This window comes from Methylobacterium indicum, from assembly GCF_017347565.1.
GTDB lineage: Bacteria > Pseudomonadota > Alphaproteobacteria > Rhizobiales > Beijerinckiaceae > Methylobacterium > Methylobacterium indicum.
The window spans coordinates 2943847-3174532 of sequence record NZ_AP024145.1 but is presented as its reverse complement, the minus strand read 5'-3'; the positions used below and the strand labels follow the sequence as shown (position 1 = coordinate 3174532).

At 71.5% G+C, this 230686-nt stretch carries 191 protein-coding genes, 8 tRNA genes and 1 pseudogene (2 of these 200 running past the window's edge); 101 read left to right on the top strand and 99 right to left on the bottom strand.

Annotated elements, in window-relative coordinates:
* A protein-coding gene (locus tag miv_RS14805) for a GspE/PulE family protein (protein WP_207183290.1) crosses the window boundary here: on the bottom strand, nt 1-1316 show its 5' portion. It extends 415 nt beyond the left edge of the window; the window shows 1316 of its 1731 coding nt (coding positions 1-1316); it begins with the start codon at nt 1314-1316; the stop codon falls past the left edge of the window.
* Between the two features lie 142 nt (nt 1317-1458).
* Here miv_RS14805 and miv_RS14800 point away from each other — a divergent pair, with 142 nt between their 5' ends.
* The 3 genes from miv_RS14800 to miv_RS14790 are packed head-to-tail and all read left to right on the top strand — an operon-like array spanning nt 1459 to nt 3619.
* Nucleotides 1459-2526: a hypothetical protein gene (locus miv_RS14800; protein ID WP_207183289.1), complete on the top strand. Its 1068-nt coding sequence runs from the start codon at nt 1459-1461 to the stop codon at nt 2524-2526.
* Nucleotides 2527-2552: 26 nt separating this feature from the next.
* Nucleotides 2553-3101 (top strand): GspMb/PilO family protein, encoded by a 549-nt coding sequence (locus miv_RS14795; protein ID WP_207183288.1) that lies wholly within the window; start codon nt 2553-2555, stop codon nt 3099-3101.
* On the top strand, nt 3101-3619 hold the full coding sequence (locus miv_RS14790; protein ID WP_207183287.1) for a hypothetical protein: 519 nt from the start codon (nt 3101-3103) through the stop codon (nt 3617-3619). The genes miv_RS14795 and miv_RS14790 overlap by 1 nt, the downstream gene beginning before the upstream one ends.
* A gap of 55 nt (nt 3620-3674) precedes the next feature.
* Here miv_RS14790 and gspD read toward each other — a convergent pair whose 3' ends face one another.
* A complete protein-coding gene (gspD, locus tag miv_RS14785) occupies nt 3675-6038 on the bottom strand; it encodes a type II secretion system secretin GspD (RefSeq protein ID WP_207183286.1) in 2364 nt (787 codons plus the stop codon).
* Nucleotides 6039-6332: 294 nt separating this feature from the next.
* Complete coding sequence (gene gspG / locus miv_RS14780; RefSeq protein WP_207183285.1) at nt 6333-6788, bottom strand: type II secretion system major pseudopilin GspG; 456 nt, start codon at nt 6786-6788, stop codon at nt 6333-6335.
* A 188-nt stretch (nt 6789-6976) separates the two neighbouring features.
* On the opposite strand from gspG, the gene miv_RS33360 reads away from it, so the two are divergent.
* The 7 genes from miv_RS33360 to miv_RS14745 all read left to right on the top strand — a co-directional run bounded on the left by miv_RS33360 (nt 6977) and on the right by miv_RS14745 (nt 11495).
* Nucleotides 6977-8008, top strand: a complete 1032-nt coding sequence (locus miv_RS33360) for a hypothetical protein (protein ID WP_244749010.1) — start codon at nt 6977-6979, stop codon at nt 8006-8008.
* Nucleotides 8008-8514 carry a prepilin peptidase gene (locus miv_RS14770; RefSeq protein WP_207183284.1) on the top strand — a complete coding sequence of 169 codons (507 nt, stop codon included), beginning with the start codon at nt 8008-8010 and terminating at the stop codon, nt 8512-8514. Before miv_RS33360 ends, miv_RS14770 begins: the two co-directional genes overlap by 1 nt.
* Nucleotides 8511-8972 carry a prepilin-type N-terminal cleavage/methylation domain-containing protein gene (locus tag miv_RS14765; protein ID WP_244749009.1) on the top strand — a complete coding sequence of 154 codons (462 nt, stop codon included), beginning with the start codon at nt 8511-8513 and terminating at the stop codon, nt 8970-8972. Before miv_RS14770 ends, miv_RS14765 begins: the two co-directional genes overlap by 4 nt.
* Nucleotides 8969-9361: a hypothetical protein gene (locus tag miv_RS14760; protein ID WP_048429393.1), complete on the top strand. Its 393-nt coding sequence runs from the start codon at nt 8969-8971 to the stop codon at nt 9359-9361. The genes miv_RS14765 and miv_RS14760 overlap by 4 nt, the downstream gene beginning before the upstream one ends.
* Nucleotides 9358-9978, top strand: coding sequence for a prepilin-type N-terminal cleavage/methylation domain-containing protein (locus miv_RS14755; RefSeq protein WP_048429392.1), 621 nt, complete (start codon nt 9358-9360; stop codon nt 9976-9978). Before miv_RS14760 ends, miv_RS14755 begins: the two co-directional genes overlap by 4 nt.
* Nucleotides 9975-10871 (top strand): type II secretion system minor pseudopilin, encoded by an 897-nt coding sequence (locus tag miv_RS14750; protein ID WP_207183283.1) that lies wholly within the window; start codon nt 9975-9977, stop codon nt 10869-10871. Before miv_RS14755 ends, miv_RS14750 begins: the two co-directional genes overlap by 4 nt.
* A gap of 135 nt (nt 10872-11006) precedes the next feature.
* The gene (locus miv_RS14745) at nt 11007-11495 is read left to right on the top strand and encodes a hypothetical protein (RefSeq protein WP_048429390.1); all 489 of its coding nucleotides are present in this window, start codon (nt 11007-11009) and stop codon (nt 11493-11495) included.
* Between the two features lie 30 nt (nt 11496-11525).
* Here miv_RS14745 and miv_RS14740 read toward each other — a convergent pair whose 3' ends face one another.
* From miv_RS14740 to miv_RS14710, 7 genes are all read right to left on the bottom strand, one after another.
* On the bottom strand, nt 11526-12476 hold the full coding sequence (locus miv_RS14740; RefSeq protein WP_244749008.1) for a class I SAM-dependent methyltransferase: 951 nt from the start codon (nt 12474-12476) through the stop codon (nt 11526-11528).
* Nucleotides 12477-12486: 10 nt separating this feature from the next.
* Nucleotides 12487-13035, bottom strand: coding sequence for an RBBP9/YdeN family alpha/beta hydrolase (locus miv_RS14735; RefSeq protein WP_207183282.1), 549 nt, complete (start codon nt 13033-13035; stop codon nt 12487-12489).
* Between the two features lie 43 nt (nt 13036-13078).
* Complete coding sequence (locus tag miv_RS14730; RefSeq protein ID WP_207183281.1) at nt 13079-14185, bottom strand: apurinic/apyrimidinic endonuclease family protein; 1107 nt, start codon at nt 14183-14185, stop codon at nt 13079-13081.
* Between the two features lie 190 nt (nt 14186-14375).
* On the bottom strand, nt 14376-15179 hold the full coding sequence (locus miv_RS14725; RefSeq protein ID WP_207183280.1) for a hypothetical protein: 804 nt from the start codon (nt 15177-15179) through the stop codon (nt 14376-14378).
* Nucleotides 15180-15293: 114 nt separating this feature from the next.
* Nucleotides 15294-15692, bottom strand: coding sequence for a DUF3618 domain-containing protein (locus tag miv_RS14720; protein ID WP_048431104.1), 399 nt, complete (start codon nt 15690-15692; stop codon nt 15294-15296).
* On the bottom strand, nt 15689-16117 hold the full coding sequence (locus miv_RS14715; protein ID WP_048431105.1) for a phage holin family protein: 429 nt from the start codon (nt 16115-16117) through the stop codon (nt 15689-15691). The genes miv_RS14720 and miv_RS14715 overlap by 4 nt, the downstream gene beginning before the upstream one ends.
* A gap of 13 nt (nt 16118-16130) precedes the next feature.
* Nucleotides 16131-16796, bottom strand: a complete 666-nt coding sequence (locus tag miv_RS14710) for a hypothetical protein (RefSeq protein ID WP_420865521.1) — start codon at nt 16794-16796, stop codon at nt 16131-16133.
* A gap of 337 nt (nt 16797-17133) precedes the next feature.
* Between miv_RS14710 and miv_RS14705 the strand changes: the two genes are divergently transcribed.
* Nucleotides 17134-18552 carry an alpha,alpha-trehalose-phosphate synthase (UDP-forming) gene (locus miv_RS14705; protein ID WP_048431106.1) on the top strand — a complete coding sequence of 473 codons (1419 nt, stop codon included), beginning with the start codon at nt 17134-17136 and terminating at the stop codon, nt 18550-18552.
* Between the two features lie 115 nt (nt 18553-18667).
* On the opposite strand, the gene miv_RS14700 is transcribed toward miv_RS14705, so the two are convergent.
* Nucleotides 18668-19741 (bottom strand): hypothetical protein, encoded by a 1074-nt coding sequence (locus miv_RS14700; RefSeq protein WP_207183279.1) that lies wholly within the window; start codon nt 19739-19741, stop codon nt 18668-18670.
* Nucleotides 19738-21204 carry an FAD-binding oxidoreductase gene (locus miv_RS14695; protein WP_207183499.1) on the bottom strand — a complete coding sequence of 489 codons (1467 nt, stop codon included), beginning with the start codon at nt 21202-21204 and terminating at the stop codon, nt 19738-19740. The genes miv_RS14700 and miv_RS14695 overlap by 4 nt, the downstream gene beginning before the upstream one ends.
* A 126-nt stretch (nt 21205-21330) precedes the next feature.
* Here miv_RS14695 and miv_RS14690 point away from each other — a divergent pair, with 126 nt between their 5' ends.
* The 5 genes from miv_RS14690 (at nt 21331) to miv_RS14670 (ending at nt 22925) form a co-directional block, all read left to right on the top strand.
* Entirely contained in the window at nt 21331-22029 is a 699-nt protein-coding gene (locus miv_RS14690) for a fumarylacetoacetate hydrolase family protein (protein ID WP_048429805.1), read from the top strand.
* Nucleotides 22030-22046: 17 nt separating this feature from the next.
* A complete protein-coding gene (locus tag miv_RS14685; RefSeq protein WP_207183278.1) occupies nt 22047-22517 on the top strand; it encodes an NUDIX domain-containing protein in 471 nt (156 codons plus the stop codon).
* Nucleotides 22518-22647: 130 nt separating this feature from the next.
* Nucleotides 22648-22722, top strand: a tRNA-Gly gene (locus miv_RS14680).
* 28 nt (nt 22723-22750) lie between these two features.
* Nucleotides 22751-22825 (top strand) — tRNA-Gly (locus miv_RS14675).
* Between the two features lie 25 nt (nt 22826-22850).
* Nucleotides 22851-22925 (top strand) — tRNA-Gly (locus miv_RS14670).
* Between the two features lie 475 nt (nt 22926-23400).
* Here the strand turns inward: miv_RS14670 and miv_RS14665 are convergent.
* A complete protein-coding gene (locus miv_RS14665; protein ID WP_207183277.1) occupies nt 23401-23883 on the bottom strand; it encodes a peroxiredoxin in 483 nt (160 codons plus the stop codon).
* Between the two features lie 371 nt (nt 23884-24254).
* On the opposite strand from miv_RS14665, the gene miv_RS14660 reads away from it, so the two are divergent.
* Nucleotides 24255-24800, top strand: coding sequence for a YqgE/AlgH family protein (locus miv_RS14660; RefSeq protein WP_244749060.1), 546 nt, complete (start codon nt 24255-24257; stop codon nt 24798-24800).
* A 134-nt stretch (nt 24801-24934) separates the two neighbouring features.
* Here miv_RS14660 and miv_RS14655 read toward each other — a convergent pair whose 3' ends face one another.
* Nucleotides 24935-25936 (bottom strand): hypothetical protein, encoded by a 1002-nt coding sequence (locus miv_RS14655; RefSeq protein ID WP_207183276.1) that lies wholly within the window; start codon nt 25934-25936, stop codon nt 24935-24937.
* A 449-nt stretch (nt 25937-26385) separates the two neighbouring features.
* Between miv_RS14655 and dnaK the strand changes: the two genes are divergently transcribed.
* From dnaK to miv_RS14635, 4 genes are all read left to right on the top strand, one after another.
* A complete protein-coding gene (gene dnaK / locus miv_RS14650) occupies nt 26386-28308 on the top strand; it encodes a molecular chaperone DnaK (RefSeq protein WP_048429800.1) in 1923 nt (640 codons plus the stop codon).
* 152 nt (nt 28309-28460) lie between these two features.
* The gene (dnaJ, locus tag miv_RS14645; protein WP_048429799.1) at nt 28461-29639 is read left to right on the top strand and encodes a molecular chaperone DnaJ; all 1179 of its coding nucleotides are present in this window, start codon (nt 28461-28463) and stop codon (nt 29637-29639) included.
* Nucleotides 29640-29802: 163 nt separating this feature from the next.
* Entirely contained in the window at nt 29803-30444 is a 642-nt protein-coding gene (locus miv_RS14640; RefSeq protein ID WP_048429798.1) for a class I SAM-dependent methyltransferase, read from the top strand.
* 526 nt (nt 30445-30970) lie between these two features.
* Complete coding sequence (locus miv_RS14635; protein ID WP_207183275.1) at nt 30971-32845, top strand: calcium-binding protein; 1875 nt, start codon at nt 30971-30973, stop codon at nt 32843-32845.
* Between the two features lie 60 nt (nt 32846-32905).
* Here miv_RS14635 and miv_RS14630 read toward each other — a convergent pair whose 3' ends face one another.
* Nucleotides 32906-33955, bottom strand: coding sequence for a hypothetical protein (locus miv_RS14630; RefSeq protein WP_207183274.1), 1050 nt, complete (start codon nt 33953-33955; stop codon nt 32906-32908).
* A 167-nt stretch (nt 33956-34122) separates the two neighbouring features.
* Here miv_RS14630 and miv_RS14625 point away from each other — a divergent pair, with 167 nt between their 5' ends.
* The 6 genes from miv_RS14625 to miv_RS14600 all read left to right on the top strand — a co-directional run bounded on the left by miv_RS14625 (nt 34123) and on the right by miv_RS14600 (nt 40280).
* Nucleotides 34123-35436, top strand: a complete 1314-nt coding sequence (locus tag miv_RS14625; RefSeq protein WP_207183273.1) for a replication-associated recombination protein A — start codon at nt 34123-34125, stop codon at nt 35434-35436.
* Nucleotides 35437-35570: 134 nt separating this feature from the next.
* The gene (locus tag miv_RS14620; protein ID WP_058620097.1) at nt 35571-36401 is read left to right on the top strand and encodes a ParA family protein; all 831 of its coding nucleotides are present in this window, start codon (nt 35571-35573) and stop codon (nt 36399-36401) included.
* A 106-nt stretch (nt 36402-36507) separates the two neighbouring features.
* On the top strand, nt 36508-38049 hold the full coding sequence (locus miv_RS14615; protein ID WP_058620096.1) for an RluA family pseudouridine synthase: 1542 nt from the start codon (nt 36508-36510) through the stop codon (nt 38047-38049).
* 177 nt (nt 38050-38226) lie between these two features.
* Nucleotides 38227-38697, top strand: coding sequence for a hypothetical protein (locus tag miv_RS14610; protein ID WP_244749007.1), 471 nt, complete (start codon nt 38227-38229; stop codon nt 38695-38697).
* An 85-nt stretch (nt 38698-38782) separates the two neighbouring features.
* Nucleotides 38783-39445, top strand: a complete 663-nt coding sequence (locus tag miv_RS14605; protein WP_058620973.1) for an HAD-IA family hydrolase — start codon at nt 38783-38785, stop codon at nt 39443-39445.
* A gap of 43 nt (nt 39446-39488) precedes the next feature.
* Complete coding sequence (locus miv_RS14600; protein WP_048427657.1) at nt 39489-40280, top strand: ATP12 family chaperone protein; 792 nt, start codon at nt 39489-39491, stop codon at nt 40278-40280.
* A gap of 62 nt (nt 40281-40342) precedes the next feature.
* On the opposite strand, the gene miv_RS14595 is transcribed toward miv_RS14600, so the two are convergent.
* Together miv_RS14595 and miv_RS14590 are read right to left on the bottom strand one after the other, a co-directional pair.
* Nucleotides 40343-40648, bottom strand: coding sequence for a hypothetical protein (locus miv_RS14595; RefSeq protein WP_058617163.1), 306 nt, complete (start codon nt 40646-40648; stop codon nt 40343-40345).
* 92 nt (nt 40649-40740) lie between these two features.
* Nucleotides 40741-41091, bottom strand: coding sequence for a hypothetical protein (locus miv_RS14590; protein WP_207183272.1), 351 nt, complete (start codon nt 41089-41091; stop codon nt 40741-40743).
* A 450-nt stretch (nt 41092-41541) separates the two neighbouring features.
* On the opposite strand from miv_RS14590, the gene miv_RS14585 reads away from it, so the two are divergent.
* The 13 genes from miv_RS14585 to miv_RS14525 all read left to right on the top strand — a co-directional run bounded on the left by miv_RS14585 (nt 41542) and on the right by miv_RS14525 (nt 59346).
* Nucleotides 41542-42732: an aminotransferase class V-fold PLP-dependent enzyme gene (locus tag miv_RS14585; RefSeq protein WP_207183271.1), complete on the top strand. Its 1191-nt coding sequence runs from the start codon at nt 41542-41544 to the stop codon at nt 42730-42732.
* A gap of 198 nt (nt 42733-42930) precedes the next feature.
* On the top strand, nt 42931-43869 hold the full coding sequence (locus tag miv_RS14580; RefSeq protein WP_058617164.1) for a D-2-hydroxyacid dehydrogenase: 939 nt from the start codon (nt 42931-42933) through the stop codon (nt 43867-43869).
* 78 nt (nt 43870-43947) lie between these two features.
* A complete protein-coding gene (locus miv_RS14575; protein WP_207183270.1) occupies nt 43948-44808 on the top strand; it encodes an NADP-dependent methylenetetrahydromethanopterin/methylenetetrahydrofolate dehydrogenase in 861 nt (286 codons plus the stop codon).
* On the top strand, nt 44808-45446 hold the full coding sequence (fchA, locus tag miv_RS14570; RefSeq protein ID WP_207183269.1) for a methenyltetrahydrofolate cyclohydrolase: 639 nt from the start codon (nt 44808-44810) through the stop codon (nt 45444-45446). Before miv_RS14575 ends, fchA begins: the two co-directional genes overlap by 1 nt.
* Before the next feature lie 255 nt (nt 45447-45701).
* Complete coding sequence (locus tag miv_RS14565) at nt 45702-46871, top strand: malate--CoA ligase subunit beta (RefSeq protein ID WP_048427663.1); 1170 nt, start codon at nt 45702-45704, stop codon at nt 46869-46871.
* 119 nt (nt 46872-46990) lie between these two features.
* Complete coding sequence (gene sucD / locus miv_RS14560; protein ID WP_048427664.1) at nt 46991-47890, top strand: succinate--CoA ligase subunit alpha; 900 nt, start codon at nt 46991-46993, stop codon at nt 47888-47890.
* A gap of 269 nt (nt 47891-48159) precedes the next feature.
* Complete coding sequence (locus miv_RS14555; protein WP_207183268.1) at nt 48160-50934, top strand: phosphoenolpyruvate carboxylase; 2775 nt, start codon at nt 48160-48162, stop codon at nt 50932-50934.
* Nucleotides 50935-51271: 337 nt separating this feature from the next.
* Nucleotides 51272-52246 carry an HpcH/HpaI aldolase/citrate lyase family protein gene (locus miv_RS14550; RefSeq protein ID WP_048426805.1) on the top strand — a complete coding sequence of 325 codons (975 nt, stop codon included), beginning with the start codon at nt 51272-51274 and terminating at the stop codon, nt 52244-52246.
* 420 nt (nt 52247-52666) lie between these two features.
* Nucleotides 52667-53878 carry an efflux RND transporter periplasmic adaptor subunit gene (locus miv_RS14545; RefSeq protein WP_207183267.1) on the top strand — a complete coding sequence of 404 codons (1212 nt, stop codon included), beginning with the start codon at nt 52667-52669 and terminating at the stop codon, nt 53876-53878.
* Nucleotide 53879: 1 nt separating this feature from the next.
* On the top strand, nt 53880-57062 hold the full coding sequence (locus tag miv_RS14540) for a multidrug efflux RND transporter permease subunit (protein WP_207183266.1): 3183 nt from the start codon (nt 53880-53882) through the stop codon (nt 57060-57062).
* Between the two features lie 472 nt (nt 57063-57534).
* Nucleotides 57535-57798, top strand: coding sequence for a hypothetical protein (locus miv_RS14535; RefSeq protein WP_207183265.1), 264 nt, complete (start codon nt 57535-57537; stop codon nt 57796-57798).
* Nucleotides 57761-58639, top strand: a complete 879-nt coding sequence (locus miv_RS14530; protein ID WP_207183264.1) for a hypothetical protein — start codon at nt 57761-57763, stop codon at nt 58637-58639. Before miv_RS14535 ends, miv_RS14530 begins: the two co-directional genes overlap by 38 nt.
* 449 nt (nt 58640-59088) lie before the next feature.
* On the top strand, nt 59089-59346 hold the full coding sequence (locus miv_RS14525) for a hypothetical protein (protein ID WP_207183263.1): 258 nt from the start codon (nt 59089-59091) through the stop codon (nt 59344-59346).
* A 153-nt stretch (nt 59347-59499) separates the two neighbouring features.
* Here the strand turns inward: miv_RS14525 and miv_RS14520 are convergent, their stop codons facing one another.
* From miv_RS14520 to miv_RS14500, 5 genes are all read right to left on the bottom strand, one after another.
* Nucleotides 59500-59901: a transposase gene (locus miv_RS14520; protein ID WP_207183262.1), complete on the bottom strand. Its 402-nt coding sequence runs from the start codon at nt 59899-59901 to the stop codon at nt 59500-59502.
* 693 nt (nt 59902-60594) lie between these two features.
* Nucleotides 60595-60670: transfer RNA gene (locus tag miv_RS14515), tRNA-Ala, on the bottom strand.
* Nucleotides 60671-60758: 88 nt separating this feature from the next.
* Nucleotides 60759-60834 (bottom strand) — tRNA-Ala (locus tag miv_RS14510).
* 90 nt (nt 60835-60924) lie between these two features.
* Nucleotides 60925-61000, bottom strand: a tRNA-Ala gene (locus miv_RS14505).
* A 207-nt stretch (nt 61001-61207) separates the two neighbouring features.
* Nucleotides 61208-61594 (bottom strand): TIGR02300 family protein, encoded by a 387-nt coding sequence (locus tag miv_RS14500; RefSeq protein WP_048426836.1) that lies wholly within the window; start codon nt 61592-61594, stop codon nt 61208-61210.
* A 170-nt stretch (nt 61595-61764) separates the two neighbouring features.
* On the opposite strand from miv_RS14500, the gene aroA reads away from it, so the two are divergent.
* From aroA to miv_RS14485, 3 genes are all read left to right on the top strand, one after another.
* Nucleotides 61765-63114 (top strand): 3-phosphoshikimate 1-carboxyvinyltransferase, encoded by a 1350-nt coding sequence (aroA, locus tag miv_RS14495; protein ID WP_207183261.1) that lies wholly within the window; start codon nt 61765-61767, stop codon nt 63112-63114.
* An 8-nt stretch (nt 63115-63122) separates the two neighbouring features.
* On the top strand, nt 63123-63749 hold the full coding sequence (gene cmk / locus miv_RS14490) for a (d)CMP kinase (protein ID WP_048426811.1): 627 nt from the start codon (nt 63123-63125) through the stop codon (nt 63747-63749).
* Nucleotides 63750-64056: 307 nt separating this feature from the next.
* A complete protein-coding gene (locus miv_RS14485) occupies nt 64057-65679 on the top strand; it encodes an ABC-F family ATP-binding cassette domain-containing protein (RefSeq protein ID WP_048426812.1) in 1623 nt (540 codons plus the stop codon).
* Nucleotides 65680-66141: 462 nt separating this feature from the next.
* On the opposite strand, the gene miv_RS14480 is transcribed toward miv_RS14485, so the two are convergent.
* The 3 genes from miv_RS14480 to hrpB form a co-directional block, all read right to left on the bottom strand.
* Complete coding sequence (locus tag miv_RS14480) at nt 66142-66738, bottom strand: hypothetical protein (protein WP_207183260.1); 597 nt, start codon at nt 66736-66738, stop codon at nt 66142-66144.
* Between the two features lie 391 nt (nt 66739-67129).
* A complete protein-coding gene (locus miv_RS14475; protein ID WP_207183259.1) occupies nt 67130-69556 on the bottom strand; it encodes a putative bifunctional diguanylate cyclase/phosphodiesterase in 2427 nt (808 codons plus the stop codon).
* Between the two features lie 119 nt (nt 69557-69675).
* A complete protein-coding gene (hrpB, locus tag miv_RS14470; RefSeq protein WP_207183258.1) occupies nt 69676-72168 on the bottom strand; it encodes an ATP-dependent helicase HrpB in 2493 nt (830 codons plus the stop codon).
* A 261-nt stretch (nt 72169-72429) separates the two neighbouring features.
* Here hrpB and miv_RS14465 point away from each other — a divergent pair, with 261 nt between their 5' ends.
* The 4 genes from miv_RS14465 to miv_RS14450 all read left to right on the top strand — a co-directional run bounded on the left by miv_RS14465 (nt 72430) and on the right by miv_RS14450 (nt 75365).
* Nucleotides 72430-72720, top strand: coding sequence for a hypothetical protein (locus miv_RS14465; RefSeq protein ID WP_207183257.1), 291 nt, complete (start codon nt 72430-72432; stop codon nt 72718-72720).
* 259 nt (nt 72721-72979) lie between these two features.
* Complete coding sequence (locus miv_RS14460; protein WP_207183256.1) at nt 72980-73474, top strand: YbaK/EbsC family protein; 495 nt, start codon at nt 72980-72982, stop codon at nt 73472-73474.
* A 154-nt stretch (nt 73475-73628) separates the two neighbouring features.
* Nucleotides 73629-74624, top strand: coding sequence for a magnesium transporter CorA family protein (locus miv_RS14455; RefSeq protein ID WP_048426815.1), 996 nt, complete (start codon nt 73629-73631; stop codon nt 74622-74624).
* A gap of 15 nt (nt 74625-74639) precedes the next feature.
* Nucleotides 74640-75365 (top strand): SOS response-associated peptidase, encoded by a 726-nt coding sequence (locus miv_RS14450; RefSeq protein ID WP_207183255.1) that lies wholly within the window; start codon nt 74640-74642, stop codon nt 75363-75365.
* Nucleotides 75366-75387: 22 nt separating this feature from the next.
* On the opposite strand, the gene miv_RS14445 is transcribed toward miv_RS14450, so the two are convergent.
* From miv_RS14445 to miv_RS14435, 3 genes are all read right to left on the bottom strand, one after another.
* Entirely contained in the window at nt 75388-77277 is a 1890-nt protein-coding gene (locus miv_RS14445; RefSeq protein ID WP_244749006.1) for a methyl-accepting chemotaxis protein, read from the bottom strand.
* Nucleotides 77278-78391: 1114 nt separating this feature from the next.
* The gene (locus tag miv_RS14440; protein ID WP_048426817.1) at nt 78392-79246 is read right to left on the bottom strand and encodes a prephenate dehydratase; all 855 of its coding nucleotides are present in this window, start codon (nt 79244-79246) and stop codon (nt 78392-78394) included.
* A 20-nt stretch (nt 79247-79266) separates the two neighbouring features.
* Entirely contained in the window at nt 79267-80010 is a 744-nt protein-coding gene (locus tag miv_RS14435) for a 3-deoxy-manno-octulosonate cytidylyltransferase (protein ID WP_048426818.1), read from the bottom strand.
* Between the two features lie 296 nt (nt 80011-80306).
* Between miv_RS14435 and miv_RS14430 the strand changes: the two genes are divergently transcribed.
* From miv_RS14430 to miv_RS14415, 4 genes are all read left to right on the top strand, one after another.
* Nucleotides 80307-80843, top strand: a complete 537-nt coding sequence (locus tag miv_RS14430; RefSeq protein ID WP_048426819.1) for a c-type cytochrome — start codon at nt 80307-80309, stop codon at nt 80841-80843.
* Nucleotides 80844-81001: 158 nt separating this feature from the next.
* Entirely contained in the window at nt 81002-82912 is a 1911-nt protein-coding gene (locus miv_RS14425; protein WP_425312983.1) for an extracellular solute-binding protein, read from the top strand.
* Nucleotides 82912-84753 carry an extracellular solute-binding protein gene (locus miv_RS14420; protein WP_207183253.1) on the top strand — a complete coding sequence of 614 codons (1842 nt, stop codon included), beginning with the start codon at nt 82912-82914 and terminating at the stop codon, nt 84751-84753. The genes miv_RS14425 and miv_RS14420 overlap by 1 nt, the downstream gene beginning before the upstream one ends.
* 4 nt (nt 84754-84757) lie before the next feature.
* A complete protein-coding gene (locus tag miv_RS14415) occupies nt 84758-85864 on the top strand; it encodes a microcin C ABC transporter permease YejB (RefSeq protein ID WP_058619696.1) in 1107 nt (368 codons plus the stop codon).
* Between the two features lie 91 nt (nt 85865-85955).
* Here miv_RS14415 and miv_RS14410 read toward each other — a convergent pair whose 3' ends face one another.
* Nucleotides 85956-86594, bottom strand: a complete 639-nt coding sequence (locus miv_RS14410; RefSeq protein WP_207183252.1) for a TetR/AcrR family transcriptional regulator — start codon at nt 86592-86594, stop codon at nt 85956-85958.
* 95 nt (nt 86595-86689) lie between these two features.
* Nucleotides 86690-86887, bottom strand: coding sequence for a hypothetical protein (locus tag miv_RS14405; RefSeq protein WP_058619698.1), 198 nt, complete (start codon nt 86885-86887; stop codon nt 86690-86692).
* 166 nt (nt 86888-87053) lie between these two features.
* On the opposite strand from miv_RS14405, the gene miv_RS14400 reads away from it, so the two are divergent.
* Complete coding sequence (locus tag miv_RS14400) at nt 87054-87620, top strand: glutathione peroxidase (RefSeq protein ID WP_048426825.1); 567 nt, start codon at nt 87054-87056, stop codon at nt 87618-87620.
* Nucleotides 87621-87870: 250 nt separating this feature from the next.
* On the opposite strand, the gene miv_RS14395 is transcribed toward miv_RS14400, so the two are convergent.
* The 3 genes from miv_RS14395 to miv_RS14385 all read right to left on the bottom strand — a co-directional run bounded on the left by miv_RS14395 (nt 87871) and on the right by miv_RS14385 (nt 92330).
* The gene (locus miv_RS14395) at nt 87871-89685 is read right to left on the bottom strand and encodes an NADPH-dependent assimilatory sulfite reductase hemoprotein subunit (RefSeq protein ID WP_207183251.1); all 1815 of its coding nucleotides are present in this window, start codon (nt 89683-89685) and stop codon (nt 87871-87873) included.
* Nucleotides 89686-89954: 269 nt separating this feature from the next.
* On the bottom strand, nt 89955-91730 hold the full coding sequence (locus miv_RS14390) for a diflavin oxidoreductase (RefSeq protein ID WP_207183250.1): 1776 nt from the start codon (nt 91728-91730) through the stop codon (nt 89955-89957).
* 108 nt (nt 91731-91838) lie between these two features.
* Nucleotides 91839-92330, bottom strand: coding sequence for an Lrp/AsnC family transcriptional regulator (locus tag miv_RS14385; RefSeq protein WP_048426828.1), 492 nt, complete (start codon nt 92328-92330; stop codon nt 91839-91841).
* A 213-nt stretch (nt 92331-92543) separates the two neighbouring features.
* Between miv_RS14385 and miv_RS14380 the strand changes: the two genes are divergently transcribed.
* The 7 genes and pseudogenes from miv_RS14380 (at nt 92544) to miv_RS14355 (ending at nt 99640) form a co-directional block, all read left to right on the top strand.
* Complete coding sequence (locus miv_RS14380; protein ID WP_207183249.1) at nt 92544-93392, top strand: phosphoadenylyl-sulfate reductase; 849 nt, start codon at nt 92544-92546, stop codon at nt 93390-93392.
* Nucleotides 93389-94324, top strand: coding sequence for a sulfate adenylyltransferase subunit CysD (cysD, locus tag miv_RS14375; RefSeq protein WP_048426830.1), 936 nt, complete (start codon nt 93389-93391; stop codon nt 94322-94324). The genes miv_RS14380 and cysD overlap by 4 nt, the downstream gene beginning before the upstream one ends.
* Nucleotides 94324-95733 (top strand): annotated as a pseudogene (cysN, locus tag miv_RS33355) (sulfate adenylyltransferase subunit CysN); the annotation flags it as partial. The gene cysD and the pseudogene cysN, both read left to right, overlap by 1 nt.
* Nucleotides 95713-96741 carry a sulfate ABC transporter substrate-binding protein gene (locus tag miv_RS33350; protein WP_342345234.1) on the top strand — a complete coding sequence of 343 codons (1029 nt, stop codon included), beginning with the start codon at nt 95713-95715 and terminating at the stop codon, nt 96739-96741. The pseudogene cysN and the gene miv_RS33350, both read left to right, overlap by 21 nt.
* On the top strand, nt 96738-97613 hold the full coding sequence (gene cysT, locus miv_RS14365) for a sulfate ABC transporter permease subunit CysT (RefSeq protein ID WP_207183247.1): 876 nt from the start codon (nt 96738-96740) through the stop codon (nt 97611-97613). Before miv_RS33350 ends, cysT begins: the two co-directional genes overlap by 4 nt.
* Entirely contained in the window at nt 97606-98502 is an 897-nt protein-coding gene (cysW, locus tag miv_RS14360; RefSeq protein WP_207183246.1) for a sulfate ABC transporter permease subunit CysW, read from the top strand. Before cysT ends, cysW begins: the two co-directional genes overlap by 8 nt.
* Nucleotide 98503: 1 nt before the next feature.
* Nucleotides 98504-99640 carry a sulfate/molybdate ABC transporter ATP-binding protein gene (locus miv_RS14355; protein ID WP_207183245.1) on the top strand — a complete coding sequence of 379 codons (1137 nt, stop codon included), beginning with the start codon at nt 98504-98506 and terminating at the stop codon, nt 99638-99640.
* Nucleotides 99641-99698: 58 nt separating this feature from the next.
* On the opposite strand, the gene miv_RS14350 is transcribed toward miv_RS14355, so the two are convergent.
* The 11 genes from miv_RS14350 to miv_RS14300 all read right to left on the bottom strand — a co-directional run bounded on the left by miv_RS14350 (nt 99699) and on the right by miv_RS14300 (nt 115575).
* The gene (locus miv_RS14350; protein WP_048426833.1) at nt 99699-100793 is read right to left on the bottom strand and encodes a protein-glutamate methylesterase/protein-glutamine glutaminase; all 1095 of its coding nucleotides are present in this window, start codon (nt 100791-100793) and stop codon (nt 99699-99701) included.
* Nucleotides 100790-101653: a CheR family methyltransferase gene (locus miv_RS14345; RefSeq protein WP_207183244.1), complete on the bottom strand. Its 864-nt coding sequence runs from the start codon at nt 101651-101653 to the stop codon at nt 100790-100792. Before miv_RS14345 ends, miv_RS14350 begins: the two co-directional genes overlap by 4 nt.
* Complete coding sequence (locus tag miv_RS14340; protein WP_207183243.1) at nt 101643-102110, bottom strand: chemotaxis protein CheW; 468 nt, start codon at nt 102108-102110, stop codon at nt 101643-101645. Before miv_RS14340 ends, miv_RS14345 begins: the two co-directional genes overlap by 11 nt.
* 86 nt (nt 102111-102196) lie before the next feature.
* Entirely contained in the window at nt 102197-104506 is a 2310-nt protein-coding gene (locus tag miv_RS14335) for a HAMP domain-containing methyl-accepting chemotaxis protein (RefSeq protein WP_207183242.1), read from the bottom strand.
* 152 nt (nt 104507-104658) lie between these two features.
* Nucleotides 104659-107331 (bottom strand): HAMP domain-containing methyl-accepting chemotaxis protein, encoded by a 2673-nt coding sequence (locus miv_RS14330; protein ID WP_207183241.1) that lies wholly within the window; start codon nt 107329-107331, stop codon nt 104659-104661.
* A gap of 70 nt (nt 107332-107401) precedes the next feature.
* Entirely contained in the window at nt 107402-109537 is a 2136-nt protein-coding gene (locus miv_RS14325; protein WP_207183240.1) for a methyl-accepting chemotaxis protein, read from the bottom strand.
* 87 nt (nt 109538-109624) lie between these two features.
* Entirely contained in the window at nt 109625-111829 is a 2205-nt protein-coding gene (locus tag miv_RS14320) for a methyl-accepting chemotaxis protein (protein ID WP_207183239.1), read from the bottom strand.
* A gap of 36 nt (nt 111830-111865) precedes the next feature.
* The gene (locus miv_RS14315) at nt 111866-112369 is read right to left on the bottom strand and encodes a chemotaxis protein CheW (protein WP_082171838.1); all 504 of its coding nucleotides are present in this window, start codon (nt 112367-112369) and stop codon (nt 111866-111868) included.
* Nucleotides 112369-114426: a chemotaxis protein CheA gene (locus tag miv_RS14310; protein ID WP_207183238.1), complete on the bottom strand. Its 2058-nt coding sequence runs from the start codon at nt 114424-114426 to the stop codon at nt 112369-112371. Before miv_RS14310 ends, miv_RS14315 begins: the two co-directional genes overlap by 1 nt.
* Nucleotides 114427-114902: 476 nt before the next feature.
* Nucleotides 114903-115268 carry a response regulator gene (locus miv_RS14305; RefSeq protein WP_048428656.1) on the bottom strand — a complete coding sequence of 122 codons (366 nt, stop codon included), beginning with the start codon at nt 115266-115268 and terminating at the stop codon, nt 114903-114905.
* 16 nt (nt 115269-115284) lie between these two features.
* A complete protein-coding gene (locus tag miv_RS14300; RefSeq protein WP_053220957.1) occupies nt 115285-115575 on the bottom strand; it encodes an STAS domain-containing protein in 291 nt (96 codons plus the stop codon).
* Between the two features lie 350 nt (nt 115576-115925).
* Between miv_RS14300 and miv_RS14295 the strand changes: the two genes are divergently transcribed.
* Nucleotides 115926-117011: a methyl-accepting chemotaxis protein gene (locus miv_RS14295; RefSeq protein ID WP_207183237.1), complete on the top strand. Its 1086-nt coding sequence runs from the start codon at nt 115926-115928 to the stop codon at nt 117009-117011.
* 91 nt (nt 117012-117102) lie between these two features.
* On the opposite strand, the gene miv_RS14290 is transcribed toward miv_RS14295, so the two are convergent.
* The gene (locus miv_RS14290; RefSeq protein ID WP_048428655.1) at nt 117103-117822 is read right to left on the bottom strand and encodes a GntR family transcriptional regulator; all 720 of its coding nucleotides are present in this window, start codon (nt 117820-117822) and stop codon (nt 117103-117105) included.
* A gap of 145 nt (nt 117823-117967) precedes the next feature.
* Between miv_RS14290 and miv_RS14285 the strand changes: the two genes are divergently transcribed.
* The 3 genes from miv_RS14285 to miv_RS14275 all read left to right on the top strand — a co-directional run bounded on the left by miv_RS14285 (nt 117968) and on the right by miv_RS14275 (nt 122781).
* On the top strand, nt 117968-119020 hold the full coding sequence (locus tag miv_RS14285; RefSeq protein WP_207183236.1) for a TRAP transporter substrate-binding protein: 1053 nt from the start codon (nt 117968-117970) through the stop codon (nt 119018-119020).
* A 253-nt stretch (nt 119021-119273) separates the two neighbouring features.
* Complete coding sequence (locus miv_RS14280; RefSeq protein WP_207183235.1) at nt 119274-120836, top strand: class I adenylate-forming enzyme family protein; 1563 nt, start codon at nt 119274-119276, stop codon at nt 120834-120836.
* A 208-nt stretch (nt 120837-121044) separates the two neighbouring features.
* Nucleotides 121045-122781 (top strand): thiamine pyrophosphate-binding protein, encoded by a 1737-nt coding sequence (locus miv_RS14275; protein WP_207183234.1) that lies wholly within the window; start codon nt 121045-121047, stop codon nt 122779-122781.
* 4 nt (nt 122782-122785) lie between these two features.
* On the opposite strand, the gene miv_RS14270 is transcribed toward miv_RS14275, so the two are convergent.
* From miv_RS14270 to miv_RS14260, 3 genes are all read right to left on the bottom strand, one after another.
* A complete protein-coding gene (locus miv_RS14270) occupies nt 122786-124063 on the bottom strand; it encodes a hypothetical protein (RefSeq protein ID WP_207183233.1) in 1278 nt (425 codons plus the stop codon).
* Nucleotides 124060-126066: a GumC family protein gene (locus miv_RS14265; protein ID WP_207183232.1), complete on the bottom strand. Its 2007-nt coding sequence runs from the start codon at nt 126064-126066 to the stop codon at nt 124060-124062. Before miv_RS14265 ends, miv_RS14270 begins: the two co-directional genes overlap by 4 nt.
* 395 nt (nt 126067-126461) lie before the next feature.
* Complete coding sequence (locus tag miv_RS14260; RefSeq protein ID WP_207183231.1) at nt 126462-127679, bottom strand: acyltransferase family protein; 1218 nt, start codon at nt 127677-127679, stop codon at nt 126462-126464.
* Between the two features lie 214 nt (nt 127680-127893).
* Here miv_RS14260 and miv_RS14255 point away from each other — a divergent pair, with 214 nt between their 5' ends.
* The gene (locus miv_RS14255) at nt 127894-128148 is read left to right on the top strand and encodes an acyl carrier protein (protein ID WP_048426131.1); all 255 of its coding nucleotides are present in this window, start codon (nt 127894-127896) and stop codon (nt 128146-128148) included.
* Between the two features lie 305 nt (nt 128149-128453).
* On the opposite strand, the gene miv_RS14250 is transcribed toward miv_RS14255, so the two are convergent.
* The 5 genes from miv_RS14250 to nth form a co-directional block, all read right to left on the bottom strand.
* A complete protein-coding gene (locus tag miv_RS14250) occupies nt 128454-128831 on the bottom strand; it encodes a hypothetical protein (RefSeq protein ID WP_048426132.1) in 378 nt (125 codons plus the stop codon).
* A gap of 38 nt (nt 128832-128869) precedes the next feature.
* Nucleotides 128870-132007 (bottom strand): efflux RND transporter permease subunit, encoded by a 3138-nt coding sequence (locus tag miv_RS14245; RefSeq protein WP_207183230.1) that lies wholly within the window; start codon nt 132005-132007, stop codon nt 128870-128872.
* Between the two features lie 14 nt (nt 132008-132021).
* Nucleotides 132022-133776, bottom strand: coding sequence for an RND family efflux transporter (locus miv_RS14240; protein WP_207183229.1), 1755 nt, complete (start codon nt 133774-133776; stop codon nt 132022-132024).
* An 89-nt stretch (nt 133777-133865) separates the two neighbouring features.
* A complete protein-coding gene (locus miv_RS14235) occupies nt 133866-134297 on the bottom strand; it encodes a hypothetical protein (RefSeq protein WP_207183228.1) in 432 nt (143 codons plus the stop codon).
* Between the two features lie 50 nt (nt 134298-134347).
* A complete protein-coding gene (gene nth / locus miv_RS14230) occupies nt 134348-135163 on the bottom strand; it encodes an endonuclease III (RefSeq protein WP_207183227.1) in 816 nt (271 codons plus the stop codon).
* A gap of 20 nt (nt 135164-135183) precedes the next feature.
* On the opposite strand from nth, the gene miv_RS14225 reads away from it, so the two are divergent.
* Nucleotides 135184-135720 carry a DUF2244 domain-containing protein gene (locus miv_RS14225; protein ID WP_060849470.1) on the top strand — a complete coding sequence of 179 codons (537 nt, stop codon included), beginning with the start codon at nt 135184-135186 and terminating at the stop codon, nt 135718-135720.
* 171 nt (nt 135721-135891) lie between these two features.
* Here the strand turns inward: miv_RS14225 and recD2 are convergent, their stop codons facing one another.
* The 3 genes from recD2 to miv_RS14210 all read right to left on the bottom strand — a co-directional run bounded on the left by recD2 (nt 135892) and on the right by miv_RS14210 (nt 139863).
* Nucleotides 135892-138171, bottom strand: coding sequence for an SF1B family DNA helicase RecD2 (gene recD2, locus miv_RS14220; protein WP_207183226.1), 2280 nt, complete (start codon nt 138169-138171; stop codon nt 135892-135894).
* A gap of 92 nt (nt 138172-138263) precedes the next feature.
* Nucleotides 138264-139097, bottom strand: coding sequence for an FkbM family methyltransferase (locus tag miv_RS14215; protein WP_207183225.1), 834 nt, complete (start codon nt 139095-139097; stop codon nt 138264-138266).
* 124 nt (nt 139098-139221) lie between these two features.
* Entirely contained in the window at nt 139222-139863 is a 642-nt protein-coding gene (locus tag miv_RS14210) for a DedA family protein (RefSeq protein ID WP_207183224.1), read from the bottom strand.
* A 346-nt stretch (nt 139864-140209) separates the two neighbouring features.
* Between miv_RS14210 and miv_RS14205 the strand changes: the two genes are divergently transcribed.
* The 8 genes from miv_RS14205 to miv_RS14170 all read left to right on the top strand — a co-directional run bounded on the left by miv_RS14205 (nt 140210) and on the right by miv_RS14170 (nt 155608).
* Entirely contained in the window at nt 140210-141586 is a 1377-nt protein-coding gene (locus miv_RS14205; RefSeq protein ID WP_207183223.1) for an MdtA/MuxA family multidrug efflux RND transporter periplasmic adaptor subunit, read from the top strand.
* A gap of 223 nt (nt 141587-141809) precedes the next feature.
* Nucleotides 141810-144929: an MdtB/MuxB family multidrug efflux RND transporter permease subunit gene (locus miv_RS14200; RefSeq protein WP_207183222.1), complete on the top strand. Its 3120-nt coding sequence runs from the start codon at nt 141810-141812 to the stop codon at nt 144927-144929.
* Nucleotides 144930-145200: 271 nt separating this feature from the next.
* Nucleotides 145201-148482, top strand: a complete 3282-nt coding sequence (locus miv_RS14195; RefSeq protein WP_207183221.1) for an efflux RND transporter permease subunit — start codon at nt 145201-145203, stop codon at nt 148480-148482.
* A 347-nt stretch (nt 148483-148829) separates the two neighbouring features.
* Nucleotides 148830-150311, top strand: a complete 1482-nt coding sequence (locus tag miv_RS14190) for an efflux transporter outer membrane subunit (RefSeq protein ID WP_207183220.1) — start codon at nt 148830-148832, stop codon at nt 150309-150311.
* 351 nt (nt 150312-150662) lie between these two features.
* Nucleotides 150663-152294, top strand: a complete 1632-nt coding sequence (locus miv_RS14185) for an ABC transporter ATP-binding protein (protein ID WP_207183219.1) — start codon at nt 150663-150665, stop codon at nt 152292-152294.
* Nucleotides 152291-153511 (top strand): phosphopentomutase, encoded by a 1221-nt coding sequence (locus miv_RS14180; protein WP_207183218.1) that lies wholly within the window; start codon nt 152291-152293, stop codon nt 153509-153511. Before miv_RS14185 ends, miv_RS14180 begins: the two co-directional genes overlap by 4 nt.
* 34 nt (nt 153512-153545) lie before the next feature.
* Entirely contained in the window at nt 153546-154907 is a 1362-nt protein-coding gene (locus tag miv_RS14175) for a cytochrome P450 (protein WP_207183217.1), read from the top strand.
* Nucleotides 154908-154969: 62 nt separating this feature from the next.
* A complete protein-coding gene (locus tag miv_RS14170) occupies nt 154970-155608 on the top strand; it encodes a TetR/AcrR family transcriptional regulator (protein ID WP_207183216.1) in 639 nt (212 codons plus the stop codon).
* Between the two features lie 197 nt (nt 155609-155805).
* Here miv_RS14170 and miv_RS14165 read toward each other — a convergent pair whose 3' ends face one another.
* From miv_RS14165 to miv_RS14145, 5 genes are all read right to left on the bottom strand, one after another.
* The gene (locus tag miv_RS14165) at nt 155806-156762 is read right to left on the bottom strand and encodes a dihydrodipicolinate synthase family protein (RefSeq protein WP_244749004.1); all 957 of its coding nucleotides are present in this window, start codon (nt 156760-156762) and stop codon (nt 155806-155808) included.
* A gap of 21 nt (nt 156763-156783) precedes the next feature.
* Complete coding sequence (locus tag miv_RS14160; RefSeq protein ID WP_207183215.1) at nt 156784-157569, bottom strand: FadR/GntR family transcriptional regulator; 786 nt, start codon at nt 157567-157569, stop codon at nt 156784-156786.
* A gap of 105 nt (nt 157570-157674) precedes the next feature.
* Nucleotides 157675-158745, bottom strand: a complete 1071-nt coding sequence (locus miv_RS14155; RefSeq protein ID WP_207183214.1) for an endonuclease/exonuclease/phosphatase family protein — start codon at nt 158743-158745, stop codon at nt 157675-157677.
* A gap of 84 nt (nt 158746-158829) precedes the next feature.
* Entirely contained in the window at nt 158830-159750 is a 921-nt protein-coding gene (locus tag miv_RS14150) for a site-specific tyrosine recombinase XerD (protein ID WP_058616926.1), read from the bottom strand.
* A 10-nt stretch (nt 159751-159760) separates the two neighbouring features.
* Nucleotides 159761-159907 (bottom strand): hypothetical protein, encoded by a 147-nt coding sequence (locus miv_RS14145; RefSeq protein WP_048426069.1) that lies wholly within the window; start codon nt 159905-159907, stop codon nt 159761-159763.
* Between the two features lie 257 nt (nt 159908-160164).
* Between miv_RS14145 and miv_RS14140 the strand changes: the two genes are divergently transcribed.
* Both miv_RS14140 and aroB read left to right on the top strand, forming a co-directional pair.
* Nucleotides 160165-160845, top strand: coding sequence for a shikimate kinase (locus miv_RS14140; protein WP_082171832.1), 681 nt, complete (start codon nt 160165-160167; stop codon nt 160843-160845).
* Nucleotides 160846-160867: 22 nt separating this feature from the next.
* Complete coding sequence (gene aroB / locus miv_RS14135) at nt 160868-161986, top strand: 3-dehydroquinate synthase (protein ID WP_207183213.1); 1119 nt, start codon at nt 160868-160870, stop codon at nt 161984-161986.
* Nucleotides 161987-162127: 141 nt separating this feature from the next.
* On the opposite strand, the gene miv_RS14130 is transcribed toward aroB, so the two are convergent.
* The 5 genes from miv_RS14130 to miv_RS14110 all read right to left on the bottom strand — a co-directional run bounded on the left by miv_RS14130 (nt 162128) and on the right by miv_RS14110 (nt 175247).
* A complete protein-coding gene (locus tag miv_RS14130) occupies nt 162128-163498 on the bottom strand; it encodes an aminotransferase class I/II-fold pyridoxal phosphate-dependent enzyme (protein WP_048426059.1) in 1371 nt (456 codons plus the stop codon).
* Nucleotides 163495-170952, bottom strand: a complete 7458-nt coding sequence (locus miv_RS14125; RefSeq protein ID WP_425312972.1) for an SDR family NAD(P)-dependent oxidoreductase — start codon at nt 170950-170952, stop codon at nt 163495-163497. The genes miv_RS14130 and miv_RS14125 overlap by 4 nt, the downstream gene beginning before the upstream one ends.
* A gap of 453 nt (nt 170953-171405) precedes the next feature.
* A complete protein-coding gene (locus tag miv_RS14120; protein ID WP_048426071.1) occupies nt 171406-171642 on the bottom strand; it encodes an Lrp/AsnC ligand binding domain-containing protein in 237 nt (78 codons plus the stop codon).
* Between the two features lie 91 nt (nt 171643-171733).
* Nucleotides 171734-173038, bottom strand: coding sequence for a UDP-glucose dehydrogenase family protein (locus tag miv_RS14115; protein ID WP_207183211.1), 1305 nt, complete (start codon nt 173036-173038; stop codon nt 171734-171736).
* Nucleotides 173039-173123: 85 nt separating this feature from the next.
* Nucleotides 173124-175247 (bottom strand): glycosyltransferase family 2 protein, encoded by a 2124-nt coding sequence (locus miv_RS14110; RefSeq protein WP_244749055.1) that lies wholly within the window; start codon nt 175245-175247, stop codon nt 173124-173126.
* 457 nt (nt 175248-175704) lie between these two features.
* Between miv_RS14110 and miv_RS14105 the strand changes: the two genes are divergently transcribed.
* The 3 genes from miv_RS14105 (at nt 175705) to miv_RS14095 (ending at nt 176294) form a co-directional block, all read left to right on the top strand.
* A tRNA-Val gene (locus miv_RS14105) sits at nt 175705-175779 on the top strand.
* Between the two features lie 143 nt (nt 175780-175922).
* A tRNA-Val gene (locus miv_RS14100) sits at nt 175923-175997 on the top strand.
* 90 nt (nt 175998-176087) lie between these two features.
* On the top strand, nt 176088-176294 hold the full coding sequence (locus tag miv_RS14095) for a hypothetical protein (RefSeq protein WP_048426062.1): 207 nt from the start codon (nt 176088-176090) through the stop codon (nt 176292-176294).
* Nucleotides 176295-176421: 127 nt separating this feature from the next.
* On the opposite strand, the gene miv_RS14090 is transcribed toward miv_RS14095, so the two are convergent.
* From miv_RS14090 to miv_RS14045, 10 genes are all read right to left on the bottom strand, one after another.
* On the bottom strand, nt 176422-177174 hold the full coding sequence (locus tag miv_RS14090) for a class I SAM-dependent methyltransferase (RefSeq protein WP_207183210.1): 753 nt from the start codon (nt 177172-177174) through the stop codon (nt 176422-176424).
* Nucleotides 177175-177317: 143 nt separating this feature from the next.
* The gene (gene lpdA / locus miv_RS14085) at nt 177318-178754 is read right to left on the bottom strand and encodes a dihydrolipoyl dehydrogenase (RefSeq protein WP_207183209.1); all 1437 of its coding nucleotides are present in this window, start codon (nt 178752-178754) and stop codon (nt 177318-177320) included.
* Nucleotides 178755-179087, bottom strand: a complete 333-nt coding sequence (locus miv_RS14080; RefSeq protein WP_207183208.1) for an endonuclease domain-containing protein — start codon at nt 179085-179087, stop codon at nt 178755-178757.
* 237 nt (nt 179088-179324) lie between these two features.
* Entirely contained in the window at nt 179325-180800 is a 1476-nt protein-coding gene (locus miv_RS14075) for a pyruvate dehydrogenase complex dihydrolipoamide acetyltransferase (RefSeq protein WP_207183207.1), read from the bottom strand.
* A 4-nt stretch (nt 180801-180804) separates the two neighbouring features.
* Nucleotides 180805-181413 carry a Uma2 family endonuclease gene (locus tag miv_RS14070; protein WP_207183206.1) on the bottom strand — a complete coding sequence of 203 codons (609 nt, stop codon included), beginning with the start codon at nt 181411-181413 and terminating at the stop codon, nt 180805-180807.
* An 8-nt stretch (nt 181414-181421) separates the two neighbouring features.
* A complete protein-coding gene (locus tag miv_RS14065; RefSeq protein WP_207183205.1) occupies nt 181422-181706 on the bottom strand; it encodes a DUF5076 domain-containing protein in 285 nt (94 codons plus the stop codon).
* Nucleotides 181707-181711: 5 nt separating this feature from the next.
* A complete protein-coding gene (locus tag miv_RS14060; protein ID WP_207183204.1) occupies nt 181712-183157 on the bottom strand; it encodes a pyruvate dehydrogenase complex E1 component subunit beta in 1446 nt (481 codons plus the stop codon).
* A gap of 100 nt (nt 183158-183257) precedes the next feature.
* Complete coding sequence (gene pdhA, locus miv_RS14055; RefSeq protein WP_089504247.1) at nt 183258-184250, bottom strand: pyruvate dehydrogenase (acetyl-transferring) E1 component subunit alpha; 993 nt, start codon at nt 184248-184250, stop codon at nt 183258-183260.
* Nucleotides 184251-184421: 171 nt separating this feature from the next.
* On the bottom strand, nt 184422-184733 hold the full coding sequence (locus miv_RS14050) for an FtsB family cell division protein (RefSeq protein ID WP_048428464.1): 312 nt from the start codon (nt 184731-184733) through the stop codon (nt 184422-184424).
* Nucleotides 184734-184776: 43 nt separating this feature from the next.
* The gene (locus miv_RS14045; protein WP_244749003.1) at nt 184777-185640 is read right to left on the bottom strand and encodes a helix-turn-helix domain-containing protein; all 864 of its coding nucleotides are present in this window, start codon (nt 185638-185640) and stop codon (nt 184777-184779) included.
* A gap of 224 nt (nt 185641-185864) precedes the next feature.
* Between miv_RS14045 and miv_RS14040 the strand changes: the two genes are divergently transcribed.
* Nucleotides 185865-186782 carry a DMT family transporter gene (locus tag miv_RS14040; RefSeq protein WP_207183203.1) on the top strand — a complete coding sequence of 306 codons (918 nt, stop codon included), beginning with the start codon at nt 185865-185867 and terminating at the stop codon, nt 186780-186782.
* 48 nt (nt 186783-186830) lie between these two features.
* Here miv_RS14040 and eno read toward each other — a convergent pair whose 3' ends face one another.
* A complete protein-coding gene (gene eno, locus miv_RS14035; RefSeq protein ID WP_048428467.1) occupies nt 186831-188111 on the bottom strand; it encodes a phosphopyruvate hydratase in 1281 nt (426 codons plus the stop codon).
* A gap of 246 nt (nt 188112-188357) precedes the next feature.
* Here eno and queF point away from each other — a divergent pair, with 246 nt between their 5' ends.
* Nucleotides 188358-188822, top strand: a complete 465-nt coding sequence (queF, locus tag miv_RS14030; protein WP_048428468.1) for a preQ(1) synthase — start codon at nt 188358-188360, stop codon at nt 188820-188822.
* 61 nt (nt 188823-188883) lie between these two features.
* Here queF and miv_RS14025 read toward each other — a convergent pair whose 3' ends face one another.
* The 3 genes from miv_RS14025 to kdsA form a co-directional block, all read right to left on the bottom strand.
* The gene (locus miv_RS14025; protein WP_058620100.1) at nt 188884-189213 is read right to left on the bottom strand and encodes a hypothetical protein; all 330 of its coding nucleotides are present in this window, start codon (nt 189211-189213) and stop codon (nt 188884-188886) included.
* 202 nt (nt 189214-189415) lie between these two features.
* Nucleotides 189416-190591 carry an MFS transporter gene (locus miv_RS14020; protein WP_207183202.1) on the bottom strand — a complete coding sequence of 392 codons (1176 nt, stop codon included), beginning with the start codon at nt 190589-190591 and terminating at the stop codon, nt 189416-189418.
* 13 nt (nt 190592-190604) lie between these two features.
* Complete coding sequence (kdsA, locus tag miv_RS14015) at nt 190605-191486, bottom strand: 3-deoxy-8-phosphooctulonate synthase (RefSeq protein WP_207183201.1); 882 nt, start codon at nt 191484-191486, stop codon at nt 190605-190607.
* 327 nt (nt 191487-191813) lie between these two features.
* On the opposite strand from kdsA, the gene miv_RS14010 reads away from it, so the two are divergent.
* Nucleotides 191814-192275, top strand: a complete 462-nt coding sequence (locus miv_RS14010; protein WP_048428472.1) for a DMT family transporter — start codon at nt 191814-191816, stop codon at nt 192273-192275.
* Nucleotides 192276-192310: 35 nt separating this feature from the next.
* On the opposite strand, the gene miv_RS14005 is transcribed toward miv_RS14010, so the two are convergent.
* Nucleotides 192311-192514, bottom strand: coding sequence for a hypothetical protein (locus miv_RS14005; protein ID WP_207183200.1), 204 nt, complete (start codon nt 192512-192514; stop codon nt 192311-192313).
* Nucleotides 192515-193035: 521 nt separating this feature from the next.
* Between miv_RS14005 and miv_RS14000 the strand changes: the two genes are divergently transcribed.
* Together miv_RS14000 and miv_RS13995 are read left to right on the top strand one after the other, a co-directional pair.
* Entirely contained in the window at nt 193036-194601 is a 1566-nt protein-coding gene (locus miv_RS14000) for an ATPase domain-containing protein (RefSeq protein ID WP_048428474.1), read from the top strand.
* Complete coding sequence (locus tag miv_RS13995; RefSeq protein WP_048428475.1) at nt 194588-195628, top strand: sensor histidine kinase; 1041 nt, start codon at nt 194588-194590, stop codon at nt 195626-195628. Before miv_RS14000 ends, miv_RS13995 begins: the two co-directional genes overlap by 14 nt.
* A 19-nt stretch (nt 195629-195647) precedes the next feature.
* Here miv_RS13995 and miv_RS13990 read toward each other — a convergent pair whose 3' ends face one another.
* Nucleotides 195648-196403 (bottom strand): HAD hydrolase-like protein, encoded by a 756-nt coding sequence (locus tag miv_RS13990; RefSeq protein WP_244749002.1) that lies wholly within the window; start codon nt 196401-196403, stop codon nt 195648-195650.
* A complete protein-coding gene (locus miv_RS13985; RefSeq protein WP_207183199.1) occupies nt 196394-197176 on the bottom strand; it encodes a hypothetical protein in 783 nt (260 codons plus the stop codon). The genes miv_RS13990 and miv_RS13985 overlap by 10 nt, the downstream gene beginning before the upstream one ends.
* Before the next feature lie 229 nt (nt 197177-197405).
* Between miv_RS13985 and miv_RS13980 the strand changes: the two genes are divergently transcribed.
* Entirely contained in the window at nt 197406-198176 is a 771-nt protein-coding gene (locus miv_RS13980; protein ID WP_244749001.1) for an NAD-dependent deacylase, read from the top strand.
* Here miv_RS13980 and miv_RS13975 read toward each other — a convergent pair.
* The gene (locus miv_RS13975) at nt 198164-199990 is read right to left on the bottom strand and encodes an AsmA family protein (RefSeq protein WP_207183198.1); all 1827 of its coding nucleotides are present in this window, start codon (nt 199988-199990) and stop codon (nt 198164-198166) included. The two genes, miv_RS13980 and miv_RS13975, sit on opposite strands and share 13 nt — an antisense overlap.
* A gap of 317 nt (nt 199991-200307) precedes the next feature.
* On the opposite strand from miv_RS13975, the gene miv_RS13970 reads away from it, so the two are divergent.
* On the top strand, nt 200308-201063 hold the full coding sequence (locus miv_RS13970; protein WP_207183197.1) for a CoA transferase subunit A: 756 nt from the start codon (nt 200308-200310) through the stop codon (nt 201061-201063).
* A 22-nt stretch (nt 201064-201085) separates the two neighbouring features.
* Nucleotides 201086-201751, top strand: coding sequence for a 3-oxoacid CoA-transferase subunit B (locus miv_RS13965; RefSeq protein WP_207183196.1), 666 nt, complete (start codon nt 201086-201088; stop codon nt 201749-201751).
* A 238-nt stretch (nt 201752-201989) separates the two neighbouring features.
* On the opposite strand, the gene miv_RS13960 is transcribed toward miv_RS13965, so the two are convergent.
* The 4 genes from miv_RS13960 to miv_RS13945 form a co-directional block, all read right to left on the bottom strand.
* The gene (locus tag miv_RS13960; protein WP_207183195.1) at nt 201990-202820 is read right to left on the bottom strand and encodes a phosphodiesterase; all 831 of its coding nucleotides are present in this window, start codon (nt 202818-202820) and stop codon (nt 201990-201992) included.
* A gap of 236 nt (nt 202821-203056) precedes the next feature.
* A complete protein-coding gene (locus miv_RS13955; protein WP_207183194.1) occupies nt 203057-204385 on the bottom strand; it encodes an ABC transporter substrate-binding protein in 1329 nt (442 codons plus the stop codon).
* A 15-nt stretch (nt 204386-204400) separates the two neighbouring features.
* Complete coding sequence (locus tag miv_RS13950; RefSeq protein ID WP_207183193.1) at nt 204401-205246, bottom strand: carbohydrate ABC transporter permease; 846 nt, start codon at nt 205244-205246, stop codon at nt 204401-204403.
* On the bottom strand, nt 205243-206169 hold the full coding sequence (locus tag miv_RS13945) for a carbohydrate ABC transporter permease (protein WP_207183192.1): 927 nt from the start codon (nt 206167-206169) through the stop codon (nt 205243-205245). Before miv_RS13945 ends, miv_RS13950 begins: the two co-directional genes overlap by 4 nt.
* 604 nt (nt 206170-206773) lie before the next feature.
* Between miv_RS13945 and miv_RS13940 the strand changes: the two genes are divergently transcribed.
* Complete coding sequence (locus tag miv_RS13940) at nt 206774-207385, top strand: DUF1989 domain-containing protein (RefSeq protein ID WP_207183191.1); 612 nt, start codon at nt 206774-206776, stop codon at nt 207383-207385.
* A 43-nt stretch (nt 207386-207428) separates the two neighbouring features.
* Here miv_RS13940 and miv_RS13935 read toward each other — a convergent pair whose 3' ends face one another.
* Entirely contained in the window at nt 207429-208826 is a 1398-nt protein-coding gene (locus miv_RS13935) for a cytochrome P450 (RefSeq protein WP_207183190.1), read from the bottom strand.
* Between the two features lie 172 nt (nt 208827-208998).
* On the opposite strand from miv_RS13935, the gene miv_RS13930 reads away from it, so the two are divergent.
* Entirely contained in the window at nt 208999-209430 is a 432-nt protein-coding gene (locus tag miv_RS13930; protein ID WP_207183189.1) for an RNA polymerase sigma factor region1.1 domain-containing protein, read from the top strand.
* Between the two features lie 63 nt (nt 209431-209493).
* Entirely contained in the window at nt 209494-210624 is a 1131-nt protein-coding gene (locus miv_RS13925) for a carboxylate-amine ligase (protein WP_207183188.1), read from the top strand.
* Nucleotides 210625-210652: 28 nt separating this feature from the next.
* Here the strand turns inward: miv_RS13925 and miv_RS13920 are convergent, their stop codons facing one another.
* Nucleotides 210653-211567: a LysR family transcriptional regulator gene (locus tag miv_RS13920; RefSeq protein WP_207183187.1), complete on the bottom strand. Its 915-nt coding sequence runs from the start codon at nt 211565-211567 to the stop codon at nt 210653-210655.
* 106 nt (nt 211568-211673) lie between these two features.
* Between miv_RS13920 and miv_RS13915 the strand changes: the two genes are divergently transcribed.
* The 4 genes from miv_RS13915 (at nt 211674) to miv_RS13900 (ending at nt 213702) form a co-directional block, all read left to right on the top strand.
* The gene (locus tag miv_RS13915; protein WP_207183186.1) at nt 211674-212585 is read left to right on the top strand and encodes an aldo/keto reductase family oxidoreductase; all 912 of its coding nucleotides are present in this window, start codon (nt 211674-211676) and stop codon (nt 212583-212585) included.
* A gap of 225 nt (nt 212586-212810) precedes the next feature.
* Nucleotides 212811-213038, top strand: a complete 228-nt coding sequence (locus tag miv_RS13910; RefSeq protein WP_207183185.1) for a hypothetical protein — start codon at nt 212811-212813, stop codon at nt 213036-213038.
* The gene (locus miv_RS13905) at nt 213035-213316 is read left to right on the top strand and encodes a type II toxin-antitoxin system RelE/ParE family toxin (protein ID WP_207183184.1); all 282 of its coding nucleotides are present in this window, start codon (nt 213035-213037) and stop codon (nt 213314-213316) included. The genes miv_RS13910 and miv_RS13905 overlap by 4 nt, the downstream gene beginning before the upstream one ends.
* A complete protein-coding gene (locus miv_RS13900; RefSeq protein WP_244276569.1) occupies nt 213313-213702 on the top strand; it encodes a cupin domain-containing protein in 390 nt (129 codons plus the stop codon). Before miv_RS13905 ends, miv_RS13900 begins: the two co-directional genes overlap by 4 nt.
* Here miv_RS13900 and miv_RS13895 read toward each other — a convergent pair.
* From miv_RS13895 to miv_RS13875, 5 genes are all read right to left on the bottom strand, one after another.
* Nucleotides 213669-214475 (bottom strand): MBL fold metallo-hydrolase, encoded by an 807-nt coding sequence (locus tag miv_RS13895; protein ID WP_207183183.1) that lies wholly within the window; start codon nt 214473-214475, stop codon nt 213669-213671. The genes miv_RS13900 and miv_RS13895 overlap by 34 nt on opposite strands.
* Before the next feature lie 13 nt (nt 214476-214488).
* Nucleotides 214489-215301, bottom strand: coding sequence for a TatD family hydrolase (locus miv_RS13890; RefSeq protein WP_207183182.1), 813 nt, complete (start codon nt 215299-215301; stop codon nt 214489-214491).
* On the bottom strand, nt 215298-216845 hold the full coding sequence (metG, locus tag miv_RS13885; RefSeq protein ID WP_207183181.1) for a methionine--tRNA ligase: 1548 nt from the start codon (nt 216843-216845) through the stop codon (nt 215298-215300). Before metG ends, miv_RS13890 begins: the two co-directional genes overlap by 4 nt.
* A 128-nt stretch (nt 216846-216973) precedes the next feature.
* The gene (locus miv_RS13880) at nt 216974-218836 is read right to left on the bottom strand and encodes a glycoside hydrolase family 15 protein (RefSeq protein ID WP_207183180.1); all 1863 of its coding nucleotides are present in this window, start codon (nt 218834-218836) and stop codon (nt 216974-216976) included.
* Between the two features lie 105 nt (nt 218837-218941).
* Nucleotides 218942-219178, bottom strand: a complete 237-nt coding sequence (locus miv_RS13875; RefSeq protein WP_048430807.1) for a DUF6894 family protein — start codon at nt 219176-219178, stop codon at nt 218942-218944.
* 266 nt (nt 219179-219444) lie between these two features.
* Between miv_RS13875 and miv_RS13870 the strand changes: the two genes are divergently transcribed.
* Nucleotides 219445-219993 carry an RrF2 family transcriptional regulator gene (locus tag miv_RS13870; protein ID WP_244749000.1) on the top strand — a complete coding sequence of 183 codons (549 nt, stop codon included), beginning with the start codon at nt 219445-219447 and terminating at the stop codon, nt 219991-219993.
* Between the two features lie 148 nt (nt 219994-220141).
* Here the strand turns inward: miv_RS13870 and miv_RS13865 are convergent, their stop codons facing one another.
* On the bottom strand, nt 220142-220762 hold the full coding sequence (locus miv_RS13865) for a cation efflux transmembrane domain-containing protein (RefSeq protein WP_048430806.1): 621 nt from the start codon (nt 220760-220762) through the stop codon (nt 220142-220144).
* 270 nt (nt 220763-221032) lie between these two features.
* Here miv_RS13865 and miv_RS13860 point away from each other — a divergent pair, with 270 nt between their 5' ends.
* Entirely contained in the window at nt 221033-222151 is a 1119-nt protein-coding gene (locus miv_RS13860) for an alpha/beta hydrolase (RefSeq protein WP_207183178.1), read from the top strand.
* A 70-nt stretch (nt 222152-222221) separates the two neighbouring features.
* Here the strand turns inward: miv_RS13860 and miv_RS13855 are convergent, their stop codons facing one another.
* Entirely contained in the window at nt 222222-223892 is a 1671-nt protein-coding gene (locus tag miv_RS13855; RefSeq protein WP_048461459.1) for a methyl-accepting chemotaxis protein, read from the bottom strand.
* A 413-nt stretch (nt 223893-224305) separates the two neighbouring features.
* Between miv_RS13855 and croR the strand changes: the two genes are divergently transcribed.
* The 6 genes from croR to miv_RS13825 all read left to right on the top strand — a co-directional run bounded on the left by croR (nt 224306) and on the right by miv_RS13825 (nt 230053).
* Complete coding sequence (croR, locus tag miv_RS13850; protein WP_048430728.1) at nt 224306-224767, top strand: 3-hydroxybutyryl-CoA dehydratase; 462 nt, start codon at nt 224306-224308, stop codon at nt 224765-224767.
* Nucleotides 224768-224811: 44 nt separating this feature from the next.
* Nucleotides 224812-225612 (top strand): TrmH family RNA methyltransferase, encoded by an 801-nt coding sequence (locus miv_RS13845; protein WP_207183177.1) that lies wholly within the window; start codon nt 224812-224814, stop codon nt 225610-225612.
* Nucleotides 225613-225790: 178 nt separating this feature from the next.
* Nucleotides 225791-227362 carry a phytoene desaturase family protein gene (crtI, locus tag miv_RS13840; protein ID WP_048430726.1) on the top strand — a complete coding sequence of 524 codons (1572 nt, stop codon included), beginning with the start codon at nt 225791-225793 and terminating at the stop codon, nt 227360-227362.
* Nucleotides 227359-227781 carry a DUF2141 domain-containing protein gene (locus miv_RS13835; RefSeq protein WP_207183176.1) on the top strand — a complete coding sequence of 141 codons (423 nt, stop codon included), beginning with the start codon at nt 227359-227361 and terminating at the stop codon, nt 227779-227781. The genes crtI and miv_RS13835 overlap by 4 nt, the downstream gene beginning before the upstream one ends.
* A 77-nt stretch (nt 227782-227858) precedes the next feature.
* Complete coding sequence (locus miv_RS13830) at nt 227859-228845, top strand: ABC transporter ATP-binding protein (protein ID WP_207183175.1); 987 nt, start codon at nt 227859-227861, stop codon at nt 228843-228845.
* The gene (locus miv_RS13825) at nt 228842-230053 is read left to right on the top strand and encodes an ABC transporter permease (protein WP_207183174.1); all 1212 of its coding nucleotides are present in this window, start codon (nt 228842-228844) and stop codon (nt 230051-230053) included. Before miv_RS13830 ends, miv_RS13825 begins: the two co-directional genes overlap by 4 nt.
* Before the next feature lie 25 nt (nt 230054-230078).
* On the opposite strand, the gene miv_RS13820 is transcribed toward miv_RS13825, so the two are convergent.
* On the bottom strand, nt 230079-230456 hold the full coding sequence (locus miv_RS13820; protein WP_207183173.1) for a hypothetical protein: 378 nt from the start codon (nt 230454-230456) through the stop codon (nt 230079-230081).
* A gap of 191 nt (nt 230457-230647) precedes the next feature.
* A protein-coding gene (locus tag miv_RS13815; protein ID WP_165602076.1) for a hypothetical protein crosses the window boundary here: on the bottom strand, nt 230648-230686 show its final stretch. Its footprint extends 132 nt past the window's final position; 39 of the gene's 171 nt are visible here — the last part of the coding sequence; its start codon lies beyond the right edge, outside the window; it ends in the stop codon at nt 230648-230650.

Below are 230686 nucleotides of genomic sequence, written 5' to 3'. Positions count from 1 at the left end.
GTCACGGTGGCGGGGGCGGAGTTGGTGTGGAGCGTCGAGACGACGAGGTGGCCGGTCAGCGCCGCCTGGACGGCGATGCGGGCGGTCTCGCCGTCGCGGATCTCGCCCACCATCACCACGTCCGGGTCCTGGCGCAGGATCGAGCGGAGCGCCGCCGCGAAGTCGAGGCCGATGCCCGGATGGGCCTGGACCTGGTTCACCCCGGCCATCCGGTATTCCACCGGATCCTCGACCGTGACGACCTTGAGGTGCGGGCCGTTGATCCGGCGGAGTGCGGCGTAGAGCGTCGTGGTCTTGCCTGAGCCGGTCGGGCCGGTGACGAGGACGAGGCCGTTCGGCCGGCTCGTCATCGCGGCGATCTCCCGGATCGCCGCCGCGTCGAAGCCCAGCGCCGAAAAATCCTCGACCCGGCGGGAGCCGTCGAGGACGCGCAGCACCACGCTCTCGCCATGGGCCGTCGGCAGGGTCGAGACGCGGATATCGACCTCCTGGCCGCGATCGGGGGCCTGCATGCGGCCGTCCTGGGGCAGGCGCCGCTCGGCGATGTTGAGGCCGGCCTGGATCTTGATGCGGGTGGTGAGCGCGAGCTGGACCGATTTCGGCAGCCGCTCGGATTCGACGAGCACGCCATCCACGCGGTAGCGCACCCGCATGTCGGATTCCTCCGCCTCCAGGTGGATGTCGGAGGCGGACAGCTCGAAGGCCTTGCGCACCAGCCGGGCCGAGAGCCGCACGATCGGCGCCTGGCTCGCCACGTCGGCGAGCCGCGCGAGGTCGTCGTCGGACCCCGCCTCGCCCTCCTCGGCGACGTCGCCGTAGACGGTGCGGTGCGCCCGCTCGAAGCTGCCCGGGCCGACGAGGCGGGGGGCGACCGCCCGCTCGACGAGGTGCTCCAGCGCCCGGATGGTGTCGGCGTCGAACGGATCGACCAGGGCGACGACGAGGCGCTCGGCCTCGACCGCCAGCGGCAGCACCCGGGCGCGGGCGCAGTAATCGGGCGACAGGAGATCGGGCAGGACCGGCTCGCCCGGCAGGTCGTCCTGGCGCAGGATCGGCAGGCCGGTCGCCTCCGACAGGGCGGTGACGAGCGTCGCCTCGTGGACGAGGCCGAGCTCGGTGAGCAGCAGGGGGAGGGGGCGCCGGCCGGGCCCGTCGAGGGCGGCGAGCGCCCGCTCGTGACCGGCGGCATCCAGCACGTCGCTCTCGGCGAGGCGATCGACGAAGGTGCGCAGGTCGTCGGCGCGGCCGCGGGCCGCATCGCGCCGGTCCGTTCGCATGCGCCGCGGCCGGGTCTTCCCGCCCCAGATGCTCAGCATCGTCCTGCCCCAGAGAAAGCCGAATGGGCACGACCCACCTGCGGGGCATTCTCGCGCCACGTCCTTAAGCGGACGGAAATGTCGGGGCGCTAGACCGGGCGGCACCGCCCCGTACCGGTCGTCGGGCGCCGGAGCCGACCCGTTGCGCGCGCCCACCGCCTCTTCGCACGCCCTCCTGTCCTCCGCCCGGGCCTCGTTCCGCCAGGGGATCGACGCGGCCGCGCACCTCCTCGGCTTCGCGGAGGTGCGCACCGACCGCGTGCCGGCCCTGCTGACGCTACGGCTCGGGGCCCCGGGGGAGGCCGGCCTGACGGCGACCGACCGGCGCGACGGCCAGGACCGGACCTACCGCCTGGAGGGCGGGGCCGACGACCTCGCCGAACGGCTCTCGGCGATCCGGGGCGGCCGCGCGGAGGCCCGGGCGAAAGTGGTGGTCGATCCCGCGGCCTGCTTCATCCGCACCCTGGAACTGCCGAGCGCCGCCCTGCCGCGGATGCGCGCGGTGCTGGCCCAGGAGCTGGAAGCCGCGACGCCGTTCCGGGCCGACCAGGTCTTCAGCGACTGGTACGTCGAAGGCGAGGATGCCGAGACCCGCACCCTGCGGGTGCGCCACGTCGTGCTCAAGCGCACCCGGCTCGCCCCCGTGCTGGCGGCGCTGGCGGAAGCGGGGCTGAAGGCGAGCGTCGTCGCGGTCGGCCCGGCGGAGGACCGCACGATGCCGGTCGATCTCCTGTCGAGCGGGCACCACGCCCTGCCGGGGCTGTTGCGCGGCTCGGGCAATCTCGTGCTGGCGGCGGCGACCGGGCTCTGTCTCCTCGGCGCCGTCCTGGGTCTGCGCCAGCACCAGGCCGCGACGCTCGCCGCCCTCGACGACGCCTTCGCGACCGCCCGCCGCGCCGCCGCCCAGGGCCACCCGCCCGCGATCCAGGCCGGCATCGCGCAGATCCTGGCCGAGCGCGGACCGCCGCTCGCCCGGACCTGGGATTCGCTCGCCGCCGCCTTGCCGGACACGGTCTCGGCGGAGACTCTCCGCGTCTCCCGGGCGGGGCTGGAGCTGACGCTGCGGGCGCCCGACCCGACCGTCGCGATGGCGGCGCTCGCCGGCCTGCCGGGCTACGGCGCCCCCGCCCTGCAGCGGGTCGAGCCCGTCGAGGGCGGGCAGCGCGTCGTCGTCACGCTGCCGCGGCTGCCCGTCGGGGGCCGGCCATGAGGCCGTCCGACATGAGGCCGTCCGACATGACCCCGCCCACCATGACCCTGCCCGCGGTCCGGCCGCTGCTCGTCGGCCTTCTCGCCCTCGGCGTCGCGATCGTCCTCGGCACCGGTCCGGTGCTCGACGCGCTCGCCGCCGCCGACGACATCGCGGCGGCCCGCGACCGCCTCGCCCGCGCGCAGGCCGCCGCGGCCGCCGCCCCGGCACCGGCCCCGCTCTCGGCCGCCGACGAGGCCGGCCTCGTCATCGCCTTCCGGAGCCGCCTCGCCGCGCTCGCCGCCGGGCGGAGCGCGACGGTGGACGGGGCGGGCCTCCAGCCGGACCCCGCCCGCCCGACCCTGCCGCGCCTCTCGGCATCCCTGCGCGGCACCGCGGCGGGCCTGCACGGGCTGCTGGCGGCCCTCGAGAGCGAGGCGCCCCTGATCGTCCCCGAGGAGGCCGTGCTGAGCGTCGAGCGCCCGGCCGATTCCGAGATCGGCCGGGCCACGGTGATGCGCCTCAACCTGACGGTGCGGGGCGTCCTGCTGCCCGCGCCGACGACCGGCCGGACCGGCCCGGGAGGGACGCCGTGATGCCGGCCCTCCGGACGGTCCGGACCGCGCTCGCCGCGACCGGGCTCAAGGCCCGCCTCGCCTGCGGGGTGTCGGCCGGCCTGATGCTCGCCGCCTTCGCCTGGCCGGTCGATGGCGGGCCGGCGCTCGCGCCGCGGCACGCCCCGGCCGCGCCGCCGCCCCCGGACGAGACGGCCCTGCGGCGCCCGCTCTTCGATCCCGGCCGACGCCCCTGGACCGCCCGGGGGCCCCGCGACATCCTCGACGGCGACCCGCCGCGGCCGGTCCTGGTGGTGCGCGGCATCCTCCTCGACGGACCGACCGCGCGGGCGCTGATCGACGACGGCAGCGGCAGCCGGGCCTGGCTCGCCCGCGGCGAGGGCAGAGGGGATTGGCGGGTCGCGGAGGTCGCCAGCGACCGGGTGACGGTGATCCAGGGCGAGCGCCGCTACGTCGCGACCTTCCTGGGACCCGCCGCGACGCTGCGGCCGGTCGGCGCCCGGCCGATGGCGGAAGTGGGACCGGCCCTGCGGCGGTGAGCCGGCCCGTGCGGTCGCGGGCGCGGGGACCCGAGCCGTTTCGATCCGGCCGGCCTCAGTCCAGCATCCGCCGCAAAATCCCCTGCTGGCCCTCGTAGGCCGCCGGCAGGGGCGGGGGCGGCAGGACCGGGCGCACCGGCATCATGGTGCGGAACTGCTGGCGGAAATCCTCGGCGATGCGATCGGCCTCGACGGTGCCGCGGATCACCCGCGGACGGATGAACACCAGGAGCTCGGTGCGCACCCGCTGGTCGATGCGGTTGCGGAAGGCCGGGCCGATCACCGGCAGCTCGCTCAGGACCGGCAGGTTCTCGTTGGTGATCTGCGCCTTCTCCTGCACCATGCCGCCGATGGCGAGGCTGTGGCCGTCGCTCACCGCGACGCTGGTCGCGACCCGGCGCTGGCGGATCGTCGGCGAGTCGATCGCCGAGGTCGTGGTCGGGACGACGTCGCTGACCTCCTGGTTGATGTCGAGGACGACGAGACCGTTCTTGTTCACCCGCGGCGTGACCGAGAGGATCACGCCGGTATCCTTCATCTCGATCTGGTTGAGGATCGGGGCGCCGGCGGTCAGGGCGCTCTGGCCCGATTGCTTGATGATCGGCACCTGATCGCCGACCTGGAGCTTGGCGGTGCGGTTGTCGAGCACCGTGATGTTGGGCGACGAGATCACGTTGACCCGCGTCACGCCCTGCAGGGCGTTGAGCACCACGTTGAAGTCGGAACCGGCGAGCAGGTAGTTGAAGCCCGGCACGCCGCGGATCGCCGAGGTGATCAGGCCGGCGGTGCCGCTCGTCGCCGAGGCCTTGCTGGTATCGGCGCTGGCGAGGTTGAAGCGGCTGCCCTGCTGCTTGAGGAACCACTGCACGCCGAAGGCGAGGTTGTCGTTGAGGGTGACCTCGGCGATCACGGTCTCGAGCAGAACCTGGGTCGGCATCGCGTCGAGGCGGCCGAGGATGCGCAGGATCTTGTCGTACTGGTTGCGCGTGGCCGAGATGACGAGGCTGTTATTGGCCTCGTCCGCGACGATGCCGATGGCGTCGCGCCGCATCCCGGCGCCGCCGGCATAGCCCGTGTCGAACCCGCCGCCATAGCCCCCGTAGGCGCCGCCACCGCCGTAACCGCCGAGCGCGCCGCCGTAGCCGCCCCCGCCGGCGAGCGGCGAGGAGGGCAGACCGCCCGCGGCCCCGGAGGGCCCGCCGAGCCCGCCGCCGACGCCGGCACCGCCCGTATCCCAGCCCGGGCCCGCCGCGGCACCGGATCCGCCGGCCGCGCCCGGACCGCCGGCAACCGGGTTCGCGCCGCCCGATCCGCCGCCGCCGAGGGCACCGCCCCCGAGCCCGCCGCCCGCGAGCCCGCCCGCGCCGGCATAGCCGCCGTACCCCCCGCCGCCGTAGCCGCCATAACCGCCGCCCATGGCACCGCCCATGGCGCCGCCGATGCCCGACTGGCCGTAGCCGCCGCCCATCTCGGCCATCACCACGCCCTGCAGCACGGCGGCGAGTTCCTTGGCCGAGCGGTTCTGGATCCGGTAGACGAAGAGCTGGCGCTCGCGGTCGGCGGCCAGGGTCTCGAGCTGCTCCAGGAGCGCCCGGGCCCGGTCGAGATAGGCGGCGCGCGAGGTCACCACCAGGATCGCGTTCAGCGCCTCGTTGGGGATGAAGCGGATGACGTCGCCGGTGCCGGCGGTCTCGCCGCCGAAGATCTGGGTCAGGTCTCGGGCGAGCACCACCGGGTTCGTGCTGCGCACCGGCACCATCGCGGTCGACATGCCGCGCATCCAGTCGACGTCGAACACCGCGATGGTCTGGCGCAGCACCCGGATCTGGGCAGCGTCGCCGGAGAGGATCAGGAGGTTGCGCGCCCGGTCGGCCCGCAGCACCACCTCGCGCGGAGCGACCGAGGAGAGGATCGCCTGCATCTCGGCGGCCGAGATCCAACGCAACGGCACCGCGACCGCGCCCGACTCGGCCCCCAGTCCCTGGACCGGCCGGAGCTCCGGCCCGGCGCCCGCCGGCACGATCTGGACGCTGCGGCCGTGGCGGCGCAGCGACAGGCCGCGGCTCGACAGGGCGGCCTCGAACATCCGCAGCAGGGCCTCGCGGCTCACCGGCCCGCCGGTCTGGAGGGTGATGGTGCCGGAGGCGCGCTCGTCGAGGCTGTAGCCCCAGCCGAGGGTGTCGGCGAACACCGCCTTGGCGGCGACCGGCAGCGGCACCTCGACGAGGTTGAGGCTCACCGGCCCGCCCGGCACCGGCGCCTCGGCGGCAACCTCGCCACCGATCAGCCGGTCGTTGCCGCGCAGCACGAGGGCGCCCGGATCCCGCGACCCGGCATGCCCGGTCGGCTCGGCGGCACCGGCCGCGACCGGCCAGACGCAGGCGAGCGCCAGGGCGAGGACAGGCGCACCTCTCGTCATTCCCCGCCGTCCTCGTGCCCATCCGTCGCTGGGCCGGACGTTAGGGGAGTTATGGTTAACGAGGCGTTGAGACGCGCCGTCCGGCCCCTGTCTCACAGTTGCCGTACAGGATGAATGCAGCTTCCGCGTGCGTCGTGCCCGAGTGATCGCGCGGCCGGGAGCGGCGGCGGCGCAAATTGCGGCAATGGAAGCCGCACGGCGACGGGACGCCGCCCAGGCGACATGATCGGAAGATGCCGCCCTCGACGGGGATTTTACTGTAAGGCCGTCGGAATCGTCCGCCGGCCCGAGAGGTCAGTTGCTCGCGACGTCGGCCTGATCGCCGCTGCCGCCGGCCTTGCCGTCGGCGCCGAGGCTGTAGACCTCGAACGGCGTGCCGCCGCTGCCCGGCGCGCGGTACAGGTAGGCGTGGCCCCACGGATCGACGAGGCCGCGGGGGTCGCGCACGTAGGGCCCGCGCCAGGCCGGGCCGCTCGCCTGCACCAGCGCCTGGAGACCCTGCTGGGTCGTCGGGTAGGCGCCGAGGTCGAGGTAGTAGAGCTCGACCGCCTGGGCGATGTTCTTGACCTGGATGCGGGCCGTCTCGCCCTTGGCGCGGCCGAGATAGCCGAGGACCTGCGGGGTCACCATGGTGGCGATCATGCCGATGATCGCCAGGACGACCAGCAACTCGACGAGCGAGAAACCGGCCTGGTTCGCGGGTGGGTTCCGTTGCGGCTCCCGGTTGTCCTCGGTGGTCGTGGTGAGCATCCGGCAGCCTCGGCGCGGGGGATAGTGCGGCCGGCAAGGTGCTGTCTCTTCGTAAAGAAGCCCTCACTGCCTTGCCGGACCGGCGGAGCGGTCCCCGACCGAGTCGCGATTTATTATCGAATCTGTGGACAGGATCGGCCCCGCGATGCGGCGAGGGCGATGGGACGACCGTGAACGGGATGCGCGCGATGAGACGGATGGATCGCATCACCGGACGCCCGCGGCGGCTCGGCCGGCGCGCCCTCACCCTGGCGGGCCTCTCGCTCGCCGGTCTCGTCGCCCTCTGCGGGGCCGCGCTCGCCGCCGCGCCGCTCACGGTGCCGCTGCCGGCGCCGTTCCCGCCGGTGCGGGTGCTGACGCTCCTCGTCGGCCTCCACCTGATCGGCCTCAGCTTCGGGCTCGGCGGCGCCACGATGCTCGATTTCTGGATCCTGCGCTGGATGCGCTGGGGCAGCCTGCCGCCCGAGATCGCCCGCATCTTCCTGTTCGTCGGCAAGGTGGTGACGGTCGGGCTCGGCCTGCTCTGGCTCTCGGGGCTGGGCTTCCTCGCCGTCTACGCGGCCGAATCGCCGGAAAAGCTCGCCAACCCGAAGCTGTGGGCCAAGCTCGTCGTGGTGCTGGCCCTGACTGTGAACGGCCTCGTGATCCACGCGGTCGTGCTGCCGGGCGTGCTGCGCGACATCGGCCGGCCGATGCTCGACGGGGTGTCGGGGGTGCGCACCGGCGTCTTCCTGGTCTCCGGCGCGGTCTCCGGCGTGTCCTGGTACGCGGCCTTCGCGCTCGGGCTGATGCGCGAATGGAACGGCGTCGTCCCGACCGGGCTGCTGCTCTCGCTGTGGCTCGCCGGGGTGCTGGCGGCATCGCTCGCGGCCTATTTCTACTGGCTGCACCTGCGCGAATGGACCCTGCGCCAGGCCGCCCGCAGGGCCCCGGCCGCGGTGCCGGCCACGATGCCCGCACCGGTGGCGGAGGTGCCCACCTCCCTGATCGAGATCGACCGGGTCCCCGAGCCGGAGCCGGCGATCCCGGCCTCTTCCCTGGCAGCCCCTCCGGCGGACTCTCTCGCCGAGCCCGTCGCCCAACCTCTTGCCGGACCCCTTGCCCAACCCCTTGCCACTTCCGCCGGCATTCCCATCGCCGTCCCCGCGCGCATCCCGCAGGACCGCATCCTCGCCCTGACGCCGGCCTCCGCCCGCGCTCGCGCGCCGCGGCGCGCGTGATGTCGGCGGCGCTCTCGGGCCTGCTGCTGGCCCTGCTGCCGCTGCCGCTGACGCTGCCGGCCTGCCTGATCGACCTGCGCTCCCGCATCATCCCGGACGGGCTCAATCTCGGGCTTCTCGGTCTCGGCCTCGCGGTCGCGGCATGGCGGGACGGGAGCGGGGCGGCGCCTCTCGCCCTCGCGCAGGCGATCCTCGCCTACGGGCTGTTCTACGGCCTGCGCGCGCTCCACGCGCGGGCGACCGGGCGGATCGGGCTCGGACTCGGCGACGTCAAGTTCATCGCCGCCGCCACGGCCTGGACCGGGCTCGCGGGCCTGCCGGTCCTGATCCTCGCGGCGAGCCTGTCGGCCCTCGCGGCGGTCGGTGCGCTGGCGCTGGCCGGCCGGCCGGCCGGGCGCGACACCGCCCTGCCGTTCGGCCCGTTCCTCGCGCTGGGCCTGCATGTCGGTCTCGCCGTGATGGCGCTGGGTCTCGACGCGGATCGCGTCGTCGGGGCGATCGGGTGAGGGCGGGCGGGACGCCGCGGGAGGACGGCTTCACCCTCGTCGAGATGCTCGTGACGATGGCGATTCTGGCGCTCGCCGCGGGGATCGCGTTCCAGTCCCTCGGCCCCGGGGCCCTCGACCGGCGCGTCGTGCTGGTCGCCGAGACGGTGGCGGCCGAGATCGGCCGGCTGCGGGCCGAGGCGATCCGTACGGGCCTGTCCGGGCGCCTCGCCTACGAGCCCCAGGCCGCCCGCTTCGTCAGCTCCCGCCCCGGGGCGCCGCCGATCCCGGTCGGGGCGCTCGCGGTCGCGGTCGCGGTCGAGCCGGGCCCGGTCGGCCGGCCGGAGCCCGGAGAGCTGCGGCTCCTGCCCGACGGCAGCTCGACCGGCGGGCGGATCCTGCTCGCCGCCGGTCCGTCGCGCCGGATCCTGTCGGTCAGCGCCCTCACCGGGCGGGTGCGGCGGGAGGACGGGCCGTGAGCCCGCGGCGCGCCCGGGAGGACGGCTTCACCACCGTCGAGGTTCTGGTGGCCTTCGCGATCGCCGCCGCGGCGACCATCATGGCGTTCGAGATCGCCGGCACGGCGGCCGGCGCGGTGCGGCGCCTCGAGGCCCGGCGGATCGCCGCCGACGAGGCGGAGGGCGTCGTCTTGCGCCGCCTCGCCGAGGGCCCGCTGCGGCCGGGCCTGATCCAGGGCCGGTTCTCGGACGGGACGCCCTGGACCCTGGCGATCCTCGACCTGCGCCCGATCCTCGGGCTCGGCCGCGCGCCGCCGCTCTGGCGCGTCCGGGTCACGGCCGGCGGGCCGGACGCGCCCCCGCTCTACGCCACCCTCGTCGCGGGCAAGCCCGGGGAAGGGGCCCCATGAGCCGGCGCCCCATGAGCCGGCGCGCCTCGATCGACGGAGGACAGGCCGGCTTCACCCTGGTCGAGACCCTGGTCTGCCTCGCGCTGGCCGGGCTGATCGGCGTGCTGCTGCTCAATGCCGTGCGGATCGCCGGCGGCGCCTCGGCGGCGGCCTCCCGCGCATCCGCCGCCGAGGAGGTGCAGTCGGTGCGCGACCATCTGCGGCGCACCCTCGGCAGCCTGGCGCAGCGGCGCCGCGACGGGAGCCGGCCGACCCTCGTCGGCGGGTCGGACGGGCTCGTGGCGGTGCTGGCCCCCGACCGCACGCTGGAGCGCCCGACCGAACGCGCCGCGGCCCTGTCCCTCGTGCCGGGGGCACAGGGCGCCCTCGACCTGCAGGAGACCCGGAGCGAGCGGGAGACCGCCGGCGCGACGATCGGCGAGGTCGTCCTGGGGCGGATCGCCGGGCTCGGCATCCGCTACTACGGCGCGCCCTCCGACGGCGCCCGGCCGGTCTGGCTGACGGCCTGGTCGCGGGCCGACCGGGCGCCGCTCCTCGTCGAGATCCAGGTCGCCTTCCCCCCCGGGGACCGCCGCCGTTGGCCGCCGCTCCTGATCGCCCTCGAGGCCGGTCCGTGAGCGCGCCCGACGCGGGATCGCCCGATTCCGGCGAGGCCGGCTTCGTCCTGCTCTCGGTGCTGGCGATCTTCATCGTCGTCGGCGCGGTGCTGGCGGGAGCGCTGCTCCAGGTCCGCTCGGCGACCGGCCTCGCCCAGGCCCGGGCCGACGCGGTGCGGCTCCAGGGAGCGGCGGACGGGATCGCCCGCCTGATCGCCTACGAGCTCGAACTGGGGCGGGTCTACCGCCGCACCGAGGCCGGCCTGCCGGAGGACGGCACCGTCACCGCCTGCCCGCTGGCACCGGGGCGGGTCGCCCTGGTGTCGCTCCAGGACCAGGGCGGCCTGATCGACCTCAACGCCACGCCGCGCCCGGCGATGGAGGAGGCGTTCCGGCTCCTCGGCGTGCCGGACCGGGACGCGATGGCGCTCGGGGCCGAGATCGTCGATTACCGCGACCCGGACGACACGCCCGAGCCGAATGGCGGGGCGGAGCTGCCGCAATACCGCGCCCGCGGCCTCGCCTGGGGGCCCCGCAACGGCCCCTTCGCCAGCGCCGACGAGATCGGCCGCCTGCCCTCGATGACGCCGGCCCTGGCGGCGCGCCTCGCCCCGGTGCTCACGGTCTACAATGCCGGCGGCCGCTTCGACCTCGCGGCGCTGGTGCGGCGGGTCGACCCGGGGGCGATCCGGTCGCTCCCGGGCTCCGCCGGCCCGGTCCCGTCGCCCCGCCAGGCCTTCCGCCTGTCCGTCGTCGTCGCGGAGGGCCGCGCCCGGGCCGGACGCTCGGCGATCCTCGACCTCGGCGGCGGCGGCTTCCTGGTCTGGCAGCAGACCGTGGCGCCCGATCTCGTCGAGGGAGCCGGGCACCCCGCCTGCGCGAGGCTGGCGGCGGCCTTCGCGGCGGGGCCGTGAGGCGTGCCTGCCGCAAAGGAAACCGCAGGCCCGCCGCTCGTCCCGCCTCATCGGGCCGGATCTCTTCGGCCGCCGCCCGAGTTGATCCAAGCTGAGCGATGGGACGCCCTCGCGGGAGACAAGGAGCACGGCGCGATGATGGAGACCCTGACGGTTCCCCGGTGCCCCGACGTGGTGCTGTCGGATTTCGGGAGCTTCTTCGAGGAGCAGCGGCGGCGCCGCGAGGCGAGCCCGGTCGCCGAGGCGCAGCCCGAGGCCGCGCTCTCGGACGAGGACGCCCGGCGCGTGGCGCTGCTGCACGACATTTCCGCCGAGGTGCTGAATGCGGCCTCGGCGCAGCTGGCGCCCCACGGCGTGCTGGTGGAGCGCGGGCCGTCCCTGCGCGGCCGGCCCGATTTCGAGCAGGCCTACACCCAGTTCATGCTGATCAACCGGCAGACCGGCCGGGCCTCGGACGTCTACGTGATGAGCATCACGGATGCCGGCTACTTCCTGGCGAGCGCCTGCGACCCGCGCCTCGACCACGACCACCTCGACCGGCAGGTCACCCACTGCGCGGCGAGCGCGCTCACCTGCGACGTCGTCGCCCGGGTGATGAAGGACGCGATCCTGCACGTCGCCTGACGGCGGGAGCCCGGCCTCCGCGACGCGCGCCTACTCCTTGTGGGCGAACAGGTAGGTGCCGCTCGCCAGCTCCATGTTCTTGTCGTCGCCGAGCTGCGTCACGTAGGGCTCCTTCAGGAGCGAGAGCGGGTCGGCGGTGAAGTCGGAGAGGCGGCGCGACAGGAAGCGCTTGCGCACGTCCGGCGGCAGGCCGGCGGCCCAGGACTGGACGATCCAGGTCAGGGTCCAGATCGGCAGGAGCGAGGTCGGGACGTACTGGTGGTCGACGGCGAGCTGGCCGGCGAACAGGTTGCGCAGGCCCTCGCCGGTCATGTTGTAATAGTGGTGCGGGTAGCCGTGCAGCGGTTGCAGGAACGGCACTGCGCAGACCAGCCTTCCGCCGGGCTTGAGCACCCGGGCGATCTCGCGGGCGCAGGCGAAGGGATCGCGGACATGCTCCAGCACCGCGATCGAGATCACCCCGTCGAAGCTCGCATCGCGGAACGGCAGCACCTCGCCGATGCCCAGCACGTCGGTGGTGTCGTAATCGGCGATCTCGAGGTTGACGACGTTGGCGTAGTAGCGGTCGCGCCGGCCGGCGCCGCAATCGAGGATCAGCCCGTCCGGGTTGGCGTCGATCAGTTCCAGGACGTGGGCGTCGTAGGCGTTCTGCGAGACGTTGGGGCTGTCCTCGGCGCCCGAGAGCGCCCGCAGCTCCTCGCTGAGGTAATCGTATTTCTCGCCGAGGCGGCGATGGGGCAGGTCGTCCCGCATCAGGGGGGCGAGGCGCGCCAGCTTGTCGGCCCGCATGGCCTCCAGCCCCGCGGGCAAGCGGCTCTGGCGCCGGGCCTGGCGCAGACCGTGCTTCTCGAAATGCGCCCGTCCGCTGGCGAGCCGACCCTCGCGCACCGCGAGGTGGATGTCGGGGTTCGCCGCCAGGTAGTCGGCCTCGCGGAAGGTCGCCGCCGTCGCCGGCTCGACCATGTCGAGATGGGGGGTCACGGGAGCGGCCCTACAGGGTGCGCAGGAAGCCGGCGAAGCGCATCAGCCCCTCGGGCCAGGGCCCGTGCCCGCTCTCGGAATTGAGGTGGCCGGACTCGCCGGCATCGACCAGCTCCGCCCCCCAGGCGGCGGCGAACTCGCCCGCGCGGTCGTAGGTCGTGTAGGGGTCGGTCCGGCTCGTCACCAGGACCGCGGGGAAGGGCAGGGGCTCGCGCGGGATCGGCGCGAAGCTGCGCAGCACCGCCGGCGTGTCGGGCCGCTCGATGTCGGGCAAAGCCACCAGGAAGGCGCCGGCGACCGCCCCCTCGGGCAGGTACGGGGCCGCCTGAACGCAGGCGATCACCCCGAGGCTGTGGGCGACCAGCAAAGCGGGCCGGTTCGCCGCCTGCACCGCCGCGATCACGGCGTCGCGCCAGGCCTCGGGCTCGGGATGGTCCCAGCTCGCCTGATCCACCCGGCGGGCGGTCGAGAGCCGCTCCTGCCAGCGGCTCTGCCAGTGGTCGGGCCCGGAATTGGTGTAGCCCGGGACGACGAGGATGTCGCAATCGGCCGATTTCATGCCGCACCGTTACAGGCACGGCGCCCCAGCGTCGAGACCATCCCTACTCGGCCGCCAGAGCCGGCACGGCCGGCGCGGTGCCGAGGAGGATCGGGCCGACCTGCAGCGCCAGCCCGGTGGAGGCGAGGTTCTTGTGCTTGGCCTCGACCTCGATGTCGCACCAGGCGAGGTGGCGGGCGATGTGGTCGTTGAGCGCCCGGTTCCACATCAGGTCGGAATGGGCGGCGAGGTCCCGGCCCTTGAGTCCGGCCTCGGTCAGGGCCGCGAAGTCGGGCAGCGCGTCGGGGTCGTGGCCCGGCAGCACGTCCTCGCGCGAGACGCTGACATGGCCGACCGGGCGCACCCCGCGCCAGGAGTCGATCACCCGGGCGATGCGCGGATCGTCCGGCTCGAGATAGCCGCCGCGGCTATGGATCCAGTGGTGGTGCAGGTCGAGGACCACCGGCACCCGGTCGGCGAGACGCAGCACCTCGTCGAGACCGAAGGCGGATTCGTCGTTCTCCACCGTGACGAGGTCGCGGGCGACCTGAGAGACCTTGTCCAGGTTCTCCCGGTACGCCTCGACGCCGGGATCGCGGGCGCCGACATGGATGTTGATATGGGCGCCGTGCGGGTGCCAGCCGCCGCCATAGCCCATCATCGCCATCACCTCGGCGTGGTAGTCGAGCTCGGCGATGCCGTTCGCGAGCGCCGCCGGGTTGCGGCTGGCCAGGATGCAGAACGGGCCCGGATGCATGCTGAGCCGCACCCCGCCCGCCCGCGCCGCCGCGCCCACCGCCGCGAGGCCGTCCTCGATCGTGCGGCGAAATTCCGGATCGGCGTAGAGGTCGCGCACCTCCGGGTGGGTATAGCCCGGCAGGATCGAGCTCGCGAGGCGCAGCAACCGCTCGAGCGGCGGCCTGTCCGCCACCCAGGCGACCTGGCGCTCCATCGCCGCGAGGTTGTGGGTCACCACCGCGACGAGCTTCTCGCGGGCGGCTGTCGGGGCGAGGCGGCGCAGATGCGCGATCGTCACCGTGGTGACGTTCATCACCAGCGCAGCCTCCTTCGCCGCCTTCAGGGTCTTGTACCGGCCGGGCTCCTCGTCCGGGATGAACTTGCAGCAGAAGCCGAGGCGGGGGCCGGCATCGGGGGAGGGGGCGGTGCTCATGGCCGACAACGCGGTGCCTGCCGCCGCGGGTCCCGGAATACCGTCGGGATGTACGGGAAGCGATCACGAAAAAAGCCGGCCCCGCGGGGCCGGCCGGTTCTTGCGACGAGTCACGGACGGCTCGTGCCCCTAACGAACCCGTGGCATCGTCCCGGACGCGCAGGCCCGGGACGATGCCGACGAAGAACCGTCAATGCGTCTGGCGGCCCGGCTCGCCGGTGCCGGGCTGGGACTCGCCCGCCGGCTGATTCTTGCGCAACTCGTCCGAGGCGGCGTGGGCGGCCGCGACCGCGGCGTCCTGGGCCTGGTCGAGGGCGGTCTCGACGAATTGCCGGCCGCGCTCGGTCGCCTCGTGGGCGTAGCGCAGGCCCTGGTCGCGGACCTCGTCGGCCCAGGGACCGACGACCTTGTCCTCCTGGCGGGTGCGCGGCAGCAGCGCGCCGAGCAGCATGCCGGCGGCGAGGCCGACGACGCCGACGAGGACCGGGTTCTCGGTCACGAAGCGCTCGACGGTGTTCTGGCCCTGGGCCAGCCGGTCGCTGCCGCGGTCGCGCAGGTCGGCGTAGCGGCGCGAGCCGGTCTCGATCCGGTCGTTGGCCCAGTTGCGGGCGCGGTCGATCGTGTCGGAGCTGCGGCCGCCGACGGCGCCGTAGGTGCGGCTCGCCTCGGCATGCGCGCGATCGACCGCGTCGTTGGCGCCGCGCTTCAGCCGGTCGGCCGCCGCGTCGGCCTTGGCGCGCAGCTGGTCGGCGGTCTCGCCGATGCGCTCGCCGATCGACGAGACGGTCTCGCTCACCCGCTCGGACATGCCGGCGGCGGCCTCCTTGGCGGCGTCTCCGGCATGACGGGCCGCATCGCCCGCCGAATCCTGCGCGGCGTCGAGGTTGCGGCGCACGGTGTCGTGGTCCTGATGCAGGTTGCGCTCGGGGCCGGTCGCGGGGGTGTGGGCCGACGGGGCGCCCGGATTGGCCGGGTTGATGGTGTGCTCTGCCATGACTCGGGTACTCCCTGGCAGGCGGAGGACGGGGAAGCCCGTGCCCGCTCCGGCCTGCGGCGAAACGAGGATTCTGTCGGGACGGGACGCCGGCCGCCCGGGCCGGCGCCGGGATCACATCCGCAGGCTGTCGGCGACGCGGTCGGCGGCCGGATGAGCGGTCGGCCGGTCGGGATCGTAGACCCGGGCCGTGCCGGTGTTGAGGACCGGCACCGACTCGGCCCCGGCCATCGTCGCGTCGAGCTCCCGGCGGCGCTCGGATTCCCGGGCGACGCGGTGCACGAGCCAGCCCACCCCGGCCACGATCAGCATGACCGGGACGGGATTGCGCCGCACCGCCGCCAGCGCCCCATCGTAGAGGCCGGCCATCGCGGGCGTCTGCCGCGCGGTGCCGAGCATCTCGTCGACGATGCTCGCCGGGGAGAGCCGGCCCTGGATCTGGTCGATGGTCCGGTCGAGGCGCGCGCGGGTCTGCTCGATGTCGTGCTCGAGATCGTTGATCGACTGGCTCATCCCGACACCCTCTCGGACAGGACCCTGGCATCCTGGCGCACCTGCCGCGTCGTGCGGGTCGGCGTCAGGGTCGACAGGGACATGGCGCTGCGGCCCCACAGGGCGAGCCCGATACCGATGGCGAGGAAGACCGCCCCGACGATCAGGGCGGCGAGCGCCTCGGAATTCACCACCGTGGCGAGCCACTTCACCAGGGCATCGGTGAGCACCAGGAGGGCGACGACGGCGAAGACCGCCGCCCCCACCATCATGCCGAGCCCGAGGAACAGCGACCTCAGGTTGTTCGACATCTCGGTACGGAAGAGGGCGATCTCCTTGCGGGCGAGGTCGGTCGTCTCCCGCAGGGCGTCGCCGAGCAGCCCCTGGATGCTGCCGGGGGCGCCGTTGCCCCCGAGGGGGCGGTGGTCTGTCATGGGATCGGCCATGGCGGCGCCTCCGTCAGGCCGAGTAGCGCGGGCCGGACGCGCCGGTGCGGTAAGGGTCGGGCCGGGCGGTCTCGGGCTCGCTGTGGGCGCCCGGCACCTCGCGGGAGCCGTAGGACGGCGCCCGGTAGGACGAGGACGCGGACCTGGCGGCATCGCGCTCGCGGGACGGGTCGCGGCGGGTCTCCGGACCGCGCCCGAAGGCCTCGCGGCCGTCGAGGACATGGGCGGGATGCGCCGAGGAGCGGATGAAGCGCGCGGCGAGGAAGCCGGTGAGGAAGGTCGCCACCGCGACGGCGGCCGGCCGGCGGCGGGCCACCGACTCGATCTCGCTGTAGAAATCCTCGAAGCTGCGCTCGCGGATCGAGCCCGAGAGCTGCTCGAGGCCGTCGGCGGCGCTGTCGAAGAACGCCTTCACGTTGGGCTGCTGGTCGAGCTTGCCGCCCGAATCGCGCAGGGCCTGGGCGAGGTCGGAGACCGACTGGGCGGCATCGCCCTTGCGCCGGTCGACGTAGCCGTGGACCTGCTCGCGGGCCGAGTCGACCAGGCTGAAGCCGCGCTCCATCGCCACGTCGCCGAGCTGGCGCACGTCGTGGCGCAGGTCGTTCCAGTCCGCCGGCCGCTCGCCGGCGGCACCCCGATCGTCGGCCCGGTGCTGTCCGTTGTCGTAACCCGCGCTCATTGAGGGGAACTCCGTTCTTCGCGGCACGGCCCCCGGCCGCGCCGGTCGCCGCGCCGCACGCATGCGACGTTATTGCGAGTAACAGCAGCCAAGGCGCCCGGTTCCGGTCCCGCCGCGAGCGGTCTTGCCTAAGCCTTGCCCCAAGTGAATCGCGGCAGGATTCCTGTGGAGCGCCGGGCACAGCCGGTCCGGGTGTCGCACGGTCAGGATTCGCCTCGAGGGTTGACCAAACCTCGCGGATCGCGCTTGCTCACCGCGCGTTTTCTCCGTCGGGGGCGGATGGACGCGGCGACGTTCCCGCCCCACAAGGTCCGTGCAGCCGGAGTCCATACCCGCCGTGTCACGCCTCATCATCGTGTCGAATCGCGTCGCCGTCCCGGATGCGGGATCCAAGGCGGTCGCGGCCGGCGGGCTCGCCGTCGCCCTCAAGGAAGCCTTCACGGCCTATAAGGGGCTGTGGTTCGGCTGGAGCGGCAAGATCACCGACAACCCGTCCTCCGAGCCGGTGATCGCCGACCGGGGGCGGGTGCAGTACGCGGTCATGGACCTGTCGCCCCAGGACCACCGCGAGTATTACAGCGGCTTCGCCAACCGGGCGCTCTGGCCGATCATGCATTACCGCCTCGGCCTGGCGGCGTTCTCCCGGGCCGACTACGCGGGCTACCAGCGCGTCAACCGGATCTTCGCCCAGGCGCTCGCCGGGCTGATCGAGCCGGGCGACCTGATCTGGGTCCACGACTACCACCTGATCCCGCTCGCCTCCGAGCTCAGGGGCCTCGGCGTCTCGAACCCGATCGGCTATTTCCACCACATCCCCTGGCCGTCGGGGGAGGTGTTCAACACCCTGCCGGCCTCCACGGAACTCCTGCGCGCCGTCTCCGACTACGACCTGATCGGGCTGCAGACCGACAGCGACGTCCACAACCTGTCGCGCAACCTCGTCGACGAGCTGCGGGCGATCCCGCTCGGCGGCGGCTCGCTGATGGTCGATGGGCGCCGCACCCGCATCCGCAGCTTCCCGATCGGCATCGACGTCGACGGCTTCCGCCAGGCCGCCGAGCGCGCCGGCATGAACCGCACCGTGCGCGACACGGTGGCGGGCCTGCGCACCCGCAAGCTCCTCATCGGCGTCGACCGGCTCGATTATTCCAAGGGCGTGCCGGAGCGGATGGAGGCGGTCGAGCGCTTCTTCGCCTCCAACCCCGACCAGCGCGGCAACGTCGTCTTCCTGCAGATCGCCCCGAAATCCCGCACCGAGGTGCCGGAATACGAGCAGCTCAGCCGCGACGTGAACGAGGTCCTGGGCAACATCAACGGGTCGCTCGGCGAACCGTCCTGGACACCGATCCAGTACGTCACCAAGGCCTATCCCCGCGCGGTGCTCGCCGGCCTCTACCGCGCCGCCCGGGTCGGCGTCGTCACGCCGATGCGCGACGGCATGAACCTCGTCGCCAAGGAATACGTCGCCGCCCAGAGCGAGGACGATCCGGGCGTGCTGGTGCTGTCGAAATTCGCCGGCGCCGCCCGCCAGATGCCCGAGGCGCTGCTGGTCAATCCCTACGACCGGTTCGAGGTGGCGGAGGCGATCCGCGCCGCCCTCTACATGCCCAAGGCCGAGCGGGTCGAGCGCTGGAAGCCGATGTTCGAGCGCATGGCGCGCGAGGACGTGGATTGGTGGGCGCGCAGCTACCTCGGCGAACTCGAAGGGTTCCGCACCGTCGAGCGCGAGCCGCCGGCGGAAGCCGAGGCGGGGTAGGGGCGTCCGGTCCGGGGCGCCCCGCGCCCCTCACGTCGTCCAACACGCGCAGTTTCGACGGCCCGCTTCGGCGGGAGCGACGCGCGGAGAATGAGCCTCGCCCGAGCCTGCCGCCTTACGCCAACCCCGGCAGGCAGCCCTCCGTCACGCGCCAGTCCCGCATGTCCACCGCCGTCCCGGCAGGACCGGCGAGCATCAGGCCGATCGTCGCCTCGCTCTGGCGCTTGCGGGTCCGGGTGGCGGCATAGACCGTCTGCCAGATGCCTCGGCGGGTCGGGTCGGCGTCGCGGCGGGCGTGCAGCGCCGCATCCGCGAAGGCGAGGGCGGCCCGGGTGCCGGAAAAATCCTCGGGCAGGCGGATTTCGGCAGAGACGACGTGGAGACGGTTCGGCCGCAGGCCGGCGACGGGCTGCGGCCCGACGAGGATGCCGGGCTCCGGCGCGGCCGCGGGCAGGACGTGGCGCGTCTCACCGGGTGCCGAGAAGACCGGCGGGCCGGACGGTGCGAGCGGCGGCGGCGCGACGAGGCTGTGGCGCAGCGCGTAGGCCCGGCCGCAGACGGCGAGCCAGCTCGCCAGATCGGCGTCGGTCGCCGCGGCGTAGGGGGCGAAATGCGGCAGCGTGCCCTGCATCAGCCCTTCGCCGCACCAGACGACGCGCCCGGACTCGACCCGGCCGTCCTCCGCGCAGACCCGCAGCAGCGTCGCCGGGCCGATCGCCCGCAGGGCGGCGAGGAGGCGCCGCACCGCGGCCTCGCTCTCCCCCGGCGGTCCCTTGCGCACCAGGATCTTGTCGCCCGCCGCGAGATCGGCGAGCAGCCGCTCCTTCAGGTAGGCGACACGGCGGACCTCCCGGTCGAGGAGGGCGGCCGGCGTCGTGCGCGGGGCCGTGTCGCCGGTATGGTAGGCGAAGCCGTAACGGCGGCTGTGGCAGAAGAGGTAGCCGCCGGCCCCGACCCGGACCTCGATGTCGCCGGGCCCGCCATAGTGCGCGAACCGGGTCTCGACCGCGTGGGTGAGGTCGGCGATCGGCGCCGAGGAGAGGCGGAAGAGCCCGAGCGGATCGATGCCCGCGTAGCGCTGGGCGATGCCGAACTCGCAATTGTCGCCCAGGCTCTCGAAGGCGCCGAGAAGCGCTCCCGCGGTGAGGCCGGCCGGGGCCGGGGACGCCTGGCGAAACAGCGGGATCATGCCGGCGATGCCGCCCTGCCGCCCTTGGCCGGGAACGCCTCCGGTGCGCCCTGCGCCGCCAGCACCTTGCCGGGGTTGAGCAGCCCGTGCGGGTCGAGGGCGCCCTTGAGGCGGCGCATCAGGTCGAGGGCGACCGGGTCCTTGTAGCGGGGCAGCTCGTCGCGCTTGATCAGCCCGACGCCATGCTCGGCGGCGATCGAGCCGTCCATGGCGTGAACGATGTCGTGGACGATGCGGTTGAACCGCGGCCACTCGGCGAGGAAGGCGGCCTTCTCGGCCCCGACCGGCTGGGTCAGGTTGAAGTGGATGTTGCCGTCGCCGAAATGACCGAAGGCGCAGACCCGCACCCCCGGCATCGCCGCCTCGCAGGCCTCGGTCGCCCGCTCCAGAAATTCCGCCACCCGGGAGACCGGCACCGAGACGTCGTGCTTGATCGAGCCGCCCTCGTAGCCCTGCATCTCCGACAGGCTCTCGCGCAGGCGCCACAACGCCGCGCCTTGCGCCTCGCTCCGGGCCAGGGTCGCGTCCGCGACGAGGCCGGATTCGATCAGCTCGGAGAGCCGCGCCTCCAGTTCCTCGTCGGCATCCGGGCCCGGCGAGGAGACCTCGACGAGGGCGTAGGTATCGTGGTCGCCGTCGAGCGGCCGCACGGCGCCGGCCAAGTGGCGCAACACCACCTCCAGGGGGAAGCGCGGTACGTATTCGAAGGCGGTGAGCCGCGGCCCGAGGCGGTCGCGCAGGCGCCCGAAGGCGTCGAGGGCGGCACGGGCCGATTCGAGGCCCAGGAAGGCGGTCGCCTTCGAGACCGGTTTCGGATGCAGCCGCAGCACGGCGGCGGTGATGATGCCGAGCGTCCCCTCCGAGCCGACGAAGAGATTCTTGAGGTCGTAGCCGGAATTGTCCTTGCGCAGCGCGCGCAGCCCGTTCCAGACCTGCCCGTCGGCCAGCACCACCTCGAGCCCGAGCGTCAGCTCGCGGGCATTGCCGTAGGCGAGCACCGCGGTGCCGCCGGCATTGGTGGCGAGGTTGCCGCCGATGCGGCACGAGCCCTCGGAGGCGAGGGAGAGGGGAAACAGCATCCCGGCCGCCTCGGCCGCCGCCTGGACGTTGGCGAGCACGCAGCCCGCCTCGACCGTGATGGTGGAATCGAGCGGATCGACCGCCCGCACCCGGTCGAGCCGGGCGAGCGAGATCACCACGCCGCCGAACGGCACGCCGCCGCCGACGAGCCCGGTATTGCCGCCATGGGCCACCACCGGCACCCGCGCCTCGGCGCAGGCCCGGACCGCGAAGGCGACCTCCGCGGTGTCGCGCGGGCGCACCACGGCGAGGGCCTCCCCGCGATAGAGGCCGCGCGTCTCGGCGAGGTGGGGGGCGACATCGGTCGCGTCGGTGAGGACGTGCGCGGGCCCGAGGCGGGCCGCGAGGGTGGCGATGAGGCTGTGGGTCACGGGGGGGCGCATCACGAAGGAGGGGGTTGCGGCGGGGCGGGATGGCGCACCACGGAACCGCTCTCTAGATAGCGGTCGGCCGGCCATTTTACCAAGATGCGCGGCCCATCGCGAAACTTCGCCCGAGATTGGAGCCCCATGCTCTCCGTGATCCCGAACCCGGCGCGCACCGCGCTCCCGATCCAAGGCACCGACGACCTGTTTCCCGTGCGCCGGGTCTACTGCGTCGGGCGCAACTTCGCCGCCCATGCCCGGGAGATGGGCGCCGACCCGACCCGCGAGCCGCCGTTCTTCTTCATGAAACCCGCCGACGCGCTCCAGGTCGTGCCGGACGGCCGGACGGTCGAGCACCCCTATCCGCCCAAGACCGAGAACTATCACCACGAGGTCGAGCTGGTGGTGGCGCTGGCCAAGGGCGGGCGCGACATCCCGGTGGAGGAGGCCCTGGACCACGTCTACGGCTACGGGGTCGGCCTCGACATGACCCGGCGCGATCTCCAGGATGACGCCAAGGCGTTGCGCCGCTCCTGGGAGCTCGGCAAGGCCTCCGACCTCTCGGGTCCCGTCGGCACCCTGAAGCCGGCCTCGGTCATCGGCCACCCGGCCAAGGGCGCCATCACCCTGTCGGTCGACGGCGTCGTGCGCCAGAAGGGCGACCTCTCCGACATGATCTGGTCGGTGGCCGAGCAGATCGCCTATCTGTCGACCTACTTCGCGCTGGAACCCGGCGACGTGATCTTCGCCGGCACGCCGGAGGGCGTCGGCGCGGTCACCCGCGGCCAGACCATGGTCGGGTCGATCGAGGGCGTCGGCGAGATCCGCCTGACCGTCGTCTAGGACAGGGACATTCCGGGATGACGCGCCGACAGGCCCTGATGATGCGGGCCGCCCACCTCGTCTGGCGCGTCACCCGGGGGATGACCCTCGGCGTGCGCGGGGCGGCGATCGACGCGCAGAACCGCGTCTGCCTCGTGCGCCACACCTACATGCCCGGCTGGCACCTGCCGGGCGGCGGCATCGAGCCCGGCGAGTCGGCCCTCGACGCCGTGGCCCGGGAATTCCGCGAGGAGACCGGCATCGTGCTCGACCCGGGCGTTCCACCGGCCCTGCACGGCTTCTACCTCAACCGGATCGGCGCGGGGCGCGACCACGTCGCGCTCTACGTCGCCCGGGCCTTCACGGTGCCGGAGCCCAAGCGCCCCGACCGCGAGATCGCCGAGACCGGCTTCTTCCCCCTCGACGCCCTGCCGCCGGAGACCACCCCGGCGACGCGTGCCCGCCTCGCCGAGATCCAGAACGGCCTGCCGCCCTCGCCAACCTGGTAGGGAAGGGACCGCTCGGGGACCCCGGGGAGGACACCGCGGAGCCGGCTCCGCAACCTCTTGCGCTCCCCGGCGGAATGGTGTTTATGCCGCTCATCGGCGCCGCCACGGTGACGCCGACGGAAAACAGCGAGCGGGTGTAGCTCAGGGGTAGAGCACAACCTTGCCAAGGTTGGGGTCGAGGGTTCGAATCCCTTCGCCCGCTCCAGTTTTTCCACGAGGCCGAACGAGTTTGGGCGGGTGTAGCTCAGGGGTAGAGCACAACCTTGCCAAGGTTGGGGTCGAGGGTTCGAATCCCTTCGCCCGCTCCAAGTTCGATCAGGCCCGGCACAGTGAGCGGGTGTAGCTCAGGGGTAGAGCACAACCTTGCCAAGGTTGGGGTCGAGGGTTCGAATCCCTTCGCCCGCTCCATTTGCCCATGATAGACCAGCAAGACATATCGCCAAAGATCGATCCGCCTGGTGATGGCCAGCCGGAGGCACGCGAGCGCGTGGCAGGAAACGAGCCCATCGCTTAGGGCGCTGCGCGAAGATGTGGCATCCTTAACGACCTGCGCCGCTCGTCGGCGAGGCGCTCGACCTCGCCCGCATTCGCGCGGAGCCGCGGGGTCGTCGACCTGCGATCCGCTCGGTGCCGGCCGGCAGTTGCTCGATGTGAAAGCTCTCTACGAACCGGCTTGACGGCTCGCGACGGCGCCAACCCTCTCAGGGCCATTCCCGGGCCGCGAAAGCGGAGCCCGGAACTCCGAACCGCAGTTCATGTGAGAAGAGACGGGCCGCATTCCGTTTCGTCCTCTCCCATCTGAGGGTCCGGATTCCGGGCCCCGCTTTCGGGGCCGCGGATTGACGCGGAGGGAGTCAGGCTCGTCGGTTGGGCCGATGGATGCTCACAACGCCGTCAGCAGATTCTCCGCCCCCGACATATCTGCCTTCGACGGCGCATCCTCGACGTTGAGCACCCGCACCACCCCGTCCTCGACCACCATGGCGTAGCGCTTGGAGCGGATGCCCATGCCGAACCCGGTGCCGTCCATGTCGAGGCCGAGCGCCTTGGCGAAGTCGCCGTTGCCGTCGGCCAGGAACTCGATGCTCTCGGCGCCGGCCGACTTCGACCAGGCGTCGAGCACGAACACGTCGTTGACCGAGGTCACCGCGATCGCGTCGATGCCGCGGGCCAGGATCTCGTCGCGCCGGGTGACGTAGCCGGGGAGGTGGTTGCGGTGGCAGGTCGGCGTGAAGGCGCCCGGCACCGCCACCAGCACCACCCGGCGGCCCTTGAACACGTCGTCGGTGGTCTTCGGGACCGGGCCCTCGGGGCCCATGACCCGGAAGGTCGCCTGCGGCAGGTGATCGCCGACCTGGATCGTCATCGTGGCTCTCCTGGAAACGTTCCGGGCCGGCCCCAACGGGACCTCGAGCCCGGCCGGGGTCTAGCGCGGCCGTTCCGGCGAGTCGAGGCGGCGAGTCGAGGCGGCGACTCGAGGCGGCCCGTCGGACAGCCCGCGGCAAGCGGTGCGGGAGCCGCCGGGCCCCGGTGCGCGTTCACCCCCGGCGGCGGGCTATGGACAACGCCGGAGCGGGGGGTAGCATGGACGTCATGCGCAGCAGATTTCCTCAGGACCTTCTGTCCCAAGATCCCTCGCAGGATCCCCCCGGCGGGGCGCCGGATCCGCTTGCCGAGAGCGGGGAGGCCTCGCCCCGCGGCGCACCGAGCTACCTCGACGGGCAGCTGCTCGTCGCGATGCCCGGCATGGCCGACGAGCGGTTCTCGCGCTCGGTGATCTATCTCTGCGCGCATTCGGCCGAAGGGGCGATGGGGATCATCGTCAACAAGCCGGCCTCCGACCTCACCATGCCGGACTTGCTGGTCCAGCTCGACATCATCGAGAAGGACGACGCCATCCGGCTGCCGCATCGCATCGGCCACATGCCGGTGCTGATGGGCGGCCCGGTCGAATCGAGCCGGGGGTTCGTGCTGCACACGCCCGACTTCCATATCGAGCAATCGACCCTGCTGATCGACGAGGGCATCTGCCTCACCGCGACGATCGAGATCCTGCGGGCGATCGCCGACGGCCGCGGCCCGGAAAGCGCCGTGCTGGCGCTCGGCTATGCCGGCTGGCAGGCCGGCCAGCTCGAGAGCGAGATCCAGGCCAATGGCTGGCTGCATTGCCCGGCCGATCCCAACCTGATCTTCAACACCACCCTCGAGACGAAGTACGACCGGGCCCTGCGCGGCATCGGCATCGAGCCGGCCATGCTCTCGACCACCGCCGGCCACGCCTAGAGCAGCGCCCGATCGCCTTGCGACCGGGCACTGCTCCAGGTCATTGAATCTGCCGCATTTTCGATCGACGAAGCGGTGCCCACTTCGTCGAAAAACCGCTCTTGGCGAAACCCGGCAATCAGGGCCGCGGCGCGCTACTGGTCCTGCGCGCCGGCCTCGAAGCCCGGATTCATGCCCTCCACCGCCGGGGCGGGGCGCCGGCGGGCCGCCGGGCGCGGGGCGGCGCTCGCGGTCGGGGCGGCGCCCGAGAGGCCGAGGCGGGTGGCGAGCGACAGGGCGCGAGCCTCGGAGAAGCGCAGGTGGCAGAAGCCGTGCGCGCCCTCGCGGACATAGGCACGGCACATCTGTTCCCGGTCGGCCGAGAAGGCCGCCTGCTCGGTCACGATCGGCCGCACGTCCTCGCGCCGGGCGCGCTGGGTCATCACCTTGTAGTTCTCGCGCACCGCCTTGTCGGCGACGCCGCGGGCCGAATCGAATTCCTGCGCCCGCGGCAGCAGGGTGGCGGCGCCGGGGCCCCACAGGCCCTTCGGGGTCGTGGCGCAATCCGACGCCGTGAAGACGCAGGAGTCGGCCTCGGCCAGCGGCGTGACCATCACGCTGCCCTCCAGGATCTCGAACCGCAGCGGGCAGGCCGGGCCGGAGGAGGCGAGCTGCGTCACGCCGTTGGGCTTGCCCTGGTCGGCGAGCGTCAGCGGCTGGCCGTCGCCGAGCGCGACCTTGCAGCTCTCCGTCGGCTGGGAGACCTTGGTGCCGGCGAGCGTCAGGCGCGCGGTGTAGCCGGCACCGGCGCGGTCGAGGCGCAGCGACCCGGCATTGCCGTTCTGCTGCAGCTCCTGCCCCATCACCGCGTCGTCGTTCGGGGTCTTGAGCACCACGGGCTTCGGGGGCGCGGGCGGCGCCGGAGCCGGCCGGGGCGCGGCCTCGGGGGGCGCCTCGCCCGGCTCGATGGGCCCGCGGCCACCCGGCACCGGAGCCGGGGGCACCGGCGGGCGGGCGGCCCGGCCGATGCCGAACAATTCTTCCAGGAACGACTGGGCCGAGGCCGGGGCCGGCGCCACCATCAGGACCGCCGCGAGGGGCAGGGCCGCCAAAGCGGGCAGGGCCACCGGGCGGAGGAAGGGGCGAACGGGCTGCATCAGGCTCCAGGCACAGGTACGCGGCACGGCGACGGACGTCCCGCAAGGTCCTAGCATGCGGTCCGTGGCACGGGCGTGGCAAGCCCGCAACATTGTCGTGGCGGCTTGACCGTGTCTCCGGCCCTGAAACGCGGCCGGAACCGTTGCCGTGCCCCGGCCCGTCCCCGTGCGGCAGGAGCCGGCAGGCCCCGGGCGGAGCGGGGGGATCACGGCACCGCAAACTGCGCGCGCAGCGCGGCCCGGCTCGCCTTGCGGGCCCGAAATCGCCTTCTTATATCGGGCTCGGCGCGGGAACGCCCCCGCTCGCCGGCCTCCGGCGAGGCGCGGTCCGGTCCGGCCCGCCCAGGCTCAACCCATTCGAGCTCACACCATTCGACAAGTACCGCCATGGGCCGAGCTGCTTCGGGGCTCGGCGGTCTGCTTAAAAAACACCAACGAGGGATCCCACCATGGGTAAAGTGATCGGCATCGACCTTGGCACCACCAACAGCTGCGTGGCCGTGATGGAAGGCACGCAGCCCAAGGTCATCGAGAACGCGGAAGGCGCGCGCACCACCCCGTCGATCGTCGCCTTCACGGACGACGGCGAGCGGCTCGTCGGCCAGCCGGCCAAGCGCCAGGCGGTGACGAACCCCGAGCGCACCTTCTTCGCCATCAAGCGCCTCATCGGCCGTACCTACGACGACCCGATGACGCAGAAGGACAAGGGGCTCGTCCCCTACAAGATCGCCCGCTCGAACGGCGGCGACGCCTGGGTCGAGGCCGACGGCAAGCCCTACTCGCCGTCGCAGATCTCCGCCTTCACCCTGCAGAAGATGAAGGAGACCGCCGAGGCCCATCTCGGCCAGCCGGTGACCCAGGCGGTCATCACCGTCCCGGCCTACTTCAACGACGCCCAGCGCCAGGCCACCAAGGATGCCGGCAAGATCGCCGGCCTCGAGGTGCTGCGCATCATCAACGAGCCGACCGCGGCGGCGCTCGCCTACGGCCTCGACAAGAAGAAGACCGGCCTGATCGCGGTCTACGACCTCGGCGGCGGTACCTTCGACGTCTCGATCCTCGAGATCGGCGACGGCGTGTTCGAGGTGAAGTCGACCAACGGCGATACGTTCCTGGGCGGCGAGGATTTCGACAACCGCATCGTCGAGTACCTGGCGGCCGAGTTCAAGCGTGAGCAGGGCATCGACCTGACCAAGGACAAGCTCGCCCTCCAGCGCCTCAAGGAGGCCGCCGAGAAGGCGAAGATCGAGCTGTCCTCGGCGACCCAGACCGAGATCAACCTGCCCTACATCACGGCGGACGCGAGCGGCCCGAAGCACCTGGCGCTGAAGCTCAGCCGCGCCAAGTACGAGTCGCTGGTCGACGACCTGGTGCAGCGCACGATCGAGCCCTGCCGCAAGGCGCTCAAGGATGCCGGCGTCTCGGCGGCCGAGATCGACGAGGTGGTGCTGGTCGGCGGCATGACCCGCATGCCGAAGGTCCAGGAGCAGGTGAAGACCTTCTTCGGCAAGGAGCCCCACAAGGGCGTCAACCCGGACGAGGTCGTGGCGATCGGCGCCGCGGTGCAGGCCGGCGTGCTCCAGGGCGACGTCAAGGACGTGCTGCTCCTCGACGTGACCCCGCTGTCGCTCGGCATCGAGACGCTCGGCGGCGTGTTCACCCGGCTCATCGACCGCAACACCACCATCCCGACCAAGAAGTCGCAGGTGTTCTCGACGGCCGAGGACAACCAGAACGCGGTCACCATCCGGGTCTTCCAGGGTGAGCGCGAGATGGCGGCCGACAACAAGCTGCTCGGCCAGTTCGACCTCGTCGGCATCCCGCCGGCCCCGCGCGGCCTGCCGCAGATCGAGGTGACCTTCGACATCGACGCCAACGGCATCGTCAACGTGACGGCCAAGGACAAGGCGACGGGCAAGGAGCACCAGATCCGCATCCAGGCCTCGGGCGGCCTGTCCGACGCCGACATCCAGCGCATGGTGCAGGAGGCGGAGGCCAACGCGGCCGACGACAAGAAGCGCCGCGAGCTGGTCGAGGTGAAGAACCAGGGCGAGAGCCTGATCCACGCCACCGAGAAGTCGGTGACCGAGCATGGCGACAAGGTTCCGGCCTCCGACAAGGCCGCGATCACCACCGCCATCGACGCCCTGCGCCAGTCCCTGGCCGGCGAGGACGTCGAGCAGATCAAGGCCCGCACCACCGACCTGATGCAGGCCTCGATGAAGCTCGGCGAGGCGATGTACGCGGCAAGCCAGGCCGCCGGTCCGGACGCCGCCGCGGGCGCCGCTCCGGGTGGAGAGGCCAAGAAGGACGACGTGATCGACGCCGACTTCCAGGAAGTCGACGACAAGGACCAGAAGAAGCGGGCGTAATACGCCTTGAGCTTGCCGCACGGATCTGAGATCCGTGCGGCCCAGTGATGTGAAGCTCGATCCGGTCCCCGGCCGCCCGACGGCGCCGGGGACCGGACTTGTATGGACGATGCCCGACCGGTGAGGCGCGGGACGGGTTTGGGGACCGGGGAATGTCGAAGCGCGACTACTACGAGGTTCTGGGCGTCGCCCGGACCGCGACCGACGGTGAGATGAAGTCGGCCTTCCGCAAGCTGGCGATGGTCTACCACCCCGATCGCAACCCCGGCGACAAGGAGGCCGAGCTCAAGTTCAAGGAGCTCAACGAGGCCTACCAATGCCTGTCCGACGGGCAGAAGCGCGCCGCCTACGACCGTTTCGGCCACGCCGCCTTCTCGCAGGGCGGGCAGGGCGGCCCCGGATTCGGCAACGAGTTCGGCGACTTCATGTCGGACATCTTCGACACCTTCTTCGGCGATGCCCGCGGCGGCGGCGGACCGGGCGGGCGCCCCGGGGCCGGGCCGGGCGGACGCCCCGGCGGGGGCCGCGAGCGCGGCGCCGACCTGCGCTACAACTTGGAGATCAGCCTCGAGGAAGCCTTCACCGGCAAGACCGAGACGATCAAGATGCCGACCTCGGTCACCTGCGAGGTCTGCGCCGGCTCGGGCGCCAAGGCGGGCTCGAAGCCCAAGACCTGCCCGACCTGCGGCGGCTACGGCCGGGTGCGGGCGGCGCAGGGCTTCTTCGCCATCGAGCGGACCTGCCCGGCCTGCCACGGCCGCGGCGAGATCATCGAGGATCCCTGCACGGCCTGCTCGGGCGCCGGGCGCGTCACCCGCGAGCGCACGCTCTCGATCAACGTGCCGGCGGGGGTCGACGACGGATTGCGCATTCGCTTGGCCGGCGAGGGCGAGTCGGGCCTGCGCGGCGGGCCGGCGGGCGACCTCTACATCTTCCTGTCGATCAAGCCGCACCCGTTCTTCCAGCGCGACGGCGCCGACCTGTTCTGCCGCGTGCCGATCTCGATGGTGACGGCGGCGCTCTCGGGCGAGATCACCGTGCCGGTGATCGACGGCTCGCACACCTCGGTCCGGGTCCCGGCCGGCACCCAGACCAACAAGCAGTTCCGCCTCAAGGGCAAGGGCATGCCGGTCCTGCGCTCGCGGGACGTCGGCGACCTCTACATCCAGGTCTTCGTCGAGACGCCGCAGAATCTCACCAAGCGCCAGCGCGAGCTGCTCCAGGAGTTCGACAGCCACGGCAACCAGGCCGACAACCACCCCGAGAGCGCAGGCTTCTTCTCGCGGGTGAAGGAGTTCTTCGACGGCCTGAGCGGCTCCGGCCGGGCCTGACCTCCCGGCGCCGCGAACCGGCGCATCCGTTGCGCGTTCTCCCGCGCGAGCGGGATTGCGGGGTTCGCGGCGCTCGGGCAGGGGTGTCAGGCTTGACGGCGAGGCGCCTTTGAACGACAGCCGTTCACCAATCGACTTTTCGCGTGTTCAAGGGTCTTCGGTCTTGCCTTTGCCTCGCCGATCCAGGGCCAAAGCCATCGCGGTCTCGGGCTCGATGCCTCACCCGAGGCCACCGAAGCGCGACATCCTCGAGGACGAGGCGCGGTTCCTGCGCTCCTGGTTCGAACGCCCCCTGGTCACCGGCGCCGTCACGCCGTCGGGCCGGATGCTCGCCCGCACTATGGCGTCCTATGTCGACCCGCGCCTGACCGGCCCGGTGATCGAGCTCGGGCCGGGCACCGGACCGGTGACCGATGCGCTGGTGCGCCGCGGCATCGCTCAGGAGCGCCTGGTCCTCGTCGAGTACAACCCGGATTTCTGCAAGCTGCTGCGCCGGCGCTTCCCGAAGGCCACGGTGCTCCAGGGCGACGCCTACAACATCCGCGCCACCCTCGAGGGCATCGTGTCGGAGCGGGCCTGCGCGACGATCTCGAGCCTGCCGCTCTTCACCAAGCCCCTCGAGCAGCGCCTCGACCTGCTGACGGCGGTTCACGACCTGATGCACCCCGACGCGCCGTTCGTGCAGTTCACCTACGCGGTGGTGCCGCCGATCCCGGCCAAGTCCACGACCTACACGGCGAGCCGCTCCAACAAGGTCTGGCTCAACCTGCCGCCGGCCCGGGTTTGGGTGTATCGCCGGCCCTGACGGGGCGTTCGATATCGCAGGCCCGCAACGCCGACGCGGCGATTCCGAGCCAGGGCGGGTCGGCGTCGCAATCTCCCCGTGCTGAACGCTCGATGCCGTGCCAGGGAGGCCGGAGCCGTGGTCCTGGAGCGGCGTCCGATCGCGCGGCAACACGGGACGCGATTCTGCCGCGAGAGCGGCAAGGCCGGTTCCTCCGCCCCCGAATCCCGTCCTCACGTACTGCTGCTCGCAGCAGCCCCGAAGGAGGTGTCGAGGGATCGCGCAGGCTTGCGGAGCCTCCTGCGAGACCGACTTCACGGGCACTTCAGGATGAGGGAGCGGGTGGGAAGGGCGGGCCGTCGTCGCGTCCCCGTCTCGCCTGGTGCGGGCGGCTGAACGGACGAACAACTTAAAATTCATGGCCGCGAACGGTCAGCAATTTCTCATGGTTGCCGGATTTTCCTTACGTAATATGTCCTATTGATTCCTGTCGTCTCTACCTCAATTCGGAAGGCATCGAGGTCTTCGGGGAGGAGTCGCTATGGGAATGTTTGACTATCGCCGGTATTCCGCTGCGGAATCGGCCGAGCTGGCGAACACCTCGTTCGGGCTGGCGGTGTTCGGTCAACTCCAGCCGATCTACGAGAGTCAGATCGGATCGCTGGCCAAGGCGCTCGGGCAGGCGATGCCGCCCGGAGTGACCGCCAACCAGATCAACGTCGCATTGCCCGCCGGCTGGTCGGATGTCGGTCCCGCGGCGCTCGGTCTCGGCCCCGATGCGGTAGATCGCGACGGCTACTACATCATCGAGAGCCCACTGACCGGCCGCACCTATTCCGGGGCACAGGCGAAGGTCTACGAGGAGCGCGACGCCCACGGGCAGGTCACCCGTCTCTCGGTGACATTCGCCGGCACCAATTCGCCCGTCGACCTGGCCGATTACACCCAGCTCAACAGCGGTGAGATCGCTCCCAACATGAACCCGCTGCTCACCGCGGTCCGCGACTACGCGCTCGGGAACGGGCTGACGGCCGATGACGTGATCGTCACGGGCTACTCGCTCGGCGCCGCCTACACCAACGTCATGGCGAAGTACGCCAACACGCTCGCCGGCGGCTTTTTCGCCGACAGCAACTACATCGCGCACGCGGTCCCCTATACTTACGAAGGCGACGACCGCGTCCTCAATATCGGCTACGAGAACGACGTCGTGCATCGCACCGCCGGTGATTTCGACTCGCTCGGCGAGGCGGTGCAAGCCTCGTCCGGGATGATGGGTCAGGATTACGCGCTAAAGTCCTCCACCGACAACCTGATCCTGTTCGGCGACGACTACGCCAATCCGGCCTGGCCCTACGGCCCGTTCGCGCTCTACAACATTCCCGGCGGCTGGGCGGCGCATGTCGCGGGCCTCACCACCGACGCCGTGGCGCGGATCACGCAATCGGCCTTCTACGGCGAGACCGCGCGCGACAGCCTGGTGATCGTGTCCAACCTCACCGGCGCGACCCGGGGCGTCACCTGGGTGGAGGACGTGCAGCGCCCGTCGGACCGGCACGACCATGTCGGGGATTCCGCTTTCCTGATCGGATCGCAATACGGCGACCGGCTGCGCGGCAATGTCGGCAACGACTACATCGACGCCATGGCCGGCGACGACACGATCCGCCCGGGCGACGGGCAGAACCGGATCGAGGGCGGCAGCGGGACCGACACGCTCGAAGTGTCGGGCACGATGCGCGACTGGAGCGTGTCGCGCCTGGCGGACGGGACCACCGCCTTCTTCTCCACGTCCTACGGCCTCGACATCGTCTCGGGCGTCGAGCAGGTGACGTTCCTCGACGCCGGCCTCGTCGGGCAGGGACGCAGCTACGCGATCGAATCCGACCGCCTGGAGGACCTGACCTGGAACGGCTCCTTGGCGTTCCTCGACCAGGATGTCGCCTATACGCCCGCCTGGCAGGGCACGGCCGGGAACGACACGCTGACCGGATCGCGGGTCTTCGGCCTGGCGGGGAACGATGTCCTCACCGGGACGAGGTCGAGCGACCTGCTCTCTGGCGGTGCGGGTGACGACCGGCTCGACGGCCGGGGCGGCAACGACGCGATCTATGGCGGCGAGGGCAACGACGTGCTCACCGGCGGCGGCGGCCGCGACCTGCTCAATGGCGGGCTCGGCGACGACCTGTTCGTCGTCGATGCGCGACAATCCGGGCGCGTGACGATCGAGGATTTCCGCCTGAGCGACGTCGAGCAGGACCGGATCAGGATCGTCGGCAGCACGATCCGCAGCGACGCGGAGCTGCGCCGTCACGGTGAGCAGACGGCGGACGGGCTGCTGCTGCATCTGGGGGCGAGCGACCTGCTGATCGAGCACGCGACCTGGAGCACCCTGACGCCGGGCACGGTCTCGTTCGGCTGACCCCTCTGCGCAGGGCTTTGCCGCGGCCGGCCCCTGGGCGATCCCCGGAGCCGGCGTGCCTCACGCCTTCTCCCACTGCGCCTCGATGATCGTGTAGACCTTGTCGCTGAGGTTGATGTCCATCTCGACGAGGCCGATCGTGTTCTTGACCCGGCTCAGGGTCTCGGCGAGTTCGAGCACCGGCTCGGGCACCCGGCGCTCGGCCGGGGCGGGGCCTTCGAGCTTCAGCACGTCGGCCAGCATCGCCGTGTAGGCGCCCCAGAAATGCTGGTGGCCGATGACGTGGAAGCGCGACAGCGCCTCGATCGCCAGCGTCCAGTGGCCGGGCTTCATCGGCTCACCCGGGAAGGTGCAGGAGAGGTCGCGGGTCAGCGGGTTCTCGAGCCAGTTGTAGGTCTCCATGTCGATCCGGTCGAAGCCCTTGCGCAGGGCCGAGACGCTGCCGAGGTCGAGGCCGGCCGCGAAGGCGCAGGGGCCCTGGAGGTGGTCGACGCGCCATTGCTGGACCGGGTCCTTGCCGATCTCGGCCATCCGGCGCAGCCACAGGATCCGCTTGGCGAGTTCCACGTAGGGATCGACCACCAGGATCGTCTTCACGTAGTCGCCGCCCTGAATCACGTCCTCGTAGCGCTTCAGGAGGAGACTACCCTGCAGCAGCATCGAGTCGGCGTACTTGATGTCGATGACGCAGCGCAGCAGGTCGAAGTGCATGTCGTGGATGCCGAAATACGCGAGCGCGAATTCCGGGAAGAGCATGTCGCGGGCGTGGTTGTCCTGGCCGATCGTGTAGTCGAGGGCCAGCACGCGGGCCTGGCGGTAGGCCGCGCCGGCACGGTGCCGGTAGAGCAGGATGTTGGTGTCGCCGTCGAAGATGTCGAACTGCGCCGCCTGATCGAGGCCGGGGCAGCTCTCCGCGTCGAGCTTGAAGCCGCAGATCCCGTGCGCGTGCCAGCCGAAATCCTTGAGCTGCGGGTAGTGGACCCAGGCCTCGATCACGGCTTCCTTCGTCCGGTCGAGGACCACGCGCAGGCGGGGGGTGCGGCGCATGTCGTCGGGCGCGATCCAGAGATCGAAGCTCGCCGGGCCGACGACGTTGAAGTTGAAACGCATGCCGCTTGCTAGGCCGAAGAATGCAGCGCGGCAAGGGAGTCGGGGGCCGCGGGCGCGCCGGTCCGCGCGGCCGGCGGGGCGAACCGCCGCCGCGGGACGGTGGGCGACGCCGTGGGGCCACCGCGCGGCCCCTTGCGGCGGCGCGGCGGAGCGGTGTTGATGCGGGCATGTCCGACCTGTTCGCCTCCGCGGGCCTCGACCGCGACGCTCCCCGCCCCCTCGCCGACACCTTGCGGCCCACGACCCTCGCCGAGGTGGTCGGGCAGGAGCACCTGACCGGGGAGGGGGGTGCGCTGACGCGGCTCCTGCGCGGCCGCAACCTCGGCTCGCTGATCCTCTGGGGACCGCCGGGCACCGGCAAGACCACGGTGGCGCGGCTGCTCGCCGGCGAGACCAACCTGCATTTCGAGCAGATCTCGGCGATCTTCTCCGGCGTCGCGGAACTGCGAAAGGTGTTCGAGGCGGCCCGCGCCCGGCGGGTCGCGGGGCGCGGCACGCTGCTCTTCGTCGACGAGATCCATCGCTTCAACCGGGCCCAGCTCGACGCCTTCCTGCCGGTGGTCGAAGACGGCACCGTGACGCTGGTCGGCGCCACCACCGAGAACCCGTCCTTCGAGCTCAACGCCGCGCTCCTGTCGCGCGCCCGGGTGCTGGTCTTCCGCGCCCTCGACGAGGCGGCGATCGCCCGGCTCCTCGACCGGGCCGAGGCGGTGACGGGCCGCGCGCTGCCGCTCGAGCCTGAGGCCCGCGCGGTGCTGGTGCGGATGGCCGACGGCGACGGGCGGGCGGCGCTGACGCTGGCCGAGGAGGTGTGGCGCTCGGTGGGTCCCGACGAGATCCTGGACGCGGCCCTCCTGCAGGAGCTGATCCAGCGCCGCGCCCCGATCTACGACAAGGCGCAGGAGGGCCACTACAACCTCATCTCGGCCCTGCACAAGACGATCCGCGGCTCGGACCCGGATGCCGCGCTCTACTATCTCTGCCGGATGCTCGATGCCGGCGAGGACCGGCTGTTCATCGCCCGCCGGCTGGTGCGGATGGCGGTGGAGGATATCGGGCTCGCCGACCCCCAGGCCCTGGGGGTGGCCAACGCCGCCAAGGAGGCGTTCGATTTCCTGGGCTCGCCGGAGGGTGAATTGGCCCTGGCGCAGGCGGCGGTCTACCTCGCCACCGCGCCGAAATCGAACGCGGTCTACACCGCCTACAAGGCCGCGACCCGCACCGCCAAGGAGCACGGCTCGCTGCCGCCGCCCCGCACCATCCTCAACGCCCCGACGAAGCTGATGCGCAAGCTCGGCTACGGCGAGGGCTACCGCTACGACCACGACGAGCCCGACGCCTTCTCGGGCCAGGATTACTGGCCCGAGCGCCTCGGGCGGCAGCGCTTCTACGCGCCGACCGACCGCGGCTTCGAGCGCCGCGTCGCCGAGCGCCTGGAGTGGTGGGAGGAGGCCCGTGCCGCCCGGGCGCGCGACGCGTAGGGCGCGGACGCGGCGCCGCCCGGGGGTGTGACGGTTTGGTGACGATCCTGCGCGAAACTACCCGCATCCGTTGACCGCCTGTCGTTCATGGTCATGATGACCGGCATCGCGTCTCATCCGGATCGGGAGCGGTGATGACCACACGCATTCTCTCGGTCGCCAACTGCAAAGGCGGCACCGGCAAGACGACGACCACTGTCAACCTGGCGGCCGAATTCGGCAGCCGGGGCTACCGGGTCCTGGTGATCGACCTCGATCCCCAAGGTCACAGCGGCCTCGGTTTCGGCGCGTTGGCCGAGCTCGGTCTACCGAACGCGCATACGCCGCTGCGGCAGCGCGGCGGCAGCTTCGCCGGAGCGGTGCAGGCGACGGAGGAGGACGGGGTGGCGATCATCCCGGCCGATCGCAGCTTCAACGGGCAGTTGGGCCACGACGACGGCCATTGCCTCGAGACGGCGCTGGCGCCGCTGCTGCCCGACTACGACCTCGTCCTGATCGATGTGCCGCCCTCCGCCCGGGCGGTGATGATCTGTGCGCTCCTGCCGAGCAGCGGCGTGGTGGTGCCCACCACCCTCGATCCCCTCGGCCTCGACGGCGTGCGTCAGTTCGCCCGCTCGTTCCACGACACGATGCTGCGCTTCCGCGCCGCGCCGCTCGGCCTCGCCATCGCGCCGATGCGGATCGACCTGCGCACCAACGTCGAGAAGGACACCCTGGCCCAGCTCCGCACAGGTTTCGGCCCGGGACAGATGGTCCGCGGCGTGCGCACCGACGTGGCGGTGAGCGAGGCCTTCGCCCGGCGTCAGCCGCTGCGCCGCTGCCGTCCGAGCGCCCGCGCCACCGCCGATTTCGCCGCCCTGGCCGACGACCTGATCCAGCGCTTCGGCATCGAGCAGGACGCCTCGGGTACCGCCGAGGGCTACGGCCGCCGCGAGGGGTTTTCGCGGGCCTGCTCGTGGGCGTGAGAATTCCCGGGCGTGAGGGGTCGAGCCGGGCCACGGCGTCGAATCCCGACGAGACGGTGATTCGCCGGGCGTGACGGATGCGCGCGCCGATGGTACGAGCCCGGTCATGACGAAGCCTCCTCATCGCGGCGGTTCCGGGCGGTCGCGGACCGGCCCGGGCGGATCGCCCTCGGGCCGCCCGCCGCGGGCCCGCACCGGACCGCGCAACACCGCGCGCGACGCCGCCGAGCGCGCCGCCGGCCTGGTCGTGTCCAACCGCGCCCCCTTCGGCCGCGACCGCAGCGACGCCGCCCCCTGGGAGCGCGACGAGGCCCCCGCCCGCGCGCCGGCCGGAGCCACGGCTGCCAAGCCGGCTTCATCGAGACCTGCTTCGTCCAAGTCTCCTTCGTCCAAGTCTCTTTCGTTCAAGTCTCCTTCGTCCAAGCCCCGCGCCGAGCGTCCGCGCTCGGGCCCGCCGACCGAGGAGCCCGCCCGCGGCCCGTCGGAGGATCGCCCGCCGCGCCGGCCGCGCCGCGAGGAACGACCGGAGACCGACGGCGCGCCGCGTCCCCGCCGGGCTGCCGGGACCGGCGAGCCGGAGGGCAAGACCCGCTCACCCGAGGCGAAGCCGCCGACCCGGCGGGCGCTCCGCGAGGCGACCGCCGAGGCCTTGGCCACCGGCGTGCAGACCCTCGAGGTGACGGCCGACGAGGCCGGGATGCGGATCGACCGCTTCCTCTCGGCCCGCTTCCCGCAGCTGCCCTTCACCCGCATCCAGAGCCTGGTGCGCAAGGGCGAGCTTCGCGTGAACGGCAAGCGCGCCAAGGCCGCCGACCGGGTCGAGCCCGGCGCCAGCGTGCGCGTGCCCCCCTTGAGCCTGGAGGCCCGCCCGCCGGCCCCGAACTCGCCGCGGGCGGAGGGCGATCTCGCCTTCCTGCGCTCCCTGATCCTCTACGAGGACCAGGACATGATGGTGCTCAACAAGCCCTTCGGCCTCGCGGTGCAGGGCGGCTCGGGCACCACCCGCCACGTCGACGGCCTGCTCGAGGCGATGCGCGACAAGGACGGCCAGAAGCCGCGCCTCGTCCACCGTCTCGACAAGGACACGGCGGGCTGCCTCATCATCGCCAAGACCCGGCTGGCCGCGGCGACGCTCGCCAAGACCTTCCGGTCGCGGGCGGCGCGCAAGATCTACTGGGCGCTGGCCGCCGGGGTGCCGAAGGTGCGCCAGGGCCGGATCTCGACCTACCTCGCCAAGGAGGAGGTCGGCGACGCCGATGCGCGGATGCGGGTCGCCAAGCACGGCGACGAGGGGGCGAGCCACGCGCTGACCTATTACGCGCTGGTCGACCAGGCCGGGCAGAAGCTCGCCTGGCTGTCGCTGAAGCCGGTCACCGGCCGCACGCACCAGCTGCGGGCGCATGCCGCCCATATCGGCCACCCGCTGGTCGGCGACCCGAAATACTTCGACATCGAGAACTGGGAATTGCCCGGCGGCATCCAGAACCGCCTGCACCTGCTCGCCCGGCGCATCGTGATCCCGCATCCGCGCACCGCCAAGCCGGTCGACGTGACGGCACCTCTCCCGCCTCACATGGTGCAGAGCTGGAACCTCCTCGGCTTCGACGCCGCGCGCTACGACCCGATCGTCGAAGCGCCGGAAGCCTGATGCGTCCGGCTTCCCCGCCGACGGGTGGGGCGGCCGGCCTCCGCAAGGGGAGGGTCTCGACCACAGGAGGCCTTGGCAGGCGGCCGGCGTGCCTTATTCTCGGTCACGCCGCGATCACGGCACCAGCGGGGCCCGCGGCCCGTCGGGAGTGAGACCAGTCGCATGAGACCCGCCCGCATGAAGTCAGCCGGCCCGACATCGGTGGCCACGAAGTCGGTCGGCATGAGGCACGCCGCGCTCGCCGGCCTCGGCCTGATCGGATTTCTCGCTTGCGCCGGTGCGGCGCCGGCGCAGCCCGCCCCCACCGCACCGGCGACGGCTCCGGCCGCCGCATCGCCCGTCCCCGGAACCCAGGCCCCCGCGTCGACCGCCCCCGCGGCCCGCCCGGAGGGCAAGACGGCCGCCCCGCGTCAGGATGGCCGTCATGACGGACGGACGGCGCCCGCGGACGGAGCCGCCCCGTCGGCCCGGCCGGCACCGGCGGAGCGCGCCGCGACGCCCCGGCGGCGGCGCCCGACCTACGCCGCCTGCAACCGCGCCTCGCAGCGCCGCAGCCTGAAGGGCGGCGCGCGGCGCCGCTTCCTCATCCGCTGCCGCCTGGGCTATGAGCGGATCCAGCCGGGCCAGCCGGCCCGCACCCGTCCCTGAGGAGCGTCCTCCCGGGGCCCGGGCAGGGCCGTCCCCCGCCGGTCCCGGCTGAGCGAGGCGGCCCCGCACCCATGATTCCTCTGCCATGACCCTGATCGTCTTCGACGTCGACGGCACCCTCGTCGACAGCCAGCACATGATCGTGGCGGCGCAACGCGAGGCCTTCGCGGCGGTCGGGCTGCCGGCGCCGAGCCGGACGCGGTCGCTCTCCGTGGTCGGGCTGTCGCTGCCGCAGGCCTTCACCGCCCTCGTCGGCGCCGACGGGCCGGTCGAGGCCCTGTCCGAGGCCTACAAGCAGAGTTTTGGCCGGCTGCGGGCGATGGCGGAGATCCGCGAGGCGCTGTTTCCCGGCGCCGCCGACCTGCTGGCGCGGCTCAACCGCGAGGCGGCGGTGCAGCTCGGCATCGCCACGGGAAAGTCGCGCCGCGGCGTCGACCACCTCGTGGCCGTGCATGGCTGGGAAGGCTGGTTCTCCACCGTGCAGACCGCCGACGACGCCCCCTCGAAGCCCCATCCGGCCATGCTCACCCAGGCGATGGCCGAGGCCGGGGCCGAGCCGTCCCGCACGGTGATGATCGGCGACACGAGCTACGACATGGCGATGGCCCGGGCGGCCGGCGTCACCGCCCTCGGGGTGACCTGGGGCTACCATACGCCGGACGCCCTGCACGAAGCCGGGGCGCACGGGGTGGTCGACAGCTTCTCCGCCCTCGACGAGGCCCTGCGCCGGCACATCGCCGCCGCGTGAGGCCGTCTCGCAACCACGCCCGACAGCTCCTATCTCTGGCGACATGACGAACGACGACGTGACCCGCGACTGGCTCGGCGACCCGGACGCATCCCCCGATCCGGTGCGCGCCGCCCGCCAGGCCGGCAAGCCGGCTTTGCCGAAGCGCTTCTACAAGGAAGCGGGAATCGCCGAGGCCGAGGACGGCTTCCGCCTCGTCCTCGACGGCCGCCCGGCCCACAGCCCGGCCCGGCGCCGCATCGCCGTGCGGCAGCGGGCGCTGGCGGAGGCCCTGGCCGAGGAATGGGGAGCGCAGGAGGAGGTCATCGATCCGACCCGGATGCCGCTGACCCGCCTCGTCAACTCGGCGATCGACGGCGTGGCCGACCGGCGCGAGGCGGTGATCGACGACCTCGCCGCCTATGCGGGCACCGATCTCCTGGTCTACCGGGCCGGCGACCCGGCCCGCCTCGTCGCCGCCCAGGCCGCAGCCTGGGACCCAGTGCTCGACTGGGCGCACGAGACCCTGGGCGCCCGCTTCGTGCTGAGCGAGGGCGTGATGCACGTCACCCAGCCCGAAACCTCGCTCCAGGCCCTGCGCCGCGGCATCGAGGCGGTGGAGAGCCCGACCGCGCTGGCGGGCCTGCATTCCATGACGACCCTGACCGGCTCGGTGCTGATCGCGCTCGCCGTCCTGCACGGACGCCTGACGCCGGAGGAGGGCTGGAGTGCCGCCCATGTCGACGAGACGTTCCAGGCCGAGGTCTGGGGACGCGACGAGGAGGCGGAGGCGCGCCTTGCCGGCCGGCGGCGCGAGTTCGAGGCGGCGGCGCGGGTCGCCGCGCTGAGCGCGTGATGGTCTGACCGGGGCCGAGGCCCCGGTGTCTGGTCGGTTACGCCTTCGGTTACTTCCGGCGGTTACTTCCGGACCGAGCCGGTGGCGATGTCGGCGTTCGGGTCCATCGCCTGCGGCACCGATGGGGTGAAGGCGACGAGGCCGCTGGTGTCGATGCCGCGCACGTTCACCTCGGCGCCGGGCGCCATGCTGGGCAGGGCGGCGAAGAGCGGCATGCCCGCCGGAACGCTGGCGGAGAAGGTCGGCACGTCGAGGGCCGGGATGCCGGCCTCTGCGAGGGTGGCGCCCTCGGCGTGGGCCGCGAGCGAACCGGCCGAGAGGGAGCCGGCCATGACGAGGCCGGCGGCGATGACGGTCTTGAGGCTCATCTCCGCGTCTCCTGTGCTCGGGAGATCATGCCGTGCGGCAGATCTGCCAAGGTGTGTCTTGACGAGACAATGCGCGAGAGCGCCGGAAGTTCTCAGATCGCGCGTGCGGTGACCCGCCGGCGCGGCGGCGAGACCGCGGCCGGGAGCTGGTGGAACAGGTGGAAGCCGCAGGTCTCGGCGCCGTGCTCGGCCATCTCGGCACGGAAGCCCGGCGGCGGCTCGGACGCGGCGCAGACGCTCCCCGCATAGCTCCAGGCGCCGCCGGCGAGGAAGGCCGGCACCGGGAAGTCGTTCGGCACCGCGCAGACCAGATCCGGCTCCTCGATGCGGCGAAACAGGTTGTAGATCGGCCGGCGCCGCGGGCGGCGCGGCAGGGCGTGCAGGAACCCGCCCCGGGAGATCTCGACACCGGAGAACCCGGCCCGTTTCCGTCTCGTCGTCATCGGTGCTCCCCGGTTCTCGCTGTGGCGCGCGTCGCTGCCGCGTCCCGGATCTTCCATAGCCGCCGCCTCACGACACGCCGATTACATACGATAAACGCCGGTCTTCGACGCGGAGGTACTACCGAATTGGTCATGCTCCGAGAATGCTGCAATGCAACAAGACGAAGCCGGTTACCACTTTAGGCCAAAGCGTGGATGGCTTTCCTTCGTCTTTTCAAAATTTTGAATACCCGCTCAAGTTTTTTCAGTTTTCCTTGCGGCGGGGGCATCCCCATAGTCGCCCTCGACACGGCGACCCGGGCCGGTCGGCGGCGCGCCGCTGCATTCCCCTCCGGGTCCGGTCGTCCAAATATCGCGCCCGCCACCCCCCGGTGGCCGCGGCGCGGGAACCGAGTTCACGAGGCCGGACGAAGGGTCCCGGCTCGAAGCCCGCAGGGCTGGAGGAGACACATGGCTGGATCGAGACGCCCGGGGCGCAACTTCCTCTTCGTTCCGGGGCCGACCAACATCCCCGATCGCGTGCAGCGCGCGATGATCGTGCCGTCCGAGGACCACCGCTCGTCGTCCTTCCCCGAGCTGACCCTGCCGCTGTTCGAGGAGACGAAGAAGATCTTCAAGTCCCGCGAGGGCCAGATCTTCCTCTTCCCGGCGACCGGCACCGGCGCCTGGGAAGCGGCGCTCACCAACACCCTCTCCCCCGGCGACCGGGTGCTGGCGCCGCGCTACGGCCAGTTCAGCACGCTGTGGATCGACCTCGCCCGCCGGGTCGGCCTCGAGGTCGAGGTCCAGGAGGAGGAGTGGGGCACCGGCGCCAACCCGGACCGCATCGAGGAAGCCCTGCGGGCCGACCGCGAGCACCGGATCAAGGCGGTCCTGGTCGTCCACAACGAGACCACCACCGGCGTCACCTCCGACATCGGCGCGGTGCGCAAGGCGATCGACGCGGCGGGCCACCCGGCGATGCTGTTCGTCGACGGCGTCTCGGCGATCGGCAGCATCGACTTCCGGGCCGAGGAATGGCGGGTCGATTGCGCCATCACCGGCTCGCAGAAGGGCCTGATGCTGCCCGCCGGGCTGGGCATCGTCTGTGCCAGCAAGCGGGCGCTCGAGGCCTCCAAGACCGCCGAGTGCCGGCGCGTGTTCTTCGATTTCGGCGACCAGACCAAGGCCAACGCCACCGGCTACTTCCCCTACACGCCGGCCCTGCCGATGCTCTACGGCCTGCGCGAGGCGCTGGCTTGCGTCGAGGACGAGGGACTGGAGAACGTCTTCGCCCGCCATCGCCGGCTGGCCGACAGCGCCCGCGCCGCCGTCAAGGCCTGGGGCCTGACGCTCTGCGCCAAGGAGGAGAAGTGGTACTCCGACACGGTGAGCGCCGTGATGGTGCCCGACGGCGTCAACGGGGCCGAGGTGATCGACATCGCCTACAAGCGCTACAACCTCGCTCTCGGGGCCGGCCTGTCGCAGGTGGCGGGCAAGCTCTTCCGCATCGGCCATATCGGTGACCTCAACGAGCTGATGCTGATGGGCGCCCTCGCCGGCGTCGAGATGGCGATGCTGGATGCGGGCATCCGGATCGAGCCGGGCAGCGGCGTCGCGGCGGCCCAAAAGTCGCTCCGCGGGAGCCAGGAGGCGCGCTGACGGCGCCCCGTCCCGGCGCGCGGGTCTCTCCGGCTCCTCCCTCCGTCGCGGGGAAGGAGCCGGGAGGCGGGGGAAATCCCCGCCTCGATCCGAGATCCGCTGCCGGGAGCCGCTGCCAGGACCCCGCCCGCCATGCCATTGTCCCGCGCCATGCCCCACCGGAAGCCTGACCACCAGGCCGGGGCGCCGGAGATCCCCATGTCCCACCGCATCGTCTTCCTCGACCGCGAGACCCTGGACGCCGAGCTGCGGCGCCCGAGCTTCCCGCACGATTACGCCGAGTACCCGGTGACCGCGCCGGACGAGATCGTCGAGCGGCTCGCGGGCGCCCAGATCGCCATCCTCAACAAGGTGCCGATGCGCGAGGCGACCCTGCGCCAGCTGCCGGACCTGAAGCTGATCGCGGTCGCGGCGACCGGCACCGACGTGATCGACAAGGCCGCCGCCAAGGCGCAGGGCATCACGGTCGTCAACATCCGCAACTACGCCTTCAACACCGTGCCGGAGCACGTGATCGGGCTGATCTTCGCGCTGCGCCGCGCGATCGTGCCCTACGCCAACTCGGTGCGGCGCGGCGACTGGGGCCGGGCGCGCCACTTCTGCTACTTCGACTACCCGATCCGCGACGTCGCCGGCTCGACGCTGGGCATCGTCGGCTACGGGGCGCTCGGCAAGTCGATCGGCAAGCGGGCGGAGGCGCTCGGCATGCGGGTGCTGGCCTACGACGTGATGCCCCAGGACGGCCTCGTCGACCTCGACACGATCCTGCGCGAGAGCGACGTGATCACGCTGCACGCGCCGCTGACGCCGGAGACCCGCAACATGATCGGGCGGGACGAGCTGGCGCGGATGAAGCGCGACGCGATCCTGATCAACACCGCCCGCGGCGGCCTCGTCGACGAGGCGGCGCTCGCCGAGGCCCTCACCGCCGGCACGATCGGCGGGGCCGGGTTCGACGTGCTGACGAGCGAGCCGCCGCGGGACGACAACCCGCTGCTCGCCCTCGACGTCCCGAACCTCATCATCACCCCCCACGTCGCCTGGGCAAGCCAGCAGGCGATGCAGATCCTCGCCGACCAGCTCGTCGACAACATCGAGGCCTTCGTGGCCGGCCGGCCGCAGAACGTGGTGGAGTAGGGCGGGCGCGAGCGCTAACCCCCACACCGTACGCAACCCCCGCGCCGGCCCCGAGCGCCCGCGGCGGAAAGGACGACGATGAAGAAGCTCCTGTTCCAGTTCGATACCGACCCGATGCCCAGCGTGTTCGACGTGGTGGTGGGCTACGACGGCGGCGCCGACATCATCACCGGCTATCCCAACGTGACGCCCGACACCGTCGGGGCGCTGGTCGACGGCACGATCTACACCCGCGGCGGCGCGGAGAAGAAATCGACCGCGATCTTCGTCGGCGGCGGCAGCATGGCGGCCGGCGAGGCGGTGTTCAAGGCGGTGCGCAAGCGCTTCTTCGGCCCGTTCCGCGTCTCCTGCATGCTCGATTCGAACGGGTCGAACACCACGGCGGCGGCCGGCGTGGCGCTGGTCGCCAAGGCGGCGGGCTCGCTTCAGGGCAAGCGCGCCCTGGTGCTGGCCGGCACCGGCCCGGTCGGGATGCGCTCGGCGGCCCTGCTCGCCAAGGAAGGCGCCACCGTGACCCTCGCCGGGCGCCAGCTCGCCAAGGCACAGGAAGCCGCCAAAGCGATCGAGACGCGCTTCAAGGTCGAGATCCGGGCGATCGAGACCCCGGACGCAGAGACCCGCGGCCGGGCGCTGGCGGAGGCCGACGTCGCCTTCGCGGCCGGTGCGATCGGCCTCGAGCTCGCCTCCGAGGCGCAGTGGAGCGAGGCGAAGGACCTCGGCTTCATCGCCGACTACAACGCCCAGCCGCCGCTCGGCTTTGCCGGCATCGAGGCCACCGACAAGGCCAAGGAGCGCCACGGCAAGGTGGTGTTCGGGGCGCTGGGCATCGGCGGCCTGAAGCTCAAGCTGCACCGCGCCTGCATCGCCAAGCTGTTCGAGAGCAGCGAACTGGTCCTCGACGCGGAAGAGATCTACGCGCTCGCGAAAGAGATGGCGTGATGACGGACGCACCCGCTTCCGAGGACACGATCCGCGGCTTCCTCGACGCGCTGGCGAGCGACCGGCCGACGCCGGGCGGCGGCGGCGCGGCGGCGATCTCCGGCGCCATGGGGGCGGCGCTGGTCTCGATGGTCTGCAACCTCACCATCGGCAAGAAGAAGTATGCCGAGGTCGAGGCCGAGATGATCGCGACCCGCGACCGGGCGGAAGGCCTGCGGGCCCAGCTCACCGGCATGATCGCCGAGGACGTGAGCGCCTTCAACGCGGTGATGGGCGCCTACGCCCTGCCGAAGGCGACCGACGAGGACAAGGCGGCCCGGGCCGCCGCGATCCAGGATGCCCTGCGGCTCGCCACCGACGTGCCGCTGGCCTGCGCCCGGACCTGCCGGGCGGTGATCGACCTCTGCGAGGGCGTCGCCGAGCGCGGCAACCTCAACGTGGTCAGCGATGCGGGCGTCGCGGTGCTGGCCGCCCAGGCCGGCCTGCGCAGCGCCGCCCTCAACGTCTACGTCAACGCCAAGGCGATCGAGGACCGGACCTTCGCGGAGGGACGCCTCGCCGACCTGGCCCGGGCCCTCGACGGCGCCGACGCCCTCACCGAGCGGGTCTACGGCCTGGTGAAGGCCAAGCTGACCTGAGCCGAACCGGCCCGGCGCCGCCGGGCCGGACAGGACGATCCAGGCCCGGCCTTGCGCCGGACAGCCGATCCAAGTCCAGCCTCGCTCTGGACGAGACGTTCCAGGTCCAAAAGAAGCCCCGGACCTGATGACCGAAGACCGGCGAACCGCCGGGCGAGACGAACCGAAGCAACGCACCGGGCTGTCGAGCCGGACGCGGGGAACCTCCTCGCGCCCGGGACGGGGAGCCTTTGCCCTAAAACCCAGGAGGACGCCATGGACGTGCACGAGTACCAGGCCAAGGAACTGCTCGCGAGCTTCGGCGTGCCGATCCCGAAGGGCGCCGTGGCCTTCAGCCCCGACCAGGCGGTCTACGCCGCGACCGAGATGGGCGGCGGGCACTGGGCCGTCAAGGCGCAGATCCATGCCGGCGCCCGCGGCAAGGCCGGCGGCATCCGCCTGTGCCGCTCGACCCACGAGGTCCGCGAGGCCGCCAACGACCTGCTCGGGCGCCGCCTCGTCACTCACCAGACCGGCCCCGAGGGCAAGCCGGTGCAGCGCGTCTACATCGAATGCGCCGACGCCTTCGAGCGCGAGCTCTATCTCGGCATCGTGCTCGACCGGAAGGTCGAGCGGGTGCGGGTCGTGGCCTCGAAGTCCGGCGGCATGGACATCGAGGAGATCGCCGCGACCGATCCCGAGGCGCTGCTCCAGGTGGTGGTCGAGCCGGCGGTCGGCCTCCAGGCCTTCGAGGCGCGCGAGCTCGCCTTCCAGCTCGGCCTGACCGTCAAGCAGGTCGGCGCCGCCGTGAAGACGATCATGAGCGCCTACCGGGCGTTCCGCGATTGCGACGCCACGATGCTGGAGGTCAACCCGCTCGTCGTCACCCGGGACGACCGGGTCCTGGCGCTCGACGCCAAGATGTCGTTCGACGACAACGCGATGTTCCGCCGCCGCGCCATCGCGGACATGCACGATCCCTCGCAGAGCGACCCGCGCGAGGCCCAGGCCGCCGAGCACAACCTGAGCTATATTGGCCTCGACGGCGAGATCGGCTGCATCGTCAACGGCGCCGGCCTCGCCATGGCGACCATGGACATGATCAAGCACGCGGGCGGCGAGCCGGCGAACTTCCTCGACGTCGGCGGCGGCGCCTCGCCGCAGCGGGTCGCGACCGCCTTCCGCCTCGTCCTCTCCGACCAGAACGTCCGGGCGATCCTCGTCAACATCTTCGCGGGCATCAACCGCTGCGACTGGATCGCCGAGGGCGTGGTCCAGGCGGCCCGCGAGGTGAAGATCGGGGTACCGCTGGTGGTGCGGCTCGCCGGCACCAACGTCGAGGCCGGCAAGGCGATCCTGGAGAAGAGCGGGCTCGACCTCATCACCGCCGACACCCTGACCGAGGCCGCCGAGAAGGCCGTCGCCGCCGTCCGCGCGGCGCACTGAGCCGGTGGCCGGACGCGCGCGTCCGGCCCCTGTCCCACGGCCCCGCGCGGCACCCGAGCGAACCTGAAATCCGCGTCGCGAGGCAATCCGCCGGATTTCGCACGAGGAGGAATTTCCCGATGAGCATCCTGATCGACGAGAAGACCCCGATCCTGGTCCAGGGCATCACCGGCGACAAGGGCAGCTTCCACGCCCGCGAGATGGTCGAGTACGGCTCCCGGGTCGTGGCCGGCGTCACCCCGGGCAAGGGCGGGCGCAGCGAGCACGGCGTGCCGGTCTTCGACACGGTGCGCCAGGCGGTGCGCGAGACCGGCGCCGAGGCCAGCATCACCTTCGTGGCCCCGCCCTTCGCGGCGGACGCCATCATGGAGGCGGCCGATGCCGGCATCCGGCTGATCTGCTCGATCACCGACGGCATCCCGGCCCAGGACATGATGCGGGTGAAGCGCTACCTGCGCCGCTACCCGAAGGAGCGCCGCCCGATGGTGGTCGGCCCGAACTGCGCCGGCATCATCTCCCCCGGCAAGTCGATGCTCGGCATCATGCCCGGCCACATCTACCTCAAGGGCAATATCGGGGTGATCTCGCGCTCCGGCACCCTCGGCTACGAGGCGGCCGCGCAGATGAAGGCGGTGGGGTTGGGCATCTCGACCTCGGTCGGCATCGGCGGCGACCCGATCAACGGCTCGTCGTTCCTCGATCACCTCGCGCTGTTCGAGGAGGATCCCGACACCGAGGCGGTGCTGATGATCGGCGAGATCGGCGGCCCGCAGGAGGCCGAGGCCGCGGCCTGGATCCAGAAGAACATGTCGAAGCCCGTCGTCGGCTTCGTCGCCGGGCTCACCGCCCCGAAGGGCCGCCGCATGGGCCATGCCGGCGCGATCATCTCGGCGGCCGGCGACAGCGCCGCCGAGAAGGCCGAGATCATGCGCTCCTACGGCCTCACCGTCGCCCCGAGCCCCGGCGCCTTCGGCTCCACCATGGCCGAGGTGATGGCGACCCGGCGCAAGGCGGCGTGAGCCGACACGACGCACGGCTCCCGCGACCGGCGCGGGATCCCCTCTCCCGTGTGGGAGAGGGGTAGGGGCGATCGAAGATCGCGCGAGGGTGACACGCTTCAGTGTGAAACACTGGCGTCGTGCTGCCAGCGGGACGGTCAGGGCCTGACTCAGGACCATGGCACCCTCACGCGCGATCTTCGGTCGCCCGGCCCCTCTCCCATACGGGAGAGGGGAGGCCGCGCGACACTTCGAAAAATCCTCCCTCGACCCCCACCGGGGAGCTCCCGATGATCCACACTCCCGTTCCCGACACGCCCTTCGCCCCGCCGCTGATCACCGGCACCGACGACCGGGTGGCGCTCGACGTGCTCTTCCGCTCGCTGGTGGACGTCTGCCGGCGCCACCAGCCGGAGCTGGAGGCGGTCCTGCGCGGGCAGGCGGACATCGCCGGGCTGACGCCGGAGCTGACGGCCCGGGCGCTGCAGGTGCAGGGCATCTGGTTCCAGCTCATCGCCATCGCGGAACAGAACACCGCGATGCGCCGGCGCCGCCACGTCGAGCGCAATGCCGGCCGCGACCGGCTCAAGAATTCCTTCAGCGCGGTGCTGGCCCGCGCCGCCGCCCAGGGCGTGCCGCCCGAGACCGTGCACGGGGTGCTGTCGTCGCTGCGCGTGCGCCCGACCCTGACGGCGCATCCGACCGAGGCCAAGCGCGTCACGGTGCTGGAAAAATTCCGGCGCATCTACCTGATCCTGAAGGAGCTGGAGATGCCGCGCTGGACCGAGCGCGAGCGCCACGCCCTGATGGACGACCTGCGCGACCAGGTCGAGCTCGTCTGGATGACCGGCGAGCTGCACCTCGAGAAGCCGACCGTCGACCGCGAGGTGGCCTGGGGGCTGCACTTCTTCGACGAGACCCTGTTCGAGATGCTGCCCGAGACCCTGGGCTCGCTGGAGGAGGCCTTCGCGGCCTCCTATCCGGGCGCCCGGTTCGAGGTGCCGGCCTTCTTCCAGTTCGGCTCGTGGATCGGCGGCGACCGGGACGGCAACCCCTTCGTCACCGCCGAGGTGACCCGGCGCACGCTGCGGCGCAACGCGCTGGCGAGCCTGCGGCGCTACCACGACGGCATCACGGCGCTCGCCCGCACCCTCTCGATCAGCGCCCGCTCCCTGCCGGTGCCCGAGGCCTTCGCGGCCGCGCTCGCCGAGCAGCTCGCCCGCCAGCCGGATGGCGAGGCGATCGCCCGGCGCAACCCGGGCGAGCCCTACCGCCAGTTCCTCACCTGCCTGAGCCGGCGCCTCGCGGCGACGGTCGCCGGGCTGGAGGGCGAGCGCGGCGACGGGTCGGAGGGGCCGCAGGTGGCCGGCTACGCCGACGCCGACGAGCTGATCGGCGACCTGCGCGCCCTGGAGGACGGCCTGTCGGAGGCGCATTGCGCGTCGCTGGCCCGGAACATGGTGCGGCCGGTCCGCCGGATGGTCGAGATCTTCCGCTTCTCGACCGTGCGGCTCGACATCCGCGAAAATACCACCCGCACCACCCGGGCGCTGCAGGCGCTGTGGCAGCGCCAGCACGGCGAGGGGGCGGGCGAGCCGCCGGACGTCGATTCGCCGGCCTGGATGACCTGGCTCGAAGCCGAGCTCGCCCGTCCTCTCGACGGCCTGCCCGACCTCGACGGCCTGCCCGAGGAGGCGCGCGAGACGCTAACCACCTTCCGGCTGGTGGCCGAGATGCGCGGCAGCCTCGACCGCGAGGCCTTCGGCGCCTTCGTCCTGTCGATGACCCATTCGGTGCCGGACATCCTGGGCGTCTACCTGCTCGCCAAGACCGCCGGGGTCTTCCTCGACGCGGCCGGCGTCGAGGTCTGCCCGCTGCCGATCGTGCCGCTGTTCGAGACCATCGACGACCTGCGCGCGGCCCCCGCGATCATGCGGGCGCTCCTCAAGGTGCCGGTCGTGCGCCGCTCCGCCCGCCAGCAGGGCGGGGTGCAGGAGGTGATGATCGGCTACTCGGACTCGAACAAGGACGGCGGCTTCGTCGCCTCGAACTGGGAGCTAGCCAAGGCCCAGGGCAAGCTGACCCAGGTCGGCGAGCAGGCCGGCCTTTCCATCGCGTTCTTTCACGGCCGCGGCGGCTCGGTCAGCCGCGGCGGCGCCCCCACCGCCCGGGCCATCGCGGCCCAGCCGGCGGGCTCGATCCGGGGCCGCTTCCGCACCACCGAGCAGGGCGAGGTGGTGTCGTTCAAGTACGCCAACCGCGGCACCGCCGCCTACCAGATGGAACTGCTCGCCTCGGCGGTGCTCGACCACGTCCTCGACGGCGCGGCGCCGCGCTCCGGCGCGGCCCAGGCGGCGGGGGCCGAGTTCGACGATGCCCTGGAGGCGTTCTCCGGCGCCTCGCGGGCGGCCTATGCCCGGCTGATCACACACCCGGATCTCGTGACCTATTTCGGGGCCGCGAGCCCGCTCGACGAGATCGCGCTCCTCAACATCGGCTCGCGGCCGGCCCGGCGCTTCGGCGCCCGGAGCCTGGCCGACCTGCGGGCGATCCCGTGGGTCTTCGCCTGGAGCCAGAACCGGCACGGCATCACCGGCTGGTACGGGGTCGGCAGCGGCCTCAAGAGCCTGCTCGACGTGCGCGGGGAGGGCGGCCGGGCGCTGCTGCGGCGGATGTTCGAGGACTCACCGCTCTTCCGCCTGATCGTCGACGAGGTCGAAAAAACCCTGCTCACCGTCGATCTCGGCATCGCCCGCGACTTCGCCGGGCTCTGCCCGGACGAGGGCGCGCGCGAGACGATCTTCGCGATGATCGAGGCGGAGTATCGCCTCACCTGCGCCATGGTGCTGGAGGTGAGCGGCGCCGCGGGCCTCGCCGAGCGTTTCCCGCTCTATCGCGGCCGGCTCGCCGCGCGGCTGCCGGTGCTCAACCAGGTCAGCCGCGAGCAGGTCGACCTGCTGCGCCGCTTCCGGGCCGAGGCCGACGAGGACAGGCGCGAGACGCTGAAATCGGCCCTGCTGCTCTCGATCAACTGCGTCGCCGCGGGGTTCGGGGCGACGGGGTGAGAGTGTTCCGCCCGGTTACCGGATGAGGCGCCCCTTCTCCTCTCCCCGCGGGCGGGGAGAGGGCTGTGTCCCCCTTGTCGGGGACACAGCAAGCCCGAAGGGCGAGGGGGTGTTTCCGGAGGAGTTTCACTCGTCGAGACCCCCTCACCCTCGCTCCGGCTTTCGCCTCCGCTTGCCGTGTCTCTTGGACAGAGACACGGCCCTCTCCCCGCCCGCGGGGAGAGGGGGAGAGCTCGCGCCTCTCCTTCATCCCACACAGCCCCGCGCCCCCCACCTTCCGCCACGTTGCGTCCGTCCCCGACGGAACGCCAAACTCTTTCCACGGAGGAAACCCAAAATGAGCTTCACCCTCGTCCAGCAAGCCACGCCCCGCCTGCACCGCTCCGAGCTGGCGGTCCCGGGCTCGAACCCGACCTTCATGGAGAAGTCGGCCAAGTCCTCGGCCGACGTGATCTTCCTCGACCTCGAGGACGCCGTCGCCCCCGACGACAAGGAGCAGGCGCGCAAGAACATCGTCCAGGCCCTCAACGAGATCGATTGGGGCACGAAGACGATGATGATCCGCATCAACGGCCTCGATACCCATTACATGTACCGGGACGTGGTCGACATCGTCGAGGCCTGCCCGCGCCTCGACATGATCCTGATCCCGAAGGTCGGCGTGCCGCAGGACGTCTACGCGATCGACGTGCTGGTGACGCAGATCGAGCAGGCGAAGCGCCGCGAGAAGAAGCTCGGCTTCGAGGTGCTGATCGAGACGGCGCTCGGCATGGCCAATGTCGAGGCGATCGCCCAGTCCTCGAAGCGCCTCGAGGCGATGTCCTTCGGCGTCGCCGACTACGCCGCCTCGCTGCGCGCCCGCTCGACCGTGATCGGCGGCGTCAACCCGGACTACTCGGTGCTGACCGACAAGGACGAGACCGGCGGCCGCCAGACCCACTGGCAGGATCCGTGGCTGTTCGCCCAGAACCGCATGCTGGTGGCCTGCCGCGCCTACGGCCTGCGGCCGATCGACGGCCCGTTCGGCGACTTCTCGGACCCGGATGGCTACACCTCGGCGGCCCGGCGCTGCGCGGCTCTGGGCTTCGAGGGCAAGTGGGCGATCCATCCCTCGCAGATCGAGCTGGCCAACGAGGTCTTCACCCCGAGCGAGGCCGAGGTGACCAAGGCGCGCCGCATCCTCTCGGCGATGGAGGAGGCCGCCAAGGCCGGCCGCGGCGCCGTCTCCCTCGACGGGCGCCTCATCGACATCGCGTCGATCCGCATGGCCGAGGCGCTGATCGGCAAGGCCGACGCCATGGCGCGTGCCTGACGGCACGGGCGTGCCTGACGGCACGGGCGTGCCTGACGGCCGAGGGCGCCGACGACCCGAGGGCGTCTGACGGCCCGAAGCCGAGGACGGGAGGCCGGCCGCCGTGCCGGCCCCCGTCACCCCGACACCGCATTTCCCTCCCGCACAGGTTCCGGCGAGCCCCGCGCCGACGATCGGTCAGCCTTGTCCGCCGCGCGGAGACGACGCACGGTTCTCGCACACGCGAGAAACAGTCGAGTGGCATACGCTCGAAGGATGCCGGCCCGCGCAGCCGCCCCGGCGGCCCTGTGACAGGCGTCGCGACCGGCATAGACTGGAGTCTCGCACGCCGTGCGCCATGTCCGGTCTTCGACGTTGCCGCGTCGTCCGGCGGGACACTCTCGTGTTGCCGGACGACGCCCGAGTGGAAGCGTGCGGCCGATGAGATCAGAACAGGGTGCTGACGCACGGAAACGCCGGCGCGGCGGGTGGCTCGTCGCCCTGGCGATCCTGGCCGGCGCCGGCGGCGCCTATGCGTGGCACAACCGGGAGCAGGCGGCCGCGGCGAAGCCGGCCGCCCGCGCCCCCGCCCCGGTGCCGGTGACCCTCGCCCGGGTCGAGCGGGGGCCCCTCGCTGTGGTGCTGTCCGGCCTCGGCACGGTGCAGGCCTACAACACCGTGCAGGTGCGCAGCCGGGTCGACGGCGAGATCCTGAAGATCGGCTTTCGCGAAGGCCAGGTGGTGAAGAAGGGCGACCTCCTCGCCCAGGTCGATCCGCGCCCCTACCAGGCCGCCCTCGACCAGGCCAGGGCGAAGAAGGCCCAGGACGAGGCCAACGTGAAGAACGCGAAGGCCGACCTGGAGCGCTACACCAAGCTCGGCGACTACGCCTCGCGCCAGCAGACCGAGACGCAAGGCGCCACGGTCAACCAGCTCACCGCCCAGATCGCCGGCGACCAGGCGGCGATCGACAACGCGGCGACGCAACTCTCCTACGCGACGATCCAGGCGCCGATCGACGGCGTCACCGGCTTCCGGCTGATCGACGTCGGCAACATCGTCAACGCCGCGCAGCAGACCGCGATCGTCACCATCACCCAGGTCGAGCCGATCTTCGTGGTCTATACCGCGCCCGAGGAGCAGCTCGGCGAGGTGATGCGGGCGCTCGCCGCCGGCCCGGTCCCGGTCGAGGCCTGGAGCACGGACGGGATGGCCCGGCTGTCCGGGGGGCGGCTCGACCTCGTCAACAACCAGGTCGACACGGCGACCGGGACGATCCGGCTCAAGGCCTCCTTCGCCAACAAGGACCACGCCCTGTGGCCGGGGGTCTCGGTCTCGACCAAGATGCGCACCGGCACGATTCCGGACGCCGTCACGGTGCCGGACGACGCGGTGCAGCACGGGCCGAACGGGCTCTACGCCTTCGTGGTCGACGACCAGATGAAGGCCCACATGCAGCCGATCAGCGTCGGCCGCTCCAACGACGGCCGCAGCCAGGTGCTCGAGGGCCTGTCGCCGGGCCAGACCGTGGTCTGGCGCGGCCAGTCGCGGGTGCAGGAGGGCGCGCTCGTCGCCGAGGCGACGCCCGCGACCGGCGCGACGCCCGCACGCCAGGCGGACAACGCCGCCCTGACCCAGAGCGAGGCGCGCTGACATGCAGCTCGGCACCGGGCAGGGGGAGACCGCGCGCGGCGGCATCTCCGGCTACTTCATCCGCTTTCCGATCGCGACCTCGCTGATCATGGCCGGGATCCTGTTCATCGGGATCGTGGCCTATCCGCTGCTCGGCGTCGCGCCCCTGCCGCAGGTCGATTTCCCGACGATCCAGGTCACCGCGCAGCTGCCCGGCGGCAGCCCCGAGACCATGGCCTCGACGGTGGCCCAGCCGCTGGAGCGACAGTTCGCGCAAGTTCCCGGCGTCAGCCAGATGACCTCGACGAGCGCTTTAGGCATCTCGTCGATCACCGTGCAGTTCGACCTCGGCCGCAACATCGACGGGGCGGCGAACGACATCCAGGCGGCGATCAACGCCGCCGGCGGGCAGCTGCCGAAGACCCTGCCGAGCCCGCCGACCTACCGCAAGGTGAACCCGGCCGATTCGCCGATCCTGCTGCTCTCGGCCACCTCCGACACCCTGCCGCTGACCGAGGTCGACGACGCCGCCGACGTGCAACTGGCGCAGCGCATCAGCCAGGTCACGGGCGTCGGCCAGGTGCTGATCGGCGGCCAGCAGAAGCCGGCGGTGCGGGTGCAGATCGACCCGGCGAAGCTCGTCGCCAAGGACCTGTCGCTCGAGGACGTGCGGACCCAGCTGTCGATCACCACGGTCAACAGCCCCAAGGGCAGCTTCGACGGCCAGACCCGCAGCTACACGGTCTACGCCAACGACCAGCTCACCCGCGCCAAGGACTGGAACGACGTCATCATCGCCTACCGCAATGGCGCCCCGTTGCGGGTGCGCGACATCGGCCGGGCGGTGGCGGGGCCGGAGGACGTGAAGCAGGCGGCCTGGGCCAACGGCCAGCGCGGCGTGTTCCTGGTCATCTTCAAGCAGCCCGGCGCCAACGTCATCGACACGGTCGACCGGATCAAGGCGGAGTTGCCGCGCATCACCGCCTCGCTGCCGGCGGGCGTGAAGGTCCAGACGCTGAGCGACCGGACCCAGACCATCCGCGCCGCCGTCGAGGACGTGCAGTTCACGCTGCTCCTCACCATCGCGCTCGTGGTGATGGTGATCTTCGTCTTCCTGCGCTCGGTCTGGGCCACCATCATCCCGAGCGTGACGGTGCCGCTGGCGCTGCTCGGCGCCTGCGCGCTGATGTGGATGGCGGGCTACACCCTCGACAACCTGTCGCTGATGGCGCTCACCATCGCGGTCGGCTTCGTGGTCGACGACGCGATCGTGGTCCTGGAGAACATCGCCCGCCACATTGAGGAGGGGATGAAGCCGATGCAGGCCGCGCTCAAGGGCGCGGGCGAGATCGGCTTCACCATCGTGTCGATCTCGGTCTCGCTGATCGCGGTGCTGATCCCGCTCCTGCTGATGGGCGGCATCATCGGCCGGCTGTTCCGCGAATTCGCCGTGGTGCTGTCGATGACGATCGGCGTCTCGGCCTTCGTGTCGCTGTCGCTGACCCCGATGATGGCCTCGCGCTTCCTGAAGGAGCACACGAACGAGCATCACGGACGCCTCTACCGCTGGAGCGAGCGCGTCTTCGATCGCATGCTGTCGGCTTACGAATCCGCCCTCGACGTGGCGCTCCGCCACCACGTCGTGACGTTCCTGACCTTCCTCGGCACGCTGGCGCTCACCGGCTATCTGTTCGTGGTGATCCCGAAGGGCTTCTTCCCGCAGCAGGATACCGGCCTCATCGTCGGCATCACGGAAGGCGGGCAGGACATCTCGTTTGCCGCCATGGAGGATCGCCAGCACGCGGTCGGCGCGGTGATCCAGGCCGACCCGGATGTCGCGAGCGTCGCGATGTCGATCGGCGGCAGCGGCCAGGCGCTCAATTCCGGCCGGATGTTCATCACCCTCAAAGCCCGGGACGAGCGGGAGGCCGACGCCTTCCAGATCATCGGCCGGCTGCGGCCGAAGCTCGCGAAGATCGAGGGCGTGAAGGTCTTCCTCCAGGCCTCGCAGGACGTGCGCACCGGCGGGCGCGCCTCGCGCACCCAGTTCGAGTACACGCTCCAGGACCCGAACCTCGACGAGCTCAACACCTGGTCGCCGCGCCTCCTGGAGAAGCTGAAGACGCTGCCGGAACTGCGCGACGTCGCCACCGACCAGCAGACCGACGGCACCACCCTGACGCTGACGATCAACCGCGACGCGGCCTCGCGCTACGGCATCACGCCGCAAGCGATCGACGACACGCTCTACGACGCGATCGGGCAGCGCCAGGTGGCGCAGTACTTCACCCAGCTCAACAGCTACCACGTCATCATGGAGATCCTGCCGGCACTGCAGGGCAACCCGGATTCCCTGCGCAACATCTACGTGAAGTCGCCCACGACCGGCGGCCAGGTGCCGCTCGCCGCCTTCGCCACCTGGACCACCGTGCCGGTGCGGCCGCTCTCGATCAGCCACCAGGGCCAGTTCCCCGCGGTGACGATCAGCTTCAACCTCGCCCCCAACGTCGCGCTGGGCACCGCGACCGCGGCGATCGACAAGGCGGCCAAGGATCTCGGTATTCCGGCGACGCTGGCGACCGGCTTCCAGGGCACCGCGCAAGCCTTCCAGCAATCGCTCTCGACGGTGCCGCTGCTCATCGTCGCCGCCCTGGTGGTGGTCTACCTGATCCTCGGCATCCTCTACGAGAGCTACATCCACCCGCTGACCATCCTCTCGACCCTGCCCTCGGCCGGCGTCGGCGCGCTCGCGATGCTCCTGTGGTTCGGCTACGATTTCAGCCTGATCGCGCTGATCGGCATCATCCTGCTGATCGGCATCGTGAAGAAGAACGGCATCATGCTGGTCGATTTCGCGATCGTGGCCGAGCGTCAGGAGGGCATCGGCCCCGAGGAGGCGATCCGCAAGGCCGCGCTCCTGCGCTTCCGCCCGATCCTGATGACCACGATGGCGGCGTTGCTCGGCGGCATCCCGCTGATGTTCGGCACCGGCACCGGCTCGGAGATCCGCCAGCCGCTGGGCTACGCCATGGTCGGCGGGCTGGCCGTGAGCCAGGTGCTGACGCTGTTCACCACGCCGGTGATCTACATCTACCTCGACACCCTCGCGACCTGGCTGTCCGGCCACCGGCACGGGCCGGAGACGAAGGACGAGGCGCCGGAGGACAAGGAGGAGCCGGGACGCCTGCGGGAGGCGGCGGAGTAGGGCTGCAAGAGGTTGCGCCCCCGACGAAACGGGACCGTGAATTAGTTCGTCCATAATGAGACGACCGATTTCGACGTGTCCAGCCTCGTTTGACCAGAAACAGTGGAGCCTAATAGCCAAGAGGGATTTGAGGTATATCTAGCTCTTGTGGCGAGCCAGTGCGTGTCGACGCGTTGGATGCCAAGAAGTATTCTGCGCAGCTATTCTCCGGTGGATTACGTCGAGAGCCTCGACGCGGGAATTAGGGCGAGTGCAAGGCGCGTCTTCGCTATTCTCCAACCTACAAGCTAGCCACCTGGGCTCGGTATTATTCATTACCCAGACACCGACCGAAGACCGGCGGCAGGTGGACGTTTGAGTGGTAACGGCTGCCATGACAGCGGGCCGACGTTGTAGTGGGGAGGGGATTGTCAAGGAAAGGCGCTGCAACATACTCTCCGGACGACCATGCTGGCATAATCGGGGCCATTCGATGAGCGAACTAGCACAGCAAGGTTCCTATCAGCGTGTCCCGATTGTGGAGGCAGATTCGATTATGTCACAGAGAAAAAATCCCCTTGCTAAGCTAGTGCATAATTTTGTAGGCAAAGCTGATAGGGACAAAATTCGCGATAACGAACACGCGATTTCAAATTTCGTTCGCGATCTTGGGCGCCAAAATCAGAAACACAAAGAATCTGTCAGGAAGGAATTAGAAGATGGCGGAAGGCCGAAAGACGGAAGATTCCGTTTATGATTTTCTTTATGTCGACACTCGACGGATCGCTCAATTTTCAAGTCAGTTCAATCAATATGGACATCTTACAAATTTAACGCGATCTGTTTCAGAGACTAGTACGGGCGGCGGTGATATTAACGTTGTAGCTGCTAGAGTAAACAAGTCTGCGTCCGAGCAAACAGGCCAAGTTCGACAATTCGACCCTAAATGGCTTAATCCGCTCACGTTTTTAGATGACGCGGAGCGCAGAGGTCTGATAAAAAGAGACATCAAAAGCTCAGAGATAGGTCAAATTGTTTTGTTTACTGGACAACTTTTGTTGTTTGATGCTGGAATGATGAAGGGCGCGTGGGATAAGCCTATAGTTCAGAAGATGATAAGGGCCGGGATCCCCGCTGCCGCTTCTGGCGTTGATACAAGCGGCTTATCTCGCCATGATCGCAGAATTAGAGCCAAAGAGACAAAAGAATCTGCAAATAACGAATTAGATTTTACGATGTCCATGCTTTCTATTCTCCCGCACATGCTGCAGGTTAGAATGCTTTCCGAGGACACTTCGGTTTGGTCGACGCTCGAAGATGAGTTTGTCATTGGCAGATCGTCTGATTTAGTTTTGAAGCATGGATCGCTGCTCAGCGGCGAATGGAATATGATCGGCATCTATGATGCGCTCCCTTACGACGCAGCATATCGCACTGAAGAAGGCCGGGAAGACGCTGACATCGCAGCTGACGTTGCAGGAACGGTTATTGGTGGGATGGCCGCTCGAATGGGTATCATAGCTAGAAATATGATTGGCAGGCCCGAGCATACTTATGGCATGACTCCCCTGCTTATATTTAGAGAGGTCTCGAGCTGAACGATTGGATGTAGTGCGCGGTAAAAATAACAGAGAGGAGTTGTTCTACCGAGCAACTCACGATGCCCATAGATGGCGACTTGATCCAGTGGAGTCATCTAAAATTCAATATCATGGGAGGGTATAGACCACAAAAACATCGATGAGCTGCATCAGGCTGTCGGTATAATGACATGCCTGGCTCAAGCTACCGTGATAAATTCCCGCAGGGCCGATAAGACGCGCTCCAGATCGTCGCCGAACAGGCCGTGACCGCTTTTCCGCGAAACGCTCGAAGCGGACGCGGTCGGGCGGCAGGGCGGCCGCGTGCGCCTCGAATGGGAGGCAGGCGCGGACGTACTCCGCGCGCCTGTCGGCGGTGGGCCCCGTCCCAGTCGGTCTCGGCGGTGCGGGCGACCTGGGATCCGCCCAATCTTGGCGGCCGTGCTTGCGAGGACGAGCTTGCCGGGATGGTCCAGATGCCGCGTCGCGTAAGCTTGGGCGATGGTGCCGCCCCACGGCATCCCGAGCATGATCGGCCGGACGAGGCCGAGGGCGTCGCACGGGCCCTTTATGTCGTCGCCCCGCTGCGTCAGCATCCAGTCGGCGCAGTCGCCGTCCTCGCCGCGGCCGCGATGGTCACCATCAACCATCTGCGCGATGTCGCTCAGCCCGGAGCAGCAGGGCGTGAAGGCGGCATGGTCGAATCCCGGACCGCCATACAGTAACAGGGTCGGCTTCTCCCGCATCGTGGGGCCCGCTGGGAACGAGCCCCTCCTTCTCGAGGTCGACGAACACGCGAATACCATCGACGGAGACGGACATGGTGCCCTCCGTAGCCGGAGCGGGGGGAGCATGCCGGCTCCCCCCGGGGCCGTGGGTCAGGCCACCGCCGCCTGCGGCTGCACGCTGAGCAGCATGTTGGCGATCTGGCGCACCTGCAATTCGCTGTCCTGGAGCTCCTTCTTGCGGGCGCCGCCATAGGCGAACTCGTCGTGGTCGATACCCGGGACCTGCAGGCCCGCCTCCACGAAGGATTGCTCGAGCCGGGTGAGGAGCTGCCCCCACACGCCGAGGCGCGACCAGCGGATGAAGGTCTGCGCCGCCATCCACCAGGGACCGTAATGGGCCGGGACCGCGCGCCAGTTGGTGTCGTGCCAGTGGCGCCACAGGATCGCGTCCACGGTCCGCTTCAGGTCATGGGGCTGGGTCTTGCCACGGGGCCGGCAGCCTTCGAGCAACGGTGCGAGCAAAGCCCACTGCGCCTCCGTCAACATTAACATCCCCTCGTTCACGTTTCCGCTGACGGGCATGTTACCAAGGGTAATCTGCTTCTTCAATCACTGCATCGACCGGATTCTGCAGTTTGTTTGCCCGTCGCAACCGCGAAAAATCCCCGATCGTTTGTGTTCGAACATGAACAGAGCGAGGACGTTCATGATGTTACTTAAAAGATTAGATGTTTCGGTCTGTAAATTCTTGTTAGTTTTTGCGATACAAATCGAAGTAAAACCCCGCCCATCCTGCGGCGCACGGGTGCATCCCAGGCTCCAGTATCGGTACCGGCCGGGACCGACACGACCACCGCACCGCCGGGACGCGAATGAATTATTCTTCGAAGCCGAAAACCAAACGTACCAGGACGCGAAATACCGTGATGGGCGATTGCATCATTGTCGCTGCGTCGCGGGGTGCGCGGGCCGTCCCGCCATCTGGGGCAGCCGGGATCGGCACCGAGGGCAGGCCCGCCGGGATCCGCGATGCGCGGCAAACCGGGAAAGCACCGGGAACCGAGCGCCACGGGCTCCGGGCCCGGATCGAAGAGGCGGGTTGCCGGCGGCAGGGCGCCACGCGGGAGGCACACCGGTCCGGCCGGACCGATTCCGAGGACGAGGATTTTCGCGACATCCCGGACGGCAAGGAGGCCGCCGGGGCGGCCTTGCATCACGCTGCGATCGATTCCGAGAGGGAGGGGATGGTGGAGCTTAGCGGGATCGAACCGCTGACCTCCTGCATGCCATGCAGGCGCTCTCCCAGCTGAGCTAAAGCCCCATCCTCATCCACGGCACTGGGTGGGCCGCGGGTCGTCTCGATGATCGCGGAGCGATCGTCATCACGTCAGGCTTCGCCCGAAATGATTTGGTGGAGCTTAGCGGGATCGAACCGCTGACCTCCTGCATGCCATGCAGGCGCTCTCCCAGCTGAGCTAAAGCCCCATCACTCATCCGCGGCGCTGGGTAGGGCCACGGGTCGTCTCGATGATCGCGGAGCGATCGTCATCACGTCAGGCTGCGCCCGAAATGATTTGGTGGAGCTTAGCGGGATCGAACCGCTGACCTCCTGCATGCCATGCAGGCGCTCTCCCAGCTGAGCTAAAGCCCCACTCCAAGGACGTTTGGGATCCGTCCGAGAACCGGCCCGCCACCCTCCGGGAGGGCGCCGTCGCCGGTGAGCGGCTGTATATGAGGGTGCGGCGTTCGACACAAGCCCTCGGGGCGGGTCTTCGCGAAGTTTTCGTGACTGCCGCGAATTCCCGAGATCAATCAACGAGTTGGGGCGACAACCGGGCACTTGTCGCCCCCGCGGCGATCAGGATTCCTCGTCGCTCTCGATATCGCTGTCGATGAAGTCGGAGACGTCGTCGCCGCCCTCCTCGTCCTCTTCCAGGAAGGTGTCGTCGTCGCCGCCGGCATCGGCCACGTCGGCATCGTCGTCGCCCGCCACGTCGTCGCCGCCCTCGGCAGCCTCGACCTCGTCGAGGGAGACCATCTCGGGGGCGCCGGCCTCCTCCTCGGTCTCCTCTTCACGCGGGGCGCGGTTGGCGATCGCCGGGGCGGGGACGCGGGTGGAGGTGAGGGCGGCGACCTGATAGACGGTGCCGCATTTCGGGCACACGGCAGGATCCCTGCTGAGGTCGTAGAATTTGGCGCCGCAGCTCATGCACTGGCGCTTCAAGCCGAGTTCCGGTCTGGCCACGGTGGTCACGTTCCTGTCGATGTCGCTAAGAGTGGGTTCGGTTAGTCGCGCCCGCCAGCGCTGTCAAATAGCCGTGTGTCCAGCGGATGACGGGGCGGCGTGCCCGTGGTAACGACCCCGCCGTTTTCCCGCGCGTCCCTCGCGATTCTCGAGAACCAGGCCGTCTGCCCGTGTCGCACGATTCCACTCCGTCCCCGATCACCGCCCAGGCCGGGACGGCCCTCAAGGGCCGGCTGCGGCCGCCCGGCGACAAGTCGATCTCGCACCGCGCGATCATCCTCGGCCTGCTCAGCCTCGGCGAGACCCGGATCGAGGGCCTGCTCGAGGGCGACGACGTGCTGCGCACCGCCGCCGCCGCCAAGGCGCTCGGCGCGGGCATCGACCGGGACGGGGAGGGGCGCTGGCGGGTGCGCGGCGTCGGCGTCGGCGGCCTGTCGGATCCGGCCGGCGTGCTCGATTTCGGCAATGCCGGCACCGGCTCGCGGCTGATGATGGGCGTGGTCGGCGGCCATCCGGTCACCGCGACCTTCGACGGCGACGCCTCGCTGCGCAAGCGGCCGATGCGGCGGATCCTCGATCCCCTGGTGCAGATGGGCGTGAGCGTGGTGGAACAGGCCGAGGGCGGCCGGGTGCCGCTGACCCTGCGCGGCCCCCGCGAGGCGGTGCCGGTCACCTACGAGAGCCCGGTCGCCTCCGCGCAGGTGAAGTCGGCGGTGCTGCTCGCCGGCCTCAACGCGCCTGGCGTCACCACGGTGATCGAGGCCGCCGCGACCCGCGACCACACCGAGCGGATGCTGCGCCTGTTCGGCGCGCATGTCGAGGTCGAGGCGATCGGCCCCGGCGGTCACGGCCGGCGCATCGCGCTCACCGGCCAGCCGACCCTCACCGCCACCGACGTGGTGGTGCCCGCCGACCCGTCCTCGGCGGCCTTCGCGATGGTGGCGGCGCTCGTCGTGCCGGGCTCCGAGGTGGTGATCGAGGGGGTGATGATGAACCCGCTGCGCACCGGCCTCATGACCACGCTGATCGAGATGGGCGGCGACATCGAGCGCCTCAACGAGCGCGAGGAGGGCGGCGATACCGTGGCCGACCTGCGGGTGCGCCACAGCCGCCTGACGGGCGTCGCGGTGCCGCCCGAGCGGGCGCCGGCGATGATCGACGAGTACCCGGTCCTCGCCGTGGCGGCTTCCTGCGCGCAAGGCACCACCCGGATGCAGGGCCTGCACGAGCTCCGGGTCAAGGAATCCGACCGTCTCGCCGCGGTGGCGGCCGGCCTGAAGGCCAACGGCGTCTCCCACATCGTCGAGGGCGACGACCTGATCGTGCACGGCGACGGGTCGGCGCCGCAGGGCGGCGGCACGGTCGAGACCCATCTCGACCACCGCATCGCCATGGCGTTCCTGGTGCTCGGCATGGTCGCAGGCAAGCCGGTGACGGTCGACGACGGCGCCATGATCGCCACGAGCTACCCGGCCTTCCTCGCCGACATGCGGGCGCTCGGCGCCGCGCTCAGCGTGTGAGCGGCCCGATGGTGATCGCGATCGACGGCCCGGCGGCCTCCGGCAAGGGGACGCTGGCCAAGCGCCTGGCGGAGCATTACCGCCTGCCGCACCTCGATACCGGGCTGCTCTACCGGGCGGTGGCGCTGACGCTCCTCGATGCCGGCCAGGACCTGGCCGACGCCGACGCCGCGGCGGCCGCCGCGCGGGGGCTCGAGGCCGGCTTCCTCGCCGATCCGCGCCTGCGCGGCAGCGCCATGGGCGAGGCGGCCTCGATCGTCTCGGCGCAAGGAGCGGTGCGCGCCGCGCTCCTCGACTGGCAGCGGCGCTTCGCCGGGGCGGCCGAAGGTGCGGTGCTCGACGGGCGCGACATCGGCACCGTGGTCTGCCCGGACGCCGCCGTGAAGCTTTTTGTCACCGCCTCGGCGGAGGAGCGCGCGCGGCGCCGTCACCGCGAGCTCGACGGGCGCGGCGAGGCGGTGGCCTACGAGGCGGTCCTGTCCGACATCCTGCGCCGCGACGCCCGCGACGCCGACCGCGCCGCCGCCCCCCTGCGGGTGGCCGAGGACGCGGTGGTGATCGACACCACGACGCTGGACGCCGACGCCGCCTTCCGGGCCGCCACCGACGTGGTCGACGGGCGGGACAGGGCCTAGGGGCCGAGCGCTCCGACGCGCCCATCCCACCTGCGACCTCATCCTGAGGTGTCGGTCCATCACCGATGGACTGGCCTCGAAGGAGACCTCCAGAAAGCACCGCGATCCCTGGAGCCCTCCTTCGAGGTCGGCCGATCTTCGATCGGCCAACGCCTCAGGATGAGGTCGGGGATGGGATGAAGTGCGACGACGGCATCGGCCGGTCGAGAACCCCGCCCGACACCACGCCGCCACGAATCCGTGGCATGCATCTCCAACGACACCGCGCGCGATCCGCTGCGCCCTCCACTTCGGACCCCCGCCTCCCATGATCCGCCTCGACAAGATCGCCAAGCAGAACGGCAACCAGCTCCTCTTCATCGAGGCGTCCGCCGCGCTTCAGCGCGGCGAGAAAGTCGGGCTCGTCGGTCCCAACGGCGCCGGCAAGACGACGCTGTTTCGCATGATCACCGGCGAGGAGCAGCCCGACGAGGGCCAGGTCTCGTCCGATCGCGGCATCACCATCGGCTATTTCAGCCAGGATGTCGGCGAGATGGCGGGCCGCTCCGTCCTGTCCGAGGTGATGGACGGCGCGGGTCCCGTGAGCGCGATCGCCGCCGAGCTGCGCGAGATCGAGACGGCGCTCGCCGATCCCGACAGGGCCGACGAGATGGAGGCGCTCGTCGAGCGCTACGGCGAGGTGCAGGGCCGGTTCGAGGAGCTCGGCGGCTACGCGCTGGAGGGCCGGGCCCACGAGGTGCTGGCGGGCCTGAGCTTTTCCCCCGAGATGGTCGAGGGCGATGTCGGCGCCCTGTCGGGCGGCTGGAAGATGCGCGTCGCGCTCGCCCGCATCCTGCTCATGAACCCCGACGTGATGCTGCTCGACGAGCCGAGCAACCACCTCGACATCGAGAGCCTGATCTGGCTCGAGGACTTCCTCCGGGGCTTCGACGGCGCGCTGCTGATGACCTCGCACGACCGGGCCTTCATGAACCGGATCGTCGGCAAGATCATCGAGATCGATGCCGGTTCGCTCACCACCTATTCGGGCGACTACGCCTTCTACGAGCAGCAGCGGGCCCAGAACGAGGCGCAGCAGCAGGCGCAGTTCGAGCGCCAGCAGGCGATGCTGGCCAAGGAAATCAAGTTCATCGAGCGCTTCAAGGCGCGCGCCTCGCACGCGGCCCAGGTCCAGAGCCGGGTGAAGAAGCTCGACAAGATCGAGCGCGTCGAGCCGCCCCGTCGGCGCCAGAGCGTGGCCTTCGATTTCCCCGCCGCGCCCCGCTCCGGCGACGACGTGATCAGCCTGAAGGCGGTCTCCAAGAGCTACGGCAGCCGCACGATCTACGACGGGCTCGATTTCGGCATCCGCCGCAAGGAGCGCTGGTGCGTGATGGGCGTCAACGGCGCCGGCAAGTCGACGCTGCTCAAGCTCGCCACCGGCACCACGGAGCCGGATTCGGGCAGCGTGACCATCGGCGCCAGCGTCAAGCTCGGCTACTTCGCCCAGCACGCCATGGACACGCTGGTCGGCGAGCAGACGGTGTTCGAGTTCCTGGAGGAGGCGTTCCCCCAGGCCGGCCAGGGCTCGCTGCGCACGCTCGCCGGCTGCTTCGGCTTCTCGGGCGACGACGTCGAGAAGCGCTGCCGGGTGCTGTCGGGCGGCGAGAAGGCCCGCCTCGCCATGGCGAAGATGCTCTACGACCCGCCGAACTTCCTCGTCCTCGACGAGCCGACCAACCACCTCGACGTCGGCACCAAGGACATGCTGATCGCCGCGCTCGCCCAGTACGAGGGCACGATGCTGTTCGTCTCGCACGACCGGCACTTCCTCGCCGCCCTGTCGAACCGGGTGCTGGAGCTGACGCCCGAGGGCATCCACCTTTATGGCGGCGGATACACGGAATACGTCGAGAAGACCGGGCAGGAGGCGCCGGGCCTGCGGCACTAGATCACTTCACGATCGCGCTGCAATCGCGAAGCCCTCCGATTCTTTGTTTTACCGCATTGTATGCGACGAGCCGGCATCCGCTTCGTCGATAGAAAATGCGGCAAAATCGATGACCTGGCGCAGTGTCCGATCGTTACGCGATCGGACACTGCTCGAGATAGGCAGCCCTGCACTGTAATGGTGCATCCTCGGCCCGACACGGCGGCCGGTTGATGCAGGATGGCGGGCCCTCTCCACGATCTGATGGTCTTCTTCGCGGCGCCCGCGCGATGCCGCAATCTGCGCGCCGAGTTCCGAACACGGATGCGCCACCGGGCCCCCAAGGGGGCGCCCAAGGGAACGCCAAGGGGATCGAGGACACCCGGGAGCACAATCCTGGACGCTGGCCGGGAAGACGGGCGCGGCCGCGTTCCGACGGAGGACGCGCATGCCCGTCGACGATGTTCCGGGTGCCGATATGTCTCACGATGCAACATCGGTGACGGCGATGGTGACGGAAAAATATGCGTCGGGGCGTTGGAGTATTTCGGGATCATCAATTGTCAGCGCTTGCGCACCGTAGCGTGCGGTGGCGGGATCGCCGTACGAGGTCTTCTCGAAGTAGCTTGTCTTCACGCCATCGCGCAAAAGCGTCCTCAGCGTGTGGCTCCAGTTGAACCTGGCCCCCGCGGCGACCGCGGAGATTCCCGCGCTGGTCACGTCCCAGCGGCACAGGCCGAGCTTGTAGTAATCCTCGTCCCGCAAGGCATCACGGTAGAAATACCCTTTCCACGTGTGGTCGTCCACACGGGTCATCGCAACGACGACACCCGTGTTTGGCACATCCTGCTGACCGAGAAATGAGTTCATCGGCAGGCAATCTTTGTTGATGACCTCGTAGCCTAGGTTGCCCTCGATCACATCCCACGGTCCCGGTGCGTGCGATGTGGCGGTGATCTCGTAACGCTTGACCGGATGCGGATTCTTCGCGGGTTCTTTCGGATTGCCGTGTGTCATCGAACATCCCACCGTCAGGATCGAGGACAAGGCGAGGGCAGCCAGGACGAGCCGGGTTTGCATGGCGCCAGACTACTCCATCGGCGACAGAGGCGCCGCGCCGGTCGCGTCCCTCGCAACGGCAAAGAAAAGAGGCCGGTGGTATCAGTTCTTCACCGGCTTCGCGGTCCCTGGCGGATGAAACGAGGCGGTGATCGTCTACCCCGTTGCGAGCGTCGAAGGCGATTTTCGTTCTTGCGCGGGTCCCCCTCTCCCGTGTGGGAAAGGGGTGAGGGTGATCCGGTTCTGCGTCTGGCTCTAACCGTAGCGCTGCCAGCACCACGCTCAGCGGTCTACACTGAAGCGTGTCACCCTCGCGCGATCTCCGATCGCCCCTACCCCTCTCCCACACGGGAGAGGGGATCCCGCGCTCAAAAAACGACTGTAGAGTCAATATTTTAGGGCATATTTCCAATTAGCCGCATCGGCGCGTCATCTCCACGCCGTCGCCCGCCAGCATCGGCGCCACCGCCTCCGCCGCCACCGGGCGGCTGACGAGGTAGCCCTGCACCTCGGTGCAGCCGGCGCCCCGCAGATGGGTAAGCTGCTCCTGCGTCTCGACGCCCTCGGCGGTGGTCGTCATGCCGAGGCTGTCGGCCAGCGTCGTCACCGCCCGCACGATGGCGAGCGCGTCGGGGCGCACCGCGAGGTCGGCCACGAAGGCGCGGTCGATCTTGATCTTGTCGAACGGGAACGAGCGCAGGTAGCCGAGCGACGAGTAGCCGGTGCCGAAATCGTCCATGGCGATGCGCACCCCGAGCTCCTTGAGCCGGTGCAGGATCGCGAGGGTCGAGGCGTTGTCCTGCAGGAGCACGCCCTCGGTGATCTCGAGTTCGAGCCGGTGCGGGTCGAGGCCGGTATCGCGCAGGGTCGCGATCACGGTGGCGTCGAGGTCGCCGCCGCGGAACTGCACCGGCGACAGGTTGACCGAGACCCGCACGGAACGCGGCCAGCGCGCCGCCTCGCGGCAGGCCTGGCGCAGGACCCACTCGCCGAGGGGCACGATCATGCCGGTCTCCTCGGCGATCGGCACGAAGGCGGCCGGGCTCACCACGCCGCGCACCGGGTGGTGCCAGCGCACCAGCGCCTCGAAGCCGGCGATCCGGTCGGCGGAGAGGTCGAGGAAGGGCTGGAACGCCAGGGCGAATTGCTGCTCGGCCAAGGCCGTGCGCAGGTCGAGCTCGACGGTGCGGCGGGCCTGGACCTCGACGTCCATGGCGGGCTCGAAGAAGCGGTGCGTGCCCCGCCCCTCGCCCTTGGCGCGGTAGAGCGCCATGTCGGCGGCGCGCAGCAACCCTTCCGGGTCCTGCCCGTCCGCCGGCGCCAGGGCGATGCCGATGCTGAGCCCGACGCTGACCCGCGCGCCGTCGATGTCGTAGTCGCGCTCGACCGCCGCGATCAGCCGTCCGGCGAGGCGGCCGGCCCGGAAGCGCGAGGCCGGCCGCAGGACGAGGGCGAACTCGTCGCCGCCGAGCCGGGCCAGGATCGCGAGCCCGTCGCCCGCCTCGTCCCGGACCTCGGCGGCGAGCCGGGCGGTGACGAGGCGCAGGAGCTTGTCGCCGACGGCGTGGCCGAGGGTGTCGTTCACCGTCTTGAAGCGGTCGAGGTCGAGGCACAGGACCGCCAAGCCTCTGCCCTCGGCGACCCCGCCGCCGGCCGCGAGCGCCTCGGTCAGGCCCTCGTGCAGCAGGGCGCGGTTGGGCAGGCCGGTCAGCGCATCGTGGCGCGCCATGTGGACGATCTGCGCCTCGGCGCGCTTGGCCGCCGTGACGTCCTCGTGCACCGTGACGAAGCCGCCCTCGGGGGTCGGCGCGTAGGTCACCGCGAGCACCCGGCCGTCGACGAGGGTCTGGTCGAGGCGATAGCGGGTGCGGGTCGCCAGCCGCTCTCGCACCTGCTGCCAGGCCTCCTCCGGCTGGAGGCCCGGGAAGTTGCCGGCCTCGGTACGGCGGTGGATCAGCTCCTCGGCGGTGATGCCCGGATGCACCGTCTCGGGCGACAGGCCGTAGAGGTCGAGAAACTGCCGGTTGACGACGGTGATGCGGTGGTCGGCGTCGAACAGCACGAGCCCGTGCGACATGTGGGTCAGGGCGTGGTCGAGCCAGCGGTTCTGCTCGGCGAGCCGCGCATCGGCCCGCGCCCGGTCGGTCGCGTCCTCGTGGATCACCATCGTGCCGCCATCCGGCAGCGGGGTGATGGTGGTCTTCAGGAGGACTCCGTTCGGCAGGTGCCGCTCGCGCTGCAGACGGACCCGCTGGGCGATGCGCTCGGAGACGAAGGCCCAGGCCTCATCGGGGTCCAGGCCCGGATAATTGCCGGCAGCGGCGCTCGTGCGGATCATGCGCTCGAGCGGCGTGCCGAGGCGCAGCAGCTCCTCGGGCAGCCCGAAGATGTCGCGCAGCCGGTCGTTGACGAGGATCAGCCGCAATTCGGGGTCGAACACGCTGATCCCGACGGGCAGGCCGTCCAGCACCGTCTCGCAGCGGCGCGCCCGCTCCGCGAAGCCGGGCTCGGCGCCGGCCGGCTCCGGCACCTCGGCGCAGATCCCGCGCCACCCCGAGAAGGTCCCGTCCGGCCCGACGACCGGCGCGCCGCCGAAGCGAAACCAGCGAGTCCGCCCGTCGGGGTGCCGGTGAGGCAGGACGACGTCCCGGAACGGGCGCCGGCGCGCCAGGATCCCGTCACCCGGTCCATCCCCGTCGAGACCGGGCCACGATCTCCCGATCGGATCGGCCACGCCGGTCAGGGTCGCGTACCGACCGTGCAAAACGGTCAGGCGCAGCGCCGCATCGGTTTGCCAGATCCAATCCGCGGCAACGATATCGAGATCTTCAGGCAGCATGATGCGATCTTGTTCCTGTCATCATCGAATCTCACAAATTTGCTGCGATTTCCTTTCTCGAAATGTAGAAGCGACAACCGGTGCGCGATAGGTCTCGGCGCTGTCGGCCTCGGGCTGCGTCACGTCCCCCGGGGCTTGGCCCGCCGGGTCGGGGGGGCGGTGGTCGGATCCTCGGGCCAGGGGTGGCGGGGATACTGGCCACGCATGTCGGCCCGCACCGCCGCCCAGGAGCCGCGCCAGAAGCCCGGCAGGTCGCGGGTGATCTGGATCGGCCGCTGGGCCGGCGAGAGCAGGTGGAGGACGAGCGGCACCCGGCCGCCGCCGATGGTCGGATGGCGGGCGAGGCCGAACAGCTCCTGGACCCGCACGGCGAGCGCCGGCCCGCCCTCGGCGGCGTAATCGACCGGGATGCGCGAGCCCGTCGGCACGTCGAGATGGGTCGGCGCCTCGGCATCGAGGCGGGCGCGCAGGGACCAGGGCACGAGGTCGTGCAGGGCCTCCGAGAGCCGGTCGGCGCCGATCTCGTCGAGGCGGGTGAGGCCGGTCAGATGCGGTCCGAGCCAGTCGGGCAGGGTCTCGGTGAGATGGGCGTCCGAGAGGTCGGGCCAGGGCTCGCCCTCGGCACCGCGGAGAAACATCACCCGCTCGCGCCATTGCTGGGCCGCCTTCGACCAGGGCAGGGCGGCGACGCCGAGGCCGGCGAGGCCGCGGGCGAGGATCGCGGCGCTGTCGGCGTCCGTCGGGACGGGCAGGATGCGCTCGGCGAGCGAAACCGCGCCGAGGCGGCGCTGCGCCCGAGCCCTGAGGGCGCGGGCTTCGGGGTCGAACTCGACCCGGGTGCGGGCCTCGATCCGGTCGGCAAACAGCGCCTCGATGGCGGGGAGCGCGATCGGCGCCGCGGCCAGGATGCGGGCGGCCGAGGCCTTGCCGACGATCTCCGCCACCGCCAGGAACGGCTCGCGGGCGAGCGCGGCGGCGGGATCGAGGGCGGCGCCGCGGCCGTTGGCCAGCACGTACTCGCCGGCCTTGCCCCGGGCCCGGGCGATCCGGTCGGGATAGGCCAGCGCCAGGAGGGTTCCGGGATCGGGCCTGTCGGCGGCGGCCGGGGGCGAGGCGTGGGCCAGCGCGATCTTCGCCCAGCCGGCGGCGAGGCGGCGCATGTCCTCGGCCCGGGCCGAGCGGTCGCGGCGGAAGCGCTCGGCCCGCTCGCCGAGGTCCACGGAATCGCCGCCGAGGCCGCGCTCCACCAGAACCGCCGCGAGGTCGGCGGCGTCCCGCGCCGCGTCCCGCCCCCGGGCGGCGGCGCTCACCACCATGCGGGCGAGGCGCGGCGGCAGGGGGAGGGCGCGCAGCGCCCGGCCCGCCGGGGTGAGGCGGCCGTCGTGGTCGAGGGCGTCGAGCCCGGTCAGCAGGGTGCGGGCCTCGGCCAGCGCCGGGGCCGGCGGCGGGTCGAGGAAGGGGAGCATGGTCGGGTCGGACACGCCCCAGGCGGCGCAGTCGAGCACCAGCCCGGCGAGATCGGCGGCCAGGATCTCGGGCCGGGTGAACGGTTCGAGCGCGCCGGTGGCGGCCTCCGACCACAGGCGGTAGCAGACACCGGCCTGGGTCCGGCCGGCGCGGCCCCGGCGCTGGTCGACCGAGGCCCGGGAGGCGCGCTGGGTGACGAGGCGGGTGAGCCCGAGATCCGGCTCGTAGACCGGCACCCGGGCGAGGCCGGAATCGACCACCACCCGCACCCCCTCGATGGTGAGCGAGGTCTCGGCGATCGCGGTGGCGAGCACCACCTTGCGGCGCCCCGTCGGGCTCGGCCGCACCGCCCGGTCCTGCTCGGCCCGGTCGAGGGCGCCGTAGAGCGGGGCGAGGTCGACCTCGGGGACATCGGAGAGACGCTCGGCGAGGCGTTCGGCGGTGCGACGGATCTCGGCCTGGCCCGGCAGGAAGGCGAGGACCGAGCCGGGCTCGGCCCGCAAGGCCCGCATCACCGCATCCGTCACCGCGTCCTCGATGCGCTCTCGCGGGTCGCGGTCGAGGTGGCGGGTCTCGACCGGGAAGGCCCGGCCCTCCGAGACGATCGCCGGGGCATCCCCCATCAGCGCGGCGACCCGGGCGCCGTCGATCGTCGCCGACATCGCCAGGAGGCGCAGGTCCTCGCGCAGGGCCCCTTGCGCGTCGAGCGCCAGGGCCAGGCCGAGATCGGCGTCGAGCGAGCGCTCGTGGAACTCGTCGAACAGCACGGCGGCGATGCCGTCGAGCTCGGGATCGTCCAGGATCATCCGGGCGAAGACGCCCTCGGTCACCACCTCGATCCGGGTGCGGGCCGAGACCTTGGAGCCGAGGCGGACCCTGAGGCCGACAGTCTCGCCGACCGGCTCGCCCAGGGTCGCGGCCATGCGCTCGGCGGCGGCCCGGGCGGCGAGGCGGCGCGGCTCCAGCAGGATGATGCGGCGGTCGCCACGCCAGGGCGCCTCCAGGAGGGCGAGCGGCACCCGGGTGGTCTTGCCGGCGCCGGGCGGGGCCACCAGCACCGCGTTGGGCCGGCCGGCGGGCTGCGCCAGGGCGGTCGCGAGGTCGCCGAGGACGGCATCGATCGGCAGGGAGGGGACGGCGCGCATGGGCGCCGGGATGGCGGAGCCGGTCCGTCCGCGCAAGTCCGCAACGCAGGTCTGCAAAACGCAAGTCCGCAAGCCGAGTCCGGGAGGCAAGCCTGCACCGCTCGCGCGGGCCGGGCGCGAGGGCTCGGGGAGGATCGGTTTCGTCCGGCCGGCCCCCTGGGAAGTTTTCCCGATGATTTCCGATGCCGCTGCGGAACCGGTTGCGCGCCAGAGAATTGACGCACGGGTTGGCCGAGGGGCCACCGGCTGGAGTACACCGCGATGAAGTCCCTGTCCCTGGCCCTGGCGGCGAGCGTTCTGCTGGGCGGTCTCGCTCTCACCCCGGCCTCGGCCGCCGTGACCGCCCCCGCCCCCGCCGTGTCCGGCGCGGGATCGACGGTCGAGCACGTCGCCATGCGCCGCCACTACCATCACATGAAGCGGCACGACCGCCACATGCGCCGTCACATGCGCCGCCACCACATGCGCTCCGGCAACCCGAACGCCCGCAACCCGTCGCGCCCGGGCTACCAGCAGCAGCTCGGCAACACCACGGGCGGCCCGCGCTACTGATCGGCCGCGCCGCAAGGCGACAGGCGCGTGTTCTCTCGGCCATCGGGGCGAGGGACACGCGCTTTTTGCGTTGGAGCAGACCGCGCCGCCGGGACGGAGAGGATCGTCGTCGCGAACGAGCCCCGGCCAAGGGGCTTGCGCTGGCCAAGGGGCTTGCGCCGGCCGGCCTGTCGGGCGAGGGGAGCCGGATCGGCATCCATCGCAACCCGGAGGGCCCGCCCGTGTTCGCTTCTCTCTCCCCGTGCGGGTCGGTCCGCCGATGAGCCTCGCTTCCGTCAAGGCCGACCTCGCCGCCCGCGCGCCCGACCTCACGGTGCTGGAGACCGAGGCGAGTTCCGCCACCGTGGCGCTGGCGGCCGCCGCTCACGGGGTCGAGCCGGCCCGCATCGCCAAGACCCTGTCGCTGCGCCTCGGCGAGCGGGTGGTGCTGCTGGTGGCGCGCGGCGACGCGCGCCTCGACAACCGCAAGGCCAAGGCGGCCTTCGGGGTCAAGCCCCGGATGCTCGGCGCGGAGGAGGTCGAGGCGATCACCGGTCACCCCGTCGGCGGGGTCTGCCCGTTCGGCCTCGCCACGCCGCTGCCGGTCTATTGCGACGTCAGCCTGCGGGCCTTCGACGAGGTGGTGCCGGCGGCAGGCTCGCCCCACAGCGCCGTGCGGATCACGCCCGAGCGCATGGCGGCCTTGACCGGGGCCGAGTGGATCGACGTCTGCCAGCCGCCGGCCGGCGAAGGCGACGCCGATACGGCGCCCTGACCCCGCGCGAGCACCAATTTCAGGCGAAAACACCCGGCGGCTGTGGGCCGGGCGGCATCGACAAGCGGGGCGTCCGTGACCTAGCTGTCACGGAGCCTTCAAGCGGCCGGGCCACAAGGCCCCTCCGTCGCGTCACCGTCGTCCGAGACCGCCCTTGATCTTCGTCCATCAGCCGAATGCCTGCGCCAGCACCGGTCAGCCGCTCCTCGAGCGGCGCCTGCTCGAGATGTCGGAGCCGATCCCGCCGGACGCGCTCTGGATCGACCTGATCGAGCCGACCCGCCAGGAGGACCACAAGGTCGAGGCCTTCCTCGGCATCTCGATCCCGACCCGGGAGGAGATGCAGGACATCGAGCCCTCGGAGCTCCTCTACGTCGAGAACGGCGCCCGCTACATGACCGGGCGGCTGCTCTGCCGGGTCGACACCGACGACGCGCGGCTCACCGGCGTCACCTTCATCCTGCGCGACAACAAGCTCGCCACGGTGCGCTACGACGATCCGCAGGCGTTCCGGATGTTCGTCCACCGCGCCGCGCGGCCGGCCGGCGTGATGCTGACCGGCGAGGCGATCCTCGCCGGCCTGATCGAGACCGTGATCGACCGGGCCGCCGACGTGCTCCAGCTCCAGGGCGAGCGGATCGACCGGCTGTCGCGCCAGATCTTCGCCGAGCATACCGACCCGAGCGCCCGCAACGCCGAATTGCAGGACACCCTGCGGGCGCTGGGGCGCCACAACGAGCTGCTGTCGCAGCAGCGCGAGAGCCTGGTCTCCGTCGAGCGCATCCTGCTCTCGCTCTCGGCGAGCTACCGGGCCAGCAAGGCACCGCGCGAGATCCGCGAGGAGGTCCGCTCGACCCTGCGCGACCTGCAGTCGCTCGAGGAGCATGCGAGCTTCCTCTCCGGAAAGATCCAGTTCCTGCTCGACGCGACGCTCGGCCTCGTCAACCTCGAGCAGAACAACATCATCAAGCTGTTCTCGGTCATGGCGGTGGTGTTCATGCCGCCGACCCTGATCGCCTCGATGTACGGCATGAACTTCAAGACGATGCCGGAACTCGACTGGGGCTTCGGCTACCCGATGGCGGTGGTGATGATGGTGGTGGCGGCGATCCTGCCCTATGCCTTCTTCCGCTGGAAGCGCTGGCTGTAGGGGGCCGATCTCGCGATGTGCGGCCGATTCTTCGTCACCTCCTCGCCCGAGACCTTTCGCGAGGCCTACGGCTACGACGACCGGCCGAACTTCCCGGCCCGCCACAACGTGGCGCCGACCCAGCCGGTCGCGGTGGTGACGTCCGAGCACGGAAGGCGGCGCTTCGTGCTGATGCGCTGGGGTTTCCTGCCGGCCTGGGTCAAGGACCCGGACGACTTCCCCCTCGTCATCAATGCCCGGATCGAGACCGCGGCCGAGAAGCCGAGCTTTCGCAACGCGCTGCGCTACCGGCGCTGCATCTTTCTGGCGGACGGCTTCTACGAGTGGCGCCGCGGCGGGCCCCGCGGCCAGGCGCCCTACGCGATCCGCCGGGCCGACGGCCGGCCGATGGCGCTCGCCGGCCTGTGGGAGACCTGGAGCAGCCGCGACGGCTCGGAGATCGACACCGCGGCGATCGTCACCTGCGGCGCCAACGGGCTGTTATCCGCGATCCACGAGCGCATGCCGGCGATCCTCTCGCCGGAGGGCGTCGACCAGTGGCTCGACATGCGGGACGTCGAGGCCGGCCGCGCGGCTGCCCTGTGCCGGCCGGCCCCGGAGGAGTGGCTGGACCTCGCCCCGGCGAGCCGGCGGGTGAACGACGTGCGCCACGACGCGGCGGACCTGCTGCACCCGGACGAAGATACCCTGGCGCCCCCGGCGCCGGAACGGCCGAGCGAGGCGCAGGGCTCGCTGTTCTGAGCCCCGCGGGGGAAAAACACCGTCAGGCCGCCCGCACCGTCGCGAGGAACCGGCCGACCTCGGCCGCGAGATGGGCGGATTGACGCGAGAGGTCCTCGGCGGCGCCGAGGACGTGATCGGCGGCCTCCCCGGTCTCCTCGGCGACGGCAACCACGCCCGCGATGGTGCCCGTCACCTCCAGGGTGCCCTGCGCGGCCTGGCTCACGTTGCGGACGATCTCCTGCATGGCCGCGCCCTGCTCATCGACGGCTGCGGCGATCGAGGTCGAGACGCCGCTGATCTCCTGGATGCGCGCGCCGATCGCACCGATCGCCGAGACGGCCTGGCCGGTCACCGCCTGGATGCGGGCGATCTGCCCGGCGATCTCCCCGGTCGCCTGCGCGGTCTGCCCGGCCAGCGCCTTGACCTCGGCGGCCACCACCGCGAAGCCCCGGCCGGCCGGACCCGCCCGCGCCGCCTCGATGGCGGCGTTGAGGGCGAGCAGGTTGGTCTGGCCGGCGATCGACGCGATCATCGTCGCCACGTCGCCGATATGCGCCACCGCCTGGCTCAGCTCGTGCACCAGGGCGCCGGTCTGACCGGCCTCCGCCACGGCCTGGCGGGCGAGATCGGCCGAGCCGTCGACCTGCCGTCCGATCTCCTGGACGGACAAGCCCATCTCCTCGGCCGCCGCCGCCGTGGTGTTGACGTTCGTGGCCGCCTCCTCGGCCGCCGCCGCGACCGCGACCGAGCGCCCGGCCGTGTCGGAGGCCGCGGCACTCATCCGCTGGGCGGTGGCCTGGAGTTGCGTCGCCGAGGTCGAGACCAGCCGGACGATCCCGCCGACCGCGTGCTCGAAGCCGTCGGCCATCTGCCGCATGCCGGCCTTGCGCTGCGCCTCGGCCGAGGCGCGGGCCAGGGCCGTCTCCGCCTCCAGGGCCCGCGACCGGATCAGGGCCTCCTTGAAGGTCTGCACCGCCTCGGCGATGACGCCGATCTCGTCGCGCCGTCCGCGGCTCGGCACGACCACGTCGACATCGCCGCTCGCGAGCGCCCGCACCGCCCGCGTCATCCCGCGGGTCGGCCGGCTGATGCTGCCGCTCAAGGCCCAGGCCAGCGTCAGGCTGAAGGCGATCGCCACCCCGGCGCTGACGACCGCGACCTCGGTGGCGCTGCGCGCCGTCGCGACCGCCTCGGCCCGGATGGCCGCCATCGCCCCGGTCCTCTGCTGGACGATCGCCCCCAGGGCGGATTTCATCGCGGCATCGACCTCGACCTGCTCGGCGCGCGCCTTGTTCAGCGCCTCGATCGTCGTCCGGAGGTGGCCGAGTCGGGCCGAATAGGCGCCGATGGCCGTCCGGATCGTCCCGATCTCCGGCAGGGCGGTGACCGGGGCCTCGGGAATCGGCAGGGACTTCAGCGCATTGGCGATCGAGGCGATCTGCTGCGTGGCCAGAAAGAGGTCGTCCTCGTCGCCCGTGCGCAGGGCCTGCTCGACGATCGGGCGGCCGCGGGTGAACGAGGCGTTGATGGTCATGACGATCGACCGGCCGACATCGCCCGAGCCCGCCTGCGTGACGAGATCGAGCATCGCCGACGAGATCTTCGCCCCGAGCGGGACCAGCTCCTCGGCGATCTCGTCGCGCCGGGCGATCAGGGCGGGCACGGCCGACGGCCCGGTGACGAGGCCCGAGAACCGCGACCAGAGCGCGACGACCGGCTGCATCGCCGCCTCGTTCTGCGTCGCCGGGCGGTCGCCCAGCATCTCGGCCATGCGCGTGCGGGTTCTCGCCAGTTCCTGCTTGTTGTCCTCGGAATTGGACAACAGGAGACCGCTCAGCGCGGCACTCAGGCTCGCGTAGCGCTCCTGCAGGCCGACGACGTAGAACGACCGCTCGTCGGATCTGCCGAGCTGATCGATCTTGTCCGACAAGGACGATATGGTTCTCGTTTCGTATACGACGATGGATGAGAGGATGACGATCGAAACGAGCGAACAGCCAACGATCTTCGCCCGGATACCAAGCAGAAATCTGCCGAAGCGACGCGATATATTCATCGTCGTGACCATCCGCAAAGAGTTGACGCCGAACCCTGCGTAAGATGTCGAAGGGAAGCGACGCGGGTCACGCGTTCAAACCGAACGCTCCACTGCATTTTTTGCGTGTGATGATTTTTGCAACGCGGTCGGAGATCATTAATCAATTATCGTTAATTTAGACTTAATCAAGCGATTTGCCGGTCGATCTGCGATGCGCCGCACGAGATCTGACAGCTGATGGTCGTTCAATCGGCATCCAATGCGTTGGCGGGCAGCAACGCGCGCGGCGAATGCACTCGGCCGCGTGGGAGTAGCGCTCGAAAATCCAAAGTGGCCCCGATCGGCGTCATCCATGACGACGACGAGCGCGCTTGCTTGGGAGCGACGGCAAAGCCTCCGTTACCCGGAGGCGGTCCCGCGCCTGCGGCAGTCTCGGTCCCGGTACGCGACACTGGCAGGCGCGACGCCGTCAGGCCCGGGTCGACCTCGAGCCGTCCCGTTCCCGGATCTCCTTCCGCCATCGCTTCAGTCGTGCGGGACGGGAGGCGGCTCACGAGGACCTGCATTCGCCAGCACTCGTATCCGCCGCTGTCGTGGACTGCGAGAGCCTGTTTGCCCGATCGATCCCTTCTATTCCACCGGCAACATCATCGGGAGGTGGAGGGCAGGATAGCCCCCTCGCGATCGGGTCGCCGCAAGTCGAATTTGCTGCAAGTCAAAGTCATCACGAGCCAAACAGGCCCTGCGTCTCTGCGCGGACGCCTTCCCGGGGCCGCCGCCGACCGGGAAGGCTCCCGGTCGGACCCAAGCAGATGTCGCCGAAGCGGACACCGGTTCGGCGGCGAAAACCTAGGACGCAACAAGAGCCTGAGCGGGCGAAGCGTCGGCCTGCCAACGCAAGTCTGCTTAGGGTCGGGAGCCCTGTGAGCCGTGTCGACGACCGGATGCCGAACCGGCGGCTCGGCGACACGGGGCGACCGGCATCGACGATCGGCGACCGGCAGGATCACTCCGCCGGCGGACGGGCGCTCTCGCGGAACGGGTGGGCCGGATAGGTCCCGATGATCCGGATCGCACTTGAGAAATAGGCGAGCTCGTCGAGCGCCCGGCGCAGGGACGGCTCCTCCGGGTGGCCGTCGACCTCGGCGTAGAACTGGGTCGCGGTGAACTGGCCCTCGACCATGTAGCTCTCGAGCTTGGTCATGTTGACGCCGTTCGTCGCGAAACCGCCGAGCGCCTTGTAGAGCGCCGCCGGGATGTTGCGGACCCGGAACATGAAGCTCGTCACCGTCGGGCCCGTCCCCACCGGCGGCAGCGCCGGCTCGCGGGAGAGCACCACGAAGCGGGTGGTGTTGTGCTCCTCGTCCTCGACGTTCTCGGCCAGGATGTCGAGGCCGTAGATCTCGGCGGCCAGCCGCGGCGAGAGCGAGGCGCGGGTGCGGTCGCCGGCCTCGGCGACCTGGCGGGCGGCGCCGGCGGTGTCGGGGGCGACCACCGCCTTGAGGCCGAGCCGCCGGATGATCTTGCGGCACTGGCCGAGCGCGTGGACGTGGCTGTGCACGGTGCGGATCTCGTCGAGCGCCACGCCCGGCAGGGCCATGAGCTGGAAGCGGATCGGCAGGAACTGCTCGCCGATGATGTGGAGGCCCGAGGCCGGCAGCATGTGGTGGATGTCGGCGACGCGACCCGCGATCGAGTTCTCGATGGGGATCATGCCCAGCGCCGCCGAGCCGTCCTGCACCGCCGTCAGCGCGTCCTCGAAGGTGGCGCAGGGCAGCGGCGTCCAGTCCGGATAGGCCTCGTTGATGATGATGTGCGAGTTGGCGCCGGGCTCGCCCTGGTAGGAGATCGTCTGGTTCATCGCGACAGCTTTCGGGGAAATCAGTTCAGGCGCCGGGCGGAGAGGACGGCGCGGGCGCGCTCGAGGTCGTGGGGCGTGTCGACGCCGAGGGGCACGTCGTCCACCACCACGGCGTCGATCCGCATCCCGGCCTCGAGCGCCCGCAGCTGCTCCAGCTTCTCGCGCAGCTCGAGCGGGCTCGGCGGCAGGGACACGAAGCGGGCGAGCGCCCGGCGGCGATAGGCGTAGAGCCCGATATGGTGGAGGAGGGGGCCGTCGCCGTAGGGCGCGGTCGCACGGGTGAAGTAGAGCGCCCGCAGCCGCCCCGGGGCGATCTCGGACCCGACGAGCTTGACGACGCTCGGCTCCGTCCGCTCCTCGGGCCGGGTGATGACGGCGCACAGCGTCGCGATGTCGACGGCCCGGTCGGCGAGCGGCACCACGGCGGCCGCGATGGCGGCGGGATCGATGGTCGGCAGGTCGCCCTGGACGTTCACTACCACGTCGTGGCGCCCCTCCGGGTCGATCACCTCCAGGGCCTCGGCGAGGCGGTCGGACCCCGACGGGTGGTCGGGCCGGGTCATCACCGCGAGCCCCCCCACCGCCTCGACCGCCTGCACGATGGCGGGCGTGTCGGTGCAGACCACCACCGGCCCGAGGCCGGCCTCGACCGCCCGGCGCCAGACATGCACGATCATCGGCTCGCCCGCGATGTCGGCCAGCGGCTTCTCGGGCAGGCGGGTCGCGGCGAGGCGGGCGGGGATCAGGACGAGCGGATCGGACATGCGGAGGTTTCGCATCCTGCGGGGCGTCGGTTGCCCGGCGAGCCGCGGCTCTTAGCAGTGCGGGCGGGGCTTGTCATGACGGGCGGCCCCGGCGGGCAGTCCATCCCGGCGGGCGACCATGCAGCCGTCACCGTGGCGCCGTCCACACGCCGGGGCTCTGCGACGAACCGACGATGTTTAGAGCCATTGTCAACGGTGTCGCAGAACGGCTAAGCACCGGCGGACTACCAGTGCGGCGTGGCGCCGGGCCGCGCCTCGAATCGCCCCTGCTCACCGGAGCATCGGAGCTGCCGAGAATGGATTCCTTCGAGCTTAACAAGGTCGCCGGCGCAGTGCTCGGCGCCCTTCTCCTCGCGATGGGGACGGGCTTCCTGGCCGAGCTGATCTACAAGCCGAAGCCGGCGGGTGATCGCGGCTACGCCCTCCCGGCCGCCGAGGAGAATGCCGCCGCCGCGCCCGCCGCCGCCAAGGAGGAGCCGCTCCCCGTGCGCCTCGCCAGCGCCGACGCCACCAAGGGCCAGGCGGCCGCCAAGAAGTGCATGGCGTGCCACAGCTTCGAGAAGGGCGGCCCCAACAAGGTCGGTCCCGACCTCTACGGCGTCGTCGAGCGGCCGAAGGGCAGCCACGAGGGCTTCGGCTACTCCGCCGCCATGAAGGCCAAGGGCGGCAACTGGACCTACGAGGATCTGGACCACTTCCTGCACGGCCCCAAGCAGTACGTGCAGGGCACCATCATGGCCTTCGCGGGCGTGCCCTCGGGCGCCGAGCGGGCCGACATCCTGGCCTATCTGCGCACCCTGTCCGACAAGCCGGTCGATTTCCCGAAGCCCTGACGGGCGGAACGGACCACCGCGGGACGACCGACGAGGCCGGGCGAGAGCCCGGCCTTTCTCGTCCGGGGCCCCTGCGCGGACGCGCCCGGGTTGGCGGAGCGGCACCCCGCGACCTAGAACGGGGGGAGACCTTTTCCACCGGAGGATCGCCCCGCGTGATCGCACGCCCCCTCACTCGCCGCGCCGCCCTCGCCCTCGCGCCCGCTCTCCTCGGCCTCGCCGCCCTCCCGGCCCGGCTTCATGCGCAGGGGGCGACCGCAGGCGGCAGCGCCGCGTCCGCCACGGACGGCTGGCGCCACGGCCTGTCGCTCCTCGGCGAGCCGAAATACCCGGCGGGCTTCACGCATTTCGACTACGCGAATCCCGATGCGCCGAAGGGCGGGCTGGTGCGGTTCGGCTCGCAGGGCTCGTTCGACAACTTCAACATGATCGTCGCCGGGGTGAAGGGCGACCTCGAGAGCCAGATCCCGCTGATCTACGACACCCTGCTGGCCCAGGCGCAGGACGAGGCCTCGACCTATTACGGGTTGCTCGCCGACGGCGTGAAGCCGGCCGCGGATCTCGGCAGCGTGATCTACCGCCTGCGGCCGGAGGCGCGCTGGCACGACGGGAAGCCGGTGACGGCGGACGACGTGGTCTTCTCCTTCGAGGTGCTGAAGGAGAACAGCCCGCAATACGCCGCCTACTACCACAACGTGACGAAGGCCGAGGCGACGGGCCCGCACGAGGTCACCTTCACCTTCTCGGAGAAGGGCAACCGCGAGCTGCCCCAGATCGTCGGCCAGCTGCCGGTGCTGCCCAAGCACTGGTGGCAGGGCAAGGACGCCAGCGGCAAGACCCGCAACCCGACCGAGACGACGCTCGAGATCCCGCTCGGCTCCGGCCCCTACCGCCTCGCCCGCTTCGATGCCGGCCGCTCCGCCACCTACGAGCGGGTGGCGGATTACTGGGGCCGCGACCTTCCCGTGAACCGCGGCTCCAACAACTTCGACACCCAGCGCGCCGAGTATTTTCGCGATGCGACGGTGATGATCGAGGCCTTCAAGGCCGACCAGTTCGACTGGCGCACCGAGAACATCGCCCGCAACTGGGCCACCGCCTATGACGGCTTCCCGGCCGTGCGCGAGGGCCGGATCGTCAAGGAGGAATTCCCGCAGGCCGGCATGGGCATCATGCAGGCCTTCACCCTCAACCTGCGCCGGAAGAAATTCACGGATGCGCGGGTGCGCCGGGCCTTCAACCTCGCCTTCGACTTCGAGGAGATGAACCGCACCCTGTTCTACGGGCTCTACAGCCGTGTCGATTCGTTCTTCTTCGGCACCGAGCTGGCCTCGTCGGGCCTGCCGGAGGGCCGCGAGCGGGCGATCCTGGAGAGCGTCAAGGACAAGGTCCCGGCCTCCGTCTTCACCACGCCCTACAGGAACCCGGTCAACGGCAGCGCGGAAGCGGTGCGGGCGAACCTGCGCGAGGCGGTGAAGCTGTTCCAGGAGGCGGGGTACGAGATCCGCGGCAACCAGATGGTCGAGAAGGCGAGCGGCCAGCCCTTCACGGTCGAGTTCCTCGGCTACGACAACTCGGCCGAGCGGGTGGTGCTGCCCTACCGCGCCGCGCTGGAGCGCATCGGCCTCAAGGTGAGCCTGCGGGTGGTCGATCCGGCCCAGTACCAGAACCTGGTGCGCAGCTTCGACTTCGACGCGCTGGCGCTGAGCAACTGGGTCGAATCGCTCTCGCCCGGCAACGAGCAGCGCGACTTCTGGGGCTCGGCCGCCGCCGACCGGCCGGGCTCACGCAACTTCGCGGGGATCAAGGATCCGGGCGTCGACGCCTTGATCGACAAGGTGATCTATGCCGGCGACCGCGAGGAGCTGGTGGCGGCGACCCGGGCGCTGGACCGGGTGCTCCTCGCCCACGACTACGTGGTCCCGCAATGGTCCTCGCCGGTGTCGCGGACCCTGCGCTGGAACCGCTTCGCCCATCCGGCGGTGCTGCCGAAATACGGTGCCTCGGGCTTCCCGACGACATGGTGGTACGACCAGGCTCTCGCCGCCAAGACCGGGGTGGCGCGCTGATGCGGCGGCGCACCTTCCTCACCGGGAGCGGGGCGGCTCTGCTCGCCGCCCGCCTCCCGGCCCGCGCACAGGGTGCCGAGCGCCACGGCCTGTCGAGCTTCGGCGACCTGAAATATCCGGCCGACTTCAAGAACTTCGACTATGTCGAGCCGCTCGCTCCGAAGGGCGGCACCTTCTCGGCCACACTCTCGACCACCACCGGCAACCAGGCCTTCGAGACCTTCAACACCCTCAACATCTACGTGCTGAAGGGCGACGGCGCCGCCGGCATGGACCTGACCTTCGACAGCCTGATGGTCCGGGCCCTCGACGAGCCCGACGCCCTCTACGGCCTCGTCGCCCGCAGCGTGTCGGTGAGCGCGGACGGGCTGGCCTACCGCTTCGCGTTGCGCCCGCAGGCGCGCTTCCACGACGGCGCGCGGCTCACCGCCCGCGACGTCGCCTTCTCGATCCTGACGCTCAAGGAGAAGGGACACCCGCAGATCGCCGCGCTCCTGCGCGACGTCGCCGGCGTCACCCCGGACGGGGACGACGCGGTTCTGGTGCGATTCGCGCCGGGCCGCAGCCGCGACTTGCCTCTGATCGTCGCCGAGCTGCCGATCTTCTCCGAGGCCTATTACCGGGCCCGAGACTTCGAGGCCTCGACGCTCGAGCCACCGCTCGGCTCCAGCGCCTACCGGGTGGCCCGGTTCGAAGTCGGGCGCTTCATCGCTTTCGAGCGCGTTGCCGATTACTGGGGCGCCGACCTGCCGGTGACCGTCGGCCAGAACAACTTTTCCGAGATCCGCTACGAGTATTTTCGCGATCGCGACGTGGCGTTCGAGGCGTTCAAGGCCGGCACCTTCACCTGGCGCGAGGAGTTCACCTCCCGGGTCTGGGCCACCGGCTACGACTTCCCGGCCGTCCAGGAGGGCCGGGTCAAGCGCGAGACGGTGCCGGACCACACGCCCTCGGCCACGCAAGGCTGGTTCCTGAACACCCGCCGGCCGGTCTTCCGCGATCCCCGCATCCGCGAGGCGATCGGGCTCGCCTTCGACTTCGAATGGTCGAACCAGAACCTGATGTACGGCGCCTATACGCGCACCGCCTCGTTCTTCGAGAAATCCGACCTGAAGGCGGAAGGGATGCCGGCGCCCGAGGAACTGGCGCTCCTCGAACCGTTTCGCGGCAGGGTGCCCGACGAGGTGTTCGGCGAGCCGTGGTCGCCGCCGCGCTCGGACGGGTCGGGTCAGGACCGGGCGCTCCTGCGCCGGGCCGACACCCTGCTGCGGCAGGCCGGCTGCACCCGCGACGGCGGGGTGATGAAGCTGCCGGACGGCCAGCCGCTGGCCTTCGAGTTCCTGGATTCCACGCCGCTTTTCCAGCCGCTGCTGCAATCCTACATCAAGAACCTGAGCCTGCTCGGCATCCGCGCGAGCTCGCGCCTCGTCGATGCGGCACAGTACCAGGCGCGGCTCAAGGAGTTCGACTTCGACGTGGTCTCGACGCGGTTCGGCGGTTCGCCGACGCCGGGCGCCGGCTTGCGCGAGGTCTATGGCAGCCGCGCCGCCAAGGTGCCGGGCTCGCAGAACCTCGCCGGCATCGAGAGCCCGGCCGCTGACGCGATGCTCGACCGCATCGCCGACGCCGCCTCGCGGGCGGACCTCACCACCGCCTGCCGGGCCCTCGACCGGGTGCTGCGGGCCGGCCGGTACTGGGTGCCGATGTGGTACTCGGGCACCCACCGCCTCGCGCTCTGGGACCTGTACGGCCGCCCGCGCGAGCTGCCCCGATACGGCCTCGGCGTGCCCACCCTGTGGTGGCACGACGCCGACAAGGCCAGGAAGATCGGAAGGACCTGATTCGATGGCCGCCTATATCCTGCGCCGGCTCCTCCTGATGATCCCGACGATCCTCGGGATCATGCTGATCTCCTTCGTGATCGTGCAATTCGCCCCGGGCGGGCCGGTGGAGCGGGTGCTGGCCCAGCTCCAGGGCCAGAACACCGCCATGTCCCGGGTCACCGGCGGCGGCGGCGACCTCGCCGGCCGCGGCGGGACCTCCCAGGCCGGGGGAGGGGAATCGAACTCCCGCTATCGCGGCGCGCAAGGCCTCGATCCGGCCTTCATCAAGCGCCTCGAGCAGCAATACGGCTTCGACAAGCCGGCGCCCGAGCGCTTCGTGAAGATGCTGTGGGACTATGCCCGCTTCGACTTCGGAAAGAGCTACTTTCGCGACGTCTCGGTGCTCCAGCTGATCCGCGAGAAGCTGCCGGTCTCGATCAGCCTCGGCCTCTGGATGACGCTGATCTCCTACGCGATCTCGATCCCGCTCGGCATCCGCAAGGCGGTGCGGGACGGCTCGCCCTTCGACGTCTGGACGTCGGGCGTCGTCATCGTCGGCTACGCCATTCCCGGCTTCCTGTTCGCGATCCTGCTGATCGTGCTGTTCGCCGGCGGGTCGTTCTTCCAGATCTTCCCGTTGCGGGGATTGACCAGCGAGGGCTGGTCGCAATTCCCTCTCTGGCAGAAGGTGACGGACTACCTCTGGCACATCACGCTGCCGATCGTCGCCATGGCGATCGGGGCCTTCGCCACCTCGACCCTGCTCACCAAGAACTCGTTCCTCGACGAGATCCGCAAGCAATACGTGCTGACCGCCCGGATGAAGGGCCTGTCCGAGCGCCAGGTGCTGTACGGCCACGTCTTCCGCAACGCGATGCTGATCGTGGTGGCGGGATTTCCGGGTGCCTTCATCTCGGCGTTCTTCGCCGGTTCGCTCCTGATCGAGACCATCTTCAGCCTCGACGGGCTCGGCCTGCTCTCGTTCGAGTCGATCGTGAACCGCGACTACCCGGTGGTGTTCGCCAACCTCTACATCTTCTCGCTGCTGGGCCTGGTGGTGAACCTGATCTCCGACCTGACCTACAGCTGGATCGACCCGCGGATCGATTTCGAGGCCAGGGCGGCGTGAGCTTCCTCGTCGCGACCACCAGGAGGGCGTGAGCCGCCCCCTCCCGAACCGTCACGGTTGGGAGGACGGCTCACGCGGGACCGGCCAGGCGTCAGGTCGCGGTGGGCGCGGCCCATCCGGCTTTCAGCGCGCCGATCAGGAAGGCGATCATCACGTCCAGGTCCGGCACGAAATCGTCCGGGCATTGCACCACCAGGACGGGGTGGCAGAAGCGCACGATCGCCGTGTGGACGCAGCGCGCCGCGACCGCCGGGTCCTCGACCGAGAACTCGCCCCCGGCGGCACCGTCGGCGATGACGCGCTCCAGCACCGCGGTGATCCGGTCGACGTGGTGCCGGCAGACATCCCAGCTCTCGGACATCGCCGCCTCGACCATCTCGTGCATCCGCGGGTGGCCGGTGAAGCGGCCGACGGCGTCGCGGTGCAGGAAGACGATGACCTCGCGCAGGCGCGCCTCGGCGGTGAGCCCGGGCCGGCCGGCGACGGCGGCGATGCGGGCCTCGACCTCGCCGATGATGCGCGCCACCACCGCCTCGTTGATCGCCTTCTTCGAGTCGAAGAAGCGATAGACGTTGGCCGGGCTCATCCGCAGGGTCTTGGCGATGTCAGCGACCGTGGTCTTCTGGTAGCCGATCTCGCGAAAGAACCGCTCCGCCGTCGCGAGGATGCGGCAGCGGGTATCGGGCGGCGATTCCTCGACCGGTGAGGGGGCGGACAGGGCAGGGATCATCCGCGAAGCCTATCGTGCCGATCGGGCCGGGGTCAAAAGGCGCCGACGACCTTCGGGCCGGGTGTGGCATCTGCGTCACCCGACCGGAGCCGTCATCAGGACCCGAACTGGGAGCCCAGCCGCTCCAGGTACTCGGCAAGGTCGATCCCGCCGACCTTCTTGCCGTAATCGAACCGCGCGCCGGGCTGGATCGCCACGCTCGCCCGGGTGGTGGTCAGGGTGACGGGCCGGGTGCAGACCCAGGCGCCGTCGCGGCGATGCTCGAAGTAATTCAGGATCTCGTGCCGGTCCACGTCTGACCTCCCGACCAATCTCGTCGGACAACGTGACAGTCGGCCGGAAGTTCATCGGGAGACGAGACGACCACACGACCTTGTGCAAGCGTGGCCTTGCGCCGCCGCTTGCGCGGCCCGGCCTGCCGCGACACAGTCGGGCGAGTTCATCGAGGAGACGTTCCCCATGCCGCTCGCCCGCCGCGAGGCCCTGGCCCTGATCGGAAGCGCCCTGGCTCTGCCCGCCCGGGCCGCGGCCCCCCAGAGCGCCGTCACCGCCTCGGCCTTCAGCTTCGCCAAACCCGAGGGCGGCCGCCTCGCGCTGGCGGACCTCTCGGCCAAGCCGATCCTGATCGTCAACACCGCGACGGCCTGCGGCTACGCCCCGCAATTCGCCGGCTTGCAGCAGCTCTGGACCCGGTTCGGCCCGCGCGGGCTGACGGTGATCGCGGTGCCCTCCGCCGATTTCGGCCGCCAGGAACCCCTCGACGGGATGGCGATCGCCGAGGCTGCGCGCAAGAACCACGGCGTCACCTTCCCGGTGGTGGGCAAGACCGGCGTGACGGGGCCGCAGGCCCACCCGTTCTACCGCTGGGCCGCGGCCGAGAAGCCGGCCGAGACGCCGCGCTGGAACTTCCACAAGTACCTCGTCGGCCGCGACGGGCATCTCGCCGCCGCCTTCGCCACGCCGGTCGAGCCGACGGACACGCGGGTGATCGCGGCGATCGTCAAGGAACTGGATGCGGCGGGGTGAGGGATTCCGGTTCGCGAGAGCGAAAGCCGGAATTGTCGTCCATCCATCCCACCCACACCCTCATCCTGAGGTGTCAGCCGATTGAACATCGGCTGACCTCGAAGGAGGGCTCCCGAAAGCCTCAGGGCTGACTGGAGTCCTCCTTCGAGGTCGGTCCATCATCGATGGGCTGACACCTCAGGATGAGGTGGGCGGGTGGGAATGGCAGTGGGCTCGGTTGCCTGACGCGCGCGAGCCCACTCCGAACCCATCAGGCCACCGCCTTCTGCGCGCCGGTCTGGACGTGGAAGTCCGGCCCGTTGCCGGTCTTCGCCACGTAGCCGGCCCGGATCACGAAGTCGCCGAAGCGCTCGCCCTTCGTCCGGTCCTTGGCGTAGGCCGCGAAGAGCGGGTCGAGCTTCGGGCGGATGTCGGAGGCGGTGACGTCCTCGGCGTAGAGCTTGCTCAGCCGCGAGCCGTCGAAGGCGGCGCCGAGATAGAGGTTGTAGCGCTCCGGGCCGCGGCCGACGAGGCCGATCTCGGCGATGAACGGCCGGGCGCAGCCGTTCGGGCAGCCGGTCATCCGGATGGTGATGTCATCGTCAGACAGGCCGTGGGAGGCCAGGCTCTCCTCCAGCTCGTCGATCAGGCTCGGCAGGTAGCGCTCGCTCTCGGCGAGAGCCAGGCCGCAGGTCGGCAGCGCCACGCAGGCGAGGCTGTTGCGGCGCAACGCCCCCGCGCCGGTGGTGAGGCCGTATTCCTGCACCAGCGCGTCGATCTCGGCCTTCCGGTCCGCCGGGACGTTGGCGATGATGACGTTCTGGTTGCCGGTGAGGCGGAAATCGCCCTGGTGCACCTCGGCGATGCGGCGCAGGCCGGCCAGGAATTGCGGCCCGCCCTCGACGTCCTTGATCCGGCCCGACGGCACGTAGAGCGTCAGGTGGTGCTTGCCGTCGTCGCCCGCGACCCAGCCGTAACGGTCGCCGTTGCCCGTAAAGGTGAAGGGCTTCGGGTCCTGGAAGGCGCGACCGACCCGCTTCTCGACCTCGGCCCGGAAGGCCTTCAGGCCGTAGCGCTCGATCGTGTACTTCAGGCGGGCGTTCTTGCGGACATTGCGGTTGCCCCAGTCGCGCTGGACAGTCATCACCGCCTCGGCGACCTTGAGGGCGTATTCCGGCTCGGAAAACAGCATCACGTCGGCGGTGCGCGGGAAGGTGTCGGTCTCGCCGTGGGTCATGCCCATGCCGCCGCCGACGGTGACGTTCCAGCCCGTCACCTTGCCCTTCTTGTCGAGGATCGCGATGAAGCCGAGGTCGTGGGCGTAGACGTCGACCTCGTTGGAGGGCGGCACCGCCACGATCGTCTTGAACTTCCGCGGCAGGTAGGTCTTGCCGTAGACCGGTTCGACCTCGGACGCGTCCTCGCCGCCGACCACGCGCTCTCCGTCGAGCCAGATCTCGCGCCAGGCATTGGTCTTCGGCAAGAGGCTGTCGGAGATGTCCTTGGCCAGCTTGTAGGCGGCCTCGTGGGCGCCCTTCTGGGCCGGATTCGTCGCCGCCATCACGTTGCGGTTGACGTCGCCGCAGGCCGCGATCGTGTCGAGCAACGCCGCGTCGATCGCCGCCATCGTGCGCTTGAGGTTCGACTTGATGACGCCGTGATACTGGAAGGTCTGGCGCGTCGTCGCCCGGAGCGTCCCGTTGGCGTAGGTGCGGGCGATCTCGTCGAGGATCAGCCATTGCTTCGGCGTCACGACGCCGCCGGCGATGCGCAGGCGGATCATGAAGGAATAGGCCTTGTCGAGCTTCTTCCTGGTCCGCTCGGCGCGCAGGTCACGGTCGTCCTGAAGGTACATCCCGTGGAACTTCACGAGCTGCCCGTCATCGTCCGAGATCGCACCCGTGGCGTTCTTCAGGAGCCCCTCGGCGAGGGTGCCGCGCAGGTAGCCGCTGGCGATCTTGATGTGCTCGTTCGCCGAGAGCTTGGCGGCTCGGGCCGCTTCAGCTTCGGTGATCGGACGCTCGGTCGGCGGCGTCTCGTAGACGCGCTCGGCGGTGGGGGTGTCGGCGGTCTTATGGTCGGCCATGGGGTGTGTCCGTTCGGGCGCCGGGTACGGCGTAAGATCTACCGGCATCTCCGGCACGTGACAGCACCGAATGAGACGCGGGATCCCCTCTCCCGTGTGGGAGAGGGGTAGGGGCGATCGAAGATCGCGCGAGGGTGGCGCGCTTCCGTGTGAAGCTGCGGCCGTCGTGCTGGTAGCTCGACAATCGAGTTCAATCCTGAACCCGAGCCACCCTCACGCGCGATCTTCGATCCCCCGGCCCCTCTCCCACACGGGAGAGGGGGACAGCGCTAGTACACGTCCTGCTGATAGCGGTGGCTGCGCTCCAGGCCGGCCACCGCCGCTTCCGCGGCCGCGGCATCCAGGCCCTTCACGTCGGCGAAGGCACGCACCAACGCCGCCCGCACGTCCTTGGCCATCGCCTTGGCGTCGCCGCAGACATAGAAGTGGGCGCCGCCGTCGAGCCAGGAGACGAGTTCGCGCCGCTGCTCCCAGATCCGGTCCTGGACGTAGATTTTTTCCGGCTGGTCGCGGGAGAAGGCGACGTCGATGCGGGCGAGCGACCCGTCCTCCAGGGCCTCCTGCCATTCGAGCTGGTACAGGAAGTCGTGGGTGAAGTGACGGTCGCCGAAAAAGAGCCAGTTGCGGCCCGGGGCCTCGGTGGCGCGGCGCTCCTGCACGAAGGCGCGGAACGGCGCCACGCCGGTGCCGGGACCGACCATGATGATGTCGGTGGCGGGGTTCGCGGGCAGGCGGAAATGCTTGTTCGGCTTCACCCGCACCTTCAGCTTGGCGCCGGTGCGGATCCGGTCCGCGACGTGGACCGAGGCGACGCCCGTCCGCGCCCGGTCGTGGGTGGTGTAGCGCACCGCCGCGATGGTCAGGTGAGCCTCGTCGCCGACCTCGGCCCGCGAGGAGGCGATCGAGTAGGCCCGGGGCGGCAGCGGCCGGGTGATGTCGCTGAGGTGCTGCGCCGTCAGCTTGGCCGGGTAGGTCTCGATCAGGTCGACGAGGTGGCGGCCCTCGATCCAGGCCCGGACCTCGTTCGATTCCATCAGGCGGCGGGCCTCCTCGTGGCCCGTGGCCTTGACGAAGCGCTCGACCGTCGCGGCCGACAGGGTGGTGATGTCGCGCTCGGAGAGCAGGGCCTGACGCAGGACCGAATCGCCCTCGAGGCCGGCGGCCTTGAGGATCTGGTCGACCAGCGCCGGGTCGTTCTCGGGATAGAGCTCGAGGGAGTCGCCGGGCTCGTAGGCGGGAGCGGCGTCCTCGAAGGCGAGCGCGAGGTGGATCGTCTCCTTGTCGGAGCGCGACGAGTTGAGGTTGACGTGCTCGATCACCTCGACGACGACCGGCTCGCGGCTGACCTCGGCCTCCTCGTCGGCACCGGTGCCGCGGGCGAAATCCACCGCCACAACGTTGCCGGCGGCCTCGGCCGGGGCCAGCGCCTTGAGGGCGTCCTTGATCCAGGCGGCGGCCTGCTTGTCGAAGTCGAGGTCGCAATCGACCCGCGGCAGCACGCGCTTGGCGCCCAAGGCCTCGAACCGGTCGTCGAGGCGCTTTCCGATGGCGCAGAACTCGGCATAGGACGTGTCGCCCAGCGCCAGCACGCCGAACTCGACCCCGTCGAGGCGGGGCGCACCCTCGCCCATGATCTCGCCATAGGCGCGCACGGCCCGGGCCGGCGGCTCGCCCTCGCCCCAGGTGGCGGCGATGACGATCAGGCGCTTCTCTTTCCCCAAGGCCGCCACGTCGAGGTCGGCGAAGTCGACGACCTTCGGCTTGAAGCCGGTCTTGCGGGCGAGCTTGGCGACGTCGCCGGCGAGCTTTTCGGAATTGCCCGATTCGCTGGCGAAGACGATCGTCAGCGGCTCAGCGGCCCGCGGCGGCGCGGCCGGGGCGGGCGCCTCGGCGGCGGCGGCGCCTCCCGCGGCGTCGAGCCCGGCGAGGAAGCCGGCGAGCCACGCCCGTTGCAGGGCGGTGGTGGAGCCGAGGGCGGCATCGAGATGGGCCCGCTCGGCGTCGCCGAAGGGAGCCGTGCGGGGGAGAAGCGCGGGGCGAGACATGCCCGCACAGATGTGCCCGCGCCGGCCCGGAGTCAACCGAAATGTTCTTTTTGAAGAACGCGTCCGCGGGAGATCGTCGTTATCGTCCGCGGGCGCGTCCGGAGAATATTATTTTCCGTTCGCCGCGACGGCCTGGACGAACGGCGCCGTCGGCAGCGGCAGGGCGGTGGTGCTCTTCACCTTCTCCATGGCGAACCGGGAGGTGACGTTCTTCAGCGGCAGCCCCGCGATGAGGCGCTTGTAGAAGGCGTCGTAGGCCTGCATGTCGGCCACCACGACGCGCAGCATGTAATCCACGTCACCGGCCATGCGGTAGAATTCCAGCACCTCGGGCATCCCCGCCACGGTGGCGGCGAAGCGCTCCAGCCACTCGCGGGAATGGTCGCTGGTCTCGATCGAGACGAAAACCGTTAACCCCAATCCCAACTTCACCGGGTCGAGCACCGCCACCCGGCGGTCGATCACCCCGTCGGCCTCGAGACGCTGGATGCGCTTCCAGCACGGGGTCTGCGACAGGCCGACGCGCTCCCCGATCTGGGCGATCGACAGGGTCGCGTCGTTCTGGAGCAGGGCGAGGATCTTCAAATCGATGGCATCCACTGCGCGGCTCCGATTCTGGAGAAGATTCTTTCAAGACTGACCCTCGGGAAGGGAACGGATTTTCTACCCGGGGGTTGGCCGGATCCCCACTATCCCGAGGCACGGGTGCGAGGAGAACGAAAAACTCCGGGATCGCGGACCAGCCATGCCTTGACAGTGTTCGGTATAGCGAACAGTTACCCCCTCACACAAGCAGCCAATCCCGGGCTCTCCATGACCCTCCCCCTCGACCGCGCGGCGCTGGACGTCCTTGCGGAAGATCTGGCGACGCGTCTGCGTCCCCTCGCCCTACCGGCGCGCCTCGCGCTGATCGACGCGACGGTGGACGGCCGCCTGGTCTTCACCACGAGCTTCGGCCTGGAGGACCAGGCCCTCACCCACGCGTTGCGCATGGCGAAGTCGCGGGCCGAGATCGTGACCCTCGATACCGGCCGGCTCTTTCCCGAGACCTACGACACCTGGGCCGAGACGGAAGCGGCCTACGGCTTCCGCATCCGCGCCTACGCGCCGGAGCGCGAGGCCGAGGAGCGGTTCGTCGAAGAGTCCGGCATCAACGGCTTCCGTCATTCGGTCGCGGCGCGCCAGGCCTGCTGCGGCTTCCGCAAGGTCGAGCCGCTGGGCCGGGCCCTTACCGGCGCCGCCGGCTGGCTCACGGGCCTGCGCGCCGGCCAGTCGGCCAACCGGGCGGAGACGCCGCTGGCGGAGGCCGACCACGCCCGCGGGCTGATCAAGCTCAACCCGCTCGCCGACTGGACCCGCGAGGCTTTGGCCGAGCTGATCCACCAGAACTACGTGCCCTACAACGTCCTGCACGACCGCGGCTTCCCGTCGATCGGCTGTGCGCCCTGTACCCGCGCCGTGAAGGTCGGCGAGCCCGAGCGCGCCGGCCGCTGGTGGTGGGAGCAGGCGGGCAAGCAGGAATGCGGCCTCCATGTCGCCGGCGCGCCCGGCAGCGGGATCACGCCCGGACAGGAACCCGGCGCCTTCGAGCCGGCACAGTCCGACACTAGACCATCGTCCGAATCATCCTCGACCAAGACTAACCCGGAGCTGGCCGCATGAGCGCCGCCCTCAAAGTCCGTACCGACGGCCTCGATCGCCTGACCCACCTCCAGCGCCTGGAGGCCGAGAGCATCCACATCATGCGGGAGACGGTCGCCGAGACCGAGAACCCGGTGATGCTGTACTCGATCGGCAAGGATTCCTCGGTCCTGCTCCACCTGGCGCTCAAGGCCTTCGCGCCGGGCCGGCTGCCGTTCCCGCTGCTCCACGTCGACACGACCTGGAAGTTCCGCGAGATGATCGCCTTCCGCGATCGGCGCGCCAAGGAACTCGGCCTCGACCTCCTGGTCCACACCAACCCGGACGGGCTCGCCCGCGGCATCGGGCCGGTGAGCCATGGCTCCGAGGTCCATACCGACGTGATGAAGACCCAGGCCCTGCGCCAGGCCCTCGACAAGCACAAGTTCGACGCGGCCTTCGGCGGCGCCCGGCGCGACGAGGAGGCCTCGCGGGCCAAGGAGCGCATCGTGAGCTTGCGCACCGCGCAGCACCGCTGGGATCCGAAGCGCCAGCGCGCCGAGCCCTGGCACCTCTACAACATGAAGAAGCAGCGCGGCGAGTCGTTGCGCGTCTTCCCGCTGTCGAACTGGACCGAGCTCGATATCTGGCTCTACATCGAGCAGGAGAACATCCCGATCGTCCCGCTCTACTACGCGGCCGAGCGCCCGGTGGTGCAGCGCGACGGGCAGCTGATCATGGTGGACGACGAGCGGCTTCCGCTGAATCCCGGCGAGACGCCGGAGATGCGTCTCGTGCGGTTCCGGACGCTCGGCTGCTACCCGCTGACCGGGGCGGTGGAGAGCGACGCGGCGACCCTGCCGGAGATCATCGGCGAGACGCTGGCGGCCCGCACCTCCGAACGGCAGGGCCGGGTGATCGACAAGGACGGCGCCGGCGCCATGGAGCGCAAGAAGCAGGAAGGCTACTTCTGATGACCGTGCACCAATCCACCCGCGCCTTCGGCTACGAGGCGTTCCTCGCCGCCCACCAGCGGAAGGAAGTGCTGCGGTTCATCACCTGCGGCTCGGTCGATGACGGCAAGTCGACCCTGATCGGGCGCCTGCTGCACGACACCAAGCAGATCTTCGACGACCAGGTCAGCGCGCTGGAGCGCGATTCGCGCCGCCACGGCACGCGGGGCGGCGAGATCGACCTCGCGCTCCTCGTCGACGGCCTCCAGGCCGAGCGCGAGCAGGGCATCACCATCGACGTCGCCTACCGTTTCTTCTCGACCGAGCGGCGCTCCTTCATCGTCGCCGACACCCCCGGCCACGTCCAGTATACCCGTAACATGGCGACCGGCGCCTCGACCGCCGAGGTCGCGGTGCTGCTGGTCGATGCCCGCAAGGGTCTGAGCCCGCAGACGAGGCGCCACGCGCTCCTGGTCTCGATGCTCGGCATCCGCCGCGTCGTGCTGGCGGTCAACAAGATGGACCTGATCGGCTGGTCGCAGGACCGGTTCGACGCGATCGTCGCCGAGTTCCAGGCCTTCGCCCAGGACCTGCGCTTTGCCGACGTCACCGGCATCCCGCTCTCGGCGGCGAACGGCGACAACGTCGTGCTGCCCGGCACCGCCGCGCCCTGGTATACCGGCGCACCGCTGCTGCAGTACCTCGAAGAGGTGCCCGCGCATGTCGAGGAGGAGGCCGCTCCCTTCCGCATGGCGGTGCAGTGGGTCAACCGCCCGAATTCCGACTTCCGCGGGTTCTCGGGGCTGATCGCCTCGGGGAGCGTCGCGGTCGGCGACGCGGTGGTGGTGGCGCCGTCCGGCACCCCGTCCACGGTCGCCCGGATCTACACCTATGACGGCGACCTGCCGCGCGCCATCGCCGGCCAGTCGGTGACCCTGGTGCTGGCCGACGAGGTCGATGCGTCGCGCGGCAGCGTCATCACGGCGGCCGCGCAGCCGCCGATCGTGAGCGACCGTCTCGATGTCCGGCTGTTCTGGGCCAACGAGGCCGAGCTGACGCCCGGCGCGACCTACCTCGCCAAGGTCGGCACGGTGACGGCGAATGCCGTGGTCGAGGCCGTGCGGGCGCGCATCGACACCGAGACCGGGCAGGGCGTGCCGGCCGGGTCCTTGAGCGCCAACGACATCGGCGACGTGACGCTCAGCCTCGACCGCAAGGTCGCGGTCGACGCCTACCGCCAGAACCGCGACACCGGCAGCCTGATCCTGATCGACCGGGCCACCACCGACACGGCGGCCCTCGGCCTCGTCCAGGCCCTGTCGGCCGCGCCACAGGGCGGGACCAAGGAAGCGGCTCCGAAGACTGAGGCGAAGGCCGAGGCGGCGCCCGCCGGCGGCCTGCTCGGCTCCCTGAAGCGGCTGTTCCGGGGCTCGTCGCTGGCGCTCGCCGCCGGGGCCTCGCTCCTGGCGCTCGCCGGGGCGCCGGCCCCGGTCAAGGCGCAGACGCTGCTGAACGTCTCGTACGACCCGACCCGGGAGCTGTACCGGGCGATCGACGCGGCCTTCGCCAAGGAGTGGAAGGCCAAGACCGGCGAGACCGTGACGGTGCGCGCCTCCCATGGCGGCTCCGGCGCCCAGGCCCGCTCGGTCATCGACGGGCTGCCGGCGGACGTGGTGACGCTGGCGCTCGCCAGCGACATCGACGCCATCGCCGCCCGCTCGAAGAAGCTCCCGGCCGACTGGCAGAAGCGGCTGCCGTTCAACTCGACGCCCTACACCTCGACCATCGTGTTCCTGGTCCGCAAAGGCAACCCGAAGGGTATCAAGGACTGGGACGACCTGGTGAAGCCGGGGATCCAGGTCATCACCCCGAACCCGAAGACCTCGGGCGGGGCGCGCTGGAACTACCTCGCGGCCTATGCCTACGCGCTCGACAAGAACAACAACGACGACGCCAAGGCGAAGGACTTCATCACCGCCCTGTTCAAGAACGTGCCGGTGCTCGATACCGGCGCGCGCGGCGCGACCACCACCTTCGTGCAGCGGGGCCTCGGCGACGTGCTGATCGCCTGGGAGAACGAGGCGTTCCTGGCCGACGAGGAATTCGGCAAGGGCAAGTTCGACATCATCGTGCCGTCGATCTCGATCCTGGCCGAGCCGCCGGTGGCGCTGGTCGACGCCAATGTCGACCAGAAGGGCACCCGCAAGCAGGCCGAGGCCTACCTGCAATTCCTCTACACCCCTGAGGCACAGCGGATCATCGCCAAGAACTTCTACCGCCCGCGCGACGAGGCGGCGGCGGACAAGGCGGACCTCGCCCGCTTCCCCAAGCTGAAGCTCGTCACCATCGACGACACCTTCGGCGGCTGGGCCAAGGCCCAAAAGACCCATTTCGACGATGGCGGCGTGTTCGACGCCATCCTGAAGTCCCGCCAATGAGCGACGCCGCGGCCCTGCCCGCGGGCCGGGCAGCGGCCCGGCCCCGCTTCCGGCGCCCGACGGCGATCCCGGGTTTTCGCCTGACCTTCGGGATCACGGTCACCTACTTGACCCTCATCGTCCTCCTGCCGCTGGCGGTGTTGCTCCTGCGCGCCGCCAGCGTCGGCCCGGCCGGCCTGTGGGCGCTGATCACCGATCCCCGCAACCTCGCGGCGCTCAAGACCTCGTTCGGCCTGTCGCTCGCCGCGGCCGCGATCGACGCGGTGTTCGGGCTCCTGATCGCCTGGGTGCTGACCCGCTACCGGTTTCCCGGCCGGCGGATCATCGATGCGCTCGTCGACCTGCCCTTCGCCCTGCCGACGGCGGTGGCCGGCATCGCGCTCGCCAGCCTCTACGCGCCGAACGGCTGGCTCGGCGAGCCGTTGATGGCTCTCGGCATCAAGGTCGCCTACACGCCGCTCGGCATCCTGGTGGCGCTCGTCTTCGTCGGCCTGCCGTTCTGCGTCCGCACGGTGCAGCCGCTGGTGGCCGAGATCGACAAGTCGAGCGAGGAGGCCGCGGCGATCCTCGGCGCCTCGCGGTTCCGGGCGCTGGTCACCGTGATCCTGCCACCCCTGATCCCCGCGATGCTGACGGGCTTCGCGCTGGCCTTCGCCCGCGCCGTCGGGGAATACGGCTCGGTGATCTTCGTCGCCGGCAACCTGCCCTACGTCTCGGAGATCGCGCCGCTCCTGATCGTGATCAAGCTCGAAGAGTTCAATTATGCCGGCGCCACGGCGATCGCCGCCGTGATGCTGCTGATGTCCTTCACCGCGCTTCTCGCCATCAACCTCTTGCAGGATTTCAGCCGCCGCAGGTTCGGGCATGTCTGAGACCACCGTCCCCTCCATCCGCCCGCCGGCCGGTCCCGTCCCGCGCTTCCCCCACGCGGCGCTGACCGAGCCGCGCGCGGTCCGCATCGCGCTGACGGTTCTCGCCGTCGCCTTCCTGGGATTGTTCCTGCTGCTGCCGCTGGCGGTGGTGTTCGTCGAGGCGCTGAGCAAGGGCCTGGGGCCCTACCTCGCGAGCTTCGCCGAGCCCGATGCGCTCGCGGCGGTCCGCCTGACGCTCCTCGTCGCGATCATCGCGGTGCCGCTCAACGTCGTGTTCGGCCTGTGCGCCTCCTGGGCCATCGCCAAGTTCGACTTCCGCGGCCGTAACCTGCTCGTCACGCTGATCGACCTGCCGTTCTCGGTCTCGCCGGTGGTCGCCGGCCTGATCTACGTGCTGATCTTCGGGGCGCAGGGCCTGCTCGGCCCGTTCCTGCAACGCCACGGGATCGAGATCATCTTCGCGGTGCCGGGCATCGTGCTCGCCACGGTGTTCGTCACCTTCCCGTTCGTGGCCCGCGAACTGATCCCCTTGATGCAGGACCAGGGCACCACCGACGAGGAAGCCGCGTTGACCCTCGGGGCCAGCCCGTGGCGGGTCTTTTACACCGTGACCCTGCCCAACGTGCGCTGGGCGCTGCTCTACGGGGTCCTGCTCTGCAACGCCCGGGCGATGGGCGAGTTCGGGGCGGTCTCGGTCGTGTCTGGCCGCATCCGGGGTCTCACCAACACCATGCCGCTCCATGTCGAGATCCTGTACAACGAGTACAATTACGTGGCGGCGTTCGGAATCGCCTCGCTGCTGGCGCTCCTCGCGCTCGTCACCCTGGCGGGTAAGTCTTTCCTGGAATGGCGCCATGCCGATGCGCTGGCCGGACGCGGAGCCCATTGAGATGACGGCAGGATTCGCTCCCACCGCCCTGTCCCTGCGCCGCGAGGCGTCGGCCCGCCCGGTCGAGGCCTCGTCCGCCGAGCGCCTGCGCCAGGCCGGCACCTCGGTCCGGGTCGATCGCATCGTCAAAAGCTATGGCGGCGCGGGCCCGGCGGCGCTCGAAGGCGTCAGCCTGGCGATCGAGCCGGGCGAGCTCCTGGCGCTTCTCGGCCCTTCGGGCTCGGGCAAGACCACGCTGCTGCGCGTGATCGCCGGGCTGGAGATCCCCGACGGGGGACGGGTGTTCTTCGGCTCGCAGGACACCACCGACATCCCGGTCCAGAGCCGCGGCGTCGGCTTCGTGTTCCAGCACTATGCCCTGTTCCGCCACCTGACGGTGTTCGAGAACATCGCCTACGGGTTGCGCTCGCGCCCCCGGGCCCAGCGTCCGCGGGAGGACGAGATCCGCCGCCGGGTCGAGCGCCTGCTCGAACTCGTGCAGCTGCCCGACCTCGCCAAGCGCTTCCCGGGCCAGCTGTCGGGCGGCCAGCGCCAGCGGGTGGCGCTCGCCCGGGCGCTGGCGGTCGAGCCGTCGGTGCTGCTCCTCGACGAGCCGTTCGGGGCGCTGGACGCCCAGGTGCGCAAGGACCTGCGGCGCTGGCTGCGGGAGATCCACCGCGAAACCGGCCAGACCACGATCTTCGTCACCCACGACCAGGACGAGGCCCTGGAACTCGCCGACCGGATCGCGATCCTCAACAAGGGCCGGATCGAGCAGGTCGGCGCGCCGCACGAGGTCCAGGACCACCCGGCCTCGCGCTTCGTGATGTCCTTCGTCGGCGAGACCGCCCGGCTGCCCGCGGAGGTGTCCGACGGGCAGGTGCGAGTCGCGGGTCGCCCGGTGATCGCGGCGGAACCCGGCTGGCCGCAGGGCCCCGTCGATCTCTGCCTGCGGCCCTGGGACCTCACGGTCGGGCAGGGGGCCGGCACGCTGCCCGGCACCGTGCGCGAATGGCGCCGCACCGGGCGGGGCACCGTGGCGGAGATCCTGCTGGACGGCGCCGAGGCCCCGGTCGAGGTCAAGGTCACGGACGTCTACGAGCCGGGCGACCGGGTGGCGCTCGCGATCGGCGCGGCGCGGGTGTTTCCCCGCGGGTGAGACACCGGCTCCGCCCGGCCTTCGGGCGGCGCGGAGTCGAGGTTCGGGCGGGGCGTTCTCACCCCGCCTCGCCGCCCCGCGCGGCGATCCCGAAGCGCAGGATCTCGCCGGAGATGTGGTCGAGGCCCACGACCTTCTCGGCCGCGCCGCGCTCGATCGCTTCTTTCGGCATCCCGAACACGACCGAGCTCGCCTCGTCCTGCGCGATCGTCCGGGCGCCGGCCCGGCGCATCTCCAGGAGGCCGGCGGCGCCGTCGTCGCCCATGCCGGTCATGATGATCCCGAGGGCGTTGCCGCCCGCGGCCTGCGCGGCGGAGCGAAACAGCACGTCGACGGAGGGGCGGTGGCGCGAGACCGGCGGGCCGTCCTTGATCGCGACCTGATAGCGCCCGCCGGTGCGCTGGAGCAGCATGTGGCGCGCACCCGGCGCGATCAGCGCGAGGCCCGGCCGCACCACGTCGCCGTCCTCGGCCTCCTTGACGGCGATGGCGCAGAGCCCGTCGAGCCGGCGCGCGAAGGCGGCGGTGAAGTGCTCGGGCATGTGCTGCACGATCAGGATGCCGGGGCAGTCCGGCGGCAGCGGCTCGAGCACGTTGCGCAGGGATTCCGTGCCCCCGGTCGAGACGCCGATGCAGATGACGGGCTCGGTCGCGACCACCGGCCGGCGGCTCGCCACCGGGGGCAGCATCGCGTCGGCCGTGAGCTTGGCCTCGACCGGGCGGGCCCGCCCCGCACCCCGGGGCTTCGCCCGGGCGGCGGCCCGGACGGCATCGCAGACCCGCCGGCCGGAATCGATGAGCGCCTGGCGGGTGTCGACCCGGGGCTTGGGCAGGACCGCGACGGCGCCGGCCTCCATCACCTCGGCGACGAGCTGCGAGCCCGGCTCGGCGAGCCCCGAGCAGACGATCACCGGGATCGGCTTCTGCGCCATGATCTTGCGCAGGAAGGTGAGGCCGTCCATCCGCGGCATCTCGAGGTCGAGCAGGATCACGTCGGGGAGGTCGTCGCGGATGCGCCGTGCGGCCACGAACGGGTCGGAGGCGGTGGCGAGCACCACGATGTCCGGCGCCTCGCCCAGGATGCCAGCGAGCGTCTGGCGCACCGAGGCCGAATCGTCGACGATCAGGACGCGGATCGGGTCGCGGCCGCTCACCGGCCGCCCCCCTCGGGACGGCGAAAGATCGACGAGGTCTCCTGGACGAGCCCGGCGGCCCCGATGCCCGCCATCGACTCGGAATGGCCGACCACCAGGAAGCCCCCCGGGACGAGGTGCTGGGCCAGGTGCTCGACGACCTTCTTCTGCGTCGGCTTGTCGAAGTAGATCAGCACGTTGCGGCAGAAGATGACGTGCACGCCGGACTCGACCGGGTAGGTGTCGTCCATCAGGTTGAGGTGGCGGAACCGGACCTGGCGGCGCAGCTCGGGGACGATGCGGCCCTCGCGGCGGGCCGGGTCGCGGGCCTCCATGACGTAGCGGCGGCGATACTCGGGCGGCACCGGCGCCAGCATGTCGGTGGCGTAGATCCCGCGGGCCGCGACGGCGAGCACCTGGGTCGAGATGTCGGTGCCCAGGATGCCGTAGGACATCTCGTGGCCGGCCCGCACCATGTCGTCGAGAACCATCGCCAGGGTGTAGGCCTCGGCCCCGATCGAGGCCGCGGCGCTCCAGACCTTCAGTCGCAGCGGCCGGCCGCGCCCCTGCGCGGCGAGCCGCGGCACCGCCTCCTCGCGCAGGAAGTCGAAGTGGCTCGGCTCGCGGAAGAAGTCGGTCTTGTTCGTCGTCACGCAGTCGATCAGGTGCGTGAGCTCCTGGGCGAGGAAGCCCTCCTCGAACAGGAGACGCCCGTAGGCGTCGAGCGAGTCGAGGTCGAGCGCGCGCACGCGCTTGCGCAGGCGGCCCTCGACCATCGTGCGCTTGACCGCCGGGAGCTGGATGCCGACCCGCTCCTCGATCAGCGCGGCGATCGAGCGGTAATGGCCGTCCTGCAGGACGGAGCCGATCTCAAGCTGCATCGCGGAGCGCCGGGGCGTCGCCCGCCATCAGGCGCGCGAGGTCGAACACCACCACGAAGGCCTCGCCCTTGCGGCCGATCCCGGCGATGTAGTCGGCGCGCCAGCGCCCGCCGACCTCCGGGGCGTCCTCCATCCGGCCGGGATCGAGGGCGGTGACCTCGAAGACCCGGTCGGCGACGACGCCGATCCCGGTCGCGCGCCCGTTCACGGCGACGTCGAGCAGGATGATCCGCGTCGCCGCGGTCGGCTCCACGGGAGCGAGCCCGAGCTTGGTGCGCAGGTCGATCACCGGATAGCTGCGGCCGCGCACGTCGATCATGCCGAGGAGGAAGGCCGGGGCCTGCGGCAGGGCCGAGACCGGCCGGTGGTCGAGGATCTCCTGGACGTGGGCGATCGGAATCCCGAAGGTCTCACGGTCGAGCCCGAGGGTGAGGTACTGCGCGGTGGCGTGGGGCATCGGAGCCGCTCCGGGGGAAGGGGAAGGGGGCCGTCGCCGGCCCCCAGGCGATGGGGTCGAGAGGGGGCGTCGTCTCCCCCCGGCGATCAGGCGCTGCGCTTGAAGGCCGCGTCGTCCTCGTCGTCGTCCATGTCGAAGGCGAAGCCCCCGGACGGGGCACGCCGCGGCTGGGCCGGACGGCCCGCCTTCGCGGCGACCTTGAAGGTCGCCTTGGCCTTCACGGGGGCCGCCATCCGGGCCGCCGTGCTCCGCAACTGGCCGATGCCCGCCTCCATCTCCGCACCAGACTCGCCGATGCGGAAATACGCGATCGTCGCCTGCAACTGCTCGGCCTGCGCCGCCAGCTCCTCCGACGTCGCCGAGACCTGCTCGGACGCCGACGCGTTCTGCTGCGTCACCTTGTCGAGCTGCTGGATCGCCTGGTTGATCTGAGCCGACCCCACATCCTGCTCCCGGCACGCCGCCGTGATCTCCTCCACCAGGCCCGCCGTCCGCTTGATGTCAGGAACCAGACGACCCAGCATCTCGCCCGCTTCCCGCGCCACCTTCACGCTGTCGGCCGACAGGGTCCCGATCTCGGCCGCCGCCGTCTGGCTGCGCTCGGCCAGCTTGCGAACCTCGCTCGCCACCACCGCAAAGCCGCGGCCATGCTCGCCGGCCCGCGCCGCCTCGACCGCGGCGTTCAGCGCCAACAGGTCGGTCTGGCGGGCGATCTCCTGCACGATGGTGATTTTTTGGGCGATCGTCTGCATCGCCTCGACCGCGCGTCCCACCGCCGCCCCGCTGGCCTCCGCGTCGCGGGCCGACTGGCGGGCGATGGTCTCGGTCTGGCTGGCATTCTCGGCGTTCTGGCGCACGTTGGCGGCCATCTCCTCCATCGAGGCCGAGGCCTCTTCGGTGGAGGAGGCCTGCTCGCTCGAGCCCTGCGACAGCTGCTCGGCGGAGGCCGACAGTTCCTGGCTTCCCGCCGACACGTTGCCGGCGGCGGCCAGCGCCTCCGACACGATGCTGCGCAGGCGCGATAGCATGGTCTGGAGGGCGAGCCCCATCGCGTCCTTGTCGGAGACGGGCTTGGCCTCGACCGTAAGGTCACCGGCGGCGATCGCCTCGGCGACGGCGGCGGTGGCGCGCAGGTTCGCGATCATGCGGCCGAGCGCCAGCCCCATCGTGTCCTTGTCGGACATCGGCTTGGCATCGACCGACAGGTTGCCGCGTGCCACCTCGTCGGCGAGGTCGGCGGTGGCCTTCAGGTTGGCCGTCATGCGGGCCATCGCCGCGGTGAGGTCGCCGATCTCGTCGCGCGAGGTCACCACGATCGTCTGATCGAGATCGCCCCGCGCCACGGCGTCGGCGAGGCCGACGGCACGGCCGAGCCCGCGACCGATGCTCAGGGAGATCGCCAGCGCCGCGCCGGCACCGATCAGGCAGGACGACAGCAGGATCGCGACCAGCAGGGTCTTGGCGCCGTCGGCTTCCGCCAGGGCGGCGCGGGCCGCTCCGGTCATCTGGCCCTTGATGATGCCGGCGTAATCGTCGAACGCCTTCACGGTCGCGAGAAGCTGCGTGCGCCCCTCGCCCATCGTGATCGCCTGGGCCTTGAGGTTGCCGCCCTCGGCCGCCACCGCCACCGCGCGGCGCGCGATGGAGAAACCGGTCTCGTACAGGCCGACGATCTCCTGGCCCCGTGCGCCGGCCGCGGCGGCCACCGGCTTCAGCGCCGCGAGGGCGGCCGCGAAGACGGCCTCGTGCCGCGCGGAGGCTTGAACCAGATCCTGAAGCTCGCCCGGCGAGCCGGCCGACAGCATGAAGGCGAAGCTGCGGCTGTAGTTCAGCCACGCCGCGTAGGTCCGGGAGAAGGTCAGGGCCGCCCTGACCTGGGCGTCGGCGGCATCGGGCTTCGCCAGTTCGGCGGTCACGGCATCGTTGAGGGCCGGCAGGCGCTGCTGCAGGTCCGCCGTTTCACGGTCGAACAGCTGGAAGGCCCGGAAGTTCGAGTTGAGCGTGGCGAGCTTGGCCGTCTGCTCCTGGAGCTTGGCATAGGTGGCCAGGCTCTCCCGGGCTTCGTCCAGCTTGCGGCGGTCCTCGCCGGTCGCATTCTGCTCGACCGCGGACTTGGCGCGTTCGAGATCCTTGCGCCGTTGGACAAGCTCCTGGTTATACGCCTCGATCCGCTGCGGATCGGATTCGAGCACCAGGTGCTTCTCGGTACGCGCCGTCGCGTTGAGGATGTTCTGAAGATCGGAGATCTCGCTGATGCGCATCCCGCGCGCGACGAGATCCTGTTCCGTCGCGGCCAGCTCGGACAGCTTGACGTAGCTCAGCACACCCGCACCCGCCGACAGGATCAGCACGAAGCCGAAGGCCCCCCCGAGCTTGGACTTGATGGTGAGTTTCACGGAGCCTCTCAGAAATTTCGCACGAGAACGTCACGTCCGAGATGCGACACGAAGGTTATGATCGTTCCCCCAAGCGGGGCCGCATCGAAGAACCGCAGCGAATTTCCTGTGGATTGCGGGCCCGTCATCCAGGGCCCGCACGACGAAACGCTTCAGGCGCTGCGCTTGAACGCGCCGTCCTCGTCGTCCTCGCCGAGATCGAAGGCGAATCCTCCCGACGGGGCGGGGCGGGACACGGTTGCCTTTGCGGCAACGCGGCCCTGCGGCTTGGCGGGCGTCTTCGCCTGCGTCTTGGCCGGCGCCTTCACGGGGGCCGCCATCCGGGCCGCCGTGCTCCGCAGCTGGCCTACCGCAGCATCCGTCTGCGCCTCGCCCTCGCCGATGCGGAAATACGCGATCGTCGCCTGCAGCTGCTCGGCCTGCGCTGCCAGTTCCTCCGAGGTCGCCGAGACCTGCTCGGATGCCGATGCGTTCTGCTGCGTCACCTTGTCGAGCTGCTGGATCGCCTGGTTGATCTGAGCCGACCCCACATCCTGCTCCCGGCACGCCGCCGTGATCTCCTCCACCAGACCCGCCGTCCGCTTGATGTCGGGCACCAGACGCCCCAGCATCTCGCCCGCTTCCCGCGCCACCTTCACGCTGTCGGCCGACAAGGTCCCGATCTCGGCCGCCGCCGTCTGGCTGCGCTCGGCGAGCTTGCGGACCTCGCTCGCCACCACCGCAAAGCCGCGCCCGTGCTCGCCGGCGCGGGCCGCCTCGACCGCGGCGTTCAGCGCCAACAGGTCGGTCTGGCGGGCGATCTCCTGCACGATGGTGATTTTTTGGGCGATCGTCTGCATCGCCTCGACCGCGCGTCCCACCGCCGCCCCGCTGGCCTCGGCGTCGCGGGCCGACTGGCGGGCGATGGTCTCGGTCTGGCTGGCATTCTCGGCGTTCTGGCGCACGTTGGCGGCCATCTCCTCCATCGAGGCGGACGCCTCTTCGGTCGAGGAGGCCTGCTCGGTCGAACCCTGCGACAGCTGCTCGGCGGAGGCCGACAGCTCCTGGCTTCCCGCCGACACGTTGCCGGCGGCCGAGAGCGCCTCCGACACGATGGCGCGCAGGCGCGACAGCATGGTCTGGAGGGCGAGCCCCATCGCGTCCTTGTCGGAGACGGGCTTGGCCTCGACCGTGAGGTCGCCGGCGGCGATCGCCTCGGCGACGGCGGCGGTGGCACGCAGGTTCGCGATCATGCGGCCGAGCGCCAGCCCCATCGCATCCTTGTCGGACATCGGCTTGGCATCGACCGACAGGTTGCCGCGTGCCACCTCGTCGGCCAGATCCGCCGTCGCCCGCAGGTTCGCGATCATGCGGGAGAGAGCCAGACCCATCATGTCCTTGTCGGACATGGGCTTCGCCTCCACCGACAGGTTGCCGCGCGCCACCTCGTCGGCCAGATCCGCCGTCGCCCGCAGGTTCGCGATCATGCGGGAGAGAGCCAGACCCATCATGTCCTTGTCGGACATGGGCTTCGCCTCCACCGACAGGTTGCCGCGTGCCACCTCGTCGGCCAGATCCGCCGTCGCCCGCAGGTTCGCGATCATGCGGGAGAGAGCGAGGCCCATCGTGTCCTTGTCGGACAGGGGCTTGGCCTCGACCGCGAGGTTGCCGCGTGCCACCTCGTCGGCCAGATCCGCCGTCGCCCGCAGGTTCGTGGTCATCCGCGCCATGGCGCCGACGAGGTCGCCGATCTCGTCGCGCGAGGTCGCCTCGATCCGCTGGCCGAGGTCGCCGAGGGCGACCGCATCGGCGAGGAACACCGCCCGGGTCAGGCCGCGGGAGATCGACAGGGCGAGCCAGCTCGCGAGGCCGAGGCCGAGGAGCAGGGCCGTCGCGACCGTGCCGATGAGGATGGTCTGCGCGTCCGCCGCCTCGGACTTCGTGCGCAGCACGGCCTCCGCCATGCGGCGGTTCTGGAACTCTACCAGGGCGTCGAAGGCCCGGTTCGCCGCCGTGCTGGCGGCGGCGTACTCGCCCGAGGTCAGGTCGGTCGCCCGCAAGGTGCTGCCGGTCTCGACGAGGGCGAGGGCCTTCCGGAACGAGTCGAACCAGGCCTCGGCCCGGGCCCGCAGGGCGTCGCCGGCGACGCCCTGGGCGGCGGCGAGACGCATCACGGCGTCGAGGGTCTTGGCCACCTCGTCGCGCGTGGCGCGGGCGGCGGCGACGCGCTCGTCGAGGATCGCCACCGAGGTGGCGCCGGTGGCGGCCTGCAGCTGGCCCCAGGCCCGCTCGGCCCGGTTCTGAAACCCGAACACCGCCTGCATCAGGTCGCCGGCATTCTGCGCCGCCGCACGCTGCATCAGCCCCTCGGCCTCGCCGCGCAGGCTGTTGAGCGCCGGCCGGCCGGCCCCGTTGATCTCGCCCCAGGCCTTCACGACCACGTTGGCGCGGGTCAGCTCCTGAACCTTCGCCGCCAGCTCGCGCTGGCGATCGTACTTCGCCAGGACGTCGGCCAGCAGGCGCCGGCCCTCCTCGGTCTGGATGAACTCCTTGGCCTTGGCCAGACCGTTCATGGCGTCGGTCCGGTTGTCGGCGGCCCGCTTGGCGAAATCGGCCATCTGGGTCTCATCGGTCGAGACGACCATGGCGCGCACGTTCGAGACGCCGCGGATCGCCTGGGCCTTGGCGTCGAGCACGAGGTTCTGCAGGTCGGCCCGGCTGACGATGAACGCCGTCGCCTCGTTGGACGCACTCAGCCGCTGGTAGCCGACCCCACCGGCGACCCCGACGAGGACCAGGATCGCCCCGAAGCCGGCCGCCAGCTTGAACTTGATCGTAACGCGCATCGTCGTGTCACCGGATTGAATGAGATCGGATCGTATCGGGCGCCCCGCCTCGATCGGGCGCCCGTCCTGGTCAGGCGCTGCGCTTGAAGGCGGCGTCGTCCTCGTCCTCGCCCATGTCGAAGGCAAAGCCCCCGGGCGCGGCCGGCCGCGACTGGACCGGACGGCCCGGCGGCGCCTTCGGGGCGACCTTGGCCAACGTCTTCGTTGCCGTCTTCGCTGCTGTCTTGGCCGCTATCTTGGCTGCCATCTTGGCCTTCGGCGTCACCGGTGCCGCCATCCGGGCCGCCGTGCGCCGCAACTGGCCCACCGCGGCATCCGTCTGCGCCTCGCCCTCGCCGATGCGGAAATACGCGATCGTCGCCTGCAGCTGCTCGGCCTGCGCCGCCAGCTCCTCCGAGGTCGCCGAGACCTGCTCGGACGCCGACGCGTTCTGCTGCGTCACCTTGTCGAGCTGCTGGATCGCCTGGTTGATCTGAGCCGACCCCACATCCTGCTCCCGGCACGCCGCCGTGATCTCCTCCACCAAGCCCGCCGTCCGCTTGATGTCGGGCACCAGACGACCCAGCATCTCGCCCGCTTCCCGCGCCACCTTCACGCTGTCGGCCGACAGGGTCCCGATCTCGGCCGCCGCCGTCTGGCTGCGCTCGGCGAGCTTGCGGACCTCGCTCGCCACCACCGCAAAGCCGCGCCCGTGCTCGCCGGCGCGGGCCGCCTCGACCGCGGCGTTCAGCGCCAACAGGTCGGTCTGGCGGGCGATCTCCTGCACGATGGTGATTTTTTGGGCGATCGTCTGCATCGCCTCCACCGCGCGTCCCACCGCCGCCCCGCTGGCCTCGGCGTCGCGGGCCGACTGGCGGGCGATCGTCTCGGTCTGGCTGGCATTCTCGGCGTTCTGGCGCACGTTGGCGGCCATCTCCTCCATCGAGGCGGACGCCTCTTCGGTGGAGGAGGCCTGCTCGGTCGAGCCCTGCGACAGCTGCTCGGCGGAGGCCGACAGTTCCTGGCTCCCCGCCGACACGTTGCCGGCGGCGGCGAGGGCCTCGGACACGACGCTGCGCAACCGGGCGACGGTGCCGTTGAGGGCGTGAACGAGATCGCCGATCTCGTCGTCGCTGCGCGGAGCGACCTCCTTCGTGAGATCGCCGGCGGCGAGCGAATCGGCAAGGTCGTTCGCCCGGGCGAGGCTGCGGCCGATGCTGAAGGCGATCAGGAGCGAGGAGGCGAGGCCGACCAGGACCGAGGCGGCGACCGCGGCGAGCATCAGGGCCTTGGCGGACTCGGCGCCCTTGAGCGCCGCCCCCGAGACCTCGTCCATGCGGGTGCCGGTGAACTGGGCGTATTGCCGGAAGCCCGCCATCACCTCGCGGCCGACCGTCAGGCCTTCGCCGACGGTGATCGTCCGGGCCCGGATGTCGCCCGCCGCGGCGGCGATCTCAACCACGCGACCGACGAGGCCGGTGACCTGCTCGGCCTTGGCCCGTACCTGCGCCGGCGCGATCCCGAGGGGGGACAGGGCGGCGACGACGTCGCGCAAAGCCGTGCCGGTGGTCTCCGACTCCGTCGCGACCGCGCGCCGCGCCGCCTCGATCTCCGCGAGCGTGGTGGCGCCGACGACCTCGAGGCTGACGCGGGCGAGGCGGGCCGTGCGGTAGCGCAGGGTCTGGAGGTCGAGGCCGGCCCGCTCGCGCTCGGGCGAGGGGGCCGCCTTGGCGATCTCGGCGCCGGCCGCATCGAGGGCCGCGTTGAACGCCGCCACCGCGGTGAGGCCGTCGCCCTTCCACAGGTCGGCGGCGTGGCTCGCCGAGTTGAGCCGGGCAAGGCGGATCATCTCGTCCTGAAGCTGGTTCAGGCGCTTGTAGGCGGCCTCGGCGGAGGCGAGCATGGCGCGGCCCCTCTCGCTCGCGCCGTCCGATACCTCCCGGTAGAGCCGCTGCACATCGGTCCGGCGGGTAAGCAGGCTCTCGATGTGGAACTCGCGGTCCTTGTCGGTCGTCATCAGCAGGATGTTGCGCTCCGAGCGGATCTGCGCCTGGATCTGCTCCTGCAGCTCGCCGGCGCGGATCGCCTGGCGGCCCTGGGCGACGAGCGCGAGCTCGGCCTGGCCCATCTCGGAGAGCTGGGTGTAGGCGAGGCCGCCGGCCCCGAGGGAGAGAAGGATCAGCAGCCCCGAGCTCGCGGCCAGCTTGGTCTTGATCGTCAATCGCACGTGAGATCTCCGGCGGGTCGGCGCCGTCCTGCGACGGCCGTCATCCGTATCGGCGGCGGCGCCCGGGAGCGCCGCCGGTGAGGGGCGTCAGGCGCTGCGCTTGAAGGCGGCGTCGTCCTCGTCCTCGCCCATGTCGAAGGCGAAGCCGCCGCTGCGCGGCTGGGCCGGACGGCCCGTCTTCGCGGCCGGCTTCGACGCGAGCTTGGGGGCCGCCGTGAGGGACGCCTTCGCCTTCACCGGGGCGGCCATCCGGGCCGCGGTGCGCCGCAGCTGGCCCACCGCGGCATCCGTCTGCGCCTCGCCCTCGCCGATACGGAAATACGCGATCGTCGCCTGCAGCTGCTCGGCCTGCGCCGCCAGTTCCTCCGAGGTCGCCGAGACCTGCTCGGACGCCGACGCGTTCTGCTGCGTCACCTTGTCGAGCTGCTGGATCGCCTGGTTGATCTGAGCCGACCCCACATCCTGCTCCCGGCACGCCGCCGTGATCTCTTCCACAAGGCCCGCCGTCCGCTTGATGTCGGGCACCAGACGACCCAGCATCTCGCCCGCTTCCCGCGCCACCTTCACGCTGTCGGCCGACAGGGTCCCGATCTCGGCCGCCGCCGTCTGGCTGCGCTCGGCGAGCTTGCGGACCTCGCTCGCCACCACCGCAAAGCCGCGGCCATGCTCGCCGGCGCGGGCCGCCTCCACCGCGGCGTTCAGCGCCAACAGGTCGGTCTGGCGGGCGATCTCCTGCACGATGGTGATTTTTTGGGCGATCGTCTGCATCGCCTCGACCGCGCGTCCCACCGCCGCCCCGCTGGCCTCGGCGTCGCGGGCCGACTGGCGGGCGATCGTCTCGGTCTGGCTGGCATTCTCGGCGTTCTGGCGCACGTTGGCGGCCATCTCCTCCATCGAGGCCGAGGCCTCTTCGGTCGAGGAGGCCTGCTCGGTCGAACCCTGCGACAGCTGCTCGGCGGAGGCCGACAGTTCCTGGCTCCCCGCCGACACGTTGCCGGCGGCGGCCAGCGCCTCCGACACGACGCTGCGCAGGCGCTGGAGCATGGTGCGCAGGGCGAGGCCGAGGGTGTCACGGTCCGACAGGGGCTGGGCCTCGACCGTGAGGTCGCCGGCGGCGATCGCCTCGGCCACTGCCGCGTTCGCCTGCAGGTTCGCCGTCATGGCGTTGAGCGAGACGACGAGAGCGCCGATCTCGTCCTGCGAGCGCACCGTCAGGGTCCGCGACAGGTCGCCGGCCGCCACCGCATCGGCGAGGCCGACCGCTTCGGTCAGGCCGCGGCTGATCGCCAGGGCGATCCAGGTCGAGGCGCCGATGCCGACGACGAGCGAGCCGAGCAGGATCGCCAGCAGCATCAGCTTGGCGTTCTCCGCATCCGCCGCGCCCTGCGCCGCCGCCCGGTCCATCTCCCGCTTGATGAGCGCCGCAACCTCGTCATACGCCTTGATGGCAGCGTTGAACTGCTCGCGTCCCTCGCCCATGGTGAGCGTCGCGGCGCGCAGGTTGCCGCCCTCGCCGGCGGTCGCCAGCGCCCGCTTCACCAGCGGCGCGGCGGCCTCGTATTGCGCGGCCAGATCGACGGCACCCTGGCCGAGGCCCGGGGCGACGGCCTTGACCCGGCCGAGCTCGGCCCGGAACGCGGCCTCGAGGGCATCCGCCTCCTTGATCGCCCCCTCGAGTTCGGCGAGCGAGCCCGACGAGAGCATGAACGCGAAGGAGCGGGTGTAGCGCAGCCAGTCGCCGCGCAGTCGCTCGAAGGCGACGACGCCGCGGAACGCCTCCTCGCCACCCTCCTTGGCAAGCCGGTCGCGGAACGCATCGGTGGCCGCGGTCAGCTGCCGGACCTGCGGCAGAACCTCGGTCTGGTAGAGCTGGGAGGCCCGGAAGTTCGAGTTGAGCGAACCCCACTTCGCCGTCTCGGCCTGGGTCCGGCCGGCCACGGCGAGCCGCTCGGCCGCCGCCGCGAGCAGTCGCTGCTCCTCGCCGGTCGCGTTGCGCTCGATCTCGGCGCGCAGACGGGCGAGGTCGGCGGTCTGTTGGGCGAGGAGCTGGTTGAACTCGGCGATCCGCTTGGGATCGCTCTCGATGACGATGTTCTTCTCGGTCCGGCCGGCGGCCCCGAGGGCGTTCTGCAGGTCGGAGATCGCCCCGACCCGCTGGCCGCGTGCCGCCAGCACCTGCTGGCTCGCCGCCAGTTCCGTCAGACGCCAGTAGCTCAGGCCGCCGGCCGCCGTGGCGAGCAGCAGCACCAGGCCTGAGGACGCAGCGAGCTTGGCTTTTACCGAGAGCTTCATGGTCTGTGCGGTCCGACGTGATCGAGAGGGCGGGATTCAGGCGAGGATGGCTTCGAGGTCGGGCACGATCACGAACTGGTCGTTCCACTTGATCAGGGTGCGCACGAAGTCGGGGCGGATCGCGAGGCCGACGCGCGGCATCGGCCGGGCCTCCGAGAACCGGATCTCGGTGACCTCGTGGACCTTGTCGGCGGTGAGCCCGACGCAGACCGGATCGCCGTCGATCGTGAGCTCGACCACGACGATGCGGGTATCCGGGCTCGCCGCCCGGGGCGGCAGGCCGAACCGCACCCGCAGGTCGGCGAGCGGAATGATGGCGCCGCGCACGTTGACGACGCTCGGCAGGTGAGGCCTCGCCCCCGCGACGCGGGTGGGGGGCAGGGGATCGATGATCTCGCGCACGAGGCCGGCGTCGATCGCGAAGATCTCGTCGGCGATGCCGACCATCAGCGCCTGGACGCGGGCCGCCTCGGGCGCGGCGGCATCGGGATCGAAGGGAGCCGAATTCTGCGGGCGCTCGGTCTGGACGGAGAGGGACATCACGCGGCCTCGGGCAGGTTGGAACCGTGCGGATCGGTCCCGCCCCGGACCTGGCCGGCGGCCAGGAGCTGGGGCACGTCCAGGATGAGGGCGGCGCTGCCGTCGCCCAGGATGGTGGCGCCGGAGAACATCGTCACGTCGGCATGCAGCTTCGACAGCGACTTGATCACCGTCTGGTGGCTGCCGACGATCTGGTCGGCGACGAAGCCGACCCGCTCGCCGGCGAGCGCCGTGATGATCACCATCTGGTGCGGCTCGGGCAGGGCGTCGGAGCCGAACAGTTCGCGCAGGCGCAGGTACGGCACCAGTTCGCCCCGGATGTTGAGGAGGCTGCGGCCGCGCGCGTCGCGGTCGGCCTCGGGCAGCTCGACGCATTCCTCCACCGCCGAGAGCGGGATGACGTAATGCCCGTCGCCCACCCGGATCAGCAGGCCCTCGATGATCGCGAGGGTCAGCGGCAGCCGCAGGGTGACGGCGGAGCCGGCGCCCTGCCGGGTCGTGAGGTCGATCGAGCCGCGCAGGGACTCGATGGTCTTCTTGACCACGTCCATGCCGACGCCGCGGCCCGACAGGGCCGAGACCTCCCGGGCGGTGGAGAAGCCCGGCGCGAACAGGAACTGGTGGACCTCGTGGTCGCTCAGCGGCGTGCCGGGGGCGAGGAGGCCGTTCTCCTCGGCCTTGGCCCGGATGCGCGCGGTGTCGAGGCCGGCGCCGTCGTCGCGCACCGTGATCAGCACCTGGGCGCCGGCATGCTCGGCCTTGAGCAGGATGCGCCCGGTCGGGGCCTTGCCGGCGGCGGCCCGGCGCTCGGGCGCCTCGATGCCGTGGTCGATCGCGTTGCGGATCAGGTGGACGAGGGGATCGGCCAGGCGCTCGACGACCGTCTTGTCGAGCTCGGTATCCTCGCCTTCGGTGACGAAGGTCACGGGCTTGCCGAGATCGCGGGAGAGGTCGTGCACGAGGCGGCGGAAGCGGCCGAACAGCGAGCCGATCGGCACCATGCGGATGCCCATCGTGGTGTCGCGCAGGGCGGCGGCGAGGCGCTCGATCTCCTCGGCCACCGCCTTCACGGCGGAATCGGAGCGCAGGGCGGCGATCTGGCTCAAGCGCGCCTGGGCGATGACGAGCTCGCCGACCCGGTCCATCAGGGCGTCGAGGCGCTCGGCCTGCACCCGCACGGTGGTGATCGCCTGGTCGTCGGTACGCCGGGCGGCGGGCGCGGGGGCACGGGCCTCGGCCTCGGCGGCAGGCGGGGCGGCGGGCATCGGCTCGTCCGCCGCGGGCCGGACGGGGGCGGGCGAACCCGTCGGCTCGACCGATCCGGTGGGTTCGACCGGCCCGGTCGCCTCGACCGGCCGCATGGTGAGCGTCATCTCGTCCGAGACGAACAGGAAGACGTCGTCGATCGCCTCGCGGGCGACGCTGCCCGGCATCACCACGTCCCAGGCGAGATGGAGCCGCGCCGGATCGAGGGCGGCGAGGTCCGGCACCGCGTCGGTGCGGGCGGCGATCGACCGGGCGCCGAGATCGCGCAGGTCGTCGAGGAGCGCCAGCGGGTTGGTGCCGTTGCGCAGGATGTCGGGATCGAAGGCGAGGGCGAGGTGCCAATCGGGCCGGTCGGCCGCCGTCTCCGGCCCCGGCGCCTCGACGGGGGCCGCCGCCTCCGGCACGGCCGCCCCGGCGCCGGGCCGCACCAGGCGCTGCAGCTCGTCGAGGATCGCCGCGCCGATCACCGCGTCGGTGCCGTCCGGGTTCTCGATCAGGAGGCGGATATAGTCCTTGGCCGAGAGCGACACGTCGATCAGGGCGCGGCTCACGCTGACCTCGCCCTGGCGCACGAGGTCGAACGCGGTCTCGAAATCGTGGGTGAAGGCCGCGACCTGGGCGAAGCCGAACATCGCCCCCGAGCCCTTGATGGTGTGGAGCGCCCGGAACGCGGTGTCGATCAGCGCCCGGTCCTGCGGCCGGTCGCCGAGGTCGAGGAGCGTCGATTCCAGCCGGTCGAGGAGTTCGGTGGCCTCCGTCAGGAAGACCTCGGCGGGATCGATGTGGGTCATGGCAGCACCGGGTCACGCGGACGGTGCGAGGGTGGCGGGCGCCGACGAGGCGAGGCCGCCACCACTGCGCGCCGCCTGTCGCAGGGTTCATGACCGTAGGATGTAGCGGACCTCGATAAATTTCTGTAAATCAAATCCAGGTTTAGCGAAAAACCCGGGAACTTTTCGTCGGACGCAGATCGTAGAAGGACTGTTAACCACCGTCGTGGATAGCCGCAGACGCCGATCGGCGATGCGCGACGTCGATGACCTGCAGTGTATCCGGCCGCCGACATTCCATCGGGACGGCTGTTCGTCGCGGCCGTCCGGGTCTTCGGAGACGGACCGACCGCTTCGACGACGCGAAAAACCCTCCGCCGCCGGCCCGACCCTCACCGACGGCGAGGGCCCGGGACGGCGACGGAGGGCGCGAGGGCCGCCGAAGCCGCGTTCAGGCTCGTTGCGGGCGGCGCGTGGGCGCCGCACCGGACGGGCCTTCAGCGGCGGACGAGCTTCGTCACCACCGAGACCAGCTGCTCGGGCTTGAACGGCTTGGTGATCCAGCCGGTCGCCCCGGCGGCCTTGGCCTGCTGCTTCACGCCGTCGTTCGATTCGGTGCTCAAGAACACGATCGGGAGCCCGGAGAGCGCCGAGACGCCGCGCAGGCGCCGGATCAGCTCGAGCCCGTCCATCACCGGCATGTTCAGGTCGGTGATGACGAGGTCGACCGGCTCGGCCTGAGCCTTCTGCAGGCCCTCGGCGCCGTCCCCGGCCTCGAGGATGGTGTGCCCGGCCGGGCTCAGCGCGACCCGGATCATCTGCCGGATGCTGGGGGAATCGTCGACGGTCAGGATGGTGGCCATGAGAGGTTCGACCGCTTCAGTTTGCGGGCAGGGAAGGGGCGAGGTCGGACAGGGACACGCCCGCCCGATCGAAGGCGGCGCGAGCCGCCACGGAGAGCCCGGTGAGGCGCAAGGACCGACCGGCCCGGCGCGCCGTGCCGGCGGCGGCGAGCACGACCTGCACGAAGGTCACGTCGGCCCGCACCACGCCCGCGCCGTCGACCTCCACCGGGCCCGCCGCCAGGGCGGCGCCGAGCTGCGCCTGGATCCCGGCCGCGGTGCGGAGGTCGCAATCGCTCGGCAAGGTCAGAATGGTCAGATCGGACATTCCACGCCTCGACAACCCGGCAACGTCGACACGAGACAACGTGTCTTGTGCCGTCAGGTACGCGCCCCAGGCGTAAAGATTCGATGTACGCAGCCGGAGTCGCGCAGGTCTAGGAAAAGGCCCGGGCAGTCGCCGCGGCACCGGTGCCGACCGGGAAAACTTTCCGATGATGCACCGAGCGTAAAGGCGACTGACGCCAACGCCCCGCAGGCAAGGACTATTTCGTCCTCTGCGGCACGCGACATAACGCTTCGTTCAGCCCGTCGGGCCTATTCCTCGCTCCGACAGGGGACGACGCGGAGCGGGTGGGCGGCCGGCCGCCGTCCCGCCGTGACAGGATGATGCCGACGATGCAGACCGAGTTTTCCCGGCACCGGGCCGCGGAGCGCCCGCCGATCCTGTCGCCGGAGAACGCGGCCTTCCTCCAGGACTGGCTCGGCCTCTCGGCGGTGCAGCGCCGCGCCCTCGACGCCCTGGTCGGCGAGATCGACGGGGTGACGGCCCATACCGAGAGCCACGTCCAGGACCTGTCCGGGCGCTTCCAGCGCATCGCCGCCGCGAGCCGCGAGCAGGAGGGCATCATCGCCGGGCTCGCCGACGCGGTCCGCTCCGTCACCATCGACGAGCGCAAGCTGTCGCTGTCCGAGGTCTCGGCGGGCTTCGAGGCGACGTTCTCGTCGCTCTCCACCAAGGTCGCGGCCCTGTCGGAGCGGGGCGAGGCGATGGTCTCGACCCTCGACGGGCTGCTCGGCACGCTCGGCCGGATCGAGGCGAGCGTCGTCGAGATCGACAAGATCAACCGCCAGACCAACCTGCTGGCGCTCAACGCCAAGATCGAGGCGGCGCGGGCGGGCGATGCCGGCCGGGCCTTCGCGGTGGTGGCCGACGAGGTGCGCGACCTCGCCAAGTCGATCAGCGCGGTGTCGAGCGGCGTGCGCGAGCAGATCGGCGCCATCGCCGGGGGCCTACGCGGCAGCCACGCCGCCATGCGGGAGATCGCCTCGGTGGATGTCTCCGACGAGAGCCGCGCCGCCACCGCGCGGTTCCGCACCGTGATGGAGACCCTGGCGCAGCAGGGCGACCGCTTCGCGGCGATCCTCGACGGCACCGCCCGCACCACCGGCGCGATCACCGCCGACGTCTCGGCCGCGCTCGTGGCGATGCAGTTCCAGGACCTCGCCAAGCAGCGCCTCGACAACATCGCCCGCTGCCTGACCGCCCTGTCGGCGGCCCTGGCCGAGCAGGAGGGGCACACCCCGCTCGCCGCCGACCCGGACGAGGCCCCGGACGCCGCCTGGGCCGAGCGGATGATCGCCGCCGTGACCCTCTACGAGATCCGCGAGCGCCTCGGCCAGCGGATCCTCGGCCGGCCGGCCGGCGGGCAGGAGCCGGCCGCCGCGAGCGGCGCGGACGACGACGGGATCGAGCTTTTCTGACGGGGCGGGCGCCTGGTCCCCGACCGGGCTGCCGGCCGAGGCCGTCTCGGATGGCACGACGCACCGGAAGCCGCGTCGTCGGATACCGGCCCTACCGCGCCACCCGGCGGCTGCGGGCCTCCCGCACGTTCGCCGCCTCCTGCGCCCGCAGGCGGTCGACGAAGACCGTGGCGGCCCGGGCGATGTGCTGGCGCGACAGCCGGTCGGCGGCCTCGCCGTCGCCGGCCGCGATGGCGGAGAGGATCGCCGCGTGCTCGTCCCAGATGCGGGCCGGCATCGCCTCGTCCTCGCGCAGCACCTCGCCCATGATCCGCTTCAGGTGGTTGAAGTGCGGCGCCGCCGTCTCGACGATGATCGGGTTCTCGGCGATCTCGCCGAGGAAGCGGTGGAAGGCGATGTCGGCGGCGATGAGATCGGCGACCGAGCCTCCCGTCGCCGCCGCCTGCCCGGCGGCGACGAGGGGGGCCCCCTCCCGTGCGGCGCGGGCCGGGTTGCGCTCGGCCGCGAGCCGGGCCGTCAGGCCCTCCAGCACGCCCCGGACCTCGTAGAGGTTCTGCACGAAGGACGCCTCGAGGGGCGCCACCACGAGGCCGCGCCGCGGCGCGTCGCGCACGATGCCGTGGTTGCGCAGGAGCAGCAGCGCCTGCTGCACCGGCTGGCGCGACACCCCATAGGCCTCCGCCAGCTCGTCCTGGATCAGCCGGGTGTTGGGCGCGAGCCGTCCCTCGGTGATCTCGCTGAAGATCGCCCCGTAGACCTGCTCGACCAGCCGGTGGCGCGTCAGGCTGCGGGCGTCCGTCTCGACGGCCATGGCCGGGCTCCTCACGCGGGTATGCTCCACGAACCGTGTTGCGCAAACCGGACGCCCATGCAATACCGAATTCCAAATTCGAATTCCGAATTCAATAATGCCGCGACGCCATCGCGAGCATCGGGATTCCCGAGGGAGAGACGCCATGACCGACAAGAGGCCGACCGATCCGCGCCCAACCGGCCTGCACCGCCGCCGCCTGCTGGCCACCGGGCTGGGAGCGGTCGCCCTCGCGGCCGGCGGTTTCCCGCGGCCCGCCCTGGCGCAGGGCCGGACGCTGGCCTTCAAGCTCGGCACCGACCTGCCGGTGCCGCACCCGGTCAATGTCCGGCTCAAGGAGGCGATCGCGGCGATCGCCAAGGAGACCGACGGGGCCGTCGAGATCAGCCTGTTTCCGTCCAACCAGCTGGGGAGCGACTCGGACATGCTGTCCCAGATCCGCTCCGGGGCGCTGGAACTCGCGACCTTCCCGGGCACCGTGGTCTCGACCCTGGTGCCGGCGACCTCGCTCACCGGCATCGGCTTCGCCTTCACGCGCTACGACACGGTCTGGGCGGCGATGGACGGCGAGGTCGGCGGCTATATCCGCCGCGCGATCGAGAAGGCGAACCTGGTGCCGTTCGAGGCGACCTGGGACAACGGCTTCCGGCAGATCACCACCAGCACCAAGCCGATCCGGACGCCCGACGACCTCAGGAACTTCAAGATCCGCGTGCCGGTGGTGCCGCTCTGGGTCTCGATGTTCTCCGCGCTCGGTGCCGCGCCGGTGAGCATCCCGCTGAGCGAGGCCTATTCGGCGCTCCAGACCCGGATCGCCGACGGCCAGGAGAACCCGCTGGCGCTGATCAACTTCGCCAAGTTCTACGAGGTGCAGAAATTCTGCTCGCTCACCAACCACGCCTGGGACGGGTTCTGGATGATGGCGAGCGGCCGCGTCTGGAAGGGCGTGCCGGCCGACGTGCGGGCCATCATGGAGAAGCACCTCAACGCCGCGGCCCTGCGCGAGCGCGACGACATCGCGACGGCCAACCGCGACGTGCAGAAGGAGCTCGAGGGGCGGGGGCTCGTGTTCAACACCACCGACCCGAACGCCTTCCAGTCCGCGCTCAAGGCGACGAAGTTCTACGGCCAGTGGCGGGAGAAATTCGGGCCCGAAGCCTGGGCGCTGGTACAGAAATACGCCGGCGACATCGGGTGAGCACGATCACGGCAGGATATGCGCCGGCTTGATTTTCACCGCGTCATCCTGGGGCTCGCCGTAGGCGAGAACCCGGGATCCATCATCGCTGCGATGCCTGCTCATGGCGACCGGCGCTCCGCCTGATCCTGAAGGGCTGGCGGTTATGGATCCCGGGTTCCGCTCCGCGGCCCCGGGATGACCTGGAGGGTGGCACGGCCGTCCACAATACCGAACCCATCTCGCGCCGAGAGACCAGACGAGGACGACCACGATGAGGGATGTGCTCACGCCCGGGCAGATGCTCGCCGTCCAGGCGCGCCTGCAGCCCGACCGGATCGGCGCGCGCGACCTCGAGCGTGCGATGACGTTCCGGCAGTGGAACGCCCGCGCCTGCCGCCTCGCCAACGCCTTGCTGGGCCTCGGCCTCACGAAGGGCGAGCGCGTGGCGGTGCTGGCCTATAACTGCGTCGAGTGGCTGGAGATCTACGCCGCCATGGCGAAGGCCGGCCTCGTCGCGGTGCCGATCAACTTCCGGCTCGTCGGTCAGGAGGTGCGCTACATCCTGGAGGATGCCGAGGTCTCGGCCCTGATCCTCCAGGACGAACTGGCCGGCACGATCGAGGAGATCCGCGCCGACCTGCCGGTGGCGGAATCCCGCGTGGTGTGGTTCGGGGCCGCGCCCTGCCCGGCGGGTTTCTCGGCTTACGAGGGCCTGATCGCGCGGGCCCGCGAGGACGAGCCCGGCACGCCCATCGACCCGGCCGATCCGTGGATGCTGATGTACACCTCGGGCACCACCGGCAAGCCGAAGGGGGCGATCCGGTCGCATCGCGGCGCCGCGATGCTGTCGCTGATCACCGAGATCGAGCTCGGCATCCACCGGCGCGACTCGGCGCTCCTGGTCATGCCGCTCTGCCACGCCAACTCGCTCTACTTCTTCGGGGCGTTCAGCTATTGCGGCGGGGTCACCAGCGTCTACTCGCGCAAGAGCTTCGACCCGGAGCATTGCGTGCGGGCGCTCGCGGAGGGGGGGGCGAGCTTCACCTCCCTGGTGCCGACCCACTACGCGATGATGCTGGGCCTGAGCCCGGCCGCCAAGGCGCGCTACGACCTCACCCGCATCACCCGCCTGATGATCTCCTCGGCCCCGGCCCGGCCCGACACCAAGCGGGCGGTGATGGAGTTCTTCCCCAATTCCGGGCTCTACGAGCTCTACGGCGCCACCGAGGTCGGCTGGGCGACGATGCTGCACCCGCCCGAGCAATTCACCAAGCTCGGTTCGGTCGGGCGCGAATGCGTCGGCTCGGCGTCGATCAGGCTCCTCGACGAATCCGGCCACGAGGTGCCGGACGGCGAGGCCGGCGAGCTGTTCTGCTCGAATCCCTACCTGTTCGACGGCTACTGGAAGCTGCCGGAGAAGACCCGGGAAGCGTTCCGCGGCGAGTACTGCACCGTCGGCGACATGGCCCGGCGCGACGCGGACGGCTTCATCCACCTCGTCGACCGCAAGAGCAACATGATCATCTCGGGGGGCGAGAACATCTACCCGTCCGAGGTCGAGGCCCTGCTCGGCGGCCACCCGGCGGTGCACGACGTCGCGGTGGTGGGGCTTCCCGACGAAACCTGGGGCGAGCGCGTCCACGCGGTCGTCGTGCTGCGCGACGGCGCCTCCGCCACCGAAGCCGAGATGCTCGGCTGGTGCAAGGATCGCCTGGCCGGCTTCAAGCGCCCGCGCACAATCTCGTTCCTGGAGGACGGGGCGATGCCCCGGACCGCGACGGGCAAGAACCTGCACCGCAAGCTGAAGGAGAGGCTGGTGCGGGGGGAGGGGTGATCGCTGCCGTTGCCGTGCCGCTCCGAGACCAAATCGCGGGCGTCCCCTCTCCCCGCGGGCGGGGAGAGGGGGGAGGGTGCCCTATCTTGGTGCGGGCAGCGGATCCGGGCTTCGTAACCTGCAAAGATGCTCCCTCATTCGGCACGAATACCTCGGCCAGCACGACGCGCCGAAGGCGCGAACAACGAGACAACGGGAGGAAAAACCCATGAGCCAGCAGGCCACCGTCCAGGACCTCAACGCCGACGCGCAATCCTGCGCCGCCTGGATCGCCCGGTTCCTGAAGGCGCGGGGGGTCGACCGGGTGTTCGGGCTCCAGGGCGGCCACATCCAGCCGATCTGGGACCATTGCGCCCGCCTCGGCATCCGCATCGTCGACGTGCGCGACGAGGGCGCCGCCGTCCACATGGCCCACGCCCATGCCGAGCTGACGGGAACGCTCGGCGTGTGCATGGCGACCGCCGGGCCCGGCGTCACCAACTGCGTCACCGGCATCGCCAACGCCTCGCTCGCCCGCGTGCCGGTGCTGCTGATCGGCGGCTGCACCTCGCGGGCGCAGGCCAATCTCGGCCCGCTCCAGGACATCCCGCACGTCGAGATCCTGCGCCCGGTCACCCGCCAGTCGCGCACCGCCCGGGTCGCCGACCAGGTGATCCGCGAGTTCGACGAGGCGGTGGCCCGCGCCATGGGCGACCTGTCTGAGCCGGGCCCGGTCTACATCGAGATCCCGACCGACGTGCTGCGCGCCCACGTGCCGCCGCAGCTCGTCCTCGACGACTGGATGGCGCCGAAGGCGCCCCGCCTCCTGCCGCCCGATCCGGCGGCGGTGGCGCAGGCCGTCGAGGTGCTGTGGGGGGCGCGTCGCCCACTGGTGGTGAGCGGGCGCGGGGCCAAGCAGGCCGGCCCCGAGCTGATCCGCCTCCTCGACGCGCTCGGCGCGGTCTATCTCGACACCCAGGAGAGCCGCGGCCTCGTGCCGGCCGACCATCCCGCGACCGTCGGCGCGATGCGGGCCGCCGCGATGACCGAGGCCGACGTCGTCCTGGTGATCGGCCGCAAGCTCGACTACCAGCTCGGCTACGGCTCGCCGGCGGTATTTCCCAACGCCCGCTTCGTGCGCATCGCCGACACCGCCGGCGAACTCATCGACAACCGCCGCGGCGAGCCGGAATTGCTCGCGACGCCCGCGCTGGCGCTGGCGGCGATCGTCGAGGCCGCCGGCAACCGGATGCCCGCCCTCGAGCGGGAATGGGCGGAGGGCCTGCGCGCGCGCCACGTCAAGCGCTCGACCGGCGCCACGGTCCCGCAGACCGGAGAGGACGGCCGGGTCCATCCGGCGGCGATCTTCGCGGCGATCCGCGAGGTCGCGGATCCCGACTACATCGCGGTGGCCGACGGCGGCGACCTCCTCAGCTTCGCCCGGGTCGGCCTCGAGGCGCGGACCTACCTCGATGCGGGGGCCTTCGGCTGCCTCGGCGTCGGGGTGCCCTACGCGGCGGCGGCCTCGCTCGCCCATCCGGACCGGCAGGTGATCTGCGTCACCGGCGACGGCGCCTTCGGCATCAACGCGATGGAGATCGACACCGCGGTCCGCCACGGCGCCAAGCCCGTCATCATCGTGTCGAACAACGCCGCCTGGAACATCGAGCGCTACGACCAGGAGTTCAATTACGGCGGCCGGGTCGTCGGCACGCTTCTGGCCGATTCCGACTATGCCGGCCTCGCCCGGGCGCTCGGCGCCCACGGCGAGCGGGTGACGCGGCCGGAGGACCTGGCCCCGGCGATCGCGCGGGCGCTCGCCAACGCCCCGGCGCTGATCGACGTCGCGACCTCGCAGGTCGCGGTGTCGTCGGATGCCCGCAAGGGCCTCGGCTTCGTGCCCGACTACCAGCCGCTCACCGCCTGGGACGACGCCGAGCGGCGCCGGCGCGGCGAGACCGTGTGACGGCTCACCGCGGCGCGCCGGGGGATTCCTCCGGCGCGCCGTCGGCGGCGCCGAGCATGAACCAGACCACGGCCGCCGTCTTGATCGAGAACGGCGAGTCGCTGATCACGAGAAGCAGGCAGGTATAGATCGCCATGGCGCAGCGCAGGCGCCAGGCGTGCCGGTTGCGCGCCGGCATCAGCACGAACAGGCCCCAGGCCACCAGCGCGCCGGGCACCCCGACCTGGGTCAGCGCGTAGGCGTAGCCGGAATCCGACAGGAAGAGCTTGTCGGGCATGATGCCGAACACGCCCTCCGGCGGCAGGGAGGTGATGAGGAGCGCGGCCCAGAGCAGGCGGCCCGCGATGTCGTTCTGCCAGCTCACCTGCATGCTCTCGAAACCGTAGACGGCGAGCGCGAGCAGGATGATGAAGGGCAGGGCGAACCAGAGCAGGCGCGGCAGGCGGTACCCCACCGCCATCGCCCCGGCGATCGCGACGCAGACATAGGCGCCGAAGCGGGCATCGGCCAGGATGACGGTGAGGGCGGCGCAGAGGAAGAGCCAGGCCCGCCCCCGCATGGTGCGGCGGTAGAGCGCCCAGGCGAACAGCACGGCGCCGAAATTGCCGGCCGAGACCGGTTCGAGGAAGACCGACGACACCCGGTGCGGCCCGAGGAACGGCAGGATGGTGCGGGAATCCGGCCGGATGCCACTGGTGAACAGCGAACCGGTCAACTCGTTGATCTCCGAGGCCGACATGCTGCCGCGCGCCACGTAGTAGCGCACGATGTTGAAGTACTGCTGGTAGGTGTCGAACAGGCAATACTCGAACAGGCCCATCGCCACCACGATCACGCCGCAGGTCAGGACCGCCCGGTCGGCGTCGCGCAGGTCGGGATTGCGCATCCCGAGATTGTAGAACACGACGGGGATCAGGAAGTCGCGCACGCCCTTGACGTCGGTCGAGCCGCGCAACGCCAGGAGCAGCAGCCCGTAGGAGACCAGCCCGGCGAGGATCAGCCAGGGCCCGGCCCGCTCGTCGAGGGCAAAACCCAGGGTGAGCGCGATGATCGCCACCTCGGCGCCGATCACCGTGCCGCCGGAGACCGGGAAGCCGGCGGTGTTGAGGAAGCACAGGGCGGCGTTGAAGACGAGGGCGGCGACCAGCAGCAGGGAGGCGGCCCGGGCCTGGTAGGGCGCGCGCCAATCCGCGGCGGGGAGCGCGCGGGCGGCCCCGATGCCGATCCCCATGCCGCCCCCCATGCCGCCCTCCTTGCCGGCGGCGGGGCCCGCCCGGCTCACGCCGCCCGCACCCGGCCGCCGAGGGACACGGGCGTGCGGCGGCGCGCCGCGGAGGCCCGCCGCGGCTCGACCGCCACGAGGCCGAGCAGCCCCTGCGCCCGGAAGCGGCCGGCCCCGTCGAGGGTGGCGAGCAGGCGCTCGAGGCGGCTTCGCGTCATCCGGCCGGGCGCGACGACGAGGAGGATCGCGTCGGAGGTCTCGGGGATCGACAGCCAGCCGTCGCCGTGGCCGACATCCCGCTCGGCCACGATGATCTCGGGCCGGGTCATCCGCTCGACCCCGCGGGCGGGATCGAGCACGGCGAGCCGGCCGCGCACCGGCGCGTCGCCGCGGGGGCCGTCGTCGCGGGGGCCGTCGCCGAAGCCGAGGCGGGCCTGGGCCTGCTCGGGCACCAACAGGGCCGGCTCGCCGAGGCGCATGAGGAGGTCGGCGAGCACCTCGGCCGCATGCAGGCGCTCGGGGCCGAGCCCCTCGGAGACCACCGTGACGACCACCGCCTGGCTGCGGTTGCAAAGCCGCGTGCGCAGCTCCCGGGCGGCGGTGACGAGCGCTTCCTCGGCGCTCGCGCCCCGGCCGGCCCGGCCCGGCCGCGACAGCCGCGCCCAGACCGGCGCGCCGGCCGCCCCGAGGCCCGCGACCGTCGTGATGTTGCCGCGCCAGAGGTCGTAGAGGAAGCCGAGGATCAGCCCGAGGATCGCCCCGAACAGGCCGGCGGCCACCACGACGATCGGGGCCGGCGTGTCCGAGGGCTTGAGCGGCACCGTGGCCCGCGAGACGATCTGCGAGTTGCTCGGGTTGATCGATTGCTGCTGCTCCAGGTCCTTCGTCCGGTCGAGGACGAGGTTGTAGGTGCGCCGGATCGCCTCCGCCTCGCTCTCGAGCTGGCGCAGGCGGATGCCCTCCTGGTTGCTGCTGGTCTGGGTCTGGATCAGTCGCTCGGCGCGGCCGCGCAGCTGGCGCAGCGATTCCTCGCCCCGGCGCAGGTCCTCCTCGATGGTGCGGCGGATCCGGTCGGCCTCGGCGGCGATCAGCCGGGCGGTGGCGGCGCGCTGGGCCGACAGCGCGATCATCTGCGGGTGGTTCGGCCCGAGGCTGCGGGAGAGCTGGGCGATCTCCTGGAGGGTCTGGGCGTACTGGGTGCGCAGGGACACCATCACCTGCGAGGTGTCGGATTCCGGCACCGCCTGGCCCTGGCCGTCGGGGATGCGCAGCTGGCGCACCTGCTCGCGCCGGGCCGAGAGCCGGGCGAGGTTGGTCTCGGCGGCGGTGATCTGGGTGTAGAGGTCCTTGATCTGCTGCGAGACCAGGAGGCCGGCATCGCCGGAGCCGATCAGGCCCTTCTCGGCCCGGTAGCGCTCCACCGCCACGTCGGCCCGGTTGAGCTGGGCGCGCAGGTCCGCGGCCTGGGTCAGCAGCGCCTCGTTGGCCCGGCGCACCGCCGAGACCCGGTCCCGGGCGCCGATCTCGAAGAACTGGGCCGCGATGGTGTTGGCGATCTCGGCGGCGCGCCGGGCATCCGGGTAGGCGACGGTGAGCTGGAAGTTGAACGAGTTCTCGACCCGGCGCACCACGATGCGCTTGCGCAGGGCCTCGAGCGCCACGACCGCCGGGTCGGCGCCGGCCGGCGCGCCGCGGGTGAGGACCGGGTCGTGGTCGAGGCCGAGCTGCGTCACGACCGCGTCGAGGAGCTTGGTCGAGAGCAGGATCAGCGACTGGCTCTCGAGATTGGCGAAATCGAGCTGGGCCGGGGCGTCCTGGCGCGACAGGCCGCGCCCGACGATCTGGAGGGCCTGCGGGTCGATCAGGAGTTCGACGGTGGCGCGGTAGGTCGGCACCTGGCGCAGGGTGAAGAGGCCGCCGAGGAGCCCCATCGCGCAGGCGCCCGCGACGATCCACAGCGCGCGCCGGCGCGCCGAGCCCCACAGGTCCGCGAGGGTGCCGCCGGTCCGGCGGGGACTCGCCGCGGCGGGCTCTGCCGTCGCCATCTCGTAGCCCTGACTCATGCGCGATCCGATCGATGGCTCCGCGACGCGCGACACCGGTTTCGTCCGACGGCGTCGACCACACGTGATCGCCGCCGGCCTCTCTCGTCGAAGTCCCGCCGGGCGATCGCCTCGCCCGGACTGCGCGGGACCAGTCGAGATCGGGTCCGATCCCGGCTTCAAATTGGATCGACCGGTCGCGGCAACATTCCGCCTCGGCGGAATCTTGCCGTATCGACGATATCCTGTGCCTCATCGGCCGAAAACCGAAGGTCTCCGTCCGTCCACCGCCGAACAGGCCTCCGTCGACCGTTCTCCATCCGGCGGGGTGTGGCAGACAACTTAGTCGCGGTTCGGTTACCGATCCCGCCGCCATTCCGGCGCCCGGACCATGCCAATCTGAGACAAGGCGGCGCTCAGGACGGGAGCGCCGCGGCGGGTCCCGGCGCGACGCGCTCCGGCGCCCGGGCCTCGACTTCGGCCTCGGCGAGCCGCGCGTCGTTGCGCCGGAACCAGGCGAGGGACGGGCGCTCGACGAGCCGGTAGGTGAGGGCCGCCAGCGGCACCGTGACGGCGACGAGGCCGGCCGCCACCGCGAGGTTCGCCGCCCCCGAGCCGAAATCGAGGAAGCGGTCGTGCCCGAGGATCACCGTCCGGGGAAAGCCGGTGCGCGCCTCGACGGCGTGCATCGCGGTGGTGAAGACCTGGATCACCGGGACGTGCAGCAAATAGATCGAGAACGACCACAGGCCGAGGCGCTGCAGCGCTCCGGCGCGGGCGGCCTCCGACACGGCGCCGCGCTGATGCGAGAACAGCGCGATGGACGCGGCGAAGACGAGGCTCGCCCCGTAGGCGAGGGGACCGGTAGGCATCGCCGCCACGAGCAGCGCCACGGCGAGGAGCGCCGCCGTCTCGGCGATCGTCGCGCCGCCGCGGGAGAGCCGCACGGCGTCCCGCAGGGTGTAGGCGAGGCAGCCGAGGAACATGTCGAACAAGCAGCGCACGATGCCCCAGTTCTGGATCACGAACAGCGTGCGCGGGCTCAGCCACCACAGCGCCAGCGCGCTCACCCCCGCGAGGCCGGCAAAGACGAGGCGGGCGCGGGGACCCGCCGCCATCACGGCGAGCGCGAGCACCAGCGAGGCGTAGAACTCGACCGCGATGCTCCAGGACGGGAAGTTCCAGCTGTAGTCGCCGAAGGTGCGGAAGTTGTGCAGGAAGGTCAGGTGGGTCAGGATCTCGACCGGCCGGTGCCCGGCTCCGAAGGGCGGCGTCGCCACCGGCAGGCCGGCATGGTGCGAGAGGTAGGCCTGGCGCACCAGCTCGACCCCGATCAGCAGGCCGAGCGTCGCGGCGTGCAGCGGCCAGAGCCGGCCGAAGCGCATCAGCCCGAAGCGCAGCAGCCTCAGGCGCCACGCCGGGCGGTCCGTCGCCAGCCGGTCGCCATAGGCGTGCAGCAGCACGAAACCCGACAGCACGAAGAAGATGTCGACGCAGAATTGCAGGTTCGGGAACCAGGCCTGCGGCTGCAGCGGATGGGCGAGCGGCATGTGGAAGAACGCCACCGCCAGCGCGCAGACGCCCCGGCCCGCATCCAGCGCCTCGAACCGATGTGACCCGTCACGCCCGCGCATCGCCCGCCACCCGTCCCGTTCCCGTACAATCCCGGCCGATCCCGGGACTCCCGGGGCAGGGCATCGCGGCAACTGCGCAGGATCGGTGCCGCAGGATCGGCGCCGAACAGCACCTTATCCCCACGATAGCCGTGGCTTAACCAGGTCGGCATAAGGCATTTGATTTCCGGACTGTAACTCTCTACGCTGCCACACCAGTCGACGGGGACGGGACATGGCTTCTGCGCAGGACATACGGACGATTCTGGCGCGCCACGGCACCCTCGGCAGCACGATCGATCGGCTCTCCGACGATGCCGACCTGTTCGACAATGGCCTCGACTCGTTCGGCGCGGTCCAGGTGATGATGGACCTGGAAGACCACTTCGAGGTCGAGTTCCCGGAACACCTCCTGAACCGCGACGTCTTCTCGACGATCCGCTCGCTGCAGGACCTGGTGGCGTCGCAGGTGTTGCGGAAGGCGGCCTGATCTCGGGTCGACTTGCGGACCAGTGTCCGACGTTCAGAGCCTGCTTGAACGACCCGACCGGATAAAGGCGCCCCCGTCTTTCGGAAGCCGTGTCGCGAAGCCCGGAATCCGGACACGCGGCTGTCCGATGATCAAGCCGAGCGTTGGCTGTCGTCTCATCAACCCTGCGCGGTTCTGGCCTCCGGGATCCGCTTTCGCGGCGCCCAGGACGATCCGGGGACGCTTTCGCGACGAGACGAGCACGGGTTTCCCCTCTCCCCGCCCGCGGGGAGAGGGGAAACCCTGCGCCAGGCGCAGCAGGGCGCTCAGTTGAACTTGCCGCTCGCCGCCGCACCGTCCGGCCCGGTGATCTGGACGACGCCCTTGGGCGCGGCGCCGAGCGCCACCTCGGCCTCGCCGGAGAGTCCCGCCCCGGACGGGGCCAGGACGACGCGGGCGGGCTTGCCGCCGACGACCAGGATCGCCGTGCCCTTGAAGCCGGCCGGGGACACGGCCTTCTCCTTGGCGTCGTAGATCGTCACCTCGACCCGCCGGTCCTTGGTCACGAGCTCGATATGGTAGGGCCCCGCATCGACGATGCGCCCGCCATGGTGGCCGGTCCCCTCGTGGGCGCAGGCGTGGTGGGCGCAGAAGGGCAGGGCGATCGCCAGGGTGCCGGCGGTGACGAAGCGGCGGATCAGCATCGGGTCTCTCCAAGGTGCGGGGAATCGGGGAGAAGGGATCAATAGAGGTCGGCCGACGCGGCGCCCGCGGGCGTAGGCGCCGGAGCGGCCTCCCGCGCCGCCATCAGGCGCTCCAGGGGGCGGCGGCCGAAGCGCAGGATCAGCACCGGCGTCAGCAGCGCGTCGAGGAGGGTGGCGCTGACGAGGCCGCCGAAGATCGTCACCGCCACGGGGTGCAGGATCTCCTTGCCGGGGCTCGCGGCGTCATGGAGCAGCGGCACCAGGGCGACGCCGGCCGAGAGCGCGGTCATCAGCACCGGGGTCAGCCGCTCCAGGCTTGCGCGGACCACGAGGTCCGGCCCGAACGGCACACCCTCGTGCAGAGCCAGGTTCAGGGTGTGGCTGACCTTGAGGATGCCGTTGCGGGCCGCGATGCCGGTGAGCGTGATGAAGCCGATCATCGAGGCGACGGAGAGCGGCTGGCCGGCGAGCCACAGGGCCGCCACCGAGCCGACGAGCGCCAGCGGCACGCTGCCGAGGATGATCAGCGCCAGGGCGGCCGAGCGGTAGCGGCTGTAGAGGAGCGCGAAGATCAGCCCCAGCGAGACCAGCGACAGGGCGCCGATGGTGCGGCTCGCCTCTTCCTGCGCCTGGAAGGTGCCCTCCAGGCTCGCGAACGTCCCCGGCGGCAGGGTCTCGGCGGCCACGACCCGGCGGATCGCCGCGACGATCTCCGCCATGTCGGCGCCGGCGGTGGTGTTCGCCATCACGACGAGGCGGCGTCTGCCGTTCTCGCGCAGGATCTGGTTCGGGCCGTCGGTCTCGCGGATGTCGGCGACCTGGCGCGCCGGCACCCAGCCGGACGGCGTCTCGACCAGGAGGTCGCTCAGGGTCGCGGTGGTGCGCTGCGCCTCGGGCAGGCGGATGACCACGTCGAAGCGGCGATAGCCGTCGACCACCGTCGAGACCAGGCGCCCGTTGGAGAGCCGGCTGATCTGCTCGACCAGGGCCGCCGGCTGCACCCCGTAGAGCGCCGCCCGGCCGTAATCGACCCGGATCTCGAGCTGCGGGATCCGGGTCTGCTTCTCGACCTGGAGGTCGGCGAGGCCGGGGATCGCCCGCATCCGCTCCTGGAGCGAGGCCGCCACGCGCCGTAAGGCATCCAGGTCCTCGCCGAAGATTTTCAAGGCGATCTCGGCCCGGACGCCGGACAGCATGTGGTCGAGCCGGTGCGAGATCGGCTGGCCGACATTGACCGAGACCGGCAGCGCCGCCAGCCGCCGGCGGATCTCCGCCACCAGCTCCGCCTTCGGCCGGCCGCCGCCCGTCAACGCCACTTCGAGGTCGGAGGAATGGACGCCCTCGGCATGCTCGTCGAGCTCGGCCCGGCCGGTGCGCCGGCCGACGGCCGCGACCTCCGGGATCTCCATCAGCAGCCGCTCGGCGATCGCTCCGACCCGGCTGCTCTCGGTGAGCGAGATGCCGGGCGTGAAGGCCATGGTGACGGTGAACGAGCCCTCGTTGAAGGGCGGCAGGAAGGCCCGCGGCAGCTGCGAGGCGGCGAAGCCTGCACCGACCACCAGGGCCGCGACGGTGCCGACGAGCAGCCGCTGGTGGCGGAACACGACCCGAAGCGCGGCGGCGTTGGCGCGCTTGAGCCCGCGGACGAAGCGGCTCTCGTGCTCCTCCAGGCTCTTGAGGCCCGGCAGCAGCCAGGAGGCGAGGACCGGCGTGAGCGTGATCGAGACGACGAGGCTCGCCAGGATCGACACGATGTAGGCTTGTCCCAGCGGCGCGAAGAGCCGCCCCTCGATGCCCGAGAGGGCAAAGAGCGGCACGAAGACGAGCACGATGATCGCCGTGGCGTAGACGATGCCCGACCGCACCTCGTTCGAGGCCGCCACCACCACCGCGAAGACCGAGCGCGGATTGCCGGCGGCCCGGTTCTCGCGAAGCCGCCGAAAGATGTTCTCGACGTCGACCACCGCGTCGTCGACCAGTTCGCCGATCGCGATGGCCAGCCCCCCGAGCGTCATCGTGTTGATCGACAGCCCGAGCAGGTGGAACACGAGCGCCGTCGTCAGGATCGAGACCGGAATCGCGGTGAGCGAGATCAGGGTGGTGCGGACGTTCAGCAGGAAGGCGAACAGCACCAGCGCCACGACGGCGATCGCCTCGACCAGCACCCGCTCGACATTGCCGATCGAGGTCTCGATGAAATCGGCCTGGCGAAACAGGATCTTGTCGGCCGAGATGCCGGCGGGCAGCGAGGGCGCGAGGTCCTTGAGCGCCGCCTCGATGGTGCGCGTCAGCGCCACCGTATCGACGTCCGGCTGCTTCTCGACCGAGACGATCACCGCGGGCCGTCCCTGGTAGCCGCCCTCGCCGCGCTTGGCCTTCGCCGCGAACGAGACATCCGCCACCTGGCGCAGCCGCACCGGGGCGTTGCCGGCGGCCCCGACCACGAGGTCGCGCAGATCCTCCAGGCTCATCGTGCGGGCGATGTTCCGGATCAGGTATTCGCGGGAATACTGGTCGGTGAAGCCGCCGCCGGCATTGGTGCCGAATTGCTGGAGGCTCGAATCGAGCTGGGCGTTGGTGACCCCGAGCGCCCGCATCGCCGCCGGGTTCGGGGCGACGCGGAACTGGCGCACCTCGCCGCCGATCGGGATCACCTGCGCCACGCCCGGCACGGTGAGAAGCCGCGTGCGGAGCACGAAATCGGCGGTCTCGCGCAGCGCCATCGGGCTCGCGGATTCGCCCGTGACCGCGATCAGCAGCACCTGACCCATGATCGAGGAGACCGGGCCCATCTGGGGCGTCACCCCGCGGGGCAGCTGATCCTGGACCAGGGCCAGCCGCTCGGCGACCTGCTGGCGGTTGCGGTAGATGTCGGTGCCCCAGGCGAACTCGACATAGACCACCGCGAGGCCGACGCCCGAGACCGAGCGCACCCGCGTCACCCCGGGCAGGCCGTTGAGGCGGGTCTCTACGGGATAGGTCACCATCTGCTCGACCTCCGGGGGCGCGTAGCCCTCGGCCTCGACCATGATGGTGACGGTCGGCCGGTTGAGGTCGGGGAAGACGTCGACCGGGAGACGGGTGAGGCTGAACGCGCCGTAGAGCACCAGCACGAGGGCCAGCGCCAGGACGAGCAGGCGGTTGCGCAGCGACTGCGTGACGAGGAACGAGAACATCTGCCGCGTCCCCCTTACCGGACCTGGTCCAGGAGCTCAGCGCCCTGGACCACCACGCGGGTGCCGGGCACGATTCCGGCCTCGACCAGGACCCGGGTGCCGTCGAGGGGCGCGATGCGCACCGGCTTCGCCTCGTAGCGCTCGGCGGCACTGTGGGCGTAGACCACGTCCTGGCCGTTGGCGGTGCGCACCACGCTCGCCCGCGGCAGGGCGAGGCCGTGCCGCTCGGCGTCGGTGGCGGCCAGCACGGTGACGAACTGGCCGACCCGCAGGCCCTGCGAGCCGCCTTCGATCGCGAATTGCACGGGGATCGCCTGGTTGCGGTCGGCGAGCCCCGCACCCTGGTAGGCGAGTGGCAGGGTCCGCCCGTCGGCCATCCGGGCGGTGGCATCCGCCGCGGGCGTCAGGGCATCGAAGCTGAGCGCCTCGACCCAGAGCCTCTGCGGATCGACGATCTGGAACACCATCTGGCCGGGCGCGGCCATCTGGCCGGCGACCGCCGCGGCCTCGGCGATCACGCCCGCCACGGGAGCGACCAGCACCTCGGGCTCCTGGCGGATGCGGTCGAGGGCGGTACGGCGGTCCTTGAGGCCCTTCAGCTCGTCCTGCGCCTCGTCGAGCTGGACCTGCGAGACCGCGCCGCTCGGGCTGAGCTTGAGGTAGCGGTCGACCCGGCGCTGCACGATGGCGATCTGCTGGTCGAGCTCGCCCTGGCGCTGGCGCATGTCCGACAAATCGACCCGCTGCACCGGCGGGGTGACCAGCGCCAGCACCTCGCCCGCCCGGACCTTGGTGCCGAGCCGCGGGAAGGTGCCCGATGGCGGCGGCGCCAGGCGCCCGCCGACCGAGGACTGCACCACGCCGCTGGCGTTCGGGTCCGGGATGATCCGGCCGGGGAGGGCGATGGTGCGGCGGAACGCGCCCTCGGCCGCGACCTGGGTGCGCAGGGAGAGCAGGCGCTGGGTGGGTTTCGGCACGAACACCGCGCCGTCGGCGAGGCGCTGGGCGAGGTCGGCGGGCGGCGGGACGAGCGCCGTCCGGGTCTCGGGATGGTCCCCGTCATGCGCGAAGGCGGTGGCGCCGAGCACCAGGGTGGCGGCCAGCACCAGCACGGCGAGGACCGGGGCCCGGCGCCCGGCCCGCATCAGCACCATGGCGGCGAGCCCGAGCACGAAGCCGCCGGCCGCGAAGAGCCCGGCGCCCGGATCGCGGCCGGCGAGTTTTTCGGTCAGGCGCTCCCCGAGCGCCTGGACCCAGCCCTCGTCGTCGTGCCCGGCATGAGACGGGTGCCCGGCCTGCGCCGGCGCCGCGGCCTTGCCGCCCTCGGCCGGGGCCAGGGCCACCGCCAGCGGCAGCACGTCGACATCGGCGCCGGCCGTCACCGTGACGACGAGGTCGAGGTGGTCCCGGCCCGGGTCGCGCGTCGCCAGCCAGGGCGCGGGAAGGCGGTAGCTGCCGTCCGCGGCGGCCTCGGCCGTGGCGGGGCCGGCCGGCGTCTCGACCTCCAGGGTGGCGTCGGTGATCGGCTCGCCCGTCGCGAAGCGGTCGAGCCAGAGTACCAGGGCGTCGCCCCGGGGGATCGCCACCAGCTCGAAGGCGGCGGACGCCGCCTCGCCGCGCGGCGCGATGGTCTTCGAGACCGGCGCCTGCGGGGCACCGTGGTCGTGGCCCTCGTGGGCGCGGGCGACGGTGGGGAGGAACGGCAGCGCCAGCAGGGCGAGCGCCGCGGCCAGCGCGCGCGGCGCGGCCGGCAACCGGAACGGAACCATGGGGGGATGAACCTTCGCGAACGGACGTCGAGGGGCGCCCGCGGGAGCATCCACCCGTCAGGGCGGCGTGCCGGCGCGGGACGCGGGCGTCAGGCGAAGGATCGAGGGGGACGTGCGGGGGAATCCGGCACAATGCCGGGCGGCACCGCCTCCGCGGCGGCCGTGAGCCGGCGGGCTGGAGTGGGGGCCGGGAAGGCCGCCAGGGCGTCGGGCAGCAGGCCCGGCACGCAGCAGGACGCGCCCATCAGGCAGCACAGCCCGTTGCAGGACCGGGCGACCGGCGTCGCGTCCGGGTCGGCGGCGGTCAGGCGCGGCCCCTGCGCGGCGACGCGCGCCTCGGCCAGCGTCAGCGCCGTCGGGGCGGGCGCGTCCAGGGACCTGTCGTGGTGGGCGTGACCCTGATGCGCATGGCCCTGATGGGCCTGCGCCGCCGATGCCCCGACCACGGACGCGCTGACGCACGCGGCGATCATCACGATCACCGCGGCCAGCAGCCGCGCGAGGGGGAGGGGCAGGGTCATGGCGCCAGGATACCAGATTCCCGGGCGCTGGAAAGCCGGGGCCGGGTGCGTCAGCCCGGCCCGGGGGTCTTGTCGGGGAAGCGGCACAGGTCGGCGATCGGGCAGCGCCAGCATTCGGGCTTTCGGGCCTTGCAGACGTAGCGCCCGTGCAGGATCAGCCAGTGGTGGGCGTTGAGGCGGTAGGGCTCGGGCACGATCGCCTCCAGCCCGGCCTGCACCTTGTCGGTGGTCGAGCCGGGCGCGAGCGGCACCCGGTTCGAGACCCGGAAGATGTGGGTGTCGACCGCGATGGTCGGTTCGCCGAAGGCGACGTTGAGCACCACGCTGGCGGTCTTCTTGCCGACGCCGGGCAGCACCTCCAGGTGCGCGCGCTCCCGCGGCACCGCGCCGCCATGCTCCTCGATCAGGATGCGCGAGAGCGCGATGACGTTCTTGGCCTTGGTGTTGAACAGCCCGATCGTGCGGATGTGGTGGCGCACCGTCTCCTCGCCGAGCGCCAGCATCGCTGCCGGGTTGTCGGCTTTGGCGAAGAGCGGCGCGGTGGCGATGTTCACGCTCTTGTCGGTCGCCTGGGCCGACAGCACCACCGCGACGAGCAGCGTGTAGGGGTTGAGGTATTCGAGGTCGGAGCGCGGCTCGGGGTTGGCGGCGCTCAAGCGGGCGAAGATCTCCCTGAGCGTCGCCGCATCGACCGGCTCCGGCGTGGACGTGCGGGCGGTGAGCGGTTTGACGAGCGCCGCCTTGACGGAAGCTCCCTTGGCGGGGGCTCCTTTGGCGGGAGCTGCTTTGGCAGCCGCCGACGCGGCGCGCCTCGCCCCGGCGGGTGCGGTGATTTGGTCGGGGGCGGCCTGCTTTCGGCGAGTCATGGGTGCCTTATATGGGGCACATGGCGAGCGGCAAGGCACCCGACGACGCAAGGACGCGGCACCCCTACGGGCGCGACCCGGACGCGATCGAGCGCCCGGTCTATTCCGCGACCATCCGGCCGCATTGCTCGCTGTCGCGCCTCGGCTTCCGGGTCGTGATGGTGTTCTGCGGCGGCGTCGCCCTGGTGACGGGGATCGCGTTCCTGCAGATGGGAATGTGGCCGGTCACCGGCTTCTTCGGCCTCGACATCGCGGCGCTCTGGCTGGCACTCACCCTCAACGCCCGCCGCGGCCGCTCCTTCGAGGAGGTGGTGATCAGCCAGATTGAGGTGCTGGTCGCCCGGGTCAGCCATCGCGGCGAGCGGGCCGAGTGGCGCTTCAACCCGCTCTGGACCCGCCTGCACAAGGTCGAGGACGACGAGTACGGCCTCATGTCGCTCGCCTTCGTCTCGCGCGGCCAGCGGGTGCTCGTCGCCCGCGACGCCTCGCCGACCGAGCGCCAGGTGGTGGCCGACGGGCTGACGCGGGCGCTCGCCGAGGTGAAGAAGGGGTATTAGCGCCCGGTTTTTTGTGGCGCCCCTTTCCCGGACGACTGGAGCGGCAGCGGAAGGAGATCCGGGATCCAGAGGAGGTGTGCCGCGAAGCGGCTCTGTCTGCTGCACCGTTGCAGACATCCGGACGCTTCGCGAGGTCTCGTGCTGGTTCCCGGATCTCCTTCCGCTGACGCTTCAGTCGTCCGGGAAAGGGGAGGGGCTTGGCAGACCGGGCTGGCGCCGAGCATGACCCGGGCGCTTCTTGACCGGCTGCCGCAGCCACTCCGCCAGCTTGGTGAACCGCGGCTTCACCCCACCCCGCACCGCGATCGCCACCGCGCGGGACTGCGCCACCAGCACCACCAGCCGCTTGCCCCGGGTCACGCCCGTATAGAGCAGGTTGCGGGCGAGCATCGTGTAGTGCTGCATCGCCACCGGGATCACCACGGCGGGGTATTCCGAGCCCTGCGACTTGTGGATCGTGACCGCGTAGGCGGGGCTCAGGGCGTCGAGCTCGCCGAACGGCCAGGCCACCTCGCGCAGGACCACGGCGCGCGACGCCGCATCGCGCTCCTCGAAGCCCGCGACCAGGATTTCCTCCTCGGGATCGACCCGCAGCACCACCCCAAGATCGCCGTTGAAGACCTCGCGGTCGTAGTCGTTCTGGCCCACCATCACCCGGTCGCCGGGAGCGAAGACCCAGCCGAAGCGCTCGACCGAGACCGGGGGGTCGGGGTTCAGCACCCGCTGGAGCGCCTGGTTGAGGTGGCGGCTGCCGAGCGCCCCGCGGGTCATCGGGCAGAGCACCTGCACGTCCTTGACCGGATCGAGGCCGAAGCGGCGCGGGATGCGGCGGGTGACGATCTCGACGAGCGTCTCGGCCCCGGCCTCGGGATCGTCGATCTTCACCACGAAGAAGTCGCCGTCGGGCGTGTCGGCGCCCTCCGGCATCTGCCCGGCATTGATCCGGTGGGCGCCCGTGACGATCCGGCTCTCGGCGGCTTGGCGGAAGACCTCGGTCAGGCGCACCACCGCGACGCGGCCCGAATCGATCACGTCGGCGAGCACCCGGCCGGGCCCGACCGAGGGCAGCTGGTCGACGTCGCCGACGAGCCAGAGCGCGGCGTGGCGCGGCAGGGCCCGGGTCAGCGCGTTCATCAGGGGAACGTCGATCATCGACGCCTCGTCCAGCACCAGGAGGTCGCAGGCGAGGGGGGAATGCTCGTTCCTTTGGAAGCCGCCGTGCTGCGGGTCGATCTCGAGCAGGCGGTGGATGGTCCTGGCCTCGCGCCCGGTCTGCTCGGTCATGCGCTTGGCCGCCCGGCCGGTGGGGGCGGCGAGCAGCACCCCGGCCCCCGCCGCGTCGAGCACGCGCAGGAGTGCGGCGAGCGTGCTGGTCTTGCCGACGCCGGGGCCGCCGGTCATCACCGCGACCTTGGCGGCGAGCAGCGTCGCGGCCGCCGCCCGTTGCGAGGGCGAGAGCGGCCGGCCGGTCTCGGCTTCCACGCTCGCGAGGGCGGCCCCCGCATCGATCTCGTCCCAGGGCAGGGGCGCGTCGTCGAGGGCGATCAGCCGCTCGGCGATCGCGGATTCGGCCGCGTGCAGGCCGCGCAGGAACAGGTGCGGCACGCCGGCAATCGTGTCCATCACCACCGACTCGCCGCCGATCTCCTCGACGAGGGCTGTGCGGAGCAGGCTCGCATCGACCGCCAGCAGTTCGGCGGCGCGGGCGACGAGGTCGGGCACCGGCAGGGCGCAGTGGCCGTCGTCCATCGCCGCCTGGAGCGCGTAGGCGAGGCCGGCGCGCAGGCGCTCGGGCGCCGTCGGCAGGAGGCCGAGCCTGCCCGCGATGGCGTCGGCGGTGCGAAAGCCGATGCCGCGCACGTCGCGGGCGAGCCGGTACGGGTCCTCGGTCATCACCGCGACCGACTCGCTGCCGTAGGTCCTGTAGATCCTGACCGCCCGGGCGGTGCCGACGCCGTGGGCGTGGAGAAACACCATGATCTCCCGCACCGCCTTGTGCTCGGCAAAGGCGGCCGTGATCCGCGCGGCGCGCGTCGGGCCGATGCCGGCGACCTCGGTCAGGCGCTGGGGTGCTTCCTCGATCACCGCGAAGGTCTCGGCCCCGAAGGCCGCGACGATGCGCTTGGCCATCTCCGGGCCGATGCCGCGCATCTGGCCCGAGGCGAGGTAGCGGCCGATGCCCTCGACGCCGGTGGGCGGGGCCGCCGCGAGCGTGTCGGCGCGGAACTGTAGGCCGTGCTCGCGGTCGCTGACCCAGGCGCCGGTCGCGGTCACCCACTCGCCCGCCGCCACCGCGGGCGCGTGCCCGATCACCGCCACGAGGTCGCGCCGCCCCCGCGCCTTGACCTTCAGGACGCAGAACCCGCTCTCGGCATTGTGGAAGGTGACGCGCTCGATCGACCCGGCGAGGGTGTCGGGGGAGCGGGAGGGCGGGGGAGCGGTACGGGCCATCGGCCCTCGTGGGATCGGGACGGGCCGTCGGCCCTCGTGGGATCGGGACGGGCCGTCGGCCCTCGTGGGATCGGGACGGAGCGCGGGGGCCGCTACCCCTCCCGCTCGAAGATCAGGTTCAGGCGGGTCTGGGCGATGCGGCGGTAGCCGTGCTGCGTAAGGAGCGCCGACAGGTCGGTCTGCCACAGGTCGGTGCCGTCCTCGATGACGAGGAGGCGCGGCAGCAGGGACGGGGGCGCCTGGCGCAGGAACGGCTCGAGGATCAGGTCCTCGGCGCCCTCGACGTCGAGCTTGACCGCGTCGATGCGGGTCAGGCCCTCGCCGCGCACGAGGTCGAGGAGCGGCACCGCCGGCACCCGGATCGAGGCGCCCTCGTTGGTGCCGACCACCTTCAGGCTCGACTCGCCGCGGTTGCGCGGATCGACGAACAGGGTCATGTCGCCGGCCTTGTCGGCCACCGCACAGGCCACCGCCTTGATCGAGCCGAACGGGTTCTGGGCGATGTTGAAGGCGAGCTTGTCGAAGATGTCGGGCTGCGGCTCCACCGCCAGGATCCGCGCCCCGGGCCCGGCGAGCGCCGCCACGAACAGCGCGTAGGCGCCGACATTCGCCCCGATGTCGAGGAAGACGCAGTCCGGCCCGATCCGGCCGGCGAGGAGCTTGCGCTCGAGCGGGTCGAAGAACTGCGGGGTGAAGAGCACCTTCTTCTCGCAGTTGTTGTTGTAGGGGTGCAGGCGCATCCGCGCGCCGTAGCGCTCGACGTCGAGGGGCCGGCCGCGCAGGAGCCGGATGGCGGTGCGGCGCAGGAGCAGGGCGAGGCGCCGGGCGCCCCAGTGGTCGTCGGGCAGGCGCTCGGTGCGCGAGAGGATCCAGCGCACGAGCCCGGCGGGCGCGTAGGTGCCGAAGGGGTGGGTTGCCTGTGTCATCGTGCCGGGTTCGGGCCGCGGGCGGCCGCCCCGCGCGGGGCGCGGGGCTGGTGGAAACGGTCGGCGCCCCTCATGCCACCCGGTCGGTCGGGCGGCAATGATCGGGGTCGGGCCGGGATCGGGGTCAGGCGAGAGGGCCGGGGATCGCCCGCTCGGCCTCGAGGGTCAGCCGCTCCTCGTGCCGGCGCACGAACAGCCACAGCGCGATGCCGCCGAACACCACGACGGCGAGGAGCCCGAGGCCGATCGGGCCGGCGATGTGCTCGATCGAGCGGCCGCCCCAGTAGGCGCCGAAACCCATGAGCGAGGCCCAGGCGATGCCCCCGGCGGCGTTGAACAGGAAGAAGCGGCGGGCGTCGAACTGGTTCACTCCGGCGAGCAGGGCCGCGTAGGCGCGCAGCATCGCGGTGAAGCGCCCGAAGAACACGATCTTGCCGCCGTGGCGCCGGAAGAGATACTGGCCGAGCTTGAGCCGGCGGTGGTCGAGGGCGATCTTGGACCCGTGCCGGAGCAGCAGCGGCATGCCCCAGCGCCGGCCGACCCAGTAGCCGACATTGTCGCCGATGATCGCCGCGAGGGACGCCGCCAGCACCACGAGGCCGATGTTCAGCCGGCCGGTGGAGCCCGCATAGACGGCGGCCGAGATCAGGGCGGTCTCGCCCGGCATCGGCACGCCGGCGCTCTCCAGGGTGATGACGACGAAGATCGCCCAGTACCCGTATTGCGAGATCAGGTCGGCGACCGGCAGGTCGTGGAGGAAGTGCATCGTTTCGTAACCGTGGACGATCGGGGCGGCGGCGTGCCGCGCCCCATGATGGAGACATCCGTGGGCGGGTTTAAGCGAGGGGATCGTGGCCCTTCGAGGGCGGTCCCACCGGGGCAACGCTCGGGTGGCGTTCAGCAATCGTGACGCAACATCGCCGTCGTACTGGCGACGCATTGCCGTGCGGACTTGAGCCCGGGGCGTTCGCGAGCGGCGGGCGCACCGCTTCGGAGGCGACGTGCCGCAGGCCGCCGACGCACGGCCCGTACGACATGAAGGGTGTCGGGACAGCGTGCCGCGCAGGTACTGGACAGTCGTGTGTTGGGGTGAGTCCGGGTAATCCAGGTCGATGAACGAATTGTCTCCCATCCGGACCGACGATGCCGTCGAGTCGCCGCGCCGTCGGCGGGGCCGCGGGCCGCTCTGGCTCCTGGTGCTGCTGGCGCTCGCCGCCGGCGGCTACTGGGCCTATCGCACCTATCTCCCCGACGGCTTCCGGAAGGCCGAGACGCAGCAGGCCGGCACCGGCCGGCGCGGCGGGCGCCGCGGCGCGGGCGGGGAGGGGCCGCAGGCGGTCGGTATCGCCACCGTCCAGAAGGGCGACATGCCGGTGGTGCTCTCGGGGCTCGGCACCGTGACGCCGCTCGCCACCGTGACGATCCGCTCGCAGGTGAGCGGTTACCTGACCCAGATCGGCTTTCGCGAGGGCCAGACCGTCAAGGCCGGCGACTTCCTGGCCCAGATCGACGTGCGCCCCTACGAGGCGCTGCTGGCGCAGTATCAGGGCCAGCTCCTGCGCGACCAGGCCTTGTTGCAGAATGCCCGCCTGGATCTGGCCCGCTACCAGACCCTGAACCGGCAGGATTCGATCTCGAAGCAGAACGTCGACACGCAGGCCGCGACCGTCAAGCAGTACGAGGGCATCGTCGCCTCCGACCAGGCCCAGATCGACCAGCAGAAGCTCAACATCAGCTACGGCCGCATCACCGCGCCGGTCGAGGGCCGGGTCGGCCTGCGCCAGATCGACCAGGGCAACTACGTCACCGCCGCCTCGACCGGCATCGTCGTGGTGACGCAGCTCCACCCGATCTCGGTGATCTTCACCCTGCCGGAGACCGTGCTGTCGCGGGTGATGGACCGCCTGCGGGCCGGCGCCACCCTGCCGGTGCGGGTCTTCGACCGCTCGGACACGACCGAGATCGCGCGGGGCAACCTCGACACCGTCGACAACCAGATCGACGTCACCACCGGCACGGTGAAGCTGCGGGCGCTGTTCCCGAACAAGGACGACCGGCTGTTTCCCAACCAGTTCGTCAATGCCCGGCTCGACGTCGACACCGTGCGCGACGCGGCGCTCGTGCCGGCCGCCGCCGTGCTGCGGGGCACGCCGGGCACCTACGTCTATCTGCTGACGGGCGAGGACAAGGTCGCGGTGCGCCCGATCGAGATCGGCGAGAGCGACGGGGTGCGCACCGTCGTCACCAAGGGTCTCGCCGTCGGCGACCGGGTGGTGGTCGACGGGACCGACCGGCTCAAGGACGGGGCGCAGGTGCGGGTGACCGGCGGGCGGCCCGAGACGGCGGCCGGGCCCAAGCCGGAGGCCGCGAAGCCGGCGGACGGGGAGGGCACGGCTGCCCCGGCGCGCCAGGAGGGACAGCGCCAGGAGGGACAGCGTCCCGAGGGCGAACGCCCGCATCGCCGCCGGCAGCAGAGCCAGAACCCGTGATGACGTGGCACGCCGCTATGAATCCTCCCCCCTCTGCGGGGGAGGGTGCCCGGCAGAGCCGGGCGGGAGAGAGGAACCACGTTTCCGAATATGGCGGCACCGTTCTGACGGGCGCCTCCTGGATCAGTGTCGCGCTGCCCCTCTCCCGGCTCACTGCGTTCGCCACCCTCCCCCGCAGAGGGGGGAGGGTTCATAGCGGCGCGCCTTTTGACGAGGCGTTCCGATGAACCCCTCCCGCCTGTTCATCCTGCGCCCGGTCGCGACCACGCTCCTGATGCTGGCGATCCTGCTCGTCGGCATGATCTCCTATTTCAACCTGCCGCTCTCGGCGCTTCCGTCCGTCGATTACCCCACGATCCAGGTCCAGACCTTCTATCCCGGCGCCAGCCCCGAGGTGATGACCTCGGCGGTGACGGCGCCGCTGGAGCGGCAGTTCGGCCAGCTCGCCAACCTCAACCAGATGACGTCGCAGTCCTCGGCCGGGGCCTCCGTCATCACGCTCCAGTTCAACCTCGATCTCGGCATCGACATCGCCACCCAAGAGGTTCAGGCCGCCATCAACGCCGCCGGCAACCTGCTGCCGGGCGACCTGCCGGCCCCGCCGGTCTACGCCAAGGTGAATCCGGCCGACGCGCCGATCCTGACGCTCGCGCTCACCTCCAGGACCCTGGCGCTGACGCAGGTGCGCGACCTCGCCGAGACGCGGCTGGCGCAGAAGATCAGCCAGGTCTCGGGCGTCGGCCTCGTCTCGATGGCGGGCGGGCAGCGGCCGGCGGTGCGGGTGCGGTTCAACGCCTCGGCGCTGGCGGCCTACGGCCTCAACATCGACGATTTGCGCACCACCATCAACAACCTCAACGTCAACACCCCGAAGGGCTCGATCGACGGGCCGACCCAGTCCTTCACCATCAACGCCAACGACCAGATCCGCGATCCCGGCGCCTATCGCGACGCGGTGATCGCGTATCGCAACGGCGCGCCGGTGCGGCTCTCGGCGGTGGCCGAGGTGGTGGAGGGGGCTGAGAACACCCAGCTCGGCGCCTGGATGGACACCACGCCCGCGGTGATCCTCAACATCCAGCGCCAGCCCGGCGCCAACGTCATCGCGGTGGTCGACCGGATCAAGGCGCTGCTGCCCCAGCTCCAGGCGACCCTGCCGGCGGCGATCCAGGTCACCCCGCTCACCGACCGCACGGTGACGATCCGCGCCTCGGTCGAGGACGTGCAGTTCGAATTGCTGCTCGCCATCGCGCTGGTGGTGCTGGTGATCTTCCTCTTTCTGCGCTCGCTGCCCGCCACCCTGATCCCGAGCCTGTCGGTGCCGCTCTCGCTCGTCGGGGCGCTGTCGGTGATGGACCTGTGGGGCTTCTCCCTCGACAACCTGTCGCTGATGGCGCTCACCATCGCGACCGGCTTCGTGGTGGACGATGCGATCGTCGTCATCGAGAACATCGCCCGCCACGTCGAGGAGGGCGACAGCCCGATGGAGGCGGCCCTCAAGGGCTCGCGCGAGATCGGCTTCACCATCATCTCGCTCACCGTGTCGCTGCTGGCGGTGCTGATCCCGCTGCTGTTCATGGGCGAGGTGGTGGGGCGCCTGTTTCACGAATTCGCCATCACGCTCGCCGCCACCATCGTGATCTCGGGAATCGTCTCGCTGACCCTCGTGCCGATGTTGTGCGCGCGGCTGCTCCGCCACGAGGCCCCCCAGGCCCGCGCCGCCGGGCGGATCTCCAATGCCGGGCGCCGGCTGATGGAGGGCGGCATCGCCTTCTACGGCCGGACCTTGCGGGGCGTCCTCGCCCACCAGTGGCTGACGCTGCTGGTCGCGATCGGCACCCTCGTGCTGACCATCTACATGTACGTCGTGATCCCGAAGGGCTTCTTCCCGGTCCAGGATACCGGGCTGATCCAGGGCATCACCCAGGCCGACCAGACCGTCTCGTACAGCGCCATGGCCGAACGCCAGCAGCGCCTGGCGGAAGAAATCCTCAAGGACCCGGACGTGGTCAGCCTGTCGTCGTTCATCGGCGTCGACGGGCAGAACGTGACGCTCAATTCCGGCCGCTTCCTCATCAACCTGCGCCCGCGGGAAGAGCGGGCGGAGAATGCGGGCGCGATCATCCGGCGGATCAATGCCCGGGTGGCCGACGTGCCGGGCATCGCCTTGTTCATGCAGCCGGTCCAGGACCTCACCATCGACACGGCGGTGAGCGCCACCCAGTACCAGTTCATCCTGGAGAATCCGGACCCCGCCGCCTTCGACACCTGGGTCCCGCGCCTCGTCGACCGCTTGAAGCAGATCCCCGACCTTGCCGACGTCGCGAGCGACCGGCAGGCGAGCGGCTTGGCGGCCTACATCACCATCGACCGCGCGACGGCGGGCCGCTACGGCATCACCCCGGCTTCCGTGGACAACGCGCTCTACGACGCCTTCGGCCAGCGCATCATCTCGACGATCTTCACCCAGTCGAACCAGTACCGGGTGATCCTGGAGGCCGATCCGGCGCTGCACCGGACGCTGGACTCGCTCCAGCGGATCTACCTGCCGTCCTCCACGGCCTCGAACGGTCAGGTGCCGCTCACCGCCATCGCCCAGGTGAGCGAGCGCCGCGCGCCGCTGCTCATCAGCCATCTCGGCCAGTTCCCGGCGACCACGATCTCGTTCAACCTCGCGCCCGGCGCCTCGCTGGGTCCGGCGGTGGCGGCGATCAAGGCGGCGGAGCGGGAGATGGGCATGCCCGACAGCTTCCGGCTGATCTTCCAGGGCTCGGCGCTGGCCTTCCAGGCCTCCCTCGACAACACCCTCTTTCTGGTCCTCGCCGCGATCGTCACGGTCTACATCGTGCTGGGCGTGCTCTACGAGAGCTTCGTCCACCCGATCACGATCCTGTCGACCCTGCCCTCGGCCGGCATCGGGGCGCTGGCCGGGCTGATGCTGTTCAACCACGACCTCGACATCATCGGCATCATCGGCATCGTTCTCCTGATCGGCATCGTGAAGAAGAACGCCATCATGATGATCGACTTCGCGCTCCAGGCCGAGCGCGAGGAGGGGATGACTCCGCGGGACGCGATCTACGAGGCCTGCATCCTGCGCTTCCGCCCGATCCTGATGACGACCTTCGCGGCACTGTTCGCCGCGATTCCGCTGATCCTCGGGACGGGGACCGGCTCGGAGCTACGCCAGCCGCTCGGCCTCTCGATCGCCGGCGGCTTGATCGTGAGCCAGATCCTGACGCTCTACACGACACCGGTGATCTACCTCGCCTTCGACCGGCTGGGGCGGCGCCTCTCCGGACGACGCGACAGCGGGCTCGCCCCCGGGGAGGCGGTGCCGTGAGGGTCGCGACGGCCGAACAAATTTCCACTTTCGGTCGCGCGCATCCCCTCTCCCCGCGGGCGGGGAGAGGGCTGCTGACCCCTTGTCGGGTCAGCAGCGAGGCGGTAGCCGAAGGTGAGGGGGTGTCTCCGGATGAGACTCTTCCGGCACCACCCCCTCACCCTCGCTCCGGCTTCGCCTGCGCTCACTTCACCCCCGACGAGGGGGGTGAAGTCCTCTCCCCGCCCGCGGGGAGAGGGGAAAGCCTGCGTCGAGCCCCCGGGGCCCGCCCGTGAACCTCTCCGCCCCCTTCATCCTGCGCCCGGTCGCCACCACGCTCCTCACCCTCGGCGTGCTGCTCGCCGGGCTGTTCGCCTTCGTGCGGCTGCCGGTGGCGCCGCTGCCGCAGATCGATTTCCCGACCATCCTGGTCCAGGCCTCGATGCCCGGCGCCAGCCCCGACACCATGGCGACGACCGTGGCCGCGCCGCTCGAACGGCGGCTCGGCCAGATCGCCGATGTCGACCAGATGACCTCGACGAGTTCCGTCGGGCAGACCCGGATCGTGCTGCAATTCGGGCTCGACCGGGACATCAACGGCGCCGCCCGCGACGTGCAGGCGGCGATCAACGCCGCGCGGGCCGACCTGCCGACCGCGCTCCGCACCAACCCCACTTACCGCAAGTTCAACCCGGCCGATGCGCCGATCCTGATCCTCGGCCTGACCTCGAAGACGCTGAGCCCCGGCGCGCTCTACGATTCCGCCGCGACGGTGCTCGCCCAGAAGCTGTCGCAGCTCGAAGGGATCGGCAACGTCGACATCGGCGGCTCGTCGCTGCCGGCGGTGCGGGTCGAGCTCGATCCGAACGCCCTGTTCCATTACGGCATCGGGCTCGAGGGCATCCGCGCGGCGCTCGCCAGCGCCAACGCCAACTCGCCGAAAGGCGCGATCGAGGCCGGCGAGCGGCGCTACCAGCTCTACGCCAACGACCAGGGCCGCAAGGCCGCCGACTACCAGGACATCGTGGTGGCCTACCGCAACGGGGCCGGCGTGCGCCTGCGCGACGTCGGCCAGGTGGTCGACGGCGTCGAGGACCGGCGCAACCTCGGCCTCGTCAACGGCCGGCGCGGCGTGCTCCTGATCGTCTACAAGCAGCCCGGCGGCAACGTGGTCGAGACCATCGACCGGCTGAAGGAGGCGCTGCCGCAGCTCAAGGCGGCGCTCCCGGGCGATACCGAACTGATCGTCACCGGCGACCGCTCGCTCACCATCCGGGCGTCATTGGCGGAGGCCGAGCGCACGCTGATCATCTCGGTCGGCCTCGTCATCCTGGTGGTGTTCGGCTTCCTGCGCTCCGCCCGCGCGACGCTGATCCCGGCCGTCGCCGTGCCGATCTCGCTGGTGGGCACCTTCGCCGCCATGTGGCTGTGCAGCTACAGCCTCGACAACATCTCGCTGATGGCGCTGATCATCGCGGCGGGCTTCGTCGTCGACGACGCGATCGTGGTGCTGGAAAATATCCAGCGCCACATCGAGGACGGGCGCTCGCGGGTCGAGGCGGCGTTGCTCGGGGCCCGCGAGGTCGGGTTCACGGTCCTGTCGATGAGCCTGTCGCTGATCGCGGTCTTCCTGCCGATCCTGCTGGCAGGCGGCATCATCGGGCGGTTCTTCCAGGAATTCGCCGTCGTCCTGTCGTTGGCGATCCTGATCTCGCTGGTCGTCTCGCTCACCACCACGCCGATGATGTGCGCGCGCTTCCTCAAGCCCGAGATGCACGGCGCCCGGCCGGGCCCGGTGGCGCGGATCCTCGAAGGGGCGTTCTCGGGCCTTCTGTCGGGCTATCGCGTCACCCTCGACTGGGCGCTCCGCCACGGCGTCATCGTGATGCTGGTGCTACTCGGCGCGGTGGTGCTCAACGTCTATCTCTACGTGATCGTGCCGAAGGGGTTCTTTCCCCAGCAGGATACCGGCCAGATGATCGGCGGCATCCAGGCCGACCAGCGCATCTCGTTCCAGGCGATGAGCGCCAAGCTCCGGCGCGCCACCGCCATCGTCCAGGCCGATCCGGCGGTGGAGAGCGTCGTCGGCTTCACCGGCGGGCGCGGCACCAACTCGGCCAACGTGTTCGTGGGCCTCAAACCCCTCGGCCAGCGCGACCCGATCAGCGACGTGATGACCCGCCTGCGGCCGAAGCTCGCCGCGATTCCCGGCGCCCGGCTCTACCTGTTTCCGCGCCAGGACTTTTCCGTCGGCGGGCGCCAGAGCTTCTCGCAGTACCAGTACACGCTGCAGGGCGACACCAGCGAGGAACTCTACACCTGGACCCCGAAACTGCTGGAAGCCTTGCAGAAGGACCCGACCTTCACCGACGTGACCTCGGACCAGCAGCAGGGCGGCCTGGAGACGCGCCTCGTCATCGACCGGCCGACCGCCTTCCGCTACGGCCTGACCCCGGACCAGATCGACAACACCCTCTACGACGCCTTCGGCCAGCGCCAGGTCTCGACGATCTACAACCCGCTGAACCAGTACCACGTCGTGATGGAGATCGCGCCGCGCTACCTCGACAACCCCGAGACGCTGAAGATGATCTACGTCTCGACCTCGGGCGCGCGAGCCCGCGGCTCGGCCACCACCAACGCGGTCGCCGGGACCGTCGCCAGCGCCGCCACGGCGAGCACGGACGCGACCAGCGCCGCCGCGGTGGCGACCGATTCGGCCCGCAACGCCGCCACCAACGCCATCGCGTCGTCCGGCCGCTCCAGCGCCTCGTCGAGCGCGGCCGTCAGCAGCGCCAAGGAGACGATGGTGCCGCTCTCGGCCTTCGCGAGCTTCGACACCGGCTCGACCCCGGTCCAGGTCAGCCACCAGGGGCTGTTCGTCGCCACCACGCTGTCGTTCAATCTGGCTCCCGGCAAGAGCCTGAGCGACGCCACCGCGGCGATCGACGCGCATATGCGCGACCTGCGGATGCCCGCCACCATCCACGGGGAATTCGCCGGTGCGGCCAAGAGCTTCCAGTCCTCGTCCTCGCGCCAGCCGCTGCTGATCCTGGCGGCCCTGCTCGCGGTCTACGCGGTGCTCGGCATCCTGTACGAGAGCTGGGTGCATCCGCTCACCATCCTCTCCACCCTGCCCTCGGCGGGGATCGGGGCGATCCTCGCCCTGATGCTGGCAGGCGAGGAGTTCGGGGTGATCGCGCTCATCGCCGTCATCCTGCTCATCGGCATCGTGAAGAAGAACGCCATCATGATGATCGACTTCGCGCTCGACGCCGAGCGCACCCGGTCCTTGAGCCCGCGGGAGTCGATCCGCGAAGCCTGCCTCTTGCGCTTCCGCCCGATCATGATGACAACCCTGGCCGCGCTGCTCGGCGCGCTGCCGCTGATCTTCGACGGCGGCGAGGGCTCGGAGCTGCGCCGTCCCCTCGGCATCGCCATCGTGGGCGGCCTGATCGTGAGCCAGATCCTGACCCTCTACACCACCCCCGTCGTCTACCTGTACCTCGACCGGTTCCGGCTCTGGGTCGGTCGCCGCCGGGGCTCCGCCACGCGGGCGCTGCCGGCCGAATGACCTTCTCCACCGATTTCATTGCCCAGATCGATGCCGCCTCGCCGAACCCGCCCCCCTCTGCGGGGGAGTGTCCGGGGAACGGAAACGGCGCGGGTTTCCCCTCTCCCCGCGGGCGGGGAGAGGCCTTCACCCCCCTTGTCGGGGGTGAAGGAAGCCCGCAGGGCGAGGGTGAGGGGGTATTTCCGGAGGAGTCTCACTGGTCGAGACCCCCTCACCCTCGCTCCGGCTACGCCTGCGCTCACTTCATCGACGACAAGGTCGATGAAGTCCTCTCCCCGCCCGCGGGGAGAGGAGATTTCTTGCGCTATACTTTTTTTCAAACAGCCCTTCGCAGAGGGGGGAGGGTCATGGGCGGCGCCTCGTACCTCGCGGCGGCGATCGTCCTTCCCCTGGCCCTCGCCGGCTGCCTCGTCGGCCCCGACTATTCCCGCCCCACCGTCGAGACCCCGCCCGCCTTCAAGGAGGGCGGCGCCCGACCGATGCCGCCGCGCAACTGGCGGCCGATCCGGCCCCGGGACGAGATCGACCGCGGCGACTGGTGGCGGGTCTTTCGCGACCCGACCCTCGACCGGCTGATCCGCCTGATCGACGTCGACAACCAGAACCTGCGCGCCCAGGTCGCCGCCTACCGGCAGGCCCGCGCCCTGGTGCAGGAGGCCCGCGCCCAGCTGTTCCCGACGGCGCTCGGCGCCCCCTCGATCAGCCGCGCCAGCACCGGCGGGGTCGAGCGCACGGTCCTGACGCTGCAAGGCTCGGCGACCTGGGAGCCCGACCTGTTCGGCCGCGTCCGCCGCACGATCGAGAGCGACGTCGCCGCCGCCCAGGCCAGCGCCGCCGACATCGCCTCGGTGCGCCTCGCCTTGCAGACGCAGCTCGCGACCGCCTATTACCAGCTGCGCTACCAGGAATCCTTGCAGCGCCTGCTCGAGCGCACCGCCCAGGCCTACCAGCGCTCGCTCGACATCGCGCAGAACCAGTACGCTGCCGGCGTCGCCGCCCGCTCCGACGTCATCACCGCCCAGACCCAGCTCCAGACCACCCAGGCCAACGCCATCGCGGTCGGGCTGCAACGGGCGAACCTCGAACACGCCATCGCGACCCTGATCGGCCGCCCGCCCTCCGAGGTGTCGCTCGCCCGCGGCAGCCTGCCGTCGAGCCCGCCCGCCGTGCCGGTCAAGCTGCCCTCCGACCTGCTGGAGCGCCGGCCCGACGTGGCGCTGGCCGAGCGGACCGTGCAGGCCCAGAGCGCCCAGATCGGCGTGGCGGTCGCGGCGTTCTATCCCACCGTCACCCTGTCGGCGAGCGGCGGCATCGCGGGCGATCCGGCCCGCACCTTCTTCTCGGCCGCCAACACGTTCTGGTCGGTGGCGGCCTCCGGCAGCCAGGTGCTGTTCGACGGCGGCGCCCGCACCGCCGCCCTCCAGGCCGTCGAGGCGGCCTACGACGCGGCGGTCGCCAATTACCGCCAGACCGTGCTCACCGCCTTCCAGCAGGTCGAGAACGGCCTCGCCGGCCAGCGCATCCTCGCCCGCCAGCAGGGCGCGCAGGACCTCGCGGTGCAATCCTCGCGCCGGGCGGTCGAGATCGCGCTCAACGAGTACCGGGCCGGCACCCAGAACTACACCACCGTCGTCACCGCCCAGGCGCTGGAACTCAACAACGAGGTCACGGCGCTCCAGGTCCGGCTCAACCGCTTCACCACCGCGGTGTCGCTGATCGGCGCGATCGGCGGCGGCTGGGACACCCGGAGCCTGCCGTCCGGCGAAGAATTGAAGCAGTTCCAGCCCCTGCCGATCGACAGCGGCCAGGCGCCGCGGGTGGATGAGTGAGAGGGGGTCCGCCCGATCTGTGTCGAGACCAATAAAGCTCGGGTTCTCTCCTCTCCCCGCGGGCGGGGAGAGGCCTTCGCCCCCCTCGTCGGGGGTGAAGGAAGCCCGAAGGGCGAGGGTGAGGGGGTGTTGCCGGAGGAGCCTCATCCTGAGACACCCCCTCACCCTCGCTTCGGCTGCGCCTCCGCTCACTTCATCGACGACAAGGTCGATGAAGTCCTCTCCCCGCCCGCGGGGAGAGGGGTTTCCGGCGATTTACCTTTTCCGGACCGCTCCACCGCCCCGGTTCCCGCCCGCCCGCGAATGGCCTAAACCGGTCCACCGGCGCGCCGCCGCCCTACATCCGAGCCGATGACCGACCCGCTCCTCTCCGTCCAGGACCTCTCCGTCGCCTTCCGCCAGGGCGGGCGCGAGACCCGCGCCGTCGATCGCGTCTCCTTCGCCATCGCGCCCGGGGAGACCGTGGCCCTCGTCGGCGAATCGGGCTCCGGCAAGTCGGTGACCGCGCTCTCGATCCTGCGCCTCGTCGACGGCGCGGTGCCGGAGGGGCGGATCCTGTTCAAGGACCGCGACCTCCTCACCCTCTCCGAGCCGGAGATGCGCGGGATCCGCGGCGCCGACATCACCATGGTGTTCCAGGAGCCGATGACCTCCTTGAACCCGCTCCACCGCATCGCCGAGCAGGTCGGCGAGGTGTTGCGGCTGCACAAGGGCAAGGATCAGCCAATGAGCGGCGAGGCGGCCCGCGCCCGCACCCTCGAGCTTCTGACCCTCGTCGGCATCCGCGACGCCGAGCGGCGGCTCGGCGCCTATCCGCACGAACTCTCCGGCGGGCAGCGCCAGCGGGTGATGATCGCCATGGCGCTCGCCTGCGAGCCCGACCTGCTGGTGGCCGACGAGCCGACGACGGCGCTCGACGTCACCGTCCAGGCCCAGATCCTGTCGCTGCTCGCCGACCTGAAATCGCGGCTCGGCATGGCGATGCTGTTCATCACCCACGATCTCGGCATCGTGCGCCGCGTCGCCGACCGGGTCTGCGTGATGCTGCAAGGCCGCATCGTCGAGACCGGCCCGGTCGCGGAGGTCTTTGCCGATCCGCAGCACGACTACACCAAGCGCCTGCTCGCCGCCGAGCCGCGGGGCCGCGGCAACCCGGTGCCGGACGGGGCGCCGATCCTGGTCGAGGCCGGGCCGATCCGGGTGCATTTCCCGATCAAGACCGGGCTCCTCCGGCGCACCACCGGCCACGTCAAGGCGGTGGACGGGGTGAGCGTGAGCGTGCGCGAGGGCGAGACCGTCGGGGTGGTGGGCGAATCCGGCTCCGGCAAGACCACGCTCGGCCTCGCCATCCTGCGCCTCATCGCCTCGCAGGGGCCGGTGGTCTATCTCGGCCGGCGCATCGACGGGCTCTCGTCGGGCGCGATGCGGCCCCTGCGGCGCGAGATGCAGGTGGTGTTCCAGGACCCCTACGGCTCGCTCTCGCCCCGGATGTCGGTGGCCGAGATCGTCGCCGAGGGGCTCGAGGTCCAGGGCAAGGGCCGCAGCGACGCCGAGCGCCGGGAGATCGTCGCCCGGGCGCTCGCCGATGTCGGGCTCGATCCGGCCGCCATGGACCGCTATCCCCACGAATTCTCCGGCGGCCAGCGCCAGCGCATCGCGATCGCCCGCGCCATGGCGCTCGATCCGCGCTTCGTCGTCCTCGACGAGCCGACCTCGGCGCTGGACATGTCGGTCCAGGCCCAGATCGTCGAGCTCCTGCGCGAGCTCCAGGCCCGGCGCGGCCTCGGCTACCTGTTCATCAGCCACGACCTCAAGGTGGTCCGCGCGCTCGCCAACCGGGTGATGGTGATGCAGGGCGGCCAGGTGGTGGAGGAGGGCGCGGCGGACGAGATCTTTTCCGCGCCCCGCACCGCCTACACCCGGGCCCTGTTCGCCGCCGCCTTCGACCTCGCGGCGGCCCCCGCCGGGGCGGTGAGCGAATGACCCGGGCGCTCCTCATCGTCCTCGATTCCGTCGGCATCGGCGGCGCGCCGGATGCCGCCGCCTTCGGCGACACGGGCGCCGACACGCTCGGCCATATCGCGGAGGCCTGCGCGGCGGGACGCGGCGACCGGGCGCCCTTGCGCGCCGGCCCCCTGCACCTGCCCCACCTCGCCGGCCTCGGCCTCGGCCTCGCCGCGCAAGGCGCGAGCGGCCGGATGCCGCCGGGCCTCGCGCCGGCCGGATCGATCGCGGGCGCTCACGGCCACGCGGTCGAGAGCGCGCAAGGCAAGGACACGGTGTCGGGTCATTGGGAGATCGCCGGCGTGCCGGTGGATTTTTCCTGGGGCCACTTCCCGGCGACGCGGCCGGCCTTCCCGCCCGAGCTGGTGCAGGCGCTGATCGCGGAGGCCGGGCTGCCGGGCATCCTCGGGGATTGCCACGCCGCCGGCACGGCGATCATCGACGAGCTGGGGGCCGAGCACGTCCGGACGGGCAAGCCGATCTGCTACACCTCGGTCGACAGCGTTTTTCAGATCGCCGCCCACGAGGCGGCGTTCGGGCTCGACCGGCTCCATGCCCTCTGCGCCATCGCCCGGCGCCTGTGCGACCCCTACCGGATCGGTCGGGTCATCGCCCGGCCCTTCACCGGCGACGACACCTCGGGCTTCACCCGCACCGCGAACCGGCGCGACTACGCCGTGCCGCCGCCCGCCGACACGCTGCTCGACCGGCTCGACGCCGCCGGACGGACGGTGGTGAGCGTCGGCAAGATCGGCGACATCTTCGCCCACCGGGCGACCGGCCGGGAGGTCAAGCCCGGCGGCAACGATGCCTGCCTGACCGCGGCCCTCGACGCGCTGACCGGCCTGCCCGATGGCGGGTTCGTCTTCGCCAACCTCGTCGAGTTCGACACCGAATACGGCCACCGCCGCGACGTGCCGGGCTACGCCGCCGCGCTCGAACGCTTCGACGCCAGGATCCCGGAGATCCGGGCGGCGCTCGGGCCCGGCGATCTCTGCCTCGTCACCGCCGACCACGGCAACGACCCGACCTGGACCGGCACCGACCACACCCGCGAGCAGGTGCCGGTGCTGCTGTTCGGGCCCGACGTGACGCCCGGCCCCCTCGGCCGGATGGGCTTCGCCGCGATCGGCCAGCGGATCGCGGAGCATCTCGGGCTGCCGGAAGGATTGGCGGAAGCGGGGCCGGTCGCGTAAGCCTCCGGGGAGAGACCACCGGAGACGCCCATCCGTGACCCTGACGGCCGCCCCAGAGGCTCACGCGCCGCCGGTGCCGGACCTCGCCGAGCGGGTCGGCTGGCTCGGGCTTCTCGGCGCGTTCCGGCGCAACACCCTGGAGGCGTTTCCCCGCGCCTGCCTCGACGCGCCGGTGGTGACGATCCCGCTGCCCGGCGGCCGGATGGTGCTGCTCTCGACGCCGGCCGGCGCCCGCCATGTCCTGCTCTCGGCCGCCGACGAGTTCGTGCGCCTGCCCGCCGGCCGGCGGGTGCTCGGGCCGATCGCCGGGCGCGGCCTGGTGCTCGCCGACGGCGAGGCCTGGCGCCACCAGCGCCGGGTGCTGGCCCCCGCCTTCACGCCCCGCACCCTGCCGCTCATGCTGCGCTTCGTCGCCCGCAGCGCCGAGGATTCCTGCCGCCGGCTGGAGGCGGGCCTCGGCGCTTCCGTCGACCTGCGGGGCGAGATGCAGCGCGTCGCCCTCGATATCGCCACGACCTCGATGTTCTCCCTCGAGACCGGTCCCCTCGGGGCGGAGATCCGGGACCTGATCTCGGGCTATCTCGGCCGGCTCGGCCGGCCGACGATCTCTGACTTCCTGCTGCCGCCGGGCTGGCCGACCCCGTCGAGCCCGCGCCGGGCGCTGTTTCGCCGCCGCTGGCTGGCAACCGTGCGGGCGGTGCTGGCGGCGCGGCGCGCGCAAGGGACGCGCCACGACGCGCCGCGGGACCTGTTCGACCTCCTCGACGCGGCGCATGGCGACGCCCCGGGCGGGCTGCTCGCCGACGAGATCGGCACGCTGATCGTCGCCGGCCACGAGACCACCGCCTCGACCCTGTTCTGGGCCTGCACGCTGCTCGCCCGCGCGCCGTCGGTGCAGGATGCGCTCGCCGCGGAGGCGGCAGGCCTCGACCTCACCGAGGCGGGCGCCGCCGATTCCCTGCCGCAGCTTCGCCTCGCCCGCGCCGTGGCGCAGGAGGCGCTGCGGCTCTATCCCCCGGTCTACGTGATCGCGCGCCGCGCCGCGCAGGCGAGCACGGTCGAGGGCGTCACGATCCCGGCCGGCAGCATCGTGATGATCCCGACCTGGATCCTGCACCGCAACCCGCGCTGGTGGGACCGGCCGGCGGCCTTCGATCCCGGCCGCTTCCTCGACCGTCCGGAGCCGGACCGCTTCCTCTACCTGCCCTTCGGCGCCGGTCCCCGGATCTGCATCGGGGCGCAGCTGGCGCTGGCCGAGGCGACCCTGGTCCTGGCGCGGCTGATGCGCGACGTCCGCCTCGCCCTCGACGGCGAGCGGCCGGTCCTGCCGGTGGCGACGACGACCGTGCGGCCGGACCATGTGCCGCTGTTCCGTCTCGGGCGGCGCGCCGGCTGAAAATGCTCTATGGGCTTCTCGGGTCGGCCCCGCGGGAGCCGAAGGCAGAGAGTAACGACACGGTGCGACCCTGGCGCAGCGACCCGTCCGACCGGCGCGGCTACCATCACGGCAACCTCAAGGAGGCGCTGATCGAGGCCGCGCGCCGCTTCATCGCGGAGCGGGGGATCGGCGGGTTCACCCTGGTCGATGCGGCGCGCCTCGTCGGCGTCTCGCCGGCGGCGCTCTACCGCCACTTCCGCGGCCGCGAGGCGCTGCTGGAGGAGGTGGCCGAGCGCGGCTTCACCGAGCTGGCCGCGCGTCTGGCCCGGGCCCTGCGCGGCCCCGGCACGCCGCTCGAGCGCTTCACCCGGATGGGCGAGGCCTACCTGACCTTCGCCGAGGAGGAGCCGGGCTACTACGCGGCGATCTTCGAGGCCCGGCCCGTCGGCCCCGACGGCTGCAAGCCGGCCCCGGCGCCGCGGGACCGCGACGCCTTCGAGCTCCTGGTCGAGGCCCTGCGGACGACCTTCCCGGACGGGTTCTCGGCCGGCGTCGATCCGCGCTTCGTCGCCCTCGAGGTCTGGGCGCTCTCCCACGGCATCGCCACGCTCGCCGCCGCCGGCCGGCTGCCGACGGGCCCCGGCCTGCCGACCAAGCACGACCTCCTGCGCGCCGGCGTCGTCGCCATGGTGCACGGAGCGACCGCGCGGGCGGGGTAGGGGCTCGGGCAAGGTCCTCTTCCGATTCTCTACGGAATCGATACCCACACCGTCATCCCGGGGCTCGTCGAAGACGAGAACCCGGGATGACGGTGGAGGCTGTCGGCCCGGTCGGGCCGACCGAACTCAAGGTCACCCTCGAACCGCCCGGGCGGTCGCCCTCGCCGCGGCGCAGCCGGGAAAGCCCCCGGGCGCCGTCACCGCCCCCAGCGCAGCACCGCCGCATCGAGGCTCCGGGCGATCTCGATCAGGCCGGCCCGGGTCGCCGGGTGGGGCAGCTCGAGCGGGGCGCGCACGGCGTCCGAGCGGATGATGCCGCCCTCCTTCATCAGGATCTTGGCGGCGGCGAGCCCGGTCTGGCGGTTCTCGTAGTTGATGAGCGGCAGCCAGCGGCCATAGGCCTGCACCGCCTCGTCGCGCCGCCCGGCGAGGTAGGGGTCGAGGATCTGGCGGATGCCGTCGGGATAGCCGCCGCCGGTCATCGCCCCGGTGGCGCCGGCATCGAGGTCGGCCAGCAGGGTGATCGCCTCCTCGCCATCCCACGGCCCCTCGATCGCGTCGCCGCCGAGTTCGAGCAGCGTGCGCAGCTTGGCCGCCGCCTGCGCCGTCTCGATCTTGAAGTACGAGACGTTCTCGACCTCGCGGGCGAGCCGCGCCAGGAAGGCCGCCGAGAGGGTGGTGCCCGAGACCGGCGCGTCCTGGATCATGATCGGGATCGAGATCGCGTCGGAGACGGCCTGGAAGAACCGTTCGATGCCGGCCTCCGTCACCCGGATCGTCGCCCCGTGATAGGGCGGCATGATCATCACCATGGCGGCCCCCAGTTCCTGCGCGCGGCGCGAGCGCTCGGCGCAGATGTGGGTGGCGAAATGCGTGGTGGTGACGATCACCGGCACCCGGCCGGCGACGTGCGCGAGCACCGCCGTCATCACCTCGTCGCGCTCGGCATCGGTGAGGACGAACTGCTCGGAGAAGTTGGCGAGGATGCACAGGCCGTGGGAGCCCGCCTCGATCATGAAGTCGATCGCCCGGCGCTGCCCGTCGAGGTCGAGGGTGCCGTCCTCGTGGAAGATCGTCGGGGCGACCGGAAAGACGCCGCGATAGGGGCGGGGCGCGGGAGCCATCTGTGCGGTCGTCATCTGTGCGGTCGTCATGGCGTTTCCTCCGGGGTTCGGTCAGGCCGCGGCGCCGTGGCGGCGCAGGCCGTTATGGATGACGCGGCGGACGGCCTCCGCCGCGCCCGCCGGGTCGCGGTCGGCGATGGCCGCCACGATGGCGGCGTGGGCGGCAAGCGTGGCCTCGCGCTCCGCCGCCTCGACGGGGGCGCTGAGCTGGAACGAGGCGCGCAACGCCACCTCGATCACCCCGCCGATCGAGCGCATGAACGGGTTGCCGGAGGCGACCGCGATCGCGACGTGGAGGGCGAGATCGCCCTCGGCGAAGCCGGCGGAATCCGAGGCCTCGCGGCGCATCCGCGCCAGGCCCGCCTCCAGGGCGGCGAGGTCGTCCGGGCCCCGGCGCTTGGCGGCCAAGGCCGCCGCCGCCGGCTCGACGGCGAGGCGGATCTCCGCGAGGTCGCGCAGGAAGCGCCGGTCGATGCCGGCCTCCAGGTGCCAGGCCAGCACGTCGGCGTCGAACATGTTCCAGGCCGCGCGCTCGCGCACCACCGTGCCGACCCGGGCCTTGGTGGTCAGGAGCCCCTTGGCGGCGAGCGTCTTGACGCTCTCGCGCAGGACCGGCCGCGACACCCCGAAGGCGGCGAGCAGCTCGCCGTCCCCGGGCAGCCGGGCCCCCGCCGGATAGCGGCCGGCGATGATCGCGGTGCCGAGGCTGCGCGCCACCTCGGCGTGGTTCGACCGGGCGCGCCCGGCCGGGATCACCACCAGACCGGTCCCCGCCGGCGCGTCGCCGGCGGCCCGGACGGGATCCGCGGCGCGGGAGGTGGCGAAGGGGGTGCGCATCCGGGACCGGGCTCGTCCGACAGGGCGCCCCCGCGGCGCCGGCCGGCCCGTTACAGCACGGGGCCGCCCGGCTGAAAAGTCATACTGTTTGACTTTTATGACCCGCTAGGACGAGGCGGCTTCGCGCGCCTGCACCACCGCCTCGGTGGCCTCCTGCCGGTCCTCGGCATCGGCCGCCGGAGGCTCCTGCACCGCCTCGGCGCTGGCGTCGCGGCACAGCTCGATCAGGATCGGGAAATGGTCGGAGCCGACATGCTCCAGCCGCTCGAGCCGGGCGAGCAGGAAGTGCTCGGAGAAGAAGACGTGGTCGAGGGGCCAGCGCAGGATCGGCCAGTCGGCGTGGAAGGTCGGGTAGGCGCCGCGCCCGACCCGCGGGTCGAGGAGGCCGCCGATGGCCTGGAAGAGCCCCGTGGTGCGCGACCAGGCGACGTCGTTGAGGTCGCCCGCCACCACCGTGGGCCCGGCCTCGCGCGCGACCTCGCGGGCGACCAGCACCAGTTCGCCGTCCCGCGTCGCGCTGCTGTGGCCCGGATGGGGCGGGCGCGGATGCACGCCGTGGAAGGTGAAGCGCTCGCCCGAGGGCAGGGTGACCCCGGCGCGCACCGAGGGCACGTCGTCCTCGATCAGGAAGCGCACCCGCACGTCGTCGAGGGGCAGGCGCGAATAGAGCATCAGCCCGTAGGTGTTGTCCTGCGCCTGGTCGACCCCGTGGGGGTAGCGCGCCCGCAGCGGCGAGAGCGCGTCGCGCCAGCCCGCATCGGTTTCGAGCGCCAGGACCAGGTCGGGATCGTGGCGCTCCACCACCCGCAGGAGCCGGTCGTAGGCGCGGTTCGATTGCAGCACGTTGACGATCAGGATCGCGACGCGGCGCTCGGGGTCGGCCTCGGCCGGGGCGGCCTTGGCGGTCGGCCGCGCCAGCCGCGTGAACGGCAGGATGTGGCGCAGCTGCAGGCCGAGCGCGGCGAGCAGCCCGGCCCCGAGGGCGAGCGAGACGGGATCGTGCCCGGCGGCCACCAGCAGGACCAGGACCGGCAGGATCGCGCTCGCGATCTGGAAGCGCGGAAAGTCGAAGGTGCGCACCAGCCCGGCGCGGCTGCGCCAGAACGGCAGCAGCGTCGCGGCGACGAGGCACGCCGCCAGGATCTGCGCGACGAGGGACAGGGTCGAGACCGGCACGTACGTTTTCCCCCCGCGGCTTTTCCGCCGCACCGGGGGACGAGATAGGTCGCGCCCGCTCCCGCGTCACCCGGGGCGGGGGGATCAGGCGCTCGCCAGCGGGTGGAGGTCGCGCACCATCTGCTTGAGGCGCTCGTCGAGGACGTGGGTGTAGATCTGCGTCGTCGAGATGTCGGCGTGGCCGAGCAGCTCCTGCACCACCCGGAGGTCGGCGCCGTTCTGCAGGAGGTGGCTGGCGAAGGCGTGGCGCAGGACGTGCGGGCTGATCTTGTCGGTGCGCAGGCCGGCGGCGGCAGCCACGGCCTTCAGGTCCCGGGCGAAGGCCTGGCGGGTCAGGTGGCCGGTCTCGCTGTCGGCGGGAAACAGCCAGGGCCCGGGCGCCGTCAGGGTCGCGAGATGGGCCGCCATGGCGGAGCGCGCCACCTCGGTCAGCGGCACCAGGCGCTCGCGCCCGCCCTTGCCGCGCACCACCAGGAAGCGCTCCTTGGTGGCGCCGGCGGCCCGCGGCAGGGCGACCAGCTCCGAGACGCGCAGGCCCGTGGCGTAGAGAAGCTCGATCAGGCAGTGCATCCGCCCGGCCCGGGCCGCCTCGGCGGGGTTCGGCGCCTTGACGGCGACCTCCTTGGCGACCGCGAGCAGGCGGTCGACCTCGGCCACCGAGAGCACCTTGGGCAGGCCGCGGCCGCGCTTGGGCCCCGAGACCGGCGCGGTGGGATCGCCCTCGGCCAGCCCCTCGGCGTAGAGGAAGCGGTGGAAGCCGCGCACGCAGGAGAGCCGGCGCGCCGCCGAGGTGCTCTTGAGGCCGCGCGCCTCCAGTTCGGCGAGGTAGGCCCGGATGCCGGCGGGCTCGACGGCGCCGGGATCGAGGCGCCGGCCCGCCAGATGGGCGAGGTAGTCGTCGAGGTCGCGCCGGTAGGCCGCGAGCGTGTTGGCGGCGGCGCCCCGCTCGGCGGCCAGCATGTCGAGATAGGCGTGCATCAGGCCCTGGGGGCCCAAGGTGCTCATGCCCCGCCGCTCACTTCGGCTGCAGCTTGGCGTTGGGGATGGTGACGGAGATCTCGCGCGGGGTCGGCTCGACGAAGGTGGCGAGCGCGAACATCGCCGCGAAGGCGATCCCGGCCAGGACGGCCACCACGACGAGGAAACGGAAGAGGGTCGGCACGTCGGACGGATCCCCGCGACTACGCGTGACAACGAGCGGCGCGGAGGAGAGGGCGCCGGCCACCTTGGCCGTCGGTTCGACCACGCGCCGCACCGCGAGGCAAGGCCGGCATCCGCACCGCCGCGCGGAATGCCGGCGCCTGTTGCGCGGGTGCCGAAGCGGACGCAGAGACAACGCAGACGGACCGGCGGCGCGCGTGGTTTTTCCCCGATATCCGCCGTTTCGCCCTGCGCGAAAAACAGGCTAAAGAACGCCGCATGAGCCAGCGTCCCCCTCATGAGCCATCGATCGAGTCGCGCGTGCGCCGAGGCCTCGGCCTGCGCTCGATCGTGCTGGTCGGCCTCATGGGCGCGGGCAAGAGCACCGTCGGCAAGCGCCTGGCGGGCCGCCTCGGCCTGATCTTCAAGGACGCCGACCACGAGATAGAGGCCGCGGCCGGCCTGACCATCCCCGACATCTTCGCCATCTACGGCGAGCCGAGCTTTCGCGACGGCGAGGAGCGGGTGATCGCGCGCCTGCTGCGCGAGGGGCCGATGGTGCTCGCCACCGGCGGCGGCGCCTTCATGCGGCCCGAGACCCGCCAGCGCATCGGCGAGGCCGGGGTCTCGGTCTGGCTCAAGGCCGAGCTCGACGTGCTGATGCGCCGGGTGCGCAAGCGCCCCGGGAGGCCGCTGCTCCAGAACGAGGACCCGGAGGGCACGATGCGTCGCCTGATGGACCTGCGCCATCCCATCTATGGCGGGGCCGACGTGATGGTGGTCTCCCGCGAGGTCTCCCACGACCGTGTGGTGCAGGACGTGCTCGAAGCCCTCGACGCCCACATGCTGGGCGACCCGGGAGACGGCTATGCCGGAGGCGCGGCCGGCGATCCCACGGGCTCCCCGCCCGAGACCGGCGGCGAGCCGGAGACCGCCGGCCACAGCGTCGCCGCCCATTGACCGCTCGACAACGGACGACGCCGTGACCGCGCAGACACAGACCGTTCACGTCCCCCTCGACGGGGGCCGGGCCTACGACATCCTGGTCGGCCGGGGACTCCTCGCCGAGATCGGCACCCGCGTCGCCGCGCTCAGGGCCCGGGCCGTCGCGGTGGTGAGCGACGAGACCGTGGCGGCGGAGTACGGCGAAGCCGTCACCGCCGCGCTCGCCGAGGCGTCCCTGCGCACCGCGCTCATCACGGTGACGCCCGGCGAGGGCTCGAAGAGCTATGCGGGCTTCGCCCAGGTCTGCGACGGGCTGATCGGCCACCGGATCGAGCGCGGCGACCTCGTTCTGGCGCTCGGCGGCGGCGTCGTCGGCGACCTCGCGGGCTTCGCGGCGGCTTCGCTGCGCCGGGGCGTGCGCTTCGTCCAGGCGCCGACCAGCCTGCTCGCCCAGGTCGATTCCTCGGTCGGCGGCAAGACCGGCATCAACTCGCCCCACGGCAAGAACCTCGTCGGCGCCTTCCACCAGCCGAGCCTCGTCATCGCCGATACCGCCACCCTCGACACCCTGGCACCGCGCGAGCTGCGCGCCGGCTACGCCGAGGTGGCGAAGTACGGGCTGATCGACGACCCCGAGTTCTTCGCCTGGTGCGAGGCGAACCTCGCCGAGATCTATGCCGGGGGGCCTGCCCGCGAGACGGCGGTGGCGTCCTGCTGCCGGGCCAAGGCCGGGGTGGTGGTGCGCGACGAGCGCGAGGACGGCGAGCGGGCGCTGCTCAACCTCGGCCACACCTTCGCGCACGCCCTCGAGCGCCTGACCGGCTACCAGGCGGCGCGCCTCGTCCACGGCGAGGCGGTGGCGATCGGCCTGTGCCTCGCCTTCCGGTTCTCCGCCCGGCTCGGCCTGTGCCCGGGCCAGGATGCCGGCCGCGTCGCCAACCACCTGGCGCTCGCCGGCCTGCCGACGCGGCTCGACCAGGTCCCGGGCGGGAGCGGCGACGCCGACCAGCTCCTCGACGCGATGCGCCAGGACAAGAAGGTCCGCGACGGGGCGCTGACCTTCATCCTGGCCCGCGGCATCGGCAAGAGCTTCATCGCCCCCGGCATCGAGGCCGGGGCGGTGCGGGAGTTCCTGGTGGACGAGCTGCGCGGCTGACGGGGCATCGGGTCCCGGCACGGCCCGGGTCATCCCCGGGCCGCGAAGCGGAACCCGGGATCCGGAGCCGCGGATGGCGCAGGGGTGGCCGAACGCCGGTCGCCTCGTCCGGGCCCCGCACCGGGACCCGGGGTGGGGTCGTCAGGCCCGCCGCGCCATCAGCCGCTCGACCAGCGAGCCGCCCTGGTTCAGCTCGTCGAGCTCGTCGGCGAGCACCGTCACGGTCTCGCGGATCTGCTCGGGCGTGTGCTCCGAGGTGATGAAGAAGCGCAGGCGCGATGAGCGCTCCGGCACCGCCGGGTGGATGATCGGCTGCACGTTGATGCCGCGCTGGAACAGCCGGTCCGATAGGGTCACGGCCTTGAGCGAATCGCCGAGGATCACCGGCACCACGGCAAGCCCGAGGCTGGTGCCGACATCGAGGCCGCGCTCGCGGGCGCAGGCGAGGAACAGGGAGCCGTTGCGGCGCAGCCGCGCGACCCGCTCCGGCTCGCGCCGCATCAGCGCCAGCGAGGCGGTGGCGGCGGCGGCGAGCGGCGGCGACAGGCCGACCGAGTAGACGAAGCCGCCCGCGGTGCACTTCAGGAGCTCGATGAGCGCGCCCGCTCCCGCGACGTAGCCGCCGCAGGACGAGAGCGTCTTCGACAGCGTGCCCATCCAGATGTCGACGCTGCCGGGGGGCACGTCGCAATGCTCGTGCAGGCCGTGGCCGTCCTTACCCAGCACGCCGAGGCCGTGGGCGTCGTCCACCATCAGCCAGGCGCCGTAGCGCTCCTTGAGGGCGACGACACCGGCGAGGTCGGGGGCGTCCCCGTCCATGCTGTAGAGGCCCTCGATCACGATCAGCGCCCGGCGGTGCTCGTGGCGGGTCGCGTGCAGCAGCGATTCGAGGGCCTGGAGGTCGTTATGGGCGAAGCTGCGGCGCTGGGCGCCCGACAGCTGCGCGCCGGTGACCACCGAATTGTGGATCAGGGCGTCGTGGTAGATCACGTCGCCGGGTTCGAGCAGGGCCGCGATGGTCGTCACGTTGGTGGCGTGCCCGCTCACCATCACCACGCAGGACTCGGTGCCGTAATGGGCGGCGAGCGCCTTCTCGAGGACGAGGTGGCCGGGGCGCTCGCCGGCGACGATCCGGCTCGCCGAGGCCGAGGTGCCGTAGGTCGACAGCGCGGCTTGCGCCGCCGCGTTCACCTCCGGATGGCCGTTGAGCCCGAGATAGTCGTAGGACGAGAAGTTGGTGAAGGTCCGCCCGTCGATCGTCGTCGTCGCGCCGGCCTTGGCGTCGTGAACGCGGAAGAACGGGTTGCCGAGGCCGATCAGGTCGGCGGCCGAGCGCTGGAGCTTCAGCTCCTTGTAGGCCGGCAGGCTGTCGAAGCTCTGGGCCTGCGCGAGGGCGGGCTTGGGCTCCGGCCTGGCCGGGGCGGGGCGGACGGGAGCCTTGCCGAGGCGGGCGGCGACGAAGCCCGCCAGGGCCTCGCGCCCACCCGCGCCGTGGGAGGATCCGCTGCTCATTGGGTGATGACCTTGATGTCCTGGCTGTTCTGCTCGACCAGCGCCTGGAGGGACTGGAGCGAGGCGGCGTCGACCGACTCGGCCCCGCCGTGGCGCTGCGACAGGCTGACGACCGCCGCCGCGCTCTCGTCGACCGGGGCCGCCACCGACTGGATCAGGGTGTCGGCGAGTTCGGTCACGGTCTGGCCGCTGGACACGCCCGACGGCGGCGCGTCGAGGCCGAACCGCTCCTGCAGGCTGGCGCCGAGCTCGACGCCCATCAGCGAGTCGAGGCCGATCTCCGAGAGCTGGCGCACCCGGCTGATGTCGTCCTTCGGCAGGCGCAGGATGCGGGCGATGTCCTCCACGATGGCGTCGGCCACGGTCTTGCGGACGTCGTCGAGGTCGTGGGCACGCAGGAGACCCGGGATGCTGATCGCGACCGCGCCGCCGGCCTCCGCCTGCTGCTCGGAGCCGAGGCTGGCGTAGCTCGGGGAGCGCAGGGTGGCGAGACGCTCGCGCGCCTTGCCCCAGTGCATCGCCGCGATGGCGATCACCGCGTCGTCGGAGGCGCCGCCCTGCGAACCCAGCGCCTCGGCCATCAGGTCGAGGGACTTGCGGGCATCGACCGGGGTCACGCCGACCCGGCCGGCCAGCGTCTCCATCACCGCCTTGTTGCGGGCGAGGACGCCGACATCGCCGATGGCGCCCCAGGCCACCGCCAGGGCCGGCAGGCCGAGGCGGCGGCGCTGGCGGGCCAGCCCCTCCATGAAGCCGTTGGCGGCGACGTAGGAGCCCTGGCCCGGATTGCCGATGAAGGTCGTGGCCGAGGAGAACAGCACGAAGTAGTCGAGCACCCGGTCGCGGGTCAGCGCGTCGAGGTGGCCGGCGCCGATCACCTTCGGGGCGATCACCGCTTCGAGGGCGGCCGGATCGAGGTTGGCGATCAGGCCGTCCTGCAGCACCATCGCGCCGTGGATGATGCCGGCGAGCTTGACGCCCTTGCTCTCCACCCGATCCAGCAGGCGCTGGACCGAGGCGCGATCGGCGATGTCGCAGGATTCGACCTGGACCGAGACGCCGCGGGCCTCGAGTTCGGCGATGGTCGAGAGCGCCGGCTCGCCGGACGGCGCCTTGCGGCCGACGAGCGCGATGTGGCGCGCGCCCCGGTCGGCGAGCCAGCGCGCCGCCTCGATGCCGAAGCCGCCCAAGCCCCCGGTGACGAGATGGACGCGGTCGGGCGCGACCACGAAGGGTTTCGTCGTCTCGGCCGGGATCGTGCCGGCCTTCGGCGGCGCGATCACGATCTTACCGACGTGACCCGATTGCTGCATCAGCCGGAACGCGTCCGAGACCTCTTCGGCCGCGAAGGGCTGGTAGGGCAGCGCCTTCAGGCTGCCGTCGGTGAAGAGCGCCATCACCTCGCGGAACAGCCGCTTGCCCTCGTCGGGCTGGAACTGGAGCAGCTGGTCGAGGTCGACGCCGAAATACGACAGGTTCCGGCGGAACGGCCGCAGGCCGATATGGGTGTTGGCGACGTAGTCGCGCTTGCCCAGCTCGACGAAGCGCCCGAAGGGCTTCAGCGAGTTGAGGCTGCGCTCCATCGCCTCGCCGAACAGGCTGTTGAGCACCACGTCGACGCCGTCGCCGGTGATGCGGCGGATGTCGTCGACGAAGGCGAGCGAGCGGGAATCGAGCACGTGCTCGGCGCCGAGCGCCTTGACGAGCGCCCGCTTCTCGTTCGAGCCTGCGGTGGCGATGACCCGGGCGCCGCGCATCCGGGCGATCTGGAGCGCCGCGAGGCCGACGCCGCCGGCGCCGCCATGGACCAGCACCCATTCGCCGGCCTTGAGGCGGGCGAGCGTCACGAGGCCGTAGAAGGCGGTGAGGAAGGCGACCGGCGTGGTGGCGGCCGCCTCCGACGACAGCCCCTCGGGGGCCGCCGCCACGACCATCTCGGGCACGACGATGTGGGTGGCGAAGCCCGACTGGGCGAAGGCCACCACCCGGTCGCCGGGCTTGAACGCGGTCACGCCCGCACCGACCGCCGCGACGCGGCCGGCGCATTCGAGGCCGAGGCGCGGACCGGCGAAGCCGTCCTCGAGGATCTCCTCGGGCAGCATCGAGAGCGCCCAGAGCACGTCGCGGAAGTTGAGGCCGGTGGCCTCGACCGCGATCTCGATCTGGCCGACACCGGGGGCGGACCGTTCGGCCGGCCCCCAATGCATCTCGTTGAGGCCGCCGGTGGTGCTGCGCTCGAGCCGGGCGGCGGGCGCCGCGGCACCCGAGCGGCGGACGGGCCGCGCCCCTTGCGCGAAGCGGACCACGCGGGTCGCATCGTCGTCGACCACGATCTCGGTCTCGGGGCTGCCGGACAGGATCAGGTCGCGCAGGCGCTCGGCGGCACGCTTCGAGGAGATCGACGGCGAGAGGTCGATGCGGCGCACGTCGAGGGACGCCACCTCGTTGGCGAGCGTGCGAGTGAAGGCCCACACGCCGGCCTCGACGCTGCAGGCCGGGCCGCCGCGGTCGCGGGTGGCACCGGGGCAGACGACCCAGAGCCGGGTCTGGCGGGTGCCGAGATGCTCGACGCAGCGCTTGAGGCCGAGGCAGCGCTCGCGCAGCCGCTCGGCCGCCTCGCCGCCGCGGTTGAAGGCACCGGCGAGGTAGACCACCGTGTCGGGGGTCTCGCGCTCCAGTTCGCGCAGCGACGCCTCGGAATCGAGGATGATCGAGACGTGGACCCCGCCCGCGACCAGGAGCGTCGCCAAGGAGGAGGCGGTCTCGGCCGCGAACTCGTCCTCGGAGCCGATGACGAAGGCGAAGGTCTGGCCGGCGGCGGCCTTCGGCCGGGGCGGGGCCTCGGCGAGCAGCAGCAGGTCGTTGCCGTTGCGGGTCACCGCCCGGTCGGCCGCGACCTTGACGAGGCCGACGGCGCTCAAGGAGCGCTGCCAGCCCGCCACGTCGTCGAGGCGCCCGACCGGCACGGTGCCGGCCATCTCGAACCAGCCGGCATCGAGACCGAACACCATGTCGCGGAACAGCGAGGCGCCGGGCTCGACCGCCGCGAACAGGCCGCCGGCCGCCAGCGACGCGGCGAGCGGGGTCAGGAGATCGCGGGAGGCGCGGTGGAGCACGTCGCTCGCCAGCACCGCGTCGAAGGCCGCGAGGCCGAGCTGCGCCGGGTCCTCGACGATCGTGACGCCGGCCGGCAGGGCGAGGCGGGCCCGCTCGGCGAGGCGCCGGTCGGCCTCGAACACGGTGAGGCGCGCCTCGTGCAGGCCGGCGAAGGTCGCGACCTGGGCCGAGAGCGGCCCGAACCCGACCTGGAGCAGGCGGAGCGCCCGGTCGCGGGGGAGCGCGGCGGCGCTGTCGTCGAGGAGCCGCATCACCGCATCGGCCGAGGCCCGCACGGTGGCGCCGCGCAAGCAGAAGGCGTCGAGCGCCGCCTGCGGCAGGGAGGGAGCGTCCGACAGCGTGCCGGCGAGGATCCGCGACACCACGGCGCCGAGATCGGCGCAGAGCAGGAGCTCGGCCGACAATTCGGGATGGTCCGCCGCGATCCAGCGCATGATCTCGTCGGTCGCCGGCAGCGTCACGTCGGCGCGCAGGCGCCAGCGGTCGTCGCCCGCGGCCTCGGCCAGGCCGCTGACCTCCAGCGCCGCGAGCTGGTTGACGAGCCACGGGCGCAAGGCCGCCGGCAGCCGGCGCGAGGCCGCGACGTCGACGACGCCGCCGACCGCGAGACCCCGGGCGAGCCGGTCGGCGAGCGAGGTCGCCCAGCCTTCGAGCAGCATGTGGCCGGCGCCGAGCGCCGCGTCGCCCTTGGCGGTGACCGCGCCGGCCTGGCGCCGCACCAGGGCGGCGACCGCCGGCTGCGGCTCCAGGGCGATCGCCGTCGGCTCGGTGGCGAGCTCGGTGAACTGGCGGATCGCGAAGGCGTCGAGGTCGCCCCCGGCCTTCATGCGCAGGGCCTGGAACCGGCCCTCGCGCAAGGTGGCGATCACCTCGCCGGCCTCGTCCACCAGGGTGAAGTCGGCCAGGATGCTGCGCTCGTTGCAGCGCCGGGTGCGGATCACCGCCCGGGCGATGGCCGCGCCGGGGCGCACCAGCCGGATCTCGCCGAAGCGGATCGGCACGTAGGCCCGGCTCGCCGCTTCGCCCAGGAGGTCGGCGAAGAGCAGGATCAGGCCGTGGAAGCAGGAATCGAGCCGTGCCGGCGACAGGCCGTAGCGGGCTTCGGGCCCGGCCGGCTGCAGCTCGGACACGATCGTGGCGTCGTCGAGCCGGGCCGAGCGGGCGACCTGGCGGAAGGACGGGCCGAAGCCGAGGCCCGACGCCCGGGCGCGGGCGTAGAGCGCCTCGCCGTCGATCGTGGTCTCGGAGGGCAGGGCCGCCACGGCGAGGCGCGCCGGGGCCGGGGTCTCGCCCTCGACCAGCTTGGCGACGGCGTGGAGCTGCCAGGGCGCCTGGCTCAGGCGCGGCCGGGACAGGATCTGCACCAGGTTGGCGCCCGGGGAGAACCGGGACAGCACCTCGCGCACGGTCTCCTCGGCAAAGACCATCGGCTGCTGGATCTCGAGATCGGCGAGCGTCACGCTCTCCGAGCGCACGACCTCGCGGCCGACCGCCAGCGCCATCTCGGCGAAGCCGGCACCGGGCAGGATCGCCTGGCCGTCGATGCGGTGGTCGTCGAGTTCCGGCACCGTGGCGACGTCGAGATGGGCCAGCCATTCCAGGCCGTCCGCGCCCTGGCGGGCGCCGATCAGCGGGTGGTAGGGCCGGGCGCTCGCCGGGTTCATCGCCTCGGTGGTCTCCGGCAGGCGGAAGACCTTGCGCTGCCAGGGATAGTGCGGCAGCGCCACGCTGCCGGCCGGGTCGGCCCCGAAGGCGATCGTCTCGTCGACGGCGGCACCCGCCGCGAGGGCCGCGGCCAGCGCGCGCCGGAACGGGTCGGTGGCGAGGGTCTTCTTCGGCAGCACGCCGACGGTGGCGCCATCAAAGCCGAGCGGCTCGAGGCAGTCGCCGATATGCGGCAGCAGGGTCGGCCGCGGGCCGACCTCGACGAAGATCCGGGCGCCTCCTTGCGCCGCGGCCTGGACCGCCGCGCTGAACCGCACCGGCTCGCGGATGTTGCGCCACCAGTAGCCGGCGTCGAAGGCGGTGCCGTCGAGCACGCCGCCGGTCACCGTCGAGGCGAGCGGCACGGTGCCGGCGGAGGGCGCGAGCCCCGCGAGGTCGCGCCGCAGCGGCCCCTCGATCGGGTCCATCAGGCGGCCGTGGAAGGCGTAGTCGAGGTCGAGCTTGCGGCCGCGGCGGCGCTTGCGCGCCAGCGCCTTCATGGCGGCGTCGATCATCGCGACGGGGCCCGCCACCGTCACCGCCTTGGGGCTGTTGAGGGCGGCGATGTCGAGCTCGGGATAGTCGACGAGGAAGGCCTCGACCTCCTCGACGGGGGCGAGCAGCACCGCCATGGTGCCGAGCCCGCGGGTCGCCTCCTGGTGCTTCGAGCGGTAGAAGATGACCTTCACCGCCTGTTCGAGCGTCAGGATGCCGGCGGCCTCCGCGGCGCCGATCTCGCCGACCGAGTGGCCGACGATCGCGGTCGGGGTGAGGCCCACGGCCTTCAGCGCGGCCGTCGAGGCGGTCTCGATGGCGAAGATCAGCGGCTGCGAGACGCTGGTGAGCGCGAGCCGCTGCTCCAGGTCGTCGGCGAACAGCGCGTCCTTCAGCGACCAGCCGGCGAGCGGTCGGAACAGGGCATCGGCCGCGTCGAAGCGGGCGCGGAAGACGGGGTTGAGGGCGTAGGCGTCCCGGCCCATCCCGGCCCACTGGCTGCCATTGCCCGAATACACGAAGGCGACGCCGCCGGCGCGCTCGACCGCGGTGGCGAGGGACGCCGCGGGCGCCTCCTCGCCCTCGGCGACGGCGCGCAGCGCCTCGGTCACGGCCTCGGCGTCGAGGTCGCGCAGCGGGATCGCAGCGCGCACCGGCAGGCGCTCGCGGCGATGCGCGGCAGCGGCGGCGACGCGCGACATCTCGGCCGCATCCGCCCCGTCGAGGCGGGCGGCGTAGTCCTGGGCGAGGTCGGCGAGGGCCGCCTTGGTCTGGGCCGAGACCAGCAGCACCTCCGGCTCGGGAGCCGGCGCGGAGGCCGCGGCCGGGCTGCGCGCCGGGTCGGTCAGGATGACGTGGGCGTTGGTGCCCCCGAAGCCGAACGAGTTGACGCCGGCAAAGCGCGGCTCGCCGGTGCGGGGCAGGGGCAGGAGCGTGCGGTTGACCGCGAGCTTCAGCTCGTCGAACGGGATCGCCGGGTTGAGCTCGGCGCTGTGCAGCGAGGGCGGCAGCAGGTCGTGCTCCAGCGCCAGGCTCGCCTTGAGCAGGCCGGCGAGGCCCGAGACCGGCTCGGTATGGCCGATATTGGTCTTGATCGAGCCGATCGGGAGCGGGGTCGAGCGGCCGCGGCCGAGCTTGCCGCCAATGGCGCCGGCCTCGATCGGATCGCCGACCGGAGTGCCGGTGCCGTGGGCCTCCATGAAGGTGATCGCGTCGAGGGCGACCCCGGCCTCGCGGTAGATCTCTTCCAGCAGCGCGCCCTGCGCGTAGCCCGACGGCAGGGAGATGCCGGTGGTGCGCCCGTCCGAGTTGACCTTCGAGGCGGCGATCACGCTGCGCACGGTCGCGCCGTTGCGGGCGGCGGCCTCAGCCGATTGCAGCACCAGGACGACGCCGCCCTCGGCGCGCACGTAGCCGTCGGCGCTCGCCGAGAAGGCCTGGCACAGGCCGGTGCGCGACAGCATCGAGGCGTTCGAGAACGACACGAAGTTGAACGGGCTGACCAGCAGGTTGACGCCCGCCACCACCGCCGTGTCGATCCGCCCCGAGGCGATCGCCGCGACCGCGGCGTCGAGGGCGACGAGGGACGACGAGCAGGCGGTGTCGAGGGTGAAGCTCGGCCCCTTCAGGTCGAAGATGTAGGAGATGCGGTTCGACAGGATCGACAGCGTGTTGCCGGTCGCCGCGTAGGCGTCGCCCGAGGCGCTGTCGAGGACCCGCAGGTTGCCGTAATCGAGCGAGGAGGCGCCCACGAACACGCCGATCGGGCTGCCGGCCACCGCCGACGGCCGTAGCCCCGCGCTCTCCAGGGCCTCCCAGGTCAGCTCCAGCAGCAGGCGCTGCTGCGGGTCCATCTGCTCGGCCTCGCGGGGCGAGATGCCGAAGACCGACGGGTCGAACGACCACGGATCGTCGATGACGCCGGCCGCCCAGGTGTAGCTCTTGCCGCGCTCCTGCGCCCGGGGGTGACCCATGCGCTCCAGGGACCAGCGGTCCTCCGGGATGCGCGAGACGGCGCACCGTCCCTCGATGAGCATCTGCCACAGGCTGTCGACGCCGGAGGCGCCCGGCAGCCGGCAGGACCGACCGATGATCGCGATGTCAGGACGCTGTATCACGTTCGCTTCGCACACGCTCATTTACGGAGGACGGGACGCGGCGGCGCCGCACCCGGGCAATTCACCCCAACCCATAGTATGAGGCCAGCACCGCGCCAACCCCGGAACGGCGCCACCCATCCCGACACGACAAGACTTGGCCTACCTGTGACATGCCTTCATCAGTCGAAGTCCTGCGACATGGCGGAGCAGAAGCACCGTAGCTGGGCCGCAAAACTGTCATCCGGTAGAAATACCGGATCTCACCGGTAATGCTGTCAAGCTCGAACGCGCCCCGGCCCGGACCGGACGCACGCGACACGTCTTAGACCCGATGAATCGGGTCGCAATGGGGCGGAGCGGCGCACGGGTGCCGGACCCGGCCCCGCGCGGGGTCGCGCTGCCGTCGCGCGCAACGCCAAGCCGTTGACGGCACCGGGATTTTCGCGACGGGCCGGCATCCGTTCCGCCGGACGGCGCTGCCGCCGGTCCCGCTCAGAAGGCCTTGAAGGTGATGATGGTGCGGGTATCCTGGATGTCCGCGATGGTCTGGACGTGCTCGGCCACGAAATGCCCGATATCCACACCGTCATCGACGTGGAACTTGGCGAGCACGTCGTAATGGCCCGCCGTCGAGTAGATCTCGGAGGCGATCTCGCGGTCGGCGAGGGCGCTCGCCACGGTATAGGTCTTGCCCAGGCGGCACTTGATCTCGACGAAGAAGGTCTGCATCGGCTCGCTCCCGGCGATCATCGAACAATCTTTAGGCTGGAACGGGTCTCGAACGATCCTCGAATCCCGCGTCGCGTCGGAGGCGTGCCGCTCAGGGCCGCCCGACGCTGGCATAGGTGAAGCCGTGCTTGCGGGCATCCTCGGGCCGATAGACGTTGCGCAGGTCGACGAGGACCGGCTCGGCCATCGCCTCGCGCAGGCGCTTGAGATCGAGGGCCCGGAACGCGTCCCACTCGGTCACGATCACGAGAGCATGGGCGCGCTCCGCACAGGCATAGGGGTCGGCGGCGTAGTCCACGCCGGCGAGGAGCGGACGGGCCTGCTCGATACCCTCCGGGTCGTAGGCCGTCACCGTGGCGCCGGCATCCTGCAATCCGGCGATGATCGACAGGGACGGGGCGTCGCGCATGTCGTCGGTGTTCGGCTTGAAGGTCAGGCCCAGCACCGCGATCCGCTTGCCCCGCACCGAGCCGCCGCAGGCGGCGATCACCTTGCGGGCCATGGCGCGCTTGCGGCTGTCGTTGACCGCCACCACCGTCTCGACGAGGCGCACCGGGCTGCCCGCATCCTGGGCGGTCTTGACCAGCGCCAGCGTGTCCTTGGGAAAGCAGGAACCGCCGTAGCCCGGGCCGGCATGCAGGAACTTGCGCCCGATGCGGTTGTCGAGGCCGATGCCGCGGGCGACCTCCTGCACGTCGGCGCCGACCTGCTCGCAGAGATCGGCGATCTCGTTGATGAAGGTGATCTTGGTGGCGAGGAACGCATTCGCCGCGTACTTGGTCAGCTCGGCGGTGCGCCGGCTCGTCACCAGGATCGGCGCGTGGTTGAGGTAGAGCGGGCGGTAGAGCTCGCTCACCACGGTGGCCGCGGCGGGATCGTCGGCGCCGACGACGATGCGGTCGGGCCGCTTGAAGTCGGAGATCGCCGCGCCCTCGCGCAGGAATTCGGGGTTGGAGGCGACCGCGATGGCGATCCCGGGCCGCGCTTCGCGGACGATGCGCTCGACCTCGTCGCCGGTGCCGACCGGCACCGTGGACTTGGTGACGACGACGGTGGGCCCGGTGACGGCGGCGGCGATGTCGCGCGCCGCCTGGTAGACGTAAGAGAGGTCGGCAAAGCCGTCGCCGCGCCGCGACGGGGTGCCGACGGCGATGAACACGGCGTCGGCCCCGGCGACCGCCTCGGCGAGGTCGGTGGTGAAGGAGAGCCGGCTCTGGCGCACGTTCTCGGCGACGAGCGCATCGAGGCCGGGCTCGTAGATCGGGATGCGGCCGTCCTTCAGGGCGGCGATCTTCTCCGGCGCCGTGTCGACGCAGGTGACGGTGTGGCCGAAATCGGCGAAGCAGGCTCCGGAGACCAGGCCGACATAGCCCGCCCCCACCATCGCAACGCGCATCTCACGTCCTCCCGGCAGCGGCGCGGCGCGGCGCCCGCGGGCACCGCTGTAGCGTTGCAGTGCAAAACGGGCAACGGCCGCACCGTTACCAGAGGCGGAACAGCGCCTTCGCCCGGGCGAGGTTCGGGTTGTAATAGGGATCGTTGCGCAGCTCCGGCCCCCAGCGCTCGGTCATGGTGGCGACCTCGGCCTCGAAGCGGGCGCGCTTCTCGGGCGTGTCCTCCTTGCCGCGGCTCTTCGATTCGTGGTGCGTCAGGGCGGCGTGCGGCGTCCAGATCACCCGGTAGCCGGCCTTGCGCACCCGCAGGCACAGGTCGATGTCGTTGAAGGCCACCGCCAGGTGCTCCGCGTCGAAGCGACCGACCGCCTCGAACACCGCGCGCCGCATCATCAGGCAGGCCCCGGTGACCGCCGAGACCTCCTGCGCGATCACCATGCGGCCGAAATAGCCGGGATCGTCGGGTCCGATATCCGGGTGGCTGTGGCCGGCGACGCCGCCGACGCCCAGCACCACGCCGCCGTGCTGGAGCGTGCCGTCCGGATAGGACAGCTTGGCGCCGACGGCACCGACCCCGTCCTCGACCGCGATCGAGGCCAGTTCCGTGAGCCAGCCCGGCGCGACGACCTCGATGTCGTTGTTGAGGAACAGGAGCAGCGATCCGCGCGCGGCCGCGGCGCCGTCGTTCGAGAGCCCCGAGAAGTTGAACGGGCCGGGGCGCGACAGCACCCGCACCCGCGGATCGGCGGCGGCCCGCTCCAGGAGCGCCAGGGCCGAGGGCTCGGTGCTGCCGTTGTCGACCACCACGACCTCGATCGCCGGATACTCGGTTCCGGTCAGGAGTCCGTCGAGGACGACGCGCAGCAGCTCGGCCCGGTCCTTGGTCGGGATCACCACCGAGACGAGCGGGGCCGGGTCGGGCAGGGCGCGCACCAGACGGTTGAAGCCCAGCGGCCCGCGCTCGACCCGGTGCGGCCAGCCGCGCCGCGCCACCAGCTCCTCCAGGGCCTGGAGGCGCGCCGCCTCGGCCCGGGCGAGGAAGGCGTCCGAGAAGGTGCCGGAGCCGATCGCGGTGCGCCAGTGGTACAGGATCGCCGGCAGGTGACGCACGCGGGCGGGGTCCAGCCGGTCGCTCAGACGCAGGAGCAGGTCGTGGTCCTGGCTGCCCTCGAAGCCGGGGCGCAGCCCCCCGACCGCCTCGACGAGGCTGCGGCGCACCACCGTCAGGTGGTTGAGGTAGTTCTGGCCGTAGAGGAGCTCGGGGTTCCAGTCGCCCTTGAAGTGCGGCTCGAAGCGCCGCCCGTCGGCGTCGATCTTGTCCTCGTCGCTGTAGATCAGGTCGAGGTCCGGATCGCGCCGGATCGCCCTTACCACCTCGTAGAGGGCGTGCGCCGGCAGCACGTCGTCGTGGTCCATGAAGGCGACGTAGGCGCCGCGGGCGAGGGCGAGCGCGGTGTTGGTGGCCGCCGCGATGTGGCCGTTCTCGGGCCGGCGCTCGACGCGGATGCGCGGGTCCTCGGCCGCCGCCCGGGCGAGCAGGCGCGGCACCGCCGGATCCGTCGAGGCGTCGTCGGCGATGCAGAGTTCCCAATGCGGGTAGAGCTGCCCGCGCACCGAGCGCAGGGCCTCCTCCAGGACCCTGGAGCCGGGGTTGTAGACCGGCATGACCACCGAGATCAGCGGCGGCTCGCGCCACTGCGCCACCTCGGCGCCGATGCGGGCGCGATCGGCCTCGCTCAGCGTGTCGAAGTGACGGACCCAGGCGTCGTAGCCGGTGAGTCCCGCCGGCACGAGGGCGCGGGCGAGGCGGTGCTGCGAGCGCACGCGCTTGCCGACGGAGCGCCAGAACAGGGCCTGGGCGGTGAGGAGAGGCCGGCGCACGGCCGCCCGGCCGACGAGGGCGGCGCGGCGTCGCACCGTGACGGTGAACTCGGCGACGGCGAGCGCCGGCTCGCCGAGCATCGGGGTGAGCCGCAACGAGGTGGTGCCGGCGGGCAGCCGCCCGAGCCAGGTGAAGCGCCCGTGGCCGAAGGCGCGCTCGTCGAGGCTGGTGCCCTGCGGCCCCTCCGGGCCGTCGACGACGGCGGTCAGCTCGACCCGGCTGAAGGCGCCGTGATTCTCGTCCTTGAAGGCGATCGAGACCCAGCGCGCCCCGAGCCCGAGATCCGCCACGTCGAGGCTCAGCCCCTCGGCCCCGAATTCGAGCCGCAGGCGGGTGAAGTCGCGCGCGACGGTGCGACCGCGCCCGAGCCGGAGCGACGCCCGCAGGGGAGAAGGAGCGGGGGACGCGGAAGGGGTCTGGGCCGTCACCTGTCCTCGCGCCTCTCGCTGTCGCGAGGCCGGCGAGCAGTGCCGCGCCTCGTCATTCTCAATGAAATCAATTGGTTATGCCAAGTTGAGCGGTCGGACGTGTAGCAGGGGGCGGGAGCGGCTGGCAAGAGTCGCCGGCGCGGGCGGCCAGCCGGAGCGGCGACCGGCCGGAAGCCGGGTCGCACGGGAAGGACGGGGCCCTGCAAGGGCGAGCCGGCTGCGGCCCCGTCTCCCGCCCGGCATAGTCCCCCTCGGGAGCCGGCAACGGAAAACCGCGCCGACCCACGGAACCGTCTTGTCACCTGCTGCGACTGCCTCTATACGCCCTCTCACACCGGGGCCGCCCACACGGCCTCGAGGGCGCGTAGCTCAGCGGGAGAGCACTACGTTGACATCGTAGGGGTCACAGGTTCGATCCCTGTCGCGCCCACCATCGCACCTCCGGATGTCAGGGGTCATCCCCTCGGAGTGCGAAGAGGCCGAGGCATCTCGGTCGATCGGAGTAGACGAAGGCGACCCGGTTTCGGGACAGCCTCGCAAGACGACCGTCGGCAGGCCATGCCTGCACGGGTCGATGGGCGCGTAGCTCAGCGGGAGAGCACTACGTTGACATCGTAGGGGTCACAGGTTCGATCCCTGTCGCGCCCACCATCGTCCCCCAACTCGTTTCATCGGAACCGCCCGATCCATACCGGATACCGCCCGTGGGCGGCCGGTTTCCCGACGGTACGGAATCCTCTCATGACCGATCAGGATGTAGGCGTCGCCTTCGCCACTTTGGCGACCGCGCTCGCAGTGGCCCTGCACAAGCAGGGCGTCGCCGATGGCGAGGCGCTCCTGGCCGAGACCGTCGGCACCCTCGAGAGCGTCCTGGACGGCGATTACCCGGAGACCGCGCGGGCAATCCTCTCGGCCTGCGCCCGCTCGCTGCGGGCGGCGGAGGGCTGAGCCCCGCTGACACGCGGCCCTGCGCCGTCGCGGCCCGCGGCCACGGCGCGCCGAGGTCGCGGCTGCCGCGCTCGGCCAGGCTTCGAGGACCATACCGCGATGGACCGCATCCCGAAGGGCCTCGCCTTCAGAGCCAGAACCGCCCCGTCATCTTCTCGTCGCTGTCGATCTCGGACGTGCTCACCACCTGAAGCTGCTCGAACAGACGCTCGATCCCGATCTGGCGCAGATCGTACGACAGCATCTCCCTGCGCAGTGCATTGTAGTTGTCCTTCAGGAACGACGAGCCGGGATCGAGGTTCGTGACCAGCAGGAGCCCGGTCGGAGCGGCGTCGAGCGCCAGGATCTCCAGATCGGGCCGGACCGTCTTGAGCAGCAGCGCCGTCCGCCAGACATCGCCCGTCCACCACCCCGTGCGCGACGGCCTGACCGGAACGATCTCCTCCTCGGTGCGCGCCGTCATCGGCAGTTCCACCGGCAGGCAATCATGGATGGCGATCACCGAGTTCGGCGCACACGCCGCCTCCGTGTTGTAGAAATCGCGGAGCAGGAACTCGCACCGGTGCATGCCGTCCAGGAAGGCGAACTGGACGGGCTCGCCGAACAGGTTCCTGGGGTCGAACCTGGCGAAGAAGTCGTCGGACGTCATCTGGTACAGCAGCGACATCCGACGTGTGGACAAGATGCCGGGATCCGCGATGACGAAGGCAGGATCGACCGCGATCGCGTCGCACCGCGACAGGGCCAACGTACCACCATCCCTGGTGCCGATCTCGAAGTAGTTGCGCGGCCGCAAGGTCGCGTGGATCTGCGCCAGAATTTTCCCGTAGTTTGAGCCGGCATGGCCTTCCAGATCGCATTGCGGCGAAGAACCATCCATCCACCTGCCTCCGCCTATTCGATCTTCAAAGATCGCGCTACAGCGCAGAAACGACACCAACGACGGTCAAGCCGAAGGTTGCGTCTCGTTCGGCCCTGACGCGCGATCATTGCTGTCTTGGAGCTTTACGATTCCATTCAAGCCTATGCGTGGATCACCCGCCCGTAGGCATCGAGCACGCTCTCGTGCATCATCTCCGAGAGCGTCGGGTGCGGGAAGACCGTGTGCATCAGCTCTTCCTCGGTGGTCTCGAGGGTCATCGCGACGACGTAGCCCTGGATCAGCTCGGTCACCTCGGCCCCGACCATGTGGGCGCCGAGCAGCTGGCCGGTCTTGCGGTCGAAAATCGTCTTCACCAGGCCGTCGGGCTCGCCGAGAGCGATCGCCTTGCCGTTGCCCGCGAAGGGGAAGCGGCCGACTCGGACATCGAAACCCTGCTCCTTGGCCTTCGCCTCGGTGAGGCCGACGGAGGCGATCTGCGGCTGGCAGTAGGTGCAGCCCGGGATCTTGCCCTTGTCCATCGGGTGGGTGTGCAGGCCCTTGATGGTCTCGACGCAGATGACGCCCTCGTGCTCGGCCTTGTGGGCGAGCATCGGCGGGCCGGCGACGTCGCCGATGGCGTAGATCCCCGGCACGCTGGTGCGCCCGAGCCCGTCGGTGGCGACGATGCCGCGCTCGATCTTCACACCGAGCGTCTCCAGGCCGAGATTCTCGATGTTGCCGACGACGCCGACCGCCGAGATCAGGATCTCGGCCGTGATCTCCTGCGTCTTGCCGCCCTCGGTCTCGATCGTGGCGGTGACCGCCTCGCCCTTCACGACCTTGGTCACCTTGGCGCCGGTGAGGATCCTGATGCCCTGCTTCTCGAAGCGCTTGCGGGCATGCGCGGCGATCTCGTGGTCCTCCACCGGCAGGATCTGCGGCAGCAGTTCCACCACCGTCACCTCGGCGCCCATGGTGCGGTAGAACGAGGCGAACTCGATGCCGATCGCGCCCGAGCCCATGACCAGCAGGCTCCTGGGCATTTTTTCCGGGACCATCGCCTCGTAGTAGGTCCAGATCTGCTTTTTGTCCGGCTCGATGCCGGGAATCGCCCGCGGCCGGGCGCCGGTCGCCACGACGATGTGCTTGGCGCCGTAGGTACCGGCGGCTTTCGCGCCCTTCGGCGCCTCGGCGCGCTTGGTCTCGCGCACCACCACCCGGCCGGCCTCGTTCCCCTTCGGCGCTGCTTCGATCGCGGCCTCGCCCCAGATCACGTCGACCTTGTTCTTCTTGAGCAGCATGCCGACGCCGCCGTTGAGCCGGCCGGATACGCCGCGCGAGCGCTTGACGATGGCGGAGACGTCGAACCCGACATTCTCCGCCGTCAGGCCGTAATCCTTGGCGTGCTGCATGTAGTGGTAGATCTCGGCCGAGCGCAGCAGCGCCTTCGTCGGGATGCAGCCCCAGTTGAGGCAGATGCCGCCCAGATGCTCGCGGTCCACCACCGCGGTCTTGAAGCCGAGCTGCGCGGCCCGGATCGCCGCGACGTAGCCGCCGGGACCGGCGCCGATGATGAGGACGTCGTAGGTGTCGGACATTCAGGTCTCCGGGGAGGGCGGGGCGGCCAGGGCCGCGATGATCGTGTCGAGGGTGTTGTCGATCGCGCGACTGACATCCGCGTTTGAGAAGCGCAGGACCCGGACGCCCCGCGCTTCGAGGGCGGCCGTGGGCGCGACGTCATAGGCTTGCTGGTCGGGGAAGCCGTGCTGGCCGCCATCGACCTCGACGATCAACCGTGCGCCGAGACAGCAGAAGTCCGCCACGTAAGGACCGAGCGCGACCTGTCGTCGGAAGTGCGATCCCTCGACCGGCAGCCTATGGCGCAGGTGCCACCACAGTCGCTTCTCCGCCGGTGTGAGGGCGTGCCGCATGACCTTGGCGTTCGCCCTGGCTCGCGGTGATGCCGATTGATCGGGCGATCCGTTCCAGGGCATCCGGCGATTCCTCCCGCAGATCGGCAACGAAGAAGGCGCCTTCCCCTTCCCCTTGTGGGGAGGGGCTAGGGGTGGGGGTGGTGCAGAAGGCACCGCCGAGCCATACGCGGCACCACCCCCACGCGGGATCTTCGATCCCCATGACCCCTCCCCACAAGGGGGAGGGGAAAAGTGCTAGACCAGCATGCCCATCGGGCTCTCGATCAGGCCCTTGAAGGCCGCGAGCAGTTCGGCCCCGAGCGCTCCGTCGACCACCCGGTGGTCGCAGGAGAGCGTCACGGTCATCGCCTGGACGACCGCCGGGGCGCCGTTCTTCGCCACCACCCGGGCCTCGCCGGCGCCGACCGCCAGGATGGTGCCGTGGGGCGGGTTGATGACCGCGCCGAACGACTTGATGCCGAACATGCCGAGATTCGACACCGCCGTGGTGCCGCCCTGGTACTCCTCGGACTTGAGCTTCTTGGCGCGGGCGCGGGCGGCGAGGTCCTTCATCTCGGCCGAGATGGTCGAGAGCGTCTTCTGCTCCGCCTTGCGGATCACCGGCGTGAACAGCCCGCCGTCGATCGCCACCGCGACGCCGACGTCGGAGTGGCGGAAGCGCAGAATCCGGTCCTCGGCCCAGACGGAATTCGCCGCCGGCACCCGCTGGAGCGCCAGCGCCAGGGCCTTGATGACGAAGTCGTTGACCGAGAGCTTGAAGGCCGGCTTGCCGTCCTTGTCCTTCGTCGCCCCCGCATTGACCTGCTCGCGCAAGGCCAGGAGCGCGTCGAGCTCGACGTCGAGGGAGAGGTAGAAATGCGGGACGGTCTGCTTCGACTCGACGAGGCGCTTGGCGATGGTCTTGCGCATCCCGTCGAGCGGCACCTCCTCGAAGGAGCCCGGCTCGAACAGTCCCATCACCTGCTTGGCCGTGAGGCCGGAGGGTGAGGCCGCGGCGGGCTTCGGGGCTTGCGCAGGCTCGGGCTTCGCGGCGGGGGCCTCCTTGGCGGCGGCTTGCGGCGCGGGCTTGACCGTCCCACTGGCCGTTTCCTTGGCCGTTTCCTTGGCCGTCCCGCCCTCAATGGCGGCGCGCACGTCGCGCTCGATGATCCGGCCGTGCGGGCCCGAACCGGACACCGCACCGAGATCGAGGCCTTCCTGCTTGGCGATGCGGCGGGCGAGCGGCGAGGCGAACCGGCGGCCGCCCTCCGGCTGCCCGGCAGGGGCCCCGTCCGCGGTCTTGCCGCCGGCCGGGCGCGCGCCTTCCGGGGCCGTGTCGACCCGCTCGTACGACATCGTGCCGCCGCCGGGCGTCTCGTTGCCGGCGGGCGCCTGGGTCTTCGCCGCGTCGGGCTTATCCGCCTTGGCGGGCGCGTCCGCCGTCTTGTCCGGCTTGTTGCCGCCGGCCTCGACGCTGCCCGGATCCTCGCCCTCCTCGGCGATGAGCGCGATCAGCTCGTTGACCGGCACGTCGGCGGTGCCCTCCGGTACCACGATCTTGGCGAGCACGCCCTCGTCGACCGCCTCGACCTCCATGGTCGCCTTGTCGGTCTCGATCTCGGCGAGCACGTCGCCCGACTTGATCGCGTCGCCCTCCTTCTTGAGCCACTTGGCGAGGTTGCCCTTCTCCATGGTCGGCGAGAGGGCGGGCATCAGGACGTTGATCGGCATGGATTCAGGTCTCGGCGGGAGGAGGGGCGGCCGGATCGTCAGGAGGCGAAGCCTCAATGGGGAAGAGATCGTCGAGCGGAAACGGGGCGACATCGAAGGGCGGCAGCACGACGTCCCCGCCTCGCGCCACGGTGCCGAGGAGCAACCAATGGTCACCCACGAGCGCAAAGCCTTCGAGGACACCGTTGGTGGGATCGAGTAGCCAGAGGTGACCGACGCCGAACTCGGCATAGATCTGCCGCTTCGGCCCACGGTCGAGCCGAGTGGTGGACGGGGACAGGATCTCGCAGACCCAGTCGGGCGGGGTCTCAATGAAGGCAGTCTTCGGAATAGCCGGCAAGCGTTCGAGGTGCCAGCCAGCCAGATCGGGCACGACCACATGCGGCCCGAGATGAAGCTCGGGCTCGATCATGAAGATCCAGCCGCCGGGGCCACCGCGCCCCCGGGAGAACGGGCGATCCAGCTCACCCGACAGCCGCGCCGACGCGATGCTGTGCAGCGGCCGCGGCCGCGGATGCGTCTCCAGCACACCATCGACGATCTCGGCCACGAGGTGGTCCGGCACCGCCTCGAGATCGGCATAGGTGGCCCAACGCGGCGCAGCCTCGGCCATGGAACGCCTCAGTTGAAGCTCTCGGGATCGAGGCTCTCGGCCTCCATCCCGGCGCGGATGCGCGCGAAGGCCTCCTCCTCGGACAGCTCGGTCTCGCGGGCATAGACCACGGCCGCCTGGCGGGCGAGGTCGATGAACAGGCGCCCCCAGGTGGCGGGGTCGTCGAAGGAGCGGCGCAGCGCGATGCTCACCGCCCCGTCGACCACGGCGGCACGCAGGACCTCGATGCCGCCCTGCTCCAGGGCGTCGGGCGGAACGTCGAGGGCCTCGAAGCGGGGCTCGTCGTCGGTCATGCCGCTCACCGGTAGCAGACGGCCTTGGCCGCCTCGATCACCTCGGCGACGTTCGGCAGCGCGAGCTTCTCGAGATTCGCCGCGTAGGGCATCGGCACGTCCTTGCCGGTGATGCGCAGGACCGGGGCGTCGAGATAGTCGAAGGCGTCGACCATCAGGCGGGCGGCGATCTCGGCGCCGACGCCCGATTGCGGAAAGCCTTCTTCCACGGTGATGCAGCGGCCGGTCTTCTTCACCGAGGCGACCACCGTCTCCGAATCCATCGGCCGGATGGTGCGCAGGTCGATCACCTCGGCCTCGATTCCGGCTTCCGCGAGTTCGTGCGCGGCCTTCAGCGCGTAGGTCATGCCGATGCCGAACGAGACGATCGTCACGTCCTTCCCCTCGCGGTGCACCTTGGCCTTGCCGATCGGCACCGTGAAGTCGTCGAGCTGCGGCACCGGGAAGGACTGGCCGTAGAGAATCTCGTTCTCGAGGAAGACCACCGGGTTCGGATCGCGGATGGCGCTCTTGAGCAAGCCCTTCGCGTCCGAGGCGGTGTAGGGCATCACCACCTTCAGGCCCGGGACGTTGGAGTACCAGGCGGCGTAGTCGTGGCTGTGCTGGGCGCCGACCCGGGCCGCCGCGCCGTTGGGGCCGCGGAACACGATCGGGCAGCCGAGCTGGCCGCCGGACATGTAGAGGGTCTTGGCCGCCGAGTTGATGATCTGGTCGATCGCCTGCATGGCGAAGTTGAAGGTCATGAACTCGACGATGGGCCGCAGGCCCGTGAACGCCGCGCCGACGCCGACGCCGGCAAAGCCGTGCTCGGTGATCGGGGTATCGACGACGCGCTTCGCGCCGAATTCCTGCAGCAGCCCCTGCGTGATCTTGTAGGCGCCCTGGTACTCGGCGACCTCCTCGCCCATGACGAAGACGTTGTCGTCCCGGCGCATCTCCTCGGCCATCGCGTCGCGCAGGGCCTCGCGGACCGTCTGGGTCACCATCTGGGTGCCCTCCGGGATCTCGGCCATCGCCGGATCCTGGCCGCGGTTGGTGATCACCGCCGGGGCGGCGGGCGTCTCGACCGGCTTGTCGTCCCCGGTCTTGGCCGCCGGGGCGGGGCGCTCGGCCTGGCCTTCCGCCTGCATGTCGGGGGCGGGGGCCTTCTGGGCCTCGGCCTCGGCCTTGGGCTTGGCACCGCCGGCCTCGACGCCCGCCGGGTCCTCGCCCTCCTCGGCCAGCACCGCGATCGGGGTGTTGACCGCGACGTTGTCGGTGCCGTCGGCGATCAGGATCTTGGCGAGCACGCCCTCGTCGACCGCCTCGACCTCCATGGTCGCCTTGTCGGTCTCGATCTCGGCCAGGATGTCGCCGGCCTTGACCGGGTCGCCCTCCTTCTTGAGCCACTTCGCCAGCTTGCCCTGCTCCATCGTGGGCGAGAGGGCGGGCATCAGGATGTCGGTCGCCATGGGGTGCTCTGTCGATCCGGAAGAGGGGCGCGCCGGGTCGGGCGCCGGCCAGGGGCGGGGCCGTCCGTGCACCGGACGGCCGGGGGCACGGAAGGGGGCGCTAGAGCAGGATGTCGGTCCAGAGCTCGGACGGATCCGGCTCGGGATCGCTGGTGGCGAAGTCCGCCGATTCGTTGACGATCGCCCGCACCTTGGCGTCGACCGCCTTGATCTCGTCCTCGGGCACCTTGTGGGCGCCGAGCAGGCGCTTGCGGACCTGCTCGATCGGGTCGGATTCCTCGCGCATGCGGGCGACCTCGTCCTTGGTCCGGTACTTGGCCGGGTCGGACATCGAGTGGCCGCGGTAGCGGTAGGTCTGCATCTCGAGGATGTAGGGGCCCTCGCCGTCGCGGGCATGCGCGATGGCGCGGGTCGCGGCCTCGCGCACCGCGCGCACGTCCATGCCGTCGACCTGCTCGCCCGGGATGCCGAAGGAGACGCCGCGCCTGGAAAAGTCGGTCTGGGCCGAGGCCCGCGAGACCGAGGTGCCCATGGCGTAGCGGTTGTTCTCGATCACGTAGACCACGGGCAGCTTCCACAGCTGCGCCATGTTGAAGCTCTCGTAGACCTGGCCCTGGTTGGCGGCGCCGTCGCCCATGTAGGTCAGGCTGACCGCGCCGTCGCCGCGGTACTTGTTGGAGAAGCCGAGCCCGGTGCCGAGGGACACCTGCGCGCCGACGATGCCGTGGCCGCCATAAAAGTTCTTCTCGCGGGAGAACATGTGCATCGAGCCGCCCTTGCCGCGGGAGTAGCCTCCCTTGCGGCCGGTCAGCTCGGCCATCACGCCCTTCGGCTCCATGCCGCAGGCCAGCATGTGGCCGTGGTCGCGGTAGCCGGTGATGACCTGGTCGCCGTCCTTCGAGGCCATCTGGACCCCGATCACCACGGCCTCCTGGCCGATATAGAGGTGGCAGAAGCCGCCGATCAGGCCCATGCCGTAGAGCTGGCCGGCCTTCTCCTCGAAGCGGCGGATCAGCAGCATCTCGCGATAGGCGTGAAGATCCTCGTCCCGGCTGAAGGCCGGCACGTTCGAGGCCGGCGGCAGCGCCGCCATCTCGCGGGCCTCGTCGCTCCCGCGGTGGGCCTCTTTCGCGGCATCCATCGGCACCCTCCCGGCTGCTACCTTTATGGGAGAGCTTTTAGGGCAGGCGGGGGCGCAAATCGAGCGCTTTGGGACCGAAAGCCGCTGGCCTGGGGATGGGTTGGGGACGACGGGCGCGGCGCGTCAGGGGTTGATGATGACGACGTCGTTGGGGTGGACGCGGCCGAGCACCACCCGGGCGCGCTCCTCCAGGAGGTCGCGGTCGATCTGGTCGCTGCGCAGCAGCGCGACGCGGCGCTCCCACTCGGTCCGGTCGGCCTTGGTGGCGTCGAGCTCCTGCTGCAGGCCGTAGGCCTGGATCTTCAGGGCCCGCTTGGCCTCGAGGCCGCGGCTTCCGCTCTCGGCCTCGTGCAGGAAGTAGCCGACCACGAGGATCGACACGGCGTAGAGGCCGAGCGGCAACAGGATGGCACGGGCGCGACGACGGACTACCATGCGGGGGAGAATGGGGCGGGAGGGTTAAGGAAGGCTCAAGGCGTTACGCCGCGCCCCGCCACGCCGCCGGCGTGAGGCCGGTCGCCTGGGCGAAGCGGCGGGTGAAGTGGCTCTGCGAGGCGAAGCCGCAGGCCAGCGCGATCTGGGCGAGGCTGGCGCCTCCTTCCGCCAGCAGGTCCTTGGCCCGGGCGATCCGCCGCTCGGTCACGTAGCGATGCGGCGGGACGCCGAAGCTCGCCTTGAACATCTTGGCGAAGTGGAAGGTGCTCAGGCCCGCCTCGTCCGCCAGCACGTCGAGGCTCAGCGCCTCGGCGAGGCGCGCCTCGACCAGTTCCGCGATCCGGCGCCGGATCGCGGGGGCGAGGCCGCCCGTCACCGCCCGCGCGCCGCCTCCGGCATGGCGCCGCAGCAGGGCGTGGAGCAGGAGGTGGCAGGCGGAGCCGAGCGCCATCCGGTCGGCGCCCGCCGCCCAGTCGAGGGGCAGCACCGCGCCGCGCATCAGCATGGCGGTGGCGGGGTCCTCCGCGAAGGTCAGCTCGTGCAGGGAGACGGTGCGGGGATCGACGTCCAGCGCGCTCACCGCCTGGTAGGCCAGGGTCTCGGGCGCGACGTAGAGGTGGAGCATCCGCAGCGGACCGCCGATCAGCCAGCGGCTCTCGTGGCCGGCCGGCAGCAGGCAGAGCTTGTCCGGCCCTCCGCCCGACACCGCACCGTCCTCCCGCACCACGCCCTCGCCGCCCTCGAGATAGAGGCTCAGCGTGTGGTGGTCCGGCCGGTCGTAGCGGGCGCGGTTGTCGCGGTTCTGCCACTCGGCGAGCGACAGCCCGCGCCCGAGATCGGCGCTGCGCAGGAGCGCCGCGCCGGTGCGGGACAGGGCGTCGCGGACGTCGGGGTTCGGCGCGGTCACGGGTCTTCGGGCCAGGACGATGGTGCGAGGATAGGCTGTAGGGGCCGGCGCCCGTCCTCCGCAACGGGGCGGGGGCCAGGAAACCCCAAGGAAGCCCCAAGGAAACCCCGAGGAAACCCCGAGGAAACCCCAAGAACCGGCAACGCCGCCCGCCGGAACCGGACAGACCGCCGGCCCGGGCCCGGCCTATCCCGGCCCCTCCGAACCCGCTGGAACCCGCCGCCGTGACCGCCCTCCTGTACGCCCTCACCGTGCTCATCTGGGGAACGACCTGGATCGCCATCAAGCACCAGCTCGGTCCCGTCGCCTTCGAGGCCTCGATCGCCTACCGCTTCGCGCTCGCCGGCACCGTGCTCGCCGCCGCGCTGGTCCTCTCCGGGCGGCTCGCGCCGATCCCGCGGCGGCACCTGCCCTTCGTGGTGCTGCAGGCCTTGTGCCTGTTCTCGTGCAACTTCGCCTGCTTCTACCTCGCCACGCGCTCGGTCCCGAGCGGGATCGTCTCGGTGGTGTTTTCCGCCGCCACGATCTTCAACGTCGCCAACGCGTATCTCTTCCACCGCCGCAGGCCGGCACCCCGGATCCTCGCCGGGGCAATGATCGGGCTTCTCGGCATCGCCTGCCTGTTCCGGGACACGCTTCTCGGTACCGCCCTCGACCGGGACACCGCGATCGGTCTCGGCCTGGCGCTCCTCGGCACCTGGTTCTTCTCGGCCGGCAACCTCGTCTCGGCCCGCAACCAGCGCCACGGGCTGCCGGTCGCCACGGTGAACGCCTACGGGATGCTGACCGGGGCCGCCCTGGTGGCGACGGTCGCGTTCTTGCGCGGGGTGCCGTTCGTCTTCGATCCGTCACCGGCCTATGTCGGGGCCTTGCTCTACCTGGCGATCCCCGGCTCGGTGGTCGGCTTCACCGCCTACCTGACGGTGGTGCACCGGATCGGCCCCGAGAAGGCCTCCTACATGACCGTGCTGTTTCCGGTCGTGGCGCTCACGATCTCGGTCTTCGCGGAAGGCTACCGGGTGACGCCGCTCGCCGGCCTCGGCTTCGCCCTGGTGCTCGCCGGCAACGTCGTGGTGTTCGCGCCGCGACGAGGCCTGCCTGCCCAACGAAAAGGCCGCCCGGAGGCGGCCTGCAAGGTGTGATGCCGTCATGAGCGGGGAGGGGCGCGCGAGCCCCTCCACCGGGGACGATCAGCCGATCTTCAGCGCGCCGCGGCCGAGGTAGCGGGCCTGCGAGCCCAGGCCCTCCTCGATGCGGATGAGCTGGTTGTACTTGGCCAGTCTGTCCGAACGGGCGAGCGAGCCGGTCTTGATCTGCCCGCAATTCGTCGCGACGGCGAGGTCGGCGATGGTCGCGTCCTCGGTCTCGCCGGAGCGGTGCGACATCACGGCGGTGTAGCCGGCGCGATGGGCCATGTCGACGGCGGCGAGCGTCTCGGTCAGCGAGCCGATCTGGTTGACCTTCACCAGGATCGAGTTCGCGGTGCCCTTGGAAATCCCCTCCGACAGGCGCGTGACGTTGGTCACGAACAGGTCGTCGCCGACGAGCTGGCAGCGGTTGCCGACCTTGTCGGTCAGCGCCTTCCAGCCGGCCCAGTCGTCCTCGGACATGCCGTCCTCGATCGACAGGATCGGGTAGGCGTCGACGAGCTTCGCCAGGTAGGTCGCCTGGGCCTCGGGGTCGCGGGTCTGGCCCTCGCCCTCGTAGACGTACGAGCCGTTCTTGAAGAACTCGGTGGCGGCGCAGTCCAGCGCCAGCACGATGTCGCGGCCCGGCTCGAAGCCGGCGGCGCGGATCGAATCCATCACGAAGTCGAGCGCCGCCTCGGCCGACGGCAGGTTGGGGGCGAAGCCGCCCTCGTCGCCCACGTTGGTGTTGTGGCCGGCCTTCTTCAGGGCGCCCTTGAGGGTGTGGAACACCTCGGCGCCCCAGCGCACCGCCTCGGCGAGCGACTCGGCGCCCACCGGCATGATCATGAATTCCTGGAAGTCGATCGGGTTGTCGGCGTGGGCCCCGCCGTTGATGATGTTCATCATCGGCACCGGCAGGATCCGGGCCTGGGTGCCGCCGACATAGCGGTAGAGCGGCAGGCCGGAGGCCTCGGCGGCGGCCTTGGCGACGGCGAGCGAGACGCCCAGGATCGCGTTGGCACCGAGGCGGGCCTTGTTCGGCGTGCCGTCGAGCTCGATCATCGCCTCGTCGATGGCGGCCTGCTCCTCGGCGTCCATGCCGCCGATCGCGTCCAGGATCTCGCCGTTGACCGCCTCGACGGCCTTCAGCACGCCCTTGCCGCCGTAGCGGGACTTGTCGCCGTCGCGCAGTTCCACCGCCTCGTGGGCGCCGGTCGAGGCACCGGACGGGACCGCGGCGCGGCCGAAGGAGCCGTCCTCGAGGAGGACGTCGACCTCCACCGTGGGGTTGCCCCGGCTGTCGAGGATCTGGCGGGCGGCGATGTTGGTGATCGCGGTCATGAGAGGATCTCTCGGGCAGGCATCGAGCGTTCGCGCGGCTTATCGGCCAAGATGCCGCCTGCGGCAAGCCGCCCAAGGGTGGGGAATGGCGAGGGGCGGCGGCGGGGAGAGACCGGGTGCCGGAAGGGAAGACGGCCGGTGCCGGAGACGGACCCGCGCCCGGCGGAGGTCGTCGAGGGTCTCCCGTGCGCGCTCGCGCAGGGCCGCCGGTATCGCGCGGGCCCGCGCGGGTCTATTAGGGCGGGCATGACGCACGACATCACCGACCACGCCCGGCAGCTCGGGCAGCCCACCGCCCAGCCGCGCTCGCCGGAAGAGGCCCAGCTCGACCGCGTGCCGAACCCGCACCCGGACACCGATTACTGCGCCCGCTTCACCGCACCGGAATTCACCTCGCTCTGCCCGGTGACCGGCCAGCCCGACTTCGCCATCCTGGTGATCGACTACGTACCGGATCAATGGCTGGTCGAGTCGAAGTCGCTGAAGCTCTACCTGCACAGCTTCCGCGATCACGGCGCCTTCCACGAGGATTGCACCGTCGGCATCGGCCGCCGGCTGACCGCGCTCCTGGAGCCGCGCTACCTGCGGATCGGCGGCTACTGGTACCCGCGCGGCGGCATCCCGATCGACGTGTTCTGGCAGACCGGCACCCCGCCGGCCTCGGTCTGGCTGCCCGACCAGGGCGTGCCGCCCTACCGCGCGCGGGGCTGAACGAGAGAGGGGCGGCCGGGTTCCCCCGGCCGCCCCTCGTCATGTCGGATGGGTTGCGGTCTCAGTAGCCGTAGCCATACCCGTAGGCCGGGGCCGGGGCGCCGTAATAGCCGTAGCCGTTGCGGCGGGCGGCATCGGCGGCGGCGGCCGCACCGATCGCGCCCACGGCGGCACCGGCGATGCCGAGGCCGACGGCGGCGCCCGGCGAGATGCCGCGGCGGCGCCCGCCATAGGCGTAGGGCCGGCCGACGTAACCCCGACCATAGCCGTGGCCGTAATGGTGGCCGTAGCCGTGACCGCGCCAGCCCTGGGCCTGGGCCGGGGAGGGGGCGACGGTGGACACGGCGCCGAGGGCCACCGCGAGGGCCGGGATGATCGCCAGCTTGCGCATCGTTGATCTCCTGCTTTCGTTCAAGCCATATGACCCGGACAACGAGCTCGGCAGGATAGGGTTCCCGCAATCGTTCGGCCCGGGGCCGCCCGCCGTCGCGGCGATGGACCGGTCATCCGGCCCTCGCCACGGGGGGCGTGACTGGGGCTGATCCTGGCGGCCGTCGCCTGAATTTTGGCTGAACTGGCGCTCGACCGGGCTGTCAGCCCGGACGGGCGAGCCGGCGGGCCGTGACGAGGCCGAGAACCAGGATCGCGGCGGCGCAGAGGGCGAGCGCCGGCAGCTGGCCGAGGGTCTCGAGGCCGAGGCCCAGGACCGCCACGCCGATCGCCTGGCCGCAGAAGAACGAGAAGGCGTGGAGCGCCACCGCCGAGGCCCGGGCCTCCGGCACCACCTCGGTCACCTGCACCTGGAAGGTGTTGTGCAGCATGTAGAACCCGAGGCCCAGGGCCACGAGCGCCGCGGCGTCGGTCTGCCAGGCGCCGGCGAGACCGACGACGAGGAGCGCGCCCCCCGAGACCGCGCCGCCCGCCATCAGCATCCGGGTCTGGCCGAGGAGGCGCAGCAGCAGCGCGACGGTGAGCGAGTAGGTCAGGCCTCCGGCGGCGAAGCCCGCCAGCACCAGCCCGGCCTCCCGGGGTCCGCCCTCGCCACGGGCCTCGATCAGGTGGGCGAGATGCGGGAAGATGCCGAACACCGCGATCGCCTCGACGAAGACGGCGGCAAAGAGCACCCGGGCGCGGGGGGTGCGCAGGATCGTGCGGTAGCGCGCCAGCGCCGGGGCCACGGCGAAGCGGCCCCCGGGCGCACGCAGGCGTCGGGCGAAGCCGAGGGCGACCCCGGACAGGCCGACCGCCCCGACCCCGGCGGCGAGGGCGAAGACGCCGCGCCAGCCGATCGCTCCCTCGATCAGCCCGGCGATGGTGGAGCCGGAGAGCTGGCCGAGGATCACCGCGACGAGGAAGCGGCCGATCGCGACCTGGCGCTGGGCCATCGGGATGCGGTCGCCCATCATAGCGAGCGAGAGCGGGATCACCCCGCCGGCCGCCGCGCCCGCGACCATGCGCAGGCCGAACAGGGTGCCGATGTCCCCCGCGACCGTGCAGGCCGCGAGCGCGAGACTCATCACCAGGAGGCAGGTGACCACCACCCGCTCCTTGCCGAGCGCGTCGCCGACCGGGCCGAGGATCGGCTGGATCAGCGCGTAGGGCAGGGCGAAGGCGGTGGAGAGGAGCGCCACGGTAGCGGGCGGGCTCGCGAGGTCGCGGGCGAGCACGCCGACCAGCGGCTCGACCACCCGGCCGGCGAAGGTGCTGGCGAAGCCCCCGGCGGCCAGGACCGCGATCAGGCGGGAGGGCGAATCGCTGGCGGCCTGCATCGCCCCGGCCCCGTCAGACGCCGGTCCCGTCGGCGGATCGGGCCTTGGCGAGCCGGTCGAAGGCCTGGAGCTCGGCGAGCAGGACCGGCATCTGGCGCAGCGGCACCATGTTGGGCCCGTCGGAGGGCGCCCGGTCGGGATCGGCGTGGGTCTCGATGAACACGCCCGCGACCCCCACCGCCACCGCGGCCCGGGCGAGCACCGGCACGAATTCGCGCTGGCCGCCGGAGGTGGCGCCCTGGCCGCCGGGCTGCTGCACCGAGTGGGTGGCGTCGAACACCACCGGCAGGCCGCCGCTCACCCCCGCCATGATCGGCAGGGCGCGCATGTCCGAGACGAGGGTGTTGTAGCCGAAGGAGGCGCCGCGCTCGGTGAGGAGCACGTTGGGATTGCCCGCGCCCGTGATCTTCGCCGCGACATGGGCCATGTCCCAGGGAGCGAGGAACTGCCCCTTCTTGACGTTGACCACCCGGCCGGTGGCGGCCGCCGCGAGCAGCAGGTCGGTCTGCCGGCACAGGAAGGCCGGGATCTGGAGCACGTCCACGGCCTGCGCCGCCGCGGCGCAATGGCCGGCCTCGTGCACGTCGGTGACGACCGGGAGCCCCAAGGTCTCGCGGATCTCGGCGAAGATCGGCAGCGCTTGGGTCAGACCGAGGCCGCGGCTCGACCCGGCCGAGGTGCGGTTGGCCTTGTCGAAGGACGACTTGAACACGAGGCCGATGCCGAGAGCCGCCGTCATCTCCTTGAGGGCGCTCGCGACCTCGAGGGCGTGGGCCCGGCTCTCCAGGGCGCAGGGGCCGGCGATCAGGCTCAGCGGCAGATGGTTGCCGAACCGGACGGAGCCGGCGGCGACGGTGACGGGCGACGGGGCGGTCGAAGGCGATTGGGTCGACATGGTGGGGAGGCGTAGCGGGTTTCCGGGGGCGCGGGAAGGTGGCGGGCCGCAGGGCTCGTCCTCGCGCTTCGCGGACCGCGATCCGGCGGAGGCCGACGATCCATCGCTGCTCTGGCGGGCCGGAGAGAGCCTCGACGGGTCTCGTTCGTGCCCCGGTGACGGACCGGCGGCATCGGCCGGAGCCGTCATCGGCCCGGCGGCACGCCGGCCTCCGCGTTCGTCTCTGGTATTTTACGCTCGTCCATCATAGGAGATGATTGTCATCGACAGGAGCCGTGCCATGCCCTCCCACCCCGCCCCATCCGCCCGTTCCGCGGACGTCGCCCGATGAGCGGCGCGGCGATCCTCTGCCTCGTCGCCGGGGCGGGACTGGTGGTGCAGAACGCGCTGATGGGGGCCATGGCGACGCGGGGCGCCGGCTTGACCGGGGCGCTCCTGTGCAACTCGCTGGTCGGGCTGTCGCTGCTCGGCCTCGTCGAGGCCTGGCGCAGCGGGCCGGGCTTCCCGCTGCGGCTGGTGGAACGGGCGGAGCCCTGGTTCCTGGTGCCGGGGCTGCTCGGCACGCTGTTCGTGGCCGCCTGCCTGTACGGCTACCGCCAGCAGGGCGCGACCGTCACGGTGACCATGGTGGTGGCCGGCCAGCTCGCGGCGGGGATCGCCGCCGATGCCGCCGGCCTGACCGGCCGGCCGGGCGGCACCGCGGCGCCGCTCGGCTGGCAGACCTGGTGCGGGGCCGCGCTGCTCGTCGCCGGCGCGGTGCTGGTCCTGCGGGGACGGGGGGCGGCCTGACGAGGGGGGAGCCGGTGCGGGCCGGCCCCGCTCCGTCAGCCCCGGGCGCCCCGGGGCGCCTCGGTGGCGGTCGCGGCGAGGCCGTCCGGCGAGGCGCCGGGGCCGAGCAGGTTGACGGCCACGTGCAGGCCGATGGCGGGTCCGAAGACCAGCGCCAGCATGAGAAGCAGAACGACCACGACGCTGCGGTCGCGGGTGGCGGCGCCGCCGGAGCGGGCGGTCATCGTCGTCAGGGTCATGGCTCACCTCGTTCGACCGGCCGCATCGGCGCCGGTCGCGGGCGAGCCCGATCAGCGATCAGGCGCGGGTCACGCGAGGCGGCACCGAGGCGGCGCGGTCCGTCGACTACTGTCGCTGGGCATGGGGGATTCAGGATTCCGATGAGGCCGCGCGGCACCGAATCGTCGGACGACGCGCGGACCAGCGCCACATGCGTGCGAACCCCCGCGGCGTCAAGGGGACGGGTCCACTTTTTCCCGCAGCGCATCATGCGGGTGCCGGCGCGATGCCACGCCCGCGTGGAACCTGCCGGGCGATCGCACGATCCCTTTGTTCTCGCCGCATTTCTTTGCCACAAGCCGATCACGACCCCAGCCGGGCGAAAAAGGCCCGTCGCCGCCGATCGTGGGGCGCCTCACCGAGACCTCCCGCCGCACGTCGCCGCCCCGGGCGAGCGATTGGCAGCGGTCCGGCCTTCTCGGGAGACGCCCGACGATCAGACCGTCACGAGACCTGCCTGCCGAAGGCCCACCCGCCGTCCATGTCCGATCCTCTGCCCGATCCCCAGCTTCCGCCCCCCGACGACGCCGCGCCGATCCCGACCGGGGTGCCGGGCCTCGATTCCATCCTGGAGGGCGGCTACGCGGCCAACCGCGCCCACCTGATCGAAGGACGGCCCGGCTCCGGCAAGACCACCCAGGCGCTGCAATTCCTCCTCGACGGGGCGCGGCTCGGCGAGCGCTGCCTCTACATCACCCTGTCGGAGAGCCGGCGCGAGCTCGTCTCGGTCGCGGCCCGCCACGGCTGGTCGCTCGACGGGATCGAGATCTTCGAGCTGGTGCCGCCCGAGCTCAGCCTCGATCCGCGCCAGCAGCAGAGCCTCGTCCATTCCTCCGACCTCGAACTCGGCGAGACCGTCAGGCTCGCCATCGCGGAGATCGACCGGATCAAGCCGCAGCGGGTGGTGTTCGACAGCCTCTCCGAGATCCGGCTCCTGTCGCAGGGGTCTCTGCGCTACCGCCGCCAGGTGCTGGCCCTGCGCAGCTACCTGCTGATCCACGACACCACCGCGCTCCTCCTCGACGACCTCACCGCCGAGCAGGACGACCTCAACCTGCACAGCCTCTGCCACGCGGTGATCCAGCTCGAGCAGCTCGCCCCGGTCTATGGCGGCGAGCGCCGGCGCCTGCGGGTGATCAAGATGCGCGGCACGCATTTCCGCGGCGGCTTCCACGACTTCGTCATCCGCCGCGGCGGCCTCACGGTGTTCCCCCGCCTGATCGCGGCCGAGCACGGCCATGCCTACGAGATCGACCGCCTCGGCAGCGGCAATCCCGGTCTCGATTCGCTGCTGGGAGGGGGCCTCGACCGGGGCACCAGCACGATGCTGCTCGGGCCCTCGGGGGTCGGCAAGTCGTCGACGGCGCTCGCCTACGTCACGGCGGCGCTGGCGCGCGGCGAGCGCGGGCTGATCCTGAGCTTCGACGAGCCGATCGGGATCCTGCGGCGCCGGGCCGCCGGCCTCGGCATGGACATCGCCGCCGCCATGGCCGACGGCCGCCTGCGGGTCGAGCAGATCGACCCGGCCGAGGTCTCGCCGGGCGAGCTCGCCACGATGGTCCGCGACGCCGTCGAGCGCGCGGGCGTCCGCCTGGTGCTGATCGATTCGCTCACCGGCTACCACAACGCGATGCCGGGCGAGCAATATCTGCTGCTGCAGATGCACGAGATCCTGACCTACCTGAACCAGCAGGGGGTGACGACGCTGCTGGTGCTGGCCCAGCACGGCCTCGTCGGCCAGATGTCGGCGGCGGTCGATCTCACCTATCTCAGCGACACCGTCGTGCTCTTTCGGTTCTTCGAGGCGGACGGGCACTTGCGCCGGGCGGTCTCGGTGGTCAAGAAGAGGGTGGGGCCGCACGAAGACACCATCCGGGAACTCCGGATCGACGGCGGCGGTTTGCGTGTCGGCGCGCCGCTGACGGGCTTCCGGGGGGTCCTGACGGGCGTGCCGATCTACGAGGGCCGCCTGCCGGCCGAGGGCGTGGGGCCCGCGCGGGACCTGCCGGTGGGGTCGGGCGATCGGGACAGTCATGAGAGAGAATGATCCCCCGGTCCTGATCCTGGCGCCTGCCGGCCGCGACGCCGAGGTGGCGGGCACCATCCTGGAGGAGGCCGGCCTGCGGGCCGAGGTCTGCGCCGACCTGCCGGCGCTGGTCGCCCGGCTCGACGAGGGCAGCTGCGCGGTCCTGACCGAGGAGGCCCTGCGCGCCTCCGACCGCCACGGGCTCGCCGCCTACCTCGCCGGGCAGGAGCCGTGGTCGGACTATCCCTTCGTGCTGCTCACCCTGCGGGGCACCCCGCCGGAGGCGCGGCTGATGGAGTCGCTGGGCAACGTCACCCTGCTGGAGCGGCCGTTCCACCCCGCCACCCTGGTGACCGCGACCCGCTTCGCCGTGCGGGCGCGCCGGCGCCAGCGCGAGGCCGCGGCCTTCCTGCACGAGCGCCAGCAGACCGCCGAGCGCCAGGCCCTGCTGATCCGCGAGCTGCACCACCGGGTGAAGAACACGCTCGCCACCGTGCAGGCGCTGCTCGGCGCCTCGGCGCGCGGGGCGACCAGCGTCGACGAATTCTACCAGGGCTTCTCGGCCCGGGTGATCTCGCTCGCCAAGACCCACAACCTCCTGACGGAGGATTACTGGCAGATGGCCTCGCTCCAGGAGATGCTGGAGAACGAGCTCGGCCCCTACAACGACGAGGCCGGCAAGCGCATCGCCCTGAAGGGGCCGCTCGTCGAGCTCACCGCCGACCTCGCGGTGCCGACCGGCATGGCGATCCACGAACTGACCACCAACGCCGCCAAGCACGGCGCCCTCTCGGTGCCCGAGGGGCGCATCACCGTGACCTGGGCCGTCGATCAGGGTGAAACCGGCCGGCGCCTGCGCCTCGACTGGACCGAGCGCGGCGGCCCGCGCACCGCGGAGCCGACCCGCAAGGGTTTTGGGTCGACCCTGCTGCAGCGGGTGCTCACCATGCAATGCGGCGCCGACATCCGCTTCGACTTCAAGCCGACGGGCCTGCATTTCCGCATGGAAGCGCCGCTGGTCGAGCACCGGACGGTGCCGCACTACTGAAAGCGCGCCGCGACCGCCTTCAGGCGGCCCGGGCGGCGGGCGGCAGGAGCGCCGCCGCCACCGCCTCGGGGGTCGCGAACAGATGTGCCGGGCCCGCGGCCGCGAGCGCCGGTCCCCGGGTATAGCCCCAGGTCACCGCCCCGAAGGCGAGGCCCGCCCGCGCGGCCGCCGCGTGATCGCGCAGCTCGTCGCCGAGGCACAGCACCCGGCCGGGGGAGACGCCGCTCGCCCGCACCACCGCGGCGAACCGGCGCGCCTTGCCGAACACGCCGGCGCCGCAGGCGTAATGCCCGATCAGGCCGGCGCAGTCGGGGCCGAGCACCCGGCGCACCACGTCTTCGCGGTTCGAACTGACGAGGGCGAGGGCGATGCCGCCCTCCCGCAACCGCCCGAGCAGGGCCGGGATGCCCGGAAACAGCGCCAGCGCGCCGGCATCCCGGGCGGCGAGCCCGTGCATGTGGCGGGCGATGAAGGGCAGCTTCCAGCCGGCGACGCCGAGGCGCCGCATCACGCCCCGCGCGTCGAGCGCCCGCAAGGCCTCGACCTCGTCGGCCGTGGGCCGGCGGAAGCCGTAGCGATCCGCGACGCCGGGCAGGACCCGGGCGAACCACGGGAAGGTGTTGGCGAGCGTGCCGTCGAAGTCGAGGACGACGAGCCGGTACGGCGGGTCGTTCCGACCCGCATCGAGGTCGGCCCGACCCGCATCGAGGTCGTTCCGACCCGCATCGGGGTCGGCCCGACCTGCTTCGGGGCCGGCCCGGCCCGCTACCAGCACACGCGGGGCAGCCGGCGCTTCCAGCGCTGGCCGACGCGCAGGTCCTCGTCGCCGGCGCGGCGCTTGGCCCGCAGGCGGATCTCGCCGGCTTCGGCGGTCTCGGCCTCCGGGGCCTTCGGCGGGGGCGCGGCGGCCTGGACCTTGGGGGCGGCCGGCACGGCGATCGGGGCGGGGGCCTGGATCGGCGCCTCGTCGGGCCAATCCTCGGGCCACACGAAGGCCGGGCGGGGGCCGGCCGTGCGGCGCGGCGCCGGTGCGGCGGTGCGGTAGCGGCGCACCCGCGGCAGCTTCGCCTCGGGCTCCGGCGCCGCCTCGGGCTCCGGCTCGGGCTCCGGCGGGGCGATCAGGCTCGGCAGGACGCGCTTGGCGGACTTGGCGTCGGCGGCGGCCGCCTGCGAAGGCTTGGCGAAGATGTCCTTCGAGAAGACGTCCTTGGCGGACGGCTCCCTGGCCGGAGAAACCTTCGCGGAGGAATCCTTGAAGGGATCCTTGGCGAAGGGATCCTTGTTGAAGGCCGGGGCCGCCGGCGGGTCGAACCGGCCGGACTGGGTGGCCGCGGCGGCCTCCTCGAAGAGGCCTGTCCCGGCCCACAGGTTGCGGCCCGGGGAGGCGGGCCGGCGCTCGGGCTCGCCCGTCGCGGCGGGGCTCGCCGGGGGCTTGCTCGCGGGGCGCTCGCTCTGGGGCCGCTCGCTGTCGGGGGTGGCGATCAGGGGGGAAGTGCGGCTGCGCTTGATCTCGACCGTGAATGACGGTCTCGCGCGGTGGCGCGTCATTGAATGTCCTGAAGCGATCTGTTCGGAATCAGTCGCCCGCGGCCATGCGCGCGGGCACGATCCTCACTTAGGATGGGTCACAGGAATTGTCCATGGCAAGAATTGATAAAGTCTCAACGGAGATCACAGTGACGGCATCCCGATGGACTGACGGGCGCAATGTTCTGCCGGCCGCGAGATTTGGCACAATCGACGCTCAGTCGTGGCGGCTCCGGCCGGAGGGCCGCGCGTGAGCCGGCCGATCCGGCACCCTCCCGTGCGCCGCCTCTTCGTCCTCACCGGGGCCGGGATCTCGGCCGAGAGCGGGCTCGGCACCTTCCGGGATCCGGGCGGGCTGTGGCGCCGCTTCGATCCGATGCGGCTCGCCACCCCGGAGGCCTTCGCCCGCGAACCCGAGGAGGTCCACGCCTTCTACAACCTGCGCCGGCAGGGGGTGCGGGAGGCCGCACCCAACGCCGCCCACGCGGCGCTCGCACGGCTGGAGGCGGGCCTTTCCGCCCGCGGCGGCCATCTGTTCCTGTGCACCCAGAACGTCGACGACCTGCACGAGCGCGCCGGCTCCCGGGCGGTGGTGCACATGCATGGCGAGCTGATGCGGGTGCGCTGCACCGCCTGCGGCGCATCCGAGCCCTGGGCGGGGGATCTCGGCCTCGACACCGCCTGCCCGGCCTGCGGGCGACGGGGCGGGATGCGCCCGGACGTGGTGTGGTTCGGCGAGACGCCGCTCCATCTGGAGGCGATCGGCGACGCGCTCGCGGCGGCCGACCTGTTCGTCGCGATCGGCACGTCCGGCGCGGTCTACCCCGCGGCGGGCTTCGTGGCAAAGGCCCGTGCCGCCGGCATCCCGACCCGGGAGATCAACCTCGCGCCGTCCGATACCGCCGGCCTGTTCGACGAGGCCAGCTACGGCCCGGCCACCCGGGCAGTGCCGGATTTCGTCGCGGAGATCTTGGGCGAAGAAAACCCGGGCGAAGAAAACCCGGGCGGTCAGGGCGCGTAGGCACTGGCGGCGGTCGGCAGGGTCGGGGACGGGAGGGGATCGCGGGCCGCGAGCGGCCGCAGGACCGGGCGCAGCCAGGGACCCTCGATGGCGAAGCGCCCGGCGGGCCGCCCCTCGCCCCCGGCCTCGATCCGGGCCTCGGCGCCGAGGCGGCGCTCGGCCAGGAACACCCGTCCGCCGAGGCTCGCCGTCACGCCCCCGCCGCGGACCTGGCCCTGGCCGATCTCGGCGATCCCGTCGTTCAGCGTCAGGCTGACCCGGGCCCGCTCGAAATGGGTGCGCCCGCCCCGGCGCAGGGCGAGGGCGGCGGTGTCGGGGCGCTGGGCCAGGTCCGCGAGGTTGAGGCCGAGGATCTCGCCGCCCTCGACCGTGGCGACGGCCCGGCCGTCGAGGCGGCCGACGAGGTCGGCGAGGCTCGATCCAGCGGTATCGAGGACGGCCGAGCCCTGGCCGCGGCCGAGGATCCAGCGCGGCCAGCCGAGATCGGCGAACAGGCCGCCGAGATCGACCCGGTCGGCGCTGCCCTGGAGCCGGGCATCGAGGCCGGCCGGCAGGGCGGCGAGCGCCGCCCGGCCCTTGACCGTGCCGCCCTGAACGGTGGCGCGGCCGAGGGTCGCCTCCACGGTGCCGTCACGCACCAGGAGGCCGGCGGCGACGTCCTGCGCCTCCAGGGCGCCGAGACGGGCGGAGGCCGCCGACAGGCGCAGGTCGAGGTCGCCTTGGGTGAGGGCGTCGAGGCCGAGGGGAGCCCGGCTCCAGCCGCCGTCGGGCTCCGCCTCGGGCAGGAGGCCCGACAGGTCGAGCCGTTCGGCGGCCAGGGTGCCGCTGACGGAAAACCGCCCCCGCACCACCGCGAGGGCGGCGGCTCCCTCGAGCCGGCTGTCGCCGAGCTGCACCCGGATCTCGGGCCATTCGACGCCGCCGGGACGGGCGGTGAAGCGCCCCTCGAAGCTGACCGGGCCGGCGAGCGCGGCGGGACCGGGCTCGAGGCCGAGCCAGGCCAGGGTGCGGGGCAGGGCCGGGGTGGCGAAGCGGCCCTGGCCGGACAGGCGCGGGCCGGCCGTCGCCCCGTCCGCGGACGCCGTCGTCCCGGCCCAGACCAGGCTGCCCTCGATCTCGGCGCTGCCCGCGGCACCTCCCTCGGCGCCGGGCCCGGCGGCCCAGGTCAGGGCGGCGGTGAGCGGGGTCTCGGCACCGGCCGCGAGGGCGGGCGGACGCAGGCCCGACACGGTGAGCGTCGCCGGCACGCCGCGCCAGGTGAAGGCGGCCGAGAGATCGAGCCCGGCGCTCGGGCGCGGCCAGGTCGCCACCAGGTTCAGGCCGGTGACCGTCTCGCGGGTCCCGGTGCGGGGATCGCGCCCGGAGAGGGTCGCGTCGACGAGGACGAGGCGGCGCAGGTGCCGGCCGCGCCCGGCGGCGACGCGGGCGGCCAGCCTCGCGGCGGGCTCGGCCCAGTCGGCGGCGGCCCCGTCCGGCAGGGCGATCCGGGCCCGGTCGAGGACGAGGCCGGTGACCTCGGCCCGGCCGGCGAGGAGCCCGGCGAGGCCGAGCTGCACCTGCAGGCCGGCGCTCTCGACGAGGTCGTGATCGCCGCGGCGCAGCCGCACGCGGGAGAAGCTCAGGGACGGGGCCGGCAGCAGCGTCAGGGTGGCGGGCCCGGCGGCCGACAGGCCGAGGCCGTAGCGCCGCGCGAGGTCCCGCTCGGCGAAGGCGACCGCCCGCGGGGCCGCGATCGTCCAGGGCAGGGAGGCGGCCGTGAGCGCGAGGGCCGCGGTGGCGGCGCCGCTCAGGGCCAGGATGGTTCGGCGCGACATCGCTCTCCGGCTGCCGGCGTGGACGAGAAGACGATGCCCCCCCGGGCCGCCGCCCCCGGCGGTCCCTCGGACCTGCCGGCGGCGGGCGCCATCCCAAAACTTCCCTTTGACGGCTCCCGTATAATCCCTCGTGCGCGTCTTGTCTCCCCGGGCGCGCCCGGCCCGTCCGGCCGTCGCTCGCCCGAAGCGGGACATTTTCCAGGTCGCGCCCGGTGGTGCGGCGTCGCAACGATGCTAAACAGGGCGGCGAGGCGCCGCATCCGTGCGGGAGAGGGCATCCGAGCCCCGGCGGCGCCAGAGATTTGGGGAAACGAGGGATGAAGAAGGTATACCCCGACGCCACCGCCGCCCTGGCGGGCGTCCTGCGGGACGGCATGACGATCATGGCCGGCGGCTTCGGCCTATGCGGCATTCCCGACGTCCTCATCGACGCGGTGCGCGAGAGCGGCGCCAAGGACCTGACGGTCATCTCGAACAATGCCGGCATCGACGGCGTCGGTCTCGGCGTCCTGCTCGAAACCCGCCAGATCAAGAAGATGATCTCGTCCTATGTCGGCGAGAACAAGACCTTCGCCAAGCAGTACCTCGCCGGCGAGCTCGAGATCGAGTTCAACCCGCAGGGCACGCTGGCCGAGCGCATCCGCGCCGGCGGCGCCGGCGTCCCGGCCTTCTTCACCAAGACCGGCGTCGGCACCCTGATCGCCGAGGGCAAGGAGACCCGGGAGTTCGACGGCGAGACCTACGTGATGGAGCGCGGCCTGTTCGCCGACGTCTCGCTGGTCCATGCCTGGAAGGGCGACCACGAGGGCAACCTCGTCTACCGGAAGACCGCCCGCAACTTCAACCCGATGATGGCCTCGGCCTCGCGCATGACCATCGCGCAGGTCGAGCACCTGGTGAAGCCGGGTGAGATCGACCCGGACCACATCATCACCCCCGGCGTGTTCGTGAAGCGGATGATCCACGTCCCGAATGCGGAGAAGCGCATCGAGCAGCGCACCACCCGCAAGCGCGCCGACGCCGCCCCCCACGCCGAGCCCGCGCCCGCCCCGACGGGCGGCGGCGCCATCTGAACGAGCGAGACAGGAGACCCCCATGGCTTGGACCCGCGACCAGATGGCGGCCCGCGCCGCCCGCGAGCTCGAGGACGGCTTCTACGTCAATCTCGGCATCGGCATCCCGACGCTGGTGTCGAACTACATCCCCGACGGCATGTCGGTGCAGCTCCAGTCCGAGAACGGGATGCTGGGCATGGGCCCGTTCCCGTACGAGGGCGAGGAGGATCCCGACCTCATCAATGCCGGCAAGCAGACCATTACGGAGCTGCCGACCACGAGCTACTTCTCGTCGGCGGATTCCTTCGGGATGATCCGCGGCGGGCACATCGACCTGTCGATCCTCGGCGCCATGCAGGTGGCCCAGAACGGCGACCTCGCCAACTGGATGATCCCCGGCAAGATGGTGAAGGGGATGGGCGGCGCGATGGACCTCGTCGCCGGGGTCAAGAAGGTCGTCGTGGTGATGGAGCACGTCGCCAAGGCCAAGGACGGCTCGGAATCCCCGAAGCTGCTCGCGGCCTGCGACCTGCCGCTCACCGGCACCCACGTCGTCGACATGGTGATCACCGATCTCGGCGTCTTCACCATCGACAAGAAGGGTGACGGCGGCATGAGCCTGATCGAGCTCGCCGACGGCGTCACCGAGGACGAGGTGCGGGCGAAGACGCAGGGTCAATACCGGGTGGCGTTGAAGAACGGCTGAGGACGGACTGCCTGCGCGAGCAGGCAGACCGAACAACACCGTCGACATCTCACTGAGTCATCCCGGGGCTCGCCGCAGGCGAGAACCCGGGATCCATACCCGCCGACCTTCGAGAATGAGGCGGCGTCCGTCCCGCTTCATCTGCATCGTCAGCGGTTATGGATCCCGGGTTCCGCTGCGCGGCCCCGGGATGACGATGGAGATCGTCAGCTGCGTCGATGGAGAAGCCGGGCGGACTTCATCGGTGCTGCCCCGGATACGCCGCGTCCAGCACGAACGGATACGGCCCGTCGAAGCTCTCGACATAGACCATGTGACTGACGATCCCGCTCTCCGGCGTGTAGCGGTGGAGCAGGTAGGCCGGCGGCTCGAAGACGAGCGCACCCTCGTGCTCCGGCGTGAGATCGAAGGCGACCTGGTGGGTGACGCTCGGGGCGATCTGGGCGATCGTGCCGGCGTAGCGGGTCACGATCGGCCGGTGGTGGTGGCCGCACAGGATCCGCTCGATGCAGGTCTGAGCCCCGATCAGCCGCCGGAACGCCGCCTCGCCGTCGAGGAGCCGGATCTCGTCCATGTGGACGAGGCCGCATTCGAAGGGCGGGTGGTGCATGAACACCAGAGTCGGGCGGCCGTCGCCGTCGGCGAGCACCCGCTCGAGAAAGCCGAGGCGCTCGGTGCAGAGCGCGCCGTGGCTGGCGCCCGCCACCAACGTGTCGAGGGCGATCAGGCGGACCGGGTGATCCTCGACCGTGTACTGGATGAAGCCGTCCGTCGCGCCGGGCAGGTACGAGGCCGGCAGGACATCGCGCAGGGTCTCGCGCCGGTCGTGGTTGCCGGGAATGACATGGACCGGCATCGGCAGGCGAGCCAGCATCCCGCGCAGTTCCTCGTATTCCTCGGGCAGGCCGCAATCGGTGAGGTCGCCGGAGATCAGCACCAGGTCGGGCCGGGGATCGAGGGCGAGGAGGTGGGCGACCGCGCGGGCGACCATCGTGTTAGTCTCGGAGACCCGGTAGGCCGGCAGCCCGCGGGGGCGCACGTGCAGGTCGGTGATCTGGGCGATGAGCATGGTGGGGGTCCGGTTAATTCGGCCAGTTGGCTTGGCACTTCGCCCTTTCCCGGGCGCATGAAGCGCCAGCGGAATGCGACCCGGGATCCAGCACGAGAATTCGCGAAGCGACCGCTTGCTTGCAGCGTTGCGAACAACGAGCCGCTTCGCGGCACTTCCTGTGCTGGATCCCGGATCTCCTTCCGCTTCGCTTCAGTCGTCCGGGAAAGGGGTGAGCGACTGGAGCAGGGTGGCGATCACTCCGCGCCCGGCAGGCGGAGCGCCGTGTCCTCGACATAGGGGCGCATCAGGGCATCGGCGGCCTTCTGGGCGGCGACCAGCGCCTCCTTGGGCTGGCGCTTGCCCGAGAGCACGGCCTGCAGCTCGTCCTCGATCGCCTTGCGCACCGGCACGGTGCGGTAGGTGGCAAACCACGGCTTGGCGTTGGCGAGCTGATCCACCGCGATCTTCGCGTCGGGGTTCTTGTCGAGGAAGGCCTTCATCTCAGCTAAGTCGTAGGCCGCCTTGTTGGGAGCGAAGTAGCCCGTGGCGCGGCTCCACCAGCCGGACTTCTCGGGCGAGGTCAGCCACTGGATCAGGGTCCAGCCGGCGGCGCGCTTCTCGGGCGAGAGGCCGGTCGGCTGCACCAGCGAGGCGCCCCCGATCGGCACCGCCTGGCGCACGTTCATCGGCACGAAGGCGACCTTGAACGGGAACTTGGCGGTGTCGCGGATGAAGGTGAGCGAGCCGGTCGAGATGATCATCATCGAGGCCTGGCCGGCCAGGAAGGCGCCGGTCACCGCCGGGCCCTTCTGCTCGCCGGCCGGGTGCACCTTGGCCTTGTGCACGAGGTCCGACCAGAAGGTGAGGGCGCCGAGCATCGTCGGGGTGTCGTAATAGACCTCGCCGCCGTAATCCTCGTTGTAGTAGCGCCCGCCGTTGGACATGGTCAGGGCTTCGAGGATCCAGCCGCCGTAATCGTAGTTCGAGGGCATCATCAGGCCCCAGCGGGTGGTGCGGTCGCCCTCGCGCTTCGTCAGCTTGCGGGCGGCGTCATACAGCTCGGCCCAGGTCCGCGGCGGCGTGTCCGGGTCGAGGCCCGCTTCCTTGAAGTGATCGGCGTTGATGTAGAGCAAAGGCGTCGAGTTGTGGAACGGCACGCCGTAGACCTTGCGGTCGATGACGGCGTTGGGCAGCAAAGCCGGGAAGAACTGGGCCATGAAGGCCTCCGGCGTCTTGCCATCCTTCTGGATCAGGTCGTCCATCGGCGCGATCTCGCGCTCGATCGACAAATCGGTGAGGAAGTTCGCCGACATGATGACCGCGGCCGGCGGCTTGCCGGCCTTGATCGCCGCGCGGGTCTTCAAGAGCGTGTCGTCGTAGGAGCCGGTGAAGACCGGGACCGCCTTGATGTCGGGATGGGAGTCGTTGAACTCCTTGATCAGCCCCGACATGTTGCGGGCGAGCGCCCCGTCCACCGGGACGGGGAAAAAGAGCTCGATGTCGGTCGCAAACGCGGCGCGCGGCGCGGCGAGGCCGGCCGCTGCCACGAGGGCAAGGGCGGCGCCCTTCCACCAGGAAATCATCTGTGGTCGTCCTCTTTACTTGATGCCGGAGGCGAGGAAGCTGTTCACGAACCGGCGCTGGAAGATCAGGAAGGCGGCGAGCAGCGGCAGGCTGACCAGGAAGGTGCCGGCCGCGATCAGCCCCCAGGCCTGCATGCCCTCGGCGCTGAGCGTGAAGCTCGCGAGACCGAGGGTGAGGGGCCGCCTGTCGGGGGAGTTGATGACCATCAGCGGCCACAGGAACTCGTTCCAGTGGCTGGTGACCGAGACGATCGAGAAGGCGACGAGCGCGGGCTTCGTCAGCGGCAGGTAGATGAGGCGGATGCGCGCCCACCAGCCGGCGCCGTCGATCATCGCGGCGTCTTCCAGCTCGCGCGGCACCTCGCGAAAGCTCTGGCGCATCAGGAAGGTGCCGAAGGCGGTGGCGCAGTAGGGCGCCATCACCCCCGGCAGGGTGTCGTAGAGGCCCAAGGCCGCGATCGTCTTAAGGTTCGGCACCAGCAGCACCACCGGCACCAGCATCAGCTGGACCAGGAACAGGGCGAACAGGATGCCGCGGCCGGGGAACTCGAGGCGGGCGAAGACGTAGCCGGCAAGCGACGCGGTGACGAGCTGCACCGTGAGGATGCCGGCGCAGATCACGAGCGAATTGAGGAAGTAGAGCGGGAAATCGGCCGAGGCCCAGGCCTCGGCGAAGTTGGCGAGCGTCGGCGTCAGCGAGGGCAGGAGCGAGGCATCCGCCCCCGATCCCGCCGGCCGGAACGCCGCGACCAGCATCCACCAGAACGGCACCGCCCAGACGAGGGCCAGGCCGATGACGACGAAGCGGGCGATGTGCGGGGTGACCTCGCGGGTCACCGGGCCGGAGGAGGTGGCGCTCATCGGGCGGCCTCCGGGCCCTGGCTGCGGCTGAGCGAGAGCGCAGTCAGCGCCGCGAGCAGGCCGAGCGTCACCACCGTGGCGGCGGCGGCGCGGCCGGCATCGTAGCGCTCGGCGGCCTGCTCGTAGATGTAGAACAGGAGGAGCTTCGTCGCGTCCGAGGGCCCGCCCTTGGTCAGCACGAAGACGTGGTCGACCTGCGTCACCGCGTTCAGGAGCGCGATCACCCCGACGAAGGCGAAGGTCGGGCGGAGCGCCGGCAGGGTGACGTAGAGCAGGCGCTGCCAGGGACCGGCGCCGTCGAGGAGCGCGGCCTCCTTCGCCTCGTCGGGGATCGCCTGGAGGCCCGCCAGGATGAACAGCATGTAGTAGCCGGCATTCTTCCACACGGTCAGCACCGTGATGGCGGCGAGCGCGAGGTCGGGATCGCCGAGCCAGTTGGCCCCATTGAGCCCGAGCCGGGCGAGGTGGTGGTCGATCAGCCCGATCCCGGGCAGGAACAGGAACAGGAAGAGCGCGGCCGCGGCCACCAGCGGGATCATCACCGGCAGGAAGAACACGGCCCGCATCAAAGCCCGCACCCGGCCGGCGCCGTTGAGCGCGAGCGCGAAGGCGAGCGCCAGGACCAGGCTCGGCACCACCGTGCCGACCGCGTAGAGCGCGTTGTTGAGGAGCGCGCGCTGGAAGGTCGGATCGGCGAAGAGGGCGGCGAAGTTGGCGAGACCCACGAAGCGGGTGCCCCGGCGCGTCACCTCGTGGGTGGCGTCCCACACGACCTCGGCCACCGGCCAGTAGGTGAACAGGGCGAGGAAGACGAGGGACGGGCCGAGGAGGGCCAGCGGCAGAGCCAGGCCGGCCCAGGGCCGCCGGGCCGCGGCGGGTCCGGCCGCCTGCGCCGCCGGAATCGTATCGAGAACGTGGGTCAAGGGGTCCGCCGGTGATGTCGTGACCGGCGCGTCATCGGGTGGTTTCGTGACAGGCGAATGAAATCGTGTGCACCCTCGACCGTGTCTCCGGCGCTCCGGCCGCCACGATCTTCGACCGGCGGCCGTTTCGGACGTATTTCCGACAGTGGCACGCGGTGGCAATCGGTCGGATCAACGACAACCCTTGCTGGCGTCCGCGAAAATCCGACATGCAAGATCTTGCCGGATCGTTCGCGCGCGGCCGGGATGACGTTGCGGAACTGGGAGAGGCCAACGAGTGTCGGCCGGGCTTGCCGGCGCTCGTGCGGGCAGGGATGATCGACGGGAGAGAGGAAGGGGCGCATCATCGTGCAGGGTCGGGCGGTCAGGGCCGTCTCGCGGGAGGTGCTGGTGCCCCTCGGCGGCGTCCCTTCGTCCGGCCGCTCCGGGCCCAGGAACAAAAAACCAACCGTCCATAGTCACTACTTGACGCAAAGTCATTAATGATCGAAAGTGATCTGATATTTTTTATCTAGTAAAAATGAATTGCGGCCCTTCATGATCCTTAGTTAAAAAATTTTCACTGATCATAAAATCGCAATTCGCATTCATCCCGAGAGATAAAATGATTGTTTTTCAATCAAAAATCGATATCGACCCGCAATCTGGCGGAAGCGTCCGATTGAATAAGGGGGATCACGTGCGGGTGATTGATCCAGAAGGCCAGCAGGTCGCAGACCTGTGTGCCATCGCCTGGACCGGAGCAACGATCGACTGGCTCAGCACCTCGCAGACGCGCGACATCACCGAACGACTTTTTCCCAGGCTCGGCGAATGCTTCTACAGCGAACGAGGGCACCCGCTTCTGACACTGGTCGAAGACAACTCTCCATGCCCGCACGACATGCTGTTTCCTGCCTGCAACCGCGGCCTCTACGACCGGGCGGGGCTCCCCGACCACCCGAACTGCCGCGACAACTTTCTGGCGGCGCTTCAGGCGGCCAAGGTCGCTCTGCCGATCGTGCCTGACCCGGTGAACCTGTTTCAGTGCTCGGAGCCGCAATCCGATGGACGGCTGGAGGTTGCGGCGTCGATCAACCCGGCCGGCGGAAACGTCCTCCTGCGCGCGGAGGAAGACCTGCTCCTCGTCGTGACCGCCTGCTCGGTCGACCACCATCCGACGAACGGGGGACGCTGCACCGGGATCACCCTGGAGATCCTGTCGCTCCACCCCTGAACCGCCGACCGGAAAACGGCGGCGCCTCGCCGGTCCGGGGGCCTCAGCGCGGGGTCACCCGCATCGGCATGCCCTCGGACGGGCGCAGGGTGATGCGCTGCTTGAGCACCGGCAGGGTGCCGGGCCGGAGCGAGAAGCGGAGCGAGCGCACCAGCACCGCCAGGATCGCCACCGCCTCGGAGAGCGCGAACCCCATGCCGATGCAGATGCGCGGGCCGGCGGCGAAGGGCAGGTAGGCGTAGCGGTCGCGGGCCTTGGCGGCCTCGGGGGCGAAGCGGGCGGGGTCGAAGCGCTCCGGCTCGTCCCACAAGGCGGCGTGCCGGTGCACGGCGTAGATCGGGATCGTGATCGGGGTGCCGGCCTTGACCGGGATCCCGTCGAGGTCGACGTCGCGGAGGGCCGCCCGCACCACCACCGGCACCGGCGGGTAGAGCCGCATCGCCTCCAGGATCACCTGGCGGGTGTAGGGCAGGGCGTCGACGTGCTCGGGCGCGAGCGGCCCGCCGGCGGTCGCCGCCTCGACCTCGGCGGCGATCAGCGCCTCGCTCTCCGGGTGGTGGGAGAGCAGGTAGAGCGCCCAGGTGAGGGCGAGCGCCGTGGTCTCGTGCCCGGCGGTCACGAAGGTGAGCAGGTTGTCGGCGACGTCGCGGTCGTCCATCGCCTGCCCGGTCTCCGGGTCGCGGGCGGCGAGCAAGAGGCTCAGCAGGTCGTTGCGCCCCTCGGTGCCGGTACGGCGCCCCTCGGCGGCGAGGCGCAGGAGTTCGTCGCGCAGGTAGGTCTTGGCCCGCTCGGCCTTGGCGCGGCCCGGGAACGGCAGCCAGGCCGGGGCCCGCAGCAGCGTGAGGGCGACGACCCAGCTGGTCGATTCGAGGTAGTCGGTGATGCCGCGCTCGACCCGGGCGGCATCGATCCCGCCAGCGCCCGGGAGCATCGTCTCGACGATGATCTCGAAGGTGGTGCGCATCATCGTCTGGGCGATGTCGACCTCGACGCCGGGAGCGGCGGCGAGCGCGTCGCGGGTGCGCTCGGCCGCCGCGATCATCGCCGGCACGAAGCTGCGGATGCGCTCGGCCCGGAAGATCGGCGCCGCGGCCCGGCGCTGCCAGCGCCAGCGCGCCCCGTCGGCGGTCAGGATGGCGTCGCCGAGGGCCGGCGAGAGGGCGCGGCGCAGGACCTCCGACTTCTCGAAGGCGTCGGCCTCGTCCACCATCACCCGGCGGATCAGGTTCGGCGCCATCACGAACAGGCTGGAATTGCCCAGGACGGTCGAGGTGTAGACCGGCTCGCGGTAGATCGTCTCCGGCCAGGCCTCCAGGGGGTTGCGCACCACGGTGCTCAGGAAGCGCCACGGCCCGAGCGGCTGGGCCGGCGGCGTGATCCGGGCGAGGACCGGCCGGGGCCCCTCGGGGGCCGGACGGACGTGGGTCGGATGCGCGTTCATGGCTCGCCTGGGTTCGGTGGTCCCGACGGCACCGGGAGCCCGGAGGTTGTCTACCGCCATCTGGGCGTGAGCGTGACCGGGAAACGCATCCCGGCCGGTGCGCGTTGGCACATCGCGCGGCGCCGCGGGCACGGGAGCACGGGCCCCGCCGAGCCCGACAGGAGACCCGCCGATGCAGGCCGCCTTCGACAGGACCACCCTCGACCGCCTGATCGCGCTGGGCCGCAGCCGGGGCGGGCTCACCCCCGACGACCTGCGCCAGGCCCTGCCGGTCGACCGGATGAGCGCCGAGGACATCGCGCTGGTGCTGATCGAGCTGGAGGAGGCCGGGATCCCGGTCGATCCCGACGAGATCCTGCTCCGGGGCGGCGGAACGCCGTTGCCCGCCGGCGCGGTGCGCCTGCCCGAGCCGCCGGCACCGGGCCCCGACGCGCCCGTGCCGGAACCGCCGCCCGCCGCGGCCGCGGCCGCGACGGCGGCCGCCCCGGACCGAGTATCGGCGCCGCCCGACCGGGGCGGCGCGCACCGGGCGGTGGTGCTGGCGGGGCTCGCCGCCCTCGCGCTCGTCGTCCTCGCCCTGGCGCTGTGGGCCCTGCGCGGCTGAGGGCGTGGCCGGCCGCCGGGCCGCCGCTATATCCCGTCCTCCCTCGACAAGGACCCTGCGCGCATGACCGGCCCCGCCTACCGCTTCGGCATCGAGGAGGAGTTCTTTCTGGCGGATGCCGCCACCCGGGGCACCCCGGGCCCTGGCGTCCGGGGCTTCCACGCCGCCGCGAAGGCGCTGCTGCCGGCAGCCGAGCGCGAATTGCTGCAGAGCCAGATCGAGATCGCGACGCCGCCCGCCACCACGCCCGAGGAGGCGCGCGGCGGCCTGTCGACCCTGCGCCGGGGGCTCGCCGAGATCGGGCGGGCGCACGGCATCCTGGTCTTCGGCGCCGGCACCCATCCGGGCGCGGCCTGGGACGCGCAACGCCCGACCGACGGGGCGCGCTACGACGGCATCCTCGATGCAGTGCGGATGATCGGGCGGCGCACGCTGGTGAGCGGCATGCACGTCCACGTCGAGGTGGCGCGGCCCGACGACCGGGTCGACCTGATGAACCGGCTGCTGCCGTTCCTGCCGGCGCTGCTGGCGCTCTCGGTCTCCTCGCCGTTCTGGGAGGGGCGCGACACCGGCCTGTCCAGCTACCGCCTCAGCGTGTTCGGCGAGATGCCGCGCACCGGGCTGCCGGACCTGTTTTCGAGCACGGCGGAGTTCGAGCGCTACGTCGCGGTGATGCAGGCGGCCGGGGCGATCGAGGATGCGAGCTTCCTGTGGTGGCACCTGCGGCCCTCGATCCGCTATCCGACCCTGGAACTGCGCATCGCCGACAGCTGCACGCGGGTCGAGGACGCGGTGGCGATCGCCGGCCTCTACCGGTGCCTCGTGCGCGTCGCCGAGCGCCGCCCCGACCTGAACGCCGCCCTCGACGGGGTCGCCCGGGCGGTGATCCGCGAGAACCTGTGGCGGGCCCAGCGCGACGGCGTGCGCGCCGCCCTGATCGACCCCGAGGCCGGCCGCGCGGTGCCGTTCGGCGAGGCGATCGAGGGGTTGCTGGCGCTCGTCGCTGAGGATGCGGCGGCGCTCGGCTGCGAAGGCGCCCTCGACGAGGCCCGCCGCATCGCCCGCGAGGGCACCAGCGCCGACCGCCAGCGCGCGGCCTACGCGGCGGCGCGGGAGAGCGGGGGCGAGGACGCGGCGGGCATCGCCGCGGTGGTGGATGCGCTGGCGCGGGAGACCGAGGGGCGGGCGGCGTAGGGCAGGGCGCTCATGCAGGGCAGGAGGCTCATACCCGCCGCGCGGCGACGAAGTCCACGAAGGCCCGCAGCGGCGCCGGCAGGTAGCGCCGGCCCGAATAGTACAGGAACGGCCCGGAGAAGCGCGGCCACCACGGCTCCAGGACCGGCTCCAGGGCGCCGCTGTCGAGGTGCGGCCGCAGCCAGTCCTCGAACAGGCTGACGATGCCGACCCCGGCGAGGGCCGCCTCGACCGCGAGGTCCGTCGCGGTCCCGACCCGCACGGTGAGCGGTCCGCTCGGCTCGATCCGCACCGTCTCGCCGTCGCGCTCGTACTCCCACTCGGTCGAGGCGCCGCTGGCGAAGCGACCGCGCAGGCAGGCATGGTCGAGGAGGTCGCGCGGATGGGCGGGCCGGCCGCGCCGGTCGAGATAGGCCGGCGCCGCCGCGGTGGCGAAGCGCTGCGTGCGCGGGCCGATCGGCACCGCGATCATGTCGGGCTCCAGGCGCTCCTCGTAGCGGATGCCGGCATCGCACCCGGCCGCCAGCACGTCGACGAAGCCGTCCTCCGCGACGACGTCGAGGTGGATCTCCGGATAGGCGGCGAGGAAGGGCGGAACCAGGGCCGGCAGCACCAGCCGGGCCGCGCTCACCGGCACGTTGAGGCGCAGCGTCCCCGCCGGCCGGTCGCGAAACCCGTTGACCACGTCGAGCGCCGCCGCGACCTCGCCGAGGGCGGGCTTGAGGCGCTCGAGCAGCCGCGTCTCGGCCTCGGTCGGCGCGACGCTGCGGGTCGTGCGGTGGAGGAGCCGCACGCCGAACCCCGCCTCCAGCCGGCGCAGGGCCTCGCTCAGGGACGAGGCGCTGGCGCCGCCCGCCCGCGCCGCCTCGCGAAAACCCCCGGCCTCCGCCACCGCCACGAAGGCGGCGAGGTCGCCGAGATTCGCCGCGTCCGGATCAGCCATCGGTCTCCGCCATCGTTCGCGATCCCGCACAACCTGTCCGGATTGCACCGGCTTATCACACAGAAGGCCGGCGGCTAGATCCGGGTCGCCAGCAAGGAGATGAGCAATGAGCGGGATCGGATCGGCGGGAACCTATCGCCTCGGCGACCGGGATGTGACGCGCATGGGCTACGGCGCGATGCAGCTCGCAGGCCCCGGCGTGTTCGGGCCGCCCAGGGACCGGGCCGAGGCGGTGGCGGTGCTGCGCGAGGCGGTGGCGCGCGGCGTCACCCATATCGATACCAGCGACTTCTACGGCCCCCACGTCACGAACGAGCTCATCCGCGAGGCCCTGCATCCCTACCCGGACGACCTCGTGATCGTCACCAAGGTCGGCGCCGTGCGCGGGGCCGATGCCTCGTGGAACCCCGCCTTCTCGGCGCGGGACCTGACGGCGGCGGTGCACGACAACCTGCGCCATCTCGGGCTGGACATGCTCGACGTGGTCAACCTGCGGGCGATGTTCAGCGTGCACGGCCCGGCCGAGGGCTCGCTCGCCGGCCCGCTCGACACGCTCGCCGACCTCCAGCGCCGCGGGCTGATCCGCAGGATCGGGCTCAGCAACGTCACGGCGGCGCAGATCGCCGAGGCACGGCGCGTCGCCGACATCGCCTGCGTGCAGAACCACTACAACCTCGTCCACCGGGCCGACGACGCGCTGGTCGACGACCTCGCGGCGGCCGGGACCGCCTACGTGCCGTTCTTTCCACTCGGCGGCTTCAGCCCGATCCAGTCGCAGGGCCTGTCCGCCATCGCCGCGGGCCTGGGCGCGACGCCGATGCAGGTGGCGCTGGCCTGGCTCCTGCGCCGGTCGCCCAACCTCCTGCTCATTCCCGGCACGTCGGCGCGCGGGCACCTGCGTGAGAACCTCGCCGCGGCGGCGCTGGACCTACCGGAGGCGGCAATGCGGGCGCTCGACGGGCTCGCGGGCGAGGCGGCCCCCGCACAGATCCGCACCGAGCGGGCGGGAGGGCGCTGACGCGACCGCCGAAGCGGCCTATCAGGCAGGGAGGCAATCGCGACCTCGGCACGAGGCGCGGCAGGGATCCACGGATATCGAAGGCCGACATCCTTTCCCATCCCCATACACCATTCGCATAAGCAACATTATGGAACTTAGTAGTGGGTTGGAGGGCCGGGAGGCGCGATCGGGACACCCCCGGTTTCCCTTCATGCCGACGCGAATCGGGTGCATGATGCCACCATGACCGACCTCCTCGAACACGCCATCGAACGCGTCCGCACCCTCTCGCCCGAGGCACAGGACGATGTCGCCCGCGTCATGCTGGCCGTCCTCGACGACGAGCCGGGGCTCGTCGTTCTCGACCCCGGGGAAAAGGCGTCATTCGCCAAGTCCCTGGCGCAGGCCGCCCGGGGCGAATTCGCGAGCGACGAGCGGATACGAGCCATCTGGGCGAAGCACGGCCTGTGAAGCTGCGCTACACGCCCGAGGCGGCGGACGAACTCGAACGGATACTGGACGGGATCGCCGAGAAATCCCCGTACGGCGCCCGCCGCATCCAAGCCCGTATCCAGGCGGCGATTGAGCGCTTGCTCGAACAGCCGGGCAGCGGACCACCGACCGATCTTCGTCCCATGCGCAGGACCTTGGCGAGCCCCTACCTGATCTTCTACGTCGAGAGCGAGATCGTCGTAGTCGGCATCCGGCACGGCGCTCGCGACCCCGCCACGATGCCGAACACGCCATGACGACCCGCATGACGACCCGCATGACGACCGCCAACCTCTTCGCCGGCCTGCCCACTGCGCCGCAATCCGACGAGACGACCGACGTCCTGGCGCGAGCCCCGCACGGCCGCGTCGAGCGGATCGTCTCCACCGGCCAGGCGAGCCCGCCGGGCTTCTGGTACGACCAGCCCTGGGACGAGTGGGTCGTGCTGCTCTCGGGAAGCGCCGGCCTGCACCTGCACGGCGAGCCGGCGCCGCGGCGGCTCGGACCCGGCGATCACCTGACGATCCCGGCCCGCCTGCGCCACCGGGTCGAGTGGACGAGCCCCGACGAGGCGACCGTCTGGCTCGCGGTCCATCTCCGGCCGGAGGATCAGCCGTCGACCGCGACCGAGAGCCCGTCATAGGCCGGCACCACCCCGGGCGGCAGGCGCCGTCGCAGGGTCTCGTAGTCGAGGTCGGTGTGGAGGTTGGTCAGGATGGCGCGGCGCGGCGCCACCTCCTCGATCAGCGCCAGGGCATCCGGCACCGAGAAGTGGGTCGGGTGCGGCGTGTCGCGCAGCGCGTCGATGATCAGGAGGTCGAGGTTGCGCAAACGGGCCTTGGCGGCGTCCGGCATGGTGCTGACGTCGGGCGCGTAGGCGGCGTCGGCGAAGCGGAAGCCGAGCGCCTGCTCGGGGCCGTGCTCCATCGCGAAAGCGGTGGCGGTGACGGGACCGCCCGGCCCCTCGACGGTCACCGGCGCGTCGATGTCGAGGTCGTGCAGGTCGAGGATCGGCGGGTAGAGGCTGCCCGGCCGCGAGGTGAAGCAATAGGCGAAGCGGGCGCGCAGCAGCTCGGCGGTCGTGGCGTCGGCATGGACGGCGATGCGCCGGCGCATGTGGATCACCATCGCGCGGACGTCGTCGATGCCGTGGGTGTGGTCGGCGTGGGAATGGGTGAACAGGATGCCGTCGAGGCGCGTCACCGCGGCATCGAGCAGCTGCTCGCGCAGGTCCGGCGAGGTGTCCACGAGAACGGTGGTCGCCTCGCTCTCGACGTCGCGGCGCTCGACCAGGAGCGAGCAGCGCCGGCGCCGGTTCTTGCGCTCCGCCGGGTCGCAGGCGCCCCAGCCGTAGCCGACCCGCGGCACGCCGCCCGAGGAGCCGCAGCCCAGGATGCGAAGGGTCAGGGTCGGCATGCGGTCAGAGCCCTCAGCGGTATGCGGCGGCCTTGTCGAACAGGCGGTAGAAGTTGGCGGTGGTGAGGGCCGCGAGCGCCTCGGGCGTGAGCCCCACGGTCTCGGCCAGCACCCGGGCGGTGTCGGCGACGAAGGCCGGCTCGTTCGGCCGGCCGCGATGCGGCACCGGCGCGAGATAGGGCGCGTCGGTCTCGACCAGCAGGCGGTCCTTCGGCACGGCGGCGGCGATCGACCGGATCTCGTCCGAGTTGCGGAAGGTCACGATGCCGGAGAACGACACGAACAGGCCGAGCGCGACGCCGGTCTCGGCCAGCCGCCGCCCCGACGAGAAGCAGTGCAGCACCGCCTTGAACGGCCCGCGCGCCATCTCCTCGGCGAGGATACGGCCCACGTCCTCGTCCGCCTCGCGGGCATGGATGACGAGCGGCAGCCCGCTCTCCCGCGACGCCGCGATGTGGGTGCGAAAAACCTTTTGCTGCACGTCCCGCGGGGCGGTGTCGTAATGGTAATCGAGCCCGGCCTCGCCGATGCCGATGCAGCGCGGGTGGCGCGACAGGGCGACGATCTCGTCGGCCGTCACGTCCGGCTCCTCGCCCGCCTGGTGCGGGTGGGTGCCGATCGTGAACAGCACCTCGGGGTGCGCCTCGCTTAAACGCCGGTAGGTCTCGAACCGGGCGACCCGGGTCGAGATCGTCACCATCCGGTCGATCCCGGCGGCCTTCGCCCGGGCCAGCACCTCGGGCAGCCGCTCGGCGAGGCCGGGCGAATCGAGGTGGCAGTGACTGTCGACGAGGCTGACGCCTCGGGGGCTGTCGACCGGGCTCACGCCTCGGGCTCCACGTAGCGCGGGAAGATCGGGCTCGGCGCCGGCAGGGCCGTGCCGGGCGCGAGCCGGTGACCCGGCCCGACAGCGGCGAGGTTGCGCGCCTCGGGCGCCACCGCCAGCAGGTCGAGGAGCCGCGCCGCGGCGCTCGGGATGAAGGGCTGGACCAGGATGCCGACCGCCCGCAGCACCTCGGCGGTGGTATACAGAACCGCCTCCATCCGGGCCGGGTCGGTCTTGCGCAGGGCCCAGGGCTCCTGGCCGGCGAAGTAGCGATTGGCGTCCGCGACGACCGCCCAGATCTCGGCCAAAACCGCGTGCAGGGCGAGGTCCTGCATCAGCCCCCTCGCCTTCTCCGGCAGCGCGTCGGCCATCGCGAGCAGCGCCCGGTCGGCGGCAGCCGGCTCGCCGGGTTTCGGAACCTGGCCGCCGCAATTGCGGGCGATCATGGTCAGCGAGCGCTGGGCGAGGTTGCCGAGGTCGTTGGCGAGGTCGGCGTTGAGACGGTTGACGATCGCCTCGTGCGAGTAGCTGCCGTCCTGGCCGAACGGCACCTCGCGCAGCATGAAGTAGCGCAAGGGATCGACGCCGTAGGCCTCGGCGAGCGCCGTCGGGGCGACGACGTTGCCGAGCGACTTCGACATCTTCTCGCCCTTGTTGAGCAGGAAGCCGTGGCCGAAGACGCGCTGCGGGACCGGGAGACCGGCCGACATCAGGAAGGCCGGCCAGTACACCGCGTGGAAGCGGATGATGTCCTTGCCGATGACGTGGAGCGCCGCCGGCCACTGGCGCCAGCGCGGGGCGCCCTCGTCGGGGAAGCCGCAGGACGTGATGTAGTTCGTCAGGGCGTCGACCCAGACGTACATGACGTGGGCCGGGTTGCCCGGCACCGGCACGCCCCAGTCGAAGGTGGTGCGGCTGACCGACAGGTCCTGCAGGCCCGAGCGCACGAAGCTCGTCACCTCGTTGCGGCGCGAATCGGGGCCGATGAAGTCCGGGTTCGCCTCGTAGAGGGCGAGCAGGCGATCGCCGTAGGCCGAGAGCCGGAAGAAGTAGCTCTCCTCCTCGACCCACTCGACCGGCGTGCCGGTCTTCTCCGCCCGGCGGCTGCCGTCGGGCGCGGTGACGAGCTCGGCCTCGTCGTAATAGGCCTCGTCGCGGACCGAGTACCAGCCGGCATACTTGGCGAGGTAGATGTCGCCGTTCTCCTCCATCCGGCGCCACAGTGCTTGGGCGGAGGCGATGTGGTCGGCGTCGGTGGTGCGGATGAAGCGGTCGAAGGAGCAGTCGAGCTGCTCGGCCATGGCGCGGAAGCGCGGCGCCATCTCGTCCACGAAGGCGCGCGGGCTGATCCCGGCCTTGGCGGCGGTCTGCTGGATCTTGAGGCCGTGCTCGTCGGTGCCGGTGGTGAAGAACACGTCGTAGCCGTCGAGGCGCTTGAAGCGCGCGATGGCGTCGGCGGCGATCACCTCGTAGGCGTGGCCGATATGCGGCACCCCGTTGGGGTACGAGATGGCGGTGGTGATGAAGAACGGCTCGCCCGCCACGGCTGGTTTCCCGGTATGAAGGATTCGGATCGGGCCCGCCCGCGAGGCGGCGCCCGTCCGTGCCTTAGAGCAAATTCGGGCAGCGGTGCCCACCCCCCGCGAGGGCGTTCCCGCCGCTCCACCGCGCGTCAGGCCCCGACGGCCTGGCGGAACGGCTCGTCCATCGGCGCGTCCCGGTGGCGCGCCGCCCGGTCGAGGCGCACCGCGTGGTTGATGATCGCCATGTGGGTGAAGCCTTGCGGAACGTTGCCGCGCTGCTCGCCCGTGCCCGCGTCGATCTCCTCGGCGAACAGCCCGAGATCGTTGCCGCGGGCCAGCAACCGGGCGAAGAGCGGCTCGGCCTCCTCCATGCGCCCGGCGAGCGCCAGGCAGCCGACGCGCCAGAACGCGCAGGCCGCGAAGGTCGCCTCCGGGTGCTCGAAGCCGTCGGCGTTGCGGTAGCGGTAGATCAGGTCGCCGTCGCCGAGCCCGGCGCTCACCGCCTCGAGCGTCGCGGCGACCCGGGGCGAATCGGGCTCGAAGGCGCCGAACAGCACCGTGCGCAGGACCGCGGCGTCGAGGTCGTCGGAGCCGTAGGCCTGGGTGTAGGCGCCGATGCGGGCGTTCCAGCCCTTCTCGTGGTAGTCGGCCCGGATCTCGGCGGCGACGCGCCGCCATTCCTCGACCCGCTCGCGCGGCGCCACGTCCACCTCTTGGGCGATCTGCACCGCCCGGTCGAGGGCGACCCAGAGCATGCCCTTGGTGTGGAGGATCTGGCGCGTCTCGTCGCGCAGTTCCCAGATGCCGTGGTCGGGCGCGTGGCGGCAGCGGATGACGTGGCCGGTCAGGTGCCCGAGCACCTCGGCCAAGTGGTCGTTGACCTTCACCGGCGGGTCGTAGTCGACGGCGTCCAGGAAGGCGTGGAGCGCCACCAGGAACTCGCCGTAGATGTCGTACTGGTGCTGGCTCGACGCCGCGTTGCCGATCCGCACCGGGCTGACCCCGCGCCAGCCGCGCAGATGGTCCAGGATCTCCTCTTCCGGAACGCGCCCGTTGATGCCGTACATCAGCTTCAGATCGCGGCCGCGGGTCCCGTCGGCCTCGCGCAGGAAGCGCAGGAATTCCGCCGCCTCGCGCACGTAGCCGAGATTGACGAAGGCCGTGACGGTGAAGCTCGCATCCCGCATCCAGACGTAGCGGTAATCGAAGTTGCGGGTGCCCGGCACCGCCTCCGGCAGGCTGGTGGTGGAGGCCGCGATGATCCCGCCCGAGGGGGCGTGGGTCAGGAGCTTGAGCACGAGCGCGCTGCGCAGCACGCTCTCGCGGTGCGGGCCGTCATAGGTGCAGCGCCCGGACCATTCGTGCCAGTAGCTCTCCGTCGCCGCGAGGCTCGCCGCGGCGCCCCCGACATCGCCGTCGTCGTCCTCCCGGTGGGCGAGGACCAGGGATGCCCCCTCCCCGGCCTGCAACGCGAACGCCGCCTCGACCCGGTCGCCGACGATCGTCAACGGCACCGTGGCGGCGACCCGCACGCCCTCCGGCTTCGCGAGGCGCCGGCACAGGACCGTCCCGCCCGCCTCGGGCTCGAGGGCGGCGCCGTCCCGGGCGTAGTCGAAGGTCGGGCGCACCCGGAACCGCCCCGAGACCGTGCCGGCCTCGCAGGCGGCGATCCGCACGATCCGGCCGTGGGGCGCACCGTCCGGGCCCTCGTCGGGCACCTCCGCCAGGGGATGGAGCGGCATGAAGTCGGTGAGGCGCAGGGTCCCGGTCGCGGTGACGAACAGCGTCTCCAGGATGGTGGTGCCGGGCCGGTAGGCCCGGCGCGTCTCGCGCAGGTCGTCGAGGAGGATCTCGCAGGCCCCGCCCTTGTCCTCGTCGAGGAGACGCAGGAAGACGGCGGGACTGTCGTGGCAGGGCCAGCACAGCCAGTCGATCGATCCGTCCCGGGCGACGAGCGCCGTCGTGCAGGTATCGCCGATGACGGCGTAGTCCTCGATCGGCCGGTCCGTCACGTCGCCTCGCACCCAACATACGTTAAAGCGCGGGGGTAACGGTCCGCCGGGGAGCGGGTTTCGGGGCGCGACGGTTTGCGCCGCAACCCAGCCCCCCGTGCCCGCTCAGTCGACCCAGGTGCAGGCCACCGCGAGGGACGCGACGCCGAGGATCGCCCGTCTCTCGTCGCGGATCGTGACGAACAGGTTCAGCCGGTCCTGGCGGCGGGCCTCGTCGCGGGCGATGTCGGCCAGGACCCGCATGGCGTGGGCCCGGGCGGCATCGCGGCCCGGCCACTCGCTGCCCTCGTCGTCCCGATGCGACAGGTCGTGGTCGTTGATGTCGAAGAAGTAGTGCGGCACGGGAGGCCCCTGGGGGTGTCGAGAGGGCCTCCGGGCGAATCGTCCCGGTCCCGCCGACCGATCTCGCCGGTCGGAGGTGCCTCGGGGATTCACTAGAACGCAGCGACATCGGCTGCCCTCGCAAATGTTTATTGAATGCTGATTTTTCCGTTAGGCAAACAAGCACTTTAATTACCAGATTTAGGCAGTCTCGACCGGCGCAAATGCCGGTCCGCCGCGATCCGCAGCCGGGGCGCCCTGGCCAAATCCGCTGGCCGGCGATAGGGTTGTGCGGGTGGTTTTCCCCGCCTGCCGGGTGCGCCGGCGATCCGCGGCTCGGTGTCGGCGTCGTCGACGAAGAAGGACAGCGCGCCCTGCGGCTCTCGCTCTACACCGACCTGTCGCTGCGCCTGCTGCTCTATCTCGGGGCGGTGGAGGCCGGCGGCTGGACGACGACGCCCGCCGTCGCGCGCACCTTCGGGGTGTCGCTGAACCACCTGCAGAAGGTGGCGCGCGGGCTCACGGGGGCGGGCTACATCGAGGCCCGGCAGGGTCGCTCCGGCGGTGTGCGACTGGCCCGGCCGCCGGCCGAGGTGCGTCTGGGCGCCGTGGTGGCGGAACTGGAAGGCCTCGGCTGCCTCGTCGAGTGCGCCCGCGGCCCCTGCCCGCTCGCCGGACGCTGCCTCCTGAAGCACGCCCTCGATTCGGCCGAGCGCAGCTTCATCCGCGAGCTCGACCGCTTCACCCTGGCGGACGTGCTGGCCAGCCCGACCGGGGCGACCCTGCGCGACCTGATCGGGCGCGAGGCCGAGGAGGCGGGAGAGCCGGTCCCCTAAGCGGACTTGCGTTGGCAGAGCAATGCTTCGCCCGCTTAGGTTCTTGTTGTATCGCAGATTGTCGGCGCCGGACCGGTAACCACTTCGGCGAAATCTGCTTGGGGACTGCCGTCCGGCCCGGTTCGCCGCGCGGGCGGATCTCCTCGGATCACGCCGCCTCGCGGGCGGCCCGGCGTTCCGCGGCGGCGGCCTGCCAGATCTCCCAGGCGGCATCGGCGTTCAGGACCGCGATGCCGAGGCCGACCACCAGGTCGGGCCAGGGCGCGAAACCGGGCCAGGTCGACAGGGTGGCGGCGGTGACGAGCCCGGCCGCCACGATCGCCACGTTGGCGACCGCGTCGTTGCGGGCCGACAGGAAGGCCGCCCGGGTCAGGCTGCCGCGCCCCTCGCGGTGGCGGGCCAGCATCAAGGCGCAGACGACGTTGACGGCGAGCGCCCCGAGCCCCGTCAGGGTCAGGGGCACCGGGTCCGGGGCCGTGAAGGCGCCGAGCTTCTGCCAGGCGGTCCAGGCCGCGGCGAGCCCCGGCAGCAGCAGGATGCCGGCCATCGCGGCGCCGAGCCGCGCCCGGGCGGCGGGGCGCCAGCCGAGGCCGGCGACGATCAGGAGGTTGAGCGCCGCATCCTCCAGGAAGTCGACGCTGTCGGCCACCAGCGCCACCGAGCCGATCGCCACCGCCACGCTCGCCTCGATCCCGAAATAGCCGAGATTGAGCAGGGCGACGCGGCGCACGGTGGCGCGCAGGCCGGGATCGGTGTCGGACGGGGTCACGGGGCGGGCCTCGCGCGGATGGCGGCGGGTCGTCTATGCCCCGGCCGCGCGGCGCCGGCCAGGGCGCGCCCGCGCCGCACGACGCCGCATCGGTGCCATGCCGGGCCGGCGGTTGCACCGGGCCCCCGCGCCGGCTTCACTGCCCTCATCCGCCGGCCACAGGCGGAGACCCGCCGGGACACGGCGGGCACCCACCGAGACGCGGTGGGCACCCACCGAGACGCGGTGGGCAGCACCCACCGGGAAGCGGTGGGCCAGGAGGAGACGACCATGCCGCATTCATCACCGCCCCCGTCCCCGGGGCGGATGCCCCGCCGCCTCGTCCTCGGCGGGCTCGCGGCGGCACCCGCCGCCTTGGGTGGCACCCTCTCGGGGTCCGCGGCCTCGGCGGCGCCCGCCGGGCCGGCCGCAGCACCCCGTCTGGCGGTGGAGGAATTCCGCCTCCCCGGCCCGGAGGACGGGGTGTCGATCTACCTGCGCAACAAGCGCCCGGCCGGGACCGAGCGGTTCGCGCCCGACCGCATCCTGCTCTACGTCCACGGTGCGACCTATCCGGCCTCGACCGCCTTCGACCTGCCGCTCGGCGGCCTGTCGATGATGGACTACCTCGCGGGGCTGGGCTTCGACGTCTACCTCGTCGACCTGCCGGGCTACGGCCTCTCGGGCCGCCCCGCCGCGATGGGCCGCCAGGCCGCCGACGGCCAGCCCTTCATGCGGACGAAGGACGCCGCCGCGGTGGTCGGCCAGGCCGTCGACTTCATCCGCCGGCGGCGCGGGGTGGACAGGATCGACCTGATGGGCTGGTCCTGGGGCACCTCGACCATGGGGCTCTACACCAGCACCCACACCGACACGGTCAACCGCCTCGTCCTCTACGCGCCGCAATGGCTCTCGCGCACGCCCTCGCTCCTCGGCACGAGCGGCCCGCTCGGCGCCTACCGGAGCGTGAGCCGCGACAGCGCCAAGGAGCGCTGGCTCAAGGGCGTGCCGGCGGACAAGCAGGCGGACCTGATCCCGCCCGGCTGGTTCGAGCAATGGGCCGACGCCACCGTCGCGACCGACGCCGCCGGGGCCGCGCAGACGCCCCCGGTGCTCCGGGCGCCGAACGGCGTCGTGGCCGATTCGCAGGAGTACTGGCAGGCCGGCAAGCCGCTCTACGATCCCGGCGAGATCCGGGTGCCGACCCTCGTCATCCACGCCGAGTGGGACGCCGACCTGCCGAGCGACCAGGCCCAGGAATACTTCGCCCGCCTCACCCGCACGCCCTACAAGCGCTTCGTGGAACTCGGCGAGGGCACCCACACGGTGATGATGGAGAAGAACCGCATGCAGTTCTTCCGCGAGGTCGCCGCCTTCCTGACCGAGGACGACCCGCAGGCGCTGAACTGACCGCACAAACGACGAAGGACCGCCCCGGAGCCCGGGGCGGTCCTTCCGATGTCTCGGTTCCGTACGGGCGTCAGGCCGCCCGCACGGTGTCGAGGAAGCGGGCGACCTCGGCCGAGAGCTGCTCGGACTGGCGCGACAGCTCGGAGGCCGCCGAGAGCACCTGGCTCGCCGCCGCGCCGGTCTCGTCCGCCGCCCGGGCGACGCCGGAGACGCTCGCCGTCACCTCGCCGGTGCCGGCGGCGGCCTCCGAGACGTTGCGGACGATCTCCCGGGTCGCGGCGCCCTGCTCCTCCACCGCCGCGGCGATCGAGGTGGCGACGCCCGCGATCTCCTCGATCCGCGCGGTGATCCCGCCGATCGCGCCGACCGCCTGGCCGGTCGAGGCCTGGATCGCCGCGATCTGGCCGGTGATCTCCTCCGTCGCCTTGGCCGTCTGGCCGGCGAGTTCCTTGACCTCCGCCGCCACCACCGCGAAGCCGCGCCCGGCGGCGCCTGCGCGGGCGGCCTCGATGGTGGCGTTGAGCGCGAGCAGGTTGGTCTGCGCGGCGATCGACGAGATCAGCCCGACCACGTCGCCGATGCGGTGGGTCGCCTCGGTCAGAGCCTGGACCTGGGCCGCGCTCGCGCCGGCCTCCCGGACGGCGGCCCCGGCGAGCCGGGCCGAGCCGTCGACCTGCCGGCCGATCTCGGCCACCGAGGCGCCGAGTTCCTCCGCCGCCGCCGCCACCATGCCGACATTCGAGGCGGCCTGGGCCGCCGCCGCCGCCGCGCCGCCCGACTGGCCGGCGGTCTCCCGGGCGGTGAACGTCATGGTCTGGGCGGTGGCCTGCAGCTCGGTGGCGGCGGCCGTGACCGCGCCGACGATGCCGCCGACCGCCCGCTCGAAGGCATCCGCCAGCGCGCGGGTCGCCTGCCGGCGCTGCGCCTCGGCGCCGGCCCGGGCGAGCGCGGTCTCCTCCTCCAGCGCCCGGGTGCGGACCAGGTTGTCGCGAAACACCGCGAGCGCCCCCGCCATGGCGCCGAGCTCGTCCCGGCGGCCGGCGCCCGGGATCGCGGTCGCGGCATCGCCCTCGGCGAGGCGGCGCATCGCGCCGGTCATGCGGCCGAGCGGCCGGACGACGCGGACGAGGCAGAACAGCACCGCCGCGAGGGTGACGAGGACCGACACCGCGAGCATCGCGACGGCGGTGCGGGTCGCCTCGACCCGCTCGGCCCGGGCGGCCTCGCCGGCGGCGGTGCCGGCGGCGGCGTTGAGGGCGACGAGCTTGCCGGCGGTGTCGATCGTGGCGCGATAGGTCGCGTTCATCGGGCCCCGGAAGAAGGTGTCGATCTCGGCCTGGCTCGGGAGGCCCTTGAGGCGGGCCCAGTCGGTCCGGAAGGCCGCGACCTTGGCGGTCAGGCTCCCGAAGATCTCCCGCTCGGCTTCCGAGCTGATCAGCCCCCGGTAGCGGTCCATCCGCTCGCCGAGTGCCGCGTCGAGCTCGGAAAAGTTCTTGGTCGCGAGGGTCTTCTCGGCCTCGCCGTCGGCGGTGATGAAGCGGAACTGCCAGAGCCGGGCCCGCATCACCAGGGCGTTGATCGCGTGCGCCTCGTTGATCGAGGGCACCGCGTCGTCGGCCAGGGTGGCGATGCGGGTCTCGATCGAGCCGAGCTTCCACAGGGAGAGGCCGCCCTGGGCCAGGGTGAGCAGCAGGAGGATCCCGAACAGGCCGGTCAGGCCGCTCTTCAGGGATAGACGCATGGGACAAGCCGTGGGTGAGCGATCGTCAGACGCCCTTCTTGTCGCACCTGCATCGCTAAAATTTTATTAATGCATCGCAGCGTCGAAATGAAGGAAAAGAAATGGATAGGGAAAGACGAGATCAATTCTTGCTCACTTGATAGCGCCCGACCGAGCGCAATGACCGAACGGAACGCGTCGGACCGCCGAAAGCAGAGCCCCCGGTTCGCCGGGCCTGCCCCTCTCATCCGGCATCTTCCCCTCGGTCAGACGAGGACGCCCGGCCCGGCCGCCTTCGGCCACGGTGCCGCCCCTCCGACCTTTCGCCAGTGGATTTCCGCCCCCGTCCCGTGCGACCCCGTGGGACCCGGCGGGACGGCGCGGAGCCCCGCGCGCCCGGCCGCGGCCCCAGACGTCCACCGGGAGCGACGCCGATGATGCCCGAACTGCGCGTGCTGTACTTCGAGGACCTGAGCGTCGGGCTGTCCGAGACGCTGTCGAAGACCATCGCGACCTCCGACGTGGTGGGCTTTGCCGAGATCACCGGCGACCGCAACCCGATCCATCTCTCCGAGCACTTCGCCGCCCGCACCCCGTTCGGCACCCGCATCGCCCACGGCCTCTACACCGCCGGGCTGATCTCGGCGGTGCTCGGCACCCGCCTGCCCGGCCCGGGCGCGATCTACATCAGCCAGAGCCTCAACTTCCGCGCGCCGGTGCGCATCGGCGACACGGTGGACGTCACCGTCGAGGTGGCCGAGCTGGTGCCGGAGCGCCGCCGCGCCCGCCTGACCTGCACCTGCTCGGTCAACGGCGAGACGGTGCTGGACGGCGAGGCCCTGGTGAAGGTACCGACCAAGGCCGAGGCCGACCCGCTCGCCGCCCGCAAGGGCTGATCCCCATACGTCCTGGCACCCGCCAGGGCCGAAACCCGGACCGCATGACGCCGATCCCCGTCGACGACCCCGCCGACCCGCGGCTGTCCGCCTACACGCAGATGCGCGAGCGCGACCTCGTCGGGCGCGAGGGCCGGTTCATCGCCGAGGGCGAGGTGGTGCTGCGGGTGCTGCTCGCGGGCGCCGCCCGGTTCCGGATCGAGTCGGTGCTCGTCTCGCCCGAGCGGCTGCCCGGGCTGGCGCCGGCGCTCGCCGGCCTCGACGCCCCGGTCTACGTCGCCGCGAAACCCGTGATGGGGGCGGTGACGGGCTTCCCGATCCATCGCGGCGTGCTGGCGGTGGGCCTGCGCGGGCCCGAGCCCGACCCCGACGCCCTGGTGCCGGCGGGTCCGGCCCTGCTCGTCGGCCTCGTGGGCCTTGCCAACCACGACAATGTCGGCGGGCTGTTTCGCAACGCCGCCGCCTTCGGGGCCGACGCGGTGCTGCTCGATGCGGAAACCTGCGACCCGCTCTACCGCAAGGCGATCCGGGTCTCGGCCGGCACCAGCCTGACCGTCCCCTTCGCCCGGCTCCCCACCGGCGACGCCCTCCTCGCTCTGTGCGAGCGCCACCGGCTCACGCCGCTCGCCCTCTCGCCCCGGGGCGAGGATATCGGGCGCTTGCCGCCCCTGCCCCGGGCGCTCCTCCTGCTCGGCACCGAGGGCCCCGGCCTGCCCGAGGCGCTGATGGCCCGCGCCCGCCGCGTGGCGATCCCGATGGCGCCGGGGGTCGATTCGCTCAACGTGGCGGTCGCGGGGGCGGTGGCGTTGCACCGGCTCGGGGGTGAGCGGTTGGCGCCGATCTGACCGGGCGGCAACGCCAAGGACCGCGCAGCAGACCGCCCGTCAACGCTCCGCCACACCCGCCGAAAAACCCCCGCCTTCCCCCGCCGCGACAATGCGCAACCATTGCCGACTCACCGTCGCGCACCACAACTAGGCCGTACGCACGGACATGCGTTTCGGTCTGGCAGGAGGTGGAGCGTTGTTGCAGCCGCGGGATGGGTACCGCACCCTGTCGGGGCGGCGGGCGGTGGTGGTCGGAGCGGGGCCGGGCGGCCTCGCGGTGGCGCTCATGCTCGCGCGCGACGGCGTGCAGGTGACGGTGATCGAGAAGGAGGAGTGCGTCGGCGGGCGCACCCGCACGGTGACCGCGCCGGGCGGCTACAGGTTCGACATCGGGCCGACCTTCTTCCTCTATCCGCGCATCCTGGCCGACATCTTCGAATCCTGCGGCGAGCGGCTGGAGGACCACCTCACCCTCGAGCGGCTCGATCCGCAATACCACCTCGTCTTCGAGGGCGGCGGGGAGATCAAGGCGACGCCGGACGTCGAGCGGCTCGAGGCCGAGATCGCCCGCATCGCCCCCGACGACGCGAAGAACGTCCGCCGCTTCCTCGAGGACAACCGCCACAAGCTCGCGGCCTTCATCCCGGTGCTGCAGCAGGCCTGCGACTCGCTCCGCAGCTTCGCCTCCCCGGCGATGCTGGCGGCCCTGCCCCTCCTGCGCCCGCACGCGACCGTCGACCGCGACCTGGCGCGCTACTTCAAGGACCCGCGGGTCCGCCTCGCCTTCTCGTTCCAGACCAAATATCTCGGGATGTCGCCGTTCCGGTGCCCGAGCCTGTTCACCATCCTGAGCTTCCTCGAATACGAGCACGGGGTCTATCACCCGGTGGGCGGCTGCGGCGCGGTGTCGGAGGCGATGGCGGGGCTCGCCCGCCGCATGGGCGTCGAGATCAGGCTCGGCACCTCGGTCGACCGGGTGCTGTTCGAGGGCAAGCGCGCGGTGGGGGTCGAGGCCGGGGGCGAGCGCATCCATGCCGATGCGGTCGTCATCAACGGCGACTTCGCCAAGGTCGTGCCCGAGCTCGTCCCCGAGGCGCGCCGGCCGCGCTGGCGGGACGCCAAGGTGGCGAAGGCCCGGCTCTCCTGCTCGACCTACATGCTGTATCTCGGCATCGAGGGGCCGATGCCCGAGAGCCTCGGCCACCACACCATCCTGCTGTCGGAGGATTACGCCCGCAACATCCGCGAGGTCTCGGACGGGGTGCTGCCGATGCAGCCCTCGGTCTACGTCCAGCATGCCGGCTACACCGACGGCGGCATGGCGCCCCCCGGCCATACCAGCCTCTACGTGCTGGTGCCGGTGCCGAACCTGCGCGCCGGGATCGACTGGGCGAGCGTCGGCCCGTCCTACCGGGCGCTGGTGCTCAAGCGGCTGGAGAAGCTCGGGCTCACCGACATCGAATCCCGCATCCGCTACGAGCGCGTGGTCGATCCGACCCAGTGGCGCGACGAGTTCGACGTGTACGAGGGCGCGACCTTCAACCTGTCGCACGACCTCCTGCAGATGCTCTACTTCCGGCCCCACAACCGCTTCGGGCCCGGCCTCTACCTCGTCGGCGGCGGCACCCATCCGGGCTCCGGCCTGCCGGTGATCTACGAGGGCGCCCGCATCACCGCGCGGCTGATGGCCGAGGACCTGGCCGTCGGGACGGTGCCCGCCCGCGGCATGCCGCTCGCGGCCTCTCCGAGCCTCGGGGAGGCCTCGTGAGGGGCCCTCTCGCGCTGGTCGCGCTTCTGGCCCTGGCGGGGCCGGTTTCGGCCGCCGATCTCGCGATCGAGGTCGACGGGGTCGAGCCCGGCGCCGGCCGGGTCTTCGTCGCGCTCTGCACCGGGTCGCTCGCCGAGGAGGCCTGCCGCATCGGCCAGAACGGGCCGGCCTCGGCCCCGAGCCTGCGCTTCGGCTTCACCGACGTGCCGCCGGGCAGCTACGCGGTGGCGGCGTTCCAGGACCTCGACGGCGACGGACGCCTCGGCCGGACGCAACTCGGCCTGCCGACCGAACCCTACGGCTTCTCGAACGGCGCCGGCCGGCGCGGCCGGCCGGACTTCGCCGCCGCCGCTTTCCGCCTCGCCGGACCGGGCGCGTCGCTGCGGGTGCGGCTCGCCCGCGCCCTGCCGGCCCGGTAGGGCCCGCTCCGGGTGGCTCTCCCCCGCACCGGCGCGCCTCCCTCGGAATGCCGCAAAGCCCTGCTGTTCTCGGCGTCATGACGGATGACCCCGCGGCGACGCTCCGCGACCTCGCCTTCTCGTACCGCCGCCGGCGGGTCCTCGATCGCGTCGACCTCGATCTCGCGCGCGGCGAGACCGTGGCGCTGCTCGGCCCCAACGGCGCCGGCAAGTCCTCGCTGATGCGGCTGCTCGCCGGCCGCCTCGTCCCGGAGCGCGGCAGCGTGCGGGTCGCGGGCGGCGATCCCGGGCGCGACCCGGCGGTGCGGCGCGCCATCGCCTGGGTGCCGCAGGAGATCGCCCTCTACCCGCGGCTCACCGTGCGGGAGAACCTCGAGGTCTTCGCCCGCCTCCTGGGTCTGCCCCGGGCGGCCCGGGCGCCGGCGGTGGCCCGGGCGCTGGCGCGGACCGGCCTCGAAGACGTCGCCGCCCGCCTCGTCGGCGTGCTCTCGGGCGGCTACCAGCGCCGGGCCAACATCGCGGCCGCCCTCCTCGGCGAGCCCGCCCTCGTCCTCCTCGACGAGCCGACGCAGGGCGTCGACCAGGCCGCCCGGGCGGCGATCCACGCGGTCCTCGAACGCCTGCCGGCGGCCGGCGCCGCGCTGCTCGTCGCCACCCACGACTTCGCCGAGGCCGAGCGCCTGGCCGACCGGGTCCTGGTGCTCCAGGACGGGCGCATCCGCCTCGACGGGCGCCTCGCCGACCTGCTCGCGCGCCTGCGGGCCGGCCCGCCCGAGCACGAGGTGGCGCTCGCCGAGGCCGCCGGGCCCGGGGGGGCGGCCGCCCTGCGCCAGGCCGGCTTCCATCCGGCCTCGCCGCTCGTCTGGCAGACCGGCCGGCGGGCCGGCGACGCGGTGGCGGGCGGGCGCGACGGCGCGGCGCTCCTCGCCCATCTGCGCCGCCACGGCGTGCCGGTGCGGGAGATCCGGGTGCGCGAGCCGGGGCTCGACGTGCTCTATCGCGACGTGACGGCGGGGGACGCTCCCGTGAGCCACCCCCGCCCCCCCGTGGAGGCCGTGGCATGATCGTCGCCGCGTTCCGGGTGATGCTGCTCACCCTCTGGCGCGACCGGGCCGCCCTGGTGATGGCCTTCGTGCTGCCGACCGTGATCTTCTGCGTCTTCGCGGCGATCTTTTCCGGCGCCGTCGGCGAGCGGATCCGCATCCAGGTCGGGCTCCTCGACCAGGCCCGCACCGCCACGACCGGACGGCTCGTCGCCGCCCTCGAGGCCGACCCGGCGCTGCGCACGACGCGCCTCGACGGCGACCCCGTGACGGCGGTGCGCCGGGGCGAGGTCGACGTCGCCCTGGTGCTGCGCGGCGACCTCGCCGCCGGGAGCACGCCGACCGACGCGCCGATCCTCGTCGTCGAGAGCCCGGCTCGGGCGCTTGCCACCCCGATCGCGCTGGGCCAGGTGCAGCGGGTCCTCAACGAGGCCCTGCCCGACGTGGTGCTGTCGCGGGTCGTCGCCGATGTCGAGCGCACCGGCAAGATCGGCCCGGACGAGCGCGCCTTCCTGGATCGTGCCTTCGCGGAGAGCCGCGAGAAGAAGGAAGCCTTCTCCTTCGCCGCCCTGGTCGCCCGGACCTCGACGGCCGACGGGCATGGCGGGCCGGACGGGGGCAACGCCCGCGTCGCCTACTATGCCGGGGCCATCGCCGCGGTGTTCCTGATGTTCGCCGCCATGCAGGGCGCCCTGTCCCTGGTCGAGGAGCGCCAGTCCGGCCTTGCCGACCGCCTCGCCGCCGCCCCCGGCGGCCTGCCGGTGGTGGTGCTCGGCAAGTTCCTGTTCCTGGTGCTCCAGGGCACCGCGCAGGGCGCGCTGATCTTCGCGGCGGCGGCCCTGGTCTACGGCGTCTCGGTCGGCCCGCACGCCCTGGCCTGGCTCGTCACCGGGGTGCTGGTCGCCGCCATGGCGGCGGGCCTGGGGCTCGCCGCCTGCGCGGCGGCGCGGACCCGCCAGCAGGCCCACCTCGTCTCGACCTTCGGGGTGCTGCTGCTCTCGGCGGTCGGCGGCAGCATGGTGCCGCGCTTCCTGATGCCGCCCTGGCTCCAGAGCCTCGGCTGGTTCACCCCGAACGCCTGGGCGATCGAGGCCTACCAGGCGGCCCTGGCGGAGGGCGCCGGCGCCGCCTGGCCGGCCTGGGCGGTGCTGGCGGGGCTCGCCGTGGCGGGTTTGGGCGTAGCCTTGGCCCTCACGGTGCGGCCGTCCCCCGGGCCGGCCCGGGCGTGACGGCGCCTCGGCGCCGGCCCGGCGTTCAGCCCTTCAACCGCTTGGTGCACTCGGAATAGTAGCCGCCGCCCTTCTGGATCCAGTTCAGGCCGCCGTTGCCGGCGCCGCCGGCCGCCTTGTTGGCGTTGTACTGGTCGAGGCAGGTGTGCTGGCGGGCGCTGCCCGGCGGCTCCTTGGCGTATTTCGGTGCGACCGCCGTGGGGTAGACCGCGCCGGCCGCCGGGGCGGCATTGCCGGCCGCCGCCCCGGCGGGCGCCGCGGGCCTGGCCGGGATGGCGGGCGGGTTCGGGGGCAGGTTCGGCTTGGCGGCGCCGGGGCTGAACGGGTTCGGGGCCGTCGTCTGGGCGTGGGCCGGGACGGCGAGCGCGCCGAGAATCAGCAGGGAAGCGAGGGAGAGACGCATCGGGTTTCGTCCGGATTCGGGCGCCGCCAGCTTAGCAGTCCCGCCGCGCCGTTGCGACAGCTGCCGCAGCGGAGATCGGCTTCAGCGCAGGTGAAACGCGAGCCACAGCACCGCGGCGGCGACGAGGAGCGCGACGAGCCCGCGCGCCAGAGGCCGGGCGAGCCGCGCCAGGACCGTCCGGCGGTCCCCCCTCACTCGGAGGAGCGCCGGACGGCCGCGCCGGCGATGAT

What these genes read in the sequence shown, in the direction of transcription:
- miv_RS14605 (WP_058620973.1), top strand. Translation starts at nt 38,783, where the DNA reads ATGACCCTGATCGTCTTCGACGTCGACGGCACCCTCGTCGACAGCCAG.
- miv_RS14430 (WP_048426819.1), top strand. Translation starts at nt 80,307, where the DNA reads ATGGATTCCTTCGAGCTTAACAAGGTCGCCGGCGCAGTGCTCGGCGCC.
- miv_RS14185 (WP_207183219.1), top strand. Translation starts at nt 150,663, where the DNA reads ATGACCGACCCGCTCCTCTCCGTCCAGGACCTCTCCGTCGCCTTCCGC.
- miv_RS14770 (WP_207183284.1), top strand. Translation starts at nt 8,008, where the DNA reads ATGTCGGCGGCGCTCTCGGGCCTGCTGCTGGCCCTGCTGCCGCTGCCG.
- miv_RS13955 (WP_207183194.1), bottom strand. Translation starts at nt 204,385, where the DNA reads ATGATTTCCTGGTGGAAGGGCGCCGCCCTTGCCCTCGTGGCAGCGGCC.
- miv_RS14225 (WP_060849470.1), top strand. Translation starts at nt 135,184, where the DNA reads ATGGCGAGCGGCAAGGCACCCGACGACGCAAGGACGCGGCACCCCTAC.
- miv_RS14050 (WP_048428464.1), bottom strand. Translation starts at nt 184,733, where the DNA reads ATGGTAGTCCGTCGTCGCGCCCGTGCCATCCTGTTGCCGCTCGGCCTC.
- miv_RS14600 (WP_048427657.1), top strand. Translation starts at nt 39,489, where the DNA reads ATGACGAACGACGACGTGACCCGCGACTGGCTCGGCGACCCGGACGCA.
- miv_RS13975 (WP_207183198.1), bottom strand. Translation starts at nt 199,990, where the DNA reads ATGTCGCGCCGAACCATCCTGGCCCTGAGCGGCGCCGCCACCGCGGCC.
- miv_RS14655 (WP_207183276.1), bottom strand. Translation starts at nt 25,936, where the DNA reads ATGCAGCCCGTTCGCCCCTTCCTCCGCCCGGTGGCCCTGCCCGCTTTG.
- miv_RS14390 (WP_207183250.1), bottom strand. Translation starts at nt 91,730, where the DNA reads ATGTCTCGCCCCGCGCTTCTCCCCCGCACGGCTCCCTTCGGCGACGCC.
- miv_RS13935 (WP_207183190.1), bottom strand. Translation starts at nt 208,826, where the DNA reads ATGAACGCGCATCCGACCCACGTCCGTCCGGCCCCCGAGGGGCCCCGG.
- miv_RS13970 (WP_207183197.1), top strand. Translation starts at nt 200,308, where the DNA reads ATGAAGAAGGTATACCCCGACGCCACCGCCGCCCTGGCGGGCGTCCTG.
- miv_RS14660 (WP_244749060.1), top strand. Translation starts at nt 24,255, where the DNA reads ATGCCCGGCATGGCCGACGAGCGGTTCTCGCGCTCGGTGATCTATCTC.
- recD2 (WP_207183226.1), bottom strand. Translation starts at nt 138,171, where the DNA reads ATGGCCCGTACCGCTCCCCCGCCCTCCCGCTCCCCCGACACCCTCGCC.
- miv_RS14725 (WP_207183280.1), bottom strand. Translation starts at nt 15,179, where the DNA reads ATGGCAGAGCACACCATCAACCCGGCCAATCCGGGCGCCCCGTCGGCC.
- miv_RS14635 (WP_207183275.1), top strand. Translation starts at nt 30,971, where the DNA reads ATGTTTGACTATCGCCGGTATTCCGCTGCGGAATCGGCCGAGCTGGCG.
- miv_RS13950 (WP_207183193.1), bottom strand. Translation starts at nt 205,246, where the DNA reads ATGAGCGCCACCTCCTCCGGCCCGGTGACCCGCGAGGTCACCCCGCAC.
- eno (WP_048428467.1), bottom strand. Translation starts at nt 188,111, where the DNA reads ATGACCGCGATCACCAACATCGCCGCCCGCCAGATCCTCGACAGCCGG.
- miv_RS14440 (WP_048426817.1), bottom strand. Translation starts at nt 79,246, where the DNA reads ATGAACCAGACGATCTCCTACCAGGGCGAGCCCGGCGCCAACTCGCAC.
- cysD (WP_048426830.1), top strand. Translation starts at nt 93,389, where the DNA reads ATGAGCGCCGCCCTCAAAGTCCGTACCGACGGCCTCGATCGCCTGACC.
- miv_RS14435 (WP_048426818.1), bottom strand. Translation starts at nt 80,010, where the DNA reads ATGTCCGATCCGCTCGTCCTGATCCCCGCCCGCCTCGCCGCGACCCGC.
- miv_RS14180 (WP_207183218.1), top strand. Translation starts at nt 152,291, where the DNA reads ATGACCCGGGCGCTCCTCATCGTCCTCGATTCCGTCGGCATCGGCGGC.
- miv_RS14285 (WP_207183236.1), top strand. Translation starts at nt 117,968, where the DNA reads ATGACCGACAAGAGGCCGACCGATCCGCGCCCAACCGGCCTGCACCGC.
- miv_RS14010 (WP_048428472.1), top strand. Translation starts at nt 191,814, where the DNA reads ATGAGCGGCGCGGCGATCCTCTGCCTCGTCGCCGGGGCGGGACTGGTG.
- miv_RS14745 (WP_048429390.1), top strand. Translation starts at nt 11,007, where the DNA reads ATGATGGAGACCCTGACGGTTCCCCGGTGCCCCGACGTGGTGCTGTCG.
- miv_RS14305 (WP_048428656.1), bottom strand. Translation starts at nt 115,268, where the DNA reads ATGGCCACCATCCTGACCGTCGACGATTCCCCCAGCATCCGGCAGATG.
- miv_RS14355 (WP_207183245.1), top strand. Translation starts at nt 98,504, where the DNA reads ATGACGGCAGGATTCGCTCCCACCGCCCTGTCCCTGCGCCGCGAGGCG.
- miv_RS14630 (WP_207183274.1), bottom strand. Translation starts at nt 33,955, where the DNA reads ATGCGTTTCAACTTCAACGTCGTCGGCCCGGCGAGCTTCGATCTCTGG.
- miv_RS14165 (WP_244749004.1), bottom strand. Translation starts at nt 156,762, where the DNA reads ATGACGACCGCACAGATGACGACCGCACAGATGGCTCCCGCGCCCCGC.
- miv_RS14080 (WP_207183208.1), bottom strand. Translation starts at nt 179,087, where the DNA reads ATGCGGCACGCCCTCACACCGGCGGAGAAGCGACTGTGGTGGCACCTG.
- miv_RS14535 (WP_207183265.1), top strand. Translation starts at nt 57,535, where the DNA reads ATGAGCGAACTAGCACAGCAAGGTTCCTATCAGCGTGTCCCGATTGTG.
- miv_RS14595 (WP_058617163.1), bottom strand. Translation starts at nt 40,648, where the DNA reads ATGAGCCTCAAGACCGTCATCGCCGCCGGCCTCGTCATGGCCGGCTCC.
- miv_RS14330 (WP_207183241.1), bottom strand. Translation starts at nt 107,331, where the DNA reads ATGCGCGTTACGATCAAGTTCAAGCTGGCGGCCGGCTTCGGGGCGATC.
- miv_RS14280 (WP_207183235.1), top strand. Translation starts at nt 119,274, where the DNA reads ATGAGGGATGTGCTCACGCCCGGGCAGATGCTCGCCGTCCAGGCGCGC.
- miv_RS14715 (WP_048431105.1), bottom strand. Translation starts at nt 16,117, where the DNA reads ATGGCCGATCCCATGACAGACCACCGCCCCCTCGGGGGCAACGGCGCC.
- miv_RS14250 (WP_048426132.1), bottom strand. Translation starts at nt 128,831, where the DNA reads ATGCTGATCCGCCGCTTCGTCACCGCCGGCACCCTGGCGATCGCCCTG.
- miv_RS14700 (WP_207183279.1), bottom strand. Translation starts at nt 19,741, where the DNA reads ATGATCCCGCTGTTTCGCCAGGCGTCCCCGGCCCCGGCCGGCCTCACC.
- miv_RS13860 (WP_207183178.1), top strand. Translation starts at nt 221,033, where the DNA reads ATGCCGCATTCATCACCGCCCCCGTCCCCGGGGCGGATGCCCCGCCGC.
- miv_RS14075 (WP_207183207.1), bottom strand. Translation starts at nt 180,800, where the DNA reads ATGCCGATCAACGTCCTGATGCCCGCCCTCTCGCCGACCATGGAGAAG.
- miv_RS14060 (WP_207183204.1), bottom strand. Translation starts at nt 183,157, where the DNA reads ATGGCGACCGACATCCTGATGCCCGCCCTCTCGCCCACGATGGAGCAG.
- miv_RS13925 (WP_207183188.1), top strand. Translation starts at nt 209,494, where the DNA reads ATGACCGGCCCCGCCTACCGCTTCGGCATCGAGGAGGAGTTCTTTCTG.
- miv_RS14540 (WP_207183266.1), top strand. Translation starts at nt 53,880, where the DNA reads ATGCAGCTCGGCACCGGGCAGGGGGAGACCGCGCGCGGCGGCATCTCC.
- miv_RS14590 (WP_207183272.1), bottom strand. Translation starts at nt 41,091, where the DNA reads ATGACGACGAGACGGAAACGGGCCGGGTTCTCCGGTGTCGAGATCTCC.
- miv_RS14140 (WP_082171832.1), top strand. Translation starts at nt 160,165, where the DNA reads ATGAGCCAGCGTCCCCCTCATGAGCCATCGATCGAGTCGCGCGTGCGC.
- miv_RS14790 (WP_207183287.1), top strand. Translation starts at nt 3,101, where the DNA reads ATGCCGGCCCTCCGGACGGTCCGGACCGCGCTCGCCGCGACCGGGCTC.
- miv_RS14580 (WP_058617164.1), top strand. Translation starts at nt 42,931, where the DNA reads ATGTCCCACCGCATCGTCTTCCTCGACCGCGAGACCCTGGACGCCGAG.
- miv_RS14400 (WP_048426825.1), top strand. Translation starts at nt 87,054, where the DNA reads ATGCCGCTCGCCCGCCGCGAGGCCCTGGCCCTGATCGGAAGCGCCCTG.
- miv_RS14460 (WP_207183256.1), top strand. Translation starts at nt 72,980, where the DNA reads ATGAGCCTCGCTTCCGTCAAGGCCGACCTCGCCGCCCGCGCGCCCGAC.
- queF (WP_048428468.1), top strand. Translation starts at nt 188,358, where the DNA reads ATGACGCACGACATCACCGACCACGCCCGGCAGCTCGGGCAGCCCACC.
- miv_RS14120 (WP_048426071.1), bottom strand. Translation starts at nt 171,642, where the DNA reads ATGCAGACCTTCTTCGTCGAGATCAAGTGCCGCCTGGGCAAGACCTAT.
- lpdA (WP_207183209.1), bottom strand. Translation starts at nt 178,754, where the DNA reads ATGTCCGACACCTACGACGTCCTCATCATCGGCGCCGGTCCCGGCGGC.
- miv_RS14200 (WP_207183222.1), top strand. Translation starts at nt 141,810, where the DNA reads ATGAACCCCTCCCGCCTGTTCATCCTGCGCCCGGTCGCGACCACGCTC.
- cysW (WP_207183246.1), top strand. Translation starts at nt 97,606, where the DNA reads ATGTCTGAGACCACCGTCCCCTCCATCCGCCCGCCGGCCGGTCCCGTC.
- miv_RS14265 (WP_207183232.1), bottom strand. Translation starts at nt 126,066, where the DNA reads ATGAGTCAGGGCTACGAGATGGCGACGGCAGAGCCCGCCGCGGCGAGT.
- miv_RS14450 (WP_207183255.1), top strand. Translation starts at nt 74,640, where the DNA reads ATGTGCGGCCGATTCTTCGTCACCTCCTCGCCCGAGACCTTTCGCGAG.
- miv_RS14685 (WP_207183278.1), top strand. Translation starts at nt 22,047, where the DNA reads ATGACGCGCCGACAGGCCCTGATGATGCGGGCCGCCCACCTCGTCTGG.
- pdhA (WP_089504247.1), bottom strand. Translation starts at nt 184,250, where the DNA reads ATGGCGGCGCTGCCGCCGGCCTCGAACGTGCCGGCCTTCAGCCGGGAC.
- miv_RS14000 (WP_048428474.1), top strand. Translation starts at nt 193,036, where the DNA reads ATGTCCGATCCTCTGCCCGATCCCCAGCTTCCGCCCCCCGACGACGCC.
- croR (WP_048430728.1), top strand. Translation starts at nt 224,306, where the DNA reads ATGATGCCCGAACTGCGCGTGCTGTACTTCGAGGACCTGAGCGTCGGG.
- miv_RS14665 (WP_207183277.1), bottom strand. Translation starts at nt 23,883, where the DNA reads ATGACGATCCAGGTCGGCGATCACCTGCCGCAGGCGACCTTCCGGGTC.
- miv_RS14315 (WP_082171838.1), bottom strand. Translation starts at nt 112,369, where the DNA reads ATGTCCCTCTCCGTCCAGACCGAGCGCCCGCAGAATTCGGCTCCCTTC.
- miv_RS14275 (WP_207183234.1), top strand. Translation starts at nt 121,045, where the DNA reads ATGAGCCAGCAGGCCACCGTCCAGGACCTCAACGCCGACGCGCAATCC.
- miv_RS14525 (WP_207183263.1), top strand. Translation starts at nt 59,089, where the DNA reads ATGGTCCAGATGCCGCGTCGCGTAAGCTTGGGCGATGGTGCCGCCCCA.
- miv_RS13895 (WP_207183183.1), bottom strand. Translation starts at nt 214,475, where the DNA reads ATGCCGACCCTGACCCTTCGCATCCTGGGCTGCGGCTCCTCGGGCGGC.
- miv_RS13940 (WP_207183191.1), top strand. Translation starts at nt 206,774, where the DNA reads ATGATTGTTTTTCAATCAAAAATCGATATCGACCCGCAATCTGGCGGA.
- miv_RS14615 (WP_058620096.1), top strand. Translation starts at nt 36,508, where the DNA reads ATGACGAAGCCTCCTCATCGCGGCGGTTCCGGGCGGTCGCGGACCGGC.
- miv_RS13930 (WP_207183189.1), top strand. Translation starts at nt 208,999, where the DNA reads ATGCAGGCCGCCTTCGACAGGACCACCCTCGACCGCCTGATCGCGCTG.
- miv_RS14160 (WP_207183215.1), bottom strand. Translation starts at nt 157,569, where the DNA reads ATGCGCACCCCCTTCGCCACCTCCCGCGCCGCGGATCCCGTCCGGGCC.
- miv_RS14260 (WP_207183231.1), bottom strand. Translation starts at nt 127,679, where the DNA reads ATGCGCGGGCGTGACGGGTCACATCGGTTCGAGGCGCTGGATGCGGGC.
- miv_RS33360 (WP_244749010.1), top strand. Translation starts at nt 6,977, where the DNA reads ATGAGACGGATGGATCGCATCACCGGACGCCCGCGGCGGCTCGGCCGG.
- miv_RS14190 (WP_207183220.1), top strand. Translation starts at nt 148,830, where the DNA reads ATGGGCGGCGCCTCGTACCTCGCGGCGGCGATCGTCCTTCCCCTGGCC.
- fchA (WP_207183269.1), top strand. Translation starts at nt 44,808, where the DNA reads ATGACGGACGCACCCGCTTCCGAGGACACGATCCGCGGCTTCCTCGAC.
- miv_RS14095 (WP_048426062.1), top strand. Translation starts at nt 176,088, where the DNA reads ATGACCGATCAGGATGTAGGCGTCGCCTTCGCCACTTTGGCGACCGCG.
- miv_RS14755 (WP_048429392.1), top strand. Translation starts at nt 9,358, where the DNA reads ATGAGCCGGCGCCCCATGAGCCGGCGCGCCTCGATCGACGGAGGACAG.
- miv_RS14255 (WP_048426131.1), top strand. Translation starts at nt 127,894, where the DNA reads ATGGCTTCTGCGCAGGACATACGGACGATTCTGGCGCGCCACGGCACC.
- miv_RS13965 (WP_207183196.1), top strand. Translation starts at nt 201,086, where the DNA reads ATGGCTTGGACCCGCGACCAGATGGCGGCCCGCGCCGCCCGCGAGCTC.
- miv_RS14520 (WP_207183262.1), bottom strand. Translation starts at nt 59,901, where the DNA reads ATGTTAATGTTGACGGAGGCGCAGTGGGCTTTGCTCGCACCGTTGCTC.
- miv_RS14420 (WP_207183253.1), top strand. Translation starts at nt 82,912, where the DNA reads ATGCGGCGGCGCACCTTCCTCACCGGGAGCGGGGCGGCTCTGCTCGCC.
- miv_RS14090 (WP_207183210.1), bottom strand. Translation starts at nt 177,174, where the DNA reads ATGGATGGTTCTTCGCCGCAATGCGATCTGGAAGGCCATGCCGGCTCA.
- miv_RS14625 (WP_207183273.1), top strand. Translation starts at nt 34,123, where the DNA reads ATGTCCGACCTGTTCGCCTCCGCGGGCCTCGACCGCGACGCTCCCCGC.
- miv_RS14395 (WP_207183251.1), bottom strand. Translation starts at nt 89,685, where the DNA reads ATGGCCGACCATAAGACCGCCGACACCCCCACCGCCGAGCGCGTCTAC.
- kdsA (WP_207183201.1), bottom strand. Translation starts at nt 191,486, where the DNA reads ATGTCGACCCAATCGCCTTCGACCGCCCCGTCGCCCGTCACCGTCGCC.
- gspD (WP_207183286.1), bottom strand. Translation starts at nt 6,038, where the DNA reads ATGACGAGAGGTGCGCCTGTCCTCGCCCTGGCGCTCGCCTGCGTCTGG.
- miv_RS13915 (WP_207183186.1), top strand. Translation starts at nt 211,674, where the DNA reads ATGAGCGGGATCGGATCGGCGGGAACCTATCGCCTCGGCGACCGGGAT.
- miv_RS13845 (WP_207183177.1), top strand. Translation starts at nt 224,812, where the DNA reads ATGACGCCGATCCCCGTCGACGACCCCGCCGACCCGCGGCTGTCCGCC.
- miv_RS14340 (WP_207183243.1), bottom strand. Translation starts at nt 102,110, where the DNA reads ATGCCCCACGCCACCGCGCAGTACCTCACCCTCGGGCTCGACCGTGAG.
- miv_RS14130 (WP_048426059.1), bottom strand. Translation starts at nt 163,498, where the DNA reads ATGAGCAGCGGATCCTCCCACGGCGCGGGTGGGCGCGAGGCCCTGGCG.
- miv_RS13960 (WP_207183195.1), bottom strand. Translation starts at nt 202,820, where the DNA reads ATGCTCATCGCCCAGATCACCGACCTGCACGTGCGCCCCCGCGGGCTG.
- miv_RS14290 (WP_048428655.1), bottom strand. Translation starts at nt 117,822, where the DNA reads ATGGCCGTCGAGACGGACGCCCGCAGCCTGACGCGCCACCGGCTGGTC.
- dnaK (WP_048429800.1), top strand. Translation starts at nt 26,386, where the DNA reads ATGGGTAAAGTGATCGGCATCGACCTTGGCACCACCAACAGCTGCGTG.
- miv_RS14545 (WP_207183267.1), top strand. Translation starts at nt 52,667, where the DNA reads ATGAGATCAGAACAGGGTGCTGACGCACGGAAACGCCGGCGCGGCGGG.
- miv_RS14245 (WP_207183230.1), bottom strand. Translation starts at nt 132,007, where the DNA reads ATGTTCTCGTTCCTCGTCACGCAGTCGCTGCGCAACCGCCTGCTCGTC.
- miv_RS14380 (WP_207183249.1), top strand. Translation starts at nt 92,544, where the DNA reads ATGACCCTCCCCCTCGACCGCGCGGCGCTGGACGTCCTTGCGGAAGAT.
- miv_RS14235 (WP_207183228.1), bottom strand. Translation starts at nt 134,297, where the DNA reads ATGACCCTGCCCCTCCCCCTCGCGCGGCTGCTGGCCGCGGTGATCGTG.
- miv_RS13825 (WP_207183174.1), top strand. Translation starts at nt 228,842, where the DNA reads ATGATCGTCGCCGCGTTCCGGGTGATGCTGCTCACCCTCTGGCGCGAC.
- gspG (WP_207183285.1), bottom strand. Translation starts at nt 6,788, where the DNA reads ATGCTCACCACGACCACCGAGGACAACCGGGAGCCGCAACGGAACCCA.
- miv_RS14065 (WP_207183205.1), bottom strand. Translation starts at nt 181,706, where the DNA reads ATGACCGACGACGAGCCCCGCTTCGAGGCCCTCGACGTTCCGCCCGAC.
- miv_RS14710 (WP_420865521.1), bottom strand. Translation starts at nt 16,796, where the DNA reads ATGAGCGCGGGTTACGACAACGGACAGCACCGGGCCGACGATCGGGGT.
- miv_RS14565 (WP_048427663.1), top strand. Translation starts at nt 45,702, where the DNA reads ATGGACGTGCACGAGTACCAGGCCAAGGAACTGCTCGCGAGCTTCGGC.
- miv_RS14465 (WP_207183257.1), top strand. Translation starts at nt 72,430, where the DNA reads ATGAAGTCCCTGTCCCTGGCCCTGGCGGCGAGCGTTCTGCTGGGCGGT.
- miv_RS13900 (WP_244276569.1), top strand. Translation starts at nt 213,313, where the DNA reads ATGACGACCCGCATGACGACCCGCATGACGACCGCCAACCTCTTCGCC.
- miv_RS14295 (WP_207183237.1), top strand. Translation starts at nt 115,926, where the DNA reads ATGCAGACCGAGTTTTCCCGGCACCGGGCCGCGGAGCGCCCGCCGATC.
- cysT (WP_207183247.1), top strand. Translation starts at nt 96,738, where the DNA reads ATGAGCGACGCCGCGGCCCTGCCCGCGGGCCGGGCAGCGGCCCGGCCC.
- dnaJ (WP_048429799.1), top strand. Translation starts at nt 28,461, where the DNA reads ATGTCGAAGCGCGACTACTACGAGGTTCTGGGCGTCGCCCGGACCGCG.
- miv_RS14205 (WP_207183223.1), top strand. Translation starts at nt 140,210, where the DNA reads ATGAACGAATTGTCTCCCATCCGGACCGACGATGCCGTCGAGTCGCCG.
- miv_RS14210 (WP_207183224.1), bottom strand. Translation starts at nt 139,863, where the DNA reads ATGCACTTCCTCCACGACCTGCCGGTCGCCGACCTGATCTCGCAATAC.
- miv_RS13920 (WP_207183187.1), bottom strand. Translation starts at nt 211,567, where the DNA reads ATGGCTGATCCGGACGCGGCGAATCTCGGCGACCTCGCCGCCTTCGTG.
- miv_RS14690 (WP_048429805.1), top strand. Translation starts at nt 21,331, where the DNA reads ATGCTCTCCGTGATCCCGAACCCGGCGCGCACCGCGCTCCCGATCCAA.
- cmk (WP_048426811.1), top strand. Translation starts at nt 63,123, where the DNA reads ATGGTGATCGCGATCGACGGCCCGGCGGCCTCCGGCAAGGGGACGCTG.
- miv_RS14125 (WP_425312972.1), bottom strand. Translation starts at nt 170,952, where the DNA reads ATGAGCGTGTGCGAAGCGAACGTGATACAGCGTCCTGACATCGCGATC.
- miv_RS13830 (WP_207183175.1), top strand. Translation starts at nt 227,859, where the DNA reads ATGACGGATGACCCCGCGGCGACGCTCCGCGACCTCGCCTTCTCGTAC.
- miv_RS14530 (WP_207183264.1), top strand. Translation starts at nt 57,761, where the DNA reads ATGGCGGAAGGCCGAAAGACGGAAGATTCCGTTTATGATTTTCTTTAT.
- miv_RS14610 (WP_244749007.1), top strand. Translation starts at nt 38,227, where the DNA reads ATGAAGTCAGCCGGCCCGACATCGGTGGCCACGAAGTCGGTCGGCATG.
- miv_RS14620 (WP_058620097.1), top strand. Translation starts at nt 35,571, where the DNA reads ATGACCACACGCATTCTCTCGGTCGCCAACTGCAAAGGCGGCACCGGC.
- miv_RS14020 (WP_207183202.1), bottom strand. Translation starts at nt 190,591, where the DNA reads ATGCAGGCCGCCAGCGATTCGCCCTCCCGCCTGATCGCGGTCCTGGCC.
- miv_RS14730 (WP_207183281.1), bottom strand. Translation starts at nt 14,185, where the DNA reads ATGAGCACCGCCCCCTCCCCCGATGCCGGCCCCCGCCTCGGCTTCTGC.
- miv_RS14115 (WP_207183211.1), bottom strand. Translation starts at nt 173,038, where the DNA reads ATGCGCGTTGCGATGGTGGGGGCGGGCTATGTCGGCCTGGTCTCCGGA.
- miv_RS14735 (WP_207183282.1), bottom strand. Translation starts at nt 13,035, where the DNA reads ATGAAATCGGCCGATTGCGACATCCTCGTCGTCCCGGGCTACACCAAT.
- miv_RS13855 (WP_048461459.1), bottom strand. Translation starts at nt 223,892, where the DNA reads ATGCGTCTATCCCTGAAGAGCGGCCTGACCGGCCTGTTCGGGATCCTC.
- miv_RS14550 (WP_048426805.1), top strand. Translation starts at nt 51,272, where the DNA reads ATGAGCTTCACCCTCGTCCAGCAAGCCACGCCCCGCCTGCACCGCTCC.
- miv_RS14575 (WP_207183270.1), top strand. Translation starts at nt 43,948, where the DNA reads ATGAAGAAGCTCCTGTTCCAGTTCGATACCGACCCGATGCCCAGCGTG.
- miv_RS14070 (WP_207183206.1), bottom strand. Translation starts at nt 181,413, where the DNA reads ATGGCCGAGGCTGCGCCGCGTTGGGCCACCTATGCCGATCTCGAGGCG.
- sucD (WP_048427664.1), top strand. Translation starts at nt 46,991, where the DNA reads ATGAGCATCCTGATCGACGAGAAGACCCCGATCCTGGTCCAGGGCATC.
- miv_RS14475 (WP_207183259.1), bottom strand. Translation starts at nt 69,556, where the DNA reads ATGCTGCCTGAAGATCTCGATATCGTTGCCGCGGATTGGATCTGGCAA.
- miv_RS13910 (WP_207183185.1), top strand. Translation starts at nt 212,811, where the DNA reads ATGACCGACCTCCTCGAACACGCCATCGAACGCGTCCGCACCCTCTCG.
- miv_RS14300 (WP_053220957.1), bottom strand. Translation starts at nt 115,575, where the DNA reads ATGTCCGATCTGACCATTCTGACCTTGCCGAGCGATTGCGACCTCCGC.
- miv_RS13820 (WP_207183173.1), bottom strand. Translation starts at nt 230,456, where the DNA reads ATGCGTCTCTCCCTCGCTTCCCTGCTGATTCTCGGCGCGCTCGCCGTC.
- miv_RS14320 (WP_207183239.1), bottom strand. Translation starts at nt 111,829, where the DNA reads ATGAAGCTCTCGGTAAAAGCCAAGCTCGCTGCGTCCTCAGGCCTGGTG.
- miv_RS14310 (WP_207183238.1), bottom strand. Translation starts at nt 114,426, where the DNA reads ATGACCCACATCGATCCCGCCGAGGTCTTCCTGACGGAGGCCACCGAA.
- hrpB (WP_207183258.1), bottom strand. Translation starts at nt 72,168, where the DNA reads ATGCGCGCCGTCCCCTCCCTGCCGATCGATGCCGTCCTCGGCGACCTC.
- miv_RS14005 (WP_207183200.1), bottom strand. Translation starts at nt 192,514, where the DNA reads ATGACCCTGACGACGATGACCGCCCGCTCCGGCGGCGCCGCCACCCGC.
- miv_RS14720 (WP_048431104.1), bottom strand. Translation starts at nt 15,692, where the DNA reads ATGAGCCAGTCGATCAACGATCTCGAGCACGACATCGAGCAGACCCGC.
- miv_RS14025 (WP_058620100.1), bottom strand. Translation starts at nt 189,213, where the DNA reads ATGCGCAAGCTGGCGATCATCCCGGCCCTCGCGGTGGCCCTCGGCGCC.
- miv_RS14555 (WP_207183268.1), top strand. Translation starts at nt 48,160, where the DNA reads ATGATCCACACTCCCGTTCCCGACACGCCCTTCGCCCCGCCGCTGATC.
- miv_RS14240 (WP_207183229.1), bottom strand. Translation starts at nt 133,776, where the DNA reads ATGGTTCCGTTCCGGTTGCCGGCCGCGCCGCGCGCGCTGGCCGCGGCG.
- miv_RS14410 (WP_207183252.1), bottom strand. Translation starts at nt 86,594, where the DNA reads ATGATCCCTGCCCTGTCCGCCCCCTCACCGGTCGAGGAATCGCCGCCC.
- miv_RS13995 (WP_048428475.1), top strand. Translation starts at nt 194,588, where the DNA reads ATGAGAGAGAATGATCCCCCGGTCCTGATCCTGGCGCCTGCCGGCCGC.
- miv_RS14415 (WP_058619696.1), top strand. Translation starts at nt 84,758, where the DNA reads ATGGCCGCCTATATCCTGCGCCGGCTCCTCCTGATGATCCCGACGATC.
- miv_RS14695 (WP_207183499.1), bottom strand. Translation starts at nt 21,204, where the DNA reads ATGCGCCCCCCCGTGACCCACAGCCTCATCGCCACCCTCGCGGCCCGC.
- miv_RS14345 (WP_207183244.1), bottom strand. Translation starts at nt 101,653, where the DNA reads ATGCAGCTTGAGATCGGCTCCGTCCTGCAGGACGGCCATTACCGCTCG.
- miv_RS14485 (WP_048426812.1), top strand. Translation starts at nt 64,057, where the DNA reads ATGATCCGCCTCGACAAGATCGCCAAGCAGAACGGCAACCAGCTCCTC.
- miv_RS14585 (WP_207183271.1), top strand. Translation starts at nt 41,542, where the DNA reads ATGGCTGGATCGAGACGCCCGGGGCGCAACTTCCTCTTCGTTCCGGGG.
- miv_RS14480 (WP_207183260.1), bottom strand. Translation starts at nt 66,738, where the DNA reads ATGCAAACCCGGCTCGTCCTGGCTGCCCTCGCCTTGTCCTCGATCCTG.
- nth (WP_207183227.1), bottom strand. Translation starts at nt 135,163, where the DNA reads ATGACTCGCCGAAAGCAGGCCGCCCCCGACCAAATCACCGCACCCGCC.
- miv_RS13985 (WP_207183199.1), bottom strand. Translation starts at nt 197,176, where the DNA reads ATGACGCGCCACCGCGCGAGACCGTCATTCACGGTCGAGATCAAGCGC.
- miv_RS14215 (WP_207183225.1), bottom strand. Translation starts at nt 139,097, where the DNA reads ATGACACAGGCAACCCACCCCTTCGGCACCTACGCGCCCGCCGGGCTC.
- miv_RS14795 (WP_207183288.1), top strand. Translation starts at nt 2,553, where the DNA reads ATGACCCCGCCCACCATGACCCTGCCCGCGGTCCGGCCGCTGCTCGTC.
- miv_RS14150 (WP_058616926.1), bottom strand. Translation starts at nt 159,750, where the DNA reads ATGAGCACCTTGGGCCCCCAGGGCCTGATGCACGCCTATCTCGACATG.